The 225,524-nt window shown below is 64.6% G+C and carries 225 protein-coding genes, 3 tRNA genes and 2 other RNA genes (2 of these 230 running past the window's edge); 112 read left to right on the forward strand and 118 right to left on the reverse strand.

Annotated elements, in window-relative coordinates:
* The 5 genes in view from H7828_RS14310 to H7828_RS14330 are tightly spaced (at most 50 nt apart) and all read left to right on the forward strand, a layout consistent with a single transcriptional unit that may run on beyond the window.
* Window positions 1-591 carry the 3' portion of an ABC transporter substrate-binding protein gene (locus H7828_RS14310; protein ID WP_226781739.1) on the forward strand. It extends 546 nt beyond the left edge of the window, so only the last 591 of its 1,137 coding nucleotides appear in the window; the start codon falls outside the window, past its left edge; its stop codon occupies window positions 589-591.
* Between the two features lie 50 nt (window positions 592-641).
* Window positions 642-1,562 (forward strand): branched-chain amino acid ABC transporter permease, encoded by a 921-nt coding sequence (locus tag H7828_RS14315; protein ID WP_226781740.1) that lies wholly within the window; start codon window positions 642-644, stop codon window positions 1,560-1,562.
* Window positions 1,559-2,536, forward strand: a complete 978-nt coding sequence (locus H7828_RS14320; RefSeq protein ID WP_226781741.1) for a branched-chain amino acid ABC transporter permease — start codon at window positions 1,559-1,561, stop codon at window positions 2,534-2,536. Before H7828_RS14315 ends, H7828_RS14320 begins: the two co-directional genes overlap by 4 nt.
* The gene (locus tag H7828_RS14325; protein ID WP_226781742.1) at window positions 2,529-3,275 is read left to right on the forward strand and encodes an ABC transporter ATP-binding protein; all 747 of its coding nucleotides are present in this window, start codon (window positions 2,529-2,531) and stop codon (window positions 3,273-3,275) included. Before H7828_RS14320 ends, H7828_RS14325 begins: the two co-directional genes overlap by 8 nt.
* Window positions 3,272-3,958, forward strand: a complete 687-nt coding sequence (locus tag H7828_RS14330) for an ABC transporter ATP-binding protein (protein ID WP_226781743.1) — start codon at window positions 3,272-3,274, stop codon at window positions 3,956-3,958. Before H7828_RS14325 ends, H7828_RS14330 begins: the two co-directional genes overlap by 4 nt.
* 23 nt (window positions 3,959-3,981) lie before the next feature.
* Here the strand turns inward: H7828_RS14330 and H7828_RS14335 are convergent, their stop codons facing one another.
* Window positions 3,982-4,887, reverse strand: a complete 906-nt coding sequence (locus H7828_RS14335; protein WP_226781744.1) for a heparin lyase I family protein — start codon at window positions 4,885-4,887, stop codon at window positions 3,982-3,984.
* A 268-nt stretch (window positions 4,888-5,155) separates the two neighbouring features.
* Between H7828_RS14335 and H7828_RS14340 the strand changes: the two genes are divergently transcribed.
* From H7828_RS14340 to H7828_RS14380, 9 genes are read left to right on the forward strand one after another with little or no spacing between them, the layout of a single operon-like run.
* Entirely contained in the window at window positions 5,156-6,475 is a 1,320-nt protein-coding gene (locus tag H7828_RS14340) for a nucleotide sugar dehydrogenase (RefSeq protein WP_226781745.1), read from the forward strand.
* A gap of 14 nt (window positions 6,476-6,489) precedes the next feature.
* Window positions 6,490-7,965: a glycosyltransferase gene (locus tag H7828_RS14345; protein WP_226781746.1), complete on the forward strand. Its 1,476-nt coding sequence runs from the start codon at window positions 6,490-6,492 to the stop codon at window positions 7,963-7,965.
* A gap of 31 nt (window positions 7,966-7,996) precedes the next feature.
* Window positions 7,997-9,055, forward strand: a complete 1,059-nt coding sequence (locus tag H7828_RS14350; protein WP_226781747.1) for a hypothetical protein — start codon at window positions 7,997-7,999, stop codon at window positions 9,053-9,055.
* A gap of 23 nt (window positions 9,056-9,078) precedes the next feature.
* Window positions 9,079-10,554: a mannose-1-phosphate guanylyltransferase gene (locus H7828_RS14355; protein WP_226781748.1), complete on the forward strand. Its 1,476-nt coding sequence runs from the start codon at window positions 9,079-9,081 to the stop codon at window positions 10,552-10,554.
* Complete coding sequence (locus H7828_RS14360; protein ID WP_226781749.1) at window positions 10,538-12,076, forward strand: right-handed parallel beta-helix repeat-containing protein; 1,539 nt, start codon at window positions 10,538-10,540, stop codon at window positions 12,074-12,076. The genes H7828_RS14355 and H7828_RS14360 overlap by 17 nt, the downstream gene beginning before the upstream one ends.
* 12 nt (window positions 12,077-12,088) lie before the next feature.
* The gene (locus H7828_RS14365) at window positions 12,089-12,859 is read left to right on the forward strand and encodes a hypothetical protein (RefSeq protein WP_226781750.1); all 771 of its coding nucleotides are present in this window, start codon (window positions 12,089-12,091) and stop codon (window positions 12,857-12,859) included.
* Between the two features lie 15 nt (window positions 12,860-12,874).
* On the forward strand, window positions 12,875-14,182 hold the full coding sequence (locus H7828_RS14370; RefSeq protein ID WP_226781751.1) for an alginate O-acetyltransferase AlgX-related protein: 1,308 nt from the start codon (window positions 12,875-12,877) through the stop codon (window positions 14,180-14,182).
* A gap of 2 nt (window positions 14,183-14,184) precedes the next feature.
* Entirely contained in the window at window positions 14,185-16,935 is a 2,751-nt protein-coding gene (locus tag H7828_RS14375) for an SEL1-like repeat protein (RefSeq protein ID WP_226781752.1), read from the forward strand.
* A complete protein-coding gene (locus tag H7828_RS14380) occupies window positions 16,932-17,933 on the forward strand; it encodes an alginate lyase family protein (RefSeq protein ID WP_226781753.1) in 1,002 nt (333 codons plus the stop codon). The genes H7828_RS14375 and H7828_RS14380 overlap by 4 nt, the downstream gene beginning before the upstream one ends.
* Here H7828_RS14380 and H7828_RS14385 read toward each other — a convergent pair.
* The 4 genes from H7828_RS14385 to H7828_RS14400 form a co-directional block, all read right to left on the reverse strand.
* Window positions 17,930-21,085 (reverse strand): efflux RND transporter permease subunit, encoded by a 3,156-nt coding sequence (locus H7828_RS14385; RefSeq protein WP_226781754.1) that lies wholly within the window; start codon window positions 21,083-21,085, stop codon window positions 17,930-17,932. The genes H7828_RS14380 and H7828_RS14385 overlap by 4 nt on opposite strands.
* Window positions 21,082-22,317 (reverse strand): efflux RND transporter periplasmic adaptor subunit, encoded by a 1,236-nt coding sequence (locus H7828_RS14390; RefSeq protein WP_226781755.1) that lies wholly within the window; start codon window positions 22,315-22,317, stop codon window positions 21,082-21,084. The genes H7828_RS14385 and H7828_RS14390 overlap by 4 nt, the downstream gene beginning before the upstream one ends.
* Window positions 22,318-22,357: 40 nt before the next feature.
* Window positions 22,358-22,828, reverse strand: coding sequence for a GbsR/MarR family transcriptional regulator (locus H7828_RS14395; protein ID WP_226781756.1), 471 nt, complete (start codon window positions 22,826-22,828; stop codon window positions 22,358-22,360).
* A 132-nt stretch (window positions 22,829-22,960) separates the two neighbouring features.
* Window positions 22,961-23,863 carry an EamA family transporter gene (locus H7828_RS14400; RefSeq protein ID WP_226781757.1) on the reverse strand — a complete coding sequence of 301 codons (903 nt, stop codon included), beginning with the start codon at window positions 23,861-23,863 and terminating at the stop codon, window positions 22,961-22,963.
* Between the two features lie 57 nt (window positions 23,864-23,920).
* Here H7828_RS14400 and H7828_RS14405 point away from each other — a divergent pair, with 57 nt between their 5' ends.
* Window positions 23,921-24,436: a MarR family winged helix-turn-helix transcriptional regulator gene (locus H7828_RS14405; RefSeq protein WP_226781758.1), complete on the forward strand. Its 516-nt coding sequence runs from the start codon at window positions 23,921-23,923 to the stop codon at window positions 24,434-24,436.
* A 9-nt stretch (window positions 24,437-24,445) separates the two neighbouring features.
* Here the strand turns inward: H7828_RS14405 and H7828_RS14410 are convergent, their stop codons facing one another.
* Entirely contained in the window at window positions 24,446-25,138 is a 693-nt protein-coding gene (locus H7828_RS14410) for a metal-dependent hydrolase (RefSeq protein WP_226781759.1), read from the reverse strand.
* A 153-nt stretch (window positions 25,139-25,291) separates the two neighbouring features.
* Between H7828_RS14410 and gatC the strand changes: the two genes are divergently transcribed.
* The 6 genes from gatC (at window position 25,292) to H7828_RS14440 (ending at window position 29,623) form a co-directional block, all read left to right on the forward strand.
* Window positions 25,292-25,579 carry an Asp-tRNA(Asn)/Glu-tRNA(Gln) amidotransferase subunit GatC gene (gatC, locus tag H7828_RS14415; protein ID WP_226781760.1) on the forward strand — a complete coding sequence of 96 codons (288 nt, stop codon included), beginning with the start codon at window positions 25,292-25,294 and terminating at the stop codon, window positions 25,577-25,579.
* Window positions 25,579-27,063: an Asp-tRNA(Asn)/Glu-tRNA(Gln) amidotransferase subunit GatA gene (gene gatA, locus H7828_RS14420; RefSeq protein WP_226781761.1), complete on the forward strand. Its 1,485-nt coding sequence runs from the start codon at window positions 25,579-25,581 to the stop codon at window positions 27,061-27,063. Before gatC ends, gatA begins: the two co-directional genes overlap by 1 nt.
* A 44-nt stretch (window positions 27,064-27,107) precedes the next feature.
* Complete coding sequence (locus tag H7828_RS14425) at window positions 27,108-27,899, forward strand: hypothetical protein (RefSeq protein WP_226781762.1); 792 nt, start codon at window positions 27,108-27,110, stop codon at window positions 27,897-27,899.
* A complete protein-coding gene (locus H7828_RS14430; protein WP_483428769.1) occupies window positions 27,860-28,600 on the forward strand; it encodes an N-acetylmuramoyl-L-alanine amidase in 741 nt (246 codons plus the stop codon). Before H7828_RS14425 ends, H7828_RS14430 begins: the two co-directional genes overlap by 40 nt.
* 12 nt (window positions 28,601-28,612) lie before the next feature.
* Window positions 28,613-29,003, forward strand: an RNA gene (gene rnpB / locus H7828_RS14435) — RNase P RNA component class A.
* Between the two features lie 131 nt (window positions 29,004-29,134).
* Window positions 29,135-29,623 (forward strand): GFA family protein, encoded by a 489-nt coding sequence (locus H7828_RS14440; protein ID WP_226781763.1) that lies wholly within the window; start codon window positions 29,135-29,137, stop codon window positions 29,621-29,623.
* A 48-nt stretch (window positions 29,624-29,671) separates the two neighbouring features.
* Here H7828_RS14440 and H7828_RS14445 read toward each other — a convergent pair whose 3' ends face one another.
* Entirely contained in the window at window positions 29,672-29,920 is a 249-nt protein-coding gene (locus tag H7828_RS14445) for a ParB N-terminal domain-containing protein (protein ID WP_226781764.1), read from the reverse strand.
* A gap of 147 nt (window positions 29,921-30,067) precedes the next feature.
* On the opposite strand from H7828_RS14445, the gene rpmG reads away from it, so the two are divergent.
* Together rpmG and H7828_RS14455 are read left to right on the forward strand one after the other, a co-directional pair.
* Window positions 30,068-30,235, forward strand: coding sequence for a 50S ribosomal protein L33 (gene rpmG, locus H7828_RS14450; protein WP_226781765.1), 168 nt, complete (start codon window positions 30,068-30,070; stop codon window positions 30,233-30,235).
* A 119-nt stretch (window positions 30,236-30,354) separates the two neighbouring features.
* Complete coding sequence (locus H7828_RS14455; RefSeq protein ID WP_226781766.1) at window positions 30,355-30,885, forward strand: GNAT family N-acetyltransferase; 531 nt, start codon at window positions 30,355-30,357, stop codon at window positions 30,883-30,885.
* A gap of 74 nt (window positions 30,886-30,959) precedes the next feature.
* Here H7828_RS14455 and H7828_RS14460 read toward each other — a convergent pair whose 3' ends face one another.
* The gene (locus H7828_RS14460) at window positions 30,960-31,679 is read right to left on the reverse strand and encodes a Bax inhibitor-1/YccA family protein (RefSeq protein WP_226781767.1); all 720 of its coding nucleotides are present in this window, start codon (window positions 31,677-31,679) and stop codon (window positions 30,960-30,962) included.
* Window positions 31,680-31,839: 160 nt separating this feature from the next.
* Complete coding sequence (locus H7828_RS14465) at window positions 31,840-32,061, reverse strand: DUF1127 domain-containing protein (RefSeq protein ID WP_226781768.1); 222 nt, start codon at window positions 32,059-32,061, stop codon at window positions 31,840-31,842.
* 123 nt (window positions 32,062-32,184) lie between these two features.
* On the opposite strand from H7828_RS14465, the gene H7828_RS14470 reads away from it, so the two are divergent.
* On the forward strand, window positions 32,185-33,039 hold the full coding sequence (locus tag H7828_RS14470; RefSeq protein WP_226781769.1) for a LysR family transcriptional regulator: 855 nt from the start codon (window positions 32,185-32,187) through the stop codon (window positions 33,037-33,039).
* A gap of 70 nt (window positions 33,040-33,109) precedes the next feature.
* On the opposite strand, the gene H7828_RS14475 is transcribed toward H7828_RS14470, so the two are convergent.
* The gene (locus tag H7828_RS14475) at window positions 33,110-34,072 is read right to left on the reverse strand and encodes an NADPH:quinone oxidoreductase family protein (protein ID WP_226781770.1); all 963 of its coding nucleotides are present in this window, start codon (window positions 34,070-34,072) and stop codon (window positions 33,110-33,112) included.
* Window positions 34,073-34,353: 281 nt separating this feature from the next.
* Between H7828_RS14475 and H7828_RS14480 the strand changes: the two genes are divergently transcribed.
* The 3 genes from H7828_RS14480 (at window position 34,354) to H7828_RS14490 (ending at window position 36,956) form a co-directional block, all read left to right on the forward strand.
* On the forward strand, window positions 34,354-34,728 hold the full coding sequence (locus tag H7828_RS14480) for a helix-turn-helix domain-containing protein (protein WP_226781771.1): 375 nt from the start codon (window positions 34,354-34,356) through the stop codon (window positions 34,726-34,728).
* 78 nt (window positions 34,729-34,806) lie between these two features.
* Window positions 34,807-35,607: an inositol monophosphatase family protein gene (locus tag H7828_RS14485; protein WP_226781772.1), complete on the forward strand. Its 801-nt coding sequence runs from the start codon at window positions 34,807-34,809 to the stop codon at window positions 35,605-35,607.
* Window positions 35,604-36,956 carry an 8-oxoguanine deaminase gene (locus tag H7828_RS14490; RefSeq protein WP_226781773.1) on the forward strand — a complete coding sequence of 451 codons (1,353 nt, stop codon included), beginning with the start codon at window positions 35,604-35,606 and terminating at the stop codon, window positions 36,954-36,956. The genes H7828_RS14485 and H7828_RS14490 overlap by 4 nt, the downstream gene beginning before the upstream one ends.
* Before the next feature lie 73 nt (window positions 36,957-37,029).
* On the opposite strand, the gene H7828_RS14495 is transcribed toward H7828_RS14490, so the two are convergent.
* The 9 genes from H7828_RS14495 to mgtE all read right to left on the reverse strand — a co-directional run bounded on the left by H7828_RS14495 (window position 37,030) and on the right by mgtE (window position 44,560).
* Window positions 37,030-37,656 (reverse strand): hypothetical protein, encoded by a 627-nt coding sequence (locus tag H7828_RS14495; RefSeq protein WP_226781966.1) that lies wholly within the window; start codon window positions 37,654-37,656, stop codon window positions 37,030-37,032.
* Window positions 37,657-37,670: 14 nt separating this feature from the next.
* The gene (locus H7828_RS14500; RefSeq protein WP_226781774.1) at window positions 37,671-38,411 is read right to left on the reverse strand and encodes a YebC/PmpR family DNA-binding transcriptional regulator; all 741 of its coding nucleotides are present in this window, start codon (window positions 38,409-38,411) and stop codon (window positions 37,671-37,673) included.
* A gap of 183 nt (window positions 38,412-38,594) precedes the next feature.
* Complete coding sequence (locus tag H7828_RS14505) at window positions 38,595-38,978, reverse strand: hypothetical protein (protein WP_226781775.1); 384 nt, start codon at window positions 38,976-38,978, stop codon at window positions 38,595-38,597.
* Window positions 38,945-40,723: an SLC13 family permease gene (locus H7828_RS14510; RefSeq protein ID WP_226781776.1), complete on the reverse strand. Its 1,779-nt coding sequence runs from the start codon at window positions 40,721-40,723 to the stop codon at window positions 38,945-38,947. The genes H7828_RS14505 and H7828_RS14510 overlap by 34 nt, the downstream gene beginning before the upstream one ends.
* Before the next feature lie 199 nt (window positions 40,724-40,922).
* Entirely contained in the window at window positions 40,923-41,735 is an 813-nt protein-coding gene (locus H7828_RS14515) for a TIGR00282 family metallophosphoesterase (RefSeq protein ID WP_226781777.1), read from the reverse strand.
* A 56-nt stretch (window positions 41,736-41,791) separates the two neighbouring features.
* Complete coding sequence (bfr, locus tag H7828_RS14520; RefSeq protein ID WP_226781778.1) at window positions 41,792-42,280, reverse strand: bacterioferritin; 489 nt, start codon at window positions 42,278-42,280, stop codon at window positions 41,792-41,794.
* Window positions 42,277-42,522, reverse strand: coding sequence for a (2Fe-2S)-binding protein (locus H7828_RS14525; protein WP_226781779.1), 246 nt, complete (start codon window positions 42,520-42,522; stop codon window positions 42,277-42,279). Before H7828_RS14525 ends, bfr begins: the two co-directional genes overlap by 4 nt.
* 98 nt (window positions 42,523-42,620) lie before the next feature.
* Window positions 42,621-43,175, reverse strand: coding sequence for a 5-formyltetrahydrofolate cyclo-ligase (locus H7828_RS14530; protein WP_226781780.1), 555 nt, complete (start codon window positions 43,173-43,175; stop codon window positions 42,621-42,623).
* Window positions 43,172-44,560, reverse strand: a complete 1,389-nt coding sequence (gene mgtE / locus H7828_RS14535) for a magnesium transporter (RefSeq protein ID WP_226781781.1) — start codon at window positions 44,558-44,560, stop codon at window positions 43,172-43,174. The genes H7828_RS14530 and mgtE overlap by 4 nt, the downstream gene beginning before the upstream one ends.
* Before the next feature lie 105 nt (window positions 44,561-44,665).
* Here mgtE and guaD point away from each other — a divergent pair, with 105 nt between their 5' ends.
* The 11 genes from guaD to ftsH all read left to right on the forward strand — a co-directional run bounded on the left by guaD (window position 44,666) and on the right by ftsH (window position 55,875).
* The gene (gene guaD, locus H7828_RS14540; RefSeq protein ID WP_226781782.1) at window positions 44,666-45,964 is read left to right on the forward strand and encodes a guanine deaminase; all 1,299 of its coding nucleotides are present in this window, start codon (window positions 44,666-44,668) and stop codon (window positions 45,962-45,964) included.
* Window positions 45,958-46,554: a LysE family translocator gene (locus tag H7828_RS14545; RefSeq protein WP_226781783.1), complete on the forward strand. Its 597-nt coding sequence runs from the start codon at window positions 45,958-45,960 to the stop codon at window positions 46,552-46,554. The genes guaD and H7828_RS14545 overlap by 7 nt, the downstream gene beginning before the upstream one ends.
* A gap of 141 nt (window positions 46,555-46,695) precedes the next feature.
* Entirely contained in the window at window positions 46,696-47,085 is a 390-nt protein-coding gene (gene ybgC, locus H7828_RS14550) for a tol-pal system-associated acyl-CoA thioesterase (RefSeq protein ID WP_226781784.1), read from the forward strand.
* 120 nt (window positions 47,086-47,205) lie between these two features.
* Complete coding sequence (gene tolQ, locus H7828_RS14555) at window positions 47,206-47,901, forward strand: protein TolQ (RefSeq protein WP_226781785.1); 696 nt, start codon at window positions 47,206-47,208, stop codon at window positions 47,899-47,901.
* Window positions 47,902-47,903: 2 nt separating this feature from the next.
* Window positions 47,904-48,374, forward strand: coding sequence for a protein TolR (tolR, locus tag H7828_RS14560; RefSeq protein ID WP_226781786.1), 471 nt, complete (start codon window positions 47,904-47,906; stop codon window positions 48,372-48,374).
* A gap of 10 nt (window positions 48,375-48,384) precedes the next feature.
* Entirely contained in the window at window positions 48,385-49,602 is a 1,218-nt protein-coding gene (locus H7828_RS14565; RefSeq protein ID WP_226781787.1) for a hypothetical protein, read from the forward strand.
* Between the two features lie 123 nt (window positions 49,603-49,725).
* Window positions 49,726-51,054, forward strand: a complete 1,329-nt coding sequence (gene tolB / locus H7828_RS14570; RefSeq protein WP_226781788.1) for a Tol-Pal system beta propeller repeat protein TolB — start codon at window positions 49,726-49,728, stop codon at window positions 51,052-51,054.
* 140 nt (window positions 51,055-51,194) lie between these two features.
* Window positions 51,195-51,725 (forward strand): peptidoglycan-associated lipoprotein Pal, encoded by a 531-nt coding sequence (gene pal, locus H7828_RS14575; RefSeq protein ID WP_226781789.1) that lies wholly within the window; start codon window positions 51,195-51,197, stop codon window positions 51,723-51,725.
* A 2-nt stretch (window positions 51,726-51,727) separates the two neighbouring features.
* The gene (ybgF, locus tag H7828_RS14580; protein ID WP_226781790.1) at window positions 51,728-52,540 is read left to right on the forward strand and encodes a tol-pal system protein YbgF; all 813 of its coding nucleotides are present in this window, start codon (window positions 51,728-51,730) and stop codon (window positions 52,538-52,540) included.
* Entirely contained in the window at window positions 52,537-53,880 is a 1,344-nt protein-coding gene (tilS, locus tag H7828_RS14585; protein ID WP_226781791.1) for a tRNA lysidine(34) synthetase TilS, read from the forward strand. The genes ybgF and tilS overlap by 4 nt, the downstream gene beginning before the upstream one ends.
* Before the next feature lie 75 nt (window positions 53,881-53,955).
* Window positions 53,956-55,875, forward strand: coding sequence for an ATP-dependent zinc metalloprotease FtsH (ftsH, locus tag H7828_RS14590; RefSeq protein ID WP_226781792.1), 1,920 nt, complete (start codon window positions 53,956-53,958; stop codon window positions 55,873-55,875).
* A gap of 82 nt (window positions 55,876-55,957) precedes the next feature.
* On the opposite strand, the gene H7828_RS14595 is transcribed toward ftsH, so the two are convergent.
* Complete coding sequence (locus H7828_RS14595) at window positions 55,958-57,076, reverse strand: Hint domain-containing protein (protein ID WP_226781793.1); 1,119 nt, start codon at window positions 57,074-57,076, stop codon at window positions 55,958-55,960.
* 353 nt (window positions 57,077-57,429) lie between these two features.
* Here H7828_RS14595 and H7828_RS14600 point away from each other — a divergent pair, with 353 nt between their 5' ends.
* The 3 genes from H7828_RS14600 (at window position 57,430) to folD (ending at window position 61,031) form a co-directional block, all read left to right on the forward strand.
* Window positions 57,430-58,014 (forward strand): MOSC domain-containing protein, encoded by a 585-nt coding sequence (locus H7828_RS14600; RefSeq protein WP_226781794.1) that lies wholly within the window; start codon window positions 57,430-57,432, stop codon window positions 58,012-58,014.
* A 367-nt stretch (window positions 58,015-58,381) separates the two neighbouring features.
* Complete coding sequence (locus H7828_RS14605; RefSeq protein WP_226781795.1) at window positions 58,382-60,055, forward strand: formate--tetrahydrofolate ligase; 1,674 nt, start codon at window positions 58,382-58,384, stop codon at window positions 60,053-60,055.
* 85 nt (window positions 60,056-60,140) lie between these two features.
* On the forward strand, window positions 60,141-61,031 hold the full coding sequence (gene folD / locus H7828_RS14610) for a bifunctional methylenetetrahydrofolate dehydrogenase/methenyltetrahydrofolate cyclohydrolase FolD (protein WP_226781796.1): 891 nt from the start codon (window positions 60,141-60,143) through the stop codon (window positions 61,029-61,031).
* Window positions 61,032-61,041: 10 nt separating this feature from the next.
* On the opposite strand, the gene pdeM is transcribed toward folD, so the two are convergent.
* Genes pdeM through H7828_RS14630 form a run of 4 tightly spaced genes read right to left on the reverse strand, consistent with a single transcriptional unit; the run spans window position 61,042 to window position 66,651 of the window.
* On the reverse strand, window positions 61,042-61,710 hold the full coding sequence (pdeM, locus tag H7828_RS14615; protein WP_226781797.1) for a ligase-associated DNA damage response endonuclease PdeM: 669 nt from the start codon (window positions 61,708-61,710) through the stop codon (window positions 61,042-61,044).
* A 40-nt stretch (window positions 61,711-61,750) separates the two neighbouring features.
* Window positions 61,751-64,189: a ligase-associated DNA damage response DEXH box helicase gene (locus tag H7828_RS14620; protein ID WP_226781798.1), complete on the reverse strand. Its 2,439-nt coding sequence runs from the start codon at window positions 64,187-64,189 to the stop codon at window positions 61,751-61,753.
* 25 nt (window positions 64,190-64,214) lie between these two features.
* Complete coding sequence (locus H7828_RS14625; protein ID WP_226781799.1) at window positions 64,215-65,312, reverse strand: THUMP domain-containing class I SAM-dependent RNA methyltransferase; 1,098 nt, start codon at window positions 65,310-65,312, stop codon at window positions 64,215-64,217.
* A gap of 31 nt (window positions 65,313-65,343) precedes the next feature.
* Window positions 65,344-66,651, reverse strand: a complete 1,308-nt coding sequence (locus tag H7828_RS14630) for an ATPase (RefSeq protein ID WP_226781800.1) — start codon at window positions 66,649-66,651, stop codon at window positions 65,344-65,346.
* Window positions 66,652-66,779: 128 nt separating this feature from the next.
* Here H7828_RS14630 and H7828_RS14635 point away from each other — a divergent pair, with 128 nt between their 5' ends.
* The gene (locus H7828_RS14635) at window positions 66,780-68,435 is read left to right on the forward strand and encodes a hypothetical protein (RefSeq protein WP_226781801.1); all 1,656 of its coding nucleotides are present in this window, start codon (window positions 66,780-66,782) and stop codon (window positions 68,433-68,435) included.
* On the opposite strand, the gene H7828_RS14640 is transcribed toward H7828_RS14635, so the two are convergent.
* The 13 genes from H7828_RS14640 to H7828_RS14700 form a co-directional block, all read right to left on the reverse strand.
* On the reverse strand, window positions 68,411-68,902 hold the full coding sequence (locus H7828_RS14640; protein WP_226781802.1) for a prepilin peptidase: 492 nt from the start codon (window positions 68,900-68,902) through the stop codon (window positions 68,411-68,413). The genes H7828_RS14635 and H7828_RS14640 overlap by 25 nt on opposite strands.
* 4 nt (window positions 68,903-68,906) lie before the next feature.
* A complete protein-coding gene (locus H7828_RS14645; RefSeq protein WP_226781803.1) occupies window positions 68,907-69,764 on the reverse strand; it encodes a tetratricopeptide repeat protein in 858 nt (285 codons plus the stop codon).
* 40 nt (window positions 69,765-69,804) lie between these two features.
* Entirely contained in the window at window positions 69,805-70,359 is a 555-nt protein-coding gene (locus tag H7828_RS14650) for a tetratricopeptide repeat protein (protein WP_226781804.1), read from the reverse strand.
* A gap of 5 nt (window positions 70,360-70,364) precedes the next feature.
* Window positions 70,365-71,342 carry a type II secretion system F family protein gene (locus H7828_RS14655; RefSeq protein WP_226781805.1) on the reverse strand — a complete coding sequence of 326 codons (978 nt, stop codon included), beginning with the start codon at window positions 71,340-71,342 and terminating at the stop codon, window positions 70,365-70,367.
* Between the two features lie 12 nt (window positions 71,343-71,354).
* Window positions 71,355-72,323, reverse strand: a complete 969-nt coding sequence (locus H7828_RS14660) for a type II secretion system F family protein (protein WP_226781806.1) — start codon at window positions 72,321-72,323, stop codon at window positions 71,355-71,357.
* Between the two features lie 4 nt (window positions 72,324-72,327).
* Window positions 72,328-73,788 (reverse strand): TadA family conjugal transfer-associated ATPase, encoded by a 1,461-nt coding sequence (locus H7828_RS14665; protein ID WP_226781807.1) that lies wholly within the window; start codon window positions 73,786-73,788, stop codon window positions 72,328-72,330.
* Between the two features lie 10 nt (window positions 73,789-73,798).
* On the reverse strand, window positions 73,799-75,043 hold the full coding sequence (locus H7828_RS14670) for a CpaE/TadZ family protein (protein ID WP_226781808.1): 1,245 nt from the start codon (window positions 75,041-75,043) through the stop codon (window positions 73,799-73,801).
* Between the two features lie 248 nt (window positions 75,044-75,291).
* Entirely contained in the window at window positions 75,292-75,699 is a 408-nt protein-coding gene (locus H7828_RS14675; RefSeq protein ID WP_226781809.1) for a hypothetical protein, read from the reverse strand.
* Between the two features lie 5 nt (window positions 75,700-75,704).
* On the reverse strand, window positions 75,705-77,135 hold the full coding sequence (locus tag H7828_RS14680; protein ID WP_226781810.1) for a type II and III secretion system protein family protein: 1,431 nt from the start codon (window positions 77,133-77,135) through the stop codon (window positions 75,705-75,707).
* Between the two features lie 206 nt (window positions 77,136-77,341).
* Window positions 77,342-78,193 (reverse strand): Flp pilus assembly protein CpaB, encoded by an 852-nt coding sequence (gene cpaB, locus H7828_RS14685; protein ID WP_226781811.1) that lies wholly within the window; start codon window positions 78,191-78,193, stop codon window positions 77,342-77,344.
* 193 nt (window positions 78,194-78,386) lie between these two features.
* Window positions 78,387-78,572, reverse strand: a complete 186-nt coding sequence (locus H7828_RS14690) for a Flp family type IVb pilin (RefSeq protein ID WP_226781812.1) — start codon at window positions 78,570-78,572, stop codon at window positions 78,387-78,389.
* An 88-nt stretch (window positions 78,573-78,660) separates the two neighbouring features.
* Entirely contained in the window at window positions 78,661-78,855 is a 195-nt protein-coding gene (locus H7828_RS14695) for a Flp family type IVb pilin (protein ID WP_226781813.1), read from the reverse strand.
* Window positions 78,856-79,110: 255 nt separating this feature from the next.
* Entirely contained in the window at window positions 79,111-79,305 is a 195-nt protein-coding gene (locus tag H7828_RS14700) for a Flp family type IVb pilin (protein WP_226781813.1), read from the reverse strand.
* Window positions 79,306-79,663: 358 nt separating this feature from the next.
* On the opposite strand from H7828_RS14700, the gene H7828_RS14705 reads away from it, so the two are divergent.
* On the forward strand, window positions 79,664-80,482 hold the full coding sequence (locus tag H7828_RS14705) for a lytic transglycosylase domain-containing protein (RefSeq protein ID WP_226781814.1): 819 nt from the start codon (window positions 79,664-79,666) through the stop codon (window positions 80,480-80,482).
* On the forward strand, window positions 80,475-81,908 hold the full coding sequence (locus H7828_RS14710; RefSeq protein WP_226781815.1) for a UbiA family prenyltransferase: 1,434 nt from the start codon (window positions 80,475-80,477) through the stop codon (window positions 81,906-81,908). Before H7828_RS14705 ends, H7828_RS14710 begins: the two co-directional genes overlap by 8 nt.
* 73 nt (window positions 81,909-81,981) lie before the next feature.
* Here H7828_RS14710 and H7828_RS14715 read toward each other — a convergent pair whose 3' ends face one another.
* The 8 genes from H7828_RS14715 to dprA all read right to left on the reverse strand — a co-directional run bounded on the left by H7828_RS14715 (window position 81,982) and on the right by dprA (window position 90,835).
* Complete coding sequence (locus H7828_RS14715) at window positions 81,982-82,725, reverse strand: SDR family oxidoreductase (RefSeq protein WP_226781816.1); 744 nt, start codon at window positions 82,723-82,725, stop codon at window positions 81,982-81,984.
* Entirely contained in the window at window positions 82,725-84,032 is a 1,308-nt protein-coding gene (locus H7828_RS14720) for an FAD-binding protein (protein WP_226781817.1), read from the reverse strand. The genes H7828_RS14715 and H7828_RS14720 overlap by 1 nt, the downstream gene beginning before the upstream one ends.
* Entirely contained in the window at window positions 84,013-85,005 is a 993-nt protein-coding gene (locus H7828_RS14725) for a lysylphosphatidylglycerol synthase transmembrane domain-containing protein (RefSeq protein WP_226781818.1), read from the reverse strand. The genes H7828_RS14720 and H7828_RS14725 overlap by 20 nt, the downstream gene beginning before the upstream one ends.
* A gap of 88 nt (window positions 85,006-85,093) precedes the next feature.
* The gene (locus H7828_RS14730; protein WP_226781819.1) at window positions 85,094-85,384 is read right to left on the reverse strand and encodes a GNAT family N-acetyltransferase; all 291 of its coding nucleotides are present in this window, start codon (window positions 85,382-85,384) and stop codon (window positions 85,094-85,096) included.
* The gene (locus H7828_RS14735) at window positions 85,377-86,000 is read right to left on the reverse strand and encodes a CoA transferase subunit B (RefSeq protein ID WP_226781967.1); all 624 of its coding nucleotides are present in this window, start codon (window positions 85,998-86,000) and stop codon (window positions 85,377-85,379) included. The genes H7828_RS14730 and H7828_RS14735 overlap by 8 nt, the downstream gene beginning before the upstream one ends.
* Window positions 86,000-86,704 (reverse strand): CoA transferase subunit A, encoded by a 705-nt coding sequence (locus tag H7828_RS14740; RefSeq protein WP_226781820.1) that lies wholly within the window; start codon window positions 86,702-86,704, stop codon window positions 86,000-86,002. The genes H7828_RS14735 and H7828_RS14740 overlap by 1 nt, the downstream gene beginning before the upstream one ends.
* 70 nt (window positions 86,705-86,774) lie before the next feature.
* Window positions 86,775-89,555 (reverse strand): type I DNA topoisomerase, encoded by a 2,781-nt coding sequence (topA, locus tag H7828_RS14745; RefSeq protein ID WP_226781821.1) that lies wholly within the window; start codon window positions 89,553-89,555, stop codon window positions 86,775-86,777.
* Between the two features lie 122 nt (window positions 89,556-89,677).
* Window positions 89,678-90,835: a DNA-processing protein DprA gene (gene dprA / locus H7828_RS14750; RefSeq protein ID WP_342592301.1), complete on the reverse strand. Its 1,158-nt coding sequence runs from the start codon at window positions 90,833-90,835 to the stop codon at window positions 89,678-89,680.
* A 396-nt stretch (window positions 90,836-91,231) separates the two neighbouring features.
* On the opposite strand from dprA, the gene H7828_RS14755 reads away from it, so the two are divergent.
* Both H7828_RS14755 and tcmP read left to right on the forward strand, forming a co-directional pair.
* Window positions 91,232-92,074 (forward strand): DUF5131 family protein, encoded by an 843-nt coding sequence (locus tag H7828_RS14755; RefSeq protein ID WP_226781823.1) that lies wholly within the window; start codon window positions 91,232-91,234, stop codon window positions 92,072-92,074.
* 40 nt (window positions 92,075-92,114) lie between these two features.
* Complete coding sequence (tcmP, locus tag H7828_RS14760) at window positions 92,115-93,251, forward strand: three-Cys-motif partner protein TcmP (protein ID WP_226781824.1); 1,137 nt, start codon at window positions 92,115-92,117, stop codon at window positions 93,249-93,251.
* 40 nt (window positions 93,252-93,291) lie between these two features.
* Here tcmP and H7828_RS14765 read toward each other — a convergent pair whose 3' ends face one another.
* The 46 genes from H7828_RS14765 to H7828_RS14990 form a co-directional block, all read right to left on the reverse strand.
* Window positions 93,292-93,564: a hypothetical protein gene (locus H7828_RS14765; RefSeq protein WP_226781825.1), complete on the reverse strand. Its 273-nt coding sequence runs from the start codon at window positions 93,562-93,564 to the stop codon at window positions 93,292-93,294.
* Complete coding sequence (locus tag H7828_RS14770; protein ID WP_226781826.1) at window positions 93,557-93,961, reverse strand: hypothetical protein; 405 nt, start codon at window positions 93,959-93,961, stop codon at window positions 93,557-93,559. The genes H7828_RS14765 and H7828_RS14770 overlap by 8 nt, the downstream gene beginning before the upstream one ends.
* A 2-nt stretch (window positions 93,962-93,963) precedes the next feature.
* Entirely contained in the window at window positions 93,964-94,725 is a 762-nt protein-coding gene (locus H7828_RS14775; protein ID WP_226781827.1) for a hypothetical protein, read from the reverse strand.
* Window positions 94,722-98,519, reverse strand: coding sequence for a hypothetical protein (locus H7828_RS14780; RefSeq protein WP_226781828.1), 3,798 nt, complete (start codon window positions 98,517-98,519; stop codon window positions 94,722-94,724). The genes H7828_RS14775 and H7828_RS14780 overlap by 4 nt, the downstream gene beginning before the upstream one ends.
* 55 nt (window positions 98,520-98,574) lie before the next feature.
* Entirely contained in the window at window positions 98,575-101,871 is a 3,297-nt protein-coding gene (locus H7828_RS14785) for a host specificity factor TipJ family phage tail protein (RefSeq protein WP_226781829.1), read from the reverse strand.
* Between the two features lie 44 nt (window positions 101,872-101,915).
* A complete protein-coding gene (locus H7828_RS14790; protein ID WP_226781830.1) occupies window positions 101,916-102,344 on the reverse strand; it encodes an NlpC/P60 family protein in 429 nt (142 codons plus the stop codon).
* On the reverse strand, window positions 102,341-102,865 hold the full coding sequence (locus H7828_RS14795) for a hypothetical protein (protein WP_226781831.1): 525 nt from the start codon (window positions 102,863-102,865) through the stop codon (window positions 102,341-102,343). Before H7828_RS14795 ends, H7828_RS14790 begins: the two co-directional genes overlap by 4 nt.
* A complete protein-coding gene (locus H7828_RS14800) occupies window positions 102,862-103,281 on the reverse strand; it encodes a hypothetical protein (RefSeq protein ID WP_226781832.1) in 420 nt (139 codons plus the stop codon). Before H7828_RS14800 ends, H7828_RS14795 begins: the two co-directional genes overlap by 4 nt.
* The gene (locus H7828_RS14805; RefSeq protein ID WP_226781833.1) at window positions 103,278-106,844 is read right to left on the reverse strand and encodes a phage tail tip lysozyme; all 3,567 of its coding nucleotides are present in this window, start codon (window positions 106,842-106,844) and stop codon (window positions 103,278-103,280) included. Before H7828_RS14805 ends, H7828_RS14800 begins: the two co-directional genes overlap by 4 nt.
* On the reverse strand, window positions 106,844-107,188 hold the full coding sequence (locus tag H7828_RS14810; RefSeq protein WP_226781834.1) for a DUF1799 domain-containing protein: 345 nt from the start codon (window positions 107,186-107,188) through the stop codon (window positions 106,844-106,846). The genes H7828_RS14805 and H7828_RS14810 overlap by 1 nt, the downstream gene beginning before the upstream one ends.
* A 23-nt stretch (window positions 107,189-107,211) precedes the next feature.
* The gene (locus tag H7828_RS14815) at window positions 107,212-107,586 is read right to left on the reverse strand and encodes a hypothetical protein (protein ID WP_226781835.1); all 375 of its coding nucleotides are present in this window, start codon (window positions 107,584-107,586) and stop codon (window positions 107,212-107,214) included.
* 43 nt (window positions 107,587-107,629) lie between these two features.
* Complete coding sequence (locus tag H7828_RS14820) at window positions 107,630-108,556, reverse strand: phage tail tube protein (protein ID WP_226781836.1); 927 nt, start codon at window positions 108,554-108,556, stop codon at window positions 107,630-107,632.
* On the reverse strand, window positions 108,557-108,700 hold the full coding sequence (locus H7828_RS14825) for a hypothetical protein (protein ID WP_226781837.1): 144 nt from the start codon (window positions 108,698-108,700) through the stop codon (window positions 108,557-108,559).
* Between the two features lie 2 nt (window positions 108,701-108,702).
* On the reverse strand, window positions 108,703-109,125 hold the full coding sequence (locus H7828_RS14830) for a phage tail terminator protein (RefSeq protein WP_226781838.1): 423 nt from the start codon (window positions 109,123-109,125) through the stop codon (window positions 108,703-108,705).
* Complete coding sequence (locus tag H7828_RS14835) at window positions 109,122-109,541, reverse strand: gp436 family protein (RefSeq protein WP_226781839.1); 420 nt, start codon at window positions 109,539-109,541, stop codon at window positions 109,122-109,124. Before H7828_RS14835 ends, H7828_RS14830 begins: the two co-directional genes overlap by 4 nt.
* Window positions 109,542-109,544: 3 nt before the next feature.
* Complete coding sequence (locus tag H7828_RS14840; protein ID WP_226781840.1) at window positions 109,545-109,805, reverse strand: Acb2/Tad1 domain-containing protein; 261 nt, start codon at window positions 109,803-109,805, stop codon at window positions 109,545-109,547.
* 83 nt (window positions 109,806-109,888) lie between these two features.
* Window positions 109,889-110,224, reverse strand: coding sequence for a hypothetical protein (locus tag H7828_RS14845; RefSeq protein ID WP_226781841.1), 336 nt, complete (start codon window positions 110,222-110,224; stop codon window positions 109,889-109,891).
* Window positions 110,225-110,314: 90 nt separating this feature from the next.
* Window positions 110,315-110,833, reverse strand: a complete 519-nt coding sequence (locus H7828_RS14850; RefSeq protein WP_226781842.1) for a hypothetical protein — start codon at window positions 110,831-110,833, stop codon at window positions 110,315-110,317.
* Between the two features lie 14 nt (window positions 110,834-110,847).
* Window positions 110,848-111,798 carry a major capsid protein gene (locus H7828_RS14855; protein WP_226781843.1) on the reverse strand — a complete coding sequence of 317 codons (951 nt, stop codon included), beginning with the start codon at window positions 111,796-111,798 and terminating at the stop codon, window positions 110,848-110,850.
* 12 nt (window positions 111,799-111,810) lie between these two features.
* A complete protein-coding gene (locus H7828_RS14860) occupies window positions 111,811-112,152 on the reverse strand; it encodes a capsid cement protein (RefSeq protein ID WP_226781844.1) in 342 nt (113 codons plus the stop codon).
* A gap of 14 nt (window positions 112,153-112,166) precedes the next feature.
* Window positions 112,167-113,282: a hypothetical protein gene (locus tag H7828_RS14865; RefSeq protein WP_226781845.1), complete on the reverse strand. Its 1,116-nt coding sequence runs from the start codon at window positions 113,280-113,282 to the stop codon at window positions 112,167-112,169.
* A gap of 258 nt (window positions 113,283-113,540) precedes the next feature.
* Complete coding sequence (locus H7828_RS14870) at window positions 113,541-114,062, reverse strand: phage virion morphogenesis protein (RefSeq protein WP_226781846.1); 522 nt, start codon at window positions 114,060-114,062, stop codon at window positions 113,541-113,543.
* Window positions 114,063-114,167: 105 nt separating this feature from the next.
* Complete coding sequence (locus tag H7828_RS14875) at window positions 114,168-115,718, reverse strand: PBECR2 nuclease fold domain-containing protein (RefSeq protein WP_226781847.1); 1,551 nt, start codon at window positions 115,716-115,718, stop codon at window positions 114,168-114,170.
* Entirely contained in the window at window positions 115,715-117,073 is a 1,359-nt protein-coding gene (locus tag H7828_RS14880; protein ID WP_226781848.1) for a phage portal protein family protein, read from the reverse strand. Before H7828_RS14880 ends, H7828_RS14875 begins: the two co-directional genes overlap by 4 nt.
* Window positions 117,070-118,722 (reverse strand): phage terminase large subunit, encoded by a 1,653-nt coding sequence (gene terL, locus H7828_RS14885; RefSeq protein WP_226781849.1) that lies wholly within the window; start codon window positions 118,720-118,722, stop codon window positions 117,070-117,072. Before terL ends, H7828_RS14880 begins: the two co-directional genes overlap by 4 nt.
* A complete protein-coding gene (locus tag H7828_RS14890; protein WP_226781850.1) occupies window positions 118,719-119,216 on the reverse strand; it encodes a DUF1804 family protein in 498 nt (165 codons plus the stop codon). Before H7828_RS14890 ends, terL begins: the two co-directional genes overlap by 4 nt.
* 110 nt (window positions 119,217-119,326) lie before the next feature.
* Complete coding sequence (locus H7828_RS14895) at window positions 119,327-120,361, reverse strand: peptidoglycan recognition protein family protein (RefSeq protein ID WP_226781851.1); 1,035 nt, start codon at window positions 120,359-120,361, stop codon at window positions 119,327-119,329.
* Window positions 120,362-120,438: 77 nt separating this feature from the next.
* On the reverse strand, window positions 120,439-120,861 hold the full coding sequence (locus tag H7828_RS14900) for a helix-turn-helix domain-containing protein (RefSeq protein WP_226781852.1): 423 nt from the start codon (window positions 120,859-120,861) through the stop codon (window positions 120,439-120,441).
* The gene (locus tag H7828_RS14905) at window positions 120,854-121,465 is read right to left on the reverse strand and encodes an MT-A70 family methyltransferase (protein ID WP_226781853.1); all 612 of its coding nucleotides are present in this window, start codon (window positions 121,463-121,465) and stop codon (window positions 120,854-120,856) included. The genes H7828_RS14900 and H7828_RS14905 overlap by 8 nt, the downstream gene beginning before the upstream one ends.
* Complete coding sequence (locus H7828_RS14910) at window positions 121,462-121,911, reverse strand: regulatory protein GemA (RefSeq protein WP_226781854.1); 450 nt, start codon at window positions 121,909-121,911, stop codon at window positions 121,462-121,464. Before H7828_RS14910 ends, H7828_RS14905 begins: the two co-directional genes overlap by 4 nt.
* Window positions 121,908-122,090 carry a hypothetical protein gene (locus H7828_RS14915; protein WP_226781855.1) on the reverse strand — a complete coding sequence of 61 codons (183 nt, stop codon included), beginning with the start codon at window positions 122,088-122,090 and terminating at the stop codon, window positions 121,908-121,910. The genes H7828_RS14910 and H7828_RS14915 overlap by 4 nt, the downstream gene beginning before the upstream one ends.
* Window positions 122,091-122,106: 16 nt before the next feature.
* Window positions 122,107-122,661: a hypothetical protein gene (locus H7828_RS14920; protein ID WP_226781856.1), complete on the reverse strand. Its 555-nt coding sequence runs from the start codon at window positions 122,659-122,661 to the stop codon at window positions 122,107-122,109.
* Window positions 122,658-122,933 (reverse strand): hypothetical protein, encoded by a 276-nt coding sequence (locus H7828_RS14925; protein WP_226781857.1) that lies wholly within the window; start codon window positions 122,931-122,933, stop codon window positions 122,658-122,660. Before H7828_RS14925 ends, H7828_RS14920 begins: the two co-directional genes overlap by 4 nt.
* 17 nt (window positions 122,934-122,950) lie before the next feature.
* Window positions 122,951-123,151: a hypothetical protein gene (locus H7828_RS14930; protein ID WP_226781858.1), complete on the reverse strand. Its 201-nt coding sequence runs from the start codon at window positions 123,149-123,151 to the stop codon at window positions 122,951-122,953.
* Window positions 123,152-123,160: 9 nt separating this feature from the next.
* An RNA gene (locus tag H7828_RS14935) (hammerhead ribozyme type II) lies at window positions 123,161-123,227 on the reverse strand.
* Between the two features lie 6 nt (window positions 123,228-123,233).
* Entirely contained in the window at window positions 123,234-123,509 is a 276-nt protein-coding gene (locus H7828_RS14940; protein WP_226781859.1) for an HU family DNA-binding protein, read from the reverse strand.
* 53 nt (window positions 123,510-123,562) lie between these two features.
* Complete coding sequence (locus H7828_RS14945) at window positions 123,563-124,165, reverse strand: hypothetical protein (RefSeq protein WP_226781860.1); 603 nt, start codon at window positions 124,163-124,165, stop codon at window positions 123,563-123,565.
* A gap of 8 nt (window positions 124,166-124,173) precedes the next feature.
* The gene (locus H7828_RS14950) at window positions 124,174-124,809 is read right to left on the reverse strand and encodes a DUF3164 family protein (protein WP_226781861.1); all 636 of its coding nucleotides are present in this window, start codon (window positions 124,807-124,809) and stop codon (window positions 124,174-124,176) included.
* Window positions 124,806-125,192, reverse strand: a complete 387-nt coding sequence (locus H7828_RS14955; protein WP_226781862.1) for a helix-turn-helix domain-containing protein — start codon at window positions 125,190-125,192, stop codon at window positions 124,806-124,808. The genes H7828_RS14950 and H7828_RS14955 overlap by 4 nt, the downstream gene beginning before the upstream one ends.
* Window positions 125,180-125,767: a winged helix-turn-helix domain-containing protein gene (locus H7828_RS14960; protein WP_226781863.1), complete on the reverse strand. Its 588-nt coding sequence runs from the start codon at window positions 125,765-125,767 to the stop codon at window positions 125,180-125,182. The genes H7828_RS14955 and H7828_RS14960 overlap by 13 nt, the downstream gene beginning before the upstream one ends.
* A complete protein-coding gene (locus H7828_RS14965; RefSeq protein ID WP_226781864.1) occupies window positions 125,767-126,534 on the reverse strand; it encodes an AAA family ATPase in 768 nt (255 codons plus the stop codon). Before H7828_RS14965 ends, H7828_RS14960 begins: the two co-directional genes overlap by 1 nt.
* A 29-nt stretch (window positions 126,535-126,563) precedes the next feature.
* The gene (locus tag H7828_RS14970) at window positions 126,564-128,795 is read right to left on the reverse strand and encodes a Mu transposase C-terminal domain-containing protein (RefSeq protein ID WP_226781865.1); all 2,232 of its coding nucleotides are present in this window, start codon (window positions 128,793-128,795) and stop codon (window positions 126,564-126,566) included.
* A 29-nt stretch (window positions 128,796-128,824) separates the two neighbouring features.
* A complete protein-coding gene (locus H7828_RS14975; RefSeq protein ID WP_226781866.1) occupies window positions 128,825-129,292 on the reverse strand; it encodes a hypothetical protein in 468 nt (155 codons plus the stop codon).
* A gap of 2 nt (window positions 129,293-129,294) precedes the next feature.
* A complete protein-coding gene (locus H7828_RS14980; RefSeq protein ID WP_226781867.1) occupies window positions 129,295-130,122 on the reverse strand; it encodes a ParB/RepB/Spo0J family partition protein in 828 nt (275 codons plus the stop codon).
* Entirely contained in the window at window positions 130,122-130,331 is a 210-nt protein-coding gene (locus H7828_RS14985; protein ID WP_226781868.1) for a hypothetical protein, read from the reverse strand. Before H7828_RS14985 ends, H7828_RS14980 begins: the two co-directional genes overlap by 1 nt.
* A 191-nt stretch (window positions 130,332-130,522) precedes the next feature.
* Entirely contained in the window at window positions 130,523-130,837 is a 315-nt protein-coding gene (locus H7828_RS14990; protein WP_226781869.1) for a helix-turn-helix domain-containing protein, read from the reverse strand.
* 205 nt (window positions 130,838-131,042) lie between these two features.
* Here H7828_RS14990 and H7828_RS14995 point away from each other — a divergent pair, with 205 nt between their 5' ends.
* From H7828_RS14995 to H7828_RS15010, 4 genes are all read left to right on the forward strand, one after another.
* Complete coding sequence (locus H7828_RS14995) at window positions 131,043-131,732, forward strand: S24 family peptidase (protein ID WP_226781870.1); 690 nt, start codon at window positions 131,043-131,045, stop codon at window positions 131,730-131,732.
* On the forward strand, window positions 131,732-132,124 hold the full coding sequence (locus H7828_RS15000) for a hypothetical protein (protein WP_226781871.1): 393 nt from the start codon (window positions 131,732-131,734) through the stop codon (window positions 132,122-132,124). The genes H7828_RS14995 and H7828_RS15000 overlap by 1 nt, the downstream gene beginning before the upstream one ends.
* Before the next feature lie 366 nt (window positions 132,125-132,490).
* Entirely contained in the window at window positions 132,491-133,303 is an 813-nt protein-coding gene (locus H7828_RS15005) for a DNA adenine methylase (RefSeq protein WP_226781872.1), read from the forward strand.
* A gap of 519 nt (window positions 133,304-133,822) precedes the next feature.
* On the forward strand, window positions 133,823-134,131 hold the full coding sequence (locus tag H7828_RS15010) for a putative quinol monooxygenase (RefSeq protein ID WP_226781873.1): 309 nt from the start codon (window positions 133,823-133,825) through the stop codon (window positions 134,129-134,131).
* Between the two features lie 60 nt (window positions 134,132-134,191).
* Here the strand turns inward: H7828_RS15010 and katG are convergent, their stop codons facing one another.
* Window positions 134,192-136,405, reverse strand: a complete 2,214-nt coding sequence (gene katG / locus H7828_RS15015; RefSeq protein ID WP_226781874.1) for a catalase/peroxidase HPI — start codon at window positions 136,403-136,405, stop codon at window positions 134,192-134,194.
* A gap of 113 nt (window positions 136,406-136,518) precedes the next feature.
* Between katG and H7828_RS15020 the strand changes: the two genes are divergently transcribed.
* Window positions 136,519-137,451, forward strand: a complete 933-nt coding sequence (locus H7828_RS15020) for a hydrogen peroxide-inducible genes activator (protein ID WP_226781875.1) — start codon at window positions 136,519-136,521, stop codon at window positions 137,449-137,451.
* 180 nt (window positions 137,452-137,631) lie between these two features.
* On the opposite strand, the gene H7828_RS15025 is transcribed toward H7828_RS15020, so the two are convergent.
* Together H7828_RS15025 and H7828_RS15030 are read right to left on the reverse strand one after the other, a co-directional pair.
* Window positions 137,632-137,706: transfer RNA gene (locus H7828_RS15025), tRNA-Gly, on the reverse strand.
* A gap of 169 nt (window positions 137,707-137,875) precedes the next feature.
* A complete protein-coding gene (locus H7828_RS15030; protein ID WP_226781876.1) occupies window positions 137,876-141,322 on the reverse strand; it encodes a pyruvate carboxylase in 3,447 nt (1,148 codons plus the stop codon).
* 135 nt (window positions 141,323-141,457) lie between these two features.
* Between H7828_RS15030 and H7828_RS15035 the strand changes: the two genes are divergently transcribed.
* Together H7828_RS15035 and H7828_RS15040 are read left to right on the forward strand one after the other, a co-directional pair.
* On the forward strand, window positions 141,458-141,667 hold the full coding sequence (locus H7828_RS15035; RefSeq protein WP_226781877.1) for a hypervirulence associated TUDOR domain-containing protein: 210 nt from the start codon (window positions 141,458-141,460) through the stop codon (window positions 141,665-141,667).
* Window positions 141,667-142,200: a DUF488 domain-containing protein gene (locus H7828_RS15040; RefSeq protein ID WP_226781878.1), complete on the forward strand. Its 534-nt coding sequence runs from the start codon at window positions 141,667-141,669 to the stop codon at window positions 142,198-142,200. Before H7828_RS15035 ends, H7828_RS15040 begins: the two co-directional genes overlap by 1 nt.
* On the opposite strand, the gene H7828_RS15045 is transcribed toward H7828_RS15040, so the two are convergent.
* On the reverse strand, window positions 142,185-143,321 hold the full coding sequence (locus H7828_RS15045; protein WP_226781879.1) for an alpha-hydroxy acid oxidase: 1,137 nt from the start codon (window positions 143,319-143,321) through the stop codon (window positions 142,185-142,187). The two genes, H7828_RS15040 and H7828_RS15045, sit on opposite strands and share 16 nt — an antisense overlap.
* 113 nt (window positions 143,322-143,434) lie before the next feature.
* Between H7828_RS15045 and H7828_RS15050 the strand changes: the two genes are divergently transcribed.
* A complete protein-coding gene (locus H7828_RS15050) occupies window positions 143,435-145,876 on the forward strand; it encodes an ATP-dependent helicase (RefSeq protein WP_226781880.1) in 2,442 nt (813 codons plus the stop codon).
* A gap of 961 nt (window positions 145,877-146,837) precedes the next feature.
* Here the strand turns inward: H7828_RS15050 and H7828_RS15055 are convergent.
* The gene (locus H7828_RS15055) at window positions 146,838-147,056 is read right to left on the reverse strand and encodes a DUF1127 domain-containing protein (RefSeq protein WP_226781881.1); all 219 of its coding nucleotides are present in this window, start codon (window positions 147,054-147,056) and stop codon (window positions 146,838-146,840) included.
* Between the two features lie 236 nt (window positions 147,057-147,292).
* On the opposite strand from H7828_RS15055, the gene H7828_RS15060 reads away from it, so the two are divergent.
* The 9 genes from H7828_RS15060 (at window position 147,293) to murD (ending at window position 158,326) form a co-directional block, all read left to right on the forward strand.
* The gene (locus tag H7828_RS15060; RefSeq protein ID WP_226781882.1) at window positions 147,293-148,360 is read left to right on the forward strand and encodes an Mrp/NBP35 family ATP-binding protein; all 1,068 of its coding nucleotides are present in this window, start codon (window positions 147,293-147,295) and stop codon (window positions 148,358-148,360) included.
* 708 nt (window positions 148,361-149,068) lie between these two features.
* On the forward strand, window positions 149,069-149,566 hold the full coding sequence (gene mraZ, locus H7828_RS22945; protein WP_226781883.1) for a division/cell wall cluster transcriptional repressor MraZ: 498 nt from the start codon (window positions 149,069-149,071) through the stop codon (window positions 149,564-149,566).
* A 4-nt stretch (window positions 149,567-149,570) separates the two neighbouring features.
* Window positions 149,571-150,566, forward strand: coding sequence for a 16S rRNA (cytosine(1402)-N(4))-methyltransferase RsmH (gene rsmH / locus H7828_RS15070; RefSeq protein ID WP_226781884.1), 996 nt, complete (start codon window positions 149,571-149,573; stop codon window positions 150,564-150,566).
* Entirely contained in the window at window positions 150,566-150,916 is a 351-nt protein-coding gene (gene ftsL / locus H7828_RS15075) for a cell division protein FtsL (protein ID WP_226781885.1), read from the forward strand. Before rsmH ends, ftsL begins: the two co-directional genes overlap by 1 nt.
* On the forward strand, window positions 150,913-152,703 hold the full coding sequence (locus tag H7828_RS15080; RefSeq protein ID WP_226781886.1) for a peptidoglycan D,D-transpeptidase FtsI family protein: 1,791 nt from the start codon (window positions 150,913-150,915) through the stop codon (window positions 152,701-152,703). Before ftsL ends, H7828_RS15080 begins: the two co-directional genes overlap by 4 nt.
* A gap of 15 nt (window positions 152,704-152,718) precedes the next feature.
* A complete protein-coding gene (locus tag H7828_RS15085; RefSeq protein ID WP_226781887.1) occupies window positions 152,719-154,203 on the forward strand; it encodes a UDP-N-acetylmuramoyl-L-alanyl-D-glutamate--2,6-diaminopimelate ligase in 1,485 nt (494 codons plus the stop codon).
* Window positions 154,200-155,690, forward strand: a complete 1,491-nt coding sequence (locus H7828_RS15090; protein WP_226781888.1) for a UDP-N-acetylmuramoyl-tripeptide--D-alanyl-D-alanine ligase — start codon at window positions 154,200-154,202, stop codon at window positions 155,688-155,690. Before H7828_RS15085 ends, H7828_RS15090 begins: the two co-directional genes overlap by 4 nt.
* Complete coding sequence (gene mraY / locus H7828_RS15095) at window positions 155,691-156,776, forward strand: phospho-N-acetylmuramoyl-pentapeptide-transferase (protein ID WP_226781889.1); 1,086 nt, start codon at window positions 155,691-155,693, stop codon at window positions 156,774-156,776. It abuts the gene before it with no gap.
* Between the two features lie 152 nt (window positions 156,777-156,928).
* Complete coding sequence (gene murD, locus H7828_RS15100; RefSeq protein ID WP_226781890.1) at window positions 156,929-158,326, forward strand: UDP-N-acetylmuramoyl-L-alanine--D-glutamate ligase; 1,398 nt, start codon at window positions 156,929-156,931, stop codon at window positions 158,324-158,326.
* Between the two features lie 105 nt (window positions 158,327-158,431).
* Here the strand turns inward: murD and H7828_RS15105 are convergent, their stop codons facing one another.
* On the reverse strand, window positions 158,432-159,628 hold the full coding sequence (locus tag H7828_RS15105) for a BaiN/RdsA family NAD(P)/FAD-dependent oxidoreductase (RefSeq protein ID WP_226781891.1): 1,197 nt from the start codon (window positions 159,626-159,628) through the stop codon (window positions 158,432-158,434).
* Between the two features lie 158 nt (window positions 159,629-159,786).
* Here H7828_RS15105 and ftsW point away from each other — a divergent pair, with 158 nt between their 5' ends.
* From ftsW to recN, 14 genes are all read left to right on the forward strand, one after another.
* The gene (gene ftsW / locus H7828_RS15110; RefSeq protein ID WP_226781892.1) at window positions 159,787-160,953 is read left to right on the forward strand and encodes a putative lipid II flippase FtsW; all 1,167 of its coding nucleotides are present in this window, start codon (window positions 159,787-159,789) and stop codon (window positions 160,951-160,953) included.
* A 48-nt stretch (window positions 160,954-161,001) separates the two neighbouring features.
* Entirely contained in the window at window positions 161,002-162,102 is a 1,101-nt protein-coding gene (murG, locus tag H7828_RS15115; RefSeq protein ID WP_226781893.1) for an undecaprenyldiphospho-muramoylpentapeptide beta-N-acetylglucosaminyltransferase, read from the forward strand.
* A gap of 19 nt (window positions 162,103-162,121) precedes the next feature.
* Complete coding sequence (gene murC, locus H7828_RS15120; protein ID WP_226781894.1) at window positions 162,122-163,519, forward strand: UDP-N-acetylmuramate--L-alanine ligase; 1,398 nt, start codon at window positions 162,122-162,124, stop codon at window positions 163,517-163,519.
* A gap of 4 nt (window positions 163,520-163,523) precedes the next feature.
* Window positions 163,524-163,781 (forward strand): hypothetical protein, encoded by a 258-nt coding sequence (locus H7828_RS15125; protein ID WP_226781895.1) that lies wholly within the window; start codon window positions 163,524-163,526, stop codon window positions 163,779-163,781.
* Window positions 163,778-164,053, forward strand: coding sequence for a DUF2484 family protein (locus H7828_RS15130; protein WP_226781896.1), 276 nt, complete (start codon window positions 163,778-163,780; stop codon window positions 164,051-164,053). Before H7828_RS15125 ends, H7828_RS15130 begins: the two co-directional genes overlap by 4 nt.
* Window positions 164,050-164,301 (forward strand): DUF2484 family protein, encoded by a 252-nt coding sequence (locus tag H7828_RS15135; protein WP_226781897.1) that lies wholly within the window; start codon window positions 164,050-164,052, stop codon window positions 164,299-164,301. The genes H7828_RS15130 and H7828_RS15135 overlap by 4 nt, the downstream gene beginning before the upstream one ends.
* Window positions 164,302-164,379: 78 nt before the next feature.
* Window positions 164,380-165,321 carry a UDP-N-acetylmuramate dehydrogenase gene (gene murB, locus H7828_RS15140; protein WP_425354953.1) on the forward strand — a complete coding sequence of 314 codons (942 nt, stop codon included), beginning with the start codon at window positions 164,380-164,382 and terminating at the stop codon, window positions 165,319-165,321.
* A 60-nt stretch (window positions 165,322-165,381) separates the two neighbouring features.
* A complete protein-coding gene (locus H7828_RS15145) occupies window positions 165,382-166,302 on the forward strand; it encodes a D-alanine--D-alanine ligase (protein WP_226781899.1) in 921 nt (306 codons plus the stop codon).
* Window positions 166,290-167,174, forward strand: a complete 885-nt coding sequence (locus H7828_RS15150) for a cell division protein FtsQ/DivIB (protein WP_226781900.1) — start codon at window positions 166,290-166,292, stop codon at window positions 167,172-167,174. The genes H7828_RS15145 and H7828_RS15150 overlap by 13 nt, the downstream gene beginning before the upstream one ends.
* A 1-nt stretch (window position 167,175) precedes the next feature.
* Entirely contained in the window at window positions 167,176-168,510 is a 1,335-nt protein-coding gene (gene ftsA, locus H7828_RS15155; RefSeq protein ID WP_226781901.1) for a cell division protein FtsA, read from the forward strand.
* 170 nt (window positions 168,511-168,680) lie between these two features.
* Window positions 168,681-170,357 (forward strand): cell division protein FtsZ, encoded by a 1,677-nt coding sequence (gene ftsZ, locus H7828_RS15160; RefSeq protein WP_226781902.1) that lies wholly within the window; start codon window positions 168,681-168,683, stop codon window positions 170,355-170,357.
* Between the two features lie 225 nt (window positions 170,358-170,582).
* Window positions 170,583-171,503 carry a UDP-3-O-acyl-N-acetylglucosamine deacetylase gene (gene lpxC, locus H7828_RS15165; RefSeq protein WP_226781903.1) on the forward strand — a complete coding sequence of 307 codons (921 nt, stop codon included), beginning with the start codon at window positions 170,583-170,585 and terminating at the stop codon, window positions 171,501-171,503.
* Between the two features lie 175 nt (window positions 171,504-171,678).
* Window positions 171,679-172,467 carry an outer membrane protein assembly factor BamD gene (locus H7828_RS15170; RefSeq protein ID WP_245398744.1) on the forward strand — a complete coding sequence of 263 codons (789 nt, stop codon included), beginning with the start codon at window positions 171,679-171,681 and terminating at the stop codon, window positions 172,465-172,467.
* Between the two features lie 33 nt (window positions 172,468-172,500).
* Window positions 172,501-174,150 (forward strand): DNA repair protein RecN, encoded by a 1,650-nt coding sequence (gene recN, locus H7828_RS15175; protein ID WP_226781904.1) that lies wholly within the window; start codon window positions 172,501-172,503, stop codon window positions 174,148-174,150.
* A gap of 399 nt (window positions 174,151-174,549) precedes the next feature.
* Here the strand turns inward: recN and H7828_RS15180 are convergent.
* Window positions 174,550-174,624: transfer RNA gene (locus H7828_RS15180), tRNA-Thr, on the reverse strand.
* 263 nt (window positions 174,625-174,887) lie between these two features.
* Here H7828_RS15180 and H7828_RS15185 point away from each other — a divergent pair.
* From H7828_RS15185 to H7828_RS15230, 10 genes are all read left to right on the forward strand, one after another.
* Entirely contained in the window at window positions 174,888-175,055 is a 168-nt protein-coding gene (locus H7828_RS15185; RefSeq protein WP_226781905.1) for a hypothetical protein, read from the forward strand.
* Between the two features lie 13 nt (window positions 175,056-175,068).
* The gene (gene murA / locus H7828_RS15190) at window positions 175,069-176,334 is read left to right on the forward strand and encodes a UDP-N-acetylglucosamine 1-carboxyvinyltransferase (RefSeq protein WP_226781906.1); all 1,266 of its coding nucleotides are present in this window, start codon (window positions 175,069-175,071) and stop codon (window positions 176,332-176,334) included.
* Complete coding sequence (locus H7828_RS15195) at window positions 176,331-176,780, forward strand: DUF2948 family protein (RefSeq protein WP_226781907.1); 450 nt, start codon at window positions 176,331-176,333, stop codon at window positions 176,778-176,780. The genes murA and H7828_RS15195 overlap by 4 nt, the downstream gene beginning before the upstream one ends.
* An 80-nt stretch (window positions 176,781-176,860) precedes the next feature.
* The gene (gene hisD, locus H7828_RS15200; RefSeq protein WP_226781908.1) at window positions 176,861-178,162 is read left to right on the forward strand and encodes a histidinol dehydrogenase; all 1,302 of its coding nucleotides are present in this window, start codon (window positions 176,861-176,863) and stop codon (window positions 178,160-178,162) included.
* Window positions 178,159-178,623, forward strand: a complete 465-nt coding sequence (locus H7828_RS15205; protein WP_226781909.1) for a UPF0262 family protein — start codon at window positions 178,159-178,161, stop codon at window positions 178,621-178,623. The genes hisD and H7828_RS15205 overlap by 4 nt, the downstream gene beginning before the upstream one ends.
* A 1-nt stretch (window position 178,624) precedes the next feature.
* On the forward strand, window positions 178,625-179,077 hold the full coding sequence (locus H7828_RS15210; RefSeq protein ID WP_226781910.1) for an arsenate-mycothiol transferase ArsC: 453 nt from the start codon (window positions 178,625-178,627) through the stop codon (window positions 179,075-179,077).
* Window positions 179,078-179,268: 191 nt separating this feature from the next.
* On the forward strand, window positions 179,269-179,487 hold the full coding sequence (gene infA, locus H7828_RS15215; protein WP_007205486.1) for a translation initiation factor IF-1: 219 nt from the start codon (window positions 179,269-179,271) through the stop codon (window positions 179,485-179,487).
* Between the two features lie 3 nt (window positions 179,488-179,490).
* Entirely contained in the window at window positions 179,491-180,063 is a 573-nt protein-coding gene (locus tag H7828_RS15220; protein WP_226781911.1) for a Maf family protein, read from the forward strand.
* Window positions 180,060-181,073: a ribonuclease E/G gene (locus H7828_RS15225; protein ID WP_226781912.1), complete on the forward strand. Its 1,014-nt coding sequence runs from the start codon at window positions 180,060-180,062 to the stop codon at window positions 181,071-181,073. The genes H7828_RS15220 and H7828_RS15225 overlap by 4 nt, the downstream gene beginning before the upstream one ends.
* A gap of 10 nt (window positions 181,074-181,083) precedes the next feature.
* Window positions 181,084-181,257, forward strand: a complete 174-nt coding sequence (locus H7828_RS15230) for a DNA gyrase inhibitor YacG (RefSeq protein WP_226781913.1) — start codon at window positions 181,084-181,086, stop codon at window positions 181,255-181,257.
* Window positions 181,258-181,269: 12 nt separating this feature from the next.
* Here H7828_RS15230 and yihA read toward each other — a convergent pair whose 3' ends face one another.
* From yihA to ttcA, 5 genes are all read right to left on the reverse strand, one after another.
* Window positions 181,270-181,917: a ribosome biogenesis GTP-binding protein YihA/YsxC gene (gene yihA / locus H7828_RS15235; RefSeq protein ID WP_226781914.1), complete on the reverse strand. Its 648-nt coding sequence runs from the start codon at window positions 181,915-181,917 to the stop codon at window positions 181,270-181,272.
* Window positions 181,914-182,555 (reverse strand): CatB-related O-acetyltransferase, encoded by a 642-nt coding sequence (locus H7828_RS15240; protein ID WP_226781915.1) that lies wholly within the window; start codon window positions 182,553-182,555, stop codon window positions 181,914-181,916. Before H7828_RS15240 ends, yihA begins: the two co-directional genes overlap by 4 nt.
* A gap of 76 nt (window positions 182,556-182,631) precedes the next feature.
* Window positions 182,632-184,494, reverse strand: coding sequence for a membrane protein insertase YidC (yidC, locus tag H7828_RS15245; protein ID WP_226781916.1), 1,863 nt, complete (start codon window positions 184,492-184,494; stop codon window positions 182,632-182,634).
* A 59-nt stretch (window positions 184,495-184,553) separates the two neighbouring features.
* Window positions 184,554-186,128, reverse strand: coding sequence for a GGDEF domain-containing phosphodiesterase (locus tag H7828_RS15250; protein ID WP_226781917.1), 1,575 nt, complete (start codon window positions 186,126-186,128; stop codon window positions 184,554-184,556).
* Window positions 186,129-186,217: 89 nt separating this feature from the next.
* Window positions 186,218-187,096: a tRNA 2-thiocytidine(32) synthetase TtcA gene (gene ttcA / locus H7828_RS15255; RefSeq protein WP_226781918.1), complete on the reverse strand. Its 879-nt coding sequence runs from the start codon at window positions 187,094-187,096 to the stop codon at window positions 186,218-186,220.
* Window positions 187,097-187,213: 117 nt separating this feature from the next.
* Here ttcA and H7828_RS15260 point away from each other — a divergent pair, with 117 nt between their 5' ends.
* From H7828_RS15260 to larB, 4 genes are read left to right on the forward strand one after another with little or no spacing between them, the layout of a single operon-like run.
* The gene (locus H7828_RS15260; protein ID WP_226781919.1) at window positions 187,214-188,512 is read left to right on the forward strand and encodes a nickel-dependent lactate racemase family protein; all 1,299 of its coding nucleotides are present in this window, start codon (window positions 187,214-187,216) and stop codon (window positions 188,510-188,512) included.
* The gene (gene larC / locus H7828_RS15265; RefSeq protein ID WP_226781920.1) at window positions 188,509-189,645 is read left to right on the forward strand and encodes a nickel pincer cofactor biosynthesis protein LarC; all 1,137 of its coding nucleotides are present in this window, start codon (window positions 188,509-188,511) and stop codon (window positions 189,643-189,645) included. Before H7828_RS15260 ends, larC begins: the two co-directional genes overlap by 4 nt.
* A complete protein-coding gene (gene larE, locus H7828_RS15270) occupies window positions 189,638-190,411 on the forward strand; it encodes an ATP-dependent sacrificial sulfur transferase LarE (RefSeq protein WP_226781921.1) in 774 nt (257 codons plus the stop codon). Before larC ends, larE begins: the two co-directional genes overlap by 8 nt.
* Window positions 190,408-191,058: a nickel pincer cofactor biosynthesis protein LarB gene (gene larB / locus H7828_RS15275; RefSeq protein WP_226781922.1), complete on the forward strand. Its 651-nt coding sequence runs from the start codon at window positions 190,408-190,410 to the stop codon at window positions 191,056-191,058. The genes larE and larB overlap by 4 nt, the downstream gene beginning before the upstream one ends.
* 67 nt (window positions 191,059-191,125) lie before the next feature.
* On the opposite strand, the gene yidD is transcribed toward larB, so the two are convergent.
* Genes yidD through rpmH form a run of 3 tightly spaced genes read right to left on the reverse strand, consistent with a single transcriptional unit; the run spans window position 191,126 to window position 191,882 of the window.
* The gene (gene yidD, locus H7828_RS15280; protein ID WP_226781923.1) at window positions 191,126-191,350 is read right to left on the reverse strand and encodes a membrane protein insertion efficiency factor YidD; all 225 of its coding nucleotides are present in this window, start codon (window positions 191,348-191,350) and stop codon (window positions 191,126-191,128) included.
* A complete protein-coding gene (gene rnpA / locus H7828_RS15285; RefSeq protein ID WP_226781924.1) occupies window positions 191,347-191,715 on the reverse strand; it encodes a ribonuclease P protein component in 369 nt (122 codons plus the stop codon). The genes yidD and rnpA overlap by 4 nt, the downstream gene beginning before the upstream one ends.
* Before the next feature lie 32 nt (window positions 191,716-191,747).
* A complete protein-coding gene (gene rpmH / locus H7828_RS15290) occupies window positions 191,748-191,882 on the reverse strand; it encodes a 50S ribosomal protein L34 (protein WP_007118882.1) in 135 nt (44 codons plus the stop codon).
* A gap of 311 nt (window positions 191,883-192,193) precedes the next feature.
* Between rpmH and H7828_RS15295 the strand changes: the two genes are divergently transcribed.
* From H7828_RS15295 to H7828_RS15325, 7 genes are all read left to right on the forward strand, one after another.
* On the forward strand, window positions 192,194-192,943 hold the full coding sequence (locus H7828_RS15295) for a TVP38/TMEM64 family protein (RefSeq protein ID WP_226781969.1): 750 nt from the start codon (window positions 192,194-192,196) through the stop codon (window positions 192,941-192,943).
* A gap of 1 nt (window position 192,944) precedes the next feature.
* Complete coding sequence (locus H7828_RS15300) at window positions 192,945-194,363, forward strand: dihydrolipoyl dehydrogenase family protein (protein ID WP_226781925.1); 1,419 nt, start codon at window positions 192,945-192,947, stop codon at window positions 194,361-194,363.
* A 130-nt stretch (window positions 194,364-194,493) separates the two neighbouring features.
* Window positions 194,494-195,894, forward strand: coding sequence for a sensor histidine kinase (locus H7828_RS15305; RefSeq protein ID WP_226781926.1), 1,401 nt, complete (start codon window positions 194,494-194,496; stop codon window positions 195,892-195,894).
* Between the two features lie 76 nt (window positions 195,895-195,970).
* A tRNA-Arg gene (locus H7828_RS15310) sits at window positions 195,971-196,047 on the forward strand.
* A 379-nt stretch (window positions 196,048-196,426) separates the two neighbouring features.
* Complete coding sequence (locus H7828_RS15315; protein ID WP_226781927.1) at window positions 196,427-197,371, forward strand: toll/interleukin-1 receptor domain-containing protein; 945 nt, start codon at window positions 196,427-196,429, stop codon at window positions 197,369-197,371.
* 239 nt (window positions 197,372-197,610) lie between these two features.
* Complete coding sequence (locus H7828_RS15320; protein ID WP_226781928.1) at window positions 197,611-198,063, forward strand: hypothetical protein; 453 nt, start codon at window positions 197,611-197,613, stop codon at window positions 198,061-198,063.
* Window positions 198,060-200,648 carry a Stf0 family sulfotransferase gene (locus tag H7828_RS15325; RefSeq protein WP_226781929.1) on the forward strand — a complete coding sequence of 863 codons (2,589 nt, stop codon included), beginning with the start codon at window positions 198,060-198,062 and terminating at the stop codon, window positions 200,646-200,648. Before H7828_RS15320 ends, H7828_RS15325 begins: the two co-directional genes overlap by 4 nt.
* Here the strand turns inward: H7828_RS15325 and tldD are convergent.
* Window positions 200,645-202,066, reverse strand: a complete 1,422-nt coding sequence (gene tldD / locus H7828_RS15330; protein ID WP_226781930.1) for a metalloprotease TldD — start codon at window positions 202,064-202,066, stop codon at window positions 200,645-200,647. The two genes, H7828_RS15325 and tldD, sit on opposite strands and share 4 nt — an antisense overlap.
* Before the next feature lie 178 nt (window positions 202,067-202,244).
* Here tldD and coxB point away from each other — a divergent pair, with 178 nt between their 5' ends.
* The 10 genes from coxB to H7828_RS15380 all read left to right on the forward strand — a co-directional run bounded on the left by coxB (window position 202,245) and on the right by H7828_RS15380 (window position 211,159).
* Window positions 202,245-203,117 carry a cytochrome c oxidase subunit II gene (gene coxB / locus H7828_RS15335; RefSeq protein ID WP_425354950.1) on the forward strand — a complete coding sequence of 291 codons (873 nt, stop codon included), beginning with the start codon at window positions 202,245-202,247 and terminating at the stop codon, window positions 203,115-203,117.
* A 58-nt stretch (window positions 203,118-203,175) separates the two neighbouring features.
* Window positions 203,176-204,102, forward strand: a complete 927-nt coding sequence (cyoE, locus tag H7828_RS15340; RefSeq protein ID WP_226781931.1) for a heme o synthase — start codon at window positions 203,176-203,178, stop codon at window positions 204,100-204,102.
* Entirely contained in the window at window positions 204,102-204,296 is a 195-nt protein-coding gene (locus H7828_RS15345) for a hypothetical protein (protein ID WP_226781932.1), read from the forward strand. Before cyoE ends, H7828_RS15345 begins: the two co-directional genes overlap by 1 nt.
* A complete protein-coding gene (locus tag H7828_RS15350; protein WP_226781933.1) occupies window positions 204,293-204,844 on the forward strand; it encodes a cytochrome c oxidase assembly protein in 552 nt (183 codons plus the stop codon). Before H7828_RS15345 ends, H7828_RS15350 begins: the two co-directional genes overlap by 4 nt.
* 38 nt (window positions 204,845-204,882) lie before the next feature.
* Window positions 204,883-205,683 (forward strand): cytochrome c oxidase subunit 3, encoded by an 801-nt coding sequence (locus H7828_RS15355; RefSeq protein ID WP_226781934.1) that lies wholly within the window; start codon window positions 204,883-204,885, stop codon window positions 205,681-205,683.
* A gap of 105 nt (window positions 205,684-205,788) precedes the next feature.
* Window positions 205,789-206,463 carry an SURF1 family protein gene (locus H7828_RS15360; protein WP_226781935.1) on the forward strand — a complete coding sequence of 225 codons (675 nt, stop codon included), beginning with the start codon at window positions 205,789-205,791 and terminating at the stop codon, window positions 206,461-206,463.
* Window positions 206,464-206,468: 5 nt separating this feature from the next.
* On the forward strand, window positions 206,469-207,851 hold the full coding sequence (gene thrC, locus H7828_RS15365; protein ID WP_226781936.1) for a threonine synthase: 1,383 nt from the start codon (window positions 206,469-206,471) through the stop codon (window positions 207,849-207,851).
* The gene (locus H7828_RS15370) at window positions 207,848-209,110 is read left to right on the forward strand and encodes a M16 family metallopeptidase (protein WP_226781937.1); all 1,263 of its coding nucleotides are present in this window, start codon (window positions 207,848-207,850) and stop codon (window positions 209,108-209,110) included. Before thrC ends, H7828_RS15370 begins: the two co-directional genes overlap by 4 nt.
* Entirely contained in the window at window positions 209,110-209,694 is a 585-nt protein-coding gene (locus H7828_RS15375) for a GNAT family N-acetyltransferase (RefSeq protein ID WP_226781938.1), read from the forward strand. The genes H7828_RS15370 and H7828_RS15375 overlap by 1 nt, the downstream gene beginning before the upstream one ends.
* Window positions 209,695-209,746: 52 nt before the next feature.
* Window positions 209,747-211,159, forward strand: coding sequence for an FAD-binding oxidoreductase (locus H7828_RS15380; RefSeq protein WP_226781939.1), 1,413 nt, complete (start codon window positions 209,747-209,749; stop codon window positions 211,157-211,159).
* An 86-nt stretch (window positions 211,160-211,245) separates the two neighbouring features.
* Here H7828_RS15380 and H7828_RS15385 read toward each other — a convergent pair whose 3' ends face one another.
* On the reverse strand, window positions 211,246-211,779 hold the full coding sequence (locus H7828_RS15385) for an adenine phosphoribosyltransferase (RefSeq protein ID WP_226781940.1): 534 nt from the start codon (window positions 211,777-211,779) through the stop codon (window positions 211,246-211,248).
* An 88-nt stretch (window positions 211,780-211,867) separates the two neighbouring features.
* The gene (locus H7828_RS15390) at window positions 211,868-212,740 is read right to left on the reverse strand and encodes an S-methyl-5'-thioadenosine phosphorylase (protein WP_226781941.1); all 873 of its coding nucleotides are present in this window, start codon (window positions 212,738-212,740) and stop codon (window positions 211,868-211,870) included.
* Between the two features lie 211 nt (window positions 212,741-212,951).
* On the opposite strand from H7828_RS15390, the gene H7828_RS15395 reads away from it, so the two are divergent.
* Complete coding sequence (locus tag H7828_RS15395; RefSeq protein ID WP_425354951.1) at window positions 212,952-214,571, forward strand: SulP family inorganic anion transporter; 1,620 nt, start codon at window positions 212,952-212,954, stop codon at window positions 214,569-214,571.
* A 21-nt stretch (window positions 214,572-214,592) separates the two neighbouring features.
* On the opposite strand, the gene H7828_RS15400 is transcribed toward H7828_RS15395, so the two are convergent.
* Window positions 214,593-215,198 carry a flavin reductase family protein gene (locus H7828_RS15400; RefSeq protein ID WP_226781942.1) on the reverse strand — a complete coding sequence of 202 codons (606 nt, stop codon included), beginning with the start codon at window positions 215,196-215,198 and terminating at the stop codon, window positions 214,593-214,595.
* An 82-nt stretch (window positions 215,199-215,280) separates the two neighbouring features.
* Between H7828_RS15400 and H7828_RS15405 the strand changes: the two genes are divergently transcribed.
* Both H7828_RS15405 and H7828_RS15410 read left to right on the forward strand, forming a co-directional pair.
* Window positions 215,281-215,772, forward strand: a complete 492-nt coding sequence (locus tag H7828_RS15405; RefSeq protein ID WP_226781972.1) for a GNAT family N-acetyltransferase — start codon at window positions 215,281-215,283, stop codon at window positions 215,770-215,772.
* 36 nt (window positions 215,773-215,808) lie between these two features.
* A complete protein-coding gene (locus tag H7828_RS15410) occupies window positions 215,809-216,594 on the forward strand; it encodes an EcsC family protein (RefSeq protein ID WP_226781943.1) in 786 nt (261 codons plus the stop codon).
* A 95-nt stretch (window positions 216,595-216,689) separates the two neighbouring features.
* Here the strand turns inward: H7828_RS15410 and ptsP are convergent, their stop codons facing one another.
* The 7 genes from ptsP to H7828_RS15445 all read right to left on the reverse strand — a co-directional run bounded on the left by ptsP (window position 216,690) and on the right by H7828_RS15445 (window position 223,914).
* Window positions 216,690-218,936 carry a phosphoenolpyruvate--protein phosphotransferase gene (gene ptsP / locus H7828_RS15415; protein ID WP_226781944.1) on the reverse strand — a complete coding sequence of 749 codons (2,247 nt, stop codon included), beginning with the start codon at window positions 218,934-218,936 and terminating at the stop codon, window positions 216,690-216,692.
* A 116-nt stretch (window positions 218,937-219,052) separates the two neighbouring features.
* Window positions 219,053-219,802 carry an SDR family oxidoreductase gene (locus tag H7828_RS15420; RefSeq protein WP_226781945.1) on the reverse strand — a complete coding sequence of 250 codons (750 nt, stop codon included), beginning with the start codon at window positions 219,800-219,802 and terminating at the stop codon, window positions 219,053-219,055.
* 2 nt (window positions 219,803-219,804) lie between these two features.
* Window positions 219,805-220,797, reverse strand: a complete 993-nt coding sequence (locus tag H7828_RS15425; RefSeq protein WP_226781946.1) for an MBL fold metallo-hydrolase — start codon at window positions 220,795-220,797, stop codon at window positions 219,805-219,807.
* Window positions 220,798-220,872: 75 nt separating this feature from the next.
* Entirely contained in the window at window positions 220,873-222,108 is a 1,236-nt protein-coding gene (locus H7828_RS15430) for an aspartate kinase (RefSeq protein ID WP_226781947.1), read from the reverse strand.
* 183 nt (window positions 222,109-222,291) lie between these two features.
* Window positions 222,292-222,933 (reverse strand): SDR family NAD(P)-dependent oxidoreductase, encoded by a 642-nt coding sequence (locus tag H7828_RS15435; protein WP_226781948.1) that lies wholly within the window; start codon window positions 222,931-222,933, stop codon window positions 222,292-222,294.
* Between the two features lie 11 nt (window positions 222,934-222,944).
* Window positions 222,945-223,385 carry a DUF1178 family protein gene (locus tag H7828_RS15440; protein WP_226781949.1) on the reverse strand — a complete coding sequence of 147 codons (441 nt, stop codon included), beginning with the start codon at window positions 223,383-223,385 and terminating at the stop codon, window positions 222,945-222,947.
* A 64-nt stretch (window positions 223,386-223,449) separates the two neighbouring features.
* A complete protein-coding gene (locus H7828_RS15445) occupies window positions 223,450-223,914 on the reverse strand; it encodes an NUDIX hydrolase (protein ID WP_226781950.1) in 465 nt (154 codons plus the stop codon).
* Window positions 223,915-224,068: 154 nt separating this feature from the next.
* Between H7828_RS15445 and H7828_RS15450 the strand changes: the two genes are divergently transcribed.
* On the forward strand, window positions 224,069-225,235 hold the full coding sequence (locus tag H7828_RS15450) for an acetoin utilization protein AcuC (RefSeq protein ID WP_425354952.1): 1,167 nt from the start codon (window positions 224,069-224,071) through the stop codon (window positions 225,233-225,235).
* A gap of 96 nt (window positions 225,236-225,331) precedes the next feature.
* Here H7828_RS15450 and H7828_RS15455 read toward each other — a convergent pair whose 3' ends face one another.
* Window positions 225,332-225,524, reverse strand: the 3' end of a protein-coding gene (locus H7828_RS15455; RefSeq protein ID WP_226781952.1) for a threonine dehydratase. Its footprint extends 776 nt past the window's final position; the window shows 193 of its 969 coding nt (coding positions 777-969); its start codon lies off the right edge, out of view; its stop codon occupies window positions 225,332-225,334.

The raw sequence follows: 225,524 nt of genomic DNA on the forward strand, positions 1-225,524 counted from the left end.
GCAGGCGAGCTTTACACCAAGCTGGGCCAGACCGACTATGCCGCCGAGATTGCCCAGATCCGCGCCAGCGGGGCGGATTCGGTGTTCTTCTTCCTGCCCGGTGGCATGGGGATTTCCTTTCTCAAGCAATATGCCGACAGCGGCGTCGACCTGCCGGTCGTCGGCCCGGCGTTCAGCTTCGATCAGGGCATCCTGCAGGCCGTGGGCTCGGCCGCGCTGGGGGTGAAGAACACCAGCCAGTGGAGCAAGGACCTGGACAACCCGGCCAATGCCGATTTCGTCGAAACCTTCGTGGTGGAATACGGGCGTCTGCCCTCGCTTTATGCCTCGCAGGGGTTCGACACGGCGAACCTGCTGTTGTCGGCGCTGGAAAAGGCCGAGGTGACGGATGCCGATGCCTTCCGCGCCGCCCTGAAAGAGGCCGATTTCGCCAGCACCCGCGGCGATTTCCGCTTCAACACCAACAATCACCCGATCCAGGACATCTATGTGCGCGAGGTCATCAAGGAGGGCGAGGTCTTCACCAACCGCATCATCGCCACCGCGCTGGAAGATCACGGCGATGCCTACGCCGCCGAATGCAAGATGTGATTGATCTGGCCCGGCGCGCCTGCCGGGCCACCTGAACGGGACGTGCCGATATGTCGTTGCTGCTGCTGGCCGAACAGGCCCTGAACGGGCTTCAGTTCGGGGTGATGCTGTTCCTGATGGCGGCGGGGCTGACTCTGGTCTTCGGGGTGATGGGGCTGATCAACCTGGCCCATGGGTCGCTGTACATGCTGGGCGCCTTCGTGGCGGCGGTGGTGGCAGGGGCGACCGGTTCGTTCCTGCTGGCGCTTGTCGCGGCCCTTGCGGCCGCGGCGGGGGCGGGGGCGCTGGTGGAAATGCTGGTGATCCGGCGGCTGTACGACCGTGACCACCTTGATCAGGTGCTGGCCACCTTCGCGTTGATCCTCATTTTCTCCGAGGGCACCCGCTGGGCCTTCGGGTCGTTTCCGCTCTACCTCGACATTCCGCCCTGGCTTTCGGGGCCGGTGATGCTGCCGGGCGGCATCCTTTACCCGGCCTATCGCCTGTCCCTGATCGGTGTCGGGCTGGCGGTGGCGCTGGCGCTTTACCTTCTCATCTCGCGCACCCGGCTTGGCGTGCGCATCCGCGCAGGCGCCGCCGATCGCGAGATGATCGCGGCGCTGGGTGTCGATATTTCCCGCCTTTACACCGTGGTCTTCGCTTTGGGGGCGGGTCTTGCGGGGCTGGCCGGTGCGCTGGTCGGGGCGATCCAATCGGTGCAGGTGGGCATGGGCGAACCTGTGCTGATCCTTGCCTTCGTGGTGATCGTGATCGGCGGTATCGGGTCGATCAAGGGGGCGCTGATCGGGGCGATTCTTGTCGGGCTGACCGATACGCTGGGCCGCCTTCTTCTGCCGCTGGCCTTCCAGACGGTCATGGACAGCAGCGCCGCAGCCTCGGCCGGGGCGGCGGTGGCGTCGATGTCGATCTATATCCTGATGGCGGCGGTGCTGATCTGGCGGCCATCGGGGCTGTTCGGGGCAAGGGGATGAACGAACGCTGGTTGAATGCTGCCGTGGTTGCGGGCCTTGTCGCCTTCCCCCTCTGGGCGCTGTGGATGGATGAACCCTTCCTCATCACGCTGGCCACGCGGGCGGTGATTCTGGCGCTGGCGGGGGTCGGGCTGAACATCGCCTTGGGCCTTGGCGGGCTGGTCAGCCTTGGCCATGCGGCATTCTTCGGGATCGGCGGCTATGCCATGGGCATCCTTGCCAGCCATGCCCAGGCCTATGCGCCGATCATGGAGTGGCCCTTCCTGATCGAGGGCACGAAATCCATGCCGGTGATCTGGATCGTGGCCATGTTGGCCGCGGCCCTTGCGGCCCTGGCGATTGGCGCGCTCAGCCTGCGCACGTCGGGTGTCTATTTCATCATGATCACGCTCGCCTTTGGGCAGATGCTGTACTATTTCGCCATTTCCTGGCCCGCCTACGGGGGGGAGGACGGGCTTTCGATTTATGTGCGCAACGGGTTTCCGGGGCTGAACACGCTGGCGCCTGCCCCGTTCTACGGGCTTTGTCTTACCGTTCTGTTAATTGCGCTGGCCGCGCATTGGCAGATCGCGCGTTCACCCTTTGGGTTGGCGCTGAACGCCGCGCGGCAATCGCCGGCGCGGGTCGAAACCGTGGGCATCGCGCCTTTCCGCCTGCGTCTGGTGGCCTTTACCGTTTCGGGGGCAATCACGGGGCTGGCTGGCGCATTGTTCGCGGATCTTAACCGTTTCGTCAGCCCGGTGATGTTCAGTTGGCAGACAAGCGGAGAGATCATGGTTTTCGTCATCCTGGGCGGGGTGGCGCGCCTGTTCGGTCCGGTTGTCGGCGCGGTGGTGTTCATCACGCTGGAACATTGGTTGGGAGGGTTGTCGGACTACTGGCACATCTACCTTGGCGCGCTGCTGCTGGGGGTTGTCCTTTTCGCACGGGGCGGCCTGATCGGGTTGGTCGCAGGGCGGGGCGGGCATGAGTGATCCTGTGCTGAACGTCGTCGGAATCAGCAAGCGTTTCGGCGCGCTTGAGGCGAGCCGTGATGTCACGCTTGATCTGCGGGCGGGGGAAATCCACGCCCTGATCGGGCCGAACGGGGCCGGGAAATCGACGCTGATCCAGCAGATCGCCGGCTGGCTGACGCCCGATGCCGGGCAGATCATGCTGAACGGTGATGACATCACCGGGCTTTCGGCGGCCCAGCGGGCGCGCGCGGGGCTGGGGCGCACCTTCCAGGTTTCGGCCCTGGCGATGCAGGACACGGTCTTGCAGAACGCCCTGCTTGGGGCCCTGGGGGCGGCGGGCCGGTTGTCGCTGTGGGGCAGCGCCATGGCACGCGGTGAAATCCGCACCCGCGCCGAGGCGGCGCTGGACCGCGTCGGGCTGGGCGGCGCGGCCGACATGCGGGTGGCCGACCTTTCGCACGGTCAGCGCCGCCAGCTTGAGGTGGCCATCGCCCTTACGCTGCGGCCGCGGGCCTTTGTCATGGACGAACCGATGGCGGGGCTTGGTGGGCAGGGCTCGCGCGAACTGACCGCGCTGCTGGACGGTCTGCGTGGCGAAGCGCCGATCCTGTTGGTGGAACACGACATGGATGCCGTCTTTGCCCTGGCCGACCGGATATCGGTGCTTGTCTATGGCCGGATCATCGCCACCGGCACCGTTGACGAGGTGCGCGCCAACGACGAGGTGCGCCGCGCATACCTGGGGGACGCGGCATGAGCCTCTTGTCGGTACAGGGGCTTTCGGCCCGCTATGGTGCGGCGCAGGCCTTGTTCGATGTCTCGCTGGAGGTGGCGCAGGGCGAGGTTCTGGCGCTGATGGGGCGCAACGGCATGGGCAAGACCACCACGGTGAAGGCCATCTGCCGGATGCTTCCGGCGCGGGGCATGGCCCGCTTTGACGGACACGATCTCTTGCGCCTGCCGGTGCACCGGGCCGCGCGTCTGGGCATCGGGCTGGTGCCCGAAGGGCGGCGCTGTTTCGCGCCCCTGACCGTGGCCGAGAACCTTCTTGCCGCCGCGCGTCCGGGCCATTGGAACGCGGCGCGCATCGGCGCGCTGTTCCCCCGGTTGGCGGAACGCAAGGGGCAGCGCGCGGCCTCGCTTTCGGGGGGCGAACAGCAGATGCTGGCCGTGGCCCGCGCGCTGATGACAAACCCTCGCCTTCTGATCCTGGACGAGGCGACCGAGGGCCTGGCGCCCCTGATCCGGGCCGAGATATGGGCGGCGATCGCCCGGTTGAAGGGCGAGACGGGCCTGTCCATCCTGGTGATCGACAAGTCCCTGCGCGAACTTTCGGCCGTGGCGGACCGCGCGACGATCCTTGAGAGGGGGCGCAGTGTCTGGACGGGGAAAATGACCGCGCTGAGCGACGACATCGCGGCAGAGCATCTTGGCGTCTGACCCAAGGGGGCAAAGGCCCTGGGTCAATCCACCGCTGGCGCGCCGGAACCTTCGCGCAGGCGCAGATCCACATCCTCGCGCGTGGTGCCGACCGAGAATTCGTCGTAATAGGCAACCATCGTCGGCTTCGGCCGCGCGCCTTCGCTGGCGTCCCAGCGTTCGGTGAAACTGGCGAAGATGCCGCGCCGGACAGTGGCGCGATCCCCCACTCCGTCGCCAAAAGTCGCCACCACGGGGCCGCGATAATCGCACTTCTGCACGTCGTTGACCCAGGCGCGAAGATAACCGTCGGGGCCAGCGGAAAAATTCGTGTTCACCACGATGTCCATCCATTGGCTGCGGGCATCGGCCATGCTGAACAACCTGCAGATGTGCCCGTCGTTCTGCTGCCGGGTCCAGCCCAGGTGTCGGGATACATCCACCAGTTGTATCACCACGTCGGCGCGCCGATCGTTGGTGGGGCGGCAGACAGTCGGATCGCAGCGCTGCCAGTTGCCTTCGTCCAGGCCGATCTGGACAAGCCGAAAGGCAGGGGGTGCGGTGCCCGACAGTTTCCACTGCCCTAGGACCAGACGCAGGGCGTTTCGTTCCGAGAACGACGGGATTGTCCCGTTGCGAAAGCTCCAGCCGTACCAGGCATCGTGCCCGACCCGCCCGACCGGTTCTTTCGAGATGATTTCGCTGCGATATCTGGGGTTTGAGCAATCGGAACCGCCACAATCGCCGTCGCGCAATTCGTATCTTTCGCCGCGCTTTCCTCTGCGAACGGGCTCGGGCGGGGTGACGAAGCGGAAGGCATGGGCATGGGGACTGAACAACAGGTCATGGCCCCGCGGCAGGCTGTTTGTCGCCACGCCAAGCCCGCTGCAACCGGCAAGCGCCAGCAAAAGGGCAGCGACAGAAATCCGAGGTTTGAGGCCATGCATCATCCCTGCCACCTTTCCGCTTTTCCGACGTAATTCATCGCCCATTCTATGTTCGCGGAATCGACGCAGCAAGGATCGCGGAAATGTCGGGTGAATTGCGATTGCAATACACGTTTAGGTTGAATTTCCGATTGGTGCGCATTTGCAACCGCTTTTGGCAATTTTCAGCTGAACAATCGAAAAACTTTACCGGATACAGGCGCTGCGCTTAGCAACGATCCTCAAAAGCGGCGACGGAACGCGCCCGAAAACAAAAACAAATGAGGCAGAAATGGCAAGGATCAGTGTCTTCGGCATTGGGTATGTGGGCGTGGTTTCGGCGGCCTGTCTGGCACGGGATGGCCACGAGGTGATCGCGGTCGACGTCGACCCAGGCAAGATTGCAGCGATCAACAGCGGAAAATCCCCGATTGTCGAGAACGGGCTGGACGCCCTTATCGCGCAGGTCGTGGCCGAGGGACGGCTGACCGCCACCGACGACGTGCAGCACGCCATCGACAATTCCGATGCCTCGTTCATTGCCGTCGGCACCCCCTCGGCGCCCGATGGTTCGGTGGGCCTTAGCTATGTCACCGCGGTCTGTGAAAACATCGGCCGGGCGCTGGCCAACAAGGATGGCAAGCATTCGGTCGTCATCCGAAGCACCATCGTGCCGGGCTCTTGCGAGGGCACCTGCATTCCGGCGCTGGAAAAGGCCAGCGGCAAGACGGCGGGCGAAGGGTTCGGCGTGGGCTATTACCCCGAGTTCCTGCGCGAAAGCACCGCGATCGAGGATTACTATGACCCCGGCCTGATCGTCTTTGGCGCGCTTGACGATTACACCACGCAGATCCTGACCGAGCTGAACCAGGGCCTGGGCTGCAAGATCCACGTCGTCGATCTGCGTACCGCCGAGATGGTGAAATACACCTCGAACACCTGGCGGGCGGTCAAGGTGACCTTCGCGAACGAGATCGGCAACATCGCCAAGGCCAGCGGGCTGGACGGGCAGACGGTGATGGAGATCCTGTGTTCCGACAAGAAGGTCAACATTTCCTCGTATTTCATGCGCCCGGGCTTTGCCTTTGGGGGGTCGTGCCTGCCCAAGGACGTGCGGGCGCTGCGTCACCTGGCCAGCGAGCTGGACACGCCGGCGCATATCCTGAATGCCGTGCTGGAAGCCAACGAAAGCCAGATCAAGCGGGCCGAGCAGATGGTGCTGGCCAGCGGCGCAAAGAAGGTCGGCTTTGTCGGCATCAGCTTCAAGCCCGGCACCGACGACATGCGCGAAAGCCCCCTGGCCGAACTGGCCGCCCGGCTGATCGCCAAGGGCCTGCAGGTGGAAATCTACGATCCCTTCGTTTTCGAAGCCTATGCCAACGCCAATTCCACCGCCGGGCGCGGCAATGACGTGATCCCCGACCTGGCCGACCGCATGGTCGAAAGCCTGGATGCGCTGATCGACGAAAGCGGCGCGGTTCTGGTGGGCAACTTCTATGGCGAGACGGTGCAGAAGCTGGAAGAGGCGGCCAAGTCGCGCCCGGTTCTCGATCTGACCCGCCTGAACCGCAAGATGGTATCGGGCGGGAACTACGAGGGAATCTGTTGGTAGGATAGGCGCAGCCGGTGTTCAACATCCTGACACATATCGCCTATTTTGCAGTGGTCATCCTTTTGGCATCGACGGTGCCGAAGGGATACCTCGGCTCGCTTGAAGGGGTCGAGGCGTCGCTGTTCATCATCGGCTTTCTGGGCGCCTGGCGGTACAGCTGGGCGACCCTGAACTTCACCCGTGCGATGTGGTTCCGCAAGGTGGCTTATCCCCGCCGCAAGGCCCGGGCGATCCGTGCCTTCCACAACGACGGACGGCGCAGCCATACCTATTTCCTTGTCACCTCGTACATGGTTGAGCCGGAAACCACCGTGCCCGTCTATCGCAGTGTGTTCGAGGCGGCAGCCCGGGCGCGCGACGGGGCCACCATCGTTTCGTCGGTGGTGGATGGGGCCGACGCGCGCCTGATCCGGGCGGTGTTTGAAACCATGCCCATGGACATGGGCGGAGTGAAGCTGGTGATCGACCGTATTCCCGCCAACGGCAAGCGTGACGCGCTGGCGCGAACGCTGCGCGTGATCGGCGCCGATGCCCCCAGCACGCGCGACATCCTGGTGTTCGTGGATGGCGATACCATGGTGCCGCGCGACATCGCGGCGCAATCCGCGCCCTGGTTCGTCGATCCGAAGGTGGGCGCGCTGACCACCGATGAAGGCGTGGTGATCGAGAAGAAGAACCTGTTTCGCGACTGGTTCATCATGCGTTTCAACCAGCGCCAGGTCATGATGTGCTCCATGGGGCTGTCGCGGCGGGTTCTGACGCTGACGGGCCGCATGTCGGTGTTTCGCGCCAGCCTTGCCACCGATCCCGATTTCATCGACCAGGTGCGTGACGATTTCCTCGATCACTGGCGGCTGGGCCGGGTGAAGTTCCTGACCGGCGACGACAAGTCGACATGGTTCTGGCTGCTGAAAAGCGGGTATCAGATGCTGTATCTGCCCGACGTGCGGTCCTGGTCGATGGAGACGCAGCCCCGCCCCACCTTCCTCGGGTCTTCCCAGGTTCTGATGACGCGCTGGTTCGGCAACATGATGCGCACCAATGGCCGCGCCTTGCGTGAAAGCCCCCGCAAGATCGGGCTGTTCACCTGGTGGTCGGTGCTGGATCAGCGGGTGTCGATGTGGACAACCCTTGTCGGCCCGATCACGGTTCTGCTGGCGGCGATGTTGCATGACGTGTCGGTCATTCCGCTCTACCTCGCTTGGGTGATGACGACGCGCTATGTGTTCTGCATCATCATATCGCTGTTTCGCGGAACCTGGTTTCCGATCACCCACCCGCCGATCCTGTATTTTTCACAGGTGGTCGGCGCCGCGGTGAAGACCTTTGTCTTCTACCGCCTCGACAAGCAGAAGTGGACCCGCCAGGGCGCGGGCGGACGGGCGGCCCTGACCACCGGGCAGCGCATCCGCGCGCGCGAATCCGCGGTCCATCATGTTCTCGCGCTCGTCTGGCTGACGCTGGCGATCCTTTATCTGACCAAAGTCTGATGTTTGACTTCGCAATTTCCGGAGACCGGCAATGAACGATCATTCCGATATTCCAACCGACGCCGCGGCGCCGATTCCGTCCGAATTCCTGTTCGACAAGGAACACCCGGTGCTGCCCGTTCCATTCACGGCACGCATCGGCGAGGGCAAGTTCGCGGGTTCGGGGCTGTCGCTGACCGCGGCCTATCTCTCGGTGCCGCTGGGGCGCGGCTATCTGCGGGTGGGGGATCGCCAGGTCGCCAAGCTTGAGTTCAACTTCGAGGGTTTCACCATCGACCTTTTTCCCGAGGTGCGCGTCGCCCAGGTGTCCGAAGACGAGGCGGTGGTGCAGTTCACCGACCCGACCGGCGCCCATCTGCCGCAGCTGCGCTATATCCTGAACAGCTTCATCGCGGGCGATTTCGTCTCGCTTGGTGCGATGCTCAGCTATACGGGGCCGGCGAAACCGAAGATCACCAAAAGCGACCTGGGCGCAAGCGAGGTGGGCGCGCGCAGCATCCGGCGGATCGGGGCGGTGGTGCTTTCGGTTCTTCTGATCGTGCTGGCGGCCGGGTCGATCTGGCAACGCTATACCACGTCCTATGAACCGCGCCCGGTGTTCATCGCGCGCAGCGGCGATGAGATGCGCGCCACCAGCGCCGGGCAGATCACCGTGTTCAACCCCGCCGCCAAGGCGGGCGAGGTGGTCTATGCCATCAGCGCCAACACCGGCGACACGTTGAACTTCATGCTGCCCTGCGACTGCGAAATCGCCTTCGAGGACGGCATCTTCGAAGGCGCCACTGTTCTTCCTTCAGACCCAATTCTGACAATCTTCGATGATAGTGCTGCCGTCAGGGTGCAAACCCAGATGAGCGTCGAGGGGCTGACCAAGGCGATGAACGGTGAACGGGTCTATCTCGATCTCAGCGACGGGCGCACGGTGCCGGTGCAGGTTGTCCAGACTTCGGCCACCAACGCGGCCGCACAGCGGGGCGATCTTTACATGCCCGTGGTGCTTCTGGCCGAAGAGGGCGCGCTGAGCGTCGGGGACGTGGGCAAACCGGCGCGGGTGCGGCTGGCCAGATCGCTGTTCGGCGGCGTGATCTGAAAGCGAGAGGAAGGGGTTCGACCATGACGGGGATTCATCCTCTCATCATCTGCGGTGGAAACGGGACGCGGCTTTGGCCGATGTCGCGCACCGAAAGCCCCAAGCAGTTTCAGCGCATCGGCGGCGAAGCCTCGTTCACGTTCTTCCAGACGGCGGTGCAGCGGCACCGGGGCGCCGGGTTCGAAGCTCCGGTCATCGTGTCGTCGGTGCGCCACCGCAACACCGTTGCCGGGCAACTGGCCCAGATCGGCTGCGAGGCCGAGCTGATCTTCGAACCGATGGGGCGCAACACCGGCCCCGCCGTTCTGGCCGCCGCCCTTGTCCTTCAGGCCCGCGATCCCGGGGCGATCATGCTGGTGGTGCCGGCCGATCACGTGATCGAGGGCGATTTGAACACAACCATCCTGTCCATGCGTGCGGCGGCGCGCGAAGGGCATATCATCACCTTCGGGATCAAGCCGCGCCATGCGGAAACCGGCTTTGGCTATATCACCGACGGCGGCCCGATTGCCGAACACCCCGGCCTGCACCGGGTTCACCGCTTCGTCGAAAAGCCGCCCCTGCGCAAGGCGCGGCTTCTGGTGGAAAGCGAAATCGCCTATTGGGCCTCGGGGATCAGCATGTTTTCAGCCTCTGTTCTTATCGAAGAATACCGCCGGTACGACCCCGAAAGCCTGGCCGCGGTGCAACAGGCGCTGGACAGCGGCAAGAGCAACGATCGCGGTCTTCTTCTGAATCCCGATCACTTTCAGCAGGCCGCCAGCCTGCCCACGGAACAGGTGGTCTTCGAGAAATCCCCCAGGGTCGCGCTTGCCCCGCTGGACGTTCAGTGGAGCGACGTGGGAAGCTGGTCGGCGATGTACGGCATTTCCCAGCCCAACCACGACGGAAACGTGTTGCAGGGCGACGTGATCGCGGTCGAGACCCGCAATTCCCTTGTGCGCAGCGACACCCGGCTGGTTTCGGTCGTCGGCCTGTCGGATGTCATCATCATCGACACCCCCGACGCCCTGCTTGTCACCCGGGTGGGCCATTGCCAGAACGTCAAGAAGGTGGCCGAACACCTGAAGGCCGCCCAGCGTTCGGAGGCGGAAAAGCACCGGACCAGCACGGCCGAGTGGGGCAGCTGCACGCAGCTTGTGGACAGGAACGGTCTGAACCTGTCGTCGGTCACGCTGAAACCCGGGGCAGGGTTCGAGATCGACCCGGCGGGCCTGCGCGAAATCACCATGGTGGCGGGGGCGCTGGACATCACCTCGGGCACGACGCGAACCGCGCTGGAGGAAGGCGGGCGCGCGCAACTGGACGCCAGCGCGATCAGCCGCATCGTCAACACCACGGATCGCGAGGCCGAGTTCGTGATCATGACGCAATCGGCCACCCTTGGCCTGATCGACAGCATCAACGCCTTGCCCGGTGGCGCAGCGGGGGCCGAGCCCGCGCAGACCCCGGGGCAGGCGACAGGGGAAGGTGCCGCGCCCGATGCCCGCAGTGCCTGACGCCCTTGGCACCCTGCTGCGCCGCCTTCTGCCCGGGCTGATCTGCTGCCTGTGCTGGGTCGGCCTTGCCCAAGCCGCCCCCGACCGCCCCGAGGGAAAAGTAGTGCGCGACGGGGTCGCGGCGCTGGCGGCCCTGCTGGACGATCCGGCGCGGCGCGCGGCATCGGCCCCCGCCCTGCTGCACGAGGCGGGGCTGGCCGACCGGCTGACCCCGCAGGCCCGCATGCCCGCCTTGCCCGGGCCCGTCACCTCGCCCGCGAAGGTCACCGCGCAGCCGCTGGACATGCGCCTTGCCATGACCATGCTCAGCCAGGTTGTGGGTGCAACCGATACCGGTGCCGTTCTGGCCGCTCAGGGTCCGGTGGGGGAGATGCGCGCGCTGGTGATCCAGAAGGGTGACGCGACCCTTGCCGATGTTGCCGCGATGCTGGCCGAACACGGGTTGCAACCGGCGACGGACGCGGCCGGGGGCCTGACGCTGCGGGTGCCGCTGGTGATCTGGGGCGAGGGCGCGCTGATCCTGTCGCCAGGGCAGATCCTGCGGCTCAGCCGGGCCGACGGCGCCTTCCTGATGAACTTCGGCCACCTGCAGATGACCGGCGCCGAGGTAAGCGCCGTGGGCGGTGAAAACCCGCACGAACCGCGCTTTGCCCCCTTCGTCACCGTGACGGGCAGCGGCAGCTTTCACATTGCCGACAGCCGCTTTGTCGACCTGGGGTTCGGGCTGTCGCGCACCTTTGGCGGCTTTTCGGTCATGCGCAACACGCTGATGATCGCGCGCAATGCCTCGTTCATCCGCGATAGCCTGTTTCTGCGCAACGCCTCGGTGGTGATCAGCGCGGCCAGCGGCGTGACGATCTCGGGCAACCGGATCGAGGGGGCGCGCGGCCCCGGGATGATCGTTGCGGGCAGCGCGCGGGCGCGCATCCTGTCGAACATCTTTGCCGGCGATGCCGAGTTCAACGCCCTTCAGGTGGTCGAAGGGTCGGTCGATGCGGTGATCGAGGGCAACGTGGTGATGGGGGGGGCACGCTCGGGCATCGTGGTGCGCAGCGCCAGCCACCGCCCCTTCATCGCGCGGAATATCGTGTGGCACCGCACCGGCGGCGGCCTGACCGTCGATAAATCGGACTGCGCCAGCATCCTGTCGAACATCGTTCTGGACAACAGCCAGAAGGGGATCGAGGTGCGCAGCAGCGAAGGCAGCCTGGTGCGCGACAACCGCGTGTTGTCCAACCGCAGTGCCGGGCTGTGGATTTCGGCACAGGTGCCGGGCGCGCGCACCTTTCTTGAGGGCAACGTGCTTCAGGGCAACCGCTCGGGGTTGGCGACGGCCACGGCCGGGCAGGTGGTGATGGCGGGCAATGATTTCCGCGGTCAGTTTCCGCGCTTCCTGTCGGGGGATGTGGCGGGGCAAAGCCGCCACATCGCGCTGAACCTCGATGGCAAGACGCCCTTCGTCCTGACGGCGGCGGGCATTGCGGATCGCCCCGGTGCCATCGCGCCCTGCGCGCAGGATTGAACGGGGGATGGAATGACATTTCGCCTGACCTGCCTTGCCGCCGCGCTGGCGCTGGCCCTCGGCTCCGGGGTGGGGGCGCAGGGGCTGCGCCTGTCGATGCCCCCCGACCCTGAATCCAGCGCGATCAGCGTCGTCACCGACCGGGGCCTGACCCGCACCACGCAACTGCCCACCAGCGCCCTGCGGGCCGCCCGGCGTGCCATGAACCGGGGCGCGCGGTTGGACACTGCCACCCTGCGCGCCCTGGCCGACAGGGGCGATGGCCTGGCCGCCTGGCGGTTGACCAAGCGTTTGCAGGCCATGGGCAACGATGCCACGCCGTCTGATGTGGCCCATTACGCCGCCATCGCGGCGGGGCAGGGGCGCGTCTATGCGCTGGACGACATGATCGTGGCCATGCGCCGCCTGGCGCCGGTGGGCGAACCGGCGGCGCGGCTCGACCGGTTGGTCCGGGTGCTTTACGCCCATGCCTGGGCGGGCAATGCCCTGGCGCTGGATGCGGTGATCGAATTCAACGGCGAAGGCCGGCTTCTGGGCGCGCTTTCCGATGCGACGCGCGACAGGATCATGGCCCAGGCCGCCACCATGGACGGGCGGGTCGAACTTGGCCTTGCGCTGAACCTGCTGGCCAGGGCGGCACCGACACCGGACGAGGTGGCGCAGGCGCGCCGCTATCTGGCGCGGGCGGCGCAGTCGCGAAAACTGGCGGTGATGACGACGGCGCAAAACGTGATCGCGCTGCTTGATGCCCGCACGGCGCAGGCCACTGCGGCGGAGAACTGAGGCTTGGAGACAGCGATGATACGACGGATGGTCCTGGCCCTGTTCTGCGGGCTGGCAGGCGCGGTCCAGGCGCAGGCGCAATCGGCCTATGGGTGCAGCAACCTGCCCGGACGGGGCGATCTTCCCGTGGTCGAGGGGCTGAACGGCGTGTTCTTCCGCGTGCAGCCGGATCTGCGCAACTTCTTTGATTTCTCGGACCAGACGGTCGAGAGGCTGGGGGAGTTCTCGGATGCCCTGGCGGCCAACGGTACCCGGCTGATCCTGCTGCCGGTGCCGACGAAAAGCCTAGCCATGCCCGGTTCCCTGACCGCCGAGACCGAGGATTTCGGCTTTGACCCCGACCTGGCCACGACGGTCTATCTTGATATCGTCAAGCGGCTTGAGGATCGCGGCATCGCCACCGCCGATGCCCGCCGCGCCATGGTGCAGGCCCAGGCCAGCGCGCCAGCCTATTTCCAGGTCGATCACCGCTGGACCGTGTCGGGCGCGCGCCTGGCCGCGCAGGCCGTGGCCGCGCGCCTGTCGGGGGTGACCGGGGGGCAGGGGGCGCAAATCGCCACCCGGCAAGGGGACGAGGTTGTTCTGCCCTCGCATATGTACGCGCAGATCCAGCAGCACTGCCAGATGATGGTGCCCCCCGTCGCCACGCCCGAGGTTCACGCCCAAGGCCCCAACGGTGTTCAGCGCCCCGAGGATACATCGCTGTTTTCGGGGCTTTTGAAGGGGGGCGGCATCGCGGTGGTGGGCACCGAATACACGGGTGAGCCAGTGACGAATTTCCCCGCCCTTCTGGCCGAAGCGACCGGCCAGGAGGTGGGCCATTACACCGTCGAGGGCGGCGGCGCCTTCGCCGCGATCAGCAGCTATCTGACATCGCCCGCCTTTCGCGCCGCGCGCCCCGCCGCGCTGGTCTGGGAAATGCCGGTGGTGGCCGAGCTGGCCCATGCCGGGGATCAGCCCATGCGCGAACTGATCGCCATGGCGGGCGATACCTGCACCGTATCGCTCAAGGTGTTCTCGACACCCGGCACCGACTGGATCAGCGTCGATCTGGAAGATCTGGACCCGGCGCAGGACCATACGCTGTTCCTGGATGCCGCGGGGGTGGCCAGCCGCGAGGCGCGGTTCATCTTCCGTGCCCGCAACGGCGAGACGCGGGCGCGCACGATCCTGCGCCACCCCGGCCAGGTGCACAACGGGCGCTTTGCCATGCCGCTGTCGGGGCTTTGGCCTGAAGGCGCCGTCTCGGTCGAAATCGAACTGCTGGCAAATTTCGGCACCGCGCCGCGTGTCCTTGCCTGCACCTACTCCGGGAAGGGCTGACCATGAAGCTGAACCCTCTTGGCGCCCTGGCCCTGGGCGCCTGCGTTGTCCTTTCGGTGCTGGCCCCGCCCCCGGCGCAGGCCCGCACCGTCGAGGTGGCATTTCTGCCGCCGCAGCTTGAACCGCAGGACATCTGCATCGGGTCGGGCCAGGACAAGCCCGACGATCTGACCGTCGAGGGGGACGAGGAGGAACTGACCAACCGCTTGCGGATCCTCTATCTTGGCCGCGACATCCGCCGCCTTCAGGCCGAGGATGCCGACCGCTGGTTCGATTTCATCGAAACGCTGATTGCCCGGCTGGCCGAATACGACGAAACCTTCGCGGGCACCGAAGAGCTTCTGGCGCGGGTCGCCCTGCATATCGACGCCGGGCGCTTTGATGCCCTGCGCGCTTCGGGCCTGATCGACGAACTGCGCCACCGCGACGATCAGCTTGCCGACAACGAACGGCTGGTCCTGGCGCAATACTACATGACCGGAATCGGGGTTGAACGGAACACCGACCTGGCGCGCGACCTGATCCTTGCCGCCGCCTTCGGGGGCAATGCCAACGCCCTGTTGCAGGTGGTGCGCATGGCGCTTGAGTGGCAGGCGGTCGAAGGGTGGGATGCACCGCTGGACCTGACCGTCGCCATGGCCTTTGGCGGGTTGCTGGGCCAGATGAACCCCGGCGTCTGTGCCCGGGCCGAAAGGATCGCGCGGGAATACCTGAACGGTGATATCGTCACCCGCAGCCCGCAGATCGCCTATGCCTGGTATCGCTTCGCCGCCGACATGGGCAGCGCCGAGGGCGCCTGGCAGGTGGTGGAATTCCACCTCTCGGCCGATGCCATCGACAAGGACAACGCCGTGATGCTGCATTACCTGCGGCTGGCGGCCCAACGCGGCATCGCGATATCCGAAGGCCAGGTCACCGCGCTGAAATCGACGGGGGCGGTGGATGATGCCGAATTGCAGGCGATCCTGGGGTTCAACCACTCGCAGGATACCGGCCGTCACCGCCCCGCGGTGTCGCCGCTGTTCAACCTTGCCGTGAACATCGACGGGATCGAGGCCGACGAGGACGATTCCCCCTACATGAAGTACCTGCGCGAACTGCTGACGCTGCCCGATGCACCCGGCTGGGTTCATACCGCGCTGGCCAAGGAGGTTCTGGTGCGCCGTGGCCGCTGGGCCGGCGAGGCCGAGGCGATGGCCCTGCTCGAGTCGGCCGTGCGTCTTCAGGATGGCGAAGGCACGCGGATGCTGGGCAAGATGCTAGTGCGCTACCGCGATGACAGGGCCAGGCTGGGCCGGGCCATCGACCTTCTGACCGAGGCGGTCACGCGCCATGCCATGCCCGAGGCGATGGACGATCTTGACGCGCTTTATCGTTGCCAGGTGAACGACGCCCCCCGCCTGCACGAGGCCGAAGGCTGGGCGCGCAGCTATCGCGCATCGCTGCACCAGACGGTGGGCGTTTCGGCCACCGACCTGATCGCGCTGGACCCGTTCAAGGAACCGCTGACCGTGGCGCAGATCCAGACCCAGGCGCTGGACGGGCGCACCCAGTCGCTGGCCAACTACCTTCAGCAGATCCAGGTGAAACCCTTCGTGCGCGACAGCGCCCACCGTCGCTGGGCCGACCGGCTGGACAATTCCGACCAGGCGCTGGAGGCCTTTGCCGAGCTTGAATTCGAACTCGCCACAAACCCCTTCGAACGCGCCTTGGCGGTTGAACTGTTTCGGCGGGTCTATCTGAACAACGGGGTGACGACGGCGCTTGACCTGGCCATCGCCCTGGTCGAGGACAACGCCAAGCACCCCGGGATCGCGGATGAGATCATCGACCTGCTGACCCGTGCCGGCAACCGGGGCGAGGGGGCCTCGATCCGGCTGAAGGCCCGCCTTCTTGCCCCCCGGGTCAGCGCGCAGAGCATCTACGAGGAGCTGGCCCAGATCATCGAGGACCGGGGCGATTTCCTGGCGCTGATGTTCGCGCTGCCCTTCGTATCCGACGAAAAGGCCGAGGATTACTTCGACCGCGCCGTTTCGCTGATGAACTGCGGCACCAAGGATATCGACGAACTGGGCGAGGCCCACGCCATCCGCGACACGCCCGCGCTGGCCTATCACTGGCGGCGCATATCGCTGGTTATCGAAGGCGGCAACGTCCTGTCCAAGCTGCGCCTGTCCGACCGTCAGTCCGAAGCCTTCGACGAGGGCGCCGCGCCGACCGACCTCGAGGTGCAACAGCGCGCCCTGGCGGATGGCGATCTGTCGGCCCACCGGCGGCTGTTCCGCCTGACCGCCGATCCCGACCTGCGCACCTATGATGCCGAGGCGGCGGGCGATCACCTTCTGGCGCTGACGAAAACCGGCGAACCGCGTGACCGCGCCTGGGTTCTGGCCGCCTATCGCAAGGCGGTGCGCCCCGTGCGCGAGGCGGCGGGCAGGAGGTTCGATGTTGCCGCGCTGTTTGAACAGGCATCGGGGGCGGGGGATACCGGCGCCAAGGTGGAACTGGCCATGCTGCTGCGCGAAACGGCGCGCCAGCCCGGTGACCTTGAACGCTCGGCCCGCCTTCTGGAAGAGGCCGCCGAGGCGGGCAGCGGTGTGGCGATGACCGAATTCGGCTATGTTGTCGGCTTCGGCATCGGGGTTGGCCGCGACATTGATCGCGCGCTTGGCTGGCTTGATCGCGCGGTCACCCTGGGCCACGGGCGGGCGGGCGAACTGGCCCGGCTGTTGCGCCTTGGGGTGACAGAATGATCCGGGCGGGCACGGTGGCGGCGGCGCTGATCCTGCCGGGGCTGGCCATGGCGCAGGGCTGCCCCCCGGCGCCCGAACCCGTGTTCAGCCTGGCCTATGGCAGCCGCTATGCCGAATCCGACGGGCCGGGGCGCATCCTGGACGAAAAGGCCGACCGCGAGGTTGACGAGGAACTTGGCCCGATCGACGATTTCCTGCGCGACCTGACCGACGATGCCAACCGGGTTTTTGCCGAAGACACCGACAGGCAGGCCATCGCCGATTGCGTCCTGTCGCGCATGGCGGTCTGGGCGCGGGCCGATGCCATGGGCGATCTGCGCTCGAATACGTCGCAACTGACCATCGGATCGCGCCTTGCCGCCTTCGGCCTCACGGCCTTGCAGGCCGCGCCCTTCGCCACGCGGCAGGATGATCGTGCGGTGGTGCGCGACTGGCTGCATCGCCGCCAGCGTGCGCAGATGGAATACTGGGAAACCGCCACCGAAGGTGCAGCACGGGGCAATCTGCGGGCCTGGGCGGCGCTGGCGGGCAGCGCAATAGGGGAACTGGCGAATGATGCCGCGATGCTGGGCTGGTCGGCCTGGTCGGCCAGCTATATCCTGTGTTCCGCGGCCCCCGACGGCAGCCTGCCGCAGGAAATGACCCGCGGCCGCTTTGCGCTGCATTACCAGTTGCACGCCATCGCGCCGCTGACCGTCACCGCCGCCCGCCTGAACCGGCTGAACCTGCCGATCACCGGGCAATGCGACGAGGCGCTGCGCCGGGCGGTGGGCTTTGCATTGGGTGATCTGGAAGACGGTGCCCAAACCCGCGCCATCACCGGCGAGGTTCAGACCTTCTTTGACGGCAGCGACGAGATCGAGGGTTTCAACCTGGCGTTTCTCGAAGCCTATCTCACGCTCTACCCCGATCCGGCGGCCGAGGCTCTGGCCGAGGAGTATCGCCCCCTCGGCCATTCCAAGCTGGGGGGCGATCAGACCGCGATCTGGCGGCGTTAGGCCGGTGCGGGCGCTGGCGTGCTGCTGTCGTCCTCAACCTGGCCGGCGGGCAAGTGGCGGCGCTTGCGCTTTTCCCCCAGCATCAGCATCGCGGGTGTCACCACCAGGGTCAGCACCGTCGCCACAACCAGCCCCCCCGCGATGGCCGAGGAAAGCTCGGTCCACCATTGGGTCGAGGGGGCGCCATAGACCACCTCGCGGGTGAAGAAGTTCAGGTTAACGCCGATCACCATGGGCATCAGCCCCAGCGCCGTCGTGACCGAGGTAAGGACGACGGGGCGCAGACGCTGGGCCCCCGTGCGCAGGGCGGCTTCCAGTGGTGACATGCCCGCGCGCTTGAGGTCGTTATAGGTGTCGATCAGAACGATATTGTTGTTCACCACGATCCCGGCCAGGGCGATCACCCCGATGCCGCCCATGACCACGCCGAAGGGCCGCCCGGTGACGATCAGCCCGAACAGCACCCCCGCGATCGAAAAGATGATCGCGCTCATCACCACGAAGGCCTGATAGAAGTTGTTGAACTGGATCACCAGGATCACGAACATCAGGAAGATGGCGGTGATGAAGGCGCCGATCAGGAAGATCATCGATTCCTGCTGGTCCTGCGCCTCACCCGCGAATTTGGCCTCGACGCTTTCGGGCAGGTCCAGCTTGTCGATGGCGGCGGTCAGCGCGACAATCTGGTCGTTGACCAGAAGGCCGGGGGCGACGTTTGCCTCGATGCTGACGACGCGGCGCTGGTCGATCCGCGTGATGGTGCCCGAGCGGGGCGCCGGTTCGAAGGTCACGAAGTTGGCGATGGGGACAAGTCCGGCGCTGGTGGGCACGCGCAGGCCCTGCAACTCTTCCAGGGTACGGTCGCCCGAGGGAAAGCGCACGCGGATATCGACCGTGCCATCCGCATCCGAGGGCCGGTAATCGGCCACGGTGATGCCACGGGTCAGAAGCTGCACCGCCTGGCCCAGGGTCGAGATGTCGGCGCCGAAACGTGCCGCCTCGCTGCGGTTCACGGCGATGCGCCATTCGACGCCGGGCAGGGGGCGGGTGTCGGTCACGTCGGTAAAGCCGCCGATCCGGTCCATGGCATCGCGGATCGCCTGCACCGCCTCTTGCTGCACCTGCGGATCGCGCGCCCGCACCCGCAGGCTGACCGGCTTGCCCGCCGATGGCCCGTTCGAGGCCGCCTGCACCTGCACATCGATCCCGGCGATGTCGGCCATCTGGTTGCGGATCTGTTCGTTGATCACCTCGGCCTTGCGGCGGGTGTCCCATTCGGTCAGCTCAAGCTGAATGGTGCCGATCACATCCTCGTCCTGCTGACCGCCGCCGCCGCTGGTCGAACGGGCGTAGACGCTCTTGATCTCGTCGTAGTCGAACAGCCGCTCCTCGACCCGGCGCACCAGGGCGTCCTTCTCGAAGATCGAGAAATTGTCGCGCGCGCGCACCTGGACCATCACGAAATCGGGTTCGACCGAGGGAAAGAAGCTGATGCCGTTGCCGAACTTGCCATAGGCCGCAAAGCCGCCCAGCAGAAAGGCGATGGCCATGATCAGGGTGGCCAGCGGGCGCAGGATCGCGAAGTTCAGGATCTTGACGTAGCCCCCGGCAAACCCCTTGAGATCGCGCGGATCGCCCAGTTCGGCGGCGTGCAGCTGGGCCTTGTCCCGCGCCGATTGCGGCGGGCGCTTGCCGATGATGCCCCCGGCCACGGGAATGAAGACCAGCGCCATGAAAAGCGAGGCCGTCAGCGTCAGGATCACCGTGATGGGCAGGAATTTCATGAATTCGCCCACGACCCCCGACCAGAACAGCAGCGGAAAGAACACCGAAAGCGTGGTGGCCGTCGAGGCGATGATGGGCCAGGCCATCCTTTTGGCGGCGATGGAATAGGCTTCGCGCGGCGGGCTGCCTTCCTGCAGCTTGCGGTCGGCCAGTTCGGTGGTCACGATGGCGCCATCCACCAGCATGCCCACAACCAGGATCAGCGAGAACAGCACGACCAGGTTCATGGTGTACCCCATGGCCCAGAGCACGGTCACACCGGCCAGGAAGGCCCCCGGAATCGCCAGCCCCACCAGAAAGGCCGAGCGTACGCCAAGCGCCCAGACGATGACGATCATCACGAGGATGATGGCGGCGATCACGTTCGCCTCGAGATCGCTGAGCATGGTCTTCACCTGCTCGCTTTCGTCCTGCATGTAGGCGACGTTCACGCTGTCGGGCCAGTCCTTCGATGCCTCTTCGATCAGGGCGCGCACTGCGGCGACGGTGTCGATGATGTTGCTGCCCGAACGCTTCTTGATTTCCAGGGCAAGGGCCGGCTGGCCGTTGATGCGGGCGAAACCGGTCGGGTCCTCGAAGGTGCGGCGCACTGTGGCGATGTCGGCGAAGGTGACGACGGTGTTGCCGCGCACGATCACCGGCAGGTTCATCACGTCTTCAAGGTTGGCGATCAGCCCCGGCACCTTCAGCACGATGCGCCCGGCGCCGTTCTCGATGGCACCGGCGGCGATCAGGCGGTTGTTGCGGTTGATCTGCCCGATCAGTTCTTCAAAGCTGATGTTGTAGGTTTCAAACACCGTCGGGTCGATCAGCACCTCGAGAAGTTCGTCGCGCGCACCGCCGACGTCGACTTCGAGAACGCCCTCAAGCCCTTCGATATCGTCCTTCAGGCTTTCGGAGATGCTGTTCAGGGTCCTTTCGGGAACGGGCCCCGACAGGATCGCCGTCAGTATCGGGAACAGGGCGGTGTTGATCTCGGTCACGGTCGGGTCGGTGGCGTCCTCGGGCAGTTCGCCCTTGGCGCGGTCGACCCCCTGGCGCACCTTGTCCAGGGCGATTTCGGTGTCGAACCCCGGTTCGAATTCAAGCTGCACGCTGGCGTGCCCCTCGCTGGCGGTGCCCGTCAGCTGTTTCAGGCCCGTCAGGCTGGACAGTTCGGTTTCCAGCGGTTCCACAAGCAGGCGTTCGCTGTCTTCGGGGGTGATGCCGTCCACCCCGGTCGAGACATAGAAGAACGGAATCGGAATCTCGGGCGAGCTTTCCTTGGGAATGGCCACATAGGCATAGGCGCCAACGGCCAGGATCATCACCAGCGACATGATGACGACCCGGGTACGGCTGAAGGCCGCGTCGATCAGGGTGTTCATTGGGTTTTCTCCCGGGCGGCCTCGATGATCGTCGCGTCGGTTTCCTTTTCCGGTTCGGGCACGGTGACGCCATCGGCGGTTTCGTTTGCGCCGGTGTCGGTTTTCGGCGCGGCCTCGGGTTCTTCCTGGGGTGCGGCCTTTTCACCGGCGTTCACGAAGCCCTGACCGATGGTGACGATCTGCGCCTCTTCGGGCAGGCCCGAAACCCAGATGCCATCGGTTTGGGCCCGCACGATCGAGATTTCGTGGAAGGCGACGATATTGTCGTCCTCGACCGTCTTGACCCCCAGCGTGCCGTCGGTGCCCAGCGACAGGATGGCGGGGGACACGAAATGCGCCGTGACCGAACCGGTGGGAATGCGCACCTTGGCGCTGATCCCGGCGGGCACGGCGCCATCGGCGTTGGGCACGCGGATCTCGGCGGTGAAGGTGCGGGTCTGGGGGTCGGCGCTGCTGCCCACGAAGGTGACTTCGCCCTTGGTTTCGGCGCCGGTGATGAAGTTCACCTCGGCCGACTGGCCCACCTTGATGTCCGAAAGCGATTGCTGCGGGATCTGGATGGTGATGGTCAGGGGGGTGTTGTCGACCACCCGGCCAATCTCGGTTCCGGTGGCGACGAATTCACCCTCGGCCAGGTTCAGCGCCTCAAGCCGCCCGGCGAAGGGGGCGCGCAGTTCGGTGTTGTCGGTGGCCTCTTTCGCCTCGGCGACCGAGGCCTGGGCCGCGGCCAGCGTGGCGCGCGACTGGGCCACGCGGTCGGCGGTGGCGACGCCGCGTTCCAGCAGGGCCTGGGCATTGTCGTAATCGCGTTGGGCGCGGGCCAGTTCCTCTTCGGCGCGGGCCAGGTCGGCGGCGCGGCTGGCCACGTCGATGCGGGCGATGATCTGCCCCTGGGTCACGTCCGCCCCTTTCGACACGAGCACTTCACCGATCTGCCCCGAGGTTTCGGCACGGATCATCGTGTCACGGTCGGGTTTGGCCTGGCCTTCGGCCACGAAGACCTGCGCCACGTCCTCGGCCACCGACCGGCGCACGGCCACGGCCACCGCCCGTTGCGCAGGCGTTTCGTCGGCTGCCTGTTCGGCGGGTTGCTCGGCGGGCAGGAAGAAACCGCTGCCCATCCAGCCGACAATGCCGATCACCAGCGCCGATGCCACCCACTTTGAGCGGGATGACCCTGCGTCATTGTCGAAGGCAAGGGTTTTAGGCTTGGCCGAGGAATCGTCTGCCATGGGAAATCTCCTGTCGCGTTGCCGCGCTTGTTCTGGTTTGTCAGGTATCGGCCGTTTCGAAACGCGAGATTGCGTCGAGGATGGAGGCGTCGATGGCTTCGTAGAAACCGGCGTATTCATCCAGCCTTCGTCGGATGGCATCGCTACCAGCGGGAAGTTCGGCGGCGGTCTGGCTGATCTCCGAGATCGCCCTCAGGGTTCCGGTGCGCGCATGGCGCAACATCGTGGCATAGGCATCTTCGGCCAGTTGAAAGTAATCCTGCCGCTCACCGGTCCGGTTCAGGCGCCGGATCAGGCCGCGCTCTTCCAGGAACCGCACGCTGGTGCTGATCGTGGCGCGGCTGACCTGCAGGCGCCGGGCCAGATCGCCGAAGGAAATGGCGGTGCCGTCGAAAACCAGCATCGCCAGGATCTGCCCGCCCATGCGCGGCATGCCCTCATGGTGGGCCACCATGCCCATGCGTTCGATGAACGCGGTGCGCACGGTCTTGATGTCTGCTTCCTGATCCATTCCGTGCTGTCGCCTTGTTCCGGGTTGGAGGGCAGCTAGGGTGATGAAGGCCGTCGGTCAAGTCTGTTCAGTTATTTCCGAACAAACTTTTTGTGACCGGCTGTGTGATGTCCCGGTTTGACGGGCGATGCGTCATGGATGGCGCGGCGCGCTCCGGTCGGGCAGGGGGATCGCATCGGGGGCGGTTGGCGCGGCCTGTGCCCTCTGCCCCACCCAGACGCTGAGGATGACCATGGCCATGCCCAGAGCCTGAATGGCTCCGGGGGCCTGGGTAAGGAATGCCCAGCCCAAGAGAACCGCCGCGACGGGGCTGAGCAGGCCAAGGGGCGCGGCGCGCGAGGGGCCCAGCAGGGCGATGCCCCGGAACCAGAGAACATAGGTCACTGCCCCGCCGATCAGCCCCAGATAGGCAAAGCCGGCAACATGCGCAGGCGTCAGCGCGGGCAGGGGCGGTTCCAGCAGCAGCGCGGCGGGCAGCAGGAGCATCCCGCCCGCCACAAGCTGCCAGGCGGTGAAGGTCAGCGCCGAGACGGGCGGTTGCCAGCGCCGCGTCAGAACCGTGCCGAAGGCCATGGAAACCGCCCCGCCCAGGGCCGCCGCGATACCGGGAATGTCCATCGCGGCGCGCGGGCCCAGCACCAAAAGCGCAACGCCCACCAATCCGCCCAGCCCCGCGATCACCGCCGCCGGGCGCACCGCCTGGTTCAGCAGCAGCCTGGCCAGGAACAGCACGATCAGCGGCTGAACCGCCCCCACGGTGGCCGCCACGCCGCCGGGCAGGCGATAGGCCGCCACGAACAGCAGCCACCAGAAGATCGAGAAGTTGAACATCCCCAGAACGACCGACCGCCAGATCCAGCCGCCGCGCGGCAGGGTGCGGGTCAGCGCCAGCAGCAAGAGCCCGGCAGGCAGCGCGCGCAGGGTCGCGGCGGTCAGGGGATAGCCTTCGGGCAGCATCTGGGTGGTGACCAGATAGGTGCTGCCCCAGATGCAGGGGGCCAGGGCGGTCAGCAGGATGTCGAGGGGGCGGATCATGGCGGCTCCATTTATCTTGATATCAAGATAAATCCATAAATCTTGAAGTCAAGATAAATGGAGCCTAATCTGCGCCCCATGGATGATGTCGACAGGATTCTGGACCAATGGCGCCTGGCGCGGCCCGATCTCGATCTGCGGGCCATGGGCCCGGTCGGGCGGCTGAGCCGGATCGCGCATCAGTTCTCGCGCCGGATGGGGGCGACCTTTGCGCGCCACGGGCTGAACGCTGCGGGCTTCGATGTGCTTGCAACCCTGCGCCGCGCCCCCGCGCCCCACGCCCTTTCGGCCGGGGCGCTGATGAACGCCATGATGATCACCTCGGGCACGATGACCAACCGGATCGAACAACTGGTCAAGGCGGGGCTGATCACCCGTTCACCCGACCCCGAGGACGCCCGGCGCGCCGTGGTCAAGCTGACGGATCGCGGCTTTGCGCTGGTGGAGGGCGTTCTGGCCGATCATGTCGCCACGCAGAACGCCCTGCTGACCGGCCTGAGCGCACAGGAGGCGCAACAGCTTGACCGGCTTCTGGCCAAGCTGATGGTCGCGCTGGAATCCGACGCGGGCTGAGGGGCCGGGTCAGAGGGTGACGCTCTCCATCACCTCGGGCGTCAGAACCTGAACGCCGGGCAGGGCGGCCACCATCTCGTCCGCCGATTGCGCCAGCAACGGGAAGGTGCGGTAGTGGCAGGGGATCACCGTCTTGAAATCGAAATACCGCCGGGCCGCCCAGGCCGCGCGCTTCATGTCCATGGTGAAATGGCCCCCGGCGCAAAGAATGCCGATATCGGGGGCGTGCAATTCGCCCATCCATTCCATGTCGGCCATGATGTCGGTGTCGCCGCTGACATAGATGGTATGGCCTTCGCCCGCGATCATGAAACCCGCCTCGCTTCCGGCGGGGCGCAACGTGCCGTCGAAATCGATGCTCGAGGAATGCACCGCGTTCACCATCGTGACGGCAACCTCGCCCAGTTGGATCGTGCCGCCCTTGTTGAACCCGATCACCTCGGCCCCCGCCGGGCCGAAGATGCCCTCGGCCAGCTCGTGGATGCAGGCCACCGGAACCCCCAACGCCTGGGCCAGGGGGGCGGTTTCGCTGGCGTGGTCGCCATGCCCGTGGGTCAGCAGGATGGCGGTGGCGCCTGCCGTCGCCTCGTCCTTGCGGCCCTCGGGGAAGGCGGGGTTGCCGTCGAACCAGGGGTCGATCAGCAGAACCTGATCGGCGATCTCGATGCGAAAGCTGCTGTGGCCAAGCCAGGTGATCTTCATCTTGTCCTCCGGGTGTTTGCCCCGCAGATTAGCAAAGCGGCGCGCGCGATGAAACGTCCGCGGTGCCGATTGATGGGCGGGGCGGGGCGGCAGATGCTTGATGCCGCACCCCACACCCGCTAAACGCCGGGTGGAACTGCATCGGAGCCGCCCATGTCCATCGACACCGAAACTGCCGCCAAGGTGGCAAAACTGGCCAGGATCAAGGTCGATCCCGCCGAACTTCCCGCCCTGGCGGAAGAGTTCAACACGATCCTCGGGTTCATCGAGCAACTGAACGAGGTCGACGTGACCGGGATCGAACCGATGACAAGCGTGACGCCCCAGCGGCTGAAGCGGCGCGACGACGTGGTGACCGACGGCGATCAGCAGGCCGCCGTCCTGTCCAATGCACCCGACGCCCGCGAGGGGTTCTTTGCCGTGCCGAAAGTGGTGGAATGATGAGCGATCTGAACAAACTGACCATCGCCGCCGCCCGTGACGGGCTGCGCAAGGGCGATTTCACCGCGACCGACCTGACCGAGGCGTGCCTGTCGGCCATCGAAGTGGCGGGGGCGCTGAACGCCTTCGTGCACCATACCCCCGAAGTTGCCCGCACCCAGGCCGCCGCCGCCGATGAGCGACTGAAAGGAAGCGAAGAGGCGCCCGCGATGTGCGGCATTCCTCTTGGCATCAAGGATCTGTTCTGCACCAAGGGCGTGCCGTCGCAGGCCGCCAGCGCGATCCTGGACGGATTCCGCCCCGAGTACGAATCCACCGTCTCGCAGAACCTGTTCGATGCGGGCGCGGTGATGCTGGGCAAGCTGAACATGGATGAATTCGCCATGGGCTCGTCGAACGAGACCAGCACCTATGGCAATGCCGTGAACCCCTGGAAGGCCGACGATGGCGCCCAGCGGACCCCGGGCGGCAGCTCGGGCGGGTCCGCTGCCGCCGTGGCCGCCGACCTGTGCCTGGCCGCGACGGGCACCGACACCGGCGGGTCGATCCGCCAGCCCGCCGCCTTCACCGGCATCACCGGGCTCAAACCCACCTACGGGCGCTGTTCGCGCTGGGGCATCGTCGCCTTTGCCTCCAGCCTCGATCAGGCCGGGCCGATGACGCGCGACGTGCGCGACGCCGCGATCATGCTGGGCGCCATGTGCGGCCACGATCCCAAAGACAGCACCAGCGCCGATCTGCCCGTTCCCGATTTCGAGGCCGCGCTGACCGGAGACATCCGCGGCAAGACCATCGGCATTCCGCGCGAGTACCGCATCGACGGCATGCCCGACGAGATCGCGAAGGTCTGGGAAGACGGCACCGCCATGCTGAAGGATGCCGGCGCGAAGATCGTCGACATCTCGCTGCCGCACACGAAATACGCCCTGCCGGCCTATTACGTCATTGCCCCGGCCGAGGCTTCGTCGAACCTGGCCCGCTATGACGGGGTGCGCTTTGGCCACCGTGCGAAGCTGGCACCGGGCGACGGCATCACCGAGATGTACGAGAAGACCCGCGCCGAGGGCTTCGGCGCCGAGGTGAAACGCCGGGTGATGGTGGGCACCTATGTGCTTTCGGCGGGGTTCTACGATGCCTACTACAACCGCGCCCGCAAGGTCCGCGCGCTGATCAAGCGCGATTTCGAGACGGTCTTCACCGATGGCGTCGACGCGATTCTCACGCCCGCGACGCCCTCGGCGGCCTTTCCGCTGGGCATGAAGCACGACGACCCGGTGCAGATGTACCTGAACGATGTCTTCACCGTCACGGTCAACCTTGCCGGGCTGCCGGGCATCGCGGTGCCGACGGGGCTGGATGGTCAGGGGCTTCCCCTGGGGCTGCAACTGATCGGCCGCCCCTGGGAAGAGGGCGATCTGCTGAATACGGCCTGGTCACTGGAACGTGCGGCCGGGTTTGTGGCCAAGCCCGCGAAATGGTGGTAAGACCGACGGTCGAAAGAATGGCGATGGGTAAGGGCGGAACACTGATGCAGAACACCGCATGGCGCGTATCGGTCGCAGTGGCGACCCTTGGTCTGGCCGCGTGTCAGCCGGCGATCCCCGACAGCGGCGCGGGCGTGGGGTTTTCCAGCTACGAAGCCTATGAGCAATCGCGCATCGACCGTGAACTGGCGCTGCAGCGGGGCGAATCGGTGTTTCCCCCCGGCACGCAGACCGATGGTGCAGCCACGGCCACCACACCTTCGGCCCCCAACCGCCCGGTGATTTCGGGCGAAGAGCTGCGCTCGGCCGGTCTGCCGGTGGCGGGCGGCGCGGATGCCGGGGCGGGGGCGGTTTCGCCGGGCGCACCGGTTTCGGCCACCACGCCGGGCACCACCATTCCCGCCGCACCTCCCGTGGCCACCACGCCCATCGGAACCAACAATCCGGGCATTTCCGACGAACAGGATTTCGGCGCAGTCTCGGAACGTCAGACCATCGAATCCGACGCCGAGCGTCTGGCGCGCCAGCGGGCGGCCTACAAGGTCGTGCAGCCCACGGCCGTGCCGACGCGCCCCGGCGACGATACGCCGAACATCGTCGCCTATGCCCTGTCGACCACCAACGCGGTGGGCCAGAAGATGTACAGCAGGGGCGGCTTCAACGCCGATTCCAAGTTCCTGCGCGCCTGTGCCAGCTACAGTTCGTCGGACAAGGCGCAAGAGGATTTCCTGCGCAACGGCGGCCCCCAGAAAGACCGCAAGGGCGTTGACCCCGACGGCGACGGCTTTGCCTGCTACTGGGATCCGACGCCGTTCCGCAAGGTCGCGGGCAACTGAGCAGCGGCGATACCGCCTGGCGCGCCTCGCCCAATTTCGGCGCGCGGCGCGGCGGGGTGCTGCCCGACATGGTGGTGCTGCACTACACCGCCATGGACAGCGCCCGCCGCGCCTGTGACTGGCTGTGCAACGGCGCCTCGCAGGTGTCGTCCCATTATCTTGTCGGGCGCAACGGCCGGATCACCCAGATGGTGCGCGAGGCGGATCGTGCCTGGCACGCCGGGGCGGGGCGGTGGGGCGCGGTCAGCGACGTGAACTCGCGCTCGATCGGGATCGAGATTTCCAATGATGGGGCCTCGCCCTTTCCGGCGGCGCAGATGGACGCGCTCGAGCATCTGCTGGCGGGCATCATGCATCGCTGGTCCATTCCCCCCGAAAGGGTGATCGGCCATTCCTGCCTGGCGCCGGGGCGCAAGATCGACCCGGGGCCGCGATTCGACTGGCAGCGCCTGGCGCGCCGTGGGCTGGCCATCTGGCCCTCGCCGCGCGAAGAGGGACCGGACGGGACCGATGAGGCCGCCTTTCGCGACCTCGCCGCAAGGGCGGGGTTCACCGCCGATGTCGATCACGCCACGCTGCTTGCGGCGGTGCGCCTGCGCTTCCGCCCCTGGGGGCAGGGCGCGCTCAGTGGCGGCGACATGGCCACCCTGTCCGACATCGCCGCCCGCTTTCCCGTTGACGCAGGGCGCGGCGAAGCCTAAGCCGGCCCTTGCGCGGATGGCTGGATGGCCGCGTGTTCCGAAGCCGCAAGGCGATGGAATGCGAGGAAAGTCCGGACTCCCAGAAGCAACGGTGCCGGGTAACGCCCGGGCGGGGCAACCCGACGGAAAGCGCCACAGAAAACAGACTGCCCCTGCACGCAGGGGTGAGGGTGAAACGGTGCGGTAAGAGCGCACCGCGCCCCTGGCAACAGGGGCGGCATGGCAAGCCCCACCGGGAGCAATGCCGAATAGGGATTTCACGGGGTTTCCCCAGGGCCGCTTCTGCCCCGAAATCCGGGTTGGCAGCTTGACCCCCCGGGCAACCGTGGGGCCAGAGGAATGGTCATCCATCCTTGGGGCAACCCAGGGGGGACAGAATCCGGCTTACAGGCCGTCCGCGCACATCTTCCCCGACGGCTCCGCGACACCGGCTTCGTGATCCGGCGGGCGGTGCCCCGCATGGCGACGGCACATAGTGCTGGCCAAGGCCCGATCCTGCGCGCAGGATCGTCCGAAACCACAGGAGAACGCGCGATGATCCATGCACAAGGCGGCTGCCTTTGCGGCCGGGTCCGGTACGAAGCCACCAGCCAACCCGCCAGGATGACGGTTTGCCACTGCCGCTTCTGTCAACGCGCGACGGGGGGCGCCTATATGGTCGAGCCGATCTTCGACATGCAGGAGTTCCGGATCACCGAAGGCACCGCCAGAATCTATTCCCATGTGTCCGAGGGCAGCGGCAAAGAGGTGTTCGTGCACTTCTGCGAGAATTGCGGCACGAAACTTTTCCTTACCTTCGAGAGGTTTCCCGGTTCCGTCGGTGTCTATGCCGGGACATTCGACGATCCCGACTGGTTCGATGTGCCCCCGGATGCCACCAAGCACATATTTCTAGGGGTGGCGCAGAAGGGCACGATCGTTCCGCCGCAGGTGAATACATTTACCGAACATGCCAGCACGCCGGACGGAACGCCCATCGCACCAAGGGTGTTCGACAGGCCGCATGTCATCGGTTCCCGCTGATCCTGGCTGGTGCCTTTATCCGGGGGGGCGGTAGAACCTGCTGCCGTCTCAGTGCAGCCGCGCGCGCACCTCGTATCCCACCACGCTGTCCTCGCCCAGGGCGCGCAGGGCCTCCAACCGGTGATAGCCCTCGATCAGGACATAGCCCTGCTTGGCCGAACGCACGGAAATCGGGGTTGTCTGGCCGTTTTCCATGATGTCTTCGGCCAGTTGCGCCACCTTCTGTGGGTCCAGCGTCTTCTTGCGTTTCACCGGCACCTGGATGTCGGCAATGGGAAGGGTGTGTTTCACTGGCATGGGGCGATCCTGCACCGGGATTGCACATTTCACCAGCCCAAATCACCGAATCCCGGTTGACAGCGCCCGAGGTCTGGGTAAAAGCCGGGGTTCAGGAATTCCATAGGGCCGCGCACCTGCGTTGGCCTCGTGTTGAGGAGAGACCAAATGGCAAAGCCGACCACCATCAAGATCCGTCTCAACTCGACGGCTGACACCGGCCACTTCTACGTGACCAAGAAGAACGCGCGTACCATGACCGAAAAGATGGTCGTGAACAAATTCGACCCCATCGCGCGCAAGCACGTCGAGTACAAGGAAGGCAAGATCAAGTAAGCCTTTCGACAGTTCGATGAAAAAGCCGCGCGGGGCATCCTGCGCGGCTTTTTCGTTGTCTCACCCCTTCGATCCGTCCCGCGCAGAAGGCCCCGCCGGCCCCGAGGGAGGAGACGACCGTGGACGAGACGACCCTGACAGCCCTGACATTCCGCACGGCCCACCAAGGCGATCTGGCGGCGGTCGATGCACTGCTGGCCCGGGCCATGCCCCGGCTGCTGCGGCAGGATTACGCGCCTGCGGTTCTGCAAGCCGCCTTGCCCCACTTTGTGGCGCTTCAGCCCGGCCTTCTGGCCTCCGGGCGCTACAGCCTTGCCTGCGATCGCGATGGCGCCGTGGTGGGGGCTGCGGGCTGGGCCTGGACGGCGCCGCAGGGCGGGCTGGGGCCGCCCGACATGGGCCATATGCGCCACCTTGTCACCCACCACCGGCATCTGCGCCAGGGCATCGCGCGGCGCCTGATGGGCGAGGTGCTGACCGGGGCCCGGGCCGCGGGGGTGGGGCGGCTCGATTGCCTCTCGACGTTGACGGCGCTGCCGTTCTACCGCGCGATGGGGTTCGCAACGATCGGCGCGGTCGAGGTGCGCCTTGGCCCCGGCCTGCTGTTTCCGGCGGTTCACATGCGGCGCAGTCTCGCCGAGTTGCCCTGAGCGCGGGGCGAAAACGAAAACACCCGGCGGAAGGTCCGCCGGGTGTCTGACATTTCAACGATGGATGGCTGTGCTTATTCGCGGTTGCCGAAAAGCGACAGCAGCATCATGAACATGTTGATGAAGTTCAGGTACAGGTTCAGCGCGCCCATGATCGCGGCCTTGCCCAGCCATTCCTGGTCCATCGCCTGGGCGTGGGCGATGTAATCGGTCTTGATCCGCTGGGTGTCATAGGCGGTCAGACCGGCGAAGATCAGCACACCCAGAACCGAGATCGCGAACATGATCGCGGGCGAGCCCAGGAAGATGTTGACGATCGACGCCACGATCAGGCCGATCACGCCCATGATCAGAAACGAGCCCCAGCCCGAAATGTCCTTCTTCGTGGTGTAACCCCAAAGCGAAAGCCCGGCGAAGGCGATCGAGGTCACAAGGAAGGTCTGGGCGATGGAGATGCCGGTGTAGGCGGCGAAGATATAGCTGATCGAAAGACCCATCATTGCCGAGAAGGCATAGAAGAACAGCTGCGCGCCGGCGGCCGACAGCTTGTTGATCAGCGCGCCGAAGGCAAAGACCATGATCAGCGGTGCGAACATCACCAGCCACTTCACGGGGGTGCCGAAAACGGCGGCGACCATCTGTTCGTTGGTCCCGACCGCCCAAGCCACACCGGCCGTCAGCAGCAGACCGACGGACATGGTGCCGTAAACCTTGTTCATGTGGGCCTTCAGCCCGGTGTCGATTGCAGCCGACCGGGTGCCAGCCCCGGAGCGGATCGTTTGAAATTCAGCCATGGAGCGCCTCCTGAAGGATACAGTACTCAGGACGGTCACTTTCTTGCGCAACCGTCCGTCCCCTCGAATATCGGGGGCGGCGGTTCTTATTTCAAGAACGCAATCGCGGAAAATACAGTGTTTCTGTCAGGATACCACGATCCCGGACGCGCCCTGTGGCTCAGGCGCGCCACTTGGCGGGCACATCCCAGGCGGGGCGGCGCGATTCGCGCTCGGCCTCGGCGCGGGTCAGGCCCAGGTCGCGCAGCTGGGCGTCGTCCATCTGGCGCAACTGGCGGCGCTGGCCATGCAGGGCCAGCATGGTGGCGAGACGGGTCATCAGGCCGGGGCGGCTTTGGGAAACGTGCATCGGGCGGGCGGCGGCGCGGGTCAGGGTTGTCACGGTCCTGTCCTTTCTGGTTTGTGAACTTGCATCTTTCGGGCATCATTTATGTTGATGCTTATGGGCGACTGTGATCAATATTGAAAACGAATGTTTTTGACTTCGCACATCAAGGATCGTGATATGCCCCGAAATCTCGACATGACCTCCCTGCGCTCGTTCGTGGCTGTCGCGGAAACCGGCGGTGTCACCAAGGCCAGCGGCTTTCTCAACCTCACCCAGTCGGCGGTGTCCATGCAGCTCAAGCGCCTGGAGGAAAGCATGGGGCTCAGCCTGATCGACCGCTCGGCGCGGACGGTTTCGCTGACCTCGGCGGGCGAACAGCTTCTGTCCTATGCCCGCCGCATGCTGGATCTGAACGACGAGGTGATGGCGCGGATGACGGCCACCTCGTTCGAGGGCGAGATCATCGTCGGGCTGCCCCATGACATCGTGCATCCCGCCATGCCCGCCGTCCTGCAACGTTTCGCCGCCGATTTCCCGCGGGTGCGGGTGCATCTGAAATCCTCGCACACGCGGCGCCTGAAACAGATGTTCGCGCGCGGCGAATGCGATTTCATCCTGACCACGGAAGACGAGGTGGAACCCGGCGGGCAGACCCTGATCCAGCTGCCGCTGGTCTGGTTCGGCGCGCCGGGCGGGACGGCCTGGCGCGAAAGGCCGGTGCGGCTGGCCTTCTGTTCCAACTGCATCTTCCGCGCCGGCGCACAGAGGCGCCTCGACGAGGCGGGCATCGCCTGGGAGATGAGCGTCGAATCCGATTCCGATCCGGCCATCGAGGCAACGGTCAGCGCCGATCTTGCCATCACCGCGATGATCGAGGGCACGGCCCCCGCCTATATGGAACAGATCGTCCATGGCGGTGCGCTGCCGGAACTCAAGCGGCAGAACATCAACCTCTATTCCGGCGAGTTGCCCCAGGGCGAGGTCGCGCGGGGCATGGCGGCCCTGCTGCGCCAGCACTACCGCCTGCTCTGATCCGCGCCCGCCCCATCTTTGGTCCTGCAAATATCCCCGCCGGAGGCACCCGACGCCGCCGCCCGTGCCGTCAGTCGATGGTGATCACCACCTTGCCGGTCGAGGCGCGGCTGCGCAGCAGCTCCAGCCCCTCGGCGGCGCGCGACAGGGGCAGGGTGTGGCTGACATGGGGCTTCAGGCGGCCCTCTTCATACCAGTCGTACAGCTGCCGCAGGCTTTCGGTCAGAACCTCGGGACGGAAGGCCATGTAGCCGCCCCAGTAGTATCCCATCAGGGTGATGTTCTTCACCAGCAGATGATTGGCCTTCACCTGGGGAACATCACCACTGGCAAACCCGACGATCACGATCCGCGCCTCTGGCCGGCAGGCCCCCATGGCGGCGCGAAAGGGCGCGCCGCCCACCGGGTCGTAAACCACATCGACGCCCCCCATCGCCCTGAGGGCGGCGCGCAGATCCTCGGTGTCGCTGTCGATCACCTCGTGCGCGCCGGCGGCCCTTGCTACGTCCAGCTTGGCCGCGCCGCGCGCGCAGGCGATCACCCGGGCGCCCATCAGCTTGCCGATTTCCACCGCCGTCAGCCCCACGCCGCCCGCGGCCCCCAGCACCAGCAGGGTCTCGCCCGGCTGAACACGCGCCTTGCGGGTCAGCGCCACATGAGAGGTGCCATAGGCCACTTGGAAGGCCGCCGCCTGTTCGAAGGGCATCGCATCGGGGATCACCACGCAGCGCCGCGCATCGAACACCCCCTGTTCCGCCAGCCCGCCACGCCCGGAAAAGACCGCCACCCGCGCCCCGACCCCGGGGGCCGCAACACCGGCACCCAGGGCCGTGATGGTTCCGGCCAGTTCCATGCCCAGGGTGAAGGGCAGGGGCGGGCGCTCTTGGTAGTGGCCGCTCGCCATCAGCAGATCGGCAAAGTTCAACCCGCAGGCCGCGATCCGAACCGCCACCTGGCCGGGGCCGGGCGCCGGAGGATCAACGGTGTTCAGGGCCGGTGGGGTGTCATGGTCGTTCACCTGGAAAGCCAGCATCGTATTCTCCGTGTTCCTCGGGACATCCTGCGCACAACCCCCGCGGGCGGTCGAGTCGGCATTTTCAGCCGGGGCGGGCGGCGCCTCAGCCTGTGGAAAAACACGCAAAAGGCGAGTGCAAAGGGGATTCGATTCAAAAAGTTCGGGTAATGGTCAGAGGTAACATATTGTAAATGAATGGATTTTAGAACGATTTCCGGCACCTGTCCGAAAAGTCAGGTTGAGTTGAAGGGCCGTTCCAAGTTCATTGGCATACAAGCAGAGGTTCAGGAGTAATGAGTATGAAACACCCCGTAGATGTACACGTCGGCAAGCGCGTCCGCCATCGTCGCTGGATGCTGGGCATGACCCAACAGCAACTTGCCGAACTCGTGGGCATCAAGTTCCAGCAGATCCAGAAGTACGAAACCGGCATGAACCGGGTCAGCGCTTCGCGTCTCTGGGATATCGCCGCGGCGCTTGACGTTCAGGTGGCCTATTTCTTCGAAGGCATGGACGAAAACGCCAGCGCCGAACTGGTGGGCAACAATGGCGTCAAGGGCGACATCCTTGCCGACCGCGAAGCCCTGGAACTGGTCCGGTCCTACTATGCGATCCCCGAAAACCAGCGCCGCCGCCTGTTCGAACTGGCGCGCGTGCTCAGCGACGTCGCCTGAAGGCGACACACCTCCCTTGACGCCCCAGTCTGCCCCCCTTACCCAAGTCCGGTAAGTGACAGGGCAGGGGGCGCAGGGATGGAAAAGGAAACCCGGACAGAGCTTCTCTCCTGCGCGTTGGCCATGGCCGATGCGGCAAGGCCTGAAACGCTCCGGTACTTCCGGGCAAACGATCTTCTCACAGATAACAAGGCCAGTGCCGGTTTCGATCCGGTGACCGAGGGCGATCGTGCCGCCGAACGGGCGATGCGCGACATTCTCGCGCTTCGCCGTCCCGATGATGCCATCATGGGCGAAGAATACGGCATGACCCCCGGCACCAGCGGCCTGACATGGGTGCTTGATCCCATCGACGGCACACGGGGCTTCCTGTCCGGCACACCCACCTGGGGCGTGCTGATCGCCGTGGGCGATGATGACGGGCCCAAGCTCGGGGTGATCGACCAGCCCTATATCGGCGAACGCTTCGTCGGCGGCTTCGGCGAGGCCTGGAGCGAGGGGCCCCAGGGCCACCGCCCGCTGGCCTGCCGCACCTATCGCCCGCTCTCCGAGGCGATCCTGTTCACCACCTTCCCCGAGGTCGGCAGCGATGGCGAAGGCGCGGCGTTTCGCAGGGTTTCGGCCCGGGCGCGCCTGACGCGCTACGGCACTGATTGCTATGCCTATGCGCTGGTCGCGGCGGGGCAGATCGACTTGGTGATCGAAGCCGGGCTTCACGCCTATGACGTGCAGGCCCCCATCGCCGTGATCGAAGCGGCGGGCGGCATCGTCACCGACTGGACAGGCGGGCCGGTGCATCAGGGCGGCCGCGTCCTGGCCGCCGCCAACCGCGACATTCACGCCGAGGCGCTGGCACTTCTTCAAGAGGCGGCGGGATGAGCCATTTCCTGATCCAGGCCGCCGACACGATCCTCACCATGGACGACAGCGACACCTTCGGGCGCAGCCTCCATGGCCAGGACATCCGCCTGCGCAACGGCGTGATCGACGAGATCGGCACAGCCCTGCCGCTGGAGGGGGCCGAAGCCGTCATGGCAAGGGGCGCGGTGGTGACGCCGGGCCTTGTGAACACCCACCACCACCTGTTCCAGACCCTGACGCGCGCCGTTCCGGGGGCGCAGGACGCGCTGCTTTTCGGCTGGCTGCAACGGCTCTATCCCATCTGGGCCCGCTTCGGCCCCGAAGAGATGCGCGTCTCGGCCAGCATCGGCCTGGCCGAACTGGCGCTCTCGGGCTGCACCACCAGCTCGGATCACCTCTATCTCTTCCCGAACGGCGCGCGCCTTGACGATACCATCGACGCCGCCCGCGAGATCGGCCTGCGGTTCCACCCCACGCGCGGCGCCATGTCCATCGGCGAAAGCGACGGTGGCCTGCCCCCCGACATCCTGGTCGAGCGTGAGGCGGACATCCTGAATGACACCATCCGCCTGATCGATGCCTTCCACGACCCCGCGCCGGGGTCGATGTGCCGAATCGGCGTGGCGCCCTGTTCGCCCTTCTCGGTCAGTCGCGACCTGATGCGCGACGCCGCCATCCTGGCCCGCGACAAGGGCGTGCGCCTGCACACCCACCTGGCCGAAAACGACGAGGATATCGCCTATTCCCTGGCCAACTTCGGCTGCCGCCCCGGCCAATACGCCGAAGATCTGGGCTGGACCGGCGATGATGTCTGGCATGCCCATTGCGTGAAGCTCGACAGCGCTGAAATCGCCCTCTTCGCCCGCACGCTGACGGGGGTGGCCCATTGCCCCTGCTCGAACTGCCGTCTCGGATCGGGCATCGCGCCAGTGCGTGCCATGCGTGATGCCGGCGTCCGGGTGGGTCTGGGGGTCGATGGATCGGCCAGCAACGACACGGGCAACCTGATGGCCGAGGCGAGGGTGGCGATGCTGTTGCAGCGGGTAGCAAACGGCGCCGACGCCATGCCGGGGCACGAGGCGCTCTGGATCGCCACGCGCGGCGGTGCGGCGGTGCTGGGGCGCGATGACATCGGCCAGATCGCACCGGGCATGCGCGCCGATATCGCCATCTGGGGCGGCGACGGGGTAGAACAGGCGGGCAGCTGGGACAAGGGCGCCCTGCTTCTGGCCGGCCCGACGAAGGTGCGCGATCTCTTCGTCGAGGGGCGGCAGGTGGTGCGCGACGGCCATCTCCAGACGCTGGACCTGCCCGCCGCGATGGCCGCACAGGACAGGCTGGTCAGACGCCTCGGGGAAACGCTTTAGGCGCGGCCCCCTATCTTTCTTGCCTGAAATACTCCCGCCGGAGGCGTCCCGCACTTCCGGCTTGCACCCCTGGTCAGTCAGGGCGCCCCATGCGGGCAAAGATCCGCAGGGCCTGCGCGGCATCCGTCGCCGCCACCGGCAGCAAGGGGTCATGGGCGGCGCGCACCACCGCGCCGATTTCGGGGCGCAGGAAGGTTTCGCCCCCCGGCCCCGTGGCCAGCGGCGAACGCTCGGCAAAGGCGCTGTCCGACCACAGCAGGATCACCTGAACCGCCTGCGACAGGGCCAGGGTCTCGGCCGGAATGTCGGACAGGTGCCGGTCCATCCGCAGGAAGACGAAGGCGGCCTTGATCCCGCCGTCGGCGTCGAACCGGAAGATGCGGTACTGGTTCGCATCGGCCGCGGTCAGACGGTCCAGCAGCGGCAAGAGGTCGGGGATCATCCGTTCCAGCCCGTCAAGCTCGCGCAACTCGGCCCAATCGCGCAGGAAGAACACCATGAGATTGGCGCCCAGCTCGGGGTCGGTCTCGGCCATCTTGTGGCCTGCCAGCGTCACCACTGCCTCGATCGCACCCTTGATGACGGGCAGCGTGGCATCGTCGACCCCGAAGACAACCGGCACGATGGGCCGCCCCCAGCGGGCGAAGGCAAAGCTGCCGTCGCGCCGCGTGAACAGGGCGGTCACCTCATCGGGCGTCATGGCCGGCGCATCGCTCACAGGGCCGCTGCCACCTCGTCGGAAATGTCGAAATTGGCGGTGACGGTCTGAACATCGTCATCGTCTTCCAGCGCCTCGATCAGCTTCATCAGCTTCTGGGCGTCATCCAGGTCCAGCTCGGTGCGGGTCTGGGGTTTCCAGACCAGCTTGGTGGACTGCGATTCGCCCAAAGCCGCTTCCAGTGCGTTGGACACGTCGTTCAGATCGGTGTCGGCGCAATAGATGTAATGGCCTTCCTCGTCGTGCTCGACATCCTCGGCGCCCGCCTCGATGGCGGCCATCATGATGTCGTCCTCGCTGCCGGCATCGGCGGGATAGGTGATCTCGCCCTTGCGGTCGAACATGAACGACACGCTCCCGGTTTCGCCCAGGTTGCCGCCGTTCTTGGTGAAGGTCGAACGCACGTTGCTGGCGGTCCGGTTGCGGTTGTCGGTCATGGTTTCCACGATGACGGCCACGCCGTTGGGCCCATAGCCTTCATAGCGGATCTCGTCATAGTTCTCGGAATCGCCGCCGCTGGCCTTGGCAATGGCGCGCTGGATCACGTCCTTGGGCACCGAGACCGATTTCGCCTCTTTCACCGCAAGGCGCAGGCGCGGGTTCTTGTCGGGGTCCGGGTCGCCCATCTTGGCGGCCACGGTGATCTCTTTCGACAGCTTGGAGAACAGTTTTGCCCGCTGGGCGTCCTGGCGCCCCTTGCGATGCTGGATGTTCGCCCATTTCGAATGGCCTGCCATGGTGCCTGTCTCCGCTCACGTCTGTGGATGATCGCTGCTCTCTACCGCAGGTCCGGGGTTTCGTTCAAGCCTTCTTGACGTGGCGGGGGCCATGCCACACCGCGTCTGGGCGCCAGCGGGCCCCGCCCCTGCGCCAGCAGGGGTGGGGGGCATGGCGTGGCGCCGCAAGGCGCCGCCGCAGGATCAGACCGGGCCGGAAAGCCCGAAAGCCACGGTTTCAACCTCGATCACCCTGACGCCGCCCCCCTCAAGGCGCACAAGAACGCGGCGCGGCGCAAGGGGGCCGGGGGGCAGCGTCACGTCATAGGCCAGAAGATGGGGGCAGCCCGAAAGCCGCCCGCTCCAGGATCGCGCGGCGCCGGGACGGGGGGCGACGCAAAGCGCGCCGTCCGAAAACTGCACCGTCACCGTGTCGCGGTAAAGGATGGCCTTCTGCGGCGCGGCCCCGGCCGGGGGCGTGGCCACCGGCGCGTTCACCATACCGGTCGAACAGCCCGTCAGGGCAAGGAACGCCGCAAAGGTCAGCGCGCGCATCACAGTGGCCAGATCAAGGGTATCGTCAGACATGCACTCAGCCCCAGGAGGATGTTCAACGGTATACCAACCCGCATGAAATCGGTAAACCGATAGCCCCCCGGCCCATAGACCAGCATGTTCGTCTGATACCCGATCGGGGTCGAGAAGGCAGCCGAGGCGGCAAACATCACCGCCACCACCAGCCCACGCGGATCAAGCCCCAGCGCGTGCCCCAGCTCGATGACGATGGGGGTGAATATGACCCCCACCGCGTTGTTCGACACCAGCTCGGTCAGGGTCGAGGCCAGAAGATAGACGCAAAGGATCACCATGACCGGCGGCAAGGCGGCCAGCCAGGGTTCAAGATACCCCACCAGAAAGGCCACCGCGCCCGAGCTTTGCATCGCCGTCCCGACTGCCAGCATGGCAAAGATCAGCGCCAGCAACCGCCCCTCGACAAACGAGAATGCCTCGTCCGCGTCGATGCAGCGCGACAGCAGGATCACCGTCACCGCCAGAACCGCCAGCGCGAAGATGGGCGCGACGTTGAAGGCGGCCAGGATCACCACGGCCCCCAGCGATCCGATGGCGATGGGGGCCTTGTTGCGGCGAAAGGCCTGGGTGGCGGGTTTGGACACATCGACAAGGTTCATGTCCTGCGCCAGGCGCTGGATGTCCTCGGGCGCGCCTTCCAGCAGAAGGGTGTCGCCCACCCGCACCACCACGTCGTCCAGCTTGCGGCCGATGTTCTGGTTGCGGCGATGTACGGCCAGCGGATAGACGCCGTAGCGGCGGCGCAGGCGCATGGCGCCAAGGCTGCGCCCCACCATCCGCGCGCCGGGGGTGATCAGCACCTCGACCGTCTCGGTCACGACCGAACTCAGCTTGTCCACCGGGCGCAGGTTCGGATCGTGCTGCAGGCCCAGAAGCTCGGCCATCTCGGTGCGCAGAACCACCCTGTCGCCCGCCTCCAGCACGACATTGCCCATGTCGCGGCGCAACGAGGCATCGCCGCGCAGCACGTCGATCACCCGCACGCCCTCGCGCTGGAACAGGCTCACCTCGGCGGGCTTCTCGCCGATCAGGTCGGAATCATGGGGCAGGGCGACCTCGGTGAAATACTTCATCTTGCGCCGGTCGCTCAGCAGAACGCCCATGGACTGACGCTCGGGCAGCAGGCGCCGCCCGATCAGCGCCATGTAGGTGCCACCAAGCACCACCTGCAAAAGGCCCAGCGGCGCGATCTCGAAGATCGAAAAGGCCGCCATGCCGTTCTGCCGCGCCACCCCGTCCACCAGAAGGTTGGTCGAGGTGCCGATCAGCGTGATCGTACCGCCCAAAATCGCGGCATAGCTGAGCGGGATCAACAGCTTGGACGGGGAAATGCCCATCCGCTTGGCCAGCTGCACGAAGACCGGAATCATCACCACGACGACGGGGGTGTTGTTCATGAAGGCGCTGCCGATGGCCACCACCACAAGACACAGCACCACGGTGTGCACCGGATGGCTTTCGGCGCTGCGATCGGCCTGTTCGGTCAGCCATTGCAGCGCCCCGGTGCGTACCAAGCCCCCCATGACCAGGAACATCGCCGCGATGGTCCAGGGGGCGGGGTTCGAGAAGACCTCGATTGCGTCGTCATAGGGCAGCAGGCCCAGAACGAACATGGCCGAGGCCCCGGCGATGGCCACCACCTCGGTCGGATAGACCTCGCTGGCGAACATCACCAGCATGCCGATGATGATGGCAAAACACAGGATCGCCTGCACCGTCGGATCGAAACTGAACAGATCCATCACTCGTCCCCATGGCACATGCGCCGTCCCCGACTTTAGCGGAGGCCCCGTCTCCGGCAAGCCCGGCGCGCAAAGAAATGTCCGCCGCCGCCGCTGCGGATATCACCGGCCCTTGTTGGCGCAAAGGGCCCTTCCATCTTTGGTCTTCAAATATCCCCGCCGGAGGCTCCTGTCCGCACAGCCCGTGGTGACGCCCGCGTCAGGGCGCGGCGGGTTGCAGCAATCCGCCGTCGCGCACCATGGCCACCCGTTTCGCCTTGCCCGTGGCATCGTCGGTTTCCACGAACAGCCCCGACAGCGTGGCCGGGCCGGCGGCCGGGGTGAACCGGCCCTTACTCATCCCGGTGATGAAGCGGTTCAGGGGCTCGGCCTTGTCCATTCCGATGACCGAGTTGTAATCGCCGCACATGCCCGCATCACTCTGATAGGCGGTGCCGCGCGGCAGGATCATGGCGTCGCCCGTGGGCACATGGGTATGGGTGCCGACAATGATGCTGGCCCGCCCGTCGCACCAGTGGCCCATGGCCATCTTCTCCGAGGTCGCCTCGCAGTGCATGTCCACCAGCGCGGCGTTCACCTGCACCCCCAGGGGGGCTGCCTTCAGCACGGGCTCGATGGCGCTGAAGGGGTCGTCGAAGGGGCGTTTCATGAAGACCTGGCCCAGCACCTGCGCCACCAGCACCTTGCGCCCGCCCGGCGCCGGGAACACCCGCGCACCGCGCCCCGGCGCGACCTTGGAGAAGTTCAGCGGCCGGATGATGCGCGGCTCTTCCTCGACAAAGCGCAGCATGTCCTTCTGATCGAAGGCATGATCGCCCAGGGTCAGGACATCGGCGCCCGCCTCCAGCAGCGCCTTGGCGTGGGCCGCCGACAGGCCTGCGCCGTTGGTGGCGTTTTCGCCGTTCACCACGACGAAATCCAGCTGCCATTTTTCGCGCAGGCCCGAAAGCCGCTCGGTCACGGCCGCGCGCCCGGCGCGGCCCATTACATCGCCCAGAAACAGTATTCTCATGGCGCTGCCCTAGACCGCCGGCGCCGCGATGACAAGTTGCCCGTCGGGGCGGGGCCTCAGCTTTCGGCCTCGCTTGCGGGTTTGGCGTTCAACTGGCCGTACTTCTCGGCGCCGATGGTGTCGTAAAGCTCGATCTGGGTTTCAAGAAAGTCGATATGCCCTTCCTCGTCGGCGATCAGGCTTTCGAACAGGGCCTTCGAGGTGAAATCCCCCACCGATTCGCAGTGCTTGCGCGCCTCGATATAGAGGGTGCGCGCGTCGTGTTCTCCGGCAAGATCCGCCTCAAGCGTTTCGCGAAGCGTCTGGCCGATGCGCAGCGGGTCAAGCTTTTGCAGGTTGGGGTGGCCTTCCAGGAAGATGATCCTGTCGATCAGGCGGTCGGCGTGGTGCATTTCCTCGATGCTTTCGGCGCGCGACTTGTCGGCGATGTGGCCATAGCCCCAATCTTCCTGAAGGCGGTAGTGCAGCCAGTACTGGCTGACCGCCGTCAGTTCGCTGCGCAGCGCGTCGTTGAGGTACTGGAGGACTTTCTTGTCACCCTTCATGTCGCGTTCACCTGTGTTGGGGCGCGACGCAGGCCGCGCAATTGCATGGGTACTTCGAAACTGTCACAGCCGCGCATGGTGTCAAGGAACAAGGGCAGGCAGCCGCCGCAATCGGCCCGTTTGCCAAGGGCGCGATAGATCTTTCCGGCGGTGATCAGGGTTGCGGGGTCGGATGCGCGCATCCAGTCCACCGCGCTTTTGATGTCGGTATCGGAGATTCCGTTGCAGTGGCAGACGATCATGGGGCGCTCCGCTGGCCGTGGTCTGTATCCCATCTGACAAAAACACTCAGGCTTGTCAATTCCGAGTATTTTGATCGGAAAGCGGTGGCGCGGAGGGGTCAGGGCGTCAGCACGCCCTCTTCGGTCACGATCAGGTCAAGCGGCTGGTCGGTGGGCTCCAGCGGCAGATCGTCGGTTTCCTGGGCCGCAAAGGCAAAACCGATGGCCAGGGTGGGGCGCGCGGCGCGCAGGGTTTCAAGGGTGCGGTCATAAAATCCGCCGCCATAGCCCAGCCGCCCGCCGCCACGCGAAAAGGCGACCAGCGGAACGATCAGGATCTCGGGTGTCATCCATTCCGGCGCGGGGGGCACCATCGCCCCGAAAGCCCCGGGAACCAGCGCGCATTCGGGCGACCACAGCGCAAATTTCAGGGGCTGTCCCGCCGACCGGATGACCGGAACGCCGACAGGGCCATGGGCCGAAGCCTCGGCCATGGCCGGAATCGGGTCGATCTCGGAGCGGATCGGCAGGTAACCGGCAAGCGGCACGCCGCGATACCCGGCCAGAACCGCGCTGAGGTGGCCCGCGGCCGCCGGCGGGGCCGCAGCGAAGGCCGCCTTGCGCCGCTGAAAGGCAGCCTTGCGCGCGGCGGCCTTGCGCCGTTCCTCCGTCAAATCAGCACGGCGGCGGCCAGGCCCAGGAAGGCAAAGAAGCCGACAACATCGGTGACCGTGGTGACAAAGGCCCCCGAGGCCAGCGCCGGATCGACGCCCACCTTTTCCAGGATCATCGGAATGGTGACACCGGCCAGCCCGGCCACCACCAGGTTGATGATCATGGCCGCCCCCAGCACGACGCCCAGCATGGCGGTGCCAAACCAGATATAGCCGACAATCCCCATGATCACCGCAAAGGCGCAGCCGTTCAGAAGCCCTGCCGTCACCTCGCGGCGCAGCACGCGCAGCGCGTTGGAGGATGTCAGGTCGCGCGTGGCCAGGGCGCGCACGGCAACCGTCATCGACTGGGTCGCCGCATTGCCGCCCATCGAGGCGACAATGGGCATCAGCACGGCCAGCGCCACAACCGCCGCCAGCGTCGCCTCGAACTGGGCAATCACCAGCGAGGCCATGATCGCCGTCACCAGGTTGACCGCCAGCCAGGGGAAACGGCGGCGCACGATCAGAAGGGTGCTGTCGGCCAGGCTTTCGTCGCCCACACCGGCCAGGCGCAGGATGTCTTCCTCGTTCTCTTCGCTGAGAACGATCATCGCGTCGTCGATGGTGATGATCCCCACCAACCGCCCGTCGTCATCGACAACCGGGGCCGAAATCAGGTGGTACTGGTTGAAGGCATAGGCCACGTCGGCCTCGGGTTCGTCCACGTCGAAGGTGCGGAAGCTGGGTTCGACGATATCGGCCAGTTTCACGACACGGGGTGACGACATCAGCTTGCCCAGGGTGACATAGCCGGTGGGGCGCAGGCGCGGATCGACCAGGATCAGGTGATAGAACTGATCGGGCAGATCCTCGTGTCCGCGCATGAAATCAATGGCCTCGCCCACGGTCCAATGCTCGGGCGCCATCACGACCTCGCGTTGCATCAGGCGACCGGCCGAATACTCGGGGAAGCTCAGCGCGCGTTCGACGGCCAGGCGGTCGGCGGCTTCCAGCACCTCGAGGATCGCGTCCTGCTGGGGCTTTTCCAGGTCTTCCAGAAGGTCGACCACATCATCGGATTCCATCTCGCGCACGGCGTCCGACAGAACCTGGGGCGACAGGGCGGCGATCACCTCTTCGCGGATGCCTTCGTCGAGTTCCGACAGGATCTCGCCGTCGAACTCCTTGCCGTAAAGCACGATCAGGCGCTGCCGGTCGCCGGAATCGATCTGTTCCAGAAGGTCGGCGATGTCGGCCGCGTGCAGCGGTTCCATCAGGCGCGTCAGGGCCTCGGCGTCGCCCAACTCGACCGCGTCGAGAATCGCCGCGACGGCGCGCCTGTCCAGCGCGTAGGCGTCCTCGTCGTCGCCCGTGTCTTCGGTGATCACGTCCTGGTCGCTCATCCGGTTGTCCTCCTGCACATCCCCGTGGGTTTTAGGGCAGGGGATGTTGCGCGACCAGTGGCGTTGGCAATTTACCTTGGCACTGCGTCGCCTTAGAAACACCTTATGAACACATCTCTCGCCCCCCGCCTGATCCTCGGTCAGACCCTGCAACTTCCCGTTGATCCCTTCGTCGCGCCGCCCACCGAAGGCGCCCGCCACGACCGCCACGGCGCCATCCTTGTCGAGGCGGGACGGGTCGCCGCCCTGGGCAGCGCCGAGAGCCTGCGCGCCGCCCATCCCCAGGCCGAGGTCGAGGACATGGGAGAGGCGCTGTTGCTGCCGGGGTTCATCGACGCGCACACCCATTTTCCCCAGACCGCGATGATTGCCAGCTGGGGCAAGCGGCTGATCGACTGGCTGAACACCTATACCTTCCCCGAAGAGGCGCGGTTTCACGATCCGGCCTACAGCGCGACGATCGCGGCGCGCTATTTCGACCTGACCCTGGCCCATGGCACGACGACCACCTGTTCCTATGCCACCTCGCACCCCGTTTCGGTCGAGGCCTATTTCACCGAGGCCCGTCGGCGCGGGCTGCGGGCGGTGGCGGGCAAGACCTGCATGGACCGCAACGCGCCAGACAACCTGCGCGACACGGCGCAATCGGCCTATGACGACAGCAAGGCCCTGCTGGAGCGCTGGCACGGGGTGGACCGGCTGGAATATGCGATCACGCCGCGCTTCACCCCCACGTCAAGCCGCGAACAGCTACATGCGCTGGGGGCGCTCTGGGGCGAATACCCCGATTGCCTGATGCAGACGCACCTGAGCGAACAGGTGGACGAAGTGGCCTGGGTGCGCGACCTGCACCCCCAGGCGCGGGACTACCTGGATACCTACGAGGCCGCCGACCTGCTGGGGCCCAGGGGGCTTTACGGGCATTCCATCTATCTTGAGCCGCGTGAGGTGGACCGCATCGCCGAAGTGGGTGCCGCACTGGTGCATTGCCCGACCTCGAACACCTTCGTCGGATCGGGGGTCTTTGCCATGGCGGCGATGAAGGCGCGGGGCATCCCCGTGGGGCTGGCCACGGACACCGGGGGCGGGTCGTCGTTTTCGATGCTGCGCACCATGGCCGCCGCCTATGAGATCGGGCAGTTGGCGGGCACCGCGCTGCATCCGGCGCAGCTTTTGTGGCTGGCGACGGCGGGCTCGGCCCGGGCGATGCACATGGACGACAAAATCGGGACGCTGGCGGTGGGCAGCGAGGCGGATATCGTCGCGCTCGACCTCGGCTCGACCCCGGCCATTGCCCAGCGGCTGGCCGAGGCCGACGACATCTGGGATGCGGTCTTTCCCACCATCATGATGGGCGACGACCGGGCTATTGCCGGTGTCTGGGTGGCTGGCAAACGGTGCTGACCTTCGCCGCGGCGATGTTCCTGCTGGTGCTGACGCCGGGGCCGGGGGTTCTGACCCTGGCCGGGGTGGGGGCCGCCTTTGGGCGCGCGGCGGGGCTGCGGTTCATGCTGGGGCTGTGGTTCGGCCACAACCTGGTGTCGGCGCTGGTCATCAGTGGCCTGGCCGCAGTGCTGCTGGCCGATCCGCTGCTGCGGGCGGTGCTGGCGGTGTTGTCCATCGGATACCTTTGCTATCTTGCCTTCCGCATCGCCTTTGCCGGCGCGCGGATCGCCTTTGTCACCCGGGCCAGGGCGCCCGGTCTGGCCGGGGGCGTGGCGCTTCAGGCGATCAATCCCAAGGCCTATGCGGTGAACACCGCCCTGTTTTCGGGCTTTGCCTTCCTGCCCGAAGATCCGGCGGGCGAGATCGCGCTGAAGGTCATGATCATGAACGCGATCTGGGTGGTGATGCACGGGGCCTGGCTTTGGGCGGGGATCGCGCTGAACCGGCTGGATCTGGCGCCGCGCACCCAGCGGATCATCAACCTTGCCATGGCGGGCACGATGCTGCTGGTCGTGGCCCTGGCGATCGGCGCGCAGATGCGGGCGTGACCCGGCGGAGCGCCTTCGGCGCATTCCATGCTATGCGGGCGCCCGGGGCGGGCGGGGGCGAAGGGGCCGGGAGGGGGCGTGGTGTTGCCGCTGTCGGAGCCTCCGGCGGGGATATTTGGAGGACCAAAGATGGAGGGTGACATGCAGGACGACGAGCACTGGTTTTCATGCCGGGTTCATTACGAAGACACCGACATGGGCGGGATTGTCTATCATGCCAATTACCTGAAGTTCATCGAAAGGGCGCGCAGCGATTGGGTGCGTGGGCTGGGCGTGGACCAGATGGCCTTGCGCGCAAGGGGTGTCGTCTTTGCAGTGGCGCGGATCGAGGCCGATTTCCTGCGCCCGGCGCAGTTCGATGATATCCTGGAGGTGCGCACGCGGGTCTTGCGGATGACGGGCGCGCGGGTGGTGCTGGCGCAGGACATCCTGTGCGACGGCACGGTCGTTTTCGCGGCCGAGGCGACGCTGGTGGCGCTGGATGGGGCAGGGCGGGCGCGCCGCCTGCCGGCAGAGTTTCGCCGAACCTGATGCCGGATCGCGGCAATGTTACGGCGCGAAGGCGATGATATTGGCTTTCGTTCCTACATTGCTGTACGTTGGCTGTTGGAGAAGGCCGACGCAGAACGGTCGAATGAGTGAGCAGGTCATATGGAAACGGAAACCCTCGCGCTGGCGCAGGACATCGATTTTTCGTTGCTGGGGCTTTATGCCCGGGCGACGCTTACCGTCAAACTGGTGATGCTGGTGCTGATCCTGGCCTCGTTCTGGGCCTGGGCGATCATCATCCAGAAGCATATCGTCTTTGCCCGGGCGCGGCGCGAACAGGCCCGCTTTGAAGAGGCATTCTGGTCGGGTGAGCCGCTGGACGAGCTTTACGACAAGATCGGGCCGGAACCGGCCGGGCGGGCGGAATCGGTCTTTGCCGCAGGGATGACCGAGTGGCGGCGCAGCCACCGCACCGACGGCGGGCTGATCCCCGGTGCCCAGTCGCGCATCGACCGGTCGATGGATGTGACGATCACCAAGGAATCCGACGGGCTGGAGAAGGGTCTTCCCTTTCTCGCCACGGTCGGGTCGACCGCGCCCTTCATCGGGCTGTTCGGCACGGTCTGGGGCATCATGAACGCCTTCATCTCGATCGCGCAGGAGCAGAACACCAACCTTGCCGTCGTGGCCCCCGGCATCGCCGAGGCGCTTCTGGCCACCGGACTGGGCCTTCTGGCGGCGATTCCGGCGGTTGTCTTCTACAACAAGCTGAGCAGTGATTCCGACAAGATCGTGCGCGGCTACGAGAGTTTCGCAGACGAGTTCGCCACCATCCTGTCGCGCCAGCTGGATTCCTGAGCATGGGCGCCGGGGTGATCCACAAGGAAGGCGGTTCGTCGCGCCGCCGCCGCCGCGCGCGGGCCAGACCCATGAGCGAGATCAACGTCACGCCCTTCGTCGACGTGATGCTGGTGTTGCTGATCGTGTTCATGGTGGCCGCGCCCCTGTTGACCGTGGGCGTTCCCATCGAACTGCCCAAGACCAGCGCCGAGGCCCTGCCGACCGAGCGCGAAGAGCCGCTGACCATCACGCTGACCAATGACGGGCGCGTGCTGTTGATGAGCAACGAGACCGAGAGCGACGACCTGATCGGCCAGTTGCGCGCCATTGCCGCCGAACGGACCAGCAACAAGGTGTTCCTGCGCGCCGACGGCTCCATCCCCTACGAGAGGGTGGTGCAGGTGATGGGGGCGTTGAATGCCGGCGGTTTCAGCGACATCGGCCTTGTCACCGACGTGGGCGGCCCGACCCTTGACGGCCGGGGAAACTGAGGAGCGGGGCGTGAAGACCGGCACCTACATTTCGGGCATCGGGCACCTGACGCTGATCGGCTTTGCGCTGTTCGGCGGCATGTTCGCGCGCGATCCCGTTCCGCCCCCCGACGTGGCCAATGTCACCGTGCTGAGCGAAGAGGAATTCGCCGCGCTGACCCGACCCGAGGAAGGCGCCGAACCCACCATCGTGCCCCCCGAGACGGAAACCCCGGCCGAGGAACTGGCCCCCGCCGTCGTGCCCACCCCCCCGGTTCAGCCGGAGCCCGCGCCCGAACCGGAGCCCGAGCCCGAGCCGGAACCGGTGCGCGAGCCTGACCCCGAGCCGGTGGTCGAGGCCCCGGCACCGACGCCCGAACCCGCCCCCGAGCCGGAAGCCCCCGCGGCGCCCGAACCGCTGCCGGTGCAGCCCCCCGCCGAAACCCCGCCTGAGCCGACTCCGCCCGTGGCCGAGCCGCGCCCGGCGGCGCCCACCACCACCCCGCGCCCGGCACGCCGGATCGCGAGCGAGGCGACGCCGCCACCCCCCCCCGACGTGGAAACGGCGCCCGAGCCGGTCGAGACCGTCGCGCCCGAACCGACACCCGAGCCGCCGGTCGAGGACGTGCCCGAGGAGGCCCCCGCCGCCCCCGAGGAGACCACGACCGAGATCGTGACCGAGGCCGAAACCCCGACCGACGAACCGGCGCAGGTGCCGACGCCCCCCGCGACGGCGCCCGAAACCTCGGCCCGGCCGGCGCGTCGGCCCGAACGCCCGACCCAGCCCGCCGAGGCACCGCGCACGCCGCCCGCCTCAAGCGCGGCGAGTTCCGAGAATGCCGCGCAACCCGCGCCCGAAACGCCTGCCGAACCCGGCGAGACGGCACAGCCCGATACCGCGCCGGTGGTGGCCGAACCCTCGGGGCCGCCGCTGACCGTGGGCGAGAAGGAAGCGCTGCGCGTTTCGGTGCAGAAATGCTGGAACGTCGGTTCGCTCAGCTCCGAAGCGCTGCGCACTACGGTGGTGGTCGCGGTGGCGATGAACCGCGATGGCACGCCTGTTTCGGCCTCGTTGCGGATGCTGTCCTCCTCGGGGGGCGATGCCACGGCGGCGCGCCAGGCCTACGAGGCGGCGCGGCGGGCGGTGATCCGCTGCGGGGCCTCGGGGTTCCCGCTGCCGGCCGAGAAATACGGCCAGTGGCAGAACATCGAAATGACCTTCGATCCCAGTGGGATGAGGATGCGATGAGCCTGTCGCGCCCTTGCGCCGGGGCCTTGCCCGGCCCGCTGTCTGCGAACCAATCATGCTGCGGGCGCGTTGGGCTGTCGTTCCATGCGCCGGGCGACCGGATTTGACCAAGTGAGGATTGCCATGACCCGTTTCCGTCTGCTGACCTGCGCGCTGGCGCTGATGCTGGCCCCACTGGCCACGCCGACCATGGCCCAGGATGGCCCCCTGCGCATCGACATCACCGAGGGCGTGATCGAACCCCTGCCGGTGGCGATACCCGATTTCATCGCCGAAAACGCCGGGGGCGGTGAATATGCCGCCCGTCTGTCGCGGGTGATCGCGGCCGATCTTGTGGGCACCGGCCTGTTTCGCGAGGTGCCGAAAGAGGCCTTCATCGTCCAGGTTTCGAACTTCACGCCCAGTGCGGACTATTCCAGCTGGAAAGCCGTGAACGCCCAGGCGCTGATCACCGGGGCCGTCACCGCCAGCGCCGATGGCCAGCTGAGCGTCAAGTTCCGGGTGTTCGATGTCTTCTCCGAGGCGCAGCTTGGCGAGGGGCTGCAATTTTCCGGCACCACCAACAGCTGGCGGCGCATGGCGCACAAGGTGGCCGATGCCGTCTATTCGCGCATCACCGGCGAAGGGCCCTATTTCGACAGCCGCGTGGTTTTCGTGTCAGAGCAGGGGCCAAAGAACGACCGCAAGAAGCGGTTGGCGATCATGGATTACGACGGTGCCAACATCCAGTACCTGACCGACAGCTCATCAATCGTGCTGGCGCCCCGTTTCTCTCCGGCGGGCGAGCGTATTCTTTATACCAGCTATGAAACGGGGTTTCCGCAGATCTATCAGTTGGACGTGGGCAGCGTCAGCCGCGTGGCCCTTCCGGTGCCCGCCGACAGCATGACCTTCGCGCCGCGCTATGCGCCCGACGGGCAGACGGTGGTCTTTTCGGCCGCGTCGGGTGGCAATACCGACATCTATCGTCTGCGCCCGGGTGGTCAGCCCGAACGCCTGACCAACACCCCCAGCATCGAAACCGCGCCGTCCTATTCGCCCGACGGCAGCCAGATCGTGTTCGAAAGCGACCGTTCCGGCACCCCGCAGCTTTACGTCATGGGCGCGAACGGTGGCGAACCGACGCGCATTTCCTTCGGCGCGGGGCGCTATGGCACGCCGGTCTGGTCGCCGCGCGGCGATCTCATCGCCTTCACCAAGCAGAACGCCGGGCGCTTTCACATTGGCGTGATGCGCACCGACGGTTCGGAAGAACGGCTTCTGACCGCCTCGTTCCTTGATGAAGGGCCGACCTGGGCGCCCAATGGCCGGGTGCTGATGTTCATGCGTGAAACCCAGGGTGCGGGCGGGCAGTCTTCGCTCTACTCTGTTGATATTTCGGGGCGAAACCTGAAACGGGTCGCGATCGAGGGCAATGCCTCGGACCCGGCCTGGTCGCCCTTGCTGAAATAGGGAGCGGTGTTGCGGCGAAGTTTCGGGCGATTCCCGGAAACCCGCCGCAACCGGCCTTGTGACAGGCTGACGTTTCCAAACCGGAAACGGAGTGATAGAATCGCCTCAAACGGGCAGTCGCAGAGACAGGACATATCAAGATGAAGAAAATCGGCACCGCACTTGCGTTGATTCTGGCCGTATCGGCCTGCACCAATGCCGACCGGTTCGGCGGCGGCGCAAACGACGGGGCGCTGGGTGGCCCCGGCGCGAACGGCGCCTATCCGGGAAGCGAAACCATCGGTCAGGGCGCGCTTGATCCGGCCTCCCCCGCCTATTTCAAGCAGACCGTCGGAGACCGGGTGTTGTTCGCCGTCGATCAGTCGACCCTGTCGGAAGATGGCCGGGCCACGCTGGCCGGTCAGGCGCTGTGGCTGTCGCGCAACCCCGAATATACCGCGATCATCGAAGGCCACGCCGACGAACAGGGCACCCGGGAATACAATATCGCCCTGGGCGCGCGCCGCGCCTCGGCAGCGCGCGATTACCTTGTGTCGCAGGGGGTCAGCGCGGGGCGCCTGCGGACGGTCTCCTACGGCAAGGAGCGCCCGATCGAGGTCTGCTCGACCGAGGCCTGCTATTCCAAGAACCGCCGCGCCGTGACCGTGATCGCGGCCGGGGGCCTGTCGTAACCATGTTGCGCGCCGCCCTTGCCCTGTCGGTGGCCCTGTCCCTGCCCGTATCGGTGCAGGCACAGGACAACACGCTGGCCGACATCCGCCAAGAGCTGTCGATCCTGCTGGTCGAGGTGCAGAAACTGCGCCGCGAGCTTTCGACGACCGGCACACCCGGCGTCGATCTTTCCGGCACCTCGGCGCTGCAACGGATCGATACGATGGAGGCCGAGCTGCGCCGCCTGACCGGCAAGACCGAGGAGCTTGAGAACCGCGTCAACAGCGTGGTGACCGACGGCACCAACCGGATCGGCGATCTTCAGTTCCGCGTTTGCGAGCTTGAGCCGGGCTGTGATATCGGCGCCATCGGCGAAACCAAGCCCATCGGAGGAGAGGCCGCGCCCGTCGCCGTGCCGGCCCCCGCCGATACCCCCCAGGGAACCGAACTTGCCATCGGTGAAAAGCAAGACTTCGATCGGGCCCGGGAGGTGCTCGATCAAGGTGACTTTCGCACCGCCGCTGACCTCTTTGCGACCTTCACCCAGACCTACACCGCCGGCGCGCTGACCGGCGAGGCGCATTTCTATCGCGGCGAGGCGCTTTCGCAACTGGGCCAGCGCGAGGAAGCGGCGCGCGCCTATCTCGAATCCTTTTCGGGTTCGCCAGACGGGGCAAAGGCGCCCCAGGCGCTGCTGAAACTGGGCCTCATGCTGAACGATCTGGGCCAGCCCGCCGACAGCTGTGCCATCCTGGGCGAGGTGACGACGCGCTTTCCCTCAAGCCCCGCCAGCATCGAGGCGCAGACCGCACGCGCGGGCATGACCTGCGGATGAGCGACGGACCGGCGCCGCTGGCCCAGCGGTTTGCCGAAGCGATGGGGCAGGCCCTTGGCCCCGATTTTCCCGAGGATATCGGCCTTGCCGTTTCCGGCGGCGGCGACAGCATGGCGATGCTGCACCTTGCCGCCGACTGGGCGCGGGTCTGGGGCGTGCGCCTCTGGGTTTGTACCGTCGATCACGGGCTGCGTGCCGAAAGTGGCGAAGAAGCGCGGATGGTCGCGGCTGAGGCGCAGGCGCGCGGTCTGCCCCATGCCACCCTGCGTTGGGAAGGCTGGGACGGGCGTGGCAATCTGCAGGACGCCGCCCGGCGCGCCCGGCAGGATCTGATCGGGCGCTGGCGGGGCCGGCTGCGCCATGTCCTCTTCGCCCACACCCGCGACGATCAGGCCGAAACGCTGCTTTTGCGGCTCCGGCGCGGTTCGGGGGTCGAGGGGCTTTCGGGCATGGCCGCGGTGCAGCGGGTGCACGGGGCGCCAACGGAGAACGACACGGTGCCGGGCGCACCGCCCCGCGCGCAGGAACCGACGCCCGACTGGCACATCGTCCGCCCCCTTCTTGAGGCTGAGCGGGCCGAATTGCGCCATTATAACAAGGTGTTGCGCATTCCCTACGCCGATGATCCCAGCAATGACGACCCCCGGTTCGACCGCGTGCGCATCCGCGCCCTGCTGACCACGCTGGGCCAGGAGGGGCTGGACACCGCGCGCCTGTCGGATACGGCGCAAAGGCTGCGGCGGGCGCGGGTGGCCCTGGGTCGGCGCGCCCATGATGCGGCGCGCGCAAGCTTGGTGCCCTGCGATGATCCGGGGGCGCGCGGCAGTGTCATCCTGGAGCGCGACACATTCGCCGAAATCGAGACGGACACGCAGTTGCGCATCCTGTCGGCGGCGCTGCAATTCGTCGCATCCGCCGATTACCGCCCAAGGGAATCGGCGCTGGAACAGGCGATGGACCGCTGGCTTTCGGGCGCAACCACCACGCTGCACGGCTGCACGATGATTGCGCAGGCCGCCCGCCTGATCGTGGCCCGCGAATTTGCGGCGGTGGCAGGAAGCACCGCACCGGCAGAGCCGCAAACGCCCTGGGATCGCCGCTGGGCCGTTTTCGGGCCTGAAACCCGTGGTTTGGAGGTGCGGGCGCTGGGAGAGGCCGGGCTGGCCCAGGCAGGCCCGCGGGACCGTGCGCCGCTGCCGCGCGCCGCGCTGCTGGCCCATCCGGCGCTGTGGGATGGTGGCGAACTGGTGGCTTGCCCCGCGATCGGCCATGGTCCGACTGTCCGGATCGACCTGCATCCGCCGGGCGGACATTTTCCTGATCGGCTGTTATCGCATTGAACAAATCGCCATGACCTCTATCTTAGGGGGAACCGTCGCACCGGCGACGATCTGACCTGTGACAGGAGAGTTTCCTTGGGGAATGCGCGCAATCTGGCCTTCTGGGCCGTCCTGATCCTGCTTGTCGTGGCGCTGTTCAACCTGTTTTCAGGTGGCCAGTCGTCGATCAACTCGCGTTCGATCAGCTATTCCGAATTTGTCGAATCCGTAGATGCGGGCAACGTTTCGGCCGTGACGCTGGATGGTGAGCGGGTGATGTTCCGCGGTGCCGACGGCAACGATTACGTCACGATCCGCCCGGACAACGGCGATGCCCTGACCCAGCGGCTGATCGACAAGAACGTGACGGTCAACGCCAAGCCGCAGGAACAGTCGGGTTTCACCACCATCCTGATGACCTTCCTGCCGTTCCTTCTGCTGATCGGTGTCTGGATCTATTTCATGAATCGCATGCAGGGCGGCGGCAAGGGCGGTGCCATGGGCTTTGGCAAATCGCGCGCCAAGCTGCTGACCGAGAAGCACGGCCGCGTGACATTCGATGACGTGGCCGGCATCGACGAGGCCAAGGAAGAACTGGAAGAAATCGTCGAATTCCTGCGCAACCCGCAGAAATTCTCGCGTCTTGGCGGCAAGATCCCCAAGGGCGCGCTGCTGGTCGGCCCTCCGGGCACCGGTAAGACGCTGCTGGCCCGCGCCATTGCGGGTGAGGCGGGCGTGCCCTTCTTCACCATCTCGGGTTCGGATTTCGTGGAGATGTTCGTCGGCGTCGGTGCAAGCCGTGTGCGCGACATGTTCGAACAGGCGAAAAAGAACGCGCCCTGCATCGTCTTCATCGACGAGATCGACGCCGTGGGCCGGTCGCGTGGCGTGGGCTATGGCGGCGGCAACGACGAACGCGAACAGACGCTGAACCAGCTTCTCGTGGAAATGGACGGGTTCGAGGCCAACGAGGGCATCATCATCGTCGCGGCCACCAACCGCCCCGACGTTCTGGATCCGGCGCTGCTGCGCCCCGGCCGTTTCGACCGCCAGGTGCAGGTTCCGAACCCCGACATCAAGGGCCGCGAGAAGATCCTGGGCGTGCATGCCCGCAAGGTGCCCCTGGGCCCCGATGTGGACCTGCGCATCATCGCCCGCGGCTGCCCCGGCTTTTCGGGTGCCGACCTGGCCAACCTGGTGAACGAAGCGGCGCTGATGGCCGCCCGGGTCGGCCGCCGCTTTGTCATCATGGAAGATTTCGAGAACGCCAAGGACAAGGTGATGATGGGGGCCGAGCGCCGCTCCATGGTCATGTCCGAGGATGAAAAGAAGCTGACCGCCTATCACGAGGCCGGCCATGCCATCGTGGGTCTGAACGTTCCGCAGCATGACCCGATTCACAAGGCGACGATCATCCCGCGCGGCCGTGCGCTGGGTCTGGTGTTGTCGCTGCCCGAGCGTGATCAGCTTTCGGTAAGCTGGACGAAGTACACCAGCAAGATCGCCATGGCGATGGGCGGGCGCGTGGCCGAGGAGCTGATCTTCGGCAAGGAGAACGTGACCTCGGGCGCGGCCAGCGACATCCAGCAGGTCAGCAAGATCGCCCGCGCCATGGTCACGCAGTTCGGCTATTCCGAGGAGCTGGGCTTTGTCGATTACGCCAACGAGCAGCAGTCGCACCTTGGCTCTTACGGGGGCGGGACAAGCCATTCGGCCGATACGCAGCGGATCATCGACAAGAAGGTGAAAGAGATCATCGACACCGGTTACGAAACCGCCAAGCGGATCCTTACCGAGAAGGCCGACGATCTAGAGCGGCTGGCGCAGGGGCTTCTGGAATACGAGACCCTGACCGGCCCCGAGATCATGAAGGTGGTCAAGGGCGAACCCCTGAACCGTGGTGATGACAATGACGATCGCCCCGATCAGGGCAACACGCCGTCGCTGACCGCGATTCCGAAGACCAAGAAGAACAAGCCCAGCGACAGCGGGCTGGAGCCTGAACCTTCGGCCTGACGCGCCGCGATGACCGACACATGTAAACGGGCCGAAATCTTCGGCCCGTTTTTCGTTTGGGAGCTAGTGGTTCGGGCGAAGATCAGCCAGTCGCGTCCAGCGGCCTGTCGTCCGCCTCCATCACTGGCATCTGAGAGCAGCGCCGGATGAGGCGCACCAGTTCCTCGGCCTGCTTGCCCTCGACGATGGGCCGGGCGGGGCGGGTGGCCTTCGGTTTGCTGCCAAGATCGGTGATCGGCACGGCGTCGGCTTGCGGGGCCGTGTAGTCCGTCAGAAGCAGGCTTTCGACCAGCGCGCCGTCGGCTTCGATCACCTCGTGGTGGTCGAACAGAAGATGGATGTATTCCACCGTTCCGGCGTTTTCGTGACGCTTGATGCCCGGCAGCAGGTCAAGCTTGTTCGCGGCCACCAGCACCTCGTCGGTCTGGTGGCGGCTGCGGGCCAGGGCGGTGCGCAGCATGACCCGGTGCTGGGCCGACAGGAGAAGATCGCGCGTGGGTGTTCCACAGCCCAGCCTGTCCTGGCGGATGCGCAGGGGCCGCAGAGCGGGGGTTTTGTCCTGCTCCTGCTGAGAGACCGACCGCTTTCCGATCCAGCGCACGGGCTGATAGTCGTGATCGGCCGTCCAGACCAGATCGCCGACCCGCAGATCGCCGGCCCGCTTGAACCCGCTGCGCGTGCGCAGGCGGGCATCGGCGGTCACGCAGAGCACGGCATCGCCCGAACTTTTGTTGGCAATGGTCCGGTTGCCCGCGATATCCCATTGATAGCTTTCGCCGTTTTGCAACGCGGTATGGTCAAGACTGTCATCCGACACGGCGTTCGTGGCCGCGCCCTGCTGTGCGGTGATCGGAGGAAGCGAATCGGCGCTGTAGAAGGACAGCACGTTGTTCGTCGCCCCCGAGGTATCGGTCAGCGAAACGCCGCTGGCCTCGTTCGAATCGCTTTTGGCGTTCCGGATGCCCAGGGGGATGACATAGACGGTAAAATCGGAATTGTCGGGGTCGGGCGACCCGGTCAGCGAGGACAGGCGCACCTGCCCCGAGCCGAGCCCGGAGGTGGTGTGAAGGTTGCCGTTTTCATCATAGGCGCTGAGGACGAAATCGGCCGGGTTGTCGTCGGGGCCCAGCACGATCTCGACAAATTCGCCGGAGTTGGCGCCGCCGCCGCCCAGCATGTTGATTTCTGAAATGAATGCCATCGTCTCGTTACCTCAATACTAGTTCTCGATACTGCGTCGCTTTTTGGTTTTTGGGGGCGATGTCGTTCAATCCGGCAGACCGGACAGGTTGACGCACCACTCCTTGGTGCCTCCGATCCTATTGCCTGAACGCCGAATTTCGGAACAAAGGTTAATTTCTGCCCTTTCTTTGCGCCAAATCTGTTGCGGGCGTGGCACGTTCGCCTCGGGCCGTGCAGGCGCTTGGCGTTGGTCAACGGGCCACTTGCGCGACGACCGGTCACCACCCTATGAGGCGATGGTTAACAATTCCTCAGGGCCGCCTTGCCCTGTCGCCCTTGCCGCCAGTGGGCGGCGCATGTGAAAGACCCCCTATGCCCGCCCTGATCGCCACCGAACATGTTGCCACCGTCACCTGGCTGGGCTTTGTTCCGCACCGCGATGCGCCTACCATCGAAACCGGCGCGCTGGCCGAAATGCCTCTGACCTGGGCCGGGTACGAGGACGATTGCCACGCCGGCGAAACCCGTCCGTCCTGCACCCGCGTCCTGACCCAGTACAAGCGCGACACCGAAATCCGCAACACCCGCCAGCTTGCCATTGTCAGCGCGCAGGAGATGGCCGAAATCGCCGCCACCCTGGGGCTTGAGGCGATCAACCCGCGCTGGCTGGGCGCTTCGGTGGTGCTGGACGGTATCCCGGATTTCACCCACGTCCCGCCCTCAAGCCGCCTTCAGGGCCCGGATGGCGTGACGCTGACCGTCGACATGCTGAACCAGCCCTGCCACTTTCCGGCCATGACGATCGAGGCGGCGCACCCCGGCCATGGCAAGGCGTTCAAACCGGCGGCCAAGGGCAAACGCGGAGTGACGGCCTGGGTCGAACGGCCCGGCATCCTGCGGCTGGGCGACCGCGTCACGTTGCACATTCCGGGACAGCGGGCCTGGCGCGCAGGCTGACCCCCAGACGTGAAAAAACCGGGCGAGGGAGCCCGGCTTTTCCACGTTACACCTTTTGAGAGTGGTGATCTTAAATCAGCAGTGCGCTGGCGAGAAGCAGGCCCATCATCAGGCCGCCGTGGATTGTGAGTGTTGCAGTACGCATCGTGATGCTCCTTGCTGTTGTGAAATCAACACGGACGCGCGCCTTCGGTTCCCGGGCGTTGCATTTTTTTTCGAAATTGGTTGGCCGGTGCTGCGGGGTGCGGGCGTACTGGCGGTTCCGCGGGCTGGAATGTCGCAATATCCCTCGCAAACCGGTGGCCTGCCGGGGTATGACCGGCGCAGATGGGCCGACAAGGCCGGCAAGAACAGGGACACCACAACAATGAGCCATAAATCCGACATCGAAATCGCCCGCGAGGCCAAGAAGCGCCCGATCCAGGAAATCGGCGCCAAGCTGGGTATCGCGTCGGAGGACCTGCTGCCCTATGGCCACGACAAGGCCAAGGTCAGCCAGGCGTTCATCGATTCGGTGCAGGAGCGTGAGAACGGCAAGCTGATCCTTGTCACCGCCATCAACCCGACCCCGGCGGGCGAGGGCAAGACCACCACCACCGTGGGCCTTGGCGATGGGTTGAATGCCATCGGCAAGAATGCGGCGATCTGCATCCGCGAAGCCTCGCTTGGGCCGAACTTCGGGATGAAGGGGGGCGCAGCCGGAGGCGGCTATGCCCAGATCGTACCCATGGAAGAGATGAACCTGCATTTTACCGGTGATTTCCACGCCATCACCAGCGCGCACAACCTGCTGTCGGCGATGATCGACAATTCGATCTATTGGGGCAATCCGCTTGAGATTGACACCCGCCGTGTCGTCTGGCGCCGGGTGCTGGACATGAACGACCGCGCCCTGCGCCAGATCACCGCCAGCTTGGGCGGCGTGGCCAATGGCTTCCCGCGCGAGGCGGGTTTCGACATCACCGTCGCCTCCGAAGTCATGGCGATCCTGTGCCTGGCGAAGGATCTGAAAGACCTCGAGAAGCGTCTGGGCGACATGATCGTGGCCTATACGCGCGAAAAGAAGCCGGTCTATTGCCGCGACATCAAGGCCGACGGCGCGATGACGGTGCTTTTGAAAGATGCGATGCAGCCCAATCTGGTGCAGACGCTGGAAAACAACCCGGCCTTCGTGCACGGCGGCCCGTTTGCCAACATCGCCCATGGCTGCAATTCCGTCATCGCCACCACCACGGCCCTGAAACTGGCGGATTACGTCGTCACCGAAGCCGGTTTCGGCGCCGACCTCGGGGCCGAGAAGTTTCTGAACATCAAGTGCCGCAAGGCGGGGCTGGCGCCCTCGGCGGTGGTTCTGGTGGCCACGGTACGGGCGATGAAGATGAACGGTGGCGTGACCAAGGCCGATCTTGGCGATGAAAACGTCGATGCGGTGAATGCGGGCTGTGCCAACCTGGGGCGCCACCTTGAGAACCTGAAATCCTTCGGCGTGCCTGTGGTGGTGGCCATCAACCACTTCGTCACCGATACCGACGCCGAGGTGCAGGCGGTGAAAGATTATGTGGCCACCCAGGGGGCCGAGGCGGTGCTGTGCAAGCATTGGGCCAAGGGCAGCGAGGGCACGCGCGACCTGGCCGCCAAGGTGGTGGAACTGACCGAAACCAAGGCGAATTTCGCCCCGATCTATCCCGATGACATGGGCCTGGCCGACAAGATCGAAACCATTGCGCGCAAGATCTATCGCGCCGATGGCGTGGTGATCGACGCCAAGATCCGCACCCAGTTGAAAGAGTGGGAGGAGCAGGGCTATGGCAACCTGCCGGTCTGCATGGCCAAGACGCAATATAGCTTCACCACCGACCCCAACGAACGCGGCGCGCCCACCGGTTTTTCGATTCCGGTGCGCGAGGTGCGGCTTTCGGCAGGCGCCGGGTTCGTCGTTGCCATCTGCGGAGAGATCATGACGATGCCGGGCCTGCCGCGCGTTCCTTCGGCCAATTCCATTCACCTGAACGATGCGGGGCAGATCGAGGGGCTGTTCTGAGCCATATCGAAAAATTGCAACTTTCGCGGGCAGGACATAGGGTCTGCCCGCGATAAATGTACGAACCGAGCAACCCGAGGATAACATGACCGCCCAGATCATTGATGGAAAAGCCTTCGCCGCCAGGGTGCGCGCCAAGGTGGCCAGCCACGTCAGCCGTCTGAAGGACGACCACGGCATCACCCCCGGACTGGCCGTCGTACTGGTGGGCGAAGACCCGGCCAGCCAGGTCTATGTCCGCTCGAAGGGCAAGATGACCACCGAAGTTGGCATGGAATCCTTTGAACATCGCCTTGATGCCGATACCTCGCAGGAGGAGCTTCTGGCGCTGGTCGACCGGTTGAACAACGATCCGACGGTGCATGGCATCCTGGTGCAATTGCCGCTGCCGGATCATCTGAACTCGGAACTGGTGATCAATTCGATCGATCCGGCAAAAGACGTGGATGGCTTTCACATTTCCAACGTCGGGCTGCTGGGCACCGGGCAGAAATCCATGGTGCCCTGCACGCCGCTGGGGTCGCTGATGATGCTGCGCGACCACCTCGGGTCGCTTTCGGGGCTTGAGGCGGTGGTGATCGGCCGGTCCAACATTGTGGGCAAACCCATGGCACAGCTTCTGCTGGGCGACAGTTGCACCGTCACCATCTGCCACAGCCGGACGAAAGACCTGCAAGAGGTTGTGCGCCGCGCCGATATCGTGGTGGCCGCCGTGGGACGTCCGGAAATGGTGCCGGGAAGCTGGATCAAGCCGGGCGCAACCGTGATCGACGTGGGCATCAACCGGGTGCCGAACGGTGAAAAGACCCGGCTGGTGGGCGATTGCGAATTCGACTCCTGCGCCGAAGTTGCGGGCGCCATCACGCCCGTTCCCGGCGGGGTGGGGCCGATGACCATTGCCTGCCTGCTGGCCAACACCGTGACGGCCTGTTGCCGCGCCAATGACCTGCCCGAACCCGAAGGCCTGACCGCCTGAGGCGGTCGGCTCAGCGCGCCCTGGCCCGCGCCCGCATGGGCAGGGGGTGGGTTTGCGGGCCGGTCAGGATGGCCATGGCCCCCGGACCCATCAGCGCCTGAAGAACCGGGTCACTGGCCCGAAGCCCGCCAGTATAGCTGCCGAAGGCGGGCAGGATTACCCGGGCGTCATCGGCCAGGAAACAGGGCCGTGTCACCTGCCGCCCGCCCAGCGAGATCGAGAATTTCGGGTGATAATGGCCCGAAACCTCGCCCCGTTCGGCGGTGGCGATGTGGCGAAACACCAGCGGCCCCAACCGCAGCGCCGCAAGATGCCGCCCCCCCAGGTTCAGCGGGCCGGGATCGTGGTTGCCCTCGATCCAGACCCAATCGCGCCCCGCCATCAGTCGGATCAGCCAAAGACGCTCATCCTCGGGAAGGGACAGGCCGGCCGCCAGATCGTCGAAGCTGTCGCCCAGGCACACAACCGTCCGGGGGGCCAGGGCGTTGATCTCGCGCTCCAGCCGCGCCAGGGTGTCGCGCGTGTCATAGGGCGGCAAAAGGCCACCGCCGCGCCGCGCCGTGCGTTCGGATTTGCCAAGGTGCAGATCGCTGACGCAAAGCAACCCCACCTCGGGCCAGAAGAGGGCGCCGCTGGGCCGCGCCACCAGATGGGCGCCGGAAAGCAAAAGAGGGTTCATGTTCTGTTCCATGCCGCAGGGGCGCCGCGAAATCAAGCGCTCAGAAGCCGACCCGCCAGCCGGGCACGGGTTCGACCGCGGCAAGACCCGAATCCTCCATCATCCCCGCCGCCGCTTCGGCCAGCAGACGTTCGGTGGCCGCGCCCTTGATCGGAACGCGCCCCATTTCCAGCATCAGCGGCGCCGAAAGCGGGCTGAGCGTGGGCAGGCGCAGAAGATCGATCCGCCCGGCCGTGCGCGCCAGCATCTCCTCGATCCGGCCGAAATCGACAAGGCCCTTCAGCGCCTCTTCGCGGGTGATCTGCATCAGCACATGGTCGGGGTCGTACTTCAGCAGGGTGTCATACAGGATATCCGACGAAAACGTCGCCTGCCGCCCGGATTTGCGCTGTCCCTGATAGGTGCGTTCGATGAGGCCGGAAATCACCGCACTGGCCTTGAAGGTGCGCTTCATCACCGCATTGCCCGCCAACCAGGTTTCAAACCCCTCGCGCAGGTTTTCGGCCGCGAACAGCGGTGCCGGATCGGTCAGCGGATCAAGGCCCCAGACCATCGTGGCGTAATCGGTGGCCAGAAAGCCAAGGGGGTTCAGGCCCAGGTCCTCCATCCGCTGGGTGACCAGAAGGCCCAGCGTCTGCATGGCGTTGCGCCCGGCAAACCCATAGATCACCGCATGTTCGCGCCCCTTCCAGGGAAAGGATTCGATCAGCAGCCGGTCAGGCTCGGGCAGGCGCGAGCGTTCGCGTTGCAGGTGCAGCCAGGCGCGCGTTGCCTCGGGCAGTTCCGGCCAGTCGTCCTGGGCGAACATGCGCAGGATGCGGTGGCTAAGTTGTGTTGATGTGGCGAACTTGGTGCCCATGAAGGTAGCAATTTTCGGCGGCTTGTCGGCGCGGCGCGTCACCTCGACCGTCATTTCGCGCAGGTTCTCATAGCGCACGATCTCGCCCCCGATCAGGAAGGTATCGCCGGGGGTAAGCGTGGCGGCAAAGCCCTCTTCGACCTCGCCCAGGGGCTGGCCGCCGAAGCGGTTCTTCAGCCGCACCTTCAGGGTTTCGGTGTCCTGGATCGTGCCGATGTTCATGCGGATCCGTTGGGTGGCGCGCGGATCGCGCAGGTGCCAGGCGCCGTCGATCAGCTTCAGCCGCTGCCAGCGGTCATAGGCGCGCAAGGCATAGCCGCCGGTGGCCACGAAATCGAGACAGGCGTCGAAATCGGCGCGGCTGAGCCCGGCATAGGCGCCCGCCGTCGTCACCTCGGCGAACAGGGCGTCGGCGGTGAAGGGGGCGGCGCAGGCGGCGATCAGGATATGCTGGCACAGCACGTCACGGGGGCCGGGGCCGCGCGGATCGCCATCCAGATCGCGGGCCTTCACGGCCTCGAGCGCGGCCAGGCATTCCACCACCTCGAACCGGTTGGCAGGCACCAGAAGCGCCTTGGAGGGCGCATTGTAGCGGTGATTGGCCCGACCGATCCGCTGTACCAGCCGCTTGACGTTCTTGGGCGCGCCGATCTGGATCACCAGGTCCACATCGCCCCAGTCGATCCCGAGGTCGAGCGAGCCGGTGCAGACGATGGCCCGCAGATCGCCGTTGACCATCGCCGCCTCGACGCGGGCGCGCTGCTGCTTGTCCAGGCTGCCGTGGTGGATGCCGATGGGTAGGGCATCGTCGTTGGCCAGCCAGAGGTTGTGAAAGAAGATCTCGGCCTGGGCGCGGGTGTTGTGAAAGATCAGCGTGGTTTTGTGACGGCGCACCTGTTCCAGCACGGCGGGAATGGCATAGGCGGCACCCCCGCCCGACCAGGGGGGCGGTTCGTCGATCTGCAACATGGTGATGTCGGGGTCGGGGCCGGGATCGGCGAAGAGAACCTCGCAGGGATCGGGGTGGCGCGCCAGGAACCGCGCTATGGCTTGCGGATCTTCCACCGTTGCCGACAGGCCCACCCGGCGCAGGCCCGGCACCAGCGCTTGCAGGCGCGAAAGGGCCAGCATCAACTGATCGCCGCGCTTTGATTCGGCCAAGGCGTGAATCTCGTCAACGACGACGCGTTGCAGCCCGGCAAACATGCGCGGCGCATCCGGATAGCTGAGCAGCAGGGCCAGGCTTTCAGGGGTCGTCAGCAGGATGTGGGGCGGATCGGCGCGCTGGCGCTTCTTCTGGGTTTGGGTGGTGTCGCCGGTCCGGTCCTCGACCCGGATCGGCAGGCGCATTTCGTCAATGGGCGTGCCGAGGTTGCGCTTGATGTCGGCGGCCAGGGCCTTGAGCGGGGAAATGTACAAAGTGTGCAAGCCCTGATGCGTTCCACCGGCCAATTCCGCCAACGAAGGCAGGAAACCTGCAAGTGTCTTGCCGCCGCCCGTGGGCGCGATCAGCAGCAGGGCAGGGGCATCGGCACGGTCCAGCATCGCCTGCTGGTGCGGATGAATCGACCAGCCGCGCCGCGCGAACCAGTCGTGAAAGGTGGGGGGCAGATTGGCCATGAAAGGCAGATAGGGCGCCGGCGTCCTAGCGCAACGGATCGGTGCGATAGAGCGCGATGCGCAAGCCGCCGTTCTGCACCGGGGGCAGGGGCGGCCGGAACCGCAGGCCGGTGGCCTTGGCCAGGCCCGCGTCGCTGGTGACGATGCCGACGCGCCAGCCTTTGAACCTGTCGACCAGCACCTTGCCCAGGCTGCCATAGAGCGCGAAGAGCAGCTTGCGCTGACCGATCCGCGCGCCGTAAGGCGGGTTGACCATGACAAGGCCGGGCGGCGTGTCGGGCGGCATCAGGTCGGATATCGCCGCGCGGGTGAACCGGGTGAAGCCGGACACACCGGCCCGTTCTGCATTGGCAGTGGCCGAGCGGATCGCGCCATCGTCACGGTCGCTGCCGAAAAAGCGCAGGGTGGGCTGTTCCGTCTTGCCGGATTTCAGCGCGGCCCATTGCGCGGGGTCGAAACTGCCCAAGTTTTCAAAGGCAAAGGCCCGGTCGCGCCCCGGAGCAAGACCGGCCGCGATTTCGGCCGCCTCGATCACGAAGGTGCCGCTGCCGCACATCGGATCGACCAGCGCCTCGCTGCCGTCAAAGCCGCATTGGCGCAGGAAGGCGGCGGCCAGGTTTTCGCGCAGGGGCGCCTTGCCCACCTGCAACTTGTGGCCGCGCTTGTGCAAAGGTTCGCCCGTGGTATCGAGAGAGAAGGTGCAGAGATCGTCCTCGATACGGGTCTTGAGGGTGACGGGTGCATCCTCGGCCAGGGTGAACCCCTGGGCCACCAGCGCGCCCTCGACCCGCTGTTTCGCGGCCTTGTCGTGATAAATGCGTGATTTCTGACAGCTTGCTTCGACCCTGACAGGCAGATCCTTGCGCAGAATGTCGGAAAAGGGAAACTTGCGCGCCCGCTTGTCCAGTTGGGCAATATGCATCACCCGGAACGAACCGATGCGCACAAGCACCCGCGCCGCACAGCGCAGGTGCAGGTTGCACCGCCAGACATCGGGCCAGCCACCGGTGACGGTTACGCCGCCGACACCCAACCCGGGCGCAAGGCCCAGTGCGCGCGCCTCGTCGGCCAGGGGGGCTTCCAGCCCTGGCGCGCAGACCAGAAAGATATCGAACGGTTCCATCTGCCTTGCCTAACCGCAAAGCGGGGGCTTGTCAGCGTACGATCTCTTCTTCCTTGACGAACATGTTGGCCCAGGCGCGGTCCATCAGTTCGGGCGTCATCTGATAGGGGATGCCTTCGAATTCGCAGATCGAGATCATCTGGTCGATCAGGAACACCGGCTGATAGTTGGCATAGACGTTGTCGATGGTCGGATATTTCCGTTTCAGTAGATGCACGAGTGTCTTTTCGTCCAGCGGCATCTTCTTTTTCTTGGCGACCAGCGCGAAGATCTTCAGGAAATCCGACTGCGACGGCCCGTCGATCTTGATCTTGTAGAAGATGCGGCGCAGCGCCGCCTGGTCGAAAATCTTGTTCGGGTGGAAGTTGGTCGAGAAGATCACCAGCGTGTCGAAAGGCACGGTGAACTTTTCACCCGATTGCAGGGCAAGGATGTCGCGCGATTCTTCCAGCGGCACGATCCAGCGGTTGATCAGCGCCTGGGGTGCGCTGGCCTGTCGGCCAAGGTCATCGACGATGAACACCCCGCCCGAGGATTTGAGCTGCAGCGGTGCCTGGTAGGTGCGCGAGGTGGGATTGTAGACCAGATCAAGCATTTCCAGCGTCAACTCGCCCCCCGTCACCACGGTGGGACGCTGGCAATAGACATAACGGGTGTCATAGCGGGTGATGCGGCGCAGGGCGTTGGGGTCTTGCTCTTCCTCGGCCACGCGGGTGTGGACGATGGGGTCATAGACCGTGATCACCTGCCCGGAATATTCAATGGCACGCGGCACATAGATGTTGTCGCCAATGGCATCGCGCACCCCGTTGGAAATCGAGGATTTGCCGTTGCCCGGCGGGCCGTACATCAGGATCGACCGGCCCGACCCGACAGCGGGGCCGAGATTGTCGAGAAGATCGTCAGGCAGGATCAGATGCCCCATGGCGCCGGTCAACTGCTGGCGGGTGATCTGGATGTTGCGGATCGACTGGCGCTTCATCTGTTCGGAATAGACCGACAGCGGCACCGGCATCGCGCCGTAATATTCCGACTGTGAAAGGGCATCCAGCGCCCGGGTCTTGCCGGCGTCCGACAGGGTGTATCCCATCTCCGAGCCCGACGAGGCGTGCAGCGTGCCCGTCGCCTCGACCAGTTTCTGGGTGCGGGCCAGATCAACCAGTTCCTGCGCCACGTTGACCGGCAGGCAGATCTGGGCCGCGATTTCGCTGACGTGTTCCAGGTTCATGCGGAACATCGTCTTCAACAGGATGTCGCGCATCATGACGATGGGCAACTGCATCTGGTCCAGCGTACGGGGCGGGGGCGGGGCCATGACGGCCGTGGTCTGCATGTTCATCGGGGCGCCTCAACTGCGTTTTTCCTGCCTTTTCCACCGGGGCGCCCGATTTTGGACACCATGGTTCGGCATGTCTGTGGGAAAAGAAGTGCCAGAGTATTGTGGCCAAATGATGGAATGAGGCAGAGATGAAGAGAGCGAACCCCGTCGGGCTTTTGTCGTTTGCAATCGCCACGATCGCCGTTCTGGGCGGGCTGGGCCTGTGGAAGGGCGGCCTTTACATGAACTGGTACGAGGGCGACGTTCTGCACCTGATCGAGATCGTCATGCGCATGGCCGGGGGGCAGGTGCCGCATCTTGATTTCATGACGCCGCTGGGCATCCTTTCGGCCTGGCCCATCGTGGTTTTCGTCAAGGCGGGGCTTGGCGTCGGCACGGCCTTTCATGCGGCGCAGATCGCCGTGGCGCTTGCACTGCTGGGCCCGATCCTGCGCGCCGCCTACAGCCGCTTTGCAGGGGTGACGGCATATCTTTTCGTTCTCTTGATGCTGGTTCTGCCCCTGGCGCTGGTGCACGGGGGAACGGATGTCAGCGTGTCCTTCTCGATGCATTACAACCGCTGGGCCTGGGCGTTCTCGCTGGTGGCACTGACGCTGGCCGTCCTGCCGCCGCTGGGCGCAAGGCGACAGTCGTTGGACGGCCTGTTGATCGGCGTGCTGCTGGCGGCGGTCGTGCTGATCAAGGTGACCTACCTTGTCGCCCTTACCCCTGCCGTCATCCTGGCGCTGCTGCTGCGCGGTGCGGCGCGCACGCTGGTTGTCGGGCTGCTGGCAGGGGTGGTCAGCCTTGGTATCGTGACGCTGTTCCTGGGCTTTGATTTCTGGGTCGCCTATGCACGGGATCTGCTGGTCACCGCGCAATCCGAGATACGGCCCCACCCCGACATGCCGCTGGGTGAAATGCTGACGGCGCCGCTTTTGCTGGGAGTGCATTTCCTGGCGCTGGCGGCGGTGGTTCTGCTGCGCCAGGGCAAACGGCGGAACGAGGGGCTCTTGCTGCTGGTCCTCCTGCCGGGGCTGATCTATGTCACCTTCCAGAATTTCGGGAACGATCCGCAGTGGGTTCTGTGGCTGGGTCTTGTGCTGCTGATGTGGCGCCCCGACCCCGGCGTTGCGAATGCCTGGGGGTGGGAACTGCGCCCGGCGGTGACGATGACGGCGGCGATGCTTCTGGCGCTGGGGGCGGCGTCATTCTCGAACCTTGCCTACAGCCCGCTGCGCCATGCGGCGGTTGCGACGGCAACCTATGTGCCGTTCTTTCCCCGCTCGCAAACCCACGACGATCTGTTCTACCCGCGCGAAATGGCGCTGGAGGTCCAGTTCGGCTTCAAGGCGGCCGAGCGTTCACCCCGCTTCGCGCTGGATTTCCACGAAGGCGATCCGGCGAAGCTGCCCACTGTTCTGGCGGGTGAGACCCTGGAAACCTGCCAGTTGCAATCGGGCATGCTGACCTGGTTCGATCAGACCGCGCGCGACCTTGAAAAGGCCGGCTTTGCCGATGGCAGCCGGATCATGGTGGCCGACCTTCTGTCGAACATGCCGCTGTTCAGCGACTCCATCGCGTGGGTCGAAGGCGGTGCGCCCTGGCGCTACGACGGGCTTCCGGGGATCGGGGCGGCGGATTACGTGCTGGTGCCGCTTTGCGCGGTGATCCCGCGGGTGCGCCAGTTGACGGTGGCGCAGCTGACCGAACGGGAAATTCCCCTGCGCGAGGTGTTCCGCAACGATCTGTTCATCCTGATGGAATCCGGCAACCGGGATCAGGCAATCGCCAGCAGCAGGTAGATCAGAAGCGTTCCGGCCAGGGGGAAGCCCATGGGAAACTTGCGGTTGGTCCAACTGGCCCAGTCGGGCACAAGATTGCGCAGCGGCGCAAAATGCTTGGCCCCGCGATGGGTGGCAAAGGCGGCCAAGGTGACGGCGGCGAACAGGAACAGAAGCGACGCCGCATCCTGCACCAGCACGAAAGGGGCGGCGGCGGCGGCGAATTTCGCATCCCCCGCGCCCAGGCCCCCGGCCATGTTCATCACGAAACCGACGGCCAGCACCACCACCAGGTTCAGCCATTGCCACAGCCAGAGTTCAAGCGGAAAGGCGATGGGCCCGATCACCAGGTAGACGGCGAAAAGGGCCATGACGGCCTTGTTGGGGATCTTCATGAAGGCCATGTCGTTCCAGGCCACCCAGACGCAAATCGGGGTGACGAAGGGCAGGAACCACCAGGCGGCCTTGGCGGGCAGAAGAAACTCCACGGGCCTAGTTCACCACGTTGGCGTCAAGCGCCCTGAGCGAGCGCACCGCAGCCTCGAAATGCTGGGGGTGGGTGTCGATCGCCTGTTGCAGCAGGCCCTTGCCGATCGCGACATCGCCCTGCTTGATCGCGGTCAGGGCCATGGTGTGCATCAGCTGGGCCTGTTCCACCTGCGTCATGGGAACGACGGGCAGGTCGTACTTGCGCTGGGCGCCGCGGGCCAGAACCAGGTTGTTCTTGGCGGTGAACAGATCTTCGTCATAGGTGATGGCCTGGGTGAACAGACGCTCGGCCTCGCCGTAATCGCCGCGGCTCAGCTTGGAATAGCCCCAGTTGTTCATCACGCTTGATGGCGTGGTGGTCAGCCCCACGGCGGTTTCATAGAAACTGTCGGCCTTGCTCCATTCCTTGTTGGAATCCGCGATCATCGCTTCAAGGCGGTAACGCTTGTAGGATTCATAGGTGGGCGGAACGCGGTCCAGTTCGGCCTCGGCCTTGTTCCAGTCGCCGTTGCGGATCAGGGCGTCGGCCAGGTTGACGCGGTCATCCTCGGTCGCCTCGGGGTGGGCGACGACGGTGGTCCAGGTGGTGACGGCTTCGGCGTTGCGCTTGGCGCGGATCAGCGATTGGCCCAGCCCGCGCTGAAGATCGATGCGGTCGGGGTTTTCGCCGCTGGCCCGGCGGAAGTAATTGACCGCCTCGTTCGGGTCGCCCACGGTCAGCATGATGTCGTTCAGGTTGGTTTCGTCGATCACGTTGACGTTCTTGATCGCGCGGTCGACTTCGGCCTGGTCGGACTTGCCGCAAGCCGACAGGGCAAGCGCACCGCCAAGGCAGAGCGCGAGAGTTATCGTGTGGCGCATGTGCCTGCGTCCTTTTTCCTGCTCGTCCGTGCCTTTGCTTTCAGATGCGGGACAGGATCCGGTAGTCGCCCGACCCACGCCGCACCAGCGCAAAGTTGCTTATATCCGGTGAATCATATGCGGGATTCTCGATCTTGGCGAGGGCCAGCGCGAGATTTGCCTTGATGTCGTCACTTTCGCCACTATCCAGCGCAAAGGCGGTGCGGAAGACGCGCTCGGCCTCGCCGAAATTGCGCCGTTCCATCAGCACCACGCCCAGGTTGTTCCAAGCGGGAACGAAGGTTTCATCCTTCTTCACCGCCTGGCGCAAAAGCCGTTCGGCCTGGCCCAGCCGCCCCAGCCTAAGGTTGGCCGAACCCAGCGCCGACAGGACATCGACGGTCGTGCCCTGGTTGCCCGCCGCGCGGTAATAGGCCTTGAGCGCTAGTTCGTATTCCCCCGCCTCCATCAGCCGGTGCCCGACAAGCAGGCCATCGACACTGCCATCGGCGCGCGCGACCCGTGGGGCATAGGGGCTGTCCTTGTCACGGGCAAGGCCGCCGGTGTTTCCACAGGCGGCCAGGGCGAGGATCAACAGGAACGGTATGGCGCGCATGGCCCCTACATTTTGAATTTGCCGAGCGTTTCGACGATGTTGTAGATCGACGGCCCCAGCAGGATGATCAGAAGCGGCGGCACCGTCAGCATCATTGTGGCAAGGGTCATCTTGGTGGGCAAGGTGTTTGCCTTTTCCTCGGCCCGCATCACGCGTTTGTCACGCATTTCGGCGGAAAAGACACGCAGCGCCTCGGCCACGGATGTACCGAAAGTGGCCGATTGGATCAACACCGTCACGAACGAGGCCACATCGGTGACGCCCGCCCGTTCCGACATGTCGCGCAGGACGGCCACCTTGTCCTTGCCGGCCTTGATCTCGTGGCTGACGATTTCGAACTCGTCGGCCAGGGCGGGAAAGCCGGCGCGGATTTCCTTGCTGACCCGCACGATGGACTGGTCCAGCGACTGGCCCGCCTCGACGCAGACCAGCATCATGTCCAGGCTGTCGGGAAAGCCGTTGGTGATTTCCTCCTGGCGCTGCTGCTGGCGTTTCGTGATCCAGTATTTCGGCGCCATGTATCCGACGGCCCCGGGCAGAAGAACCGACAGGATCAGGGCTTGGGTGCTGGGCTGGCCGGTGTTGCTGGTCAGGATCGCATAGAGAACGCCCACCACCAGCAGCCCGATGCCCAGGGCGAACTGCGCGAAATAGAAGGTGCGCACCGCATCCTTGCTGCGGTATCCGGCCTGCATCAGCTTCAGGCGGATGGCCGAGTATTCCTCTTCGTTCTGCGGTTCGAGGAAGTTGGAGTATTTTTCAAGCTTGTCGTTCTTGTTGCCCGAGCGCAGGGAAGGCCCCTTGCCGGCGGCCGACATCTTCGCCTCGCGCCGCAGCTTGCCCAGCTTGTCGAGAGGATCGGCCTTGCGCTTGAACAGGAAGGGCAGGGTCAGCAGCACCATCGCGACACCAAGCCCGCCGACCACGATCAGCGGGCCAAGGGGGCCAAGGTGACTGACGATCATTTCGTTCAGCATTTCCATGATGTTGGCTCCTCAGACCTTGATGTTCACAAGGGCCTTCATCACGAAGATGTTGACCACGAGGAACCCGGCGACGACCAGGCAGGCCGGGATGAAATAGGCGGTTTCCTTCACGTCGTCGTAATACTCCGGCGACAAAAGGTTGATCATCACCAGCGCGCCCAACGGGAAGACCGACAGGAACATGCCGCTCCACTTGGCCTCGGCGGTGATCGCCTTGACCCGGCGGAACAGCTTGAAGCGTGACCGGATCACGGCGGCAAGGCCGGCCAGGATTTCGGCCAGGTTGCCGCCAGATTGCTGCTGGATCGTGACCGCCACCGCGAGGAAGCGCAGATCCTGCATGTCCATCCGCTCGGCCATGCCTTTCAGCGATTCCCCCACGTTGCGCCCATAGGCCGCCTCGTCCGCGATCACGCCCATTTCGGTGCCCAGCGGATCGGGAACCTCTTTCGCCACGATGTTCAGCGCGGCGGTGAAGGGATGGCCCACACGCAGGCTGCGCACCATGAGTTCGACGGCATCGGGCAGCTGTTCTTCCATCAGGGCCAGCCGCTTTTTCGCCTTGCCGTTCACCCAGACGTAAACACCACCCACGCCCATGGCCACGGCGACGGCCACGCGGATCGGGGTGCTGGCGCTGGTCTGAAGGGTCAGGCCCACATAGGCGATCACCCCCAGAAGGCCCATGACCATCATCATCTGCACCGGGGTAAAGGCGATATTGGCCAGCTGAGCCTTCTTGGCCAGCATGGAATACAGCGGGATCTTCTGGCTTTTCATGTGCTGGCCCATCTCCTTGCGGAGCTGTTCCAGAACCTGTTCGCGGGCCTTGCCCTTTTCCAGCATGTCCAGCCGGCGGTTGACCCGGTTGTTCAGGCTGATCGACTTGCCGAAAACGGTCAGGTAGATGCCTTCGACCAGCACAAGAACGGCGACGAAGATCATCCCGTAGATAAGTGGTTCTGCGCTGATGACCATGGGGTTATCCTTTGGTGGGTTCGAAGATTTCGGCAGGCAGGTTCATCCCCCACATGCGGAACCGTTCCGAGAAGTGCGACCGCACACCGGTGGCGGTGAAATGGCCGATGATCTTGTTTTCGGGGGTCAGGCCGACGCGCTGATAGCGGAACACCTCCTGCATCGAGATCACGTCGCCCTCCATCCCGGTGATTTCGGTGATGGACGTCATGCGGCGCGAACCGTCCTGAAGGCGGGATGCCTGCACGATCAGGTTGACGGCGCTGGCGATCTGGCTGCGCACCGCCTTGATGGGCATTTCCATGCCCGCCATGGCGATCATGTTTTCCAGGCGCGATACGCCGTCTCGGGCGCTGTTGGCGTGGATCGTCGTCATCGAACCGTCGTGGCCGGTGTTCATGGCCTGAAGCATGTCGATAACCTCTTCGCCCCGGGTTTCCCCGACGATGATCCGGTCGGGGCGCATCCGCAGGGCGTTCTTGAGGCAATCGCGCTGGGATACCGCGCCCTTGCCCTCGACGTTGGCGGGGCGGCTTTCCATCCGGCCGACATGGGTTTGCTGCAGTTGAAGTTCGGCGGTGTCCTCGATGGTGAGGATGCGTTCGTCGTCGTCGATGAAGGACGACAGGGCGTTGAGCGTGGTGGTCTTGCCCGAACCCGTGCCGCCCGACACGATCACGTTCAGCCGCGTGGAAACCGCCGCTTCGAGATAAAGCGCCATTTCCGGGCTGAAGGCGCCGAAGTTCACCAGGTCCTGAATGCCCAGCTTTTCCTTCTTGAACTTGCGGATCGACACCAGCGAACCGTCCACCGCAATGGGGGGAACCATGGCGTTGAATCGCGAACCATCGGCAAGGCGGGCGTCGACATAGGGGTTGGATTCATCCACCCGCCGCCCGACCGCCGACACGATCTTGTCGATGATGCGCAGCAGGTGGCGTTCGTCCTTGAAGGTGATGTCGGTCAGCGTGAGCTTGCCGTTGCGCTCGACGAAAATCTGTTGCGGGCCGTTCACCAGGATATCGTTCACGCTGTCGTCTTTTAGCAGCGTTTCCAGCGGGCCAAGGCCCTTCACCTCGTCGTAAAGTTCCTGGTTCAGGTTCATCCGCTCGTCGCGGTTCAGAACGATGCCGATCTCGTCCAGCGCCTCGCTGGTGATCTGCATGATTTCCGACTTCAGGTCGGTTTCGCTGGCCTTGTCCAGGGCGGCAAGGTTCAGGTTGTCCAGAAGGCGGCTGTGCAGTTCGACCTTGATTTCGCCCAGGCGTTCGCGGCGCTTCTTTTCCTTGTTCTCGGGGGCGGCCTTTGCGGGCACGGCCTTGGGGACCGTGCGGGCGATCATCGGCTTGGGCGCGGCGGGGGCAGGGGCCTTGGCGGCGGCCGCGCGTGCCACTTCGGTCAGCGGCTTGGGGGCGGCGTTGCTGGCGGCCTTGGCCGGGTCCTGCTTCTTGTAGCGTGCAAACATGGTCTGGCCCTTACTTGGCTGCCGCAGCGGCGGCGCGGTTCAACTCGTGCGCCGAGGTGGCAAGTTTCTGGATTTCGCGGCGCAGGGGGTTCTTCTTGGCCACCTCGACCAGCGGCAGGCCGTGGTCGCAGGCCTGCACCACCTGGGTGCCGCCATCGGGAAGCTGCACCTCGATGGTGATGTCCAGGTTCTCGGCCAGGCGTTTGACCCGCGACTTGCCCGCGAGGTCGGTGAACTTGGGGGCGCGGTTCAGGATATAGCGCAGCCGCTCGACAGGCAGATCCTCGGCCTTGAGGGCGCGGATCAGGCGCAGGGCGTTCTGGGCGCTGCGCATGTCCATTTCCAGCAGCAGGAAATAGACGTGGGCGGCGTTCAGCACCGTTTCGGTCCATTGCACCACGGTCGAGGGCATGTCGATCACGACATAATCGAAATTGGCCCGGGCCTGTTCGATGATGCGCGCCACGTCCTCGCCGGTGATCAGGTCAAGCGGCAGCATGTCGACCGGGCTGGTCAAGACCTGAAGCTTGTCGTTGAAGGGCAGAAGGGCCTGGAGGAAGCTCTCGTTGTCCATCGTGTCGGTGTTGGTCAGCATCTCGAACACCGCCTCGCGGCGCTGCAGGTCAAGATAGGTCGACACGGCGCCGAACTGCAGGTCGAGATCGAGAAGGCAGACACGGGGCGCGTCGTCCTTGCTCAGCGTCGCTAACTCCCATGCCAGGTTCACGGCAAAGGTCGTGGCGCCCACGCCGCCCGAAAGCCCGTGCACGGGCAGGACCACTCCGTCGCGGTCGCCCTTGGGCCGGTTGCGCACCGGGGCCTCAAGCTCTTGTACCGGTTCGGGTTCGGGCGCGCGGATACGCTCGATCGCCTCGTGCAGGGCGCCTTCGGGCAGGGGGTAGGGAACAAACTCGCGCGCGCCCAGCTTGAGAAGCTGGTGCAGCACCATCGGGCTGACCTCTTCCGCGATGACGATCACCCGGATGCCACGCTCGACCGCCGTCTTGATCAGATCGGCGATGGTGTTGACGTTGGATTCGTCGTCTTCGTCGATGGCGATGGCCACGAACTCCAACGCCTCGGCCTCGGGCTGGCCCAGGAACACCGTCGCATCGGCAAAGCTGAGATCGCCCCAGCGTTCGCCAAGTGCGGCTTCCATGTCCTCGATCAGAAGGTCGAAGTTCTGCACATCCCGACAGATGGTGCAGGCCAGGATCGGTTCGGGATCTGCCTGCTGTGCCGCTGAATTCGTCATGCCTCGGTCCTTCCGTTGCCGAACCCGTCGGGGATTGGGCAACCGAAATCGGTCGCCAATACTGCCTGTCCCGGGGGGTCGTGCGCGTCGATAGAATCGCGCCGGTTCCTTGTGTCTCAGGGGATATTGGCGGGCAATATTGGCGACATTGAGGCTAGAAAATCATAATTATCCGTCAACCAGAGACATTTTCGGGGCGGTGCGCCAATGACGTACCGCCCCGGTTGTCCGGTTCATGAAGGGATCAATCAGCCGCCTGCCGACTGCGAGATTTCGGCAAGGCCGCCTTCTTCGCTGACCGGCAGTTCCGTGGCGCTTTCGACGTATTCCTCGAAGATCACCTGGGCATACTTGCCGTTCAGATCGCCCGAACAGCGGACCTGACCGCGCCGCGGCGTGGTGGTTTCCATGGCCGGGCTCTTGGGGTCGGGGTTCAGCACGACGATGTGTTCGGGCACGATGTACCCCTTGGGCTTGCCCACGCATTGGGTCATGGCGCGGGTGTTCATCATCGTGGCATTGCCGAAACCGCCTTCGTCGATGAACGATCCGGCGGGGTGGGTCGCTGCGGTCAGGAAGGTGGAATTCTCGCTGGTGCAGGCGCCCAGACCAAGGGTTATCGCGATGGCGATGAGCGGTTTGTGGGGCATTCTCATTCGTCTCACTCCATCACATAGCCGTAGGAACCGCCGAAGTCCTGCTTGGCGACTTCGCCAGCAGCGCCACGGGTGGGGCGGCGGCTGTTGGTGGTGCCGGCCGTCTTGCCGAACAGGAACAGTTCCGATTCGGTGGGCAGGGTCACGCGGTCGGTGGGCAGGGCCAGCGCTTCGCCCCGGGTGGGGGTGACAAGATGGGGGGTGACGATGATCACCAGCTCGCTCTGGCGGCGTTCGTATTCGGCGCTGCGGAACAGCGACCCGAGAACCGGGATGTCGCCCAGCCATGGCACCTGGCCCGACAGATCCTGAAAGTCGTCCTGCAGCAGCCCGGCGATGGCAAAACTCTCGCCGTCGCGCATTTCGACGACGGTGCTGGTTTCACGGCGCTTGAAGGCATTCACCGAAAACCCGTTGGCCTGGAAGGTGACGGTGTTGTCCAGCCCCGAAACCGCGGCCTTCAGTTGCAGGTTGATCAGGTCGCGGTCGACAACGCGGGGCGTGAAGGTCAGTTCGACACCGAAGGGCTTATAGTCGATGGTGACGCCGCCCTCTTGGTCGACCACCGGAACCGGGTATTCCCCACCCGCCAGGAACGACGCTTCCTGACCGGAGAGGGCGGTCAGGTTGGGTTCGGCCAGGGTGCGCACGACGCCCTTGCTTTCCAGCGCTTCCAGAAGAACCGCAAACTGCAGGCTTCCGGCGCCAAAGCCCAGCACAAGCGACCCTTCGCTTTCCTTGCTCGAGGTATAGCCCTGGCCGGTCAGGATGTTGGTGGCGTTGTTGTTCTGGCCGAGGGTGCCGGTGCCCATGGTCACGCCGGTGCCGCCACCGGTGACACCGCCCGCGGCCAGCGAGGCAGAAAGGCTCTTGCGGACAGAGCGGGCCATTTCGGCAAAGCGCACCTTCAGCATGACCTGCTGGGTGCCGCCGACGCTCATCAGGTTGCTGACCCGTTCGGGCGCATAGCGTTCGGCCAGGTCCAGCGCCCGGTCAAGCCGCGTAATGGAACTGACGACGCCCGACAGGACGATTCCGTCATTGGCTGTGCGCACCTCGATGGGTTCGCCGGGCAGGATCTGGCGCAGCCGTTCCTTGAACTCCGCGATGTCGGGGGCAACCTGCACCTCGACGTTGGTGATCAGGCGGCCCTCGGCGTTCAGCAGGGTCAGCGTGGTGCGCCCCGGAGCCTTGCCCAGCACATAGATCGTGCGGTCCGAGAGTGTGGAGATATCGGCGATCGAGGGGTTGGCGATGGAAAGTTCGGCAAAGGGAACATCGGATTCGACCACCACCGCCCGGTTCATCGGTACGTTCAGCGAACTGGACGCCGAGCCATTCATCACGCGCAACGTTTCGGCGCCTGCCGATGGGACAGTGGCCATGGCCACGGAAAAGCCCAACAGCACGGCCTTCAGAAATCTGTCAATTTGCATGTGATCCTGCCTCTCTGATCACGGATGGGATCGGGTCTTTTGCCCGAATTTCACGTCACCATGGGCGAAAACCGGTTTTTTTGCAATAATCAAGGAACTGCGGCCCGATTTTGATGTGGATAAGTCGCAACAGGCAATAGGGATAGCGCAGAGCGGCCGGCGCGGCCCCCAGATCGGGTATCCGCGCCGGCCGTTTCACTTATCGCTCAATTCGTGCAGGCGATCGGAATTTCCACCACGTCGCCGCCCTTGCGGGTGCGGATCGTGCAGACCTTCTCTTCCTCGACCTCGACGATCTTCTCGTCGATCAGGCCCAGCAGCTCGCGCTGGTCGATCTCGACATCCTCCGAGATGATGGTGTCGGCGGTGCCGACCAGGGCCAGCGACAGCCGCCCGGTCGATTGTGCCTGCGCCAGGCTTGCCACCTGGCGGCTGGTTGCCTCGACCGTGACGGTGCGCGCCACGGTGGGGCTGGAGCGGTCCTCGTCGGCCGACTGGTCGATGGCGACAAGGCGCACGCCGGTTTCGATCAGCTTCGTGACTTCCTGGCGTCCGCCGCGCGCGGCGGGCACGCTGCCGCTCCAGAAGACATCGACCCTGTCACCCGGGCGCAGGAACCCCGAAACGCCCGACGACACGTCGACGCTGATGGCAAAGGCCCGCATGCCGGGAGAGAGGCGCGACGAAACGCCGGCGTCCTCGCCCGGGTCGGTCACCTTGACGGCCAGCAGCGCCTCGTCCTTCTCCATCGTGCGCAGAATCGAGCGCGGCTTGGCGTTATCGTCGGGGAAAAGCACCGCAGCGTCGGTAAAGGCGCCCTCGGGGATGGCATCGACCGGCCATTGCACGGCGCGCACATCCTCGGTCGCCAGACGTTCGCCATAGCGGGCGGGGCGGTTCATGACGAAAACCTGCTGTGTCGGCACCGCCGTGACGCGGTTCGCGCGCTCAAGCTCGACCGCGGCCTGGTATTCCGTGATGTACCCGCGGGCCAGATAAACAGCGAAACCGGCCAGCCCAAGACCCAGTATCAGCACCATTCCGAAAACCAGACGCATCGTATGTCCTTTCCAATGTCGGCACCTGTTCCCGGATCGCGGAACGGTGCGCGGTAACTCGTGACCAGCATTGCGCAGATTTGAGGCAGAATGTTGCCGACAATGCGTAATTGTTGCGGTTGCGTGCGGAATATGACCCCGACGCACGCAAAAAGGGGCGCAGCGCGCCCCGATCGCCCCTGCGATGGCTGACTCAGAAGGTGGTGGTGATCGGCTTGGCGATGGCGGTGCTGACCGTCGATGAAATCTGCTCGGCCCCGTTGCCGTACATGCCCATGACAGCCAGGGTCAAAGACATGACGCCTGCCGTCAGCAGCACCCAGTCAACGGTGGTTGCACCGGTTTCATCCCTGAGAAACGTGTCGATGGCCTGCCGCATGCTTTCACCTGTGTTTCTTATCCGCAAGACAATGCCAATGCGGCGATCGTCGGAAAACCGGGGGGGCCGATGCCCCCCCTGATCCATCTTAGAACGTGGTGGTCACGGTGGTGCCGTTCAGGTGGGTCGAGATGTTCTCGGTCACGGTCTGGGTGCCACCGCGCACCGAGGCCAGAACGGCGACAGCCAGGCCGACGATGGCAGCGGTCAGCACGACCCAGTCAACGGTCACGGCGCCGTCTTCGTCGTTGCGGAATTTCTTGGCGATTTTGAACAGTTTCATTTGGTTGTCCCTTCAGGTTTCACTTTTTACAAACGCTCCGGGTGTCCATGCAGCGCTGCCTTGTGGCCGCCTCTGCTCCGTTGCGATGAACCAGTTCTGCCTGCCAATTCCGGCGGGAATGCGACGATTCTGGTCGAATTTGAAGGTGCTTTCATGGTGGATCGGGGCAATTCGGGTTGATCCCTGCCCAAAGGGGGCCAGAACGAAAAAGGCCGCACCCGGGGGCGCGGCCTTTCGACAGTTCCGTGGGACGGATCAGAACGTGGTGGTCACGGTGGTGCCGTTCAGGTGGGTCGAGATGTTCTCGGTCACGGTCTGGGTGCCACCGCGCACCGAGGCCAGAACGGCGACAGCGAGGCCGACGATGGCAGCGGTCAGCACGACCCAGTCAACGGTCACGGCACCGTCTTCGTCGTTGCGGAATTTCTTGGCGATCTTGAACAGTTTCATTTGGTTGTCCCTTCGGGTTGTGTGTTCAGTTCAGTGTCCGATCCGATCTGCAACGCGGATCGGTCTGATCTGTGACCGGCGCTTCGTTCGGAATGACCCTATAAAGCCGTTCAATCTGGGCATGATTTGGGCAGGGACGCGGCATTGTTGTATCGATATGAATTTTCCAAAGATTTGAGATTTAACCCGTTGATAACGCTTGTTTCGTAGCAGGCGAAAAACCTGTGTCGACGGGTCGAACGTTCCTGAAAGGCGACACCTGGTCACGATTCCGCAGGGCGCGGGCGCATAAAACTGGCGATTTCGTCGTTTCCTTGCAACAACAGGAAAAACACGAACGGGGCGGAGCAGTCACCGTATGAGGCAGAAATTTCTGACGTCGATCACGATCGCGGCCCTTCTGGTTGCGGCGCCGGCCCTGGCCGAGGGGCCAAAGCCGTTCCCCGAGTTCACCTTCAAGCGCATCAAGCCCCCCAAGGCGGGCGTCAAGAAACGCATCACGGTTCAGGTGGAACCCCAGGTCGCCCGCATCACTGCCCGTCCGGCCGATGACATTCCCGCCCCCGCGACGGACCTTGATGCCGGTGGGTTCGATTGGTTCTGGGGGCAGGTGAAAGGCGATTCTCCGGCCCTGCGCGTCTCCAGTGGCCTTCTTGCGTTGCAGAATGCCACGTCCAACGGTGTGGCAAGCCCGCGGTTGCAGAACCTGCGCGACATCGCCGATCGCCACGGCCCCGAGATATTGAAGGCCACCATCGGCACACGCATTTCCCCGGCCTTTGCCCTGGCTGTCATCGCCGTGGAATCGGGCGGGCGCAGCGATGCGCTCTCGCGTGCCGGGGCGCAGGGGTTGATGCAGCTCATGCCGGCCACCGCCGAACGCTTCGGTGTACTGGATCGCACCATCGCGTCCGACAACATCCGCGGCGGCGTCACCTACCTCGACTGGCTGATGGGGCAGTTCGGCGGCGATCCCATCCTGGCGCTGGCGGGCTACAACGCGGGCGAAGGCGCGGTGCAAAAGCACGGCGGCGTGCCGCCCTATGCCGAAACCCGCGGCTATGTGCCAAAGGTGCTGGCTGCCTGGTCAGTGGCCAAGGGGCTGTGCCTCACGCCGCCACAGCTGATTTCCGATGGCTGCGTCTTCGTGGGCAACCGAGCGGCCACCAATGGCTGAGTCCAAGCCGCTGGTCCTGGATGTCGACGGCACCTTCCTGCGCACCGACATGCTGTACGAAACCTTCTGGGCAGGGCTTGGGCGCGACCCCTGGGCGGTGCTGCGCCTCACGGTGCGCCACCTGCGCCAACCCGCGATCCTGAAAGAGAAGCTGGCCCAGAAGGTCGACCTGCGCATGGATCTGCTGCCGCTCAATGCCGAAGTGGCCGAAATGGCCGGCCGCGCCCGTGCCGAGGGGCGCGAAGTGATCCTCGCCTCGGCCTCGCCGCGCCGCCAGGTTCAGGATCTGGCACGCCAGCACGATCTTTCGGCCCGCGTCTTTGCCACGGCCCATGGCCACAACCTCAAGGGCGCCGCCAAGGCCGAGGCGCTGGTCGAAACCTTCGGAGAGCGCGGCTTTCATTACGCCGGCAACGAAGCAGTGGATCGCGCCGTCTGGGACAGGGCCGATGGCGCGGTGCTGGTCGGGCGCCACGATGCCACCGCAGCGGCGCTGCAAGGCGCCGGACATCCCGTGACAACCCTCGCGGGGGGCTGGCGCTGGCGCGATCTCAGGCGCGCGCTACGGCCGCATCAATGGGTCAAAAACACGCTGCTGTTGCTACCGATGATTGCAGCCCATGATTTCACGCTAACAACTCTTTTCCTGGTGCTGGCCGGGATGGTGGCCTTCTCGGCTGCGGCCTCCTCCATCTATATCGTCAACGACCTGCTCGATCTCGAGGCTGACCGCCTGCATTCCACCAAGTGCCGCCGCCCCTTTGCCACGGGCCGGGTTCCGATCCGCATCGGCATGGCAACCTGCGCCGGTCTTGCCACCGTCGCGCTGGGGATCGGGGCGGCGCTGGGCGGCGCCTTTCTTGCGGTGGTCGTGGCCTACATGGCGATCTCGCTGGCCTATTCGCTGAAACTCAAGCGCATGCGCTGGGTCGATATCTTCACCCTGGCGGCGCTTTACACGATCCGCGTGGTTGCGGGCGCGGCGGCCTCGCGGGTCGATGTCTCGATCTACATGCTGATCTTCATCTTCCCGGTGTTCATCTCGCTGGGCTGTGTCAAACGGATGACCGAACTTGCCCTGGCCAGTGACGATGCGCCGCTGCCGGGGCGCGGCTATGGTCGCCGCGACAGGGGCGATCTGCTGAACATGTCGGGGCTGGGCATCGTCGGGGCGCTGGTGATCTTCGCGCTCTACGCGGTCAGCGACCAGGGCCATGCCCTTTATCCCACGACCTGGATCCTCTGGCTGGCGCTGGTTCCCATCGCGATCTGGCTGATCCGCATGGTGGCGCTGGGGTTCTACGGCAAGCAGGATTACGACCCGATCGTCTTTGCCCTGCGCGACCGGATCGGCATCGGCATCCTGCTGATCATCCTGTCGCTGATGTTCTGGGCGGCCGGGCTCTGGGCCCAGTGGTTCGGCTGACCCGCCCCCTCTTTCTTGCTTGAAATACTCTGGGGGTCCGGGGGTGAAACCCCCGGCGGCCGCCACCTGGCGGTCAGATCGACATCTTCTTGAACACCCGTTCGGGGATCGCGCGAATGATCGCCATGATATAGCGCCAGAAGAAGGGGGTGTAGATCACGTCGCGCCGCCGGTCGGCGGCCTTCAGGATGTCGGCGGCCACCTTCTCGGGTGGGGCGACAAGGAACATGCCTTCGATGCCCCATGTCATGGCGGTGTCAATGAAGCCGGGCTTCACGGTCACCACATGCCCGCCCGCGCGCGTCAGCCGGTTGCGCAGGCCCGACAGGTAGGTATGAAAACCGGCCTTCGCGGCGCCATAGACATAGTTGCCAAGGCGCCCCCTGTCCCCCGCGACCGACCCGACGCCGACAACCACACCCGCGCCGCGCGCCTCGATCTCGGGGGCCAACTGTTGCAGGAACCGGGCCGGGCCGGTGAAACTGTCCATGACGGTGCCATCCACAAGCGACGGGTCGCTGTCGATATCACCCTGGTCGGGCATCGAGCCGACGAAGACGGCGGCATTGACGATCCGCTCGTCCAGGAGGTCGATGATGGGTTGGAACGTCTCGGGGTCGCGGGCATCGAAGGCCACCACCCTGGCATCGTGCGCACCGCGAATTTCGCAATCGGCGGCGGTGGCGGCCATGTCGTCCATGTCGCGGCCGGTCAGGATCAGGGCATCGCCCCGTTCAGCCAGCTGGCGGGCCATGGCGCGGGCCATGGCCGATGTCGCCCCCAGCAGAATCCAGACTTCGCCCTTTTTCACGGCCATCACACTGTCCTCAGGTCAAGTCGGCGGATCATGTCGGTGGCCAGCGCGCCGTCCGGGTCGGTCGCGTTCACCAGTTCGGCCCAGTCGCGTTGTTCGGGGTACATCGCCCGCAGCGATGCACCTTTGGCCAGCGAATCCTTGGCAAGATAGATACGCCCGCCCGCGGCCAGCGTATCGCTTTCAAGGTCGGCGATCATGCGCACGGCCCGCGCCCGGTTGGGGAAATCGACGGCCAGGGTATAGCCCTCCATGGGAAATGACATCATGCCAGCCCGGCCCGGCCCCATGCGTTTCAGCACGGCAAGCGGCGAGGCAAGGCCCGATCCCGCGATCCTTTCCAGCATGGCGCGCAGGGCAGGGGCCTGATCGACCGGCACGACGCATTGGAACTGGTGAAACCCTTCGCGACCGTAGAGCCGGTTCCAGTTACGGATGCGATCCAGCGGAAAGAAGAACTCCTGGATCGGTTTCACCACGGTACGGCCCTTTTGTGGCACCCGGCGGAAGTAGGCGGCGTTGAAGGCGCGCACCACGGCGGGGGCCAGCGCAAAGCCGGGGGCGTCGAAAGGCACCGATTTCGCCCGGCCCGGCGCGGTGACAAGGCCCGATCCGGTTTCGGCCTCTTCCAGGATGCCGCGCCCCAGGGCATCGCCCTGTGCGGTCGCGTCGATCCACCCCACGGTATAGCTGGCATCCGAGGCATCCAGATGCCCGAGGAATTCGTCCCAGCCCTCGATCCGCCGTTCGGTCACGACGATCACGTCGCCCTTGCACTTCAGCATCTGCAACTCGGCGCTGACGATCACACCCGTCTGCCCCAGACCGCCCACCGTGGCGCGGAACAGCGGGTGGTCCGGGGTGATGCGGGTGGTTTGCCCGTCGGGGCCGATCAGGGTCAGCGCCCGAACGTGCTGCCCGAACGAGCCGACGCCATGGTGGTTCTTGCCGTGAACGTCATGGGCGATCGCGCCTCCCACCGTCGCAAAGCCGGTGCCGGGCATGACGGCGGGCAACCAGCCTTGCGGCGCGAAGATGCGGGCCAGTTCGCCCAGTTGCATGCCTGCTTCGACGGTCACGATGCCGCTGGTGGGATCGAACCCCTTGATCCGGTCCAGCCGCAGCATCTGCACGGCCTTGCCGCCGGAATTCAGGCAGGCATCGCCGTAAGACCGGCAGTTGCCGATGGCCGGTGCCGGGCTTTCGCCCATCAGCGCGGCAAGGGCCGTCACACGCTCGGGGCGGGCCAGGTCGCCTGTCGCCCGCAGGGCGCGGCCCCATCCGGCATATTCAGTGGTCTTCCAGCGCATGTGCCGCCTTTCTTGAAATACGTTCCGCCACAGGGAAGGCGACAAGCCCCAGCGCGATGGCGAACCACAGGGTCGTCAGCCGGATGATTGCCGTTGCAGGCACCGAAACGGCCAGCGGCACGCCTTCAAGGCTGAGCAGGGCGATCATCGCCGCTTCGGCCCCGCCCAATCCGCCGGGCGCCCCGGTCAGCCCGCCGGCCAGCGTGGCGAAGATGAATATGGCGATGGCTTTGGCCAGGCCGATGTCATGGCCCAGCCAGACCAGCAGCAGGTGAAACGACAGCCCCTCGGCCAGCCAACCGACAAGGCCCAGCATCGTGGCTGCGCCGATGATTGTCGGGTTCGAGAACCGCGCCAGCGCCCGCGCGGCCCGGCGCAGCCGCACCATCAACCGCGCGAAACGCCCGGTCAGCCGATGAAGCCCCGTTGCGATACCCGACAGTAGCGCGGGCCGCGTCGCCACGAAAGCGCCGGTCAGCGCCAGAAGCGTCACCGGAAGCCCGCCCGCGATTCCGGTCGCCGAAAGCGACAGGGCAATGGCCAACAGAATGCCCATCGCCGCCAGGTCCGACGCCCGGTCGATCAGGGCAAGGGGGGCGGTGCGTTCAAAGCTCCAGCCGGTTTCGCGGTAAAGCCAGCGCATCCGCACCAGCTCCCCCACCCGGCCGGGGGTAACCGACATGGCAAAGCCGCCGATGAAATGCAGGATGTTGCGGTGAATGCTGGTGCGCAGCCCCAGGCGGCGGGCGAAGACATGCCAGCGCAGGGCACGGAACAGGTAATTCAGCAGGCTCAGCCCCAGAAGCGCGCCGATCTGCCAGGCTTCGATGCGCGCAATCTGGGCCGAAATCTCGCTCCAGCCGGTGCCGCCGGCCAATCCGGCCAGCCCGACCAGCAGCAAGACCACCAGCGCCGCCAGGATCAGGCGGTCGCGTGTGGGGCGGGCGCGGGGCGCGGGACTTGTGCTGCTCATGGTCATTGCCCGCCCGATTAGCAACGGAATGGGGCAATTCTATGGTTTTGTTTCCGAAACGCGAGGCAATCTTTGGCCGATCCCGGGGTCAGCCGGTGAAAACATCGGCCCATTCGGGATGCCGCCGGGCCTGGGCCGTGACGTACGAGCAGCGCGAGGTGATCTTCACGCCCTCGGCCTGGGCATCGCTGACCAGGCGGGCCACCAGTTTCGCGGCAATCCCCTGACCGCGAAAGGCATGGGGAACGCCGGTGTGGTCGGCGATGATGTGGTCAGGCGCCACGATGGAATAGGTCAGCTCGGCCTCGGCGCCGTCCTGTTCCAGAACATAGCGCCCGCGCGTCGTGCCCGTTTCGCGGCGGATCTCGGGGTCAGACAATGGTGGCCTCCGTCGCGGCGCGCAGTTCATCCTCGCTCACCCCTTCGGCGCATTCGACGATCTTCAGGCCGCCTTCGACCACGTCCAGCACGCCCAGGTTGGTGATGATCCGGTCAACGACGCCGGTGCCCGTCAGCGGCAGGGTGCATTCCTTCAGCAGCTTTGAATCGCCATGCTTGTTGGTGTGGTCCATCACCACGATGACGCGGCCGACACCGGCCACAAGATCCATCGCGCCGCCCATCCCCTTGACCAGCTTGCCGGGAATCATCCAGTTGGCCAGATCGCCGTTTTCGGCCACTTCCATCGCACCCAGGATCGCCGCCGCGATCTTGCCGCCGCGGATCATGCCGAAGCTGGTGGCGCTGTCGAAATAGGCGGTGCGGTCAAGTTCGGTGATCGTCTGCTTGCCGGCGTTGATCAGGTCGGGGTCTTCCTCGCCCTCATAGGGGAAGGGGCCCATGCCCAGCATGCCGTTTTCCGATTGCAGGGTGATGTCCTTGTCGCCGACATAGTTGGCCACCAGGGTCGGGATGCCGATGCCCAGGTTGACATACCAGCCGTCTTCAAGCTCTTGCGCGGCCCGTGCCGCCATCTGATCGCGATCCCAGGGCATCATGCGTCCTCCCGCTTGCGTGTCGTTACCTTTTCGATCCGCTTCTCGTGCTGCCCTTGAATGATCCGGTGCACGTAGATGCCGGGCAGGTGGATGTGATCGGGGTCGAGGCTTCCGCGCGGTACGATCTCTTCGACCTCGACGATGCAGACCTTGCCGCACATGGCGGCCGGCGGGTTGAAATTGCGGGCCGTCTTGCGGAACACCAGGTTGCCGGTGTCGTCGGCCTTCCAGGCCTTGACGATGCTGATGTCGGCGACGATTCCGCGTTCCATGATATAGGTCTCGCCGTCGAAATCCTTGTGTTCCTTGCCCTCGGCGATCACAGTGCCAACCCCGGTCTTGGTGTAGAAGCCCGGAATGCCACAGCCCCCGGCGCGCATCCGTTCGGCCAGGGTGCCCTGCGGGTTGAACTCCAGCTCAAGCTCGCCGCTCAGGTACTGGCGCATGAATTCGGCGTTTTCACCGACGTAAGAGCTGATCATCTTCTTGACCTGCCGGGTCTGCAACAGGATGCCGATGCCGAACTCATCGACCCCGGCATTGTTCGAGGCAAAGGTAAGATCCTTCGTGCCGGCCTTCCTGATCGCCTCAAGCAGAAGTTCGGGGATGCCGCAGAGGCCGAAACCACCCGCCGCGATGAACATTCCGTCGAAGAGAAGGCCATCCAGGGCCTCCTGCGCCGAGCCGTAAACCTTTTTCATCCCACGCTCCTTGCCGGTGTCACTGCCCTTGTTCTGGGCCGCGACACCGGTGAAGTCAATCAAGCTGGGCCTAGCCCTCAGACTTGGGGGCGGCCTTTTTCGCGGCCGGCTTTTTTGCCGCGGTCTTCTTCGCGGGCGCCTTCTTGGCGGCGGGTTTCTTGGCCGCGGTGGTCTTCGCGGCGGCCTTTTTCGGCGCGGCCTTGCGGCGCGTGCCCTTCTTGGCGGCTTTTTCGGCAATCAGTTCAAGCGCCTGTTCCACCGTGACCTTTTCGACATCGCTGTCCTTGGGCAGGGTCGCGTTCACCTTGTCCCACTTCACGTAGGGGCCATACTTGCCCTCCATGATGTCGATGGCGCCGCCCTCTTCGGGGTGTTCGCCCAGGCTGCGCAGGGTCTTGGCCGCACCCCGGGGCGCCCCGCGTGATGCCACCTTCTCGGCCAGCAATTGCACCGCGCGGTTCATGCCCACGGTGAACACCTCGTCGATGCTTTCGAGGTTGGCATTGGTGCCGCCCCGCTCGCTCGTGCTGGCGGCGTGTTTCAGGTAGGGGCCATAGCGCCCGATATTGGCCCAGACCATGACGCCGTCCTCGGGGTGTTCACCGATGGGGCGGGGCAGGGACAAGAGCTTCAGCGCCTGGGGCAGGTCCACCTCTTCGGGCGGCCATTCCTTGGGCACCGACTGACGCGGCGGCTTCTTGTTGTCCTCGGTCACCTCGCCGCGCTGGACATAGGGGCCGAAACGGCCCTTGAAGACATAGATCTTGTCGCCTGCGTCCTCGCCCAGAAGCTTGCCCTCGGGGGGGATGCCGCCCAGATCGTCGCCGTCTTCGCTGGGGGGGCCGAAGGGCCGGGTAAAGCGGCATTCGGGGTAGTTGGAACAGCCGATGAAGGCACCGCCCGACCGTGCGGTGCGCATGGAAAGCCGCCCGGCGCCGCAATGCGGGCACAGGCGCGGATCGCTGCCGTCTTCCTTGGGCGGGAAAAGATGCGGCTCCAGCACCTCGTTGATCTTGTCCAGAACCTCGCCGATGCGCAGATCGGCGGTTTCGGCGATGGCGGCGGAAAAATCGCGCCAGAAGCGGCCCAGCACTTCCTTGTAGTCACGTTCGCCCGCCGACACGTCGTCAAGCTGCGCTTCCAGGTCGGCGGTGAAATCGTATTCGACGTAGCGGTGGAAATAGTTCGACAGGAAGGCCGTGACCAGGCGCCCCTTGTCCTCGGGGAACAGGCGGTTGCCGTCCTTGCGCACATATTCGCGATCCTGGATCGTGGTGACGATGCTGGCATAGGTCGAGGGGCGCCCGATGCCCAGTTCCTCCATCCGCTTCACCAGCGTCGCCTCGGTATAGCGGGGGGGCGGTTGGGTGTGGTGTTGCAGGGCAAGGGCGGCCTGGTTGGCCGAGAGGATGGCATGGCCGTTCGACTGCGCCTTGCCGCTGTCCTTGCTGTCGTCGATCACGTCATCATCCTTGCCCGAAGCCTTCTGGAATTCAGGCAGGAAGGAGGTTTTGGCAAAGGCGGCCGGTTCGCCCTGCATGATCTGGGGCAGGATGCGGTCGTCGTCACCCTCGGCGATGTCGTCGCGCCCTTCGACATAGACCTTGAGGAAGCCTTCGAAGGCGATCCGCTGACCGGTGGCGCGGAAGCCGACCTGCTTGTCCTCGCTGAGGATTTCCACTGTCGTGCGTTCCAGGCGTGCCGCCGACATCTGGCTGGCCAGGGTGCGTTTCCAGATCAGATCGTACAGCTTGCGCTGGTCGTTGTCGGTGATCTTCAGCGCGGCGGCATCCATGGCCATGTCGGTGGGGCGGATGCATTCGTGCGCTTCCTGGGCGTTCTTCGCCTTGTTCTTGTAGATGCGCGGGCTGTCGGGAACATAGGCCTTGCCATAGCGATCGGTGATCGCGGCGCGCGCGGCGCTGACCGCTTCGGGCGCCATGTCGATGCCGTCGGTCCGCATGTAGGTGATGTGCCCGGCCTCGTAGAGGCGCTGTGCGGTGCTCATCGTGGCGCGGGCGCCCATGCCGAACTTGCGGCTGGCTTCCTGTTGCAGGGTCGATGTCATGAAGGGCGGGGCGGGGTTGCGGGTGCCTGGCTTGGCCTCGACCGAATCGATGGTGAACTTGCGCGAACTGACGGCCTGCACCGCCATTTCGGCGGCGGTTTCGGTCTCAAGCGAAAAGCGTTCGACCTTGTTGCCGCCCAGAAGCGTCAGCCGGGCTTCGAAATCCTGGCCGCGGGGCGTGGTGAAGGCGGCCTTCACGCTCCAGTATTCGCGGGGGCGGAATGCCTCGATCTCCATTTCCCGCTCGACGATCAGGCGCAGGCAGACCGATTGCACCCGCCCGGCCGATTTCGCACCGGGCAGCTTGCGCCAGAGCACCGGCGAAAGGTTGAACCCGACGAGGTAATCCAGCGCGCGCCGGGCAAGGTAGGCCTCGACCAGGGGGCCGTCGACCTGTCGGGGGTTCTTCATCGCCTCGGTGACGGCGGCCTTGGTGATGGCGTTGAACACCACGCGGCTGACCGGCGTGTCCTTCTTGATCGACTTGCGCTTGCGCAGCGTCTCTTCAAGGTGCCAGCTGATCGCCTCACCCTCGCGGTCGGGGTCGGTGGCCAGGATCAGGACATTGTCCTGGGCCAGGGCATCGGCGATGGCCTTGACGTGCTTGCGACTGTCGCTTGCCACCTCCCAGGACATTTCGAAATCGTTGTCGGTATCGACCGAACCGTCCTTGGGCGGCAGGTCGCGGACATGACCGTATGAGGCCAGAACCGTGAAATCGGGGCCGAGATACTTGTTGATTGTCTTGGCCTTGGCTGGCGATTCGACGACGACGACTGGCATGAATTTCCTTCCGACTCGGGGCTTTCCCGCACCGCCGCTAGATGTGGGGTTGAAGCCCGGGTTGTCAATCGGGCCTGTCGGAAGGCTGGATCGGGCCGGAAATCGCCGTGCCCTGACGTCAGCTATAGCTTGGTGAGAAGGCCGCCGGGCTGCCGGGCGATGCGCCCGTCCAGTTCCAGGCTCACCAGTTGCGGGGCCACTTCGCCGGGCGAAAGTGCCAGATCGCGGATCAGCTGATCCTCTGCAAGGGGGCTTGGCCCCAGCCGATCGAGGATCAACTGGTGCAGCGCGTTGGCCTCGCGCAGGGTGCTGGCCGGCTTTTTCGGCTTGGGCGTGGTGGTGGCAAGGCGGGGCTTGGCGGGCGTGGCATCGCGCACGTCGGGCGGCACAGGTTCGCTGCCCAGGGCCGCCAGCACGTCGTCGGCACCGCGCACCAGGGTGGCACCGTCGCGGATCAGCATGTTGCAGCCCGAGGCCCGCGCATCGAAGGGATGCCCCGGAACGGCCATCACCTCGCGCCCCTGGTCAAGGGCATCGCGTGCGGTGATCAGGCTGCCCGACCGCGCCGCCGCCTCGACCACGACAACGCCGCGCACGGTGCCCGAGACGATGCGGTTGCGCCTCGGGAAGTGGCGGGCCTGGGGTTGCAGGCCCATGGGTTGTTCCGAAAGGCGCAAGCCGCGCTCGCCGATCTCTTGCGCGAGAACGGCATTTTCGGCCGGGTAGATCACATCGACCCCGCCCGCCATCACGGCGACGGTGCCATGGGGCAGGGCGGCCAGATGGGCCGCGGTGTCGATCCCGCGGGCCAGGCCCGAGACGATGACATTGCCCGCCTGGCCCAGTTCGTCGGCCATGCGCCGCGCCATGCGGGTGCCAAGAGACGAGGCATTGCGCGCGCCCACCATCGCGATGCCCGGCCGTTCCAGCAGCGAAAGATCGCCAATGGCCCAGAGCAGCGGCGGCGGATCGGTCAGATCATAGAGAGCCTTGGGGTATTCGGGGCTGCCGAATGCGATCAGGCTGGCCCCGGCAAGGCGACCGGCCTTCAGTTCGGCCTGTACAACGCCCATCGGGCAGACCTTGTAATCGGAAACGCCTGCGGCGGCGGCGACGCCCGGCAGCGCGTCAAGCGCGGCCTCGGCCGAGCCATGTTCGTGCATCATGCGGAAGAATGTCGCCACGCCAACCCGGCGTGAGCGCAAGAGACGAAGCCAACCTGACCGAGCTTCCTCGGAGTGGGGTGGGGTGAGGGGGGTGAGGGAAGGGAATAAATCCAACGGTCAACCTGCCTTCGTCTACTTGCCCGACAACCATGCGGCGGGATTGGTTAAGAGATGGTGAAGGATTTATCGAAGCGGCTGCCCTTCGTTCAAGCCTTTGAAATTGCCCGGCAAGATTTCGGGCCGCCTTACCTCGCGACGCGAATCGCCGGCCCTTTCCAGGGGCCGTGCGGCGCAGGTACCACTGTTTTCACCACAAGCGATTCTCCTTGTGTAGCGCGACATCAGCTTCTGGACGGAATGACATCACCTTCTGGACGAATATCCTGAACTGGAGCGTCAGGAATTGGGTGGCGGGCGTGGTTCCTGACGATCAGCCGACGGCGCGGCCAACCGCCCATTTCATTGCTCGATGGCGCTGCTTGTGTCAGGATTCTTTAAAGGAGTACGCACATGGGCCAGAATTCAAAGATCGAATGGACAACTCACACGTTCAATCCCTGGTGGGGCTGCACCAAGGTTTCCGAAGCTTGCAAGCATTGCTACGCCGAAGCTTGGGCAAAAAGGGTTGGGCAAAATGTCTGGGGTCCGAAGCCTGAAAGACGGTTGCTTAGCGACAACCACTGGCGCCAGCCGTTCAAATGGAACCGCGATGCACAAGGTGCAGCGGAACGGCCAAGGGTCTTTTGTGCCTCGATGGCTGACGTGTTCGAGGACCGCGACGAACTCATCCCACACCGCGAGCGGCTGTTCAGGTTGATAGAGGAGACGGCCAATCTGGACTGGCTGCTTCTGACGAAACGCCCGCAGAATGTCCTGCGGCTGTCGCGCTGGGGGGACGAATGGCCGGACAACGTCTGGCTTGGGACGACCGTCGAGTTGCAATCCAGAGCGGACGAACTACTGCCGTTTCTGGCAGAAACACCCGCGAAGGTTCGCTTTATATCGGCAGAGCCGCTTCTCGGAGCACTGCAGATCGACCGATGGCTCGATTCGACAATTGATTGGGTCATTACAGGCGGCGAAAGTGGCCCACATGCGCGGCCTGCTTCACCGCTCTGGTTCCATGGTTTGCTTGCGCAGTGTATGCGAAACGAAGTCGCGTTCCATTTCAAGCAGTGGGGTGACTGGGCGCCAGGCGATGGGATCAACCTGCCAGCTGCACAGAAGGTGTCTCGTAGGACCGCCGACGATGGTACCGAAATGGTAAGGGTCGGTAAGAAAATTGCCGGGCGAACGCTTGGCGGCCAAGAATGGGATCAGCTCCCGGCTGCACGGCTTGTCTGCCAAGGATGAAACTGCCCTACTGGGTCTGATCTTTGGATAGGATGCGGGTTTGAAAAATCACTATTTCAATCGAGAACAGAGCGAAGCCAAGCACGATATTTTACGCCGATATCTCGTTCCGTTTGCAAACAAGATACTAAGCAAATGGCATAGCATCGACTACATCGATGGCTTTTCCGGGCCATGGAGGAATGTCGACACGGAGCGGCTCAGCGATACTTCGATCGGAGTGTCGTTGCAAACCTTGCACGAGGTCGCCGAAAAACGCGGACACACGAGACAAGATCGCCGCATCCGCTGCATTTTCAACGAAGCTGATCCGGCTTCATACGGCTTGCTCCAATCGTTTGTAAAAAGTGCTGATGTAGATTTTCCCCTTATCAAGGTGGTCACCTTCAACGGCAGATTTGCTGAAAACGCCAAGAGCATCCGCTCTGCTGCTGATCATACATTTCAACTGCTTTTCGTTGACCCGACAGGCTATTCGGGGTTCCCACCATCGTCGCTTGAGCATTTCAAGGGTCGCTCGAGCGAGGTGATCGTGAACTTCATGAGGTCGTTTATTGAGCGCTTCGTCGCTAGTGGGCACCGGGATCGAGATCAAAAACTGATCGAACTGCTGGGTCAAAAGCGAGCGCAATACCTTTTGGACACCGGCTTGTCGATCGAGACTGTCGAGGGCGAGTACCTACGGATGCTGCGTGGCGATCTCGGTTACAAGTTCTCTGGATACTCGCCGATCCACAACCCGGATCGCAACGAAATCCACTTCAATCTTGCCTATGCCACCAACCATTTCGAGGGAATGGAGGTTATGAGAGGAGCGGAGTTCGGGGCGTTGTCGTCGCATGACCGAAAACGGTTTGAAAAATCCGTCCGAAATGACGGGCCATCGCTGTTTGACGCGTTCAACGACGAAATGGAGATCCGTGGCCCCTATCTAACCGCGCGTCAAAATCACCGCGAACAGGCTTCGAAGATACTGCGCGATCTGGTGATCCAGCACCCGAGAGGCATCGCATTCGGTGAGTTCGCTGCGACCGCTCAGCAATCGCTCTTTCTAAAGCGCGCGGAGCTAGGCGACGTCATTGTGGAACTTGCAAAGCAGCGGGTGATTCAGGCGACTTGGCAGGAGCGTGGCGGTCAAAAGCCGGTGACTAACGATTTGATCCTTCCTTACGGATAACTTGAAAATTGGACGAGTGACGAACGTCGCCTTAAGCCGTTCACTTCCCCCGTGTCCTTTCCACCAAAAGCACCGAGTTCCGTTCGATCCGGTCCATGCGGTCGGCGACCTGTTCGACGGAGGCGGCGATGCGTTCCAGGGCGTCGGAGGAGCGGCGCTCGGCGTCGGTTTCCGGGCGGATCGCCTGTTGGACGATGGTGCTGGCCGAGGCTCTGCTGGCCTTGCCCCTCATGAGGAACGCGGCGACGATGGCGGCGACGGACGCCCCCAGAGCCGTGATCTGTTCGGGAGTGATGATCGTCCAGTCAGGCATGGGCACTTTTGCTTGAGATGTTGATAAGGCAATAGGCCGACCAGAAGGTCAGTACACCGTAGAGACCGGAGGCAAGGCTGAGCCCACTACTGGCGAAGAAGCCGGCCGCCAGGGCCGCAAAGGACCAGACCCCGAACACCGCACCCATGGAGCGGATCATCGGCGAGCGCTTCCAGCGGCCGTTGATCACCACGGCCGATAGCTGGCCCAGACCGAACATCGCGAAAACGACTGTCCAGACCGCTTCCGGGAGGAATGTGAAGCTGTTGTAACTCTCGCCGGTCATCATGAGGCCGGGGAGCGCAAGGGTGACGCCCCTTGCCAGCGTGACGCTTCCCAGAACAATTTCCAGAAGCCGTGTGTCCAGTGCCCAAATCCAGCGCAGCAGCGATTTCATGGCTAGGTCAGCCCGTATTTGCCGATCAGCCAGTCCTCGATCACCAGCAGGTCGGTTTCATTGCCTGCCGCGGCGAGATCTTTTGACAGGATACCCATATGGCCGATGTACCCCGCGAAGGTGCCGAACAAACCGATGGTGACCTGATCCATCGCACCCGTGGCGGCGGCGTTGGCGACCTGCACGCCGTTGCGGCGCAACGAATAACCCTGCCCGGTCGAGAAGGTTGCCATGATCAGCACCGCTTCGTCCTGATATTGCCCGGAGGTGTCCTCGCAGATCGTCGATGAATTCACGCCCTCGAACAGCTTCAGGTGACCGGACGTATTAAACCCGACGCGTGGTGCCAGCTGACCTGACGACGGGTTTGGGCGCGGTACCAGAATTTCGCGCACCGCGGCGGCGGTGGGCATGTGAATCACTGCAAGGAAAGTCCAGGCGTCGGGATTCATTGTGAAAGGCACAGTGTGGTCGGAGATCGAACCGTCGAGTGGACAGAAGATCGACGGATGGTTCGTTGTCGGGATGCTGCGCGTGGCAGGAAAGACGCTGGCGCCCGGGACCGGCATCGTGTCCTTCTCGGTCATTCCCGGCGCACGGTTCTTCAAGCCGTGATCCGACTTGAGATAGGCGTCTCCGCCCGAAAGCAGCATCTGCCATCCGGTCACTGCAGCCGCCGCCAGACCGGGCCGGTCGGTGTCGATCTTCCGCAGGCCGGTGGCGTGGGTCAGCGTAACGCCAACGTTGATTTTCGCGTGGGTCATACAGTCACCTCGATGCTTTGATGGACCGCCCAGTTGTGCAGCGGTCGATTGTCGTAACGTGATTTTCGAGTGTTGCCCGCACTGTCGCGGATGTTGCCGCGCGGGATGTTGGCGGCAGTGCGGGTGCCGGTTTGGCCAGCCAGCGCGTATTCCAGATATTCTCCGGTGCCGGAGGGGATGGTCCCGAGCGTCAGCTCGACGGTGCCGGTGCCTGACATGCCGGTGTCGGTAACGGTCACCGCGCTAATCGCGATCTCGCCCGCACCGTCCCAGTAGCGAAAACCCCTGACGTTGCGTTCGGCAACCAACGCGGTGTCGATGACCAAGGGGCCGACCGGGACGTGATAGGTCAGCGTCACCGTCGTGCCCGTCCGCGCGGCAGCGGTGATCATCACTGGCGACCAATCACGGGCACCCCAAAGGATGTTTTCCACCGCCGGGGCGATGAGTTCGCCGAGGATGAAATACCCCGGACCGGTCAAGTGAAGGTAGTCGCCGTCGAACGGAACTGTATAGTTCGGAGCCAGGACGAAGTGCTTGTCGCTGGCCTCATGCGCCGCCAGCATTGCTCGGATGCTTCGGGTGTGGGTCGTTCCGCCAATATGGCTGGAAGGCATGGACAGGAGGAAGGGCACGTCGGCGACTTGACCGGTAATCGCCCGGATATCCGTTTCAACATCGCCCTGCCACTCAATCAAGTCGGATTGATAGTCGGCATTGTCGCTGTCGGCTTCGCCATGGGCGATGATCATGGCGTCGACAACAACGGACCATCCGTTCGCCTCGGCCAGCGCCTTGGCCTTCGTCACCGCGATCAGCGTGTTTTCGTAATCGACAGTTCCCTGCTTCAGTCCGTCGTAATCGGTGGCACCGACACCTGTGACCATCCAAAGTGTGCGGTGCTGAGCGCCGATGTCGCGGGCGCGCTTCGTCATGCGGGGGGCCAAACCGCCTGCAATCGTCTGGCCTGCCACCCCCGCACCCTGGCCGGTCCTCGCCAGCAGCGCCTGAAACCCGGTGAAGTCGTCGGGGTCCAGCGCGACCACCTCGGCAAGCGTCGTCGGCAGGCCCAGCCGGATGTCCATCGTGCCATCACCGGCGGGCATCAGCATATCGTCCGGCCAGTCCGACCAGGTGGAGACAAGATCCTCGCCTTCGCGGCCCACACTCAAAGACTGGCCGTCAATGAGAATGATGTGCAGCACCCGGGTGTCGTCGGGGATCAACACTCCGCCTCCCGGCGCGCCGCTGGTCTGGGTTTGCGCGTACAGCCCCGGTCGCGTCACAAGAGCCCGGACCGATCGGCGCGAAAACGGGGCCATGGACAGAACCGTTTCGCCCGCACGGAGCGGCGCCACCACTTCGCCCGCCGCGCCTGCACAGAGGTTCGTGCCTGATACGAAAGGCATTGGGAACAGCCGCGTGGCAGGCGAAGTCTGAGCGCCATAGGTATCAACTTCGGTAATGACATTGCCCCCGGCATCCGTCTCGCAATGGATAGGATCGTCACCGCTCGCCAGGAACGTGGCCACACCCATGGCCTGAGAGCGAATCGTGACATTGCCAAAAGCGTCGGCGGACCAAAGAACCTGCCCTGCCGCGTCGGTTTCGACATGGGCCATGCCGTCCTCGCCAAGGAAACCGGTCAGCCCGGTCTGACGTGACAGGAAGTCGAGATACCCGTTCCGATCGGCCGACCACAAGATGCTGCCTACCGAATCCGTCTCGGCGTGTGTTACGTCACCTTCAGTCAGGAACGACGTCACGCCCATCGCGCGCGAGCGGATCGTCACATTTCCATAGGCGTCGGTGGACCATAGCGCATGGCCTGCGGCATCGGTTTCCACATGGATCAGATCTGCGGTTTCGGCGCCCTCATCGAAAATCGTTCCGGTCGGGATTCTGTCCGCCATGTCGGCGGCGGTCTGGAGTTCTGTTGCGACCAATTGGCCTGCCAGCAGGCCGAGCGGCCGGCCATTGTCGTTGGCCAAAAGGAGAACCTTGGTTCCCGTAACCACGCCCTCTCCGACACTCAGGAGATCGGCTTCGGTGATCGCCCAGCCGCCGGAATAGGTCTGCGTCGTGTCGATCAGGAATGCCCTGCCGCTGGCAAGAGGAGTGACCGGCAGGTCGGCGATGGGCTGGACGGTGCCAGTGCCGGAGAGGAGCGAGATATTGGCCCAGGTGACATGCATGACGGCTGCCGCGCCGACACCCCTTTGACGATAATCGAGACGCATCGCCGCGCCATCCGCGCTGTTTTGGCGGGTCCGTGACGCGACAGCCCATCTTGATAGACGGGTCTGGGTTTCGGCGTCATCGACACGCCCTCCAAGCAGCCCGAGACTGTCCGCAAGGTTGGTATCTGCGGAGATGCGGTCAGAGACTTCCGACAACAGGTTGTCGCGCAACCCAGCTACATCTGCCCCGCCCAGAAGCAGGTCGCTAACGTCCAGCCATTCGACAGACTGGACGCCCGTGATCGCGGTGTTGCCGTTGGTCACAAGGGCAGGGACACCGTAGCGGGCGGTCGCCGGGGTGGCGTAATCGATGCCCCCGCCATCCTCATTCCGACTGATCAGGGCCGTGAGGGTCAGGAGGCCATCGACGACCTTCGGGTTGTCCCAGGTCTTCAGAACTGCCTGGGAGATCGCGACCTTGTTCTTGTTCAGGTTCTGCCAAACCACCTGCACCGCATCGCCTGTGGGATCAGTGCTGTCGGCAATCATTCTGATCTTCACCCGCAGCCGATAGACGGCGTCGGCCGTCATCGCATACGCACGACGCGGGGCGATGACAGAGGATCCGGGCAGCGCCCAGACCTTGCCCGCGATGTCATCTACCGCCAGGGCGCCGGCGACGATGGCGGGACGGTCTTCGGGTTCGCCCGTCAGGGAAGATGAATATTGATCGGGCGCCTCGCCAGGACGGGTCACATCGGAGATGGCGATATGATCTATGCGTGCATCCAACGCTGACTCGCTGCCGGTTGCGCGGTTGATCTCCTCGGCGATGTCCTGTGTCAGGTCCGAAACGGCAGCGGCGCGGGTCGTCGCTTCGGCGGCGTCGGCGGCCGTCAGCGCGGCCTCGGAGGTCTGGGCGCGATTGATCTCTTCGGCGATATCCTGCGTCAGGTCCGAAACGGCAGCGGCGCGGGTCGTCGCTTCGGCGGCGTCGGCGGCCGTCAGCGCGGCCTCGGAGGTCTGGGCGCGATTGATCTCTTCGGCGATGTCCTGCGTAAGGTTCGCGACGGCAGCGGCGCGGGTCGTCGCTTCGGCGGCGTCGGCGGCCGTCAGCGCGGCCTCGGAGGTCTGGGCGCGATTGATCTCTTCGGCGATATCCTGCGTCAAGTCCGCGACGGCAGCGGCGCGGGCAACGCCCTCATCCGCGATGTCTTGTGCCAGCCCCGATGTTCCGGTATCGCCGATCCGCATCCAGCGCGACCAGCTTTCGTTCCAGGAATATCGCCCGGCGTTCGCCACGCTAGAGCCGTCATAGCCGGTTCCGGTCGCCGCGAAGTGAGAGCCGGTGTCGCTGTCGGGAACTTCGCCGCCCGCTCCGTCTGCCGCTCCGTCGAGCGCTGAAAATTCGGCCCAAGTGGCGCGGGTCAGCACCCCTGATGTGATCTGGCTGCGCAGTTCGCCAAATGCATCGGAAACCGGCCCGGCTGCCACCATCTGCATCCCCAAGCTGTCGAGGGCAACCCGCACCGTGCCTCCATCGCGATTACCGATGATTTCGTCGACCAGGGCCGATGTGTTCAGGAAGGTGCTTTTTACGCCTGCATTGGACACAATGCGATCTCCGTTGACTTCTGACTGAAACGCAGACGGCGTTCCTGCCCGAGGCTTACAGGATCAGGGTAGTGAACGGCCCGGACATTGGTCCGGTCGCCCCCACGTCGTTGGCAGGTCGGATATAGTAGTCATAGGTGCCCTGTGGCACCGAGGCGGCCGAGGGTTCGAAAATGACGATGCCACCGATCGTGCCGTCGAAATCCACATCGGCGAGCAACTCGAACGTGGCATTGCCTGTCTGTGCTGACAGGGTGTCGTGATGCCGGGCGATGTCATTCACAGCTTCGCCATTCACGGTCGTGCCGCCGGTAAGACGGGGGCGTACGGTTCCCGCGGTCCGCGAGATCACCTCGAATGAGACACGGAATGTTTGACCGGGCGTCGCCTCAAACGGCTGATGTATCGACCCTGCCGCGCCGGGCGAGTGTTGGTAAGCCTGTCCCGAAAGCGTCCAGTTCGTACCGGTCGTCCAGCTGCCGGCGAGGTTGGGACGGGTCGAGTCGCCGTCGATGTAAATGGCGGTCTGAACGGTGGAAACCAGCAACGGCGTGCCGACCCGGTGCAGGTCCTCGTCCAGATCCACTCCTGTCGGTACTCGAAAGATATCGACCTGCGTGGCGACCGATGTTGGCGAGGTGGCAATGCTGATCGTCGCGTTGCCGCGCCCCCCTGTGACAGATACAGCGGCAAGGTCGCCTGCCCCGGGAGCCTGCCCGTCAAGATACCCGATTTCAAACGTGACGACATCCGACCAGGCACTGTAGACGCCCCCGACCGAGCGGGCACGCAGCCGCAGATCGACAGTCTTCCCGTAGGAATAGCTTTCGATGCTTCCGCCCGCGGCTGCCAGAGGAACCACTGCCGTCGTCCATGGAGTGGTGCCGGTTTCCCGGTGCTCCAGCTCGAATTCGATGATTGGAACAGTTCCGTGTCCGGGAACGACCGCGAAGATGATCCGGCCCGGAACCTTGGTGCTTTCGGCGAATCCGCCCTGAACCGATGCAAATCGTGGCGTCGCCGGGGTGGTCAAGTCTGGGTCAAGGATCGTGCCATGGCGGCCGGTCCAATCTGGAATAACTGCCACGTCTGTAAGTGCGTCAATTTGCGGGGCGGCATCGACGAGGCGTAGGATGCAGCTCATGTTGTCGCCGTTTTCGACACTCAGAACCCGCATCTCGGCGCTTTCTTCATTGATCGGTCCGAACAGCACCATATCGCGAAGCAGTGGCGTCGGCCCCTCGCCGGTGAGCTGCAGGAGCGTCTGCGCACCGGCATTCGTTTTGATCGTCCGCAGGACAGAGTTGCCGATGGTATCAGGAACGCCGCCCGGAGCGGTGTCAGAAAATACCCGGAACCTGACGCCATAGTTCTGGCCTTCGACCATCTCGACTTCAGTGTCGATCGCGATCAGTGAGCCCTCGATCGCTGTCACCCGGCCTGCCTGCTGAACTCTGCTCAGCACATCGTGGGAGACGCGTACCAGATCGCCACGCGTGGCGACACGCACGGGGCCATCCTGGTTGACCCGATATGTATCAGGGCGGTGGATCGCCTCATAGGCGCGGCGCAGGGCTTCGCGATAGATTTCGTCAGGGTCGGTTTTACCGGGCAGCTCAAGTTGTTCGGTCAGCAGAATATCACCGGTGTGACCGGGCCAGGGCACAATGCGCTCGTCTTCCTCATAGTCCAGTTCGCCATTGCGGAACTTGATCCGAAACCCATCCGGCGCACGGAAATAGTTGCGTTCAACTTGAAATCCCCACGAGTTGCGTGGCGAGATGTGATCAACGACCAGATCCTGTGGCCGGTCGATGGTCACACCCCAGCGGATTCCGTCATGGCGTGGAGTGGCCCGCCCAGCCGCCGCGACCTGCGCCAGAGCCTCGCGCAGAGTGGTGTCCTGCTCACCAAGAACACCGTCAAACTTGAGATCCTTGGTCCGACAGAATTCATGCCAGTCGGCCAGCAGTTCGAGATCGATCTGCGCATCGGCGACGGCGAGCGGATTGCCAGGACTTTGCAGGATATAGCGAAAAAGCGAAGCAGGATTGCGCGTGGCCCGCTTGATCCAAGTCCCGGATACGTGATCCCAGTCAGGACAGATCCGAGTGACGAGGGCGTTCAGATCGTCAAGTTGCCCGTTCAGCTGATAGGTCGCCTGCATCCGCACCCCAAGCAGTGCCAGCGGCAGATCGGTGTTCAGGGGATACTCCGGTCGCAGTGTCTGAAGGGCCGCAAACATTATGCGGTCCTGTACCTGGGTGTTGGTGTTTTCGTCAGTCAGCCGTGTCAGGCGCACCTGCCAGCGGGCGCGGTACGGAAATTCGAACCGTTCGCGCCGATAGAAAGTTTCAAGCTTTGCCGCCAGGATGTCGAGCGTGCGCACCTCGGTCCAGACGTCGGTGCCGATCAGGGCGTATTCGATCTTCAGTTGAACGCGCTGATTTTTGGTCTTCCCTTTCTTGTCAATATAGAACAGCCCGGCAGGCCAGGCGAGGATCACAGCCGCACCGTCGGCATCGCGCCCAGTGGTGCGGATCACCGGCTTTTCAACGGCTGGATCGCCTTCAATGATCTCGCCGAAATCGTCGCGCGGCAGGGGGCGGGTCAATTCAGTGTTCACACCCTCCTCGACGATCTGGCTGGGATAGAGGCCGATGTGGGCATCGCTTTCCAGCCCCGCGCGCAACTCCAGTGTCACTTCGTCATATTCGTCGATAGGCGTGTCACCGATGCGGATATCGGTTATCTCGACTTCACCGATGCCGAAATTGAACAGGCTGACGACATACTGAAGATCGCCGACAATGTCTGTGTGGCTCGTCGCAGCGAAGGGGGGGGCAAACCGGGTGCGCCCCAGAACCACCGGCACGGCCCCATCCGGGTTCAGCCGGTTGCGCCAGCCGGAAATCGCATATCGGTTCTCGGGCTCCTCCGGCTCGGTTGGCGGGACCAGTGCGTTGATGAGCAGCGAACCGACGACGTTGACGCCGAGTGTGATAAGTGCACCAGCGAATTTGGCGCTTGTTCCGATGGCAGCGCCGAGAGTTCCGGCCAACGGTCCTGCGCCCAAAGCAATCGCGGCCACTGACACCAGAATGCTGAGAACAGAGCGAAGACCGTCTTCCCCAGGGACCAGTCGGATGACGACATGTACCCCCGGGTTTGGTCGCACCAGGTGCCAGTGATCCTGACGGATCGTGATCATATCGGTGGGGGTGACAAGCGCGATGCGCAATAGGCCCCGGTCGGTGATCTGCAGATCCGGCAAGGCCCGATGCACGATCTGCGCAATCGTCATGCCGTGCGGCACGTCCAGCGCCACCCGACCCATTTCCGGTTCAAACAACGCCGACACCAGAACCGGGACCGTTGGAGGGATCAACCGGCCCGTCACCCGCGCGCCCCGGCCGAAATCAGGTCTACGTGTCGCCAATAGCCGCTGAACCGGTTGCCCCATGCCCCGCCGGTGTGATCGGCCAGTTTGGCACAATCGCCCGCCGCCATGTGGATCATCAGACCGCGCCGGATCACGACGCCCAGATGGGTGGGCAGCCGCCCGCGTCGGAACACTGCAAGATCGAAGGCGACTGCCGTACCGGTGACCGGCACCCAGAGCGCATTGGTTTTCGCCCCTTCGATCAGCGCTGCGATTTCGCCATGATCCCCGACCGAACCATAGCCGAGATAATCTGGCAGCGTGATGTTCAGTTCCTCGCGGTAAATGACGCTGACCAATCCCCAGCAGTCGGCCCCTTCGCGGCTGCGACCGAACTCGGCGAAAGGCAGGCCGACAAAGCGGTTTGACCAGTGCCGGGTCATCGGTGAAGTCCCGGAAAGCGGCTGCGAGACATGCGAGGAGAGGGGAACCTCTCCATCTCAATCTCTTCGCGCGACAGGGACAGGGTGATTGCTCCCGCGTCGGCGGAAATGGACTGAACAACCAGATCATGCCACTCGGCCTCGATGTCGTTCGGAGAACTGGCAAGAACATCGGCCATCTGCACATGGGCAAGGTCGGTGAAAGAACGCAAGAGTATCAGGATATCTGTGTCGAGGTTCTCCAGAACGATGGATGCAGTGGTCGGGGCGTCTTCCAGATCGGAGGGCAGAAGGGCCGAGGCGACGACCCACTGGTAAGGTTCGCTCACCGGGTTGGCCCCCCGCCAGGTGGAGCGGGTGCCATAGATCAGAGGATCTGAGGACAACCTTTCGGTGTTGTCCGTGGAAAGGCGGATCGGGCTTTCCAGCGCAGCATGGGTGATCTCGAACAGGGCGACATGGATCTCGCCGGTCCCTTCGGCATCCTGCATGAGACGGGCATTCAGGCTCAGACGTTTCATGGCATCACCACCACGGAAAAGGTTTTGCGGAACTCGGTTGCCTGAATGGTCTCCGTGGGCAGCATATCGCCGAACAGGCACAGCCACGACGCGGCCAGCAGGATCGGCGAACCGCTGGCCGTCAGCAATGTTCCCCCATCGTCCGTCTGCGCTGCCCAGCCATCGGTGGTCGGGTCAGGCATCCGAAACAACAGACTTCCGTAGGCGGTTTCCGTGTCAAAGAAGTGATCGAAAACTGCTTTTTGCTGACGTGTCAGAACCAGCGAAAGGTTGACGGTGGTTGCTGCGCTGGAAAACCGTCGGCGAAACCCCGGCGGTCCCGTCTCGCTCTGCCGTTTGAGACGGGCTTCCTGGGGGGCCGACTGCCAGGAATTGCGCTCCGGGCGGGGCAGGCTGGTGGGCCATATGGCAATCATCGTGCGATCCCCGGGCGACGCAGGCGGTACTGTTTTTCCATCTGGCGCGGCATCGGATTGCCGGGTTGCGCGATGGCTGCCGCACCCTGCGCACCAATGGTCATGGTCACCTGCCGCCCGCCTTGGGTATCAGTGGTTTCTTCCTGCTCTACCGGCTGGCCAGTGAAATTGTTGACGTTGACAACTGTCGGTGCCGCCTGGCCCATGACCTGATTGCCCGGTCCCGTCGGAAAGGGCATGACGTTGGCGACATATCCGCCCGCGCGATAGCCCTTCAGTGCGCCGCGCCGCATGGCATCAAGATTGGCCACGCCGATCCGGGCAGTGGCTTTGGCGTCAAAGACGTATTCCTGCTCATGCACCACGCCCGCGACGCGGCTGGGATCGCTGCCGCCGGTCGGCCCGCCGGATGCGAAGCCAGCAGCCGGTGCCGCCGGGGCATTGGCGGCGGGCGCGTTGAAGCCTGGCAGGCCGATTCCGGTCGCCCAGCTGCTGACCAACCCGCCAAACAGATTGCTGGCGAAACCGCCGATGCCGCCGCCGCTCTGGATACTTGACAACGCGCTGCCAAACACATCGAACCCGTTGCCCAAGGTGCCGAGGTTCTGGGTCGCGGCCGAGGTGGTGGTGCCGAATTTCTGGAGCGATTGTTGCGCCGCCTCCAGACGCCTGTCGAAGTGCATGGCGCCCGACGGGTTCTGCCAGCTGAAGCCGCTGGGCCGTTCGAACCCTGCGAAGGCTTCGGTCGCGCCCCGCACATCGGTGGATTTCAGCAGGTTCTGCAAGGCCCGGTTTTCGCTGGTCTGCAGTTCCTTCCAGGCGAATTCCAACTGGGCGTTAACATCGCCCAAGTTTCCCTTGCCGCCAATGTGGTCGAACAGCTTGTGGCGCCGGTCGTTCCACTGAAACAGGCCGAAGGCATTGCCGCCGTCTCCAACAGCAGTGGGGTCGAACGCACTTTCCGCGCTGGCATTTCCCATGATCCCGGCGATCTGGTGTGGCTTCAGGCCTTTTGCGGCAAAGAACTCCCAGACCTGGCTCTGGACGGCGGGGCTGCCTTTCAGGTTGCCGCTGATCGGTGTGGTGGTGATCTTGTCATATCCCAACGCCGCGCCATTGACATTGGCCGCCGCGCTGGCGGGCAGGCCTGCCGTTCCGTTGACGATGACTGTCCCGGCCGAAACGGTCATTGCCGCGACATCCATGGATTTCGTGGACAATATGGATGCATCGGCTTTTGCCTGACCGGTCAGTCGGTCCCAGATGCCCTTCAAGCCACCGACATCATCAAGGGTTGCGTGATCGGTGCCGAGGATCGCATTCTTGAGCGGATTGCTGATCGCCAATTCCGCGAACATGCCTGTGATCTCATCCGCGATGGCATCGAGTGCGCCGGTGAAATCGCCTTTGCGCAGGCTCTCGACGATTCCGTCTATCGCGCTTTCCCCAGCGTTCTGCACCTTCTCCCAAGCTGAAATCTGGCGTTCCAGTTCGCGGGTCAGCTTGCTGCCTTCGACGGCCTGTGCGCGGATCGCATCGGCGGTTTGACCAGTAAGGCCGTTTTCTTCGATCGTTTGCTGTGCCTCATGAAGCGCCAAGATGCGGGCGCGTTGCTCGGCCGTCGCGCCAAGGAGCGATGCCTCAAGGCGCAGGCGGTCAAGTTTACGCTCCTGGTCACGCAGGATGTCGCGACCGACTCCTTCCCGCTCGATCTCGTTCAGGGCTGCATAGCCGTCGCGCAGATCCTTGATGATCCGGTTGAGACGTTGCTTTTCGTCGCCTTCGGCCAACGCCGCTGCCAAGACCAGGGGGCGCAGGGTGAGTTCCTCCTGCAGCACCTGGTTGGCCTCGTCACGGGTGATCGTCCCAGCGGCCACCTGCCCCGCAAGACGCTTGCGCACCTCGGCTTCGTCGCGCAGGCCCCGTGCCTGGGCGGCCGCACTGGCCAATGACCCTTCCAGCGAGCGCTGCCTTGCCCGTTCGGCCTCTGTGGCGATCTTCTCCTGCGAGATCTCTTCGCCGGCCAGTTGCAACCGGGCGCGGCGCGCCTCGAGTTCCGCGCGCAGCAGCGGGTTGCGCTCGTTCTGGATCTGGATGTCCAGCCGGTCCAGCCGCTGTTGGATTTCCTGACGCTGGATGAGACCCTGAAGGGCGTTGCTCTTGGCCTCGATCGCGGTGTCGATCCGGCTGCGCTGTTCTTCGTCCAGCCCCGGCGCGCCCCGTCCGGCCTCAAGGGCCTTGATCTCGTTGCGCAGCTTTTCCTCGCGCAGCGCGTTTTCATTGGCGCCGGACTTGTCGGCCAGGCCGATGGCCACCACGCCTTGCCGCTCAGCGCGCTTTCGCAGCGCCTGATCAAATTCGATTTGCTCCTGGCGCCGTGCGAAGCGTTCGAGTTCAGCGATCTCCGCTTCACGCTCGGCCAGATATTCCGGGCTGAGGCCGAGAACCCTCTGACCGTTGCGCTTGGCTTGCAACTCGGCTTTCTTCCGTTCGATCTGCTCTTCGAGCGACGCGCCATCAATGATCCGGTCGACGATCCGCCCCGTATTGTCGAGAACGTTCGATGTAGCGGTCGCCACGCCTTGCCAGACGCGGGCAAGGCCGGTCACCCCTTCGCTGGCATCGGCAAGTCGGCTGGGCAGGGCCTCCAGCAGGACCTTTTGCGCCTCGCTTTCACGGTTCTGGGCGGCGAGGTTGCGGGCCTGGCGGGCTGTGGCACCATCAATCAGCCCGTACTTCTGATACAGGACATCTGCCGCCTTGGCCGGATCGGCGAACATCTCGGCCAGGGCGCCACCGGCTTCGGCAGCATCGATTCCCATCGTGACCGCAAAATCCTTCGACAGGCCGATCAGTTCGTCGAAATGCTCCGATCCAATCCGCCCGGTGCGCAGGAAGCCGGCCTGCATTTCGCGCGCGGACCTGATCGAAATCCCGGCGGCCGCCGCTCCGGCCCGGGCGGCGGCTTCCATGTCGGCCGCACTGCCTGCCGTTGCCCGGCCGAGGCCCTTGGCAGCCGTTTCGACGGCCTTGGTGGACTGAAGATAACCATTGTAGGCGCTTGCGCCGAGCACGGCCGCACTGGCGACGAGGCCGATCCCGACGCGCACCGGCGTCAGGACGGATTTCAGGGCACGGAAGGTGTTGCCGAGGCCACCGTAAATCTGGGTGATCTGGGGGCCTTGCTGCAGCAATACCTGACTGGCCGGCATGCCAAGTGCGAAAGACTGAAACACATCGTTCAGCTGATAGGTCAGATTTTGCGCCTGGTGGGCGTTCAACTTCATTGCACGGCCGGTCCGGCCCAACTGTGCTTCGGACGCGGCGGCAGTCTTGGCGGCAGCGGCTTCTGCGGCTGCGCGCTGGCGGGCGGCTATGGCGGCCTCACGGGATGCGACTGCGTCCTTCTTGACGCTGGCGGTATGGGATTCGGTCGCACCGGTGGACGCCATCGTCGTGCCGGTGACGTTCTCGATTTCACGCTTGGCTTCGTTCGCCGCCGCCCTGACCTGTGCGGCATTGGCGCGAAACACCATGTCGATGTTGAAGGTCTTGTCCGACATCAGTTCTGCTCCCTGAACGCGTCCAGCGCCGCGTATTCCATTTCCTGAATCTCGCCGAAGACCTCCGGCGGCAGGTCCAGCCGGCGGATCACGACATCCACCGCCGGGTAGTCGAGGCCCAGCCATTGACCGCCGCCCATTCCGACCGAGACGCGCCACTGTGTCTGACAGGCAAGGAATGCGCCGACGGCGTTCCAGTTCTCCGGCCAGACATCGAATACGGCTTGGGGGGGCGGGCAAGTTTCGGAGGGATCGAAGCTCACCCCCATCTGGGCGAACTGGGACGTGAGGGCCTCGTCCAGGGCGGCGGGCTGGCGGGTGTCGGCCTTGCCCATCCGGGCCATGGCCCAGGCCCGCGCCGCCCCGGTCAGTTTCCCCGGGCGGCTTCCTGGCCGTTCTGGCTTTCCCCGAAAGCGGCATAGACGCCCTTGCGGAACCACTCCTGCTGAAGCGCTGCATCCAACCTGTCACGGGTGAACGGAACCGGTTTCTTGTCGTCGTCGATCACGTCGGCCCAGTCGCTGCAGATCCGCCGCAACTGTGCCTTCTCGTGATCATTGCGTTCGCTTTCGGACTTCAGACTGGCATAGACCTCCTGGGCCTCGACCACCTCGTCGTGCGGCATTGGTGTGAACAGGATCTTCAACTTCTGCACTTCGAAGGTGCCAGGCATGGTTTCGCTGGGGACGCGGGCGGTGACCGGCCACCAGTATTTCGGGTTTTCGACGAGCTGGAATTTCATCATCAGGCTCCTGAAGTGGATTGAGAGGGTTAGGGCACGGCGCTCAGCGAACGATGATCTCCAGTTCGTCCAGAGCGGTGTCGGGGCAAAGCATCAGCGGCAGCGAATAGTTGACGATGCCGTCGCTGGCGCCTTGGGTGGGCCTGCCGATCTCGACTTTGGGAGCAGCCAGTTCCACGATGTTGCCCGCCGTCGTGCCATGGATCAGTGACATGGCCGCACGAGAGCGACTGGTGGCAATGTCGAACCAGTTGATGGTGGCCAGGCTGCGGGCGACGACTACGGCGGTTCCGGTCGCCTGGCGGTTGGTGATGCGCACCGAATCCTCGCCGATCAGGGCGCGCCGGGTGACGGTGTTGCCCATGTCGATCGACAGGCTTTCGGCAACTGCCGACCAGCCATGCAGGGTCAGCTCGGTATTCGTGTCCGACACATGAAGCGGTGTGATCAGCGCTGCGGCGCTGACGGCGGGGTTGGTCACGTCGCTGATCGTTCCGAGAAGGCCAGTCATCGTGAAGCGGAACTGGGGATTGCCCTTGGCGTTCAGCGTCATCGTGACATTGCCCCGGCTGCCGAGCATGACATGCCGCACGCCGTCCATAACGAAATAGATCGATCCCGACTCCACGCCGTTCTCGATGATCGTATAGGTCACATCGGTGCTGGCAGTGACGGTCTCTGACCACCCGCAGATCCGCAGCGCGCCACCATATCGCGGAACGTCGCCAGCCCCGCCTGCGCCGGCCATTTCGATGTCAAATTCCAACCGGGCATAGGTTCCGGCCAGAGTGATCCCCTGCGAGCCGAAATGCGGCAGGATCAGATCGCGCGGGACGTCATCGCCTTCCATTGGTGAGAACGTGACATTCTGGGCAATCAGCGCATCGCCGACACCCGGTGTTGAATCGGTGGCATAGGTGCTTTCAACCTTGAGAAGGATCGCCAGCTTTCGTTCGAAACGGTCGGCCATTTATTTGCCCTCTTCGACGGTGTCGGGTTTGGAAACTGTCGCGGCGGTGGGCTTGGGCGCCTCTGTGGTCGGCTTTTCCACCTGCGACAGCTTCTTGGTTTTGGGATCACGGGCGAAACGCCCGCCAGTTTCGGGTTTCTTCATTGTCAGGCTCCTGTCAGGTAGCGGCTGGTTTCCCATGTCTGGGCGTAGATGCTGGTTCCATCGCCAAGGGCCGTTGCTTCGCCCCCGACCAGGGCGCAGCCCTTGCTTTCATCGCGCGGCGACCATCCGGCGAGTGCCGCTTCGATTGAGCTTTTGAAGGTATCGAATGCGGCGGCACGTTCGGCTCCTTTGGCGTCGTTGTAATGACGCACGACGAAGGCCACGACGATCTGCACCGTGACCAGCTGCAGGTGACCGCCGGAAGCGCGGACATTGGACATGGCCCTTTCCCGCCAGGGCACGACGAATGCGGTGCCGTGGGCGGCCTTGGTGCTGTTTGCCAGGGCGTCCAGATCTTCGGCCACCGCGACGGTGGTAAGGGCGGTGGCGTTGGCGGTCAGACGGGCGACGAACAGTTCGATCATTTCCAGCCCCGCAATGCCTGGTCGGTGAACACCTGGGCGGGCGAGGACGAGAAATGTTCGCCTGTCGTGGCCGGTTCGGCGCCGCTGGCGTCAGGAATGGCGATCAAACCGCGTGCCACGTCCTTCAGGGCGGCGATGGCGAACTTGTAATCGGCCTCGACATGTTCGGGAGCGCCGTCGCTGTGCAGCCGGTAGCGGGCGATCGATACCGCCCAGGTCACCAGCAGCTTGGGGGTGCTGGCCAGCGGCAGGGTGTATTTCGCGCCGATATAGCCGTCGATCTCGTGGTCGGCATCTTCCAACGCCGCGGCGATGACATCCGCGTCAGCCACGTCGTCGCCGTCGCGATCCGCGATCTGCAGGATCTCGCGTTCTCCGGCGCGTTCGGTCAGGTCGGTGAGCGTGGCATAGGGCATGGATCAGCTGTCCCGATTGTCGCCGGGCAGCTCGATGCGGCCGGGCTGAAAGATGGACCGGTTGAGGGCCATGAACCCCTGTTCGATCTGGGTCCGCCCGATGGCGAGCCAGCGCTTGTCGGTTTCGGAACGTGCCCCCAGCTGATCGATGACGCGCAACAGATGTTCTTCGATCTGCTTGTTGCATTCGACCAGTGCGATATTTTCGCCGCTTTGCGGACGATAGCCCGAGACAGGCAAGCCGGGATTGCGGGTGTCTGACATGTGATTGCCTTCCTGGATGATGAAACCGGAGCGGACGATGCCGCCCCGGCTCCTGAATCTGCCGCTCTTGCGGCGCGCCTACATCAGAACTGCGCGGCCTTGTCGGGGGCGCGGGGCTCGGCTGCCAGGAAAGTCAGATCGGCGATCCGTTGCATTGCCTGCCATTCGCCCGGATCGGCGCGCGGCGCGGCCAGCCTGGCCGTCAGGGTTTGCCGGAATTTGACGGCGGGATCGGAGAGTTGATCGGACAGAACGAAGATCGGGATGGTTTCGATGAGGCCGATGGCGAGCGCAAATTCGCTCTGGCCGTGAAGGCAGGTCGGATCGTGGGTGTGGGCGATCTCACGAGCCATGGCAGGTGCACAAAGTCCCAGTGCCAGGGTCGCGAGCGCGGCCAGTGTGGTGAAGAAAGAACGCATCTACGTTTCCATCTGTTGGGGGTTCCGGGTGCGGGGCGGCTTCATTGCCGCCCCGCACGAGGGCCACGCGGGCCTTGGGCTGGCGAAGTGTCAGCTCTTGGTCTTGGGCGCTGCACCCTTTTTCGGGGTGGTCTTTGCGGCTTCGCTCTCTGGGGGGGTATTCTTGGAATCGGCGTCGACCTCTTTGGCCTTGGTCAACTCGGTGTTCAGGCGTGCGACCTCGGCTTCCGCTTTCTCGGCACGCTCGAACCAGTCTTCGGCAAGGCGCTGCTGGTCCTTCAGTTCCTCGGTCAGCTTGTCGGCGCGGTCGTTGGCGGATTTTGCCTGCGCTTCGGCCTTGTCGGCCGTTGCGGTGATCTCGGCCAGCGCGGTGTCAAGCGCGTCGGGCAACATGGCCTTTGCGATCTCTTCGGCGCGGGCTGCGACGGCAGCATGGAACGCGTCATCGCCCTCGTGGATGACCGGAGCGCCGTCGATCATCGAAACGGCGTCAGCGGCGCCCAGTTCCAGCGCCTGGTCATAGCTGACGGTGACAATCGCGCCGACGCTCTCGCGCCGCCCTGCGATCTTGGCAGGGCCGGTGAGGATTACCTGGACCGGACCGTTCATTTCGGGACGCTCCATCACGCTGCCCCCGCGTTCTGAAAGAGGAAACCGCCCACGATTCCGGTGATGTAGGGGCGGCGCTCCACCGTCATCGGATGCACCCAGGAGCGGCGCAGGGTCTGGTATTCGCCCTTCTCGACCTGGGGATAGCCCATGAGCTCATAGGTATAGCCATAGGCCGGTCGCATGTAGTTTTCGCCCGCCGTCGGCACATAGGCCAGGATCGCGTCGTTGCCCCAGACATCGGTTGCGGCATCATCGTCGCCAGCGGTATCGGGCAGATAGACGGCCTTGCCGACAACGACCTTGTCGACCTTGAAATACCGCGCGAGCATCGCCTCGGTGATCGAGTCGGACGAGGTATACTTGAACTGCTCGCGGATCTTGGGATGCCGGCACAGCGCGTTGAATGCCGTTGCACCCAATTCCAGCGTGTTGGGATATCGCCCGATATAGCTGCGGATCGCTTCGCGGGCGGCGTCCATGTCGGACTGCGGATCGCTGGTGTCGTCAGTCCAGCGATCCGTGCCAGTCAGCACCAGCTTGTGGTTGCTGTCATAGCTTGCGGCGTTGCGTGCCAGATTGGCACATTCGACCTCGAGGCCAAGATCGATCACGTCCATCACCATGTTGATGGCATTCGAACTGAGATCGATGCCCGGGATCGACGCTGCCTCTTCTTGGTGCTCGACGGGAACAAGCGCCGCCAAGGCCTCCTGGTTGAGCGACACCGGATCCGAGGCATAGCCGTATTGCAGCACGGCCATGTCGGCGCCCGGGGCGCGACGGGTATTCACCAGCCGGAACGATTCCTTGCCGAAGGCAATGACCCGCATAGAGCGGTTGGGGATTGGCACCCGGGGGAACAGGGCGTCGGAGATCAGTTCGCCGTTGCGATAGCCGCGCGCGTGGGTCGACAGGATCGGGTCGATCACCCCGGCCGTGCGGTTGTTGAGAGGTTGGTTCATCGGGCGGTTTCCTTAACGGATGAGGATTTCGGTGAAGCCGCCGTCGGCAGCGGCGGTCAGGGCGGTGGCGAAGACATTCGAAGGTGTGCCACCGGCCACCTCGACACCGCCGCCGGAGGACGAAACCAGCTTGGCGCCAACGGTCACAGCGCCGGTTGCCTTCAGGCGGACCGTGCCGATCAGCATGATGGCGATATCCTGGCCGACTTCGGTCGCCGGGTTCATGGCGACACCAAGGACGGGCTGATCGTCGGCGGTGATCTTGCCGCCGGCGGGGCTGATCAGGTCGCCAGCGGCGAACACGCTGGCGGCCTTGATGGTGTAGGTGAGTACGGGCCGGAGGGTCATGAGCATGAGATGCTGTCCTTTCAGGAAACGGCGCGAACGGCGGCGAGATACTCGGTGCCAGGATGTTGGGCTTGGTAGGCCACCGCTTTGGAGTGGATTTCGAGCTGCTCGGCATCGACCTGCTTGCCGTCGGCAGCGAACTGGACCTGCGCGCCTTGGCCCGGTAGATCGCCAAGGTCCTGGCGTCCGAAGGCGACCGATTTGGGTTGTTCGGAGAGCACCTTGCGCAAGGCGGCCGCCGGCGTCAGCTTTTCGGCATTCTCGGCAAAGGAAACGCTGGCCTCACTGGGCAACGCGTCGAGGATCGACACGATCTGGTCGCGCGAGACGGCCAGGAGACGGCCATCCTCGACCAGCTGGTCTGCAAACGAGAGGTTGTCGGCATGGCGCTGCCGCTGGTCGCGGGCGTCCAGTTCGGCGGCGCGCGCATTGAGATCGGCTTCGCGGGCAGCGAAGTCGGAATTGGGCGTGTTGGTCACGACAGGGTCCTTTTTCGGTTCGGGTTCGGGTGCTGTGAAGCGGGGGCGATCGGCGTCGATGTCCATGTCGTCGAGCCATTCGATCGCATAGGTCGGCAGGGCTCTGTCTGCGTCTTCGATGCCGAATTTTTCGATGATGAAGTCGCGCAGGCCGCGCAGCAGGGTCGCCGTTTCACGAAAGCCGGTCTCGCCGAAGTTGGCCGTGAAAGTGACGGCTTCGGCGTTCGGGATCGAGAACTTGACGTTTTTCAGGCCCGCCACCGCCGGGGCGGCCCCGCCGAGAAAGCCGACGTGCTTCGGATACCAGGTGCCGGGCACCGGGTTGGCCGGCTGATCCGGGCCAAAGAACGACATGCTGACCTTCTTGTATCGCCCGGCCTTCACCGCCTGCGAGAATGCCGCATCGAGTTCGCCCAACGTTGCGTAGAGCCGACCGGCCGAAGCGTCGTAGTCGAAACCAGTGATCCAGCCGTAAGCCGGCGCGTCCGTGGTCGGGTGACCGACCACCACAGGGGCGGGCGCGGTTTCAAAGTCGTAGGCGTCGGCCACTGCGGCCAGGTCGGCCGCCGAATATGTCAGATTGCCGCCGCCCATGGGTGTAAAGGTGCCGGGGCGAAATACTTCGATGCGGGCAGTGGCGGCGATCTGGTCGGGCATTGAGTCATCCAGGCTGGTGCGTTGGATGGACCTTGCCGGACAAGGAACGGGCACTTGCCCCGGACACAGGTCCGGGTCGCGATCAGGCTGATCCCCACGTTAGGGTGGCCGGTTTGGGGTCAGCGCCACCACCCTGGGCGCGAGGTTGGGCCTGAGAGCATTCCTAACGGTGGTTTAACGGGGCTCTGGCGGTTTTCAGGGGGCGATGTGCCCGGCGGCGCTTCAGAGGCGCTCACAGGGCAAAAACGGGCCGCCCGACTATTCTTCGTTCAGCCACTCATCGGCGATCTCGATAATGATCCTTTCGTCCTCCTCCGAGACACCCAGATAGGGACGTGCGGGGATCGTGATCTGATGCGCCGGGATCGAGACGTTCTTCTCACCGCCCTTGATCCAGCTGTGCTTGCGCGCGGCTTTCTGGATGGTGCCCCCGAGCTGGTGGATCGCTGCGTATTCCTTCGGCGAACCAATCCGAACTTCAGTATCGGTGGGGCGCACATTGATCGACGCCATCAACCCTGTGTTCTTCGTCACCTGCAACTTCCTGATCGGCGTCTGCCGCTTCTTCTCGCGTGCCCGGATGGTCGAAGGTTTCAATTGTGCCCAGGGCACGTCTTGGGGCGAGGATTCCGCCGAAAAATTGTCGCGTGTGGAGTTCAGCATGTGCTCGCCGACTTGACGATAGAAGCCGATGGGGCGGTCCATCTGCTCGACCATCCTTTTCAGCCGCGCGCTGACCTCTTCGGTGCTGACCTGGATCTCGACGCTGATTCCGCTCATCTTGCATTTCCTTCGTCACAATAGCATATTGTCAGTGTCAGGCACGCGAAGACCGGTGATGGTCCTGGTAGCTCCCTGGCACGAAGGCCGGATCACCCCGGCCTTTTACGTTTTCGGCCTTTTCCATCGCAGCTTTCCGCCACGCCTCCGGTCGAGCAAGCGCAAGTCAGGTTCACCCTTCTTCGTGGTGGGCTGATAGGCAGTGATTGCCTCCCACCATCTGCGACCGATCTGGAAAACCACGACGATTCCAGACACCGGATCGACCCGGATATACCTTCGGTCGATGACCTGGTCTTCGCTGACGCCGTCCACCGGATCAATAGCGCGTGAAACGCCAACCCAGATTTCATCCGGATCCATGAGTGTTTCGGCCATCAGCGGCGTCAGGGTGGCCCGGTTGCGCTTGCCGATTTTCCAGTTGCCAGCGCGATCCCGGAACAGATCCGCCGAGATCGGGATCCGGTCTCCTGCGATGTCTTCATAGAGAACGGCCCCTTCCAAACTTGCCCCGAATGGGTCGAGGAACGCGCGCACGTAATCCTCGTCGCTCAATCCCACTTCAAGGGGAGCTGCCTTGTACGGCCGCGCGGCAGAAACGAGATCGGCCAAGGGCTCGGGGGTGTCGATTTCCACGACATGGCGGGGGTTGGTCAGGCTTTCCCCACCCGCCTCATCAATCAGCCGCGACGGCACCAGGCCACGCTCCCACTGGTTGCCGACCTGATAGTCCCAGCCATAACCGATGCCCTTCGGCTTATCCCCCGGCTTCCCGGTGGCCTTGTCGAAGATCGGCTCCATGACAATGTCGGGCGCCCGGTCGGGGCCGTCCTTGCCAAGGCGCCGAAGATCGCCGCGCGAAAGCGTTCTGACACCACAGCTGCACAACCAGTCGTTCGGGGGGAAATGTGTATCCCACCACGGATCGTCGTGCATCAGGATCAACTTGTCCCAGGCTAGATGGTGTGGGCGGGGATTGCGCGGCGTACCGGCGTCTCCATGGCGGTACTGCCAATACGGGCGTCCCTTTACCACATCCGGATCGCGCATTTGATGAAGGCGCCCGGCCATGAAGCTGGTGCGGATGTTGGTTGCGAAGATCGTCCTTATCCGCCATTCGCGCCCGCCGTTGTAAGACCAGCCGTGCCTCTCGACGATGGCGTCGAAATCTCTTGCAAACTGCTTTTCGTCCCAAGTGTCGACGGCTCGGGCGACGGCGTTCTGGAAGTCCTCGACCAGAGCAATGTCGGTTGCGCCGGCAACGACAAACTTTCGGTCATGGTCGCCTTTCAGCGTGTCGGTCCAGCTCTTGCTGGGCGCAGTGCGCTTCTGACGCATGAAATCGATCTGTTCCAGAAATGGTTGGCTGGAGACCTCGCTTGCAAACGCCGGCCCGTCGATGTCCAGAAACACGGCCTCGCGCCCGTGCCATGCCGCAAGCTCCAGGGCTTGGCCGATCACTCGGGCCTGGGCGTCCGGCGCCCATCGCGCCGCCAATTCCACGAGGTTGCGCATGGCCTGCATCGGATCGCTTTCGGCGACAGCCAGTCGAACGGCCCTTAGCCGCCGTTCGAAAAGCGGGCGGCTCTCGGCCAGCAGCTGCTCGGTGATCCTTGCAACCGGCCCGTTCTCATCGGCGAAACAGACGTGATTCAAGACTTTTTTTTGAGCGGGTCTTGGTCCAATGCGAACCTCGTGGTTTGCTCTGGCGCCTGGTCCGGCTGCCGGGCCGCGCCGATGAGGGCGCGGTTCGTCACCAGTCGATCGATGGCCTCGTCGGAAAGCCCGTCGGTCAGGTCGAAACTTGTGATGTATTCACGGGCATCGTCGTCGGCTTCAATCCGGGCGGCGGTCGCAACGATCTGCATCAGAGCCCTGTCGGAGGCGATGGCAGCATTGGCTTTGGCCTCGCGGCTCTTGGCGTTCTCGGTCTCATTTTGGGCGCGGGTGCGCCAGACCTTAGGGATTCCGGCACCAGGGACATTGTATTCGACGATCCAGGTCAGCAGCTGTTCACGCAGGCTGTCCGACAACAGATCGCCGTCGCTGTCCACAAGGTTGGCCAGCATGTCGGCATGTGTTTCCGAGGCCGCCCGGGAACCGTTGCTGCCGATATCCGTGGTCAGGGTCTCACCGTTCACGCAGATCGAGATCTGTTTGTCCCAGTAAGCGAGGAAATCCTGGTATGTCACGCTGCCCGATCGCGCCGCTTCCAGAAAATCCAGATCAGTGCCGATCGGTACGACGATCGACGATGATGTTCGGATCTGATCGAGCGTGTTGAGCATCCGGCGTTGTTCGTCCGTGCCCTGACCGTAGGGTGTTTTTGCGACAGCGGTTGGTCCGGCGTATTTCTCTAGGAAGTGCAGCCAGAAGGCGACCCCTTCGCGCTTGAAGAAGACGGGCCAGAACAGCCGTGTGCCCAATCCCAGGCCAAAAGGGTTGTTGCCCTTCACACCGTAGCGATGAACGATGAACTTGCGGTCCGGAAGTTCCTCGCCAGCCAACAGGTTGTTAAGCGTCAGAAGACGCGGTCGCCAGTCCAACCCAAAGGTGAAACGGCGCTGATCGTGGGACACGACATCTACTGGCCTGATCCGCCCGCCATCGCGACCCCAAATGATCTCGCTGATTGCATAGCCCTTCAACGTCGCGTCCAGAAGATCTTCGCAGATGCGATCGAAGGGAAGTGCTTCCAAGCACTCGCGAACGATCTCGGCGGCCTCGGCATCGATATCGGCGTCCGATGCCGGAACGACTTCCCACTCCCGCGCGACCAGCGTCTTCTTGCGCTTCTGCAGCATGGCGAAGGCGTGGGTGTCGCGCTCGATTTCGTCGTAGAGCTTCAGCCCTTTGCCGCCGCCCCGCTGGATCAGCGTATCGTCCTGATGCTGCAGCACCGTGCCGAAGAAGGGGATCGTGATATCGTTGCGTGCGTGCGCGATCAGCACGTCGGATCCCTTCGGCAGGTTCTTGCGGCCTTTCTTCACCTTTTCGGCCTTGATCTTCATAGCCTGTAGTCTCCCAGTCGTTCGGTTCCGCCGGAACGGCCGGCCTGAATTCCCCCGCTCTGGCCCGCCAGGCCGCCTGAATAGTGCAGGGCGTTCTGCCAGAGCATGTCGAGACAGTCCGGTCCGTCATCATGCGCGGCATTCGGCCATTGCTGCAGTTGATCGATCAGCGTCTGGTGTGCAGCGTTGAAGCGGATTAGTCCGGCGGCAACCGGCGGCTGCAGCCGTTCGATGCGCAGATGCTTGTCCGCATGGGGAACGATAGGCACAGCCGATATCCCGATACCCTGCTTCGCCGCCTCGCTCATCAGTGTTGTGCGCAGGAATTCCTGAAACTGCACCGACTCCACGAACCACAGCAACGCGCGGTACTCCCTCTGCAATGCAATGGTGTCCGAGACAATGATGTCAGGAAGCCGGCGCCGGATCGAGGCCTCGATGATGTCCATCTTGCCCGTCATCCGATCGAACCCGCCAATCAGAATTGCCGAAGGGTCTCGCCCCTTGCTCGCCTTGCCAAGCGACGGATCGATCGCGCCGAACATGATCAGCTCCGGTATCCGCAGGTTCCAGTAGATCAGTTTGGAAAACGGGTTCCCGTCGGAGATCGGCTTGTTCTGGTACTCGCTGGCGAAGGCGTCATGGGATGCCGCCCGCTCGAACATCAGGAAGATCAAGGGCTGCACCGAGGGCCAGTTGACCACGGCGCCAGCGTTCATTTCGGCCAAGTTGTCGACATAGAAGGTGCGTGCGGCTTCTTCGCCATCGTTCTGATAGATTTCCTCGAAGCGGTCCCAGAGATCCATTCGATCGGGCCATTTCACGATGGCCTGAAACTCGGTCACAGCCCAGACAGGAGATTTTGCCGCGCGCACCAGGACAGCATCGTAGTGCAGCACGGTGCCTACCCAGATCACGTCCATCGATCCATCGGGCGGCCCCACCTTCAGTGCGGCACGGGCAATCCATTTCTCCAGCTTTGCGCGTTGTTCGGGTGATACGACGGCCTCGTCGTTCTCCAGATCGTCGAAAAACATCAGATCTGGGCGATAGGGGCCATGGCGGCGGCCCCGGATTTTCTGCCCGGCGCCAAGACCTTCGATACGGATGTTGTTGCGGGTCACGATCTCGCCTTCACGCCAGATCCGGCCTTCACCGCAGACCTGGTCAAAATCGAAACGCAGGCGCACGTTCGAGGTCAGCTCGGCCTTGATCGCCTCGATCAGAAGCGCGGCTTGGGAATAGACGTCACAGACTTCGAGAATATAGCGCTTCTTGCCCAGCACGATGCAATAGAGCGCGAAGCCCAGCGAGAGATGCGTCGATTTTGACGATCCGCGCGGCGCGATGAAGAGATCGCGGACACCTTTTTCAGAGCCGAGGATGTTGGGGACACGTGAGAAAATGTGCTGGTGGAACAGGCTGTGTTCGCCCTTCACATAATGCGGCAGGTAGGTCTCCATGAAGTACCGGAACCCTGCTTCCGGATCGCGGACCCGGGCAAGTCGCTCGCGCCTGGCATTGGGGTCAGCGGGAAATGCTGAAACCGACAGGTCAATCCACTGCGCGAAACTGTCAGCGAGCGCCGTGAGCTTCTCACGGAACTCCTTTGGCGACAGGCTCGCCTTGAGCTTGGGCTTGCGGCTCATGAAGCGTAGATTTTCGTAAGACGCTCGGCGAATGGTTCGATCATCTCCGAAATCGCCGGGGCGTGCTGGGGGAAATTCTCCTGCACAAAAGACAGCAGTTCGTGCATCACGTCCTGGGCCACGCCCAACTCGGAGATTTTCGGAGCCAACTTTCCGGCTGCAGAGGTCATCTTCGTCATGGCATCGGCCAGCGACACGAGGTGTTTGACCTTCAGTTCGACCTCGATCTCACCATTCTTGATGTCTTCCAGCAGATTCTGGGCCATCATCATGAAGTCTTCGACGACGGAAGAAACGACGGTTTCGATGCCCTGGCCGGCAATTATCGATGCCGACCGCGCGGTATCCCAATTGTCGCCATCGGCCAGGGCGGCCTTTTTCCAACGCGCAAAGGTTGATGGATGAATGCCGTAAGCCATCGCGATGGTCGCGCCGTTCATGCGTCGATAGACATAGTCCGCTCGGGCCTTGCGGCGCTTTTCGTCAGAGGTCATCGTGCCATCCTCTTGCGACGGGAAACGCAGGCGGCCACCGCCCGGTATGGGCGATGGCGATCGGGCCAATGGTGATTGAACTGGAACATGCCTGGCTCGTGCCCATCCGATCAAAGCGTCTTTGCGTTGCGGTGATCTTCAAGACGGGCCTTGCCGGTGCGTGCCGATTGCCAGGCGATGAACAGTCCGATTGCGATAACAGCGCCCCCGACAACTGGGCCGTGCTCACTCAGCACACCCTGCAATGGGCCGACGATACCGTTGACGTCATCAACGGCGCCGGTCAATTCCTGCACCAGGGCGATCACGCCACCCCCGCTCAGCGCCAGCCCCGCAATTCCGTTCGCCAGGGAGCCGCGGGCAATCCGGCTTCCGCTGGTGGCCAGCGTAAGCAGAGAGGCCTTGGCCCGCTCCGGGGCTACCTGGCGTTTTGAGGCAAAATCGAATGCCTCAAGCGTGACCGGACCAACGATACCATCTGTCGCGAGGTCATTGTCTGCCTGAAATGCCAGGACGGCCGCGCGTGTTAGAGAGCCGAAAATTCCGTCAAGCTTTCCGGGCCGATATCCCAGGCTCATCAACTCGCGCTGGAGCATTTCGACGTCCGCCCCCCGGTCACCCGCACGCAGCCGCATGTTGGTCAGTGAACCCGGCGCCACAGGCGTCTTGTCAGGGGCGGCATAGCGATCCTGCAGTGCACCTTCCGCGACGGTGATTGCCATCCGCCCGTCGATCAGGCCGAGAACCCCGACATAGTCGAAGACCGGACAGGTCTTGTTCGACACCTCGCAGTGTCCGTGAAAGGTCACCTGAGCGCGGTAGGCGCGGTTGATCTGATCGCAGAGGCTGCTCAGGGCATCGAACTGTTCCTGGGAGAATTTTTCAGCGTCCAGACCGTGAAGACAGATCGCAATGCTGCCGACGTTGTTGCCGCGCTGTGCGGCGGGAACTTTCTCGATATCCCGGCCCGCCTCGATCGTCCCGTCCTTGCGGATGAAGTAGTGGTAGCCGATGCCGGACCAGCCGCGTTCACGGTGCCAGCGATCCATGGTTGCGGCGCTGTCGTGCTCGGGATTGTCGGAGGCCGAACAGTGGATGAAAACGCAATTGACGCGTCGCTTCGGTTTCTGAAAAGTCGGGGGCATGGGAACCTCGGGTCAGGGTGTGGTCCCGACCACTCTTGCCCCGTCTACCAACCGAACCGACCCGGACATAGGTCCGGTCAATCCCGCGGTGGCTCATCCTCGAACAACCTGAGCTGACGGCGGTCATCGACGCCACCGCGTCGGGCGAGACGGCGAACATGGCGTTCGGAGATGCCCAGCCGCCGCGCGATTTCAGTTCTCGTCAAGCCGCGCCGCGCCAAAGCGTCGACCTCGGGCTTGGCGTTGGTCGTTCTGCCGTGGGGAATGTAGATATCCTGTTTTGAAAGGAAGAAGCACAACTCCCGTCCGATCTTGTCCCCAAGAACAGACAGGATTGGGTGATCGTCATTCGGCTCAAGTGGAAACCGCATGTCGCGGCCCCCGAAATGCGCCATCAGTTTCAGCGCCACGGGAACGCCGAACACCTCGGCAACATCGATCATCGAGGCTGGCAGATCGTCAACGCGGACGGGCAGATTGCGGGGCGGTTGGTCACCCATGACGCTCCTCCTCTGAAACGAACCGATTGGTTTCGTTGCCCCAGACGTCGTTGCCGCTCCAGGCTTCCCGCGCGAAGAGTTCGCAGCAGAACTGACGCGGCAGAAGGCGTTCAATCATCCGGCGCATCTCTTCGGGTTTCCGGGAGTGTTCCCGGCGCTGGCTTTCGATACTGTCAGCGACCTGCTCTGGCGCGAGGATGATGTTGCGTTCACTGCGCGATGATATCTGGGGGGTGCCGATCTTTCCGACGAGGAATGGTTCGGTGGCAGACCGAAGGACATATCCTGTCCCCATGTTGATCTTCCATGTTTTTGTCCGCTTCAGCCAGCTCCCGCCGGTCACATAAGCGAACCCCCAAGCGCTCATGACCTCGAACGCCTGGGGCAGGTGTGGCCAGGTAGACCAAAGGAACAGATAGCAACTCGGCCCTGCCAGTTGCGCAACCGGCAGGGACTTGATCGCTTCGATGTCCATAGTGCTGTATTGGGCTTCGGGGCTTTTGGCATGGCCCTTCTCCGACCGCATGACATAGGCCCAGGGCGGGTCGGCCAGGATGGCGCCGTATTTGAACGGCGTCAGGGGAGCGAAGGGCCAGCCGGTCATCGCTTTCCAGCCAGCTTTTGCGGATCAAGCGCGATACCCTCACGCTTGCACCACTGCTTCAGTGCCTGGATCACAGCATCGATCTGGTCGGGATCGCGCATGCTGTCGATATCCATGGGGACGCTTTGCCAATGATCCGCGAACCGTACCCGAAGGAAAGCGTTCAGCCCTGCTCGGCCGGGCTTCGTCAGAACTCCGGCTTCGCCAAGCAGTCGCCAGAGGACATGGACGAGACGCAGATCGCTGCGGGGCGCGACTGGATGGGCCTTGCTCTTGCCGCTCTTGAACCCGAGACGCTTCAGCTCGTCGATGACGGCACCCTTGTCGCGGCTGCTCATCAGCTTCAAGGATGCCTTGCCGGTCACCCGCGTCAGCACTGCGCGATAGTCGTCCTCTTCAAGGCCCAACTGGGCCTTGGCGATATTGATGATGGCATTGTGGTTCATTGCAACTCGCGCTCCAGCGCACAGGCAATCTGGTAGAGGGGATGCAAATCCCAGGTTTGCGGATGGGTGCCGCAGGGGATCGACAGGCACCGGTCTTTTTCGTCGTTGTGCTCGATGTCGCCAACGCATTTCAGCGCATCTGCGAGAGCATCTTCAAGGATCGCCCGGCGTTCCATCATGTTGGCCTCCGCGAACCTAGCCACGGGCGCACCTTGCGCATTTGTCGGGGCTGGAATCCGACGGTGTGAACGGCTTGGCGCAGATGACGCATTCATCCTGCGCGCCGCCCGCATCGGCCTGAACGGTTCTGCAGTGATGCGCCCATTTTCCCCGAAGCACGCCCATGGAAAATCCCAGGTCATCAGCGACAACGCCGATTTTCTCACCGTTTCCAATGCGGCGGAATGCCTCCTGAATGGGTGTGCATCGCGAGGTTGACGCGCCCTCGGCACCAACCGGCTCCGCGCTTGCCTCCTCCAGTATCGGTTCAGGTTCGGTCGTTTCGGGTGCGGGCTGCCGGGGTTTCGGGGCCGCCGGTTGGGGCTTGGGATCGCTTGGCTTTTGCGCGGCTTTTTCCAGGGCGGCGGCTTGCACGGTCAGTTCACCGGCTTGATCGGCCTGGCTTGTCTTGAGCGCATCCGCAAACAGTTCCGCGTGGGCACGATCGCGAAACGACCCCAGCCGATTGCGGACAATTCGGTCAACGAATACATCACCGTCGCCGCTTTCTGAAATCAGGATATCGTTCATTTCGCCTTCTCCTTAGTTGGGGTGGATCGCAGGAATTTGACGTTGTGGCGGGCCGTCGCCATCGCAATGGCGACACGGGCACCGGCTGCACGGTTTTGGTCCATGACCTCGTTGATCTGGTCGGATGAACATCCCTGGTGCTGCGCCTTGACGGTCAGCCGTCCGGCAACCTTCGAAAGAACGGCCAGAAGAGTGAGCGCGGAAACGTCACGCATGGCGATTGAGACGTGGGCACTCAGATCGGCTTCGAGCTGAAGCATGGTGTCGTCCATATCTTTCCGAAACAGGGTCATGTGGCTGCCGCTTCGATCATCGAAATCTGCTCGATCGACAGGGGGCGGGTCTTGAACGGAAACATGCCCTGAAAACTGACGGTCAGTTCTCCATCCGCGGCGCGGTGGATGACACGGGCGCTGACAATGGCGCCGTTCGGCGTCATGACCGTCGCGAATTCATCGCGGCGCTGGCGTTGATCGAAGCCTTCGTTCATCGCACTCTCCTCATGCTGCTCATCAGGACCGGACCACAACACCCGGTCGACCGCCCCGGAAGGGGCGGTTTCGCGTCAAGGATCAGGGTTTCTTGACGGGCTTGCTCGCCTTGAAGACCAGGGCGCGGCTTTCGGCGATCTGGATCGATTCACCGGTCGCGGGGTTGCGACCGGTCCGGGCGGCCCGGGTGCGCATCTCGAAGCGCCCGAAGCCTGCCAGCGTGACGCGATTGCCCGCGTCGGCGGACGAAAGGATGTGGTCGATGAAGCTGTCGATCACGGCACCGATCTTGACCTTCGGAATGCCGTGTTCTTCTGCAATGGCTGCGATGATCTCGGTTTTCGTCGTGTTGCTCATTGGATCCTCCAGAGCGATTGGCGCCGGGCGGTATGCCCGGCTGCGGGGTGGTTTCAGGTGGGAAGGCGGAACTGGCCCCGGGCGGCGAGCGCCTCGGCTTGCGCCAGCCATGCGTCACGGGCTGACCACCAGGCTGGCTGAGCTTCGGTTTCACGCATCATTGCAATGGCGCGGTCACAGAGTTCCGCACTCTCGGCATCGATGCACTCGGGCTTTTCCCCAAAGTGAAAGAACATCTCGGCTTGAAGGGCGGCCTGGTCGGCTTTCCTGACCTCGGGCGTCATGAACGGCCCATCGACGCCCCAGGCTTCGCCGATCAGAACGTCGAGACGACCTTTTGCCTGGCTGATGGCATAGTCTACGGCCAGGGAGTCCAAAGGGGTCAGATCTCTGCGCAGAAACGCTACGGCGGGTGATGTGAGATCGCCGATGATGAACTCATGCGCGTCATGCAAAAGCCCATTGGCCTTCTGCGCAGGCGGGCAAAGCTGCGAAACCAGCACGGAATGGGATGCCACCGACCAGGGGCCACAGGTCCTTCCGTTGAACCGGTTGATCTTGGCCAGGGTGTCGGCAATTGCGAAGGGGCGGAAATCGCGTGGCTCCAACTCGGAGAGGTCAATCGTGCCAGTCTGGGTGTGAAACGGGATGCCCATGACAGCCATCACAGCTTGGCGATGTCGAGAGACACCGCCTTCATGTCACCGGTGCGTTCATCCTTCCGGTAGAACCGCACATAGGTGGCGCTGCCGTTGATCCTGACGGCGTCGTGGATCGCTTCCATTGCCCTGGCCCACTTCGGATCGGGCTTGCCCTCGTCGTCTTTCATGTCGAGCTTCTGAAGGCCGAGGATACGTCCGGTATCGAGCGCGCCCTTCTTGTCCACCTGGAAGGCGTGGTTGATCAGGGCCCGGGTGTTGTCGTTGCTGCCCCTTGTCCAGCTGGCGATGCATTCGTCGATCAGCCGCTTGGCTGCATCGATCTCCGGCCCGAAATCCATCGTCTTGTTGACGGCGATCCGGACCTCAAGCTTTCCGTCATAGCTCTTGAGGCTCATGTTGCCGCCGGAGCCGCCCAGGTTGACGCCATATTTCTCGAGGATGAGCTGCTTGGTGGCCAACGTCTCTTCAAATACCGTGGTCTTGAAGGCAGCCATGGCGCCCTGCAGTGCTTCGGCACCAGAAACGAGACGGCGCACAACGTCGTCTTTCAGTTTGTCCTCCGGCTTGACCCGGTCGATGGGGACCAGGTGGCCCTGGCTGTTTTCCCACAGTTCCGCGGTTTGGGGCGTATCGGTCATTTGGGTCTCCTGTTCGTGTTTTCAGTGTCGATGTTGGGGTTTTGCGGGCAGTCGCGGCAGGCCAGCCATTGGCGCAGCTTTTCGGGCCGACTGGTGGTCATCGGGGTGTTGGCGTGGGTGCGGCACAATTCGCCGGGAATGCCGGCCTGAACGTGCGGGCAGAATACCTGGGCCTTGTACTTGGCCAGGATGATCGCCGCGAATTTGCGCTCGATTTTGTCCAGACGCGCTGGATACTTGCCCGATACGAGTGTCGAAAGCGCGGGCCTCGACAGGCCGACCTCGGCGGCAACCTCGGTAATGGTCCGTCCCGATGCCACTTCGGTCTTCAGCAGGGTGAGCCACTCCGGATCCTGCAACTCCAGTGAGGTCAGGCTTTGCATGGCACGGCCTTTCCCACGTTGGGGTCCTGAAGCTGGCTGTGTTCCTCGCTGAAGACCGGCGCGATCGGGCCGGTGCGCTTGAGGAGGCGATACCGTTTGAACCCATTCGATCCGTTCTTCGTGCCTGGCTGCCGTTCCGCCATCTCGGCCACATATTCTGCTGCGATCAGCGCGCGCATGTATTTGGCCAGGTTGGACCGGCTTGCGCTTGCCCCCCGATCCGCATCAGCCATGAGGTCGCCAAGTGTGAAAATCTGACGGACGTGCATCGCAGCCCAGCACCGCTGGCGGAACGTGTCGCGGGGAGCCTTGCGTGGGCCAGCCAGAACGTCAGGGCCGGATGTGATTGTCACGCCCGACGCCAGCGCATCGAAACCTGCCTCGGTCAGTTGGTAGGCACCACGTCTGGGGATCTCGACGAGGCCCCTGGCCACCAGCTTGCCCACCGCGTCAGAGATGTTGCCGTGAGAACGGCCGCTCGTGGCCGCGACATCCGAAAGTGTGTGCAGGTCCCCATCCGACAGGATTTCGAGGATTGCATTGGCCACCTCGCCTGGCTTGCTAAGCTCGGGCATCACGCGCCCTCCGGCATCATGATCGGGCTTCCGGTATTGCGGTCGTTCATCAGAACCTGACCGGCCATGTCATACATCGTGATCCCGCCGTCCCCCGGATCGACGCGCCGCCCGAACCGCTCGATCCGTCCGATGGCTTCAAGGATTTCCCGATTGTAGCCGCGTGACATGCGCCAGACATATTCGGTCAGGTCAGGGGCCACCGGCACCTCGCTCAACCCGTTGATCAGTGCAGCGGTGTCTTCCCTCGTTGCCGGGGTGAACTGAATTTTTGACGACACCCGGCTTTCAACCTGCGGGAACCGGCGCAGGTTGTCGCGCAGGTTGCCCATGCCAACCAGGATGATCGGCACCTCGAGGCTGTCGGATATGCCGCGCAGGGTTTCGATCACCTCGCGGCGGCCGGAAATCAGGTCGCATTCGTCGACCACGATGCCAAAGCTGCGCCCCGACACCTGGTTCTGCATCTGACGCTCGCCGAAGGCGGCCACCAGCTTCTGATAGCGCTCGCGTTTGAGGCGTGGCGCTCGGATCGACATCTCGGCCAGAAGATCGGTGATCATCCACTGGTCATCCCAACCTTGAAGGGCACGGATATAGACGCTGCCTGTCTGGGCCACCCAGCGCGACAGGGTGGTGGTCTTGCCCAGGCCCGGAGCGCCGTCCAGCACCATCAGGCAGGCCTCACCAGCGCCGCGGCCCTTGATCGTTTCCAGACCGGCCAGAAACCGGCGGTAGTTGCTTGTCTCGACAAATGCATTTCGCATGTTATGCTCTCCTCTCGTTTCGTTCGATGTCAGGCGGCGATGGTTCTCAGAAGCGCTCGCAACGCTTCCACATCGATGCCTGACATTCGGAACACCGTTCTTGCGCTGTCGCTGCGCAAACATTCTCTCAACAGCTCCGCCTGCCGCGGCTTGACCTCGTCGGGATGGGCAAGCGCCCATTCTGCAAGGTCCTCGTCCGTGGCAAAGGTCTGACGCCGCGAACGGCGGGGTGCCGTCGGACCGGCGCGGTCGTTGACCACGTGAAGATCGACAACCTCTGGCGCGTGACCCGGCCCAACCGGATCCAGCGGGACAGTTGGTGAATGGTTGATCTGATGGGCGGTTGACTGTTCGGCCTCGACATCGCGTGCCTTCTTGCCCAGCCGCGCCAGCCGGCCCTTCATGCGCCGATCCTCGGCGGCCTTCTGGGCCGACACGGCCACATAGGCCCGGCGGTTTCCGCCAAAGGTCGCGACACAGATCAGGGGGCCGGGCTGGCCGCGCTTCATGTCAACTTCGCGCACCCAGACCCGATCGGCATCTGCGTGATCGTAGCCAACCATGACCCGCTCGCCGTGATAGGCCTCAAGGGCGGGGTGGAAATAGGTGTTGTTGTTCCACTGGACCTCGGCGCGCTTCGCGACTCGGAATTCATAAGGCCGGAACAGATCGTCACCGGTGCCCTCATCAACCCCGACGGGCTCAAAACCGTCAGCGACATGCTGCGCCCAGGCCTCATCGGGCGACAGATGGCGCATCCGACCGGTCTCGGGGTCCTGAAACCGGGGTAAGCCCCGATGGGGCGCGGCGTTGTACGCGGTAACGGCTTGGGCGCAGAGGTCGTAAAACTCCTCCCAGGACATTAGCCGGTGGCTGGCGCCGAATTCCTTGATGTCGGCCCTGGTGCTCTTGTGAAATGCCTGCTTGGCCTCCTTGTCCATCCCCTCGCCGAGGTAGGACGGAAGGCTGCGGGCCAGCTTGTTCCAGACCGTCTTGTTGAACCGTTCTACGATGCCCTTGGCCTGCGAATTGTAGGGCAGGGCATGCATCTTGGTGATCGACAGGCGGCCCATCAGGCCGTTCACATCGGCATCGAAGGTCTTGTTCTTATAGCCGGCGCCCCGGTCGGTATAAAAGATCGCCGGAATTCCAAAGTCGGTGGAAGCCTTGCGCAACGCCTCTGTCACCGCGACGGTGTTTTCCTTGCGGGACAAGGCAAAACCGACGCATTTTCGGGTCGCCACGTCGATGATCGACGTGATCTCGGGCTTGACCGGCAACAGCGTTTTCCAGTCGGCGACCTCCGCGTCAAACGTCTTGCCGTCGGCGGTGTAAATCGTGGTCGGCAACAGGTTGTCCGTGTCGCGGCGAATGAACGCCATGCGCGACCGCAGGGTCAGCAGCCCCTCGCGCCCGACATTCCGCTCGATATCGTTCAGCTTGACGCGCAGGGTATGACGGACCTGGCGCAGCGTCAGCCGGTGCGCCGGCTCTGCCGCTTGGTTGTAGTCCTCAAGCGCTTCGGTCACGCAGGGCTTCGTCGGGCGAGCGTAATACGCCAGGAACTCTCTGAAGCCGTCCGGAAGCGGGTCTTCCTGCTTGGTTTTGGACGGTGCCAGATGCACCACGCCGCCGGTCTTCTCGGCCTTGATCCAGCCGTAAAGGGTACTGCGCCCGATCTTGTGGCCGCCGTTGGGTCGATTGTTCGCTTGTGACATGATCCCGAGGGACAGGCCAAACCCGGCAGGCGGTGGAGCAAGCAAACGTGTTTCGCGGGTCAGCAGGATCGCTTCCTGCGCTGTCAGTGGTTCGCCTTGGTCTCGTTTCTCGACCGCCGCTTCGAAGGCACCATGCTCCTTCTGTGCCTGGACAAACGCACGCACCGCACCGGCCATGGTTTCGCCATGGACCACCTGATAGCCACGCAGGGCCAGCAGAATGGACGAGCGCGCCTCCATCGTCACCCTTTGGCGTGCGTCCAATGACATGACCGATGGCTTCTTGACGACACCGCGCCCTGTTTCTTCGGCCGTGGCAAGATCGGTTGCGGCGCTCGCGCGGATCGCGACATCGCCAAGGGCATCGCGAAGACCTTCGGGAAAGAGATCGCGGTGAAACTTATATCCGCCTCCGCGACCGCTTCTTTTCCGGCATTGGCTGGAGGGTAGGTCACGCCAACCTTCGCGCTTGATCCAACGGATCGCGGCGCTTTCGGTTTGCGGGAAACAATCAAGCCTCTGGCTTTTTGCCAGATCGGCCAACTCACGCGCGGTGAAGTATACCTGCCCCTTCATCGACGGGCCTTCCTGCGCTTGGCCAGCAGCTTCTGGCGCGCCTTCATCTCGGCGATCTGATCTTCCAGCAGCTGCTCCTCGATCAGGTCGGCATGTTCCGGCTGCACCACGGCGAAACCGAATTCGCCCGGCATGAACCCCAGAAGGTCGACAGCACGACTGGCCCGGACCAAGGCGATGAAGGCATCCATCGGGATCCGGTGATCGACCGAGCTTTCCGATGCGAACTTGTCCAACATGGCCGGTGAAACCGTCCGTCCGAGGTCCGCGCTCATGGCACGCGCCACGTCGGCCCGGCTCAGCCCGTGCCCGTCCTTCGCATCCCGCAGCGCTCGGGCGATCAACCGCGAGATGCGGATATCCAAGTGCCCGCGCCCGGCAACATCGGCGCCATAGCCAAGCGCCACCGAGGGTGGCTCCCAGCCAGCGTCGGCGGAAAGGGGAAGAGGCCGGGCACGGGCCATGCTCAGAGTGCCCCGACGCGTTTCAGCGCGGTGATCAGAAGGTCGGCATTGGCATAGGCCACCTTGTCCAGAACCATCTGATCCAGTCTCGTGAGCGATTTCGTGAAGGAATCGGCCTTCTGTTGGACCGAATTGGTCGGGCGACCGTTCTCGATGGTGTCGAGCGCCCCTTGCACGTTCTCAACACCGCTTTCGGGCGCAAGGATCAGATCCAGAACCTTGGCTTGTGTCGTGCGGGTCTGTTCGGACAGAAGCTTAAGTTCGGTCTGTTTGCTCGCCAGGGCCTTGCCCACAAGGCGGCTGCGGCTGTCGGGCGTCAGGTCTTTCCAGATCTTGACGGCAAGCTGAATGGTGCGGGTGTTCAGGCCGATCGCTTTGGCGGTGTCTTCTGCAAACGAAAAGATTTCGTTTGCAGCACCATTCTTGGCATTTGCACCGGCGACGCCCGCTTTCGTCTCCGGATGCAGCTTCTCATATACCCGTTTCAGCTCGAACAGGTGGCGGCAGCGGTCCAGCGCCTTCAGCTCGTGCCGTCCGAGGTTCTCCATCACCTCTTCCAGACGCGCCTCGTCGTCGCTCCGGGCGGTGGACAGGCGGGCCGCGATATGGGTTGCGCCGTTGCGCTGAACGGCGGCGATGCGGTGAAGCCCGGTGACCAGGCAATAGCCGGCCTCGCCGTCGCGCTGACGTACGGTGATCGGGTTGGTCAGCCCCTGTTCGGCGATGATCGCGGCCAATCCATCGGCCCAGGCCGGATCAAGTACGCGCGCCCGATCATCGGGGATGGTGATGTCGGCAAGCGGTATCGTGACCATCGTGTCCTCGCCCATCAAAGCACCCACCATGTGGCCAGCCACAGACAGATCAACGGCCAGATCGCCACCACAAAGACCACACCGGCAAGCCAGCCGAGGCCACGGCGCATCGGCACATCCGGCCCACAGTTGGGCCAGTCCATCAGGGTTTCGGTTTCGATCGAAGCCTCCTCCGCCTTGCGCTCCAGCGTCTCGAGAACGCGGGTGGCGGTATCGCGGTCCATCCAGTTTCCGCGAAGGATAAGGAATCGGGCGGCTGATCTGACCTGTGCGTCACTTGCTTCAGCGCTGCGCAGCGTCAGCTGCGCCTTGCAGATCATGGCGCAGGCCTCAGTCGTCGGCAGGATCGGGGCCTCGGAAGGACCGCTGACCGCAGGCATGTCCGAAGGGCGCGGCGGGGCTGACAGAATACCGGTCATTGCGCGGCGATCCTGTCAGATCCGCCGACAGACTTTTTCCTGTCCACCGGGGGATATTTCTTGGTATCCAGAATCCGGGGACCACCCTTGGGATACCGACTCGGCCAAAGGCTCTCGGGCTTGTAGCCCAGAAAGTCGGCAATCGCCTTCTGGGCCGCATAGTTGGTGGCGTTCTTGACCTTACCGCAGGCGGTGCGGGTCAGACCGGAACGAACGGACAGCTCGCCAAAGGTCATACCTTTGCGATGCAGGGCGGCTTTGATGCCTTCCCAGTCCAGGGCGGGGGTTTTGTCGCGGTCGTGCGATGACATGGGGGGTCTCTCCGATTGGGAGCGGGTGGTTGGACACCCGCTTCTTTTTGGCTCGATTGGCTAAACAGCGCCGCTCTTGAACGGCGCGCAACTATAGGGATAGCGGTTTTCTGCCACCAATCAAGCAGAAAAGCGTTAAAATGGTGATTTTCTGCCTATTGTTTCGAAAACTCTCGGCGATAGAATACGGGAATCTGCCGATAGATTGGGCGGTCTTGATGCGTTGGCCGACGCGATGGCCGCCACCAAGCGGCGGACCCTGACCGACTATGTTTCCAATAAGACCGAGCCTCGCGCTTCTGTGATTGCAGAAATCTGTGATCTAACAGGCGTCGATATCGACTGGTTGATCAGGGGCGGCTCTCACATATCTCCGCTTGCCGGGGCGCAGAAATCTGCCAGCGGCCTCATCGCCTCGGAGGCTCTAAAGCAACCTTCTCGCTTGCCGAAACTTGAAATTGAGAGATCGGATCTGGAAACTGGTCTGACCCGGATTCCCCAGTTTGACATCAACGCCTCCGCTGGTCCTGGCGCCTTGCCTGGGAACGAGGCCGTTGCAAGCGTCGTTTCCTTTGAGACAAGTTTCCTGCGTGATCTGGGCGCCAGGCCCGACGCGTGCTCGGCGATCTGGGTCAAGGGCGACAGTATGGAGCCGACAATCCCCGACCGTTCCGTCGCCATCATCGATCACAGTCAGACCTCCGTCAAAAACGGCTGCATCTACGTGCTGAACGTCCAGGATGATCTTCTTGTCAAACGCGTGCGCCGCAAGATCGACGGCACCATCGAGCTGGTGTCGGACAACGACCGATACCCAGTCGAGCCCATAGCCCCCGACCGCGCGGCCCAGCTCCGCGTCATCGGGCGTGTCGTCTATTTTTGCAGGGAGCCGTGATGTCGGAGAATCTAAGACCAGTACTGTGGTCAGGCTTGATGGTCTGGCTTCTCGTCGGGTGCGCAACTGTCACTGAAGATGAGTTTCAGCGCCAGCCGTTTGAAGCTGAGCAGGTAGTGACAGATGACTACCTTACAATCTATCGCCGTACGCTCAGTGGAGCACGTGTCTGTACCAGCGGAGAGGGATTGGACGATCAACTATATGAGGAAAAGCGTTACGGGGAGATCTATGTATTTGCTCACGTATTTGAGGTACATCCGAGGCTCTTAATCCGCATTGAAGATCGCGGCGGGCAAACAGCCATCAAGGTTAAGACCGCCGATACGGTGGGGCGCAAGGGCGCTCGTGAGCAGGGTTTTAAGTGGGCGAGAGGCTATCGGGGGTGCTAGTTGAAAATGACCTCGCTCTCTCCTCGGCACGCTGCCTCCGGTGAATGGATGGGCCGCAACGGAGGCGCGGCCCCCGATTTGACCCAGCAATCTACTTGATCCGGCGACACACAGAGCTCTTTGACACATCGGTCAAATGCTTGGTCGGCCTTGGCGGAGGCGACGTTTAGGGTAAGACCAGCCATGGCGATGGCAAATAGAAAACGCATCAGTTTCTCCATTTGGGGTGACGCCTCGATCATGAAATGGCCGCCGGAGTTAGTCCAGAAATTTGATAGGTCTGACCACAAACCCGCTTTCGTAAATCGTGCGACAAAACTAAATGTTCCTGCTATGTTCCTATTCGTAGCAGCAAGGAACCCACCCGTGACAATCGCCCCTCATCCCGTCGCCCCCATCCGACCTATCGCTCCCTGGCAGGGCGGCAAACGCAATCTGGCCAAACGGATCTGCACGCTGATCGACGCAACGCCGCACGACACCTATGCCGAACCTTTCGTCGGTATGGGCGGCATCTTCCTGCGCCGTGCATTGCGTCCGAAGGCCGAGGTGATCAACGACTACGGGCGTGACGTTTCCAATCTCTTCCGCATCCTTCAGCGCCATTATCCGCAGTTCCTCGATACCTTGCGGTTTCAGCTGACCACTCGCGCCGAATTCTACCGCCTTGTCGAAACCCCAGCTGAAACGCTGACCGATCTGGAACGGGCCGCGCGGTTCCTGTACCTGCAGCGGACCGCATTCGGCGGCAAGGTTTCTGGCCGAAACTTCGGCGTAACTCCGGATCGCCCCGGCCGCTTCAACCTGTCCACCCTGGAACCGATGCTGGAAGATCTCCACAGTCGTCTGGCCGGTGTCGTCATCGAGTGCCTGGACTATGCGGAATTCATCGACCGTTATGACCGGCCTGGCACCCTGTTCTACCTTGATCCGCCCTATTGGGGGTGCGAGGGCGACTATGGCAAAGCCATGTTCGAGCGCTCCGACTTCGACCGCCTGGCAAAGCAGCTGGCGGCGCTGAAGGGGCAGTTCATCCTGTCGATCAATGATGTGCCGCCGATTCGCAGTGCGTTTTCCGGTTTCGATCTGACAGAGCTTTCGGTCTCCTACACGATCGGGAAAACTGGACGTGGCAATCCTCGCGCCGAACTGCTGATCAGCAATCGTCCGCTGCTGTAAGAGCGACCGGCGACCGTCAGAAACTCGGCCGATTTCCATTTTTTGACGGTCAGTGTTTGGCCGTTGGCCGCGAGCGGTCAACGGCGCTATCTATCGCGCCTTTTCAATAGCTTGCGGGAACTCTGACCGACTGATTGAACTCTGACGCATCGGTCAGAGTTCAATCTTTGACCTACATGCTGATCTCATCCGCATCTCAGGTGGCAGAGGGTGCCACAGAAGCACTCAAACCCCTGTATTCATTGGCTGGCCTGATACTGTGCCAATGCCGTCTATTGCGCTTTGCAGGCCAACCTTTCGCAATCTCCCGCCGCGCGGACGCATGCAATAGCGCAAATTCCCGTCCATCACTCGCAGTGTGCCTCCCAGGCAGCAACCGCCCACTTTCCGCGCGATTTCAATGCCATACGCACTTCATGCTTGATTTTCCGCCTAGTCCAGAAGCTAGTGTCCCCCTACACGATTGCAGGGTGGGGCAGGATCGTTAAGCTGATCCCTGAAAACGCAGGAGTAGAAATCATGTCAGCCATCGTTCACGTCGTCGCCGTTCTGGAAACCAAACCCGGCACGCGCGATGCCGTCCTGGCCGCCTTTGCCGACAACCTGCCCGCCGTCCTGGCCGAGAAGGGCTGCCTGAAATATGTGCCCACCGTGGATACCGAAACCTCGGCCGCGCCCTATGGCCCGGACACCATCGTGGTGATCGAAGAGTGGGAAACCCAGGGCGATCTGGACGCCCACGCCGTTGCCCCGCACATGGCCAAGTTCAGCCAGCGCATCGGCGATCACATCATCGGGCGGCGCATCCACGTGATGACGCAGGCCTGACCATACAATGAAAGACGGCGCCCCGATTTCCCGGGGCGCCGTTCTGGTGCGAGGGGCCGATCAGGCCAGATCGTAGCGGTCGAGGTTCATCACCTTGACCCAGGCCTTCACGAAATCGCCCACGAACTTCTTCTCGCCATCGGTGCTGCCATAGACCTCGGAGATCGCGCGCAGTTGCGAATGCGACCCGAACAGAAGGTCGATGCCCGTACCGGTCCAGCGGGGGGCGCCGGTCTTGCGGTCGTGACCTTCGTAAAGGTTGCGGGTGTCGGCCACCGGCGTCCAGACGGTGCCCATGTCCAGCAGGTTGACGAAGAAGTCGTTGGTCAGGGTTTCGGGCCGATCGGTGAACACGCCGTGATCAGAATGGCCGGTGTTGGCGTTCAGCACCCGCAGGCCGCCGACCAGAACCGTCATCTCGGGGGCGGTCAGGTTCAGCAGGTGGGCCTTGTCCACCAGCATTTCGGCGGGCGAGCGTTCGATGCCGGCCTGCATATAGTTGCGGAACCCGTCGCCCTTGGGTTCAAGGAAGCCATAGGAATGCACGTCGGTCTGGTCCTGGCTGGCATCCATGCGGCCCGGGGTGAAGGGCAGCGTCACGTCGTGGCCCGCGGCCTGTGCGGCCTTTTCGACAGCGGCGCAACCGCCAAGCACGATCAGATCGGCCATCGACACCTTCTTGCCGTCGGTCTGCTCGCCGTTGAAGGCGCTTTGCACGCCCTCGAGGCTTTCCAGCACGCGGGACAGTTCGGCGGGGTTGTTCACCTTCCAATCCTTGGCGGGGGACAGGCGGATGCGCGCCCCGTTGGCGCCGCCCCGCATGTCGCTGCCCCGGAAGGACGCCGCCGACCCCCAGGCAGTGGCAACCAGTGCGCCGATGGAATGGCCGGTATCAAGGATGCGCTGTTTCAGTGCCGCGATGTCGGCCGCGTCGATCAGCGGATGATCGACCTCGGGGATCGGGTCCTGCCACAACTCGGGCTGGGGCGGGACAAGGGGGCCGAGGCTGCGCACGTAGGGGCCAAGATCGCGGTGGGTCAGCTTGTACCACGCGCGGGCGAAGGCCTTGGCGAACTCATCAGGGTTTTCGTGGAACCGCTTGGAGATCTTGGCATATTCCGGGTCCTCGCGCAGCGCGAGGTCGGCGGTGAACATGACCGGCGCGTGGCGTTTCTCGGGGTCGTGGGCGTCGGGGACGGTGCCCTGTGCCTCGGGGTTCTTCGGCTTCCACTGCTTGGCGCCGGCCGGGCTTTCGGTCAGTTCCCAGTCGTAGCCGAACAGGTTCTCGAAATAGTTGTTGTCCCACTTGATCGGGTTGGTCGTCCAGGCGCCCTCAAGGCCGCTGGTGATGGAATGCACGCCATGGCCGCCGCCAAAGGTGTTCTTCCACCCCAGCCCTTGTTCCTCCAGCGCGCCGGCTTCGGGCTCGGCGCCGACGTATTCGCCCGGGTTCGCGGCGCCATGGCCCTTGCCGAAGGTGTGACCGCCGGCCACCAGGGCCACGGTTTCTTCGTCGTTCATCGCCATGCGGCCAAAGGTCTCGCGGATGTCGCGGGCCGAGCCGAGCGGATCGGGGTTGCCGTTCGGACCTTCGGGGTTGACGTAGATCAGGCCCATCTGCACGGCCCCGAGGTGGCCCTCAAGCTCGCGGTCGCCGGAATAGCGCTGATCGTCCAGCCATTCGGTTTCGGGGCCCCAATAGATGTCTTCCTCGGGTTCCCAGATGTCGACGCGGCCCCCGGCGAAGCCGAAGGTCTCAAGCCCCATGGATTCCAGCGCGCAGTTGCCCGTCAGGATCATCAGGTCGGCCCAGGAAAGCGCCGCGCCGTATTTCTGCTTGATCGGCCACAGAAGGCGGCGGGCCTTGTCGAGGTTGCCGTTGTCGGGCCAGGAGTTCAGGGGCGCGAAACGCAGGTTGCCCGCCCCCGCGCCACCACGCCCATCACCCACGCGATAGGTGCCGGCGGAATGCCAGGCCATGCGGATGAAGAAGGGGCCGTAGTGGCCATAATCGGCGGGCCACCATTCCTGGGAATCGGTCATCAGGGCGAAGATGTCGGCCTTAACCTGGTCCAGGTCCAGCGTCTTGAACGCCTCGGCATAGTCGAAATCCTTGCCCATGGGGTTCGATTCCGGGGTGTTCTGGTGCAGCACCTTGATGTTCAGGTGGTTGGGCCACCACTTGCGGTTGGCCGCGCTGCCCGAGGACGCCTGCTGGTGGGCGGCGCCCATCACCGGGCATTTGCTTGCGTTGCTGACTGGGGCTCCGTCCATCGTTCTCTCCGATCATGTTGCGTCTGGCGGTTGCCAGACATTCCCCGCCTGCCTAGCAAATCGTGGCGATTGGTTTAAGTTGAATATTCTTATTGCGATGATAAGTTTTCCTGATGAGCAACGTCACCCTCAAGCAGTTCCGCTATTTCGAGGCTTTGGCCCGCCATGGCCATTTCGGGCGGGCCGCCGATGCCTGCGCAATCTCGCAACCGGCCTTGTCGATGCAGATTAAGGAACTGGAGGACGCCCTCGGCACCCCGTTGTTCGAGCGCGGCCCGCGACAAGTGCGCCTGACCAGCTTTGGCGAGGCTTTCGGCCAGCGAGTGCGGGACATCCTGCGCAGTGTCGATGAATTGACCGACCTGGCGCGCGCCGCGGGGGACGGGTTGGTCGGGCGGCTGCGGTTGGGGGTGATTCCCACCGTTGCCCCCTATCTTCTGCCACGGCTGATCGGCGATCTGGGGCGGGCCTATCCCGGCATCGACCTGCATGTGCGCGAAACCCTGACCCCACGCCTGCTCGAAGAACTGAGCGAGGGCCGTCTTGATGCCGCGATCCTGGCCCTGCCCGTGGCGGAACCTGCCTTGCAGGAGGAACCGCTGTTCGAGGAGGAATTCGTTTTGGTCCGCCCCCGGGCGGATGCGCACCGCCCGGTGCCGGATGGGGAAACCCTGCTTCGGATGCGCCTGTTGCTGCTGGAAGAGGGGCATTGCTTTCGGGATCAGGCGCTTGCCTTCTGCAATGTCCATTCGGGTTTGCCGCGTGACGGGCTGGACGGCAGTTCGCTGGCCACTCTGGTTCAGCTTGTGGGCGCCGGTGTGGGGGTGACGCTTATTCCGGAAATGGCGGTGCCGGTCGAAACCCGGTCGGCGCCGGTGGCGGTGGCGCGTTTCGCCCGGCCCCGGCCCAGCCGCACCATCGGCATGGTCTGGCGCCGCTCCAGTCCGCTTGCGGCCCAACTGGCGACAATGGCCGAGGTGGTGCGCCGTTCGGGCGAGGCATTGCGCAGCGCGGGCGCTGTCACGGATGGGCAGGCGCCCGAGTGACGATCGGCCGATACACGATTGTCTCAGCCCCCGATTGGGCCCCGCGCCGGGCTGTGGCCGGGTAGGGGGCGCGCCATGACGTGCCGGTCCCGGCGTGAAAGGCAGGAGTTTCGAGACCGGAAAACAGAAAGGCCGCCCGAAGGCGGCCTTGTCTAACTAACCGTGGGTATTCGGTTATTTTGGAGCGGGCGAGGCGATTCGAACGCCCGACCCTAACCTTGGCAAGGTTATGCTCTACCCCTGAGCTACGCCCGCTTCCTTGTGTGGCGGAATACTCAGTCTGGCGGGGGGCTGCAAGTGGAAATTTGCCCCGAAGGGCAAAAAATGTCGCTGCCCTGCGAATGACTGTTCCGGCGTGCGGAGGGGGCAACGAAAAACGCCCCGGCCTTTCGGTCGGGGCGTCGGAAAGCGATGTGAAATCCGCCTATTCGAATTCGATCAGAAGGTCCTTGGCGTCGATCTGTGCACCGGCGGTCACATGAACCGCCTTCACCGTTGCCGCGCGTTCGGCATGGATGCCGGTTTCCATCTTCATCGCCTCGATGGTCAGCAGAAGATCGCCCTCCTTCACCTTCTTGCCGGCCTGGGCGGCGATGGTGGCCACCACCCCCGGCATCGGGGCGCCAAGATGCGCGGGATTGCCCACCTCGGCCTTGGGACGCTTGGCGCTGGCGGCGCTGAACTTGCGGTCGGGCACGCGGATCAGGCGCGGCTGGCCGTTCAGTTCGAAGAACACCTTGGCCTCGCCCTCTTCGTTGGTCTCGCCGATGGCCTGACAGCGGATTTCCAGCGTCTTGCCCGGGTCGATCTCGGCGGTGATCTGTTCACCGTCCTCCATGCCGTAGAAGAAGGTATGCGTCGGCAAGACACGCACCGGGCCGTATTCCAGGTTGCGGGTGCGGTATTCGACGAAAACCTTGGGATACATCAGGTATCCGTTCAGATCCTCGTCGTCGATCGCCACATCGCCGCCCACGGCCTTGGCCGCCTCGGCGCGGGCCTGTTCCAGGTCGATGGGTTTCAGGTGCTTGCCGGGGCGGTCGGTGAAGGGTTTTTCGTCCTTGAGGATCTTCTTCTGGATCTTCTTGGGCCACCCGCCCGGCGGCTGGCCCAGCGATCCGCGCATCATGTCGATGACGGAATCGGGGAAGGAGACATCGACCTTGGGGTCTTCGACCTGATCGCAGGTCAGCCCCTGGGCCACCATCATCAAGGCCATGTCACCCACCACCTTCGATGACGGCGTGACCTTCACGATATCCCCGAACATGCGGTTTACGTCGGCATAGGTCTGGGCGACCTCGTGCCAGCGTTCCTCAAGCCCCAGGCTGCGCGCCTGCGCCTTGAGGTTGGTAAACTGGCCGCCGGGCATTTCGTGCAGGTAAACCTCGGAGGCGGGGGCCTGCATGCCCGACTCGAACGCCGCGTAATGGGCGCGGACGGCTTCGAAATAGTTCGAAATCTCGCGCACCGCGCCGATGTCCAGCCCGGTTTCCCGGTCGGTATGGGCCAGCGCCTCGACGATGGTGCCAAGGGTGGCCTGGCTGGTGTTGCCCGACAGCGAATCCATGGCGCAATCCACCGCGTCCACCCCAGCTTCGGCGGCGGCCAGGATGGTGGCGCAGGCGATGCCCGCGGTGTCATGGGTGTGGAAATGGATCGGCAGGCCCACTTCCTCTTTCAGGGCCTTGATCAGCATGGTGGCGCCGACCGGTTTCAGCAGCCCGGCCATGTCCTTCAAGCCCAGAACATGGGCGCCCGCCGCCTTCAGCTCCTTGCCCATGCCGACATAGTACTTCAGGTCATACTTGGCGCGCTCGGGATCCAGCAGATCGCCGGTATAGCAGATCGTGCCTTCGCAGACCTTGTTCGCCTCGATCACGGCATCCATGGCCACGCGCATGTTTTCGACCCAGTTCAGAGAATCGAAGACGCGGAACACATCGACACCCGACTTGGCCGCCTGCGCGATGAAGCTTTGCACCACGTTGTCGGGATAGTTGGTATAGCCCACGCCGTTGCTGGCCCGCAAAAGCATCTGAGTCATCAGGTTGGGCATGGCGGCGCGGATGTCGCGCAGGCGCTGCCAGGGGCATTCCTGCAGGAAACGATAGGCCACGTCGAAGGTGGCGCCGCCCCAGCATTCGACGCTGAAAAGCTGTGGCAGGTTGGCCGAATAGGCGGGCGCGGCCTTGATCATATCGATGCTGCGCATCCGCGTGGCCAGCAGCGACTGGTGCCCGTCACGCATGGTGGTGTCGGTGATCAGCAGCTGTTTCTGCTCGGCCATCCAGTCGGCCACGGCGGCGGGGCCGAACTCTTCCAGGATCTGCCGGGTGCCCGGACGCGGCGAATCGGTGCGCAGGGCGGGGGGAATCGGGGTTTTCACATCGGCGGGCGGTTTCGGCCGCCCTGCGGTTTCGGGATGCCCGTTCACCGTGATGTCGGCGATATAGGTGAGAATCTTCGTCGCCCGGTCGCGCCGCTTCTTGAAGTCGAACAGTTCGGGCGTCTGGTCGATGAACTTGGTGTGGTATTCGTAGTTCAGGAAGGTCGGGTGCTTCAGCAGGTTTTCCACGAAGGCGATGTTGGTGGACACGCCGCGGATTCGGAATTCGCGCAGGGCGCGGTCCATCCGCGCGATGGCGGCTTCGGGCGTCGGCGCCCAGGCCGTCACCTTCACCAGAAGCGAATCGTAATACCGGGTGATGACCGCGCCGGCATAGGCGGTGCCGCCGTCCAGCCGGATGCCCATGCCCGTGGCGCTGCGGTAGGTGGTGATGCGGCCATAGTCGGGAATGAAGTTGTTCTGCGGGTCTTCGGTGGTGATCCGGCATTGCAGGGCGTGGCCGCGCAATTGCACATCGTATTGCGACGGGGTGCCGGTGGCCTCGACCAGGCTCTTGCCCTCGGCGATCAGGATCTGCGCGCGCACGATGTCGATGCCGGTCACTTCCTCGGTGACGGTATGTTCCACCTGCACGCGGGGGTTCACCTCGATGAAGTAGAATTCGCCCGAATCCATGTCCATCAGGAACTCGACCGTGCCGGCGCATTCGTAGTTCACATGTTCGCAGATCTTTTTGCCCAGCCCACAGAGCTTTTCGCGCTGCGCGGCGGTCAGGTAGGGGGCGGGGGCGCGTTCGACAACCTTCTGGTTGCGCCGCTGCACCGAACAGTCCCGTTCCCACAGATGATAGATGGCGCCGTGCTGATCGCCCAGGATCTGCACCTCGACGTGGCGGGCGCGCATGATCATCTTTTCAAGGTAGCCTTCGCCGTTGCCGAAGGCGGCCTCGGCCTCGCGGCGGCCCTCGCGCACCTTTTCCTCAAGCTCTTCGGGGCCGTTGATCGGGCGCATCCCGCGCCCGCCGCCGCCCCATGACGCCTTCAGCATCAGCGGATAACCGACCTCTTCGGCCTGTTTGGCGATTTCCTTCATGTCCTCGCCCAGAACCTCGGTCGCGGGAATGACGGGCACGCCCGCCTCGATCGCGACGCGCCGCGCGCTGGCCTTGTCGCCCAGGGCGCGCATGGTTTCGGCCTTGGGGCCAATGAAGGTGATGCCGTTTTCTGCACATGCATCGACGAAATCGGGGTTCTCGGACAAGAGGCCGTAACCGGGGTGAATGGCGTCGGCGCCCGACATCTTGGCCACGCGGATGATCTCGTCGATGGAAAGATAGGCCGCCACCGGGCCAAGGCCCTCACCGATCCGGTAAGCCTCGTCCGCCTTGAAGCGGTGCAGGCACAGCTTGTCTTCCTCGGCATAGACGGCGACAGTTTTCTTGCCCAGCTCGTTGGCCGCCCGCATCACCCGGATGGCGATTTCACCGCGGTTGGCGATCAGGATTTTCTTGAAGTCTGCCATGTCTTTTTCTCGTTCCCATTTTGCAGGTGCAGAATAACGGGATGTGACGGCAGGGAAAGCGGAAAAATGAGAGGCCCCTCAAGGGCGGAACTTCGGCCGCCCAGCCGGTGTTTTCCTGAGGAAAGGAGAGATGTCATGGCCAGGTTTTCCGTAGGTGACCATGTCCGCTGGAATTCGGAAGCGGGACACGTCACCGGCAAGATCAGCAAGATCCACGAAAGCGATTTCACCTACAAGGGGCATCAGCGGCGCGCCAGCAAGGACGAACCGCAGTATGAAATCGAAAGCGACAAGACCGACCATGTCGCGGCGCACAAAGAGAATGCGCTGACGAAGATCGATTGATGGAGACCCGATTTGCATCGGTCGGCCATTCGAACCGGAGCCTTGAGGAGTTCATCGACATTTTGCGCGATGGCCGCATCGCGCGCATTGTCGATGTGCGGTCATTTCCGCGTTCGCGCAGCAACCCGGCCTTCAACACCGACAGCCTGCCCGATGATCTGGCAAAGGTGCAGATCGGTTATGTTCACATGCCTGCACTGGGCGGGCGGCGCGCCCGTCAGAAGGATGTGGGGGAAAACGTGAACGCCATGTGGCGGGTGCGAAGCTTCCAGGATTATGCGGATTACGCGCTGGGGGATGATTTTGCCGCCGCCTTTGACGACCTGTTGGCGCTTGGCCGCGAAAGCCGCTTTGCGATGATGTGCTCCGAGGCCGTCTGGTGGCGCTGTCACCGGCGCATCATCACCGACCATCTTCTGGCAAGGGGCGAAGCTGTCGATCACCTCATGGGCGCGGGGCGGATAGATGCCGCCGACATGACGCCGGACGCAAAGGTGCGCGGTGATGGCAAGGTCGTTTATCCCGCCGTCTGATCCAGGCCCGCCACCAGGCGGCCCAGCCCCAATTGGCCCATGTCGGCAATCAGCCCGGCCCGCAGCACATGCACGACGTGATCGACCCCCGCCGCGCCGAAGGCCGCAAGCCCCCAGTGCGGCGCACGGCCCAGCATGACGAAATCGGCGCCCATCGCCATCAGGCGCAGGATATCGGTGCCCGCCCGCACGGCGCCATCTGCGATCACCGGAAACGAGGGGCCCACGGCGGCGCGGATCGCGGGCAGGACGGTGGCAGGCGCGGGCCCGGCATCGAACTGCCGCCCGCCATGGCCCGACACCCAGACCGCATCGGCGATCTTGGAAATGCGCGCGGCATCGCCGGGGTGCAGCACGCCCTTGACCACCAGCGCGCCGTCCCATTCCCGGCGCAGGGTTTCAAGATAGGCCCAGTCGGGCGCCGTGCGCAGTTGATACCCGATATGTTCGGTACCACTGCGCGAGGTGCGGGTGTCGCCGTATTTCTCAAGCGTTTTCAGGGTGGGGATGCCGCTGCGCAGTGTGGCAAGCGCCCAGGCCGGATGCATGGCCGCCTGTGCCAGGATGCGGGGCGTCATGCGCATGGGGTTCGTCACCCCGGCGCGATGCAACCTTTCGCGGCGGCTGGGCACCGGAACGTCGGCCGTCAGAATCAGGGTGTGGAACCCCGAATCCCGGGCGCGGGCCAGCATGTCGCGCCTGATTTCGGGCTGGCCGGGGGCATATAGCTGAAACCAGCCCTGATCGCCGATATGGGGCGCCAGGTGTTCGGGCGTCTGCGCCGCCACCGTCGACAGGCCGAAGGGAATGTGATGGCGCGCGGCGGATCGGGCCAGCGTCACCTCGGCATCGGGCCAGACCAGGCCCGACATGCCCACGGGGGCAAATCCGAAGGGCAGGGGATAGTCGCGCCCCATCATGCGCACAGAAAGATCGGGCTTGGGTGCCCCACCAAGGGCACGCGGCACCAGGGTGATGGCATCCAATGCGGCCATGGCACGGGGCATCGCCGTTTCATCGCCGGTGCCGCTGTCCAGATACTCCCACACAAAGCGGGGCAGGCGCCGGCGGGCGCGGCGGCGGATGTCATCCAGGGCGGGAAAGCGATGATCGAGGCTCATGCGTTCTCATCGCCCGGAACCCCGACGCGGGCAAGTGGGCAGGCGCGGAAAGCTGCGGAACATTTGGCGAACAATGCTTTTCCTCGCGCGGCCCCTATACTATAGTATCCGCCATGAGCAGTTTTGACGAAAGCGATGCCTTCGAGGCCGCCGTGCCGCTGAGCCGCCAGGCCATGGCGGCGCGCCCCGTTCCCTATCTTGACGATCTGAACCCGGCACAGCGCCAGGCCGTGGAAACCATGGATGGCCCGGTTCTGATGCTGGCCGGGGCAGGCACCGGCAAGACCAAGGCCCTGACCGCCCGCATCGCCCACCTGATGATGACCGGCCGCGCCCGCCCGAACGAGATTCTGGCCGTGACCTTCACCAACAAGGCCGCCCGCGAAATGAAGGATCGCGTGGGCCGCCTTCTGGGTCAGACGGTCGAGGGGATGCCGTGGCTGGGCACCTTCCACGCCATCTGCGTGAAACTGCTGCGCCGCCATGCCGAACTGGTGGGGTTGAAAAGCAACTTCACGATTCTGGACACCGACGACCAGATTCGCCTGCTGAAACAACTCATCGTGGCCGAGAACATCGACGAGAAACGCTGGCCCGCCCGCCAGTTGGCCAATATCATCGACGGTTGGAAGAACCGCGCCTGGACCCCGGCCAAGGTGCCCGCCGCCGAAGCGGGGGCCTTCAACAACCGCGCGACCGAACTTTACGATTACTACCAGCAGCGTCTGAAAACCCTGAATGCCACCGATTTCGGCGATCTGCTGCTGCATGTGGTGACGATCTTTCAGGAACACCCCGATGTGCTGGAACAGTACCAGCGCTGGTTCAAATACATCCTTGTGGACGAATACCAGGATACCAACGTGGCCCAGTACATGTGGCTGCGCCTGCTGGCCCAAAGCCACAAGAACATCTGCTGCGTGGGCGACGACGACCAGTCGATCTATGGCTGGCGCGGCGCCGAGGTGGGCAATATCCTGCGGTTTGAAAAGGATTTTCCGGGCGCCCATGTGGTGCGGCTGGAACAGAACTATCGTTCGACACCCCACATCCTGGCCGCCGCCTCGGGCGTGATCGACGCCAACCAGGGGCGGCTGGGCAAGACGCTGTGGACGGCGGAAGAGGACGGCGAGAAGGTGCGCCTGATCGGCCACTGGGACGGCGAGGAGGAGGCCCGCTGGATCGGCGAGGAGATCGAATCGCTGCAGCGTGGCACACGGGGCATCGACCCGGTCAGCCTTGACCACATGGCGATTCTCGTCCGCGCCAGCCACCAGATGCGCGCGTTCGAAGACCGTTTCCTGACCATCGGCCTGCCTTACCGCGTGATCGGGGGGCCGCGATTCTATGAACGGCTCGAGATTCGCGATGCCATGGCCTATTTCCGCCTGGCCGTTTCGCCCGAAGACGACCTGGCGTTCGAGCGGATCGTGAACACCCCCAAGCGCGGGCTTGGCGACAAGGCGCAACAGAACATCCAGATCACCGCCCGCAACCATGGCGTTTCGCTGGTGGATGGCGCGCGCATCCTGCTGGCCGACAAGGGAATCACCGGCAAGGGCGCCAACCAGTTGCGCCATCTGATCGACAGCATCGCGCGCTGGCACGACCTCACCCGCCCGACCGTCGCCACGGATGCCGACGACGTGATCGAGGTTGACGCACCGGCCCGGCCCCCGGTCAGCCATATCGAACTGGCCGAGCAGATTCTCGAAGATTCGGGTTACGTCGCCCATTGGCAGAACGACAAGACGCCCGAGGCCCCGGGGCGGCTGGAAAACCTGAAGGAACTGATCAAGGCGCTGGAACAGTTCGACAACCTGCAAGGGTTCCTGGAACACGTCAGCCTGATCATGGACAACGGCAGCGAACAGGGCGGCGAAAAGGTGTCGGTGATGACATTGCATGCCGCCAAGGGGCTGGAGTTTCCCGTCGTCTTCCTGCCGGGTTGGGAGGACGGGCTGTTTCCCAGCCAGCGCAGCATGGACGAATCGGGCCTGAATGGGCTGGAGGAGGAACGCCGCCTTGCCTATGTCGGCATCACCCGGGCCGAGCGTCTGGCCACGATCAGCTTTGCGGCCAACCGGCGGGTCTATGGCCAGTGGCAATCGGCCTTGCCCTCGCGTTTCATCGACGAATTGCCGGCGGCCCATGTCGATGTCCTGACGCCCCCGGGGCTTTACGGGGGCGGATATGGCGCGGCGGGCATGGCGGCGCAGGCCAGCCCCAGCATCGCCATGGGGGCGCAAAGCACGATTCACCAGAAGGCGGCCGAGGCGAACGTCTACAACTCGCCCGGCTGGAAGCGGATGCAAAGCCGCAGCGCCAACCGCCCGATGAGCCAGCCGCGCGAAAGCCGGAACATGACCATCGATTCGACAGCAACGGCGGCCCACACTCAGGGCGACCGCGTGTTTCACACCAAGTTCGGCTATGGCACGGTCATGGGAATCGAGGGCGACAAGCTGGACATCGAATTCGACAAGGCGGGCGCGAAGAAGGTTGTCGCGCGGTTTGTCGTCGATGCGGCCCGGGCCGACGACGTGCCGTTCTGAAGAATTCGGCAGGTCATCCTGGCGGTTGCTTTACCCGAATCGTCCAGATTGGGTGCCGGACCGGAACCGACCCGTAGTAACCGAAGATGGATGTCTTGATCGTTTACGGCGATGCGACGGCGCGCGCTGGAAATCTGCGTTTGCGCGGGCAGGTCGCGGCGCGACCGCCAATCACAACCCTGACAATGCCCTGTCGCAGGTGCGCCGCCGGCCCTTCGATATCGCGCTGGTCGATCCCTTGTCCCGACATAACCGGAATTTCGCCATGTTGGCTCCGCCCGCCGATCGACACAAAAAAACGGCGGCGCCCGGGAGGAGGTGGGCGCCGCCGTTCTTCGCAGCGCACACCCTTAAGGGAGGAGGGGTGTGCGAACCGGCTGGGGCCGTGGCCCCTGAAACTGCGCGGTGACACCCGGGAGGAGGTGGGTGCCACCGCTTTCATCGACAGGCCCAATGGGAGGAGAAGACCTGCGGATCTGGTCGGGATGGGGGCGACTTGTGCCCGAACCCCTGAAACTGCGCGGTGACACCCGGGAGGAGGTGGGTGCCACCGCATTCATCGACAGGTCCAATGGGAGGAGAAGACCTGCGGATCTTGGTCGGGATGGGGGCGACTTGTGCCCGAACCCCTGAAACTGCGCGGTGACACCCGGGAGGAGGTGGGTGCCACCGCTTTCATCGACAGGCCCAATGGGAGGAGAAGACCTGCGGATCTGGTCGGGATGGGGGCGACATTCGCCCGAACCCCTGAAACTGCGCGGTGACACCCGGGAGGAGGTGAGTGCCACCGCTTTCATCGACAGGTCCAATGGGAGGAGAAGACCTGCGGATCTTGGTCGGGATGGGGGCGATCTACGCCCGAACCCCAGGAGAAAAATGCGGCGACACCCGGGAGGAGGTGGGTGTCACCGCAAGAAACAGAAGACCCCGGGAGGAGGTGGAGCCGTCTGATTCCTGAACCTCAGGCGCCGTAGGCGGCTTCGGTTGCAATGGTGTTGATCATCGCGCGGTTGATGCCCAGGTCGGCCAGTTCGCGCTCGCTCAGCTGCGACAGCTCGGTCAGGGTGCGGCGGTAGGTGCGGTACTGCTCCATGCGCTCGCCGATGTTCTTGAAGAAGGCGGCCGTGCGGCCCATGATGTCGGAACGGGCGGCGCCGTGGGTGTTCGTGATATAAGCCATGTCTCAAACCTCTTTGCGTATCTGGGCGCCGGTGCGCCCCGTGTTCTGTTGAGACTGAAAATAGGCATATGCTGCACCTGCGCAATCCCGGAAAGGCTCAATGCTGCTATGCAGCAAGTGCATACGTAATGTTGACCTAAAGTCAGGCACTTGGCGCCCCTGCCGCAAGCGGGCGATCCGGCTTGCCGTCAGGGTGCAAAGGTGCATGGTGAACCCGGTTTTCAGAAGGAGGCAGCATGTCGATCACGCGCGAAGAGGTTCTTGCAACCCTGTCCCGGCTGGGATTGCCCGATGGCCGCAGCCTTGTATCGGCCGACATGATCCGCGCGCTTGCGGTCGAGGGCGGCGCGGTGCGCTTCGTCATCGAGGCGCCCACCGCCGAGGTGGCCCGCAAGATGGGCCCGATCCGCGATGCCGCCGAAAAGCTGGTGCGCGAGTTGCCGGGCGTCGACACCGTGTCGGCGATCCTGACCGCCCATCAACAGCCGCCCGCCGCGCCCAACCTCAAGCTGGGGCGCCATCCCACGCCGTCCCAGGGCGGGCCGCAGGCGCTGCCGGGCATTGCGAATATCATCGCTATCGGGTCGGGCAAGGGCGGGGTGGGGAAATCGACCGTCTCGTCGAACCTCGCCGTGGCTCTGGCGCGTCAGGGCCGGCGGGTCGGCCTGTTGGATGCCGATATCCACGGGCCGTCTCAGCCGCGGATGATGGGCGTGAACGCACGGCCGGCCTCGCCCGACGGCAAGTCCATCGTCCCGCTGAAGGCACATGGCGTGACGCTGATGTCCATCGGCCTGATGCTGGACCCGGACAAGGCGGTGGTCTGGCGCGGTCCCATGCTCATGGGGGCCTTGCAGCAGATGCTGGGGCAGGTGCAGTGGGGCGAACTCGACGTCTTGCTGATCGACCTGCCGCCGGGCACGGGCGATGTGCAGCTGACCCTCTGCCAACGCTATGCGGTGACGGGCGCCCTTGTCGTGTCGACACCCCAGGACGTTGCGCTTCTGGATGCGCGCAAGGCGCTGGACATGTTCCGCACCCTGAAAACCCCGGTTCTGGGCCTGATCGAGAACATGTCGGTCTTCGTCTGTCCCCATTGTGGGGGGCAATCCCATATCTTCGGCGAAGGTGGTGTGCGGGCCGAGGCCGAGAAGCTGAGCCTTCCCTTCCTTGGTGAACTGCCGCTGAACCTCGATGTGCGTCTGGCCGGGGACAGCGGCACGCCCATCGCGGCGGGCCAGGGCGAGGCGGCCGAGGCCTATGCCGCGCTGGCCGCCCGGCTGGTCGGGCAGGGCGTTGCCTGAGATCTGATTTGGGAAACCATGGGTGCGGGCTGGGAGCGGCCCCCCGTTTCGCGGAATCGGACGGCGATTCCCGCCCGCGCCCCATGGCTGTGCCCCGATTCTAGGGCGCGAACCACGCTCAACCCCGAATCACGGCGCCGTGATTCCCCCGATTCCGGGGGAGTTGGCGGCGTGGTTTAATCGGATAGGTCGAGTCCTGCGGATTTCGGGCCGCATTGCACCCTAGGGGCGCGAATTTTCTGCAACACTATATTTGGTATGGATGCGGGTGTGCTTAGCCTAGGTTGTGTGCGTGGCCGCAGATTTTTTACAGAAAATGTGCCAAAATCGCCACAGGGAACGGCGCAACCGACCACCTGCGCGGCGATTTATAGTTGCTTCCCATGATTTCCCATGGCATCCCTTTCTACATCGAAGAGCAGGCGGGACGGAGCGACAAAGACTTCAACCGCAACCAATAAAAACAGAGGCTTAGCTTCATACAGGCACACACTTTTCTTCGACACACCGTCCGGTAACGGACAAACGAGATCCGGCGCGCGGGCGAGCAGACATCCCCCCAGGTGGCGCGCGCAGTCGGACAACCCCGGAAACGGGTAGAGGGCGGCGGACCGTACAGTGGCAGCAGTACGGTTCGCCGTTCGCCGTTTTCCGTTTCACGGGACAGCATACACGCATTCGGGGGCGGGACAAAGAAGGAAACAGGCCGTGTTTGGAGTGTTCATCGGCGAACACGAGAACAAGATCGACAGCAAGTTCCGCTTGTCGATACCGGCCGATTTCCGTCGTGAACTTGAAGAGGGCGACCCCAAGTGGGAGCCGGGCAAGAACGCGAGCATGGCCATCGTCTATGGCGATCAGCGCCGCAACTACCTGGAAGTCTTCACCATCAAGGACCTGATGGGCGTCCATCGCATGATCGCGAAGATGCCCCGCGGGTCGGCCAAGCGCGCGGCGCTTCAGAAACTCTATGCAACCCAGGCGGTTACCGCCACGCTGGACGATACGGGCCGGATCGTCCTGTCGGCCAAGCTGCGCGAGAAGCTGGGCATCGAGGGCCTGGCCGCAGTCGTGGGCAACGGCGAAACCTTCCAGATCTGGAAGCCCGAAACCTATGCCGCCGATACGGCCGCCCTGCTGCACGAGGATGAGGATTTCGATCCCGAGCTCGACCCCTCGGTCTATCTTCCGGGCCTGGAGGACTGACCCCATGGTCACCTCGCCGCCCAACGCCCAACCCCATGTCCCCGTCCTGCTGCGCCCGCTGCTGGCCGCCGTCGCGCCGGTATCCGGCGTCTGGCTGGACGGCACCTTCGGGGCGGGGGGCTATGCGCGGGGCCTGCTGGCTGCGGGGGCCGACGTGGTGATCGGCGTCGACCGCGACCCGATGGTCTTTGACATGGCGCGCGACTGGGCCGGTGAGCATGGCGAGAAGCTGCGCCTTGTGCAGGGCACCTTTTCGGACATGGACAGCCTGGCCGGTGAGCCGCTGGACGGTGTCGTGCTGGATCTTGGCGTCAGCTCCATGCAGCTTGACCTGGCCGAGCGCGGGTTTTCCTTCATGAAGGACGGCCCGCTGGATATGCGGATGGGCGATCAGGGCCAATCCGCCGCCGATCTGGTCAATACCGCGTCCGAGGCACAGCTTTCGGATATCCTGTTTCACTATGGCGAGGAACGGGCGGCGCGACGCATCGCCCGGGCCATCGTCAAGATCCGGGCGGAGGGTGCGATCGAAACCACCCGCCACCTTGCCCGGATCGTCGAAGGGTGCCTGCCCCGTCCCAAGCCGGGGCAGAGCCACCCGGCGACGCGCACGTTCCAGGCCGTGCGCATCGCCGTAAACGATGAATTCGGCCAGCTGGTCGCGGGGCTGGAAGCCGCCGAACGGGCGCTGAAACCGGGTGGTCAACTGGCCGTGGTCAGCTTTCATTCGCTGGAGGACCGAGTCGTGAAGCGGTTCTTCACCGCCCGCAGCGGCGGGGGCGGCAATGCCAACCGCTATGCCCCGGAAACGGTGTCCGAAAAGCCCCGGTTCGAAAAGCTGTCCAAGGGGATCGGTCCCGACGAACAGGAACTGGCGGAAAACCCCCGCGCCCGGTCGGCCCGGCTGCGGGTGGGGCGGCGCACCGAGGCGCCCGCCGGGGCGGTGGACCGCGCCGCACTGGGTCTGCCACGTTACGATCATCAGGGGGATGATACCTAATGCGTTCGATTTTCTTCATCATGTCCGCACTGGCCGTCATGGGCCTGGCCTTCTGGGCCTATCATGAGAACTACAAGACCCAGCAGGCATTGAAAGAGGTGGAGCGGCTTCAGCGCGAGATCGGCCAGCGGCGCGAATCCCTGGCGGTGCTGCGCGCCGAATGGGCCTATCTCAACCGCCCCGAGCGGCTGAACGATCTGGTGAACATGAACTTCGAACGTCTTGGCCTGCTGCCCCTGACCCCCGAACAATTCGGCCGGGTCGAACAGCTGGGCTATCCGCTGACGCCGGGCCGCATTCCGGGCGGCGTGATCGACAACTCGGTGAGCGTGCAGGGAGAACTGCCATGATCCGCACCCCGCTGCGCCCGCTGGCGCGCATCCTCAAGGCCCGCGAAACCGGCGAGAACCCCGATGCCATCGAGGCCGAAAACCTGCGCCTGCGCCACGAGGAAATGCGCGACAAGTCGCGTTTCCAGGCCGAGGGGCGGCTTCTTGTCCTGCTGGTGTTCTTCTTCTGCGCCTACGCCGTGGTGGGCGCGCGCATGGGGCTGCTGTCGGCCTCCGAGGCGGAAGAGCCGCGTGCCCGTGCCTCGGGTGCGGCTATCGTCGCCCAGCGGGCCGATATCGTCGACCGCAATGGCCGCATCCTGGCCACCAACATGTTCACCCATTCGCTTTATGCCCAGCCGCCCAACATGATCGACAAGCCCCGCGCGGCGCGCGAGCTGGCGGCGATCTTCCCCGAGCTGGACGAGAAGGAGCTGCTTGAGGATTTCACCGGCAAGCGCAAGTTCCTGTGGATTCGCAAGAAGCTGAGCCCCGAGCAGAAACAGGCCGTGCATGACATCGGCGATCCGGGTCTCCTGTTCGGCCCGCGCGAGATGCGGCTTTATCCCAATGGCAAGCTGGCCGCGCATATCCTGGGCGGTGCCAGCTTCGGGCGCGAGGGCGTGCATTCGGCCGAGGTGATCGGCGTGGCAGGCATCGAAAAGCAGTTCGACGATTATCTGCGCGACCCGGCCCAGGGCGGCAAGCCGCTGCAACTCTCCATCGACCTGTCGGTGCAATCGGCCATGCGGCAGGTGCTTTACGGCGGGATGAAGCTGATGAACGCCAAGGGCGCGTCGGCGGTCCTGATGGACGTGCACACCGGCGAGATCATCTCGATGGTCTCGCTTCCCGATTTTGACCCGAACGACCGCCCCGCACCCCTTCTCAAGGGCGATCCGGCGGACAGCCCGCTGTTCAACCGCGCGGTGCAGGGGGTCTACGAACTGGGCTCGACCTTCAAGATCTTCGCGGCGGCCCAGTCGATGGAGCTTGGCCTTACCAACCCCTCGACCATGGTGGACACGAAATCGCCCCTCTATTGGGGCAAGTTCCGGATCGGTGAATATGACGGCCACAACTATGGACCGGAACTTTCGGTCACCGACATCATCGTGAAATCCAGCAACGTCGGCACAGCCAACATGGCGATGGAGATCGGCGCGACCCGGCAGAAGGACTTCCTGCGCCGGCTGGGGCTTCTGGATGCCACGCCGGTAGAACTGGTCGAAGCCTCGGGCGCGAAACCGCTCTATCCCAGCCATTGGAGCGAGATCACCACCATCACCGCGTCATACGGCCACGGCGTTGCCTCGTCGCCGTTGCACCTGGCGGCGGCCTATTCCTCAATCCTGAACGGTGGCACGCTGGTGAAGCCCACGCTGATCAAGAAGGATGAATTCAAGGTGGGCGAACGCATCGTGTCCAAGCGGGTTTCATCTGCCGCGCGCGACATGCTGCGCGCCGTCGTGGTGCGCGGCACCGCCAGTTTCGGCAAGGTGCCCGGCTACGAGGTGGGCGGCAAGACCGGCACCGCCAACAAGCCAAAGCACACCGGCGGCTATTACCAGGACAAGAACGTCAATACCTTCGCCTCGGTCTTCCCGGCCTCTGATCCGCAGTACACGCTGATCGTGTCCATGGACGAGGCGTCGGACAACAGCGGCGACCGCCCCAAGCGCACCGCCGGCTGGACCGCCGTTCCCGTCGCCGCCGAGGTGATCCGCCGCACGGCCCCCCTTCTGGGGCTCAGGCCGATCATTGAAAAGGTGGGCGAACCTGAAGTAACACTCACCTCAAGCCAGTAATAAATGGAACGAGGCATGAGCGGCAGAACGGCAACCCTGGCCGACCTGGGTCTGACGGCACAATTGGGGCGCGAGGCGAAGATCACCGAACTGGTGGTGGACAGCCGCGCCGTACACGAGGGCGCGTTGTTCGCCGCACTGCCCGGCAGCCGGGTGCATGGGGGCGAATTCATCCAGTACGCCCTGCGCATGGGGGCCAGCGCGATCCTGACCGACCGCGAGGGCGCGCGCATCGCGGCCGAGGATCTTGCCTCGTCCTCGGCGGCGCTGGTGGTGGCCGAAGACCCGCGCCAGACGCTGGCGCTGGCCGCCGCGCTCTGGTTCGAACGTCAGCCCGAGGTGATCGTCGCCACGACAGGCACCAACGGCAAGACATCGGTGGCCACCTTCGTGCGCCAGATCTGGACGGGGCTTGGCCATGCGGCGGTGAACCTTGGCACAACCGGCGTCGAGGGCGCGTTCGAGGCGCCGCTGAAGCACACCACGCCCGAACCGATTACCCTGCACGGGATGCTGGCGCGCATTTCCGACGCGGGCGTGACCCATGCCGCGATGGAGGCTTCCTCCCACGGCCTGGCACAGCGGCGGCTGGACGGGGTCGCGCTCAGCGCGGCGGCCTTCACCAACTTTTCCCAGGATCACCTGGATTACCACGCCAGCTTCGATGAGTATTTCGAGGCCAAGGCGGGGCTGTTTTCCCGTGTGTTGCCGGATGATGCCATCGCCGTGATCAACATCGACGATCCGCGCGGCCCCGAGATGGCGGCCGTGGCCGAGGCGCGCGGCCAGGACGTTCTGCGCGTGGGCCGGGCAGGGGATGCCGCCATGCGCATCCTGGGCCAGCGTTTCGATGCCACGGGGCAGGATCTGCGGTTTTCCTGGAACGGGCAGGTGCGGCAGGTGCGCCTGAATCTCATCGGCGGCTTTCAGGCCGACAACGTGCTGGTGGCGGCGGGCCTTGCCATTGCCTGCGGCGATGAACCGGGCCGGGTGTTCGACACCCTGCCGGGCCTTCAGAACGTGCCGGGGCGGATGCAGCTTGCCGCGACGCGTGACAATGGCGCGGCGGTCTTCGTGGATTACGCCCATACGCCCGATGCCCTGTCCACCGCCCTGTCGAACCTGCGGCCCCATGTGATGGGCCGCCTGATTGTGGTCTATGGCGCCGGGGGCGACCGTGACAGGGGCAAGCGGCCGCTGATGGGCGCCGCGGCGGCGGCCAACGCCGATCTGCGCATCGTCACCGACGACAACCCGCGAAACGAAGACCCCTCCGAGATCCGCGCCGAGATCCTGGCGCAGGACCCCGACGCAAGCGAGGTGGCCGACCGCGCCGAGGCCATCCTGCGCGGCGTCGATGCGCTTGAGCCGGGCGATGCCCTGCTGATCGCGGGCAAGGGCCATGAAAAGGGCCAGACCATCGGCGATTCGGTCTTTCCCTTCGATGATGTCGAACAGGCCAGCGTGGCCGTCGCCGCCCTAGACGGACGCGTCGCATGAGCGCGCCGGTCCTCTGGACCTCGGCCGACGCGGCCGCCGCCACCGACGGCATGTCGATGCACCAATGGCAGGCCACGGGCGTTTCCATCGACACGCGCACCCTGAAACCCGGCGATCTGTTCGTTGCGCTTTCGGATGTGCGCGACGGGCATGACTTCATCCTGCAGGCGATGGAAAAGGGCGCCTGCGCCGCCATGGTGTCCTATATCCCCGACGAGGTTGACGAAACCGTGCCGCTTCTGGTGGTCGAGGATGTTCTTGAAGCGCTCGAGGATCTGGGCCGTGCTGCCCGTGCGCGCACCCGCGCCAGGGTGATCGGCGTCACCGGTTCGGTGGGCAAGACCTCGGCCAAGGAAATGCTGCGCACGGTCCTGTCGCGCCAGGGCCGCTGCCATGCTGCCGAGGCGAGTTACAACAACCACTGGGGCGTGCCGCTGACCCTGGCGCGGATGCCCGAAGACACCGATTTCGCGGTGATCGAGATCGGGATGAACCACCCCGGCGAGATCGCGCCGCTGGCCGGGATGACGGCGCCCCATGTCGCGCTGATCACCACCGTCGCCGCCGCCCATCTTGAAGCCTTCGACAGCATCGAGGGGATTGCCGCCGAAAAGGCCGCCATCTTTCAGGGGCTGGAGCCCGACGGTGTGGCCGTCATCAATGCCGACCTGCCCACCACCGACATCCTTGTGCAGGCCGCCCGGCAGGCCAGTGCCCGCATCCTGCGCTTCGGCAGGGCGGATACCGCCGATTACCTCCTGCGCGAGGTGACCGTGGGCGCGGATGCCACGGTGGTGCAGGCGCTGCGCGGCGACAGCCCGCTGTTGTTCAAGGTGATGAGCCAGGGGCGGCATTTCGCCATGAATGCCCTGGGCGTTCTTGCCTGCGGCGAGGCACTGGGCTGTGATCCCGACATCATGGCCTGCGACATCGCCACCTGGACGCCGCCGCTGGGCCGGGGCACGCGCGAGAGGATACAGCTCGACCCGCAGGATGCGGCCCTTTCGATCGACCTGATCGACGATGCCTTCAACGCCAACCCTACCTCGATGGCGGCCGCCCTTGACGTGCTGGCGGCCTGCCAGCCGGTGCAGGGGGTGGGGCGCATCCGCAAGGGGCGGCGCATCGCCATCCTGGGCGACATGCTGGAACTGGGCCCCGACGAGGCGGCCATGCACCTGGCCATCGCCGATGTTCCGGCCCTGGGCGCGGCGGATGTGATCCACTGCGTCGGGCCGCGCCTGAAGCCGCTGTTCGACCGGTTGCCCGAGGAAAAGCGCGGCCTCTGGTTCGACGCGGCGGGCGAACTGGTGGCGCGCGTCCACTCCCTGCTTGACGCGGGGGATGTGGTGCTGGTCAAGGGCAGCAAGGGAATCAAGGTCAGCCTGGTTGTTGACGCCATCCGCAAACTGGGCCATCGCGACGCCCAGGCCGGTGATGCACCGGCCAGAGAGGGCGCAAGCCGCGCCCAAAGGGGGACCGAATAAGTGCTGTACTGGCTCACCGAGTTTTCTGATGGCGGCGACGTCTTCAACCTGTTCCGCTACATCACCTTCCGGGCCGGTGCGGCATTCTTCACGGCGCTGATCTTCGGCTTCATCTTCGGGCGTCCGCTGATCGACCTGCTGCGCCGCCGTCAGCGCCATGGCCAGCCGATCCGCGACGACGGCCCCGCCAGCCACATCGAGACCAAGGCCGGCACCCCCACCATGGGCGGCCTTCTGATCCTGTCGGCGCTGGTGGTTTCGACGCTGCTTTGGGCCCGGCTGGACAACCCCTATGTCTGGATGGTGCTGCTGGTGACGGCGGGCTTCGGGCTGATCGGGTTCGCCGATGACTATGCCAAGGTGACCAAGAATACCCATGCGGGCCTCTCGGGGCGCGTGCGCCTGCTGATCGGCTTCACCATCGCCGCCGCCGCCGCCATCTGGGCCTCGTGGTTTCATCCGCCCGAACTCAGCTACAACCTGGCCTTTCCGATCTTCAAGAACGTGCTGCTGCACCTTGGCTGGTTCTTCGTGCCCTTCGCGATGTTCGTCATCGTCGGCGCGGCCAACGCCGTGAACCTGACCGACGGGCTGGACGGTCTGGCCATCATGCCGGTGATGATCGCGGCCGGCACCCTGGGCGTGATCGCCTATGCCGTCGGGCGGGTGGATTTCACCGACTACCTCGAGGTGCACTACGTGCCCGGCACCGGCGAGCTTCTGATCTTCACCGCCGGGCTGATCGGCGGGGGGCTTGGCTTTCTGTGGTACAACGCGCCTCCGGCGGCGGTCTTCATGGGCGATACCGGTTCTCTGGCCCTGGGCGGTGCGCTGGGGGCCATCGCCGTGGCCATCAAGCACGAACTGGTGCTGGGCATCGTCGGCGGGCTTTTCGTGGTCGAGGCGCTTTCGGTCATCATCCAGGTGCTGTACTTCAAGCGCACGGGGCGCCGTGTCTTCCTGATGGCACCGATCCACCACCATTTCGAAAAGCGCGGCTGGGCCGAACCCCAGATCGTGATCCGCTTCTGGATCATCTCGCTGATCCTGGCGCTGATCGGGCTGGCGACGCTGAAGCTGCGCTAGCCGCGATGACGGGGCGTCGTTCGGATGGCGCGCCTGTGGGGGTTTCACACCCCCACACCCCCGTGGGATATTTGTAGACCAAAGATGAGGGCCGATTCGGCTGCCTTTCGCCCGGGGCGATGGGCCGCAACGGCGTTGGAGGCGAAACAGGCATGATACCGGTAAGAGGATACGAGGGTGCGCGGGTCGCCGTTCTGGGGCTGGGCCGGTCGGGCCTTGCCACCGCGCGGGCGCTGGAGGCCGGCGGAGCGCAGGCGCTGTGCTGGGACGACAGCCCCGAGAGCCGCGAGAATGCCCAGGCGGCGGGGCTGATGCTGCACGATCTGTCCCGTTCCGATGCCTGGGATGACGTGGCCGCGCTGATCGTGTCGCCCGGCATTCCTCATCTCTACCCCGAGCCAAACCGGCTGATCGCGCGGGCGATGGAGGCGGGGGTGCCGGTGGACAACGATATCGGGCTGTTCTTCCGCAGCCTCGCCCTGGGCGAGTGGGACCAGCATGACAGCCCGCCCCGCGTGGTGGCCGTGACCGGCAGCAACGGCAAATCCACCACCTCGGCCCTGATCCACCACATCCTGACCGAGGCGGGCAAGCCCAGCCAACTGGCCGGGAACATCGGGCGCGGCGTGCTGGACATCGACCCGCCGGGCAACGGGGCGGTGGTGGTTCTGGAACTGTCCAGCTATCAGACCGACCTGGCCCGCGCCCTGACCCCGGACATCGCCGTCTTCACCAACCTGTCGCCCGACCACCTGGACCGCCACGGCGGCATGGGCGGATATTTCGCGGCCAAGCGGCGGCTGTTCGCCGAGGGCGGGCCGGACCGCGCCGTGATTGGCGTGGACGAGCCCGAGGGCGTCTATCTGGCCAACCAGCTTGTCGAACATGCGGCTGACGACCGGCTGATCCGCATCTCGGTCGAGCGCAAGTTGACCGGCCCCGGCTGGATGGTGCAGGCGCGCAAGGGGCAGCTTTCGGAATGGCGCAAGGGGCGGCAGGTGGCCAGCATCGATCTGCGCGGCGTTCCTGGCCTGCCGGGCACCCACAACCACCAGAACGCCTGCGCCGCCTATGCGGTGGCGCGCACCCTGGGCGTTGCGCCGCGGGTGATCGAATCCGCTCTGCACAGCTTTGGCGGTTTGCCGCACCGCAGCCAGCTTGTGGGTGAAAAGGGGGGCGTGCGTTTTGTCAACGACAGCAAGGCAACCAATACCGACAGTGCCGAAAAGGCGCTGCTGGCCTTCAGGTCGATCCGCTGGATTGCCGGGGGGCTGGGCAAGGATGGCGGCATCGCCGCCCTGGCGCCGCACCTAGGCGAGGTGAAGAAGGCCTATCTGATCGGCCACTCGGCCCGGGATTTCGCCTTGCAACTGGGCGAGACCCCGCATGAGATTTGCGAAACCATGGCCGAAGCGGTGCGCCGCGCCGCCGAAGAGGCCGAGGCGGGCGATACGGTGCTTTTGGCGCCGGCAGCCGCCAGTTTCGACCAGTATCCGAACTTCGAGAAGCGCGGAGAGGATTTCGTCGCCCAGGTCGCGCGCCTTCTCTGAGCGTCGCGCCGGACGGTGCTGTCGGATGCCTCCGGCGGGGATATTTCAGGACCAAAGATGGTGGGGCGGTTCAAGGAATTGTGCCGACGGCACCGGCGCGGGGCGTCAGCCGCCCTGCGCCGCGATCGCGGTTCCCGCGGCCCAGCCCGATGACCAGGCCCACTGGAAATTGTAGCCCCCCAGCCAGCCGGTGACATCCACCGCCTCGCCTATGGCGTAAAGGCCGGGCAGGGCGCGTGCGGCCATGGTGCGACTGTCGAGCCCGGCGGTGTCGATCCCGCCGAGGGTGACTTCGGCGGTGCGATAGCCTTCGGTGCCGGCGGGGCGCAGCCTCCAGTCGGTCAGCCGCGCCGCGAGGTCGCGCAGGCGGTCGTCGGAGCAATCGGCCAGGTTGCCCGAGAGGTCATGCAGGGCGGCAAGATGGGTCACGAGGCGGCCGGGCAGCAGGTCGGAGAGGTGGGTGGTCAGCGCGCGCCGACCGGTTTCGGCCCGACGTTGGCGGAGCAGCGCGAAAAGATCGGCGCCGGGGCTGAGGTTGACGGCAATCTCCTGCCCCTCGCGCCAATAGGACGAGGCCTGGAGGATCGCCGGACCCGAAAGGCCGCGGTGGGTGAAGAGCATCGCCTCGTCGAAGGTGGCGCTGCCCGAGGTGATGGCGACCGGCGCGGCGACCCCGGCCAGGGGCCTGAAGCCCACCATCACGTCGTCACCGAAGGTAAAGGGCACCAGGGCCGGGCGGGTTTCGGTAAGGGCAAGGCCGAACTGTTGCGCCAGGGTATAGGCCAGTCCGGTCGCGCCCATTTTCGGGATGGACTTTCCGCCGGTCGCCAGAACCAGGTTGCGGGCCGTGACGCCTTGGCTTTTGCCATCACGGGTCAGTTCTGCGGTGAAGCCGCCCCCTGTTTGCGTGACCTGGCCCACCGTGGTCTGCAACCACAACTCGGCCCCCGCGTCCGCCATCTCGGCCAGGAGCATGGCGATGATGTCCTTGGCGGAACGGTCGCAGAACAACTGGCCCAGCGTTTTTTCATGCCAGGGGATCGCGTGGCGCGCCATGAGGTCGAGGAAATCCCACTGGGTATAGCGCGACAGGGCCGATTTGCAGAAATGCGGGTTGTTCGACAGGAAATTGCCGGGCCCGGCGCCCAGGTTGGTGAAATTGCAGCGCCCGCCGCCGGAAATGCGGATCTTCTCGCCGGCGGCCCTGGCGTGATCGACGACCAGGGTGCGCCCGCCCGCATGGGCCGCGCACATCATTCCGGCCGCGCCCGCGCCGAGGATCAGGGTGTCGTAATCGCTCATGCATCCCTGTCACCATGTTGCGGGCGAGGGGGCAAGGGGGCAGGCGCGGCGAAGTGGGGGTGGGCTGCGCAAAACGCTGGCCAGAAGGGGCGTTTCACGTTAGAATCGCCAACAGACCCGGAAAACGGGCAACACCCGAGGCAGTAGGCAGCACATCCATGACTGAAATGGTTTACGGCACGGCTCCCGTGCAGAGCGGAGAACCGATTCTTCCGCGCTGGTGGAACACGATCGACCGCTGGTCGCTGTCCTGTATCCTCTTGCTGTTCGGGATCGGGCTTCTTCTGGGGCTGGCCTCGTCGCCGCCGCTGGCCGCGCGCAACGGGTTCGAGCCGTTCCATTACGTCAAGCGGCAGGCCGTCTTCGGCGGCGCTGCCCTTCTGGCCATGTGGATCACCACGCTGATGTCGCCGCAGCTGGTGCGGCGTCTGGCGGTTCTGGGCTTTGCCGCCGCCTTCTTCGCCCTCGTGATGCTGCCCTTCTTCGGCACCGATTTCGGCAAGGGCGCGGTGCGCTGGTATTCGCTGGGCTTTGCCAGCGTCCAGCCCTCCGAGTTTCTGAAGCCGGGCTTCGTGGTCGTGGCCGCCTGGATGCTGGCGGCGAGTTACGAGGTGGGAGGACCGCCGGGCAAGACCTTTTCGCTGATCCTCTGTGTGACGGTGGTGTTGTTCCTGGCGATGCAGCCCGACTTCGGGCAGGCGGCTTTGGTGCTGTTTTCCTGGGGTGTCATGTATTTCGTCGCCGGTGCGCCGATCACCCTGCTGGTGGGGCTGGCGGGGGGCGTCGTTCTGGCGGGCACCTTTGCCTACAACAATTCGGAGCACGTGGCGCGGCGGATTGACGGTTTCCTGTCGGCCGACGTGGACCCGACGACGCAGCTTGGCTATGCCACGAACGCCATCCGCGAGGGCGGGTTCCTGGGGGTCGGCGTGGGCGAGGGCGAGGTGAAATGGTCGTTGCCCGATGCGCATACCGATTTCATCATCGCGGTTGCGGCCGAGGAATACGGCCTTGTCCTGGTGCTGTGCATCATCGCGCTTTACGCCACCGTCGTCGTGCGCAGCCTGATCCGGCTGATGCGCGAACGCGATCCCTTCATCCGCCTGGCGGGAACGGGGCTGGCCTGTGCCTTCGGCGTTCAGTCGATGATCAACATGGGGGTTGCCGTGCGCCTGTTGCCGGCCAAGGGCATGACGCTGCCCTTCGTGTCCTACGGGGGGTCGTCGCTGATCGCCGGGGGAATTGCCGTCGGGATGCTGCTGGCCTTCACGCGCACCCGTCCGCAGGGCGAGATCGGCGATATCCTGATTTCACGGAGCCGCTGAGGTGGCGCGCGCTCCTCGCTCCTTTCGGTCGCTTGTCGAGGTGGCCAGGTGACGGCGCCTCTCATGGTGATTGCCGCGGGCGGCACGGGCGGGCACATGTTCCCGGCCCAGGCCCTGGCCGAGGCGATGCTGGCGCGGGGCTGGCGCGTCCAGCTGTCGACCGATGCCCGGGGTGCGCGCTATACCGGCGGCTTTCCCGATGCGGTGGACATCCGGCAGGTGCAATCGGCCACCTTTGCGCGCGGCGGGCTGTTGGCCAAGCTGGCCGCGCCGTTCCGTATCCTGTCCGGGGGTATGGCAGCGCGCCGTGCCATGCGGGCCGACCGCCCCACCGTGGTGGTGGGGTTTGGCGGTTATCCCTCGATCCCGGCGCTGATGGCGGCGGTGATGCTGAAGCTGCCGCGGGTGATCCATGAACAGAACGGCGTGCTGGGCCGGGTGAACCGGCTGTTCGCGCGCCATGTCGATGCCGTGGCCTGCGGCACCTGGCCGACCGAACTGCCCGGCGGGGTCGAGGGGGTGCATACCGGCAACCCGGTGCGTGGCGCGATCCTTGAACGCGCCGGAGCGCCCTATGACCCCGAGGGCCGCCTTTCACTTCTGGTGATCGGCGGCAGCCAGGGCGCGCGCATCCTGTCGGACGTGGTGCCGGGCGCCATCGCCGCGCTGCCCGAGGCCCTGCGCGCGCGGGTGCATGTGACCCAGCAGGCCCGCGCCGAGGATAGAGAGCGCGTCACGCGCTTTTACACCGATCACGCCATCGACCACGAGGTGGCGCCGTTCTTTGCCGATGTCCCTGAGCGGATGGCGGCGGCGGCGCTGGTGATCTCGCGCGCCGGGGCCTCGTCGGTGGCCGATATCAGCGTGATCGGGCGGCCTTCGATCCTGATCCCCTTTGCCGCCGCCACCAACGATCACCAGACCGCCAACGCCCGGGGCCTGGTCGAGGCGGGCGCGGCGCTCTTGCTGCCCGAGGACGGGGCGAGCGTCGATGCCCTGAACCGCATGATCGCCGAGGTTCTGGGCGACCCGGCCCGCGCCGCCGAGATGGCGCGCGCCGCCGCCGCCCATGGCCGCCCCGACGCCACCGAGCGTCTTGTCGCGCTGATCGAAACGCTGATACCGCCGGGAACAGTGCCCCATGTTTGACCTATCGAAAGAACACGCCATGAACGCCACCAAGCTTCCCACGGAAATGGGCCCGATCCACTTTGTCGGGATCGGCGGGATCGGGATGTCGGGGATTGCCGAAGTGCTTCTGAACCACGGCTATACCGTCCAGGGATCGGACCTGAAGGCCAGCAAGATCACCGACCGGCTGGAACAGCTGGGCGCGAAGATCTTCGTGGGGCAGAAGGCCGAGAACCTGGAAGAGGCCGAGGTTGTCGTGATTTCTTCGGCCATCAAGAAGGGCAACCCCGAACTGGACGGCGCGCGCCTGCGCGGTCTGCCGGTGGTGCGCCGGGCCGAGATGCTGGCCGAGCTGATGCGCCTGAAATCCAACATCGCGGTGGCCGGCACCCATGGCAAGACGACGACGACAACCATGGTCGCCGCCCTGCTGGACGAGGGCGGTATCGATCCGACCGTCATCAACGGCGGCATCATCCACGCTTACGGATCGAACGCCCGGATGGGGCAGGGCGAATGGATGGTGGTCGAGGCGGACGAGAGCGACGGCACCTTCAACCGCCTGCCCGCCACCATCGCCATCGTCACCAACATCGACCCCGAGCATATGGAGCACTGGGGCGATTTCGACACGCTGCGCCAGGGCTTTGACGATTTCGTCGGGAATATCCCCTTCTATGGCCTAGCCGTCTGCTGCACCGATCACGCCGAGGTTCAGGCGCTTGTGGGCCGGATCACCGACCGGCGCGTGGTGACCTTCGGCTTCAACGCCCAGGCCGACGTGCGCGCGGTGAACCTGCGGTATGAAAAGGGCGTGGCGCATTTCGACATCGCGCTTCAGGCCGAGGATGCGGTGATCGAGGGCTGCACCCTGCCCATGCCCGGCGATCACAACGTCTCGAACGCTCTGTCGGCGGTGGCGGTGGCCCGTCACCTGGGCATGAAGGCCGACGAGATCCGCGCCGCCCTGGCCGGCTTCGGTGGCGTCAATCGCCGCTTCACCAAGGTGGGCGAGGTGGACGGCGTGACCATCATCGACGATTACGGCCACCACCCGGTTGAGATTGCCGCCGTGCTGAAGGCCGCGCGTCAGGCGACCGAGGGCCGGGTGATCGCCGTGCACCAGCCGCACCGCTATTCGCGCCTGCATTCGCTGTTCGACGATTTCTGCGCCTGCTTCAACGAGGCCGACGTGGTGGCCATTGCCGAGGTTTTCGCCGCTGGCGAAGACCCGATCGAGGGGGCCTCGCGCGATGACCTGGTGACCGGGCTGATCCGCCACGGCCACCGCCATGCCCGCGCCCTGCATTCCGAGGATGACCTGGAACGCCTGGTCCGCGAACAGGCGCGGCCCGGCGACATGGTGGTCTGCCTTGGTGCCGGTACGATCAGCGCCTGGGCCAATGGCCTGCCGGCGCGCCTTTCGGCAGGCTGACGGCGTGGAACTGTCCTTCCTGACCCTGGTTGCGGCCTTCGGGCTGGGGTTCTGGGCGGGGTTCGGGCTGCCGTTTCGGGCGTCGTGGCTGCTGTCGGCGCTGGTCCTTGTCGCGGGGCTGGCCATCGGGGTGCTGACCCGCATGGGCATCGGCCTGCCCGACGGGGGCGAGCTGTGGTTGACGGTGGCGCCGGGGGTGCTGTTGTTCGTGATCGGGCAAGGGCTTGGTGCGCTGAAGCGGCGCGAAGGCGGCCCCTTGTGAGCGCGGCACTGATCGCCGCCTGCCTCTGGGTGCTGGCCGCCGCCCTGACGGCGATGCTGCCGCTTTCGGCGCAATACCTGCCCGGCCTGTCGCTTCTGGTGGCCGCGCCTGTCCTGGCCGGATGGATCGGCGCGGTGCATGGCCCCTGGGTTGCCCTCGCAATGCTGGTCGCGGCGGCGTCGATGTTCCGCAAGCCGCTGATCCACCTCGCGCGCCGGGTTGCGGGCCTGCCCGAAAAGCGCGCGCAAGCAAGCGATGAGGGCCGGTCATGAGCGGTTCCCTGATCCTCACCTGTCTCTGGTTCGTCATCGCCAATGTCGGGGCGATCCTGCCCAGCCGGCACAGCCATTGGCCGCTGGCCTGGGGTCTGATCGCCACCGGCATTCCGATCCTGGGCTATGTCTGTCTGCAACACGGCCCCTGGATCGCCCTGCTGGTCATGGCGGGGGGCATGTCGGTTCTGCGCTGGCCGCTGCGCTATCTCGTGGCATGGCTGCGCCGGTGGATGGTCAGGGGCTGAACATGGCGCGCCCCTGCCACGTCTTGCCGGGCCGGGCAAATTCACGCTAGAGCACGAAAGAAAACGCGAGCGGACATGATGAACACCCTTCCCACCCCACGCGGCACCCTGACGCCCGACCGTTCCCTGGCCGATCTGACCTGGCTGCGGGTCGGCGGGCCGGCCGACTGGCTGTTCCAGCCGGCGGATGCCGACGACCTGGCCCAGTTCCTGCGCGATCTCGATCCCGCGGTCGCGGTCTTTCCCATGGGCGTCGGCAGCAACCTGATCGTGCGCGACGGGGGCATTCGCGCCGTCGTCATCCGCCTTGGGCGCGGGTTCAACGGCATATCAGTCGAGGGCGACACCGTCACCGCCGGCGCTGCGGCGCTTGACGCCCATGTGGCGCGGCGGGCGGCGGACGCCGGGGTCGATCTGACCTTCCTGCGCACGATTCCGGGGGCCATCGGCGGGGCGGTGCGGATGAACGCGGGCTGCTATGGCTCTTACGTGGCCGATCATTTCGTCGGGGCCACGGCGGTGACGCGGGCGGGCGAGATCATCACCCTGACGCCCGCCGACATGCGCTTTGCCTATCGCTCCAGCCACCTGCCCGAAGGCGCCGTCCTGATCGAGGCGCGGTTCACCGGAGCGCCCGGCGACCCCGAGGCCCTGCACGCCCGCATGACCGACCAACTGGCAAAACGCGATGCCACCCAGCCCACCAAGGACAGGACCGCCGGCAGCACCTTCCGCAACCCGGCCGGGTTCTCCAGCACCGGCAAGGCCGACGATACCCATGACCTGAAGGCATGGAAGGTCATCGACGATGCCGGCCTGCGGGGCCACCGGCGGGGCGGGGCGCAGATGTCGCCCAAGCATCCGAACTTCCTGGTCAACGCCGAGGGCGCTACGGCGGCGGAACTGGAGGGGCTGGGCGAAGAGGTGCGCGAAAAGGTCTTTCAAAACAGCGGAATTCGTCTAGAGTGGGAAATCATGCGTGTCGGTGAACCGATGCCCGTGAAAAAGCAGGCAGAATAAACAGAAAACCGGCCGTCAATGGCCGGACAAGTGGCCGAAAAGGCCATGTGAGGCGATAAGTTGGGTATGTCGAGCAGGACAAACCCCAAGGTTGCGGTATTGATGGGCGGACCCTCGGCCGAGCGCGAGGTGTCGTTGTCGTCGGGGCATGAATGTGCCGCTGCGCTGCGGGGTGAAGGATTCGAGGTGGTCACGCTGGATGCGGGCCGCGATCTTCCCGCACGGCTGGGCGAAATCAAACCGGATGTGGTGTTCAACGCCCTGCATGGCCGCTGGGGCGAAGACGGCTGTGTGCAGGGTCTGCTGGAATGGCTGGGCATCCCCTATACCCACTCCGGTGTCCTGGCCTCGGCCCTGGCCATGGACAAGGAGCGCAGCAAGGTTGCCTTCCGCAAGGCGGGGCTGCCCGTGGTCGGATCGCTTCTGGCCGAGTCAAAGCATGTGCGCGCCAGCCATGTGATGGACCCGCCCTATGTCGTGAAACCCTATAACGAGGGGTCGTCCGTCGGCGTCTACCTGGTGCACGAGGCCGCGAACGGCCCGCCGCAACTGGCCCCCGACATGCCCGAATGGGTGATGGTCGAACGCTTTGCGCCGGGGCGCGAGTTGACCACGACTGTCATGGGCGACCGCCCCCTGACCGTCACCGACATCATTGTCGATGGCTGGTACGATTACGACGCCAAGTACAAGCCCGGCGGCTCGCGCCATGTGCTGCCCGCCGAGGTGCCGGCCGAGATTCACGCCGCCTGCCTTGACTATGCCCTGCGCGCCCATGATGCGCTGGGGTGCCGGGGGGTGAGCCGCACCGATTTCCGCTGGGACGAAACCCGCGGTGTCGATGGCCTGATCCTGCTGGAAACCAACACCCAGCCCGGAATGACGCCCACGTCCCTTGCCCCCGAACAGGCGGCCCATTGCGGCATGTCCTTCGGCAAGTTCTGCGCCTGGCTGGTCGAGGATGCCTCATGCAACAGATGACCTCTTCGTCGAACGCCCCGCGCCGCGATCCGGCGCCTTCGCGCCTGGCCTACCGGATGCAGCGGCTTTTGCTGACGCCCTTCTTCCGGCGCCTGCTTTGGGTTGGTCTTCCGGCGCTGGTGCTGTCGCTTGTCGTTGGCATCTACCTGTCTGACCAGGCACGCCGCGACGGCATTACGCTCTGGGTGAACGACCTGAAGGCGACGGTGCGCGAACGGCCCGAATTCATGGTCAAGCTGATGGCCATCGACGGGGCCTCACCCGGCGTTTCCGACGATATCCGCGAGGTGGTGCCGATCGACTTTCCGGTCTCCTCGTTCGATCTGGACCTGCCGCGCATGCTGCGCGATGTGATGGCGCTGGATGCCGTGGCCAAGGCCGATCTGCGGGTCCGCCCGGGCGGTGTACTTCAGATTTCGGTGGTCGAGCGTATTCCGGTGGCGATCTGGCGAAACGACGACACGCTTGACCTGCTGGACGACAAGGGCCACCGGGTGGCACCCCTCGCCGCGCGGGCCGAACGCCCCGATCTGCCGCTGATCGCCGGCCGGGGCGCCGAACGCGCGGTGGGCGAGGGCATTGAAATCGTCTCGGCCGCTGCCCCCCTTGCCGAACGGCTTCGCGGCCTAGTGCGGGTGGGCGAACGGCGCTGGGATGTCATTCTGGAGGGCGGTCAGACGATCAAGCTGCCCGAAGACGAACCGGTGCGCGCCCTTGAACAGGTGCTGGCGCTGGACGAGGCGCAGGATCTGCTGGCCCGCGATGTGTCGGACGTCGACATGCGCAACCCGCGCCGCCCGACGGTGCGCCTGGGCGAGGTCGCGGCCGAAACCCTGCGGGAAATACGTGTGATGGAACTGGGAGCCGATTGAGATGACAGACCTTTACCAATCCCAGCGCGCGATGCGGGCCATGCGGCGGGCCGCGATGCAGCGGGGGGTGATTGCCATTCTCGACGTGGGGACGTCGAAGATCGCCTGCCTCGTGCTGCGCTTCGATGGCCCCGAGGCCTTTCGCGACAGCGACGGCGTGGGGTCGCTGGCCGGGCAGAGCAGCTTTCGCGTGATCGGCGCGGCGACAACCCGGTCGCGCGGCGTGCGGTTTGGCGAGGTCGATGCCATCCAGGAAACCGAACGCGCCATCCGCACCGCGGTGCAGGCGGCCCAGAAGATGGCCAATGTCCGGGTGGATCATGTGATCGCCTGCCTTGCCGGGGGCGCGCCGCGTTCTTACGGGCTAGCCGGGCAGATCGAGGTCGAGGGCAGCACCGTCAGCGAACAGGACGTGGCCCGCGTCATGGCCGCCTGCGACGTGCCCGACTTCGGCGAGGGGCGCGAGGTGCTGCACGCCCAGCCGGTGAACTTCGCGCTGGACCATCGCAGCGGCATGGCCGACCCGCGCGGCCAGACTGGCCATCAACTGGCCTGCGACATGCACCTGCTGACGGTGGACGGCAACGTCATCGCCAACCTTCTCTACTGCATCAAGCGTTGTGACCTGGAACTCGCCGGGCTGGCCTCCTCGGCCTATGTCAGCGGGATTTCCAGCCTGGTCGAGGATGAACAGGAACTGGGTGCTGCCTGTGTCGACATGGGGGGAGGGGCGACCGGCATCTCGATCTTCATGAAGAAGCACATGATCTTTGCCGACAACGTGGGCCTTGGCGGCGATCAGGTCACCTCGGACATCTCGAAGGGGCTTCAGGTGCCCCTAGCGGTGGCCGAGCGGCTGAAGACGGTGCACGGCGGCGTCGTGGCCACCGGCATGGACGACCGCGACCTGATCGAGATCGGCGGCGAGACGGGCGACTGGGAGCTGGACCGGCGCACCGTTTCGCGGGCCGAGCTGATCGGGATCATGCGCCCCCGGGTCGAAGAGATTTTGGAAGAGGTGCGCGCCCGGCTGGATGGCGCAGGCTTCGAACATCTGCCTTCACAGCAGGTGGTGCTGACGGGCGGCGCAAGCCAGATTCCGGGGCTGGATGGTCTGGCGCCCAAGATCCTGGGCCAGCAGGTGCGCATCGGTCGCCCGCTGCGGGTGCAGGGGCTGCCTCAGGCCGCCACGGGGGCCGGTTTTGCCAGCGCGGTGGGCCTGTGCCTTTTCGCGGCGCACCCCCAGGACGAGTGGTGGGATTTCGAGATTCCCGCCGATCGCTATCCCTCGCGGTCGTTGAAACGGGCCGTGAAATGGTTCAAGGATAACTGGTGATCGCAATATGCGGTGGATTTGGCGAAATACCGCTGAAAACAGCGAGGAATTGGCCACATTTTGTGGTGAAAAGGTGTTTTTTGGGTGACGTCGCTTCTGCGAAACGCTAGAATCACTGAAAACGACGGCAGCAAACCCCGAAACGGGATCAGAACAGGCGGACAGACCAGATGACACTCAACCTCATGATGCCTCAGCAGGAAGAATTGAAGCCGCGGATCACCGTGTTCGGTGTCGGTGGTGCGGGCGGCAACGCCGTCAATAACATGATCGCAAAGCAGCTTGACGGGGTCGAGTTCGTGGTGGCCAACACCGACGCGCAGGCGCTGCAACAGTCCACCGCGCCCGCCAAGGTGCAGATGGGCGTGAAGGTGACCGAAGGTCTGGGTGCCGGTGCGCGTCCGTCGGTGGGTGCTGCCGCCGCCGAGGAAAGCATCGAACAGATCGTCGATCACTTGGCCGGTGCGCATATGTGCTTCATCACCGCCGGCATGGGTGGCGGCACCGGGACCGGCGCCGCGCCGATCATTGCGCAGGCCGCGCGCGAACTGGGTGTGCTGACCGTCGGCGTCGTGACCAAGCCGTTCCAGTTCGAAGGCTCCAAGCGGATGAAGCAGGCCGAGGAGGGTGTCGAAGCCCTTCAGAAGATGGTCGATACCCTCATCATCATTCCCAACCAGAACCTGTTCCGTCTGGCCAACGAAAAGACCACCTTCACCGAAGCCTTCTCGATGGCCGATGATGTGCTGTACCAGGGCGTCAAGGGCGTGACCGACCTGATGGTGCGCCCGGGCCTCATCAACCTCGACTTTGCCGACGTGCGCGCCGTCATGGACGAGATGGGCAAGGCCATGATGGGCACCGGCGAGGGCGAGGGCGAGGATCGCGCGATCCAGGCCGCCGAAAAGGCCATCGCCAACCCGCTGCTGGACGAAATCAGCCTGCGTGGTGCCAAGGGCGTTCTGATCAATGTCACGGGCGGTCACGACCTGACCCTGTTCGAACTGGACGAAGCCGCCAACCGCATCCGCGAGGAAGTGGACCCCGAGGCAAACATCATCGTCGGTTCCACTCTGGACGAGATGATGGAAGGCCGGATGCGCGTTTCGGTCGTTGCCACCGGCATCGACGCTTCCGAAGCGGTCCACGACATCCCCGTGCCGCGCCGCCGCATGGCCGAGCCGCTGCGCAACGCCACCAGCCTGGAAGAGGCGGCCGCACCTGCGCCCGCCGCGGCCCCGGCCGCTCCGCGCCCGCAGCCCGCGCCCCAGCCTGCAAGGGAAGTGGCCCGCATCGCCGAGCCCGAGCCTGTCGAGGAAGAGATCGACGATTTCTTCGCCGACATGAACCCCCCGGCCCAGCAGGAGCGGGTGCAGGACCTGTTCGAAGACTCCGCGCAGGACGCTGAGGACGACGTGCCGCCCCCGGCCTATCGCCCCCAGGCCCCTGCCGCGTTCCGCCCCCGCGATGAAACCCCGGCCGAAGCCTTCGTCGCGCCCCGCGCGCCCAAGCCCGGCGCCCCTTCGCCCGAAGCGATGGCCCGGTTGCAAGCCGCTGTTCAGCGCGCTCCGGGGCAGGCGGGCCAGCAGCGCCCGACGCCGTCCTCTGCCCCCGCTGCGGCACCCCGCCCGGCGGCCCCTGCCGCGGCCGACCGTCCGCGCTTCGGCATCAATTCGCTGATCAACCGGATGACCGGCCACCAGGAAGGCGGCGCGGACCGTGGGGCAGCCCCGGCTGCGGCACGTCGCGAACAGCCGCAGGTCAGCCGTCAGGAAGACCCGCAGGAAATGTCGCCCGACCAGGAGCGGATCGAAATTCCCGCCTTCCTGCGCCGTCAGGCGAACTGACGCAGGGTCACGATTTTTACGGGAAAGGCCAGCGCAAGCTGGCCTTTTTTCATTTATAACAGGGCTTTATCGGTTTCATGGCGGGCAGGGGGCGAAAACCCGCCCTTCGCGCGACGGCATGTTTCAGACCGTTACAAAGATTGAATTGTTTGTAACGGGCGGTGTGATTAGCTCTCTGTAACCACCGGGCACGACATCGGTGTGACAATAGCGGCGAGGCGGATCATGCAAACCACATTGAAGTCACCGGTGACATTCACGGGCCTGGGCCTGCATTCGGGCAAACCTGTGCGCATGACCCTGCGTCCGGCTGCCGCCGAATTCGGGATCTGGTTTCGCCGCACTGACATTGCAGATGGCAACACGCTGATCCCCGCCCATTGGGATGCAGTAATGCCTTCGCAGCTTTGCACCCGTATCACAAACAACAATGGCGTGACCGTTTCCACCATCGAACACATCATGGCGGCTGTCGCGGGGTGTGGCATCCAGAACCTGCTGATCGAGATCGACGGCCCCGAGGTTCCGATCCTTGACGGATCGTCCGCGCCCTTCGTCACCGCAATCCTGGCCCGCGGGCTGCGGGCGCTGGATGCGCCTGTCCGCGCCCTTGAGGTGCTTGAGACGGTCGAGGTGCGCAACGGCGATGCCTTTGCCCGCCTGTCGCCTGCCCAATCGCTTGAGATGGATTTCCACATCAGCTTTCCCGACGCCGCGATCGGCGTGCAGGACAAGTCGCTGAACATGGCCAACGGCACCTTCGTGCACGAACTTTGCGACAGCCGCACCTTCTGCCGGCAGGCCGATGTTGACGCCATGCGCGCCCAGGGGCTTGCGCTGGGTGGCACGCTGGACAACGCCGTGGTGGTGGACGGGGCGCAGGTTTTGTCGCCCGGCGGGCTGCGCCACGCGGACGAGGCCGTGCGCCACAAGATGCTGGATGCCCTGGGCGATCTGGCCCTTGCGGGTGCACCGCTTCTGGCGCGTTACACCGGCTATCGGGCAGGTCACGCGATGACGAACGCCCTGCTGCGGGCGCTGTTTGCGCGCCCCGGTGCGTGCCGCATGGTGATCTGCGACGCCCCGATGGAGGCGCGTCTGCCCGGTGCGGGCCTGTCGCGCGGCGATGCTCCGCGCGCGCTCTGATCCGGGGCGGTGATTTTGCCGCGCAAAGGCGTTTTGTACCGACTTTTAATATGCTAGACCAACCCGTAAGAGTGGGAACGCCCCGGTCGAACCAAGGGCGGCGTTGGAGGTATTTGGCATGAAGTTTTCCTCGGGCAGGCACACACCCCTTGCCGCCTTGATGGCTGCGTCTTTGATGCTGGGCGCTTGCGGTGATGCCTTTTCCAGCCGCGACCAGCCACTTGAGAGCTTTTCGGCAGAAGACATCTACAAGCGCGCCGAATTCGAACTGGAATCGCGCAACCCCGACGAGGCGGCGCGCTATTTCGGTGAGGTCGAGCGTCTTTATCCCTATTCCGAATGGGCCAAGCGCGCGCTGATCATGCAGGCCTTTGCCTATCATCGCGACAAGGATTACGAATCCGCCCGCTCGTCGGCGCAGCGGTTCCTTGATTTCTATCCCGCTGATGAGGACGCGGCCTATGCCCAGTACCTGATGGCGCTGTCCTATTACGACCAGATCGACGATGTGGGCCGTGACCAGGGGCTGACCTTCCAGGCCCTTCAGGCCATGCGCGAGGTGATCGAGAATTACCCCGACAGCGAATATGCCCGCTCGGCGATCCTCAAGTTCGATCTGGCCTTCGATCATCTGGCCGCCAAGGAAATGGAGATCGGGCGCTATTACCTCAAGCGCAAGAACTACTCGGCCGCGATCAACCGGTTCCGCGTGGTCGTCGAACAGTTCCAGACCACGACCCATACCCCCGAGGCGCTGCACCGCCTTGTCGAGGCCTATCTGTCGCTGGGCCTGAACGACGAGGCGCGAACCGCAGGCGCGATCCTCGGTCACAACTTCAAGTCCACCCCATGGTATCAGGACAGCTTTGCCCTGCTGACCGGGCAGGGGCTGACGCCCGAAGCCTCGGGAACAAGCTGGCTGCGCGATGTCTATCGTCAGGTGGTCAAGGGCGAATGGTTGTGATCCCGGGGCATCCTCCCGACAGGTGATCTGAGAATGCTGCGCGGTCTGGACATCAGAGACATGCTGTTGATCGACCGGCTGGAACTGATGTTTCAGCCGGGGCTCAACGTGCTGACCGGCGAAACGGGGGCGGGCAAGTCCATCCTGCTGGATTCGCTCGGGTTTGTCCTTGGCTGGCGGGGGCGGGCCGAACTGGTGCGCCAGGGGGCCTCTCAGGGCGAGGTCACGGCGTGGTTCGACCTGTCGCCGCAGCACCCGGCGCGCGCGGTGCTGGAAGAGGCCGGTTTTCCCGTTGCCGACGAATTGATCCTGCGCCGGATCAACACCGCCGAGGGGCGCAAGACGGCCTTCGTCAACGACAGGCGCACCAGTGGCGAGGTGCTGCGCGCCCTGTCCGACACCCTGGTGGAACTGCACGGCCAGCACGACGACCGCGGCCTGCTGAACCCCCGGGGCCACATGGCTCTGCTTGACCAGTTCGCCGGCGTCGATCTGCCGCTGGCCGCCACCCGCGCCGCCTGGCGCAGTTGGAGCGCGGCACGCAAGGCGCTGGAACAGGCGCAGAAAGAGATCACCGCGATCCGCGCCGAAGAGGATTTCCTGCGCCACGCTGTGGATGAACTGGACCAGCTTTCGCCCGAACCCGGAGAAGAGGCGACCCTGGATGCCGAACGGCGCCGGATGCAGGGGGCCGAGCGGATCCGCGACAGCGTGCTGAGCGCGGTGCGCGCTCTGGGCGCCGACGGGGCCGAAGGGCAGATGGCCGATGCCATGCGCTGGCTGGATTCGGCGGCGGGGCAATCCGATGGCTTGCTGGACGGCCCGCTGGAAAGCCTGGGCCGCGCCATGAACGAACTGGCCGAGGCCGAGCAGGGGGTTTTGGCCTGTCTCGACGCGCTGGATTTCGACCCACGCACGCTCGAGGCGACCGAAGAGCGTCTGTTTGCCATCCGCGGCCTGGCCCGCAAGCATGGTGTGCTGCCCGACGACCTGTCGGGCTTTGCCGACGGGCTGCGCGGCCGCTTGAATGCCCTCGACGCCGGCGAGGCCGATCTGTCGCGCCTCTCGGGCGAGGTTGCGGCCGCCGAGACCGAATATACCGCCGCCGCCGAGCGGCTGACGGCGCTGCGCCAGGAAGCGGCCGAACGGTTGGACGCGGCCATGTCCGCCGAACTGGCACCGCTGAAGATGGAGCGCGCGGTTTTTGCCACCCGCGTCGCCCCCGCTGAACCCGGCCCCGATGGCAGCGACAGCGTGGATTTCACCGTCGCCACGAACCCGGGCGCACCGGCAGGGCCGCTGGGCAAGATCGCCTCGGGGGGGGAGTTGTCGCGGTTCCTCCTGGCGCTCAAGGTCTGTCTGACCCGCAGCGATACCGGCCTGACCCTGATCTTCGACGAGATCGACCGCGGCGTCGGTGGCGCCACCGCCGATGCGGTGGGCCGCCGCCTGTCGTCGCTGGCCGAGGGGCAGCAGGTTCTGGTGGTCACCCATTCGCCCCAGGTTGCGGCGCTGGGGCAGCATCATTGGCGCGTGGAGAAGTCGGTTTCGGGCGATGTGACCACCTCGAACGTCGTGCCGCTGAACGCCGCGCAACGGGTGGATGAAATCGCCCGCATGCTGTCGGGCGACACCGTCACCGACGAGGCCCGTGGCGCGGCGGCGAAGCTGCTGACCGGTTAGCAGGTTGGGTGGCCCGGCGCCTGTGGCCCGTTTCTCATGTCACTCATCGGTATGTGCTCCGAATTGACGGGGATCAATTGTCTTGGGTGCTGTCGGTCCGGAACTGGTCGCCGCGAAGAACGAACGGGATGTCGCGATCAACGAGGTGTGCGAGAGCGTTTGCGCAGCGCCTTGTGAGGTAAATCGCGCCTGTCGGCCGGGCGAAACAGCGGACGCACTGCGTGCCAACGCGCCGCCCATTGGGGGAAGGTGCCAAGTGAGCAGTTTGATGCAGCGCAGAATGCAATGCGGCAACTCTGGCCGCTACACTCAGAATTGGTCGCTGGTGAATTGCGAGGTGGCTCGCGAAAAATAGGGAAAACCGACCGTCTTCCAATGATCCGCACGGCAAGGGGAAAATGGTGCTGTGAGAGAGGATTGAACTCTCGACCTCACCCTTACCAAGGGTGTGCTCTACCACTGAGCTACCACAGCATCTTCGTGGCGGGTGGATAAACGGTTGCGGGGAGGGGCGCAAGGGGGATCGGGCGGGTTTTTTCGGTCTTTTGGCAACTTGTCTGGCAAGCGCCCGAACGGCGGCAAAAACATGGATTCCGTCGCCTTTGGGCAGTCTCTCGTCGGGTCATCGCTGGCCCTGTCGGGCGGCCGGGTTGCATTCACGCCACCGCCCGGGCGGTCGGGCCGGGGGCGGGCTGTCGAATCTGGACCGCGGGCCAAGGCTGGGTTAGGAACGCTGCATGGCAAAGGCAAACGATCCGGGCAAGAATGCCAGACCGGTCAGCGACCGGGAAAAGCGGCTGAAGGCGGCGCTGAAGGCCAATCTGGCCCGGCGCAAGGCGCAGGCGCGGGCACGTTCGGAACAGGCAACGAAAACGGCGGACGACGATTCCGCCAAGGGCGAATGAAAAGGGCAGGCAGATGGATTCGATCATTGTAAAGGGCGGCGGTGAGCTGCGGGGCGAAATTCCGATCGCGGGCGCCAAGAACGCCTGCCTGACGCTGATGCCCGCCACCTTGCTGAGCGATGAACCGCTTACGCTGACCAACGCGCCGCGCTTGTCGGACATCGCGACGATGACGGCGCTGCTGCGTTCGCTCGGGGCCGAGGTCAGCAGCCTGCAGGACGGGCAGGTTCTGGTGATGTCGTCGCACAACCTGAACAATCACACCGCCGATTATGACATCGTGCGCAAGATGCGCGCCTCGATCCTGGTTCTGGGGCCGATGCTGGCGCGCGACGGTCATGCTGTCGTGTCGCTGCCCGGTGGATGTGCCATCGGGGCGCGGCCGGTCGATCTGCACCTGCGCGGGCTTGAGGCACTGGGCGCCGACCTGGAGCTGCGCGACGGTTACGTGCACGCCAAGGCGCCCGGCGGGCTGAAGGGCGGGACGGTCGATTTCCCGCTGGTCTCGGTGGGGGCGACCGAAAACGTGCTGATGGCCGCAACCCTGGCCAAGGGAACGACGACGATCAACAACGCCGCGCGCGAGCCTGAGATCGTGGATCTGGCCCGGTGTTTGCGCCGCATGGGCGCGCAGATCGAAGGCGAGGGCACCAGCACCATCACCATTCAGGGTGTCGAAAAGCTGCACGGGGCCACGCATCCCGTTGTCACCGACCGGATCGAACTGGGCACCTATATGCTTGCCCCCGCGTTTTGCGGTGGCGAGGTGACCTGCCTTGGCGGGCGGATCGACCTTGTGGGCGCCTTCTGTGAGAAACTGGACGAGGCCGGAATTTCCGTCACCGAAACGCCCCGGGGCCTGACCGTGGCGCGCAAGAACGGCCGCATCAAGGCCGTGAACGTCACAACCGAACCCTTCCCCGGTTTCCCGACCGATCTTCAGGCGCAGATGATGGCGCTGCTCTGCACGGCCGAGGGCACCAGCGTGCTTGAGGAAAAGATCTTCGAGAACCGCTTCATGCATGCGCCCGAGCTGATCCGCATGGGCGCCGATATCGAGGTTCACGGCGGCACCGCAAAGGTGAAGGGCGTGGAACGGTTGAAGGGCGCGCCGGTGATGGCCACCGATCTGCGCGCTTCGGTCTCGCTGATCCTGGCGGGCATGGCGGCCGAGGGGGAAACCATGGTCAGCCGGGTCTATCACCTTGATCGCGGGTACGAGCGGGTCGAGGAAAAGCTGGGCGCCTGCGGTGCGCGGATCGAACGGGTGCGCGGATGAGCGCCGACGCCCGTTTCGAGGATGGCGCCCCCCGCCCGCTGCGGCTTCAGGCGCTGAGCGAGGAGGATCTGACGATCCTGTCGTCGCTGGTGCAGGATGCCGTCTTTGCGGCGACTGACATGAAGTTCGACCGCGCCGCGGGCCGCTTTGCCATCCTGCTGAATCGCTTCCGCTGGGAGGACAAGACTGCACAGCCCGAACGTGTGCGCGCGGTTCTGTCCTTTGAAAACGTGACAAAGGTGCAAAGCAACGGGATTGACCGGCGCGATGCCGATGTCGTTCTTTCCGTGCTGTCGATCACGCTGGAGGGCGACGACCGCGCCATCCTGACCCTTGCGGGCGACGGGGCGATCGCGGTGGATGCCACCGCGCTTTCGGTGGCGCTGCGCGATGTCACGCAGCCTTATCGCGCCGTTTCCGGCAAGGTTCCGCACCACCCGGAATAAGACGCAAGCGGGCCCGGCCCATCCCGGGGTTGAGCCCGCTGCAGCGCGGCGTTATGCCTTTGGCGAACGGAGGTTCTGTCATGCCCCATATCCTTACCACGTCCGATGCCGATTTCGAGGAACGCTTTGCCGCGCTTCTGACCATGAAGCGCGAGGACAGCCCCGATGTCGATGCCACGGTGGCGCAGATCATCGATGACGTGCGCAAGCGGGGCGATGCGGCGGTGATCGAGCTGACCGCCCGCTTCGACAGGCTGAACCTGACGCCCGAGACCATGGCCTTTTCCCGTGACGAGATCGACGCCGCCTGTGCCAGCGTCGCCCCCGAGGACAAGGCCGCGCTTGAACTGGCCGCCGCCCGCATCCGCGCCTATCACAGCCGCCAGATGCCCCAGGACGAAAGCTGGACCGATGACTCCGGCGCCACCCTGGGCTGGCGGTGGACACCGGTTTCGGCGGCGGGGCTTTACGTGCCGGGCGGCACGGCCTCTTATCCTTCCTCTGTCCTTATGAACGCGATTCCCGCCGCCGTCGCCGGGGTTGAACACCTTGTGATCACGGCCCCCACGCCCGACGGCGTGGCCAATCCACTGGTTCTGCTGGCGGCGCGGCTGGCCGGTGTCGAAACCGTCTATCGCGTTGGCGGGGCCCAGGCGATTGCCGCCCTGGCCTATGGCACCGAATCCATCGCGCCCGTCGACAAGATCACCGGCCCCGGCAACGCCTTCGTCGCGGCCGCCAAACGGCGTGTCTTCGGCAAGGTCGGGATCGACATGATCGCCGGGCCGTCCGAGATCCTGGTCATCGCCGATGGCGACAACGATCCCGACTGGATCGCGCTGGATCTGCTGAGCCAGGCCGAACACGACGAAAGCGCGCAGAGCATCCTGATCACCACCGATCCGATGCTGGCCGAAGCCGTCGCCGAGGCGGTGGCCCTGCGTCTTGAAACGCTGGAGCGGCGCGCGATCGCCGCGGCGTCCTGGCGCGATTTCGGCGCCATCATCACGGTCAACGACCTGGGCGAGGCGGCCGCGCTCTGCGATCAGATCGCGCCCGAGCACCTTGAACTCTGCGTCGACAACCCCGAGGCCCTGGCCGCGAACATCCGCCACGCCGGAGCGATCTTCCTGGGGAAATGGACGCCCGAGGCCATCGGTGATTACGTCGGCGGGCCGAACCATGTCCTGCCCACCGCACGCTCGGCGCGGTTTTCCTCGGGGCTGTCGGTGATGGATTTCCTGAAACGCACCACCATGGCCAAGATGTCTCCCGGCGCCCTCAAGGCCATTGGCCCGGCGGCCGAGCGTTTGGCCACGTCGGAAAGCCTCGAGGCGCATGGCCTGTCGGTCCGCGCCCGGCTTGAACGGCTGAACCGGTGAGCCGGCTTCTGGCGGTCAGCATCGATGATGCCGGCCTGCCGCCGCCCACCCCCGAGATCGAACAGGAACGCCGCGTGGCGATCTTCGATCTTCTGGAAGACAACGCCTTTGCCCTGCCGGGGCGGGGCGCAGGGGGGCTGCACCTTCTGTTGTCGATCCGCGAAAGGCGGCTGGTCTTCGATCTGACAACACCCGAGGCCCAGAAGGTGGCCGAGTTTCACCTGTCGCTGGGGCCGTTCCGCCAGGTGGTGAAGGATTACTTCCAGATCTGCGAAAGCTATTTCGACGCGGTCAAGAAACTGCCCGCCAGCCAGATCGAAACCATCGACATGGCCCGGCGCGGCATCCACATGGAAGGCGCGCGGGTCTTGCAGGAGCGACTGGACGGCAAGGCCGAGATCGACATCGACACCGCGCGCCGCCTGTTCACGCTGATCTGCGTGCTGCACTTCGGCGGCTGACGTGGCCGAGGTTCCGCAGTCGGTCCTCTTTTGCTGCGATCACAATGCCGTCCGTTCGCCCATGGCCGAGGGCATGATGAAGCGCTTTCATGGCACGCGGACCTATGTGCAATCCGCCGGGGTGAAGGGGGACATGGAGATTGACGGCTTCGCCATTGCCGTCTGCCGCGAACTGGGCGTCGAACTTGAACGCCACCGCACCCGGTCATTCGACGAGATGGCGCAGTGGGGCGACGATCTATCCGGGTTCGACCTGATCGTTTCGCTCTCGCCCGCTTCGCAACGTCATGCGCTTGAACTGACACGGCTTTATCACCTCGAGGTCGAATATTGGCCGATCCTCGATCCGACGGGCCTGGGCCAGGGGCGCGAGGACAAGCTGCGTTCCTACCGCGAAAGCCGCGATCAGATTCACCGCCGGCTGATCGAACGTTTCGGCCCGCCCGGGCGGTGACGATGCCGCTTGCCGCCGGGGCCGCCGCGGGCTAGAACCTCGGCCACGCGGGGGTTTCATGCCGCACCCCGGACGTTGCAGCGCAGCATGACTGCAAGGCAATGTGCGATGAAGCCTTGAAAACCGGCGCGATAGGGCGCATTTAGTCGCTCGTCCGCAAATTTGGCGGGCACCCACATTATGGAGTGAACATGGCCAAGGAAGAACTGCTCGAATTCCCCGGTGTCGTGAAGGAACTCCTGCCGAATGCGACATTCAGGGTCGAGCTGGAAAACGGCCATGAGATCATCGCACATACGGCAGGCAAGATGCGCAAGAACCGCATCCGTGTTCTGGCTGGCGACAAGGTCCAAGTCGAAATGACACCCTATGATCTGACCAAGGGGCGGATCAACTATCGTTTCAAGTAAGCCATGCGCCTGATTCTGGGCTCCGGCTCTCCCCGACGGCGCGAGCTGTTGGGGCAGTTGGGCCTTGTGCCCGACGACATTCGCGCGCCCGACATAGATGAAACGCCGCGGGCGGGCGAACTGCCGCGCCCCTATTGCATCCGCATGGCGGCGGAAAAGGCCGCGGCGGTTGCCCTGGGCGAGGATGAAATCCTGGTTTCGGCCGACACCACCGTTGCCCTTGGCCGCCGCATTCTGGGCAAACCTGCCGATGCGGGCCAGGCGGCGGAATTTCTGCACAAGCTGTCCGGGCGCCGTCATAAGGTGATCACCGCCGTGGCGGTGCGCCGGGGTGCGCGCCTTTGGCAACGAGACGTGGTAACGGATGTGAAGATGAAGCGGCTGAGCGATGTCGAAGTGAACGGATACCTTGCCACCGGCGATTGGCAGGGCAAGGCGGGCGGCTATGCCATTCAGGGGCCGGCCGGGGCCTTCATCCCCTGGATTCAGGGGTCGTTCACCGGGGTTGTCGGCCTGCCTGTTGCCGAAACGGCCACGCTTCTGGCTGCGGCCGGCTATCCGGTGTTCGGCCGATGAAGGGGCGTTCGGTGATCCTTGACCGGCTGGGCGACCGGCTGGCGGCGGCGATGCTTGTCGATGGTGTGCTGGACGATCTGCTGATCGCGCCCCCCGAGGGTGTACCGGTGCCCGGCGCAATCTATCGTGCCGTGGTCGACCGCCCGATGAAGGGGCAGGGCGGGGCGATCCTGAAACTGCCCGAGGGGCGCGGTTATCTGAAATCGGCCAAGGGCCTTGTGCCGGGCACATCGATTCTGGTGCAGGTGACGGGTTTTGCCGAAGGCGGCAAGGCGGTGCCGGTGACCGACCGTGTGCTGTTCAAAAGCCGCTATGCCATCATCACGCCCGACGCGCCGGGCATCAACATCTCGCGTTCGATCAAGGACGAGGACCGGCGCGAAGAGCTTTTGCTGCTGGCCCACGAGGCAATGGGCGAGGCGGGGCGCACCGGCCTGATCCTGCGCTCGGCCGCCGCCACCGCCCCGGATGAGGCGCTGGCCGAAGACATCTTCGCCATGTCAGACTTGGCCGCGGCGATCCTGGCCGAAACCGGTGATTCGCCCGAATTGCTGGCCGATGGCCCCGATCCGCACACGCTGGCCTGGCGCGAATGGCCCGAACCCGATTCGATTTCGACCCGGGATGGCGGTTTCGGTGAACAGGGCATCGACGACATGATCGCGGCGCTGCATCAGCCCCTGGTGCAGCTTGGCGCCGGTTCGATGTATATCGAACCCACCCGCGCCCTTGTGGCCGTGGATGTGAACACCGGCGCCGACACTTCTCTTTCGGCTGGGTTGAAGGCCAATATCGCCTGTGTGCGCGCCCTTCCGGCGCAGTTGCGCTGCCGGGGCCTTGGGGGGCAGATCACGCTGGATCTGGCGCCCATGGCCAAGAAGGAACGCCGCGGGTTCGAACAGATCCTGCGCGCGGCCTTCCGGCAGGATTCGATCGAAACCATTCTGGCGGGCTGGACGCCTCTGGGCTGTTACGAGCTTCAGCGCAAGCGCGATCGCCTGCCCCTGTAAGGAGCCCGACATGGCCTGTCCGATCTGCGACCGTGAGACCGACCGCAAGTACCGCCCCTTCTGTTCGCGCCGCTGCGCCGATATCGACCTGGGCAAGTGGCTGACCGGCGCTTATGCGATCCCCGCCGATGACGAAGACGACATGGACGAGGCCGACCGCGCCCCCGCGCAACGCCCCAACTAGGGGCGGGGCGGCTCAGTCCAGGGTGGCGATGATCCCGCGCAGCACGTCGATGCCGGTGCCCTTGTCCGACGACGTGATCACGATTTCCGGAAAGGCGGCGGGATGGCGGGCCAGCATGTCGCGGGTGCGCGCCAGCGACGCCTCAAGATCGCGCGCCGAGGGCTTGTCGGCCTTGGTCAGGACAGCCTGAAAGGTCACGGCCGAGCGGTCAAGCAGGCTCATGATCTCGTCGTCGACCTCTTTCGCGCCATGGCGCCCGTCGATCAGAACGAAGACCCGGCGCAGGGTGGCGCGGCCCGACAGATAGGCCTTCATCAGACGCTGCCATTTTTCGACGGTCTTGACCGGAGCCTTGGCAAAACCATACCCCGGCAGGTCGACAAGATAATGGCTTTCGGCGCAGGTGAAAAAGTTGATTTCCTGCGTGCGGCCCGGCGTGTTCGAGGCCCGCGCCAGCGCCTTGCGCCCGGTCAGCGCGTTGATCAGCGTCGATTTTCCCACGTTCGAACGCCCCGCAAAGCACACTTCCAGCCGGTCGTCGGGGGGCATTCCATCCATGGCGACGACGCCCTTCAGGAACTCGGTTTCGCCCGCGAACAACAGCCGCCCGGCCTCGCGGGCGTCGTCGTCGATTTCGGCCAGGGGGAAGGGCAGGGTCATGTCGCGGTTTCCAGTGCGCTCAGGTCGGCGCCGCGGATGGCGCCCAGGTTGCGGGTGATCTTGTCGGTCGGCCAATCCCACCACGCGATGGCCAGAAGCGCCGCGATGGTGGCATCGTCGAATCTTTGTTTCAAGGGGCGGGCGGGGTTGCCCCCCACAAGGGTATAGGGCGCGACATCGCGGGTCACGACACTGCCTGCGGCAATGATGGCGCCCGGGCCCACCGTGACGCCGGGCATCAGTGTCGCGTGATCGCCGATCCAGACATCGGCGCCGATCACGGTGTCACCCTTCTGCTGCATCACCCAGGTGCCAGGATCGAAACCTTCCTCCCATCCCTCGCCGAAGATGTTGAACGGGAAGGTGGAGAATCCGTCCATGGCATGGGTGCCGCCGTTCATGAAGATCCGCACGCCATGGGCGATGGCGCAGAAGGGGCCGATGATCAGACGGTCGCCGATGAAATCGTAATGGTGCAACACATTGGTGTCGAAAAAATCGCGGCTGCGGTCGCGGTCGTCGTAATAGGTGAACTGCCCCACTTCGACATTGGCGCGGCCCTGCGCGAGCGGGCGCAGGAAGACGGTGCCGTCATATTGCGGCATCGGCGCAAGGGTATCGGGGTTCGGTCCTGTCATCTTCGGGTTCCTCCGGAACGAGAAACGCCGGGCGATCATGTCCCGGCGTTTTTCCTTTTGCGTCTGGCCCTCTGGCCTATTTCCGCTTCTTCGGCGTGTTCTTGTTGGCGGGCGCCTTGGTGTCGGGTTTTTCGGTCGATTTGCCGCGCTTGAAGCCGCTCATGATGTTGCCGAAGACGTCGGGTTTGTAACCCTGGCTGCGCATGATCAGGTACTGCTGGGTGAAGGTGATCGTGTTGTTGGTGATCCAGTAGAGGACCAGCCCGCTGGCAAAGCTGCCCAGCATGAACATGAAGACCCAGGGCATCCAGGCGAAGATCATCTTCTGTGTCGGGTCGGTGGGGGCCGGGTTCAGCTTTTGCTGCAGCCACATGGAGATGCCCAGAAGGATCGGCAGCACGCCCAGCGACAGGATGAAGAAGATCGAACCAGGCTCGGGCGTGGCCCAGGGCAGCAGGCCGAACAGGTTCAGGATGCTGCTTGGGTCGGGCGCCGAAAGGTCGCGAATCCAGCCGACCCAGGGGGCGTGCCGCAGTTCGATGGTGACGAAGATCACCTTGTAGAGCGAGAAGAAGATCGGGATCTGCAACAGGATCGGCAGGCAGCCCGAGGCAGGGTTCACCTTGTTCTTCTTGTAAAGCTCCATCATGCCCTGCTGCATCTTCTGGCGGTCGTCGCCTGCACGCTCTTTCAGGGCCTCCATCTCGGGCTGAAGTTCCTTCATCTTCGCCATGGAAACATAGGACTTGTACGCCAGCGGGAAGAGCAGCGCCTTGAGGAAGAAGGTCAGCGCAATGATCGACCAGCCCATGTTGCCGAAGATGGCATGCAGCCAGTGCAGTACGAAGAAGATCGGCTTGGTCAAGAAGAAGAACCAGCCCCAGTCGATGGAATCGATGAAGCCCTCGACGCCCTGATCGTTCTGGTAGTCGCGGATCGTGTCCCACTCCTTGGCGCCGGCGAACATGCGGCTGGTGGACTGCGCGGTGGTGCCCGCGGCGATGTCCATGGCGGCCAGGCGCGCCTCGGTCTGGTAGATGTCGGCGCCGGCGTTGTATTTCACCACCGAGGTGAAGGCGCTGCCCGGTTGCGGAACAAGTGAGGTCATCCAGTACTTGTCGGTGAAGCCCAGCCAGCCGTTTTCGCTGACCGAGATCACATCGGCATTGGCGCCCCAGCGTTCGTCGCTGGGTTGGTCGGGCATGTCGTCATAGTCGATTTCCTGCAACTCGCCGTCGGACATGCGCACGACACCCTCGTGCAGGATGAAGAAGCTGGACAGGTTCGGCGGATTGCCCTGACGCGAAATCGTGCCGTAGGGGGCCATGCGGACCGTGCCATCGGTGGTGTTTTCCACGCTTTGGGTGACGGTGAACATGAACTTGTCGTCGACCGAGATGTCGCGGCGGAAGATCAGGCCCTTGCCGTTGTCCCAGGTCAGTTGAACGGGGCTGTCGACCGTTAGGGTAGTGCCGCCGCTCTGGGTCCAGAGGGTATTGGGGCCGGGTACGTCCTCGAACCCCAGGGCGCCGCCGGGGGCCCAGCCGAAGACGGCGTAATAGGGATGGGCGGTGCCGACGGGTTGCAGCAGGTCGACCAGCGGCGCGTCGGGGGCCAGGGTTTCGCGGTAGGTCTGCAGCGAAAGCTGATCGATCCGCCCGCCAAGCAACGAAAGCGAGCCGACGAGGCTGGGCGTTTCCACGGCGATGCGCGGCGTGTCGGCATCGGCCACCATCAGCCCGCCGGGTGCGGCCGGTTGCGGCGCCGTGGCGGTGCCGGGCGCGGGGGCCGCCGTGGGCGGAAGATCGGCCGTCTGGCCCGCCACGGGGGCGTTGGGATCGGTGACCTGTTCCTCGGGCGGGAACAGGACGAACCATCCCAGGATCACGATAAAGCTGAGTGCCGTAGCAAGAATGAGGTTCTTGTTCTGATCGTCCATTCGGAGCGCCGCCTGTGGATTTCGGGTCAGGCAGGTTCAACAGGGCGTGCGGCCAAAGGTCAAGCCGTTTTGCCGCCAGAACCGGGTTGCGTTGCCCCGTGGGGTGGTTTTGGCGGCGCACTGCGGGGCGCGGGTGCGGCATCCCGGCGCAGCGCCCAGGCCAGAAGATCGGATGGCGCCATGGGGCGGGCGATGGCATGGCCCTGCACATGGTCGCAGCCCAGTTGCGCCAGTGTCGAATGCTGGCCCGGCGTTTCCACGCCTTCCGCCAGGACACCGACGCCAAGCTGCGCCGCCATGGTCAGGATGGCCGAGACCATGGCGTGCTGTTCCGGATCGGTATCGACGGCAGCGGTCAGGGAGCGGTCGATCTTGATACGGTCGACCGACCAGCGCCTTAGCGTGGTAAGTGAGGCATTGCCGGTGCCGAAATCGTCCAACTCGATCGGGCAGCCCAGCCGGACAAGGGCGCGCAGGTTGCGGGCGGCCATTCCATCTGGATCGAGGTGGGACAACGCGTTTTCCTGCAGCTCGATTGCCAGGCGGGCAGGGGGAAGCCCGTGCCGGTCCAGCGCCCAGGCAACCCGGTCGGCAAGGCGCGGATCGATCAGATCTTCCGGCCCGATATTGACCGAGATGCGTGGTATCGTCACACCCGCCCGATCCCAGCCGCGCAGGTGGTGCAGGGCACCGTCCAGCATGGTTTCGGTCAGTGTCATGCTCAGACCCTGATCGCGGACCTGGGCCAAAAATTGCGCCGGTAACAGAATGCCCGCATCCGGGTGATCCCAACGGGCGAGGGTTTCAACCCCGGTCAGTGCCCCGGTATCGGCGCATATCTGCGGCTGGAACCATGGCACGATCCGGCCCGCCTTGAAGGCACGGGCCATATCGTCGCCTTGTGCCGTTCTCAGGGGCGATAGAGGCGCATCAGCGCCGTCATGGGCGCGCAGGCTGCGCGGGCCCTGGCGTTGTGCCATGGCAAGGGCCGAAAGGGCCGCATCAAGAAGTGCCGTCGCCTTGCCTGGCGCCCCGGCCCGCGACGCGGTGCAGAACCCGGCGCAGGCGGTCAGGTGATGGCGCAACCCGTCGATGGCGAAGGGGCGGGCCAGGGCCGCCTGAAGGCGAAGCGCCGCCTGCACTGCCGATTCGGTATCGATCCGCGGGTTCGGGGGCAGGAACACGGCAAAGCGTCCGTCGCCGAGGTCGGCGAGAGTGTCGCCGTTGCGCACCTGGCCATAAAGCCTTTCACCCATCTGACGCAGCAGGCTTGCCCGACCACCGCGGCCAAGCTGCGCCGTCGATCGGTCGAAATCATCGATGGCCAGTGCAATGCAAAGCGAGTCGCCGCCGCGATCCTGCACCCGGCTGGCCGCCATCCGCGCCAGCAGGACATCGCGGGTCACCGGGAGATCCAGCGGTTGGGTGGCCAGGCTGCGCAGATGGAAGGGGCCGGGGCGGCTGGCCGTGCCCAGCAGGAAGGCACAGCCAAGGGCGGAGGTGAAAAGCACCCCTTCGGCCCCGCTGATCGCGGCCGAGGCGCCGACAACGCCCAGCAGGCAAAGGAAGAGAACAGGCATGCTCCAGCCGCTGCGCCGACTGCGGATCAGGAATTTCTGAAGGAGGCGCGCCATGGCAAGCGTTCTTTCGTCCGGGTCAATCCGTCCCAGACTAGGGGCTCGGCATCACCAGAAGGTTAACGCCGCCCGCTTCTTCGGCGGGGCTAGTCGTTTTCGCCGAAAGGCCCCGGCTGGCCGCGCATCAGGCCCGCGAAATCGAACAGCTTGGGGTCAAGAAGATGGCTGGGCCGGGCATTGGTGAGCGCGCGGAAGATCACCTGGCGGCGGCCGGGACTGTTGGCCTCCCAGCCATCAAGCATGCGCTTGATCTGCTGGCGTTGCAGGCCGTCCTGGCTGCCGCAGAGATCGCAGGGGATGATCGGATAGTTCATCGCGCTGGCAAAGCGCTCGCAATCGGATTCGGCCACATGGGCAAGGGGGCGATAGACGAACAGATCGCCTTCCTCGTTCAACAGCTTGGGGGGCATCGTCGCCAGCCGCCCGCCGTGAAACAGGTTCATGAAGAAGGTTTCCAGAATGTCGTCGCGGTGATGGCCCAGCACCACGGCGCTGCACCCTTCCTCGCGCGCGATCCGGTAGAGGTTGCCACGCCGCAGGCGCGAGCAAAGCGCACACATGGTGCGCCCGGCGGGCACCTTGTCCATCACGATGGAATAGGTGTCCTGATATTCGACGCGGTGCGGCACGCCCATCTTCTCAAGGAAGGCGGGCAGGACGGTGGCGGGGAAATTCGGCTGGCCCTGGTCCAGGTTGCAGGCCAGAAGATCGACCGGCAGCAGCCCGCGCCATTGCAATTCGTGCAGGATGGCCAGCAGGGTATAGCTGTCCTTGCCGCCGGAAAGGCAGACCAGCCACTTTTCGGGCGGAGCCCCTTCGGCGCGGCGGCTGGCCGCGTCGATCATGCCATAGGCCTCGATCGCCTCGCGGGTGTCGCGCACCAGGCGTTTGCGAAGCTTCTTGAACTCGGCACTTTTGGGGGCGCCGTAGAACAGGGGGTGAATATCGTCGGCATCATCCAGCATAGGCGGGATCTAGCGGTGTCTCGGGAGGGGGGCAAGGGTGTGTTGATTGACCCTGCGGCGGGAAGACGGGCATATAGGCCGAAATCGGCGCAACCGGCGCCCCAAGGAGGACAAGGGATGGATCTGAACCTGCTTTACGGGCGCACCGGCCTGACGGTCACCCTGCCCGAGGGGGCCAAGGCCCATGTCATCGACAAGCCGCCCTTTCCGAAGGTGGCCGCGCCCGAACGCCAGATTGCCGATGCCCTGGCCGCGCCGCTTGGCTCGCCCGCCCTGGCCGAGCTTTGCAGTGGGCGGCGTTCGGCCTGCATCCTGATCTGCGACATCACGCGCCCGGTGCCCAATCACCTGTTCCTGCGCCCGATGATCGAAACGATGATGGCCGAAGGCATCGCCGCCGAAAACATCACCGTGCTGATCGCCACGGGCCTGCACCGCCCCAACGAGGGCGACGAGATGGCAGAACTGGTGGGTGACCCCTGGGTTCTGGAAAACGTCAGCGTCGTCAACCACTTCGCCCTGCGTGACGAGGACCATGTCGATCTGGGTGTGACCCGTGGGCGGGGCGTTCCGGTCAAGATCGACCGCCGCTTTGCCGAGGCCGACCTGCGCATCGCCACCGGCCTGGTCGAGCCGCATTTCATGGCCGGCTATTCGGGTGGGCGCAAGGTGGTGGCGCCCGGCGTGGCGGGGCACGAAACCATCCGCACCTTCCATTCCGCCCGCTTCATGGAAGACCCGGCCGCGCGGGAATGCAACCTTGTCGAAAACCCCCTGCACGAGGAACAGCTTGAGATCGTGCGGATGCTGGGCGAGGTCTATGCCTTGAACACGGTGATCGACGACAAGCGCAACCTGGTCTTCGCCAGCTTTGGCGAGATCATCGAAAGCCACCTGGCGGCCGTGGCCTTCGTGCGGGATTACACCGAAATTCCGGTGGGCCGACGGTTTTCCACCGTGGTCACCTCGGCTGCCGGGTATCCTCTGGATCAGACCTATTACCAGACGGTGAAGGGCATGGTCACGCCGCTGGATATTCTTGAACCCGGCGGCACGCTGATCGTCGTGTCGCATTGCGCCGAAGGCGTGGGTTCACCCCATTTCCGCGCCGCGCAGGAACGCCTGGTGGCCATGGGGGCCGATGCCTTTCTGAAATCGTTGCTGGCCAAAAGCCTGGCCGATGTCGATGAATGGCAGACCGAGATGCAGCTGAAACCCATGCGCGCCGGCCGGGTTCTTCTCTATTCCGGTGGATTGCCCGAAGAGGACACGGCGGTAACAGGGGTCGAGCGGATCACCGACATCACCGCTGCCATCGCGCAATCCATGGCCCGCCACGACAGCCCCGACGTGGCGGTGATTCCCGAAGGGCCCTATGTCGTGCCGCTGGCCCGTGCGCCCCTGGCCGCAGAATGAGCGGACATATCCATATCGCCCCCCTTGGCGGGATTTCGGGCGACATGTTCGCCAGCGCGATGCTGTCGCTTCTGCCCGGGGCCGAGGCCGCGCTGCGCCGGGATCTGGGCGATGCGGGCATCCTGGACCACGTCACGCTGAACCTGGGGCAGGTGCGCAAGGCGGGTTTTGCCGCACTTCAGGTGAGCTTTACGCAATCCTCCGACGCGCCGCCGACGTCGCATTGGCGTGATATCCGCGCTTTCCTGCAAGGTTCGAACCTGCGCGCGCCGGTCAAGGCCCGGGCCATCGCGATCTTTGCACTGCTGGCCGAGGCCGAGGCGGCCTGCCACGGCATCGATATCGAAAGCGTGCATTTCCACGAAATCGCGGATTGGGATTCGCTGGCCGACATCACGGCTGCCGCCTCGCTGATCGAAACCTCCGGGGCCACGGGCTGGTCGGTTGCCCCCTTGCCCTTGGGGCGGGGCAACGTGCGCACCCAGCACGGGCCGATCCCGGTTCCCGCACCGGCCACAGCCCATCTGCTGCGCGGCTTTGCCGTGGTTGACGATGGCATCGCCGGCGAGCGGGTGACCCCGACCGGTGCCGCCATCCTGCGCCATCTTGCCCCCGAAACCGGTGTGCCGGGGCAGGCAACGCTGGCGCAAACCGGCACCGGCGCGGGGCAGCGCGATCTGCCGGGAATCGCCAACATCTGCCGCCTTCTGCACTTCGAAACCGCGCCCCAGGCCGACAGTATCTGCGAACTGGCCTTCGAAATCGACGACATGACGCCCGAGGAAATTGCCCATGCGCTGGATCACCTGCGCGCGGTTCCGGGCGTGGTGGATGCGGGCTATGGCGTTGAATATGCAAAGAAAGGGCGCATGCGCTTTGCCCTGCGCCTGCTGGTGTGCCCCGACAGCGCCGATGCCGTGGCACGGGCTTGCCTGGCCCAGACGACCACGCTGGGCGTGCGGATCGGGCAGGCGCGGCGGCTGATTGCGGCGCGCACGCCGACCGAAATCGCCGGGCGGCGCGCCAAGATCGCCCACCGCCCCACGGGCGACACGGTAAAGGTCGAGGCCGACGATCTTGCACCGCTGCCCACCCTGGCCGAACGGCGCAAGGCGGGGCTGGCCGATGTCTGAGGTTTCCGAACGGTTGCGCAAGGCGCTGGCCAAACACGACAGCCTGATCGTGGCGGTCAGCGGCGGTGTCGACAGCCTGACCCTGGCCAGCTTTGCCCACAGCATGACCCCGGTGCGCGTGGCCCATGCGGTTTCGCCTGCCGTTCCGCCCGAAGCCACGGCGCGGGTGCGCGACATGGCGCAGGCGCAGGGTTGGGACCTGCACGTTCTGGATGCCCGCGAATTCGACGACCCCGCCTATCTCCACAACCCGTTGAACCGATGCTATTTCTGCAAGACGAACCTCTATGCCCGGATCCGTGAAACGCTGCCCGAAGGGGCCATCGCAGCAGGCACCAATACCGATGACCTGGGCGAATACCGCCCCGGCCTGATCGCGGCCTCGGAACACGGGGTGGTGCACCCCTATGTCGAGGCAGGGGTGTCGAAAACCGCGCTGCGCGAACTGGCGCGGGGCCTTGGACTGGGCGATGTGGCGAGTTTGCCCGCCCAACCCTGCCTGGCCAGCCGGATCGAAACCGGAATCGCCATCGACGCGACGGACCTGGCCTTCGTGCACCGGATCGAAACGCTGCTGCGGGCGGAGACCGGGGCCGACAATGTGCGCTGCCGGATGACGGCAAGCGGCGTGAAGGTCGAGATCGACGGCGATCTGCCCGAGGGCCTGCGCCAGCGCGTCGCGGCGATCTGTCGTGAGGAAGGCCGCGATTTTCAGGGGGTTGCCCGATATCGGCGCGGCAGCGCCTTTGTCGGGGCGCCACAATGAGCGGTGCGCATACGGTGTTCGACTGGGCGCGTCAGGCGCGCACCGGCCTGCCCGAGGTGGTGCTGGCCGAATCGAAAACCATCCTGCAACTGCGCGACATCATCGAGGCCAACATCGCGCGGAAGGCCGCACTGCTGCTGACCCGGCTGACCGATGAACAGGCCGGCGCCTTGTCGGATTTGCCGCTGCAGTTCAACGCCATGGCGCGCACCGCAGCGTTGAACCCGCCCGCATCGGCAGAGTCGGGGCGACGAATCGGGATCGTCACCGCCGGCACCTCGGACCTGCCCGTGGCCGAAGAGGCGGGCGAGGTGGCGCGTTTCCTGGGCATGGAGGCCGAGATCTTTGCCGATCTTGGAGTGGCCGGGCTTTGGCGCTTGCTGGAGCGGGCCGAGGAGCTGAACGGTTTCGACCTTCTGATCGCCGTCGCGGGCATGGAGGGAGCCTTGTTTTCGGTGCTCTCCGGCCTTGTGCGGCCACCGGTGATCGCGGTGCCGACCTCGGTTGGGTATGGCGTGGCGCAGGGCGGGCAGGCGGCGCTCAGCTCGGCCCTGGCCAGTTGCGCGCCGGGGTTGGTGACGGTGAACATCGACAACGGGTTCGGCGCGGCCATGGCGGCGGCGCGGCTGTTGCGCGTCAACGGCTAGGGCGCGGCGGACGCGGGTTCGGGACGCCTCCGGCGGGAGTATTTCGGGCAAGAAAGAGAGGGGGGCGTCAATCCTCAGGCACGTTGTCGATGCCGCTGCCGCCGAAGGGGTTGCAGCGCAGGATACGCCGCAGGGCCAGCCAGCCCCCCCGCAGCCCGCCGTGGCGCTGCAGCGCCTCAAGCGCATAGGCCGAGCAGGTGGGGTGATAGCGGCAGTTGTAACCCACCCAGGGGCTGAACACCGCGCGGTAGGCGCGGACGGGCAGCGCCAAGAGGCGGGCGAGGGGGGTCATTTGTGCAGATGGGCGAGGGCGGCGGCCAGATCGGTTTTCATCCGGTCCAGCGGCACGTCGGCAGTAACGTCGCGGCGCCCGATCAGCACGTAATCCCAGCCATCGCGCCCCTGCGTGGGCAGGACTGCGCGGGCGATCTCACGCAGCCGCCGCTTGGCGCGATTGCGGGCCACGGCATTGCCAACCTTCTTGGAACATGTGAAGCCGACGCGCATGCCCGATGCCTCGCCCGGGGGGCGGCGGCGGGCCTGCAGCACGAAACCGGGCATGGGTTTGTACCCCGCCCGGGCGGCACGCAGGAAATCGGCGCGCTTCTTCAGAACCGTGAGGGGCGGACACGACAAAGCCGCCGGTGGGATATCCATCGGCGACAGTCCCGTTTCCATACCGGGCGCGATTACGCGCTCAACGATTTCCGGCCCTGGGCGCGGCGGGCGTTGATGATCTTGCGACCGGCCTTGGTGGCCATGCGGGCGCGGAAACCATGGCGCCGCTTGCGAACCAGGTTCGAAGGTTGAAATGTGCGTTTCATCGGCGTCTCTCCGTCTTAAGCGGCCCGCACCCCATTTCGGATTCGTGGACCGCACATCATGCGAAGCCCGGTCATTACGGCCCAACATGGCGCAAGTCAACGGCGCCGGGGCGGGAAAATGGGGGTCGGCGGGAAAATCCTGCAACATTGTTGGCCCCGATTGTTACAGAAATTCGTGAACAAGGCCAATCGGGGCGGTTTTCATCAATGCCGCGTGAGCGGGCTGTGCGAAAGGGCGGGTGTCGCGCATTTATGGTGCAGGGAACGGGCGCCAGGATGCCCACGCAGAGGAAAGAGTTGGAATGAGCGACATGACACAGGACAGCCCCCCCGACACTAGCCCCGCGCCGGGCAAATCGGGCTGGCTGCGCCGTCTGCCCCTGATCGCCATAGCCCTGATCGCGCTGGTGGGCGCCTTCACGCTGCGCGACTATCTGTCATTCGAGACGCTGGCGCAAAACCGCGAGCGTCTGATCGCCTTCCGCGATGCCAACTATGCGCTGACCGCGGGGGCCTTCGTGGCCGCCTATGTTCTGATCGTGGCGTTTTCACTGCCGGGGGCCACCATTGCCACCCTGACCGGCGGCTTCCTGTTCGCCACCTTTCCGGGCGTGCTGTTCAATGTCACCGGGGCCACCCTGGGCGCCATCGCGATTTTCCTCGCGGCGCGCTGGGGCCTGGGCGAGCGGTTGGCCGCGCGCATGGAAAGCGGCGAGGGCACGGTGAAACGGATCAAGGCGGGGATCGACGAGAACCAGTGGTCGATGCTGTTCCTGATCCGGCTGGTGCCTGCGGTGCCTTTTTTCGTGGCCAATCTGGTTCCGGCGCTGGTGGGGGTGCCGCTTTTGCGCTTTGCCGTCAGCACCTTCATCGGAATCATCCCCGGCGCGCTGGTCTATACCTCGGTCGGGGCCGGGCTGGGCGAGGTTTTCGCGCGGGGCGAGACGCCGAACCTGGGGATCATCTTCGAGCCCCATATCCTGTTGCCGATTCTCGGGCTTTGCGCGCTGGCCGCGCTGCCCATCGTGTTGAAGGCCGTCCGCGGCAAGAAAGGTGTATAGTATGAAGCGTATCAAGACGGACATCTGCGTGATCGGTGCCGGGTCGGGCGGGCTTTCGGTTGCGGCGGGGGCGGTTCAGATGGGCGCGCAGGTCGTTCTCCTGGAAGGGCACAAGATGGGGGGCGACTGCCTGAACTATGGCTGCGTGCCGTCAAAGGCGCTGATCGCGGCGGCCAAGCACGCCCATGCCATGGGCAGCGGCGCGCCCTTCGGCGTCGCCCCGGTGGACCCCGAGGTGAATTTCGCCAAGGCGAAGGATCATGTGGCCAGCGTTATTGCCCATATCGCGCCGGTCGACAGCCAGGAAAGGTTCGAATCGCTGGGCTGTACCGTGATCCGCGAATACGGGCGGTTCATTTCCCCGACCGAGGTGCAGGCCGGCGAGACGGTGATCGAGGCGCGGCGGTTCGTGATCGCCACAGGCTCGGGGCCCTTCGTGCCGCCGATTCCGGGCATCGAGGACACGCCCCACTATACCAACGAAACCATCTTCGATCTGCGCGAGCGGCCCGAGCATCTGATCATCATCGGCGGCGGCCCGATCGGCATGGAGATGGCCCAGGCGCACCGGCGGCTTGGCTGCGAGGTGACGGTGATCGAGGGCGCCAAGGCCATGGGCAAGGACGACCCCGAGCTTGCGGCGGTTGTGCTGGACACCCTGCGCGCCGAGGGCGTGACCATCGTGGAAGGCCAGCAGGCCGCGAGGGTCAGCGGCACGGAAGGGGCGATCAAGGTCGAAACCGATGGTGCCACCTACGAGGGGACGCATCTTCTGATGGCGGTGGGGCGCAAGGTGAACCTGGACAAGCTGGATCTTGAGCGGGGCAACGTGGCCCACGACCGCGCGGTGAAGTTGGACGACAGGCTGCGTTCGGTCAGCAACAAGCGGGTCTATGCGGTGGGCGATTGCGCGGGCGGTCTGCAGTTCACGCATGTGGCGGGCTATCACGCGGGCATCATCGTGCGCTCTTGCGTGTTGGGGCTGTGGTGGGCCAAGGCCAGCACGCGCCACATTCCCTGGGCCACCTATACCGACCCCGAACTGGCCCATGTCGGGCTGAGCGAGGCGCAGGCCCGCGAGGAACACGGCGCCAATATCGAGATCGTGCGCTTCCCCTACGAGGAGAACGATCGCGCCTTGGCCGAGGGCAAGACAAAGGGCCTGATCAAGGTTCTGGTGGTGCGCGGCCGCCCGGTGGGGGCCAGCATCGTCGGCGCCCATGCGGGCGAGCTGATCGGGATGTGGGCCATGGCCATCGCCAACAAGCAGAAGATGAGCGCCATCGCCGGCACCGTGTTGCCCTATCCAACGCTTGGCGAAATCAACAAGCGGGCGGCGGGGGCCTATTTCTCGCCCAGACTGTTCGAGAACCCGACGGTGAAAACGGTCGTGGGGCTGGTGCAGAAATACCTGCCCTGACGGTGGGCCCGGCGCGGCCGGGCCCCTGGGCAGGGGGGCGCCGGCGGTGCAGAACACCCTGTCTCGCAGCGCGGTTTGTTGCTATTGCATGCCCTGGCCCCGGAGATGACGCGCGGCACGGAGGGATGACGTGATGAATTCGCTTTCAGGTCGGTTCCTGATCCTGACCACGGTTTTCGTCATGCTGGCCGAAATCCTGATCTTCGTGCCCTCGGTGGCGCGGTTCCGGCAGGATTACCTTCTGTCGCGCCTTGAAAGGGCGCAGATCGCATCTCTGGCGCTGCTGGCCAACGACATGATCGACGAAGGGCTGGAGGCCGAGCTTCTGGAAAATGCCGAGGTTCTGAACGTCGTGCTGCTGCGTGATTCCGTGCGCCAGCTTGTGCTGTCCTCGCCGCTGCCGACCCCCATCCAGGCCACCTATGACCTGCGCGATCCCTCGCCGGCCAGCCTGATCGGCGATGCCCTGATGGCCGTCTTCACCCCCGAAGACCGGGTGATCCGGGTGATCGGCGATCCGGTGCGCAACGCCGGCATCCAGATCGAGGTGACGATGCCCACCGGCCCCCTGCGCACCGCGATGCTGGAATACGGGCTGCGCATCCTGGCGCTTTCGGCGGTCATCTCGATCATCACGGCGCTTTTGCTGTTCCTTGCGGTGCGCCGTTTGCTGGTGGTGCCGATCAATGGGGTGGTCCGCGCCATGAGCAGCTATGCCGCCGCACCCGAGGATACCCGGCGCATCATCACCCCATCGGCGGGGGTGCGCGAGTTGCGCGAGGCGGAGGAGGCATTGCAGACCATGCAGACCCAGCTGACCGGCGCGCTGCGCCAGAAGGACCGCCTTGCGCAACTGGGCGGCGCGGTGGCCAAGGTCAGCCACGATCTGCGCAACATTCTGACCACGGCGCAACTGTTCACCGACCGGCTGGAAAACAGCGCCGATCCCACGGTGCAGCGGATGGCGCCCAAGCTGGTGAATTCGATCAGCCGCGCGGTGAACCTCTGCGAATCGACCCTGGCCTTCGGCAAGGCCAGCGAACCGCCCCCCGCGCTGTCGCGGGTCGAACTGGCGCCCATCGTCAACGATGTGGTGGATGGCGAAAGGCTGGCCTGCGGCGATCACGACATCAGCTTTGCCGAGGATGTCCCCGCCGGCCTCTTGGTGCGCGCCGACGCCGAGCAGTTGTACCGGGTGCTGGGCAACCTGATCCGCAATGCCCGCCAGGCCATCATGTCCAGCGGCAAGCCCGGCGAGATCTTCATCCATGCCTGCGAAACCGAAACCGAATGGCGCATCACGGTACGCGATACCGGCCCCGGCCTGCCGGCCCGTGCCCGCGAACACCTGTTCACCGCCTTCCAGGGCGGGGTGCGCAAGGGCGGGGCGGGCCTGGGGCTGACCATCGCGGCCGAACTGGTGCGCGGGCACGGCGGCAAGCTGGAGCTTCTGGAGACCAGTGAAAAGGGAACGGCCTTCGTGCTTTGCCTCCCGATTTCGGTGGTCGATCTGGGGGATGGCGCCGACTGATTTTGCCCGGATGCAAGAAAGTACAAGATACCCCCTTGCACTCCCCCCGCGTGGCAGCTACATCCGCCCCACTCGCGCGCTGGTAGCTCAGTTGGATAGAGTACTTGACTACGAATCAAGGGGTCGGGGGTTCGAATCCTCCCCAGCGCGCCATTTCCTCCTTGTAAGACGTCAGACGAAATTGGCTTTTACGTCATAAACTGACCCAATCACCGCGAACCGGATGATTGTGGGCAAACCGCGAGTATCCGGTTCGCCCCCCCTTACGTGATGCTTCGCTAGATCTTTAGGACGGTGATGCACGGAAAGCGCTTATTTTATGCTGGGATGGCGGCAGGACCGGTTAAGTAACAACGGCCCTGAGCTGCCCTTGGCTTTGATAACTCGCGCTGCACTGCAGCTCTACAAGAGCAGACATTGGTTGGGAAGTGATACCCCACTTGCGAATTGGGCAGTAACTCGCAAATCTTAGTTGCCGACCTAGACGCGCCTGGATAAATTAGAACAAAATACAAACATTTCGAGCAGACACATGAGAGCTTTCATTTCTTACTCCCATCGAGATGCAGACGCACTTGACCGCCTGCATGTTCATCTTGCGAACCTTCAGCGGGAAGGTCGGATCGAAACATGGTACGACCGCGAAATCTTGGCGGGTGAGGTATTGGACGATGAAATCAGCGAAGAGCTAGAGGCGGCTGAGCTTTTTCTGTTGATGGTTAGCCCCGACTTCATAGCGTCCAACTATTGTGTCGAACGAGAGATGCAACGAGCCTTGGAGCGGCACGAAGCGGGCGCGGCACGGGTTGTCCCAATCATCGTCGAACCATGCGACTGGGCTGCAATGCCTCAACTCCGACGTTTGAAAGCAGTGCCGAAGGACGGTCTGCCGATCTCGGAATGGACGAACGCGAATACTGCATACCTAGATGTCATACAGGAAATTCGCCGGATAATCGATGCGGGTGTGTCGAATGCACTCGATTCAACTGCTGATAAAAAACAGCCAGCGACAACACCACAAGCCGCCCCTCGCTATCGCGTTCAACGCGACTTCGACGAAATCGACCGCAGTGAATATCGCGACGCGGCGTTCACTGCGATCAAGGACTATTTCAAGCTGGCGATTGGTGAGATAGACGCGGTCGAGGGGCTGCGGGGCAGATTTGTAGATCGAGGCGCAAACTCCTTTGGCAGCACCGTTGTCAATCGTGGCCGGCAGCATGGAACGGCGCATATCACAGTGCACTGCCGAAACGCGGGGTTCGCGTTGGGTGACATCTATTTTTCATTCAATGAGAACGCAGCAGACAATACGGCAAACGGCGGTTTTAACGTCTCGTCCGACGAATACGAACAATTCCTAGTTGTGACTATGTCAATGTTCGGAAATGAGCCTAACCGGCTAAATCCTGAGCAAGCTGCAGAGTACTTATGGAACCAGTTTATTGAGCAAGCAGGCATTAGTCATGCCTAAACTTGCTCGCTTTCGCTGCAACAATTGCGGTCACAGTTTCGAAACCGCGGTGCTTAGCAAGGACGAACAACGCGAAGCTCGCCGCGACAATCGCCCGACCAAAGCTGTACATTGTCCCGAGTGCCGCCGAACCGACATTCGAAAGGGTTGGGATTAGTGGAAATGCGAAAATCGAAACTGCAGGGCCATTCATGATCATCCCAGTTGTCGCCCACGGGCCATTATTCTGAGAGAAAGAAATGCTGTCGCCAAGTGAATTCACAGTCGGAAAAGTCGGTGCCGCAAAGCCGCTCAGCTTGATCCTGCCGACCTCAAAGTATGAGGAAACGTTGCTGGTTGGCCAACTCGAAGACCTGCCGACGGCGGTGTTTCTTTCAGGGCAGCATAAATCGATGTTCTTCAAGACCGAAGGCAACGAAAGCTGGGGTGGACTGATTATTCCATCGGTACGAATTGAGATCGATGAGACTAGCTTCGTTGACGAATACTCCTCTGAAGCGCCAATGCTTTCTGTGACTAGGACCGACACAAAACTTGTTGTGGCGGCGAGATCAGAAAGATCGTTCGGTCAAGTCCAAATCACCTTGCACGAAGGGCTGGTTTCATCGGGAGAAGCAAAGGCTAAGTTTGCGAATTGGCAGATTGTTCTTGGGGAGGGGCAAGACAAGCGTGTCTTGTGGACCGCGTCATGATCCACGTCCCATTTGAACGTCGTTTTGCGCCCCCATCAGAAGAGCAACTGCGTGATCCTGACTATTTATCTATCTGGGGGAGTTATGAGCACGGTTCCCTACGTTGGAGCGACCTCTATGCTTACCGCTGTGTCATCGTCTTGGGTGAGGGGAAGTGTGGCAAGACCCATGAATTCAAACAGCAAAAGCAAGCGCTCCAAGAGCAGGGACAAACTGCGTTTTTTGTCCCTCTTGAATTGCTTCGAGACGGAGAGTTTTTGGACTCAATCACCGCAGAGGAAGAGGAAGAATTTCAAGACTGGCTAAAGACGTCTGACGCAGAGGCAGTGTTCTTTTTGGACGCCGTCGACGAGTTGAAGTTGCGTAAGGGCACGCTGCGGCGTGCATTGCGAAAAATTCAGACTGCTATCGGTGCGCAGACACACCGGGCGCGCTTCTTCGTTTCATGTCGACCAAATGATTGGAATGACGAGCTGGATTTACAGGTTGTGACCGCTTTGGTTGCGCCGAGAGAAAGAGCCGCCGAGGTTACTGAAGCTCCCGCAGGTGAAGAAGTTTTCACGGCGGGGATTGCGCGCGATGGCGACCCAGCCCCAAATAATGGGGAGGAAACGACAGGCGGCAGGGAGGAACCTGTAAAGGTTCTGGCGCTTTTGCCGTTATCTAGAAATGAGATCGTTGAATTTGTGCGTCTCTACGCAGCAGATCACGCTGATGTCTTTGCCCAGCACTTGGAGGAAAAAGAGCTGTGGCACCTCTACCAATTGCCTGCGGACATCACGGCTGCGCTTGATCAGTTGGCGGCGGAAGGACATTTGGGTAACCTTCAAGAACAATTGGTCTTTGGTATTGACCAACGGCTTCGCGAAACCTCTGACAAAAAGCGTAACGATCTAACCGTGGAAAAAGGCATGGAAGGGGCGGAGCGGATTGCGCTTGCGCTATTTCTCATGAAGCGCAGGTCAATCTACTTTGCAGCGCCTGGGGGCGACAAAGAGGGGGTCAGTGTCGCCGACATCTTGCCGGATTGGTCGCACGATGAGCAGGTCGAGTTGATTGGCAAGTCCTTGTTTGACCCCACAGGCGTCGGTGCTGTGCGCTTTCATCATCGATCCACGCAGGAGTTCTTGGCCGCAAAACGTCTTCAGAAATTGCGTAAGCAAGGCCTTGCGACGAGCGACCTGTACCATCTGTTGTTCGCGAGTATTGGCGAAGAACGAGTGATAATTCCGAGCATGGAACCTGTGGTGGCTTGGTTGGCGTTGTGGAACCCCGACATTCTGACTGAAGTCAAAGAGCGGAACCCTCTCTTACTGTTCCGCCAAGGAATACCCGCGATTCTAAGCCTCGAACTGCGCGCGAAACTGCTGCGCAGGTTCGTTGAGCGATATTCTGGCAGCGAATGGCGCAGAGTCGGCGTCGGGCACGCTGAGTTAAAACGGGTGTCGGCGCCTGAACTGGCGCCGCTGGTGCGAGAGTTATGGGACCAAGCATATACAGGTCACGACACGCGAGAGCTGTTTCTCGAGTTGGTGTACCTGACGCCAATGGTCGATTGCGCCGATTTGGCATTTCAAGCAGCCTTCGACGAGAGCTTGGATTACCACCATCGGACATACGCTGTCTGGGCAGTTCTTAGATGTGGAAGCAGTCAGCAGAAACGCGAGATAGGGACTAGCATGGTGGCGGGCAATTGGCCCGAACGGGTTGTGCGCAATGCGCTGCCTGATCTTTTTCCTGAAGCAATTGAACTGGCAGAGTTTCTGGCTCTTGCAAGATCGCTGAACGAAGTACCGCGTTCCGTTCATGGCTTGGGCTATGCGCTGCTTCAGGCGATCAAGTCGGATGCCATGGGCGCAGAGCAAAGGGTCCAAGTCAGGGACGACCTGGTCGATGCAATTTGGGCGAACCGCACCGAAGAAAGTCGCGTCTACCAAGCCCATTCAAGTTATGATCACTTCGTCGATCCCGTGATAACGGCTTGCGATCAGACTCCGCCGCAATCCACCGTAGAAATCCCTCGTTGGGCATGGAGTGTTGCAGTGGCCTTTCACTTTGGAGAGCGCCGCGAAAGCATAGTCGCCAAAGAGGCAACCAAAAGGTTGCAAAAGGCATTGTCCGAGAGTGTTGCTTTGCGGGAAGGTTACTTTTGGGCGTGCTTCGACTTGGCAGAAGCTCTTGAAAAGCCCGAGAACGATTGGCATCGATTTGTACGATCCGACTATGGGCGGGTCCTACTACCTTTTACGGAGTTGGATTTCCCTTGGCTTCTTCGCGCACTTGCGAATGGAGCAATAGAGGGGCGCGCCCCGCACTACGATGGCGATGCGATCGCCTGGCACATGGCGGACCTTGCGGCGCAGGACAGGGCATGGGGGTGCTGGTTCGAAGGGCAGGGCATCGTTCCGCTGCGCCTGACATACGGTGCGCTGTCGCGTGATCCGCAAGGCGTGCTGGCGGATGTTCTCGGGTCTTTGGGGCTGGACAGGGTAGGGGCGCAGGGCGTAGCGCTGCCCGTCGCGCGGCTGGCGGATCCCACAAACCGCGCCTGGGCCGAACGGTTTCGCGCCAAAGGGCGTGCCTAGGCCGCGCTGCCGCCCACGGTCAACCCGCCAATCAACAGCGTCGGCTGGCCCACGCCCACCGGCACCCACTGACCCGCCTTGCCGCAGTTGCCCATGCCCGGATCAAGCGCCATGTCGTTGCCGATTCCGCGAATCTTCTGCAGGGCGGTCGCGCCGTCGCCGATCAGGGTGGCGCCCTTGACGGCGGCGCCCACCTTGCCGTTCTTCACGCGGTAGGCCTCGGTGCAGGAAAAGACGAATTTGCCGCTGGTGATGTCCACCTGGCCGCCGCCGAAGCCCACGGCATAGATGCCGTCCTTCAGGTCGGCCAGAATGTCGGCCGGGCTGGCGTCACCCCCCAGCATGTAGGTGTTCGTCATTCGCGGCATGGGCGTGTGGGCGTGGCTTTCGCGCCGCCCGTTGCCGGTGGCCGGAACGCCCATCAGGCGGGCGTTCTGCCTGTCCTGCATGTAGCCCACCAGCACGCCGTCCTCGATCAGAACGTTGCGGGCCGAGGGTGTGCCTTCGTCATCCACGGTGATGCTGCCGCGCCGGTCGGGAATGGTGCCGTCGTCCAGAACGGTCACGCCCCTTGCTGCCACCTGCTGGCCCATCAGGCCGGCGAAGGCGCTGGTCTGCTTGCGGTTGAAATCGCCCTCAAGGCCGTGGCCCACCGCCTCGTGCAGCAGGATGCCGGGCCAGCCGGGGCCAAGCACCACGTCCATGATCCCGGCGGGGGCAGGCTCGGCCGTCAGGTTGACCAGCGCGATTCGCAACGCCTCGCGCGCAAGGGCCTGCCAGTGGTCGGGCGCGATCAGCCCCGTCAGGCCCAGCCGCCCGCCGCCGCCCACGCCGCCGGCTTCGCGCCGCCCGTCCTGTTCGACGATCACCGACACGTTCAGCCGGGTCATGGGGCGCACGTCGCGCACCGAATGTCCCTCGGGGCGCAGGATCTCGACCTCCTGGATCGAGGCGGCCAGCGTTGCGCTGACCTGTACCACACGCGGGTCCAGCGCACGGGCGAAGGCGTCGATCTCGCGCAGGGTCTCAAGCTTGACCGGGAAGGTCGCGTCGCTCATCGGGTCGTTGTCGGTATAAAGCTTGGCATTGGTGGCGCGGGGGGCATCCGCCAGGGTTCCGCCGCCGTCACCCACCGCAAGGCGCGCGGTTTCGGCGGCCCGGGTCAGGGCGGATTCGGAAATCTCGGTCGAATGGGCGTAGCCCGCCGTTTCACCGCGCACGGCGCGCAGTCCGAAGCCTTCCGAGGCATCGTAACTGGCATTGCGCACACGCCCGTCATCGAACGCGATCACCTCGGAGCGGCTGCGTTCAAGGAAGAGTTCGCCATCGTCGGCCCCCGCGACGGCGCCGCGCAGGGTGGCCAGCGCGGCATCGGCGTCAAGCAGGGTATCGAAGGGGCGGAACGGGGTGTCGGACATGGGAACTCCTGTCGGATGGCAACATAAAACGCAAAAGCGGCCGAATGCCACATTGGTTTGGCTTGTCCATTTCCGTGTAATATGGTTTCAGAACGCGGGAACACAACGGGATTCCGCCCCAGGGCGGCGGCCCGGACGGGGCGGCGCCGTCGCCCACAGCCAAAGCAGGAACCGGATTATGCGCTTTCACACCAGAGTTGCGGGCCTTCTGGCCGGATTCACCACCGCCCTGATGGGCGCGGCCGCCTGGGCCCAGGACGGCCTGGAAGGCCTTGAAATCATCGGAAAACCTTCGCCGGGCGGCGTCTATTTCCAGCCCGCGGCGACCGAACTGGCCCGCGACATCCACTGGCTGGACGACATGCTGCTGTGGATCTGCGCGGTGATCGTGCTTTTCGTGGTGGCGCTGCTGGCGATCGTGGCGATCCGCCACAACCGCAAGTCCAACCCGACGCCCGCGACCTTCACCCACAACACGCCGATCGAGATCACCTGGACCGTCGTGCCGATTCTCATCCTGATCTTCATCGGGGCCTTCTCGCTTCCCGTGCTGTTCAAGCAACAGGAGATTCCGGCCGCCGACGTGACCATCAAGGCCACCGGTTACCAGTGGTACTGGACCTATGAATACCCCGACAGCGAATTTGCCTTCGACAGCTTCATGCTGAAGCGCGACGAGCTTGAGGAATACGGCTATTCGCAGGACGAATACCGCCTGGCGACCAACACCGCCATGGTCATCCCGGTGAACAAGACGGTCGTGGTGCAGGTGACGGGCGGCGACGTGATCCATTCGTGGACGATCCCGGCCTTCGGCGTGAAGCAGGACGGCGTTCCGGGCCGCTTGGCCGAACTCTGGTTCAAGGCCGAGAAGGAGGGCATCTACTTCGGTCAGTGTTCCGAACTTTGCGGCAAGGACCACGCCTTCATGCCGATCACCGTCAAGGTGGTCAGCCAGGAGGAATATGACGCCTGGCTTGAGCGCGCGACCGAGGAATTCGCCGGCACGCCCCGCCTTGAAGGCGGCGTGCAGGTCGCGCTGGCCGACTGATCTGACGATGTGACAGGGCGGCGCGATCATCGCCCGCCCCAACCAAACGGACAGACCCATGACCGATGCAACGATGATAGACCGCGACGACGAGGCCCAGTTCGGCGATTACTTCGCCCTGCTGAAGCCGCGCGTCATGTCGCTGGTCGTGTTCACCGCCTTTGTCGGTCTGATGGTGGCACCGGTGCAGGTGCATCCCATGATCGGATTCTGCGCCGTGCTGTTCATCGCGGTGGGGGCAGGGGCCTCGGGTGCTTTGAACATGTGGTGGGATGCCGATATCGACGCGGTGATGAACCGCACCCGCAAGCGCCCGATTCCGGCCGGCAAGGTGACCCCGCAAGAGGCGCTTGGCCTCGGGCTGGGCCTTTCGGGGCTGGCGGTGGTGATGCTGGCCCTTTCCACCAACCTGGTGGCAGGGGCGCTGCTGGCCTTTACCATCTTCTTTTACGCCGTGATCTATTCGATGTGGCTGAAACGCTCGACGCCCCATAACATCGTGATCGGCGGCGCGGCGGGGGCCTTCCCGCCGATGATCGGCTGGGTGGCCGCCACCGGAAGCGTTTCGCTGGAAGCCGTGCTGATGTTCACCCTGATCTTCATGTGGACGCCGCCGCATTTCTGGGCGCTCGCGCTGTTCCTGAAGAAAGACTACAACAACGCCGGCGTTCCGATGTTGACCGTGACCCACGGGCGGCGCGTGACCCGGGCGCATATCCTGGCCTATACCGTGATCCTGGCACCGCTGGCAGTCTGGCTGGGCTTCACCCAGATCGGTGGGCCAGTGTACCTGACGGTGGCGGTGCTGGCCAATGCCTGGTTCGTGAAGGGTGCGGTCGACATCTTCCGCCGCGACGAAACCATGGCCGAGGGTGATTCCTACAAGACGGAAAAGGCCTTCTTCCAGTTTTCGCTGCTTTACCTGTTCCTGCATTTCCTCGCGCTGCTGGCCGATGCGGCCCTGCGCGGGTTCGGGGTGATCTGATGGCCATCAAGGCGGAACACGAACTGCACAAGCGGCGCCTGTCACGCAACGTCGGTGTCGGGCTGGTGCTGGTCGCCTTTGTCGCGATCATCTTCGGCCTTACGGTCGTGAAGGTGAAACAGCTTGGCGCCGTCCAGGGCTTCGATCACGTCGTACGTCCGGAACTGGTGCCTGCAGCCAAGGATGAGAAATGATGGACCCGAAGAAGAAAACCGTTGCGCAGGCGGCTGGCGTGGTGCTGGTCATGGGCGGGCTGGCCTGGGCCTCGGTGCCGTTCTACAGCTGGTTCTGCAAGGTGACCGGTTTCGGCGGAACCACCGCCGTTGGCGCGGGCGCCGAACAGGTGCTGGACCAGACCATCAAGATCCGCTTCGATGCCTCGACCGACCGGGGCATGCCCTGGGAATTCCGCCCCGTCGAACGCCAGATGGAGCTGAAGATCGGCGAAACCGGTCTTGCCTTCTACGAGGCCTACAACCCCACCGACCGCCCGGTCGCCGGGCAGGCCACCTACAACGTCGCCCCCTACGAGGCGGGCGGCTTCTTCACCAAGATCGACTGTTTCTGCTTTACCGAACAGGTGCTTCAACCCGGTGAGCGGGTGCAGATGCCCCTGACATTCTACGTCGACCCGGAAATCACGACCGACCGCGACGGGAAGTTTGTCAAACACATCACACTGTCCTACACGTTCTATGAAATCGACCTGCCCGAAGAACAGGCGAGTCTGAGCGTGGAATAACAAGCCCGATCAACCGGGCCCGAGACGAGGGAACGCCCATGGCGCACGAGAAAAATCACGACTATCACATCCTGGCCCCGTCCATCTGGCCGCTGCTGGGCGCGCTGAGCGGTTTCATCATGCTGTTTGGCGCCGTGCTCTGGATGAAGGACATGGGGCCCTGGATGTTCGCCATCGGCCTGGTTGGCGTGCTTTACGTCATGTACGGCTGGTGGTCGGAAGTGGTGGCCGAAAGCAACGCCGGCGATCACACCCCGGTGGTGCGCATCGGCCTGCGCTATGGCTTCATCTTCTTCATCATGTCCGAAGTGATGTTCTTTGCCGCTTGGTTCTGGAGCTTTTTCAAGCATGCCATGTACCCCATGGGCCCCGACAGCCCGGCTGTTGACGGTGTCTGGCCGCCTGCGGGCATCGAAACCTTCGATCCCTGGCACCTGCCGCTGATCAACACGCTGATCCTGCTGTGTTCCGGCTGTGCCGCCACCTGGGCGCACCATGCCCTGGTGCATGAGAACAACCGCAAGGACATGGCCAATGGCCTGATCCTGGCCGTGGTCCTGGGTGTCCTGTTCACCATCTTCCAGGCCTATGAATACAGCCACGCGGCCTTTGGTTTCTCGGGCAACATCTATGGCGCCAACTTCTTCATGGCGACCGGGTTTCACGGCTTCCACGTGGTGATCGGAACGATCTTCCTGTTCGTCTGCTACATGCGCGTGCGGGCCGGGCATTTCACCCCGGAAAAGCATGTCGGCTTTGAAGCGGCGGCCTGGTACTGGCACTTCGTCGATGTCGTCTGGCTGTTCCTCTTCGCCTCGATCTACATCTGGGGCAGCTGATCAAGGGCTGCTGCGCAGCCCTGCCTTCGGCGAGGATATTTGAAGACCAAAGATGGGGGCGTCGGGGATACTCTCCGGCGCCTTCGGATTTTCGGGGATGGATGCATGCGGTTCGCGGTTCCGGTTCTGTGCGGGGTGGTCGGTTTTGCGGTGCTGATGGCGCTTGGCCTCTGGCAGGTGCAGCGGCTGGCCTGGAAGGAAGGCATCCTGTCCGAGATCACCGCCCGGATCGAGGCCGCGCCGCAGGCAATTCCGGCCAGCCCCGACCCCCAGCAGGACCGTTACCTCCCGGTGCAAGCGCGCGGTGTCATCAAGGACGAGGCGCTGCGGGTGCTGGTCAGCCAGAAGCAGGTCGGCGCCGGTTATCGCATCATTTCACCTTTCGAGACGGAGGGGCGCCGGGTGATGCTGGACCGCGGCATCGTGCCGGTGGACCAGGCCGCGCCGGTGGGGCATGCCGGGCCGGTAACGGTGGTGGGCAACCTGCATTGGCCCGAGGAAACCGACGGCTTCACCCCCGAGCCCGACCTTGACCGCAACATCTGGTTCGCGCGCGAGGTGGGCGCGATGGCGCGGGCGCTGGACACCGAACCGGTGCTGATCGTGCTGCGTGAACAGGGATTCGATGATGGCCCCGTCATGCCCCTGCCAGTGGGGGCCGAGGGCATTCCGAACGATCATCTGGGCTATGCCATCACCTGGTTTTCGCTTGCCCTGGCATGGGCGGGGATGACAGGGTTTTTCGTCTGGCGTATGAGGCGCCCAAAGACAGAAGGATAAGACAGTTGCACTATGTCTCGACACGCGGACAGGCGCCTGACCTGGGGTTTGAGGATGCGATGCTGGCCGGGCTGGCGCGCGACGGCGGGCTTTATGTGCCGGGCGTGGTGCCGCAGATGTCGGCGGGCGATATCGCGGCCCTCGCGGGGCTGCCCTACGAAGAGGTGGCCTTTCGCGTCATGCGCCCCTTTGTCGATCTGCCCGACGAGGTGTTCCAGGATCTGATCGCCAAGGCCTATGGCGGTTTCGGACATGCGGCGCGGGCGCCCCTGGTGCAACTGGGCTCGGGGCATTTCCTGCTGGAGCTTTTCCACGGCCCGACCCTGGCCTTCAAGGATTTCGCCATGCAGCTGATTGGCCAGCTGTTCCAGGAGGCCATGGCGCGCAAGGGCGAGCGGATCACCATTGTCGGGGCCACCAGCGGCGACACCGGCAGTGCCGCGATCGAGGCGTTCCGGGGGCTGGATGCGGTGGATGTGTTCATCCTGTTCCCCCACGGTCGCGTCTCCGAGGTGCAGCGCCGCCAGATGACCACGCCTTCCGAGGCGAATGTTCATGCCCTTGCTGTGGATGGCGATTTCGATGACTGCCAGGCGGCGGTCAAGGCCATGTTCAACGATTTCGACTTCCGCGATTCGGTCGGGTTGACGGCGGTGAATTCGATCAACTGGGCGCGGGTTCTGGCGCAGGTGGTCTATTACTTCTCGTCGGCCGTGGCCCTGGGGGCGCCCCACCGCAGCGTCAGCTTTACCGTGCCGACGGGCAATTTCGGCGATATCTTCGCAGGCTACATCGCCAAGAAGATGGGTCTGCCCATCGACCGGCTGGTGGTGGCCACCAACCGCAACGACATCCTGCACCGCACCCTGGCGACGGGGCGGCACATGAAGGAAGGCGTCGCGCCCACCATCAGCCCCTCCATGGACATCCAGGTGTCCAGCAATTTCGAACGCGCACTATTCGAGGCCTACGGGCGCGATGGCGGGGCCGTGCGCCAGTTGATGGCCGAACTGGGCGAGGGCGGGTTCGACGTGTCGCAGGGCGCGCTGGAAACCCTGCGCGAACATTACGATTCGGGCCGCGCGGACGAGGCCGAGACGGCCGCAACCATCCGCGCCATCCACGCCGCGACCGGCGAAACCCTCTGCCCCCATTCGGCCGTCGGCGTGAAGGTCGCGCAGGAGCATCTGCACGCCGATACCCCGATGATCACCCTGGCCACGGCCCATCCCGCCAAGTTCCCCGATGCGGTCGAGTCGGCGACGGGCAGCCGTCCGCCCCTTCCCAATCGCATGGCCGATCTTTATGACAGGCCCGAACGTATGACCCGGGTGGCCAATGCCCTGGGCGACATCCAGTCCCTTATGCGCGAGCGTATCTCTCAGTGACCGTCGAAATCCACACCCTGGCCAATGGCCTGCGTATCGTGACCGAAAACATGCCGGGGCTGAAATCGGCCTCGGTCGGGGTCTGGGTCAATGCCGGGGGGCGACACGAGAGGGCCGAACAGAACGGCATCGCGCATTTCCTCGAACACATGGCCTTCAAGGGCACGAAGCGGCGCAGCGCCCTGCAGATCGCCGAGGCGATCGAGGACGTGGGCGGTTACATAAACGCCTATACCAGCCGCGAGATGACGGCCTATTACGCCCGCGTTCTGGAAAACGACGTGCCCCTGGCGCTGGACGTAATCGCCGATATCGTGCTGAACCCGGTCTTTGACGCCGCCGAGATCGAGATCGAGCGGGGGGTGATCCTCCAGGAGATCGGGCAGGTGCTGGATACCCCCGACGACATCGTCTTTGATTGGCTGCAAGAGGTGGCCTATCCCGATCAGCCCATCGGCCGTTCGATCCTGGGGCCGGCTGAACGTGTCTCGGGGTTCTCGAAATCCGATCTGTCCGGGTTTGTTTCCGAACGCTATGCCCCGGGCGAGATGATCGTCGCGGCGGCCGGGGCCGTCGATCACGATGCCATCGTGAAGGCGGCGGAGAAGCTGTTCGGCCACCTTGAGGCGCGGTCGTCCGATCCGGCGTCGCCCGCCCTCTTCACGGGCGGTGAGCGGCGCGAGGGCCGGGCGCTGGAACAGGTGCATTTCGCCCTTGCCCTGGAAGCGCCGGGATATCGCGATCCGGCCTTCTATACCTCGCAGATCTACGCCAGCGCCCTGGGCGGGGGCATGTCGTCGCGGCTGTTCCAGGAAGTGCGCGAAAAGCGCGGGCTGTGCTATTCCATCTTCGCCCAGGCGGGCGCCTATGAAGATACCGGCATGATCACCGTCTATGCCGGCACCAGCGGCACCCAGATCGGTGAGCTGGCCGAGTTGACGATCGACGAACTGGCCCGCGCCGCAACCGACATGTCGCCCGAGGAAGTGGCCCGCGCACGCGCCCAGATGAAGGCAGGGCTTCTGATGGGGCTTGAGGGTCCGTCAAGCCGGGCCGAACGCCTGGCGCGGCTGCTGGCGATCTGGGGCCGGGTGCCCGACCTTGACGAAACCATCGCCCGCATCGACGGCGTGACCACGGGCGATGTGCGCGATTTCGCCGGCACGCTGGTGACACAGGGCAAGGCCGCGCTGGCGCTTTATGGTCCGGTCGACGGCGCGCCCGGTCTGGAGGCGCTGACCGCAAGGCTTGCTGCGTAATGCTGCTGTCGCGGCGCCGGGTGCGGATCGAAACCGACCGGATCAGCCTGCGCGCGCCGCAGCACGGAGATTTTCGCGCCTGGTCCGCGCTGCGCCAGGCCAGCGCCGATTTCCTTATCCCCTGGGAACCGACATGGTCGCCCGACCATCTGACCCGCAAGAGCTTTACCAACCGGGTCTACTGGGCACAGCGTTCGATTGGAAATGGCACCGCGCTGCCGCTGTTCCTGATCCGGCGCAACGACAGCACGCTGCTGGGGGCCATCACGCTTGACAACATCCGCCGCGGCCCCGCCATGGCCGGAACACTGGGCTACTGGATCGGTGAGCCTTTCGCGCGCCAGGGCTACATGGCCGAAGCGATTGCCGGCGTCGTGCATCACGCCTTCCACGTCATGGACCTGAGCCGGGTCGAGGCCGCCTGCCTGGCCGAAAACGCAGCCTCGCGCGCGACGCTGGAACGCAGCGGGTTCAAGTACGAAGGCGTTGCGCAAAGCTATCTGCAGATCAACGGGCGCTGGCGCAACCATGTGCTTTACTCGAACCTGCGCAGTGACAGGCGCGGGCGCACCCTGGTCGGATGAGGGGGCGCATTCTGCGGTTGCAGCGGGCCTGCCACTGGGGTTTGGTGATGCCATGCTGAACCCGATGACCGACCGCCTTGCCACCGATCTTGCCGCGCTTCTGCCCGAGGGCGCCCTGCGCCCGCCGCAACCCGCCGACCTGGAAGAACCGCGCGGCAAATGGCAGGGGCAGGCGGGCTGTGTGGCGCTGCCCCGATCCACCGAACAGGTGGCCGAGGTGGTGCGCTTTGCCGTCAGGAACCGCGTCGCAATCGTTCCGGTCAGCGGCGGCACGGGCCTTGTGGGGGGGCAGGTGATGACAGACGGCCCGGCGCCGATCCTTCTGTCCCTGGCGCGAATGGATGCGATCCGCGCTGTCTATGCCGAGGAAAACGTGCTGGTCACCGAGGCCGGCGCGATCCTGGCCGATGTCCAGGCGGCAGCCGAGGCCGAGAACCGCCTGTTTCCCCTGTCGCTTGCCGCCGAAGGCACCTGCCGGATCGGCGGCAACCTGTCGTCCAATGCTGGCGGGCTGAACGTGCTGCGCTATGGCAATACGCGTGAATTGTGCCTCGGGGTCGAGGCGGTGCTGCCGGACGGCTCGATCCTGCATGGCGCGCGGCGCCTTCGGAAAGACAACACCGGCTATGACCTGCGCCACCTTCTGATCGGGGCCGAGGGAACGCTGGGCGTCATCACCGCCGCCGCCCTGCGCCTGTCGCCCCGCCCCGCCCGCATGGGCGCGGCGATGATGGTGGCGGATGGGCCGGCGGCGGCGTTGTCGCTGCTGGCCGTGGCACAGGATGTCAGCGGCGGCGCGGTTTCGGCCTTCGAACTGATCAGCGGCATGGGCCTGCACTTCCTCCAAGAGGCCGGGCTGCCCGCCCGCCAGCCCTTTGCCGATATCCCCGACTGGTCGGTGCTCATCGATCTCGGAACCAGCACGGCACAGGACCCGGCGGCGCTGCTTGAGAAGATCTTCGAGATCGGCGCCGAAAGGGGCCTGGTCAGCGACGGGGTGATCGCCAGCTCCCTGGCCCAACGCGATGAGTTCTGGACAGTGCGCGAATCGATCCCGGCGGCCAACCGGCGGATCGGGGCCGTGGTCTCGAACGATATTGCCCTGCCGTTGTCGCAGGTGCCCGAATTCGTCCGTCGCGGGGCCGAGGCCATCGCCCGGATCGGCGCCTTCCGCATCAACGCCTTCGGTCACCTGGGCGATGGCAACCTGCACTACAACATCTTCCCGCAGAAGGGCGGCAATCGCGACGACCACGCCCACCAGGCCGAGGATATCCGCAGGGCGGTGAACGATCTCGTGGCCGAAATGGACGGTTCGTTCAGTGCCGAACACGGCGTGGGCCGGCTGAAGGTCGCCGACCTGGAACGTTACGGCGACCCGGCGAAACTTACCGCGATGCGCGCCATCAAGGCGGCGCTCGACCCGCTGGGCATCATGAACCCGGGCGCGGTCCTGCGGACCTGAGGCAGTCCGCAGCGAAAGAACGGTGACGGGACATCACCGCGCCCCGTCTCTTTCTTGCCAAAAATACTCGAATTCCGACAGTGGCCTCAGGCACCGTCAAAGGCGCAAAGGGCATGAACCTCCATGCCCAGCTCTTCCAGAACGGCGCGCCCGCCCAGTTCGGGCAGATCCACGATGAAGGCACAGCCGACGATCTCGGCGCCAAGGCGGCGCAGCAGGGAAATGCCCGCGGCCGCGGTGCCACCTGTGGCCAGCAGGTCATCCACCAGCAGAACCCGCGCCCCGGGCTTCAGGGCGTCGTCGTGAATTTCCATGATCGCCTCGCCGTACTCCAGCTTGTATTCCTGGCTGATCACCGCGCCGGGCAGCTTGCCCTTCTTGCGCACCGGCACGAATCCGGTGCCAAGCTGATGGGCGATGGCGCCGCCCAGGATGAACCCGCGCGCTTCCAGCCCCACGACCATGTCGATATCCTCGCCGGCGTAGGGATGCAGCATCTGATCGACGCACATACGAAACCCGCGCGGATCGGCGAAGAGGGTTGTCACATCGCGAAACAGGATCCCTTCGTGGGGGAAGTCCACGATGGTGCGGATGTAGTCACGGACGGTCTTTGCCATGGAGGCGCCTTTCGCTGATCGGGGAGGGGGGCGCTGCCCCCCGTCGGCTGCGCCGACTCCCCCCGGGATATTTGAGGACCAAAGATGTTCAGGCGAGCACGCGGCCCGCAACGGCGTCGAGTTTCTCCAACAGGGCCGGATCGCGTTTGTCGGGTGCGGTCATGATCGCATATTCCAGCGCCCGGTCGCAGCCATGCACACAGGGCGCGCGGGTCGCGCCGAGGAGGGAGGGCAACCGACCGACGAGGGCGCGGGCGTTCGCCGCGTTGCCGTTCAGGGTCTTGATGATCTCGGTGATCTCGACGGCCCCGTGATCGGGGTGCCAACTGTCATAGTCGGTGATCATGGCGACGGAAGCATAGCAGAGTTCCGCCTCGCGGGCGAGTTTCGCCTCGGGCATATTGGTCATGCCGATCACGTCGCAGCCCCATTGGCGGTACATCTTGGATTCCGCCACCGACGAGAATTGCGGCCCTTCCATCGCGAGGTAGGTGCCGCCGTCATGCACCGTGATGCCCTGGGCGCGGGCCGCTTCCAGGCAGGCGGCGCCCAGGCGCGGACAGGTGGGATGCGCCACGCTGACGTGGGCGACACAGCCGGTGCCGAAGAAGGATTTGTCCCGTGCGAAGGTGCGGTCGATGAACTGGTCCACGATCACGAAATCGCCCGGCGCCATCTCTTCGCGGAACGACCCGCAGGCCGAGATCGAGATCACGTCGGTGGCGCCGATGCGTTTCAGCGCGTCGATATTGGCCCGGTAGGGCACCGTGCTGGGCGAATGCACGTGGCCGCGCCCGTGGCGGGGCAGGAAGGCCACCGAAACCCCGTCCAGCGTGCCGGTCAGGATCTGGTCTGACGGAGCGCCCCAGGGAGAGGCGACATCCACCCATCGGGCCTCTGCCAGCCCGTCGATATCGTAAAGCCCGGAGCCGCCGATGAACCCCAACATTGTCTTCGCCATGGGTGCCGTTCCCTGTTTGCCTGTGCAGCATGGGTTTAACGCGGCGCCGGGCCTTTGAAAACCACGGATCGCGGCCCTGGGTGGCTGCCTTGCGGCCTTCCGCGGGGCGCCGGAATGAAATGTTATAAAAAACTCCGTGCCATTTCCGGCCAGCCTTGATAAGGGCAGCCAGCACATCAGACAATCTTGAACATCAGGCAGGGATATTTCCGTGGCAAGAAGACTTTTGGCAGCCGTAGGGCAGGCATTCGAACGCAACGAACGCTCGGTCGATCTGACCCCGGGGCGGTTGAAGATCGAGGTCCTCTCGGGGCTGACCGTCGCGCTGGCCCTGGTGCCCGAGGCCGTGGCCTTTGCCTTTGTCGCCGGTGTGCACCCCCTTGTCGGCCTTTACGCGGCCTTCATCGTCGGCCTCATCACCGCGCTGATCGGCGGGCGGCCGGGCATGATCTCGGGGGCGACCGGCGCGCTGGCGGTGGTCATGGTGTCGCTGGTGGCCCAGCATGGCGTGGAATACCTCTTCGCGACCGTGGTTCTGATGGGGCTGATCCAGGTCTTCTGCGGCGTCATGCGCTGGGGCAAGTTCATTCGCCTTGTGCCGCATCCGGTGATGCTGGGCTTTGTAAACGGGCTGGCCATCGTCATTTTCCTGGCCCAGCTGACCCAGTTCAAGGTGCCCGGCACGGCCGAGGTGTCGGGCCATGGCATGTCGGGGGGCGAATGGATGTCCGGCCTTCCCCTGGTGATGATGCTGGCGCTTGTGGCGCTGACCATGTTGATCATCTGGGTGATGCCCAAGATCACCAATGCCATTCCCGCGCCCCTTGCGGGCATCGGGATCGTGGCGATCATCGTCATCGCCCTTGGCATCGATGTGCCGCGCGTTGGCGATCTGGCCAGCATCGAGGGCGGTCTGCCCAGCTTTCACGTTCCCATGGTGCCGCTCAACCTCGAGACACTGACGATCATTCTGCCCTATGCCCTGATCCTTGCGGCCATCGGCCTGATCGAAAGCCTTCTGACCTTGAACCTGGTGGGCGAGATCACCGGCAAGCGGGGCGGCGCCAGCCAGGAATGCGTGGCGCAGGGCGTGGCCAATACCGTGACCGGCTTTTTCGGCGGCATGGGTGGCTGTGCGATGATCGGTCAGTCGATGATCAACGTGAAATCGGGCGGGCGCACGCGCATTGCCGGCGCGGCGGCGGCGCTGTTCCTGCTGGCCTTCATCGTTGTGGCCAGCCCGGTGATCGAGATCATTCCCCTGGCCGCGCTGGTGGGCGTGATGTTCATGGTGGTGATCGGCACCTTTGCCTGGTCGTCGCTGAAGATCCTGCGCAAGGTGCCGCTGACCGATGCCATCGTCATCGTCCTTGTCACCGTCGTCACCGTCTGGACCGATCTTGCCACGGCGGTTGTCGTCGGGGTGATCGTTTCGGCGCTGGCCTATTCCTGGCAGAATGCCAAGCGCATCCATGCCAAGACCTATGTCACCCCCGAAGGGTCGAAGGTCTACCAGGTGCAGGGTCCGCTGTTCTTCGGTTCGACCGACGGCTTTACCGAGCTTTTCGACCCCGAGAGCGACCCTCAGATCGTGATCGTCGATTTCGCCGACAGCCGGGTGGCCGACCAGTCGGCGCTGACCGCGATCGAGGCCATGGCGGCGAAGTATGAAGAGGCGGGCAAGCGGCTGCAACTGCGCCACCTCAGCCGCGATTGCCACTACCTTCTGACCAAGGCGGGCCAGCTGGTGATCGACAGCGACGACGACCCCGATTACGAGATCGCCACCGACTACGGCGTGCGCACCGGCCAGCTGGGCGCCGGGCACTGAACCGGGCGCGGCCGGGCGGCCTCAGTCGCCCGGGCGCTTCAGGCTGAAAAGCTCGTCCACGCGGGCATAGTCGCGATACCCCAGCCGCGCCAGCGGCTGGAAGGTGGTCACATCGAAATGACCGTCGCGCAGGCAATCATCGCGCAGGTGAATGCCCACCACCTCTCCGAAGACCACGAAATTCGATGCACCGGGCAGTTGCAGGATCTGCGTCAGGCGGCATTCCAGGTTGGCGGGCGCCTTTACCACCCGGGAGCAGGCGATGGTGTCGCATTCGGCGCGCGCGATCCCGGCCTTTTCGAATTCGTCCACGTCCTTGTCCCATGGGCCCGAGGACAGGTTCATCACGTCGCGCATGGCATGTTCCACCACGTTCACGCAGAAGACTCCTGTCTCGCGGATATTGGCCACCGAATCCTTGGTGTCGCCCCTGTCGGGCTTGGCCGAGGTGCTGGCGAACATCACCTGCGGCGGTTCATAGGCCACCGCGTTGAAAAAGGAATAGGGCGCGAGGTTGTCCTGGCCGTTCGCCCCCCGGGTGCTGATCCAGCCGATGGGACGGGGCGTGACGATGGCGTTGAACGGATTGTGCGGCAGGCCGTGGCCGTCGGCTGGACGATAGAACATGAATTCCCTTCCGGCGATGTGGTTTGAACCAGTGGTAGCGCCGTGCTAGGGGCGTTGCCAGTGCGAAGAGGGGGCGGTGCGGTTGATCCGGCTTGAGGAAGAAACGCCAGAAGACTGGTGGGAGGTCGAGGCGCTGTACGATCTTTGCTTTGCGCCGGGGCGCGAGGCGCTGTCGTCCTACCGTTTTCGCGATGGTGTGGCACCGGTGCGCGACCTGTGCCTTGTGGCGCGCGATGAAACCGGGGGCGTGGCGGCGGTGATCCGCTATTGGCCGGTGCGCATTGCCGGTGTCGCGGCCCTGTTGCTGGGGCCGGTGGCGGTGCACCCGACGCGCCATGGCGAAGGGCTGGGCGCGCTGTTGATGATGGAAAGCCTGTCTTTGGCCACCACCCTTGGCTGGGCGCGGGTGATGCTGGTGGGGGACGAACCCTATTACCGGCGCTTCGGCTTTCGCCGTCTTGACGAAGTGCGCATGCCCCCGCCCACAAACCCGGCGCGGGTTCTGGGGCTGGAGCTGCAACCCGGGGCCTGGCGGGGAATTGCCGGGCCTGTCGAAAAGGCCGATCACGCCTGACTTGCCAAACCTCGTGCCGCTGCCCATGTGATGGACATGGACAAGAACGATCTGAAAAACCCGCCCGACACCGCCGTCCTAGACGACGAGACCCGCGCCGCGCTGGAAAAGCTGGCGCGCCGGTTCCGCAACGCCGATGGCATCGGCATGCAGGTGCTGTCGATGGTGGGTGGCCAGGCCGAGGGGCTGCTGAGCAAGCTGCCCATGCCGGTGCGCCAGGGGCTGGATGGGGCGACGCGCCGCGCGTTGGAGGTGGCCTTCGATGCCGCCAGCCGGTCGCGCCTGTCGGTGCGCGACCGGGCCGATTGGCTGAACACTGTCGTGACGACGGCCATGGGGGCCGCCGGCGGGGCGGGGGGCCTGCCCACGGCGCTGGCCGAACTGCCCGTGACCACCACGGTGCTGTTGCGCGCGATCCAGGGGATTGCCGCCGACGAGGGGTTCGACCCCGCCGATGAAAAGGTGCGGATGCAGTGCCTGCAGGTCTTTGCCGCCGCCGGGCCGCTGGCGCGCGACGACGGCACCGACGTGGCATTCCTGAGTGCGCGGATCACCCTGACGGGCGCGGCGGTGCATGGGTTGATCGCGCGGATCGCGCCGCGCCTTGCAACGGTGCTGGGCCAGAAGCTGGCCGCGCAGACCGTTCCGGTGATCGGTGCCGTGGCGGGGGCGGCCACGAACTATGCCTTCACCAGCTATTACCAGGAAATGGCCCGGGTCTATTTCGGGCTGCGCGCCCTGGCGCGGGACGGCAGCGTGGATGTGGAAACCCTGCTTCGCGAATTCCGCCTGATGGTCAGCCCGCCCAAGACCCTGCGCTGAGGCGGCGCCCCTTCCGCCAGCGGTGGCGCGCCCCGCCGGTGCGGGAGCCTCCGGCGGGGATATTTGAAGACCAAAGATGAAAGGGACGCGTGCGCCTAGTTCTGGCTGCGCAGCCACTCCATCACGGCGGGGCGGACCGATTGATCGCCCGTGGTGCGGGCGGCGTCGATCACCGCCTTGGCGCCGTTCAGGTCGACCCGGCGCAGCAGGTGCTTGACCGGCCCGATGGAGGCGGGGCGCATCGACAGGGTGCGCAGGCCCATGGCGGCAAAGCACATCGCCTCGATCGGGCGGCCGGCGTCTTCGCCACAGAATGACACGGGCGTGCCGGTTTCGGCGCAGCGCCCGACGATATGTTCGATCATCGACAGGAAGGACACGTTCAGCGTGTCATAGCGCCGCCGCACCCTTTCGTTTTCGCGGTCGGCGGCGAAGAAGAACTGTTTCAGGTCGTTGCCGCCGATCGAGATGAAATCGGCCATCTCGAAGAACTGGCGCGGGGCAAAAGCCAGCGACGGGGTTTCCAGCATGGCGCCGATCTTCACGTCGGAGGGCAGGACATGGCCCAGCTTGCGTTCACGCTCAAGCTCGTTCAGGGCGTGCTGACGGGCCTCGCGGAATTCGTCGAACTGGGCGACGAAGGGAAACATCAGGGACAGGGGCCGACCCGCGCAGGCGCGGATCAGCGCCTGCAGCTGCATCCGCATCACCCCCGGCTTGTCCAGCCCCACCCGGATGGCGCGCCAACCCAGGGCAGGGTTCGGTTCGTCATCCTGTGGTTTCATGTAGGGCAGCACCTTGTCGGACCCGATGTCGAGGGTGCGGAAGATCACCGGCCGGCCCTTGGCCGCGTCCAGCACCCGCCCGTATAGCGCGGCCAGTTCGCCGCGACGTGGGACATGGCTGCGGATCAGGAACTGAAGCTCGGTGCGGAAGAGGCCCACGCCCTCGGCGCCCGAGCCTTCGAGGCTGGGCAGGTCGGCCATCAGCCCGGCGTTCATCATCAGCTTGATGGTTTCGCCGCATTTCGTCGTCGCCGGCTGGTCGCGGATCGAGGCATAGCGTTCCTGTGCGCTGGCCTGCATGGCGATCTTGTCGCGGAAGGCATTGGCGACATTGTCTTCGGGGCGCAGGTGCACGATGCCCTGGTCGCCATCGACCAGGATGCGGTCGCCGTTCAGCGCCTCGGCGGTGATGCGTTCGGCGTGGATGACCAGCGGGATCGCCAGCGCGCGGGCGACGATGGCGGCATGGCTGCCGACCGAGCCCTGTTCCAGCACCACGCCGCGCAGCTTGCGCCCGTATTCCAGAAGGTCGCCGGGGCCGATGTTGCGCGCGATCAGGATCGGGCGGTCGGGCATTTCGGCGCCGGTTTCGCCGCCCTGACCGGTGAGGATGCGCAGCAGGCGGTTGGACAGGTCATCCAGATCGTGCAGCCGTTCGCGCATGTAGAGATCGGGCACCGAGCGCAGGCGGGCGCGGGCGCTGGACTGTTCCTTTTCCACCGCCGCCTCGGCCGAGAGGCCGCGCGCTATGTCTTCCTGCATGCGGCGCATCCAGCTGCGCGAATTGGCGAACATCCGGTAGGTTTCCAGAACCTGGCGGCTGTCCTTGTCGATGATCTGATTTCGCCCCAGCATGTCGTCGACCGACTGGCGCAACTGGTCGATGGCGGCGGTCAGGCGTTCGGCTTCGCGCACCGGATCGTCGGCGATGGGGTTGGTGACCACGACGCGGGGTTCGTGCAGGTAGACATGGCCGTCGGCCGTGCCCTCCTGGCCCACGGTGCCGCGAAACATCACCGGGTTCTGGTGGCGGGCCGACAGCGCCGCACCCTCGCCCACGAAGGCGCCCAGTTCGGTCATTTCGGCCAGGACCATGGCGACGACCTCAAGGGCATAGACCTCGTCCTCGGAATAGCTGCGGGCGTCCTTGCTTTGCACCACCAGCACGCCCAGCCGTTCGCCCAGCCGCTGGATCGGTACGCCCAGGAACGAGGAATAGATCTCTTCGCCGGTCTCGGGCATGAAGCGGAAGCCGCGTTCCTGCGGGGCATTGGCACTGTTGATCGGGCGGGCCGTCTTGGCCACGCGCCCGACCAGGCCTTCGCCAAGGCGCATGCGGGTCTGGTGCACGGCGTCCTTGCGCAGCCCCTCGGTGGCGCAAAGTTCCAGCGTTTCGGAATCGCGGAACAGGTAGATCGAGCAGACCTCGGTTTCCATCGAGCCGGCCGTCAGGGCGGTGATCCTGTCAAGCCGTGCCTGACCGGCGCTGTCCTGGGCCAGCGCCTCGCGCAGGCGGCCGAGGAGTTTGCGGCTTTCGGTTTCTGTGCGGTCTGGCATAGGGGCGGTCTGTTCCAGGATGTCCGGGGCATTTGCGCGGCCCCGTGCCGGTTAGATCACAACCCGGGGCCGAGCGAAACGGATTTTGCGCCCGCCGCGTTTGCAGAGGCCTGCGTCTAACGGCCGCCGGCCACGTCCAGATGGGCACCGGTGACATAGCTGGCCGCATCGGTGCACAGCCAGAACACCGCCTCGGCCGTTTCCATGGCGGTGCCCGCGCGCTGCAGCGGAACAAGGGGGGCAATGCGGTTGATGCGGTCGGGTTCGCCGCCGCTGGCGTGGATGTCGGTGTCGATGATGCCGGGGCGCACGGCGTTGACGCGCACGTTCTGGGCCGCCAATTCCTTGGACAGGCCCAGGGTCAGGGTGTCGATGGCCCCCTTGGAGGCGGCGTAATCGACGTATTCGTTCGGCGAACCCAACCGTGCCGCCGCCGAGGACAGCAGCACCAGCGCCCCCGAGGGCCGGTCCATGGGCCGGGGCAGGTGGCGGGCGGCGGCCCGGGCGCAGTAGAAGGCGCCGAGGATATTGGTTTCCACCACCCGGCGCAGGCGTTCATCGCTCATTTCGGCCAGGGGGCTGGCGGGGGCGACGATGCCGGCATTGACGACTACGGCGTCGAGGGTGCCGAAGGCCTGCAACGTGGCATCGAACATCGCATCCACCGCGCCCGAGTCGGTCACGTCACCCTGAACCGTGATCGCCCTGGCGCCCAGGCCTTCGATCTCATCCGCCGTCTGCCGGGCCGCCGTGTTGTCGGTGCGATAGTTGACCGCCACGTTCCAGCCGGCCTGACCGGCCAGAAGCGCGGTCGCCCGGCCGATCCCGCGTGATCCGCCGGTGATGAGGATGGTTCTTGCCGTCACGGTCATTCCCCCCCGAGGTGATGCAGTGCGCCCTGTTCGGGCATGATGAAGCGCAGGCCCAGGGTGTCCATCTGCTGCAGCTCGTCAAGCACCTGCTCTTGCGGTGCGATGCCCTTCTTCAGCGAGTATTTTACATGACTGATGATCACCGGCAGATCCTTCAGGCTGCCTTCTTTGGCGAGGCTGGCAAGCTGGCCCAGTTCCTCGTGGACAAGGCGGGGGGTCAGATGGCCGAACAGCAGGTTGTCGGGCCGGTCCGAGGTGTAGGAGCTTTCGATGATGACACCCTTCAGCGCGCCGCTTTCGGCCAGCGGCGCAACGGCCTGCCACAGGGCCATGAGCGCGCCCGAGCCGTTCACGCTGTCGGGGCCGGTATCGCCGAGGCAAAGCAGGGCATCATCGCCGCTTTCCAGAAGAAAGGCGGTGGATTCCACGCCGCTGTGCGACAGGGGGAAGGCCGTGACCTGCATCGCCGTATTCTCGACAGCGGTTTTTTCGGCGGGGGCAAGGGTGGTGGCCGGGTATTTTCCGAGGTGCGGTTCGACGCCCGAGGTGCCGAAGTTGGGCCATGCCTGCCAGTTGAAATAGGTATCGCGGATGTCTTCCTGCACCGAGGCCAGGCCATAGATCGGCTTGCTGGAATCGTCGGGCGAGGCGGCGATCATCCCGGCGATATGATCGAGATGCGCGTGGCTGATCATGTAGCCCTTGATCACCTCGGTCAGTGCATATCCGATGCGGGTATAGTCCGACCCTTCGGGCGGGGTGATGGCATCGAGGCTGCCCTGCGACTCGGCGGCGATCAGGCCGGCGACAAGGGCGCCCGCGTCACAGGTGACGGCGCGCGGATCGCCGTGGGGCGCGATCATGAAGGCCGAGAGGTTGCCATCCTGGATGCCGCCGGTGGCGCCCAGGACGGTGACATCGAAGCCCTGCGCGTGGGCTGCGGGGGCGCAGGCCATCGCGGCAAGCGAGGCGGCAAGAATGCGGTTCATCGGCGGGACTCCGGGCTGGTTGCAGGGAACGGCCCGCCGATAGTGCGATGAAATCCCGGCCCGCGCCAGTGGCGATCAGGCCTTTTCCAGCTCGAAGCAATCGTGCAGGGCCTGCACCGCCAGTTCCATGTACTTGCGGTCGATCAGCACCGAAATCTTGATTTCCGAAGTGGTGATGACCTTGATGTTGATGCCTTCGTCGCGCAGCGACTGGAACATCCGGGCGGCCACGCCGGCGTGGCTGCGCATGCCGATCCCGACGACCGAAACCTTGGCGACATTGGTATCGGCCACCAGTTCGGAATATTCGATGGCGCCCGAGGCGCGGGCACCCTCCATCGCCTTCTCGGCGCGCTTCACCTGATCGACCGGGCAGGAGAAGGTCATGTCGGTGCGACCTTCCTCGGAAATGTTCTGGACGATCATGTCCACGTTCACCCCCGCCTCGGCCAGGGGGCCGAAGATGGCGGCGGCGATGCCGGGCTTGTCGGCCACGCTGATCAGGGTCATCTTTGCCTCGTCGCGCGAAAAGGCGACACCGGCCACGGCCTTGGATTCCATGATTTCCTCCTCGTCGCAGACAAGCGTTCCTGCGGTTTCATCGTATTCGTCAAAGCTGCTGAGCACGCGCAGTTTCACCTTGAACCGCATGGCCAGTTCGACACTGCGGGTCTGAAGCACCTTGGCGCCAAGGCTGGCCAGCTCCAGCATTTCCTCGAAGGCGATACGGTCAAGCTTGCGGGCGTTGGAACTGACGCGCGGGTCGGTGGTGTAGACGCCATCGACATCGGTGTAGATGTCGCAGCGCACCGCACCATGCGCGGCGGCAAAGGCGACGGCGGTGGTATCGCTGCCGCCCCGGCCCAGGGTGGTGATGCGGCCTTCCGGGCTGATCCCCTGGAAACCGGCGACCACGGCCACCTTCATGCCCTCGGCGAACTTGGCATCCATGTTGGCGGTGGGGATTTCCTCGATCCGGGCGGCGCCATGGGCGCCGTTGGTGATCAGCGGCACCTGCCAGCCCTGCCAGCTGCGCGCCGGGATGTCCATTTCCTGAAGGGTCAGCGCCATCAGTCCGGCGGTCACGTTCTCGCCGCTGCTGACCACTGCGTCGTATTCGCGGGCATCGTAGAAGGGCGAGGTTTCGTTGACCCAGCCCACAAGTTCGTTGGTCTTGCCCGACATGGCCGAGACGATGACGATCACCTCGTGTCCGTTCGCAACCTCGCGGCCGACCCTCTTGGCGGCGCGCTTGATCCGGTCGAGCGTGGCGACGGAGGTGCCGCCGAATTTCATTACCAGTCGTGTCATGTGGGCGGCTCTGCTTTGCAACGCGATCGCGCGGCTTTTACGGGGTCGCGGGGGGGGAGGCAAGGGCGGCTTCGCGCCGCATGCCCGCCCGTCGTTGCGCCTGCGGCGGGCGGGAAGGGGGGCTGTCTGCCCCCCGTCGGCTTTGCCGACTCCCCCCGAGGATATTTCGGGACCAAAGATGGATCAGAACGGGTGGGCGCGACCGTCCCAGGTTTCGAAACAGCCGGTGGTGGCCAGGGTGAGCGCATCGAAGCGCGCGCGCAGGCCGTCGGCGGCGGTCTTGGCGGTGAGATCGGCGCGCGCGCCGCCCATGTCCGTCTGCACCCAGCCGGGATGATAGATGCCCAGGGCGATGCCGTCCTTGCGCAGGTCGGTGGCAAGGTTGCGCCCGAGGTTCAGCACCGCCGCCTTGGAGGCACGGTAGATGTAGGAGCCGCCCGGCGCCAGGGTGTCGCTGGCCATCTGGCTGGAGATGATGGCGATCTTGCCGCGCGCGGCGCGCAGGTTGGGCAGCAGGGCCTGGATGGTGAGGAAGGCGCCCGTCACGTTGGTGGCGAAGGTTTCGGCCCAGAGATCGGGGGCATAGCCGGTGGCAAGATCATGCCCCTTGTCGAGATAGACGCCGGCATTGCAGACCAGCAAATCGAGCGGGGCATCGGCGAGGCTGTCGGCCAGCGCGGTGACGCTGGCCGGATCGGTCACGTCAAGCGTCAGCAGGGCGGGATCGCGCCGCCCGGTGCCCCGGGCGCTGTGCCCGGCATCGCGGAAGCCCTGCAGGAGGGCGGCGCCGATGCCACGGTTGGCACCGGTGACGAGAATGTCCATCGGGTGGCCTTTCAGTTGGTCTTGCGCGTCGGGATGAAGGGCAGGGGGGCCACGGGAATGCCGTCTTCGACCAGCTTGCGCGCTTCGTCCGGGCGGGCCTGGCCATAGATCGAGCGGGCCGGTTTCAGCCCGTCGTGGATGGCCCGTGCCTCGGACACGAAGCTGGAGCCCACGTCATCGGCGTTGGTTTCGATCATCCTGCGCAGCTTTGCCATGGCGGCGGCGGCCGGATCGTCGGGCAAAGCGGCGAGGGAGGGCGAGGGCGCCGGGGGATCGGTGCGGGTGGCGCCGCTGTTGACCCGGGGCGCCATCAGCGATTTCGAGATCTCGGTATCGCCGCAGGTGGGGCAGGAGATCATCTTGCGGGCGCGCAGGGTGTCGAAGGCCGCGCCGGAGGCGAACCAGCTGTCGAAGTCATGTCTGTTGGCGCAAGCCAGGGAAAAGCGGATCATCTGGTGTCCTGTCGTATGGGCTTTACCTAAGACTTCGGGCGCGCCGGTCAATCCCCTGCGCGGTCTATCCCGCCGCCTTCGGATCGAACCGGCGCAGGATCTGGCGCAGCTCGGGTTCCTGCACCTTTGCGGCGGCCTTTTTCAGGCTGAACCACTGGCGCTTGCGTTCCTTCGCCTCGGGCCAGTTGCGCAGCTTGCGGCTGACCTTCAGGGGAAAGACGGCCACGACGCAGGGCAGATCGTCGCCGTCGAATTCCTTGGTGTAGGTGTAGATGCCGAGGCAAACGTCGCTGACGGCGCCTTCGACGCCGGCTTCCTCGTAGGCTTCGATGGCGGCGGCGCCCGAGGGGCTTTGGCCGCCCATGGGCCAGCCCTTGGGGATCACCCAGCGTTTGGTGCGTCGGGTGGTGACCAGCAGCACCTGGACCTGGCTGTCGCGGCGCCGCCAGCAGAGGGCGCCGAACTGCGAGCGCACGTCGCGTTTGCGCGTCGGGTCAAGATCGAGCCTCTGCGTCTCTGCCTTTGCCATTCGCACCTGTCGCACCGCCTGTCGGTTCCCGCTCAGGGGGGGGCACCGTTCTGCATCCGCGAAACTGATAGCACGTTGGTTTTTCATTGCAAACGGCGTGGCAGGGCGATCTGTGGGGGATTGACGGGGGCGCAGGGCCGTCTAACTCTCGCTCATGCGTGACGCCTTGTTCCCTGCCGGCCAGCCCGGGCCCCTGCCTGATGGGCGGGTGCGGTTCATCGGCGCCGAGATCTATCGCGGGTCAAGCTATGGGGCGCATCACCCTTTGCGGGTGGCGCGGGTTTCGACGGTGATCGACCTGGCGCGCGCCCTGGGCTGGTTCGCGCCGGGGCAATACCTGACCAGCCCGCGGGCGCGCCCGCACACCCTGGCCGCCTGGCACGATCCGGCCTACCTGGAGGTCTTGCAGAGGGCCGAGGCCGGCGCGCCCGTCACGGCGGCCGAACTGCGCCGCTTCAACATCGCCACGCCCTCGAACCCGATCTTTGCCGAGATGTTCCGCCGCCCGGCAACCGCGGCGGGCGGATCGATCATGGCGGGGCAGCTGTTGCGCGACGGGGGCGTCATCCACAGCCCCGGGGGTGGCACCCACCACGGGATGCCGGACCGGGCCAACGGGTTCTGCTATCTCAACGACCCGGCCTTCGCGATCCTGTCGTTGCGGGCCGCCGGAGTGGAGCGGATCGCCTATGTCGATATCGATGCGCATCATCCCGACGGGGTGGAGCATGGATTTGCCGATGATCCCGATGTCCTCATGATCTCGGTCCACGAGGAAAGGCGCTGGCCCTTCACCGGGTTGCTGGAGGATCGTGGGGCCGGGCAGGTGTGGAACCTGCCGGTGGAACGCGGGTTCAACGATACCGAGATGGCGGCGGTTCTGGAACGGCTGATCCTGCCCCGGCTGGCGGAATTCGGCCCCGGGGCGATCGTGCTGCAATGCGGGGCGGATGCGCTGCTGGAAGATCCGCTGTCGCGGCTGGCGCTGAGCAACAATGCCCATGTGGCCGTGGTGCAGGCGGTGCGCGCAATGGCGCCGCGGCTGTTGGTGCTGGGCGGAGGCGGGTACAACCCCTGGTCGGTCGGGCGATGCTGGGCGCGGGTCTGGGCGGCGTTGAGCGGCCGCGAAGTGCCCGGGCGCCTGCCCGCCGCAGCAGAGGCGGTGCTGCGCGGTCTGGCCTGGCCCGGGCATCGCGACGGCAAGGCGCCGCCCGCGCATTGGTTCACCACTCTGGCGGATGCGCCGCGGCCCGGGCCCCTGCGCGCGCATCTTCGCGCGCGGCTGGCGGCCCTGGAGGCGCGGGCGCGGGCCTGGGAGTGAGGGGCGGTGCGCCTGCGGCGGGCGGGTCAGGGGGGCTTTCTGCCCCCCGTCGCCAGGGGCGACTCCCCCCGAGGATATTTGCCGGACCAAAGATGATCAGGGGGTCGGGGTTTGCCCGTCGAGGACCTGGCGCATCCAGGCGGTGTCGATGTTGCCGCCGCAGAGGATGACGCCGACCTTGCGACCCTGCATCCCTTGTTGTTCCTGCATCAGGCCGGCCAGGGGCGCGGCGCCGGCGCCTTCGGCGAGGTTGTGGATGTCGGTGAAATAGGTGCGGATGGCGGCGGCG

Source organism: Oceaniglobus trochenteri (assembly GCF_020529025.1).
GTDB lineage: Bacteria > Pseudomonadota > Alphaproteobacteria > Rhodobacterales > Rhodobacteraceae > Oceaniglobus > Oceaniglobus trochenteri.

Bases quoted from the DNA above. Each gene is read 5' to 3' on its own strand.
- ybgC (WP_226781784.1), top strand. From the start codon at position 46,696: ATGCAGGACGACGAGCACTGGTTTTCATGCCGGGTTCATTACGAAGAC.
- H7828_RS15435 (WP_226781948.1), bottom strand. From the start codon at position 222,933: ATGGACATTCTCGTCACCGGTGCCAACCGTGGCATCGGCGCCGCCCTC.
- mgtE (WP_226781781.1), bottom strand. From the start codon at position 44,560: ATGAGCGACCAGGACGTGATCACCGAAGACACGGGCGACGACGAGGAC.
- H7828_RS15250 (WP_226781917.1), bottom strand. From the start codon at position 186,128: ATGGCGCGCCTCCTTCAGAAATTCCTGATCCGCAGTCGGCGCAGCGGC.
- H7828_RS14425 (WP_226781762.1), top strand. From the start codon at position 27,108: ATGCAGAACACCGCATGGCGCGTATCGGTCGCAGTGGCGACCCTTGGT.
- H7828_RS15045 (WP_226781879.1), bottom strand. From the start codon at position 143,321: ATGAGCCTCGATCATCGCTTTCCCGCCCTGGATGACATCCGCCGCCGC.
- H7828_RS14905 (WP_226781853.1), bottom strand. From the start codon at position 121,465: ATGACCGGCTGGCCCTTCGCTCCCCTGACGCCGTTCAAATACGGCGCC.
- H7828_RS14440 (WP_226781763.1), top strand. From the start codon at position 29,135: ATGATCCATGCACAAGGCGGCTGCCTTTGCGGCCGGGTCCGGTACGAA.
- H7828_RS14910 (WP_226781854.1), bottom strand. From the start codon at position 121,911: ATGAACCACAATGCCATCATCAATATCGCCAAGGCCCAGTTGGGCCTT.
- H7828_RS15355 (WP_226781934.1), top strand. From the start codon at position 204,883: ATGGCGCACGAGAAAAATCACGACTATCACATCCTGGCCCCGTCCATC.
- H7828_RS15000 (WP_226781871.1), top strand. From the start codon at position 131,732: ATGTCGGAGAATCTAAGACCAGTACTGTGGTCAGGCTTGATGGTCTGG.
- ptsP (WP_226781944.1), bottom strand. From the start codon at position 218,936: ATGCCAGACCGCACAGAAACCGAAAGCCGCAAACTCCTCGGCCGCCTG.
- H7828_RS14510 (WP_226781776.1), bottom strand. From the start codon at position 40,723: ATGGATCTGTTCAGTTTCGATCCGACGGTGCAGGCGATCCTGTGTTTT.
- gatA (WP_226781761.1), top strand. From the start codon at position 25,579: ATGAGCGATCTGAACAAACTGACCATCGCCGCCGCCCGTGACGGGCTG.
- H7828_RS14335 (WP_226781744.1), bottom strand. From the start codon at position 4,887: ATGATGCATGGCCTCAAACCTCGGATTTCTGTCGCTGCCCTTTTGCTG.
- H7828_RS15350 (WP_226781933.1), top strand. From the start codon at position 204,293: ATGATGGACCCGAAGAAGAAAACCGTTGCGCAGGCGGCTGGCGTGGTG.
- rpmG (WP_226781765.1), top strand. From the start codon at position 30,068: ATGGCAAAGCCGACCACCATCAAGATCCGTCTCAACTCGACGGCTGAC.
- H7828_RS14485 (WP_226781772.1), top strand. From the start codon at position 34,807: ATGGAAAAGGAAACCCGGACAGAGCTTCTCTCCTGCGCGTTGGCCATG.
- H7828_RS14955 (WP_226781862.1), bottom strand. From the start codon at position 125,192: ATGCAAAGCCTGACCTCACTGGAGTTGCAGGATCCGGAGTGGCTCACC.
- H7828_RS15320 (WP_226781928.1), top strand. From the start codon at position 197,611: ATGCTGTCGCCAAGTGAATTCACAGTCGGAAAAGTCGGTGCCGCAAAG.
- H7828_RS14355 (WP_226781748.1), top strand. From the start codon at position 9,079: ATGACGGGGATTCATCCTCTCATCATCTGCGGTGGAAACGGGACGCGG.
- yidD (WP_226781923.1), bottom strand. From the start codon at position 191,350: ATGACCCCCCTCGCCCGCCTCTTGGCGCTGCCCGTCCGCGCCTACCGC.
- H7828_RS14330 (WP_226781743.1), top strand. From the start codon at position 3,272: ATGAGCCTCTTGTCGGTACAGGGGCTTTCGGCCCGCTATGGTGCGGCG.
- recN (WP_226781904.1), top strand. From the start codon at position 172,501: ATGCTGCGCGGTCTGGACATCAGAGACATGCTGTTGATCGACCGGCTG.
- H7828_RS14495 (WP_226781966.1), bottom strand. From the start codon at position 37,656: ATGACGCCCGATGAGGTGACCGCCCTGTTCACGCGGCGCGACGGCAGC.
- H7828_RS14720 (WP_226781817.1), bottom strand. From the start codon at position 84,032: ATGCGCTGGAAGACCACTGAATATGCCGGATGGGGCCGCGCCCTGCGG.
- H7828_RS14900 (WP_226781852.1), bottom strand. From the start codon at position 120,861: ATGGGTGACCAACCGCCCCGCAATCTGCCCGTCCGCGTTGACGATCTG.
- H7828_RS14920 (WP_226781856.1), bottom strand. From the start codon at position 122,661: ATGAACGATATCCTGATTTCAGAAAGCGGCGACGGTGATGTATTCGTT.
- H7828_RS14850 (WP_226781842.1), bottom strand. From the start codon at position 110,833: ATGAACGGTCCGGTCCAGGTAATCCTCACCGGCCCTGCCAAGATCGCA.
- H7828_RS15010 (WP_226781873.1), top strand. From the start codon at position 133,823: ATGTCAGCCATCGTTCACGTCGTCGCCGTTCTGGAAACCAAACCCGGC.
- H7828_RS14895 (WP_226781851.1), bottom strand. From the start codon at position 120,361: ATGCCCCCGACTTTTCAGAAACCGAAGCGACGCGTCAATTGCGTTTTC.
- H7828_RS14445 (WP_226781764.1), bottom strand. From the start codon at position 29,920: ATGCCAGTGAAACACACCCTTCCCATTGCCGACATCCAGGTGCCGGTG.
- H7828_RS14505 (WP_226781775.1), bottom strand. From the start codon at position 38,978: ATGTCTGACGATACCCTTGATCTGGCCACTGTGATGCGCGCGCTGACC.
- H7828_RS14880 (WP_226781848.1), bottom strand. From the start codon at position 117,073: ATGAAGATCAAGGCCGAAAAGGTGAAGAAAGGCCGCAAGAACCTGCCG.
- H7828_RS15390 (WP_226781941.1), bottom strand. From the start codon at position 212,740: ATGGCGAAGACAATGTTGGGGTTCATCGGCGGCTCCGGGCTTTACGAT.
- katG (WP_226781874.1), bottom strand. From the start codon at position 136,405: ATGGACGGAGCCCCAGTCAGCAACGCAAGCAAATGCCCGGTGATGGGC.
- rsmH (WP_226781884.1), top strand. From the start codon at position 149,571: ATGGTCACCTCGCCGCCCAACGCCCAACCCCATGTCCCCGTCCTGCTG.
- H7828_RS14645 (WP_226781803.1), bottom strand. From the start codon at position 69,764: ATGCGCCACACGATAACTCTCGCGCTCTGCCTTGGCGGTGCGCTTGCC.
- H7828_RS15195 (WP_226781907.1), top strand. From the start codon at position 176,331: ATGAGCGCCGACGCCCGTTTCGAGGATGGCGCCCCCCGCCCGCTGCGG.
- H7828_RS14680 (WP_226781810.1), bottom strand. From the start codon at position 77,135: ATGCAAATTGACAGATTTCTGAAGGCCGTGCTGTTGGGCTTTTCCGTG.
- H7828_RS14395 (WP_226781756.1), bottom strand. From the start codon at position 22,828: ATGGATCAGGAAGCAGACATCAAGACCGTGCGCACCGCGTTCATCGAA.
- H7828_RS14805 (WP_226781833.1), bottom strand. From the start codon at position 106,844: ATGTCGGACAAGACCTTCAACATCGACATGGTGTTTCGCGCCAATGCC.
- H7828_RS14350 (WP_226781747.1), top strand. From the start codon at position 7,997: ATGAACGATCATTCCGATATTCCAACCGACGCCGCGGCGCCGATTCCG.
- H7828_RS15185 (WP_226781905.1), top strand. From the start codon at position 174,888: ATGGCAAAGGCAAACGATCCGGGCAAGAATGCCAGACCGGTCAGCGAC.
- tolB (WP_226781788.1), top strand. From the start codon at position 49,726: ATGACCCGTTTCCGTCTGCTGACCTGCGCGCTGGCGCTGATGCTGGCC.
- larB (WP_226781922.1), top strand. From the start codon at position 190,408: ATGAGCGGTGCGCATACGGTGTTCGACTGGGCGCGTCAGGCGCGCACC.
- H7828_RS14625 (WP_226781799.1), bottom strand. From the start codon at position 65,312: ATGGAACCGTTCGATATCTTTCTGGTCTGCGCGCCAGGGCTGGAAGCC.
- H7828_RS14475 (WP_226781770.1), bottom strand. From the start codon at position 34,072: ATGCTGGCTTTCCAGGTGAACGACCATGACACCCCACCGGCCCTGAAC.
- H7828_RS14405 (WP_226781758.1), top strand. From the start codon at position 23,921: ATGGAGCCTAATCTGCGCCCCATGGATGATGTCGACAGGATTCTGGAC.
- tolR (WP_226781786.1), top strand. From the start codon at position 47,904: ATGGGCGCCGGGGTGATCCACAAGGAAGGCGGTTCGTCGCGCCGCCGC.
- H7828_RS15105 (WP_226781891.1), bottom strand. From the start codon at position 159,628: ATGAGCGATTACGACACCCTGATCCTCGGCGCGGGCGCGGCCGGAATG.
- H7828_RS14980 (WP_226781867.1), bottom strand. From the start codon at position 130,122: ATGGGCGAGGACACGATGGTCACGATACCGCTTGCCGACATCACCATC.
- H7828_RS14660 (WP_226781806.1), bottom strand. From the start codon at position 72,323: ATGGTCATCAGCGCAGAACCACTTATCTACGGGATGATCTTCGTCGCC.
- H7828_RS14790 (WP_226781830.1), bottom strand. From the start codon at position 102,344: ATGACCCGGCACTGGTCAAACCGCTTTGTCGGCCTGCCTTTCGCCGAG.
- H7828_RS15410 (WP_226781943.1), top strand. From the start codon at position 215,809: ATGGACAAGAACGATCTGAAAAACCCGCCCGACACCGCCGTCCTAGAC.
- H7828_RS15240 (WP_226781915.1), bottom strand. From the start codon at position 182,555: ATGACAGGACCGAACCCCGATACCCTTGCGCCGATGCCGCAATATGAC.
- H7828_RS14725 (WP_226781818.1), bottom strand. From the start codon at position 85,005: ATGAGCAGCACAAGTCCCGCGCCCCGCGCCCGCCCCACACGCGACCGC.
- H7828_RS14945 (WP_226781860.1), bottom strand. From the start codon at position 124,165: ATGGGCATCCCGTTTCACACCCAGACTGGCACGATTGACCTCTCCGAG.
- H7828_RS14770 (WP_226781826.1), bottom strand. From the start codon at position 93,961: ATGAAATCGCTGCTGCGCTGGATTTGGGCACTGGACACACGGCTTCTG.
- H7828_RS15085 (WP_226781887.1), top strand. From the start codon at position 152,719: ATGAGCGGCAGAACGGCAACCCTGGCCGACCTGGGTCTGACGGCACAA.
- H7828_RS14815 (WP_226781835.1), bottom strand. From the start codon at position 107,586: ATGAAATTCCAGCTCGTCGAAAACCCGAAATACTGGTGGCCGGTCACC.
- H7828_RS14385 (WP_226781754.1), bottom strand. From the start codon at position 21,085: ATGAACACCCTGATCGACGCGGCCTTCAGCCGTACCCGGGTCGTCATC.
- H7828_RS14890 (WP_226781850.1), bottom strand. From the start codon at position 119,216: ATGACCTCTGACGAAAAGCGCCGCAAGGCCCGAGCGGACTATGTCTAT.
- H7828_RS15380 (WP_226781939.1), top strand. From the start codon at position 209,747: ATGCTGAACCCGATGACCGACCGCCTTGCCACCGATCTTGCCGCGCTT.
- H7828_RS15220 (WP_226781911.1), top strand. From the start codon at position 179,491: ATGCGCCTGATTCTGGGCTCCGGCTCTCCCCGACGGCGCGAGCTGTTG.
- H7828_RS14470 (WP_226781769.1), top strand. From the start codon at position 32,185: ATGCCCCGAAATCTCGACATGACCTCCCTGCGCTCGTTCGTGGCTGTC.
- yidC (WP_226781916.1), bottom strand. From the start codon at position 184,494: ATGGACGATCAGAACAAGAACCTCATTCTTGCTACGGCACTCAGCTTT.
- yihA (WP_226781914.1), bottom strand. From the start codon at position 181,917: ATGACCCTGCCCTTCCCCCTGGCCGAAATCGACGACGACGCCCGCGAG.
- H7828_RS14860 (WP_226781844.1), bottom strand. From the start codon at position 112,152: ATGCTCATGACCCTCCGGCCCGTACTCACCTACACCATCAAGGCCGCC.
- H7828_RS15430 (WP_226781947.1), bottom strand. From the start codon at position 222,108: ATGACACGACTGGTAATGAAATTCGGCGGCACCTCCGTCGCCACGCTC.
- H7828_RS14755 (WP_226781823.1), top strand. From the start codon at position 91,232: ATGGGCCAGAATTCAAAGATCGAATGGACAACTCACACGTTCAATCCC.
- H7828_RS14670 (WP_226781808.1), bottom strand. From the start codon at position 75,043: ATGACGAATTCAGCGGCACAGCAGGCAGATCCCGAACCGATCCTGGCC.
- H7828_RS15315 (WP_226781927.1), top strand. From the start codon at position 196,427: ATGAGAGCTTTCATTTCTTACTCCCATCGAGATGCAGACGCACTTGAC.
- rnpA (WP_226781924.1), bottom strand. From the start codon at position 191,715: ATGGATATCCCACCGGCGGCTTTGTCGTGTCCGCCCCTCACGGTTCTG.
- H7828_RS14630 (WP_226781800.1), bottom strand. From the start codon at position 66,651: ATGAACATGCAGACCACGGCCGTCATGGCCCCGCCCCCGCCCCGTACG.
- folD (WP_226781796.1), top strand. From the start codon at position 60,141: ATGACCGCCCAGATCATTGATGGAAAAGCCTTCGCCGCCAGGGTGCGC.
- cpaB (WP_226781811.1), bottom strand. From the start codon at position 78,193: ATGCGTCTGGTTTTCGGAATGGTGCTGATACTGGGTCTTGGGCTGGCC.
- H7828_RS14800 (WP_226781832.1), bottom strand. From the start codon at position 103,281: ATGATTGCCATATGGCCCACCAGCCTGCCCCGCCCGGAGCGCAATTCC.
- H7828_RS14365 (WP_226781750.1), top strand. From the start codon at position 12,089: ATGACATTTCGCCTGACCTGCCTTGCCGCCGCGCTGGCGCTGGCCCTC.
- H7828_RS14410 (WP_226781759.1), bottom strand. From the start codon at position 25,138: ATGAAGATCACCTGGCTTGGCCACAGCAGCTTTCGCATCGAGATCGCC.
- H7828_RS15035 (WP_226781877.1), top strand. From the start codon at position 141,458: ATGGCCAGGTTTTCCGTAGGTGACCATGTCCGCTGGAATTCGGAAGCG.
- H7828_RS15325 (WP_226781929.1), top strand. From the start codon at position 198,060: ATGATCCACGTCCCATTTGAACGTCGTTTTGCGCCCCCATCAGAAGAG.
- H7828_RS14460 (WP_226781767.1), bottom strand. From the start codon at position 31,679: ATGGCTGAATTTCAAACGATCCGCTCCGGGGCTGGCACCCGGTCGGCT.
- H7828_RS14380 (WP_226781753.1), top strand. From the start codon at position 16,932: ATGATCCGGGCGGGCACGGTGGCGGCGGCGCTGATCCTGCCGGGGCTG.
- lpxC (WP_226781903.1), top strand. From the start codon at position 170,583: ATGCAAACCACATTGAAGTCACCGGTGACATTCACGGGCCTGGGCCTG.
- H7828_RS14740 (WP_226781820.1), bottom strand. From the start codon at position 86,704: ATGAAAAAGGTTTACGGCTCGGCGCAGGAGGCCCTGGATGGCCTTCTC.
- H7828_RS15440 (WP_226781949.1), bottom strand. From the start codon at position 223,385: ATGATCCGCTTTTCCCTGGCTTGCGCCAACAGACATGACTTCGACAGC.
- H7828_RS15450 (WP_425354952.1), top strand. From the start codon at position 224,069: ATGCGTGACGCCTTGTTCCCTGCCGGCCAGCCCGGGCCCCTGCCTGAT.
- H7828_RS14360 (WP_226781749.1), top strand. From the start codon at position 10,538: ATGCCCGCAGTGCCTGACGCCCTTGGCACCCTGCTGCGCCGCCTTCTG.
- H7828_RS14965 (WP_226781864.1), bottom strand. From the start codon at position 126,534: ATGCGAAATGCATTTGTCGAGACAAGCAACTACCGCCGGTTTCTGGCC.
- H7828_RS15360 (WP_226781935.1), top strand. From the start codon at position 205,789: ATGCGGTTCGCGGTTCCGGTTCTGTGCGGGGTGGTCGGTTTTGCGGTG.
- H7828_RS15170 (WP_245398744.1), top strand. From the start codon at position 171,679: ATGCTGGGCGCTTGCGGTGATGCCTTTTCCAGCCGCGACCAGCCACTT.
- H7828_RS14960 (WP_226781863.1), bottom strand. From the start codon at position 125,767: ATGCCCGAGCTTAGCAAGCCAGGCGAGGTGGCCAATGCAATCCTCGAA.
- H7828_RS14390 (WP_226781755.1), bottom strand. From the start codon at position 22,317: ATGGCAGACGATTCCTCGGCCAAGCCTAAAACCCTTGCCTTCGACAAT.
- H7828_RS15260 (WP_226781919.1), top strand. From the start codon at position 187,214: ATGGATCTGAACCTGCTTTACGGGCGCACCGGCCTGACGGTCACCCTG.
- H7828_RS15375 (WP_226781938.1), top strand. From the start codon at position 209,110: ATGCTGCTGTCGCGGCGCCGGGTGCGGATCGAAACCGACCGGATCAGC.
- H7828_RS14370 (WP_226781751.1), top strand. From the start codon at position 12,875: ATGATACGACGGATGGTCCTGGCCCTGTTCTGCGGGCTGGCAGGCGCG.
- cyoE (WP_226781931.1), top strand. From the start codon at position 203,176: ATGACCGATGCAACGATGATAGACCGCGACGACGAGGCCCAGTTCGGC.
- H7828_RS14655 (WP_226781805.1), bottom strand. From the start codon at position 71,342: ATGGAAATGCTGAACGAAATGATCGTCAGTCACCTTGGCCCCCTTGGC.
- larC (WP_226781920.1), top strand. From the start codon at position 188,509: ATGAGCGGACATATCCATATCGCCCCCCTTGGCGGGATTTCGGGCGAC.
- bfr (WP_226781778.1), bottom strand. From the start codon at position 42,280: ATGAAGGGTGACAAGAAAGTCCTCCAGTACCTCAACGACGCGCTGCGC.
- H7828_RS15090 (WP_226781888.1), top strand. From the start codon at position 154,200: ATGAGCGCGCCGGTCCTCTGGACCTCGGCCGACGCGGCCGCCGCCACC.
- tilS (WP_226781791.1), top strand. From the start codon at position 52,537: ATGAGCGACGGACCGGCGCCGCTGGCCCAGCGGTTTGCCGAAGCGATG.
- H7828_RS14865 (WP_226781845.1), bottom strand. From the start codon at position 113,282: ATGCCCGACCAGATCGCCGCCACTGCCCGCATCGAAGTATTTCGCCCC.
- H7828_RS14915 (WP_226781855.1), bottom strand. From the start codon at position 122,090: ATGATGGAACGCCGGGCGATCCTTGAAGATGCTCTCGCAGATGCGCTG.
- H7828_RS14490 (WP_226781773.1), top strand. From the start codon at position 35,604: ATGAGCCATTTCCTGATCCAGGCCGCCGACACGATCCTCACCATGGAC.
- murD (WP_226781890.1), top strand. From the start codon at position 156,929: ATGATACCGGTAAGAGGATACGAGGGTGCGCGGGTCGCCGTTCTGGGG.
- H7828_RS15150 (WP_226781900.1), top strand. From the start codon at position 166,290: ATGCAACAGATGACCTCTTCGTCGAACGCCCCGCGCCGCGATCCGGCG.
- H7828_RS14795 (WP_226781831.1), bottom strand. From the start codon at position 102,865: ATGAAACGTCTGAGCCTGAATGCCCGTCTCATGCAGGATGCCGAAGGG.
- H7828_RS15135 (WP_226781897.1), top strand. From the start codon at position 164,050: ATGAGCGGTTCCCTGATCCTCACCTGTCTCTGGTTCGTCATCGCCAAT.
- H7828_RS15445 (WP_226781950.1), bottom strand. From the start codon at position 223,914: ATGGCAAAGGCAGAGACGCAGAGGCTCGATCTTGACCCGACGCGCAAA.
- H7828_RS14975 (WP_226781866.1), bottom strand. From the start codon at position 129,292: ATGGCCCGTGCCCGGCCTCTTCCCCTTTCCGCCGACGCTGGCTGGGAG.
- H7828_RS14825 (WP_226781837.1), bottom strand. From the start codon at position 108,700: ATGAAGAAACCCGAAACTGGCGGGCGTTTCGCCCGTGATCCCAAAACC.
- H7828_RS15040 (WP_226781878.1), top strand. From the start codon at position 141,667: ATGGAGACCCGATTTGCATCGGTCGGCCATTCGAACCGGAGCCTTGAG.
- H7828_RS14690 (WP_226781812.1), bottom strand. From the start codon at position 78,572: ATGCGGCAGGCCATCGACACGTTTCTCAGGGATGAAACCGGTGCAACC.
- ftsL (WP_226781885.1), top strand. From the start codon at position 150,566: ATGCGTTCGATTTTCTTCATCATGTCCGCACTGGCCGTCATGGGCCTG.
- larE (WP_226781921.1), top strand. From the start codon at position 189,638: ATGTCTGAGGTTTCCGAACGGTTGCGCAAGGCGCTGGCCAAACACGAC.
- H7828_RS14845 (WP_226781841.1), bottom strand. From the start codon at position 110,224: ATGCGTTCTTTCTTCACCACACTGGCCGCGCTCGCGACCCTGGCACTG.
- H7828_RS15300 (WP_226781925.1), top strand. From the start codon at position 192,945: ATGAAGCGTATCAAGACGGACATCTGCGTGATCGGTGCCGGGTCGGGC.
- H7828_RS14820 (WP_226781836.1), bottom strand. From the start codon at position 108,556: ATGGCCGACCGTTTCGAACGAAAGCTGGCGATCCTTCTCAAGGTTGAA.
- H7828_RS14985 (WP_226781868.1), bottom strand. From the start codon at position 130,331: ATGGACCGCGATACCGCCACCCGCGTTCTCGAGACGCTGGAGCGCAAG.
- rpmH (WP_007118882.1), bottom strand. From the start codon at position 191,882: ATGAAACGCACATTTCAACCTTCGAACCTGGTTCGCAAGCGGCGCCAT.
- H7828_RS14695 (WP_226781813.1), bottom strand. From the start codon at position 78,855: ATGAAACTGTTCAAAATCGCCAAGAAATTCCGCAACGACGAAGACGGC.
- H7828_RS14810 (WP_226781834.1), bottom strand. From the start codon at position 107,188: ATGGCCCGGATGGGCAAGGCCGACACCCGCCAGCCCGCCGCCCTGGAC.
- H7828_RS14925 (WP_226781857.1), bottom strand. From the start codon at position 122,933: ATGGACGACACCATGCTTCAGCTCGAAGCCGATCTGAGTGCCCACGTC.
- H7828_RS15425 (WP_226781946.1), bottom strand. From the start codon at position 220,797: ATGAACCGCATTCTTGCCGCCTCGCTTGCCGCGATGGCCTGCGCCCCC.
- H7828_RS14855 (WP_226781843.1), bottom strand. From the start codon at position 111,798: ATGAACCAACCTCTCAACAACCGCACGGCCGGGGTGATCGACCCGATC.
- H7828_RS14715 (WP_226781816.1), bottom strand. From the start codon at position 82,725: ATGGCCGTGAAAAAGGGCGAAGTCTGGATTCTGCTGGGGGCGACATCG.
- H7828_RS15020 (WP_226781875.1), top strand. From the start codon at position 136,519: ATGAGCAACGTCACCCTCAAGCAGTTCCGCTATTTCGAGGCTTTGGCC.
- ftsW (WP_226781892.1), top strand. From the start codon at position 159,787: ATGACTGAAATGGTTTACGGCACGGCTCCCGTGCAGAGCGGAGAACCG.
- murB (WP_425354953.1), top strand. From the start codon at position 164,380: ATGAACACCCTTCCCACCCCACGCGGCACCCTGACGCCCGACCGTTCC.
- H7828_RS14515 (WP_226781777.1), bottom strand. From the start codon at position 41,735: ATGAGAATACTGTTTCTGGGCGATGTAATGGGCCGCGCCGGGCGCGCG.
- H7828_RS14990 (WP_226781869.1), bottom strand. From the start codon at position 130,837: ATGTCATCGCACGACCGCGACAAAACCCCCGCCCTGGACTGGGAAGGC.
- H7828_RS14480 (WP_226781771.1), top strand. From the start codon at position 34,354: ATGAAACACCCCGTAGATGTACACGTCGGCAAGCGCGTCCGCCATCGT.
- H7828_RS15400 (WP_226781942.1), bottom strand. From the start codon at position 215,198: ATGTTCTATCGTCCAGCCGACGGCCACGGCCTGCCGCACAATCCGTTC.
- H7828_RS14930 (WP_226781858.1), bottom strand. From the start codon at position 123,151: ATGAACGAAGGCTTCGATCAACGCCAGCGCCGCGATGAATTCGCGACG.
- H7828_RS14710 (WP_226781815.1), top strand. From the start codon at position 80,475: ATGGCTGAGTCCAAGCCGCTGGTCCTGGATGTCGACGGCACCTTCCTG.
- hisD (WP_226781908.1), top strand. From the start codon at position 176,861: ATGCCCCATATCCTTACCACGTCCGATGCCGATTTCGAGGAACGCTTT.
- H7828_RS14325 (WP_226781742.1), top strand. From the start codon at position 2,529: ATGAGTGATCCTGTGCTGAACGTCGTCGGAATCAGCAAGCGTTTCGGC.
- H7828_RS14600 (WP_226781794.1), top strand. From the start codon at position 57,430: ATGCCCGCCCTGATCGCCACCGAACATGTTGCCACCGTCACCTGGCTG.
- H7828_RS14400 (WP_226781757.1), bottom strand. From the start codon at position 23,863: ATGATCCGCCCCCTCGACATCCTGCTGACCGCCCTGGCCCCCTGCATC.
- H7828_RS14340 (WP_226781745.1), top strand. From the start codon at position 5,156: ATGGCAAGGATCAGTGTCTTCGGCATTGGGTATGTGGGCGTGGTTTCG.
- H7828_RS15345 (WP_226781932.1), top strand. From the start codon at position 204,102: ATGGCCATCAAGGCGGAACACGAACTGCACAAGCGGCGCCTGTCACGC.
- H7828_RS14635 (WP_226781801.1), top strand. From the start codon at position 66,780: ATGAAGAGAGCGAACCCCGTCGGGCTTTTGTCGTTTGCAATCGCCACG.
- H7828_RS14665 (WP_226781807.1), bottom strand. From the start codon at position 73,788: ATGTTTGCACGCTACAAGAAGCAGGACCCGGCCAAGGCCGCCAGCAAC.
- topA (WP_226781821.1), bottom strand. From the start codon at position 89,555: ATGCCAGTCGTCGTCGTCGAATCGCCAGCCAAGGCCAAGACAATCAAC.
- H7828_RS14840 (WP_226781840.1), bottom strand. From the start codon at position 109,805: ATGTCAGACACCCGCAATCCCGGCTTGCCTGTCTCGGGCTATCGTCCG.
- terL (WP_226781849.1), bottom strand. From the start codon at position 118,722: ATGAGCCGCAAGCCCAAGCTCAAGGCGAGCCTGTCGCCAAAGGAGTTC.
- tolQ (WP_226781785.1), top strand. From the start codon at position 47,206: ATGGAAACGGAAACCCTCGCGCTGGCGCAGGACATCGATTTTTCGTTG.
- H7828_RS14705 (WP_226781814.1), top strand. From the start codon at position 79,664: ATGAGGCAGAAATTTCTGACGTCGATCACGATCGCGGCCCTTCTGGTT.
- H7828_RS15385 (WP_226781940.1), bottom strand. From the start codon at position 211,779: ATGGCAAAGACCGTCCGTGACTACATCCGCACCATCGTGGACTTCCCC.
- ttcA (WP_226781918.1), bottom strand. From the start codon at position 187,096: ATGCTGGATGATGCCGACGATATTCACCCCCTGTTCTACGGCGCCCCC.
- H7828_RS15295 (WP_226781969.1), top strand. From the start codon at position 192,194: ATGACACAGGACAGCCCCCCCGACACTAGCCCCGCGCCGGGCAAATCG.
- ftsA (WP_226781901.1), top strand. From the start codon at position 167,176: ATGACAGACCTTTACCAATCCCAGCGCGCGATGCGGGCCATGCGGCGG.
- guaD (WP_226781782.1), top strand. From the start codon at position 44,666: ATGAACACATCTCTCGCCCCCCGCCTGATCCTCGGTCAGACCCTGCAA.
- ftsZ (WP_226781902.1), top strand. From the start codon at position 168,681: ATGACACTCAACCTCATGATGCCTCAGCAGGAAGAATTGAAGCCGCGG.
- H7828_RS14320 (WP_226781741.1), top strand. From the start codon at position 1,559: ATGAACGAACGCTGGTTGAATGCTGCCGTGGTTGCGGGCCTTGTCGCC.
- H7828_RS14315 (WP_226781740.1), top strand. From the start codon at position 642: ATGTCGTTGCTGCTGCTGGCCGAACAGGCCCTGAACGGGCTTCAGTTC.
- murC (WP_226781894.1), top strand. From the start codon at position 162,122: ATGAACGCCACCAAGCTTCCCACGGAAATGGGCCCGATCCACTTTGTC.
- H7828_RS14605 (WP_226781795.1), top strand. From the start codon at position 58,382: ATGAGCCATAAATCCGACATCGAAATCGCCCGCGAGGCCAAGAAGCGC.
- H7828_RS14595 (WP_226781793.1), bottom strand. From the start codon at position 57,076: ATGGCATTCATTTCAGAAATCAACATGCTGGGCGGCGGCGGCGCCAAC.
- H7828_RS15225 (WP_226781912.1), top strand. From the start codon at position 180,060: ATGAAGGGGCGTTCGGTGATCCTTGACCGGCTGGGCGACCGGCTGGCG.
- H7828_RS14870 (WP_226781846.1), bottom strand. From the start codon at position 114,062: ATGAGCGGAATCAGCGTCGAGATCCAGGTCAGCACCGAAGAGGTCAGC.
- ybgF (WP_226781790.1), top strand. From the start codon at position 51,728: ATGTTGCGCGCCGCCCTTGCCCTGTCGGTGGCCCTGTCCCTGCCCGTA.
- pdeM (WP_226781797.1), bottom strand. From the start codon at position 61,710: ATGAACCCTCTTTTGCTTTCCGGCGCCCATCTGGTGGCGCGGCCCAGC.
- H7828_RS14775 (WP_226781827.1), bottom strand. From the start codon at position 94,725: ATGACCCACGCGAAAATCAACGTTGGCGTTACGCTGACCCACGCCACC.
- infA (WP_007205486.1), top strand. From the start codon at position 179,269: ATGGCCAAGGAAGAACTGCTCGAATTCCCCGGTGTCGTGAAGGAACTC.
- H7828_RS15050 (WP_226781880.1), top strand. From the start codon at position 143,435: ATGAGCAGTTTTGACGAAAGCGATGCCTTCGAGGCCGCCGTGCCGCTG.
- H7828_RS15080 (WP_226781886.1), top strand. From the start codon at position 150,913: ATGATCCGCACCCCGCTGCGCCCGCTGGCGCGCATCCTCAAGGCCCGC.
- gatC (WP_226781760.1), top strand. From the start codon at position 25,292: ATGTCCATCGACACCGAAACTGCCGCCAAGGTGGCAAAACTGGCCAGG.
- H7828_RS15055 (WP_226781881.1), bottom strand. From the start codon at position 147,056: ATGGCTTATATCACGAACACCCACGGCGCCGCCCGTTCCGACATCATG.
- H7828_RS14830 (WP_226781838.1), bottom strand. From the start codon at position 109,125: ATGATCGAACTGTTCGTCGCCCGTCTGACCGCCAACGCCACCGCCCTT.
- H7828_RS14375 (WP_226781752.1), top strand. From the start codon at position 14,185: ATGAAGCTGAACCCTCTTGGCGCCCTGGCCCTGGGCGCCTGCGTTGTC.
- H7828_RS14940 (WP_226781859.1), bottom strand. From the start codon at position 123,509: ATGAGCAACACGACGAAAACCGAGATCATCGCAGCCATTGCAGAAGAA.
- H7828_RS14735 (WP_226781967.1), bottom strand. From the start codon at position 86,000: ATGCCCTGGGATCGCGATCAGATGGCGGCACGGGCCGCGCAAGAGCTT.
- H7828_RS14650 (WP_226781804.1), bottom strand. From the start codon at position 70,359: ATGCGCGCCATACCGTTCCTGTTGATCCTCGCCCTGGCCGCCTGTGGA.
- H7828_RS14620 (WP_226781798.1), bottom strand. From the start codon at position 64,189: ATGGCCAATCTGCCCCCCACCTTTCACGACTGGTTCGCGCGGCGCGGC.
- H7828_RS15060 (WP_226781882.1), top strand. From the start codon at position 147,293: ATGTCGATCACGCGCGAAGAGGTTCTTGCAACCCTGTCCCGGCTGGGA.
- H7828_RS14525 (WP_226781779.1), bottom strand. From the start codon at position 42,522: ATGATCGTCTGCCACTGCAACGGAATCTCCGATACCGACATCAAAAGC.
- H7828_RS15230 (WP_226781913.1), top strand. From the start codon at position 181,084: ATGGCCTGTCCGATCTGCGACCGTGAGACCGACCGCAAGTACCGCCCC.
- H7828_RS14765 (WP_226781825.1), bottom strand. From the start codon at position 93,564: ATGCCTGACTGGACGATCATCACTCCCGAACAGATCACGGCTCTGGGG.
- murA (WP_226781906.1), top strand. From the start codon at position 175,069: ATGGATTCGATCATTGTAAAGGGCGGCGGTGAGCTGCGGGGCGAAATT.
- tldD (WP_226781930.1), bottom strand. From the start codon at position 202,066: ATGTCCGACACCCCGTTCCGCCCCTTCGATACCCTGCTTGACGCCGAT.
- H7828_RS14835 (WP_226781839.1), bottom strand. From the start codon at position 109,541: ATGCCCTATGCCACGCTCACCGACCTGACCGAACGCGCCGGAGAACGC.
- pal (WP_226781789.1), top strand. From the start codon at position 51,195: ATGAAGAAAATCGGCACCGCACTTGCGTTGATTCTGGCCGTATCGGCC.
- H7828_RS14700 (WP_226781813.1), bottom strand. From the start codon at position 79,305: ATGAAACTGTTCAAGATCGCCAAGAAATTCCGCAACGACGAAGACGGT.
- H7828_RS14500 (WP_226781774.1), bottom strand. From the start codon at position 38,411: ATGGCAGGCCATTCGAAATGGGCGAACATCCAGCATCGCAAGGGGCGC.
- H7828_RS14675 (WP_226781809.1), bottom strand. From the start codon at position 75,699: ATGAGAATGCCCCACAAACCGCTCATCGCCATCGCGATAACCCTTGGT.
- H7828_RS14950 (WP_226781861.1), bottom strand. From the start codon at position 124,809: ATGACCGATACGCCCCAAACCGCGGAACTGTGGGAAAACAGCCAGGGC.
- coxB (WP_425354950.1), top strand. From the start codon at position 202,245: ATGCGCTTTCACACCAGAGTTGCGGGCCTTCTGGCCGGATTCACCACC.
- H7828_RS15030 (WP_226781876.1), bottom strand. From the start codon at position 141,322: ATGGCAGACTTCAAGAAAATCCTGATCGCCAACCGCGGTGAAATCGCC.